Source organism: Mucilaginibacter gracilis, from assembly GCF_003633615.1.
Lineage (GTDB): Bacteria > Bacteroidota > Bacteroidia > Sphingobacteriales > Sphingobacteriaceae > Mucilaginibacter > Mucilaginibacter gracilis.
The window spans coordinates 6,226,766-6,457,451 of the sequence record NZ_RBKU01000001.1 but is presented as its reverse complement, the minus strand read 5'-3'; the positions used below and the strand labels follow the sequence as shown (position 1 = coordinate 6,457,451).

The following is a 230,686-nucleotide window of genomic DNA, read 5'->3' as shown; positions in this document are numbered from 1 at the left end:
GAGGTAAAATTGGATAAAGTAGAAGTTTTAGCACAGTATCTTCCGCCCGATGCGGCACCACTGATTAGCAGGTGGATAGATTATTTTGTTTGTGAGTTTAAGGTATCGCGAAACCGCGGTTCTAAATTTGGCGATTACCGCCACCCTTACGGTGGCAAGGGCCATCGTATCTCGGTAAATTACGATTTAAACCCTTATGCGTTTTTGGTAACCACCGTGCACGAGTTTGCCCACCTGCATACCTGGAACGAGCATAAGCACAAAGCAAAACCGCACGGCACCGAGTGGAAAGCAAACTTTAAGCGGATGATGCAGCCTTTTTTTGAAAAGGATATTTTCCCGGCGGATGTTAAGCAAGCCATTACCAGCTACCTTAACAACCCCGCTGCATCCAGTTGTTCCGATTTAAACCTGTACCGCGCACTGCGCCAGTACGATGCCCACAAAGCCGCCGTAGTAACCGTAGAAAAACTACCCGCTAAAGCTGTGTTTAAACTAAAAGACGGCCGCGTTTTTAGGTTAGAAGAACGCCTGCGCAAGCGTTACCGTTGTGTGGAGATAAGTACCAAGCGATTGTATTTGTTTAGCCCGGTTGCTGAGGTGGAATTGGTTGAGGGTTAAAATAGCTCTTTAAAAAAAGGATGATTCCGATGCTTGGCATTTATCCATTTTAATTTCCCGCTTTCAAAAATTGCAACTCTCGAACGAGTATTTCCGGCATTGTCAAACAAGTAAACTTTATCAAAAAGGTTTATATGCGCTAATAAATTTTGCTTGCTCTTTTCAAATCTTCTAACAATGTCTTGGTTATCAACATTGTGCCCTCTATTTGATTGACGTTCCTGAACTCGGATAATGTTATCCAATGGTGATTGCAGTGCAATATAGTACAAAATGGTTTCGTACCTGTTTGTTTTAGCAAGCCTTGCTTCGCTTATTTCTGATTGTCCCGAAAACGTGGTTTCAAAAGCTATATCTTGATTTTGATTAATAGCGTCTTTTCTTCTTTCTAAAGCTATACGAGCAGCACCGATATGGTACTCGTAACCGCCTAATTCAGTTAATGCAATATCATCAGGATTGATAACTGAAGATTTTATGCGCCCTTTTTGGATAAGATATTTGCTCAGGGTTGTTTTTCCCGAACCATTTGGGCCACCAACAATGATAAGTAAAGGCAATGTTAGTCCTCCAAAACTTTAACATGTTCTTCCAGCAATCTATAGTCCTCAGTTAATATTTTTCTAACCAAAATTTTAACACCATTAGGATATTCCTTCACAAACAAGTTACCCTCCATTGTCTCCGGGAATTTTTCATCTCTATAAAATATAGGTACACCTGCTTTAAGCATTTCCTGTGCGCCATAGCCCGCTCCCTCGTCAATTATTCTTTGCGTGGGGTCTTCGTTGTAAATGTCTTCCAGCGTCACCATATTATAAAATTACAAATTAATAATTTAATAACCTTCCTGTTTATTGAGGGCTTATGCTCAAAACATCGCCAACTATCAACTACAAATTTTATAAAGGTGTTTGTGCTTCCTGTTGTTTTCTTAGTTCTTTTTGCTGTTTTCGCAGTTCGCGGCGCTCGCGGCGTTCGGCGCGGTGTTGTTGCCTAAGGGCCTTTTTAATTTTACGCTCGGCTTTACCTTGCTCAAAATCGCTTATTTTTCTCTTTACGGTTTTTTCCGTTTCGGCATCATATCCAACGTTGCTTTTTAAACCCAGGAATAACGATTTCCACATATAGGTAAAAATAGATTGGTTTTTTTTGCGGACGTAATTTACCTTAAACAAACGCGCCGGCTCACCGTATGAGGGGTTGTTGCGCTTTATTACCATTACATTGGCCAGTAACGAAACTATGCCCATTTTTTTAAGCTTGTTTTCGTTATCTTTTTTAAGTACCGATATTTTCAAGTCGTTATATAAAGCAATCACATTGCCCCTTGCCTGCGCTTTATCGGCGTTAATATTAAAATCAAGGCTGCGTAACTTACCCGATGCTATTTTTACCATGCCAAGCGGCGCAGCTACCGGGTTTATTTTTTTTAGTTCCATATCGTCCATGTGCCCTTTATAGGTAAATTGAGCGCGCGGGTTATTCAGGTCAAATTCAAACTGAGTGTTAAGCCTGCCATTGCCCATTAAGTAGGTTTCAATTTGCGCTGTAGCCGTATGGTTTTTTTGCAACGCGGCTTTGTTGTTGGTTACGTTTAAAAATTTACCGGTAGTGTTTGTGAAATTGATGGTACCCGGCTGCCCACTTTTTTTGCCATACTCGGTGTATGATATGCCTGTTTTGCTAACCTGTATGGTGTCAACCTTTACATCCATTTTTAGCCTGGCTAGTAACAACTGCGGAAAGTTGTAACCGTTATCAACAGTGGTATCGTTAGGGGCGGGGTTGTTAAAAATTTGCAAGCTGCCATTAGTAAGCGTTAATGCCGAGGCATGTATTTTATGATATTTGCTGTAAGCTTTAAAATCAAAATTATTTAAGGTTAATGAGTCCAGTTTAAGAGCGTAGCAATCTGCCTGGGTAGTTTTAAAAAACTCAGCGGGCGTTTTAACAGGCGTAAAACTGATGCCCGTTATGTTAAGCTGCGAACTTTGGGTAGAAAAAGTTGCATTATCAACATTATAATGGTTGCGTTTATCCTTTGTGGTGCCTTCAAGGTTGTTTAATTCGGTACTCACATCTTTGCAAAATAAAAAACGCGATTTGTCATTTTGCGATACCGCGTCGAGCAAAAAATCGGTGGCTATAAAATTGAGGTTTTTCAGTTCTAAAACATCGGGTTTGCTGCCGCTATGGTCCACATATTTAAACTGCACATCGTTAAGCACAATGCTTTGTACATGGGCTGATTTGAGAATTTTTGAAATAAGCTGGTAAGGTGTTTTTTTATCGTGGATAACAGTATCCTCATCCCGGTTTTGTTCGTAATCAACATGCAGGTTGGGGTTGCTTATCACTATTTGGGCAATATCAAGCTTATCGTCAAAATAGAGCATTAAAGGGTGTACATGGTTAATAACCAAACGTTTTATTTGTAGCGTATACAGGCTGTTTGGAGCCAGTTGCTTTTTTTTGCGCCGGTTGTATACCTCGAGGTTAGGCCTTAGGTTTATCTCATCAATTACAATGCGGCCACGTATTACATGCAGGCTGGTATTTGAAAAGCTTACCGAATACAGGCTATCGGTACTCTCTAAAATGGTGGCACTTAGTTTATCAGCCATCACCGGCGACCAATAGATGTTAATTAAAAATGCTAAAACCGAGATAATAACAATTACCGACAGCGTTATGCCAGCCGCTACCTTTTGCCACCGTTTTTTTAAAAAATTTAAAGCCATTTTTACCTTTAATCCGCAATATATCTATTTCAATTTGTTTGCACTTATGCTAAGCTACAATTAGTTTTTGATGTGTTTAAGTTGATTATACAGCTAAGTTAAAAATGCTGCCATAATGTCACCCATAATATAATTATTTGTGTATTTTTGCACCTCAAAGATTTTTTTAAATGATAGATCTGGAATTACAGGCCAAAACACACGACGAGGAAAGACAGGGAGAGGCTTTAATGCTGGAAACGCTGCCGCAAAAAAATAACGGACGCAAGCTTTACATTGAAAGCTATGGCTGCGCTATGAATTTTTCGGATAGTGAGATAGTTGCTTCGATATTGCTTGAGAAAGGTTTTGAAACCACTACCGATTTTAATAATGCCGATGTAGTTTTTATCAATACCTGCTCCATTCGCGAAAATGCCGAGCAGCGCGTGCGTAACCGCCTAAAAGAGTTTAAAGGCGCAAAAAGGAAAAACCCCGGAATGGTGGTTGGTGTGCTGGGCTGCATGGCCGAGCGCTTAAAAGCCAAATTTTTAGAAGAAGAAAAACTGGTTGATGTTGTGGTTGGCCCCGATGCCTATCGCGATTTGCCTAATTTGATAGACCAGGTTGATAGCGGGCAGCGTGCCGTAAACGTATTGCTATCGCGCGAGGAAACTTATGCCGATATAAGCCCGGTGCGTTTAAACAGCAATGGCATAAACGCATTTGTATCTATTATGCGTGGTTGCGATAACATGTGCTCGTTTTGCGTGGTGCCTTTTACCCGTGGCCGCGAACGCAGCCGCGATGCCGTATCAATAGTTGCCGAGTGTACCGATTTATTTAACCAGGGCTACCGCGAGGTAACGTTGCTTGGGCAAAATGTGGATTCGTACAAATGGACAAAGCCTCACCCCGCCCTCTCTAAAGGAGAGGGAGCCGAAGAGGATAATCAAAAAGTCCTCTCCTTTGGAGAGGATTTAGGTGAGGCTACGGTTAACTTTGCCGGATTGCTTGAAATGGTTGCTCTCATTAATCCCGATTTGCGTGTTCGCTTTTCAACGTCGCACCCTAAGGATATTACCGACGAGGTGCTTTACACCATAGCCAAATACGATAATATTTGTAACTATATCCATTTGCCGGTACAATCGGGCAATAGCCGCGTGTTGGACATTATGAACCGCACGTACACCCGTGAGTGGTATATTGACCGGATAGACGCTATCCGCCGCATTATTCCGGAATGCGCAATATCAACCGATGTAATTACAGGTTTCTGCACCGAAACCGAGGAAGAGCACCAGGACACGGTAAGTATGATGGATTACGTAAAGTACGATTTTGCCTACATGTTTATGTACTCCGAGCGCCCCGGTACATTAGCCGCCAAACGTTTTGCCGACGACATACCCGAGGATGTTAAAAAAACGCGCCTGCAAGAAATTGTGGCCAAACAACAACAGTATTCGCTTGTTCGATTACAAGCGCAGCTTGGCAAGGTGCAAAAGGTGCTTATTGAAGGTTTCTCCAAAAAATCAAACCAGGATTATTGTGGCCGCAGCGATCAAAACGCTATGGTTATTTTCCCGGTTGACGAAAGGTTTAAACCGGGCCAATATGTTAACGTAATTGCGGAAAGATGCACTACGGCAACATTAATGGGACATATAGTTGATTAGGTAAGAAGACTCAAGAATCAAGAACCAAGAATTAAGATGAAGAGGCATAACTTCAAGAACCTAAAAATATGGGAGAAGGCTATGGACTTCACTGATTTAACTTATGATTATTGTAAAGGCTTGCCTACTGAAGAAAGATATAATCTTATAGATCAAATAAATAGGTGTTCGTGCTCGGTACCTTCAAATATTGCTGAAGGTTCCGGAAAAAGAACAAACGTACATTTTGCGGAATTTTTATCAACGGCATTATCATCTTCATATGAAGCTGAAACCCAGTTGTTGATTTGTGAAAGGCGCACGTATGGCGATAAAGAAAAAATTGAACCAGTGTTTAGAATTGGTTGCAGAAGTCCAAAGAATGATATTTGCTTTCAGGGAATATATTCTTGGTAATGACGGTAAGTCTTAATTCTTGCATCTTGATTCTTGAGTCTATTTAAAACAATGGAAGTACAAGAAATTAAACAACGCTTTGGTATCATCGGTAGTTCGCCGTTGTTAAACCGGGCCATTAATATAGCTAACCAGGTTGCGCCTACCGATATTTCGGTACTGATAACCGGTGAAAGCGGTAGTGGTAAAGAAGTTTTTTCGCACATCATTCACCAAATGAGTCCGCGTAAGCATGGGCCTTTTATAGCCGTTAACTGCGGGGCCATACCCGAAGGCACCATTGATTCCGAACTTTTTGGTCATGAAAAGGGAGCCTATACCGGTGCCGTTGGTGAGCGTAAAGGATACTTTGAAACCGTAAACGGCGGCACCATATTTTTAGATGAAATTGGCGAAATGCCGCTGGGTACACAGGCACGTTTGCTACGCGTGCTGGAGTCGGGCCAGTACATTAAGGTAGGTTCGTCTAAAGTAGAAAAAACCAATGTGCGGGTAATAGCAGCAACCAATGTTGATGTTTACGAAGCCGTAAAAGCAGGCAAATTTAGAGAAGATTTATATTACCGCTTAAATACCGTACCACTACGCATACCGCCTTTACGAGACAGGAAAGAAGATATTTACCTCATCTTCCGTAAATTCACTTCGGATTTTACTGCCAAATACCGCTCGCCGCCTATACAACTGGATGATGCTGCGCAGCAGGTATTAATTAACTACTCGTGGCCGGGCAACGTAAGGCAGTTAAAAAATATAGCCGAGCAACTGGCCGTGCTTGAGCGCGACCGCACCATTACCGCGCAAACCCTGCTTACCTATATACCGCACGAAATGGGCAACCGCAACCTGCCCATGCGTATTGAAAACCAGCCGAAAGAAGATTTCTCCGAAAGGGACATCCTCTATAAAGTGCTTTTTGATATGAAACGCGACATGGTTGAGCTAAAAAAACTGGTTGCCGATATTATAGAACAAGGCGGTGTAGCGGCCAATTATGCAGGCAATGCGCAGGTAATTAATCAACTTTACCGCGATATTGATTTACCAAATAAGGCCGAGTCGCAATTTACTTTGCAACAACCCGTTCATAACAATAATAACACTGGCAGTAGCAATAATAACGGCAACGATAATTATAACATTACGCACGATGCCGAAGAAGTTGAAGAATCGTTGTCGCTGATAGAAAAGGAATCTGATTTGATTCGTAAGGCATTAAAAAAGCATCGTGGTAAACGTAAACTTGCGGCGCAGGAATTGGGAATATCCGAAAGAACATTGTACCGTAAGATCAAAGAATTAAATTTGTAACAGATGAAGAAAAAGATATTGCTGTTAATTTTTCCGTTACTGCTCTTAAGTCAAGCCTGTACCTACAAGTTAAGCTTGAATGGGGCATCAATACCCCCGGAGTTAAAAACCATTAATGTATCGTTTTTTGAGAATACGGCCCCTTATGTGGTTAATAATCTGAGCCAAACATTTACCGAAGCATTAAAAGACCGTATCCGTTCGCAAACGAGCCTTAGCTTGGTTAGGGGCGAGGCTGATGCCACTTTGGAAGGCCAGATAACTGGTTATACCATAGCACCGGCATCGGTACAGGCTACCAGTGATAACAGGGCACCCGTTGCCGGGCTTACACGCCTTACTATTACCATAAAGGCCAAATACACCAATATTGCCAATAAAAAATATAATTTTGAAGAATCATTCACCCGATTTAAAGATTTTGCGGGGGATATATCATCACAGGAGCAAACTTTGATACAAGCCCTTAATAAACAGTTGACGGAAGATATTTTTAACCGAGCCTTTGCAAATTGGGCGTAAATTCGTAGTTTAAGCAACGTGGAAGTTTTAAATACAAATTATAAAGAGTTTTTTTCGGATATTGTAGCTAATCCGGCCGAAGTTGGCAGTATCCATGCCCCACACTTAAAGGCGCTGGTTGAGCTGTATCCGCAAAGTGCCATTTTACGCGCCATGCTTGCCCGTGCCATTCAGGTTACAGATCAGGCAGGCTTTCAACAAAAACTTAAATCGGCTGCAGCTTATGCATCCGATAGGGCCATACTTTATAATTTAATTAACTACCCCGAAAAGCTGGTTAAAAAATATGCGCAGGCAGGCGTTATTGAGGAAGTAGAAAACCCGCCGGTTACTGAACTTGATTATAAAGCTGAACCGCAAAGTGATGTTGACGATTTTGCTAAACAATTTGAGGAAGAAACAGAGCCGGTAAACTATTTCCATGAATCGGAAGAAGTTTTAGAGGAACCCGGCCAGTATCACCAAGGTAACGATACAGCCGCAACCAACGGGCAAACCGAAGATAGAGAAGCATACTTTAACACCGTACCAAACCAGCCGTTACAACCCGAATTATTGGCCGATGAGGCAGCTTACCAAACGTATGCCCCACAGCAAGAAGAAGTTATTGCGCAACCCGAGCCCTATGTTTACGCTAATATAGGCAACCAACCAGTTGTAGGTACCGCCTTGCCATCAGAAATTGATGATGAGGTTTATGATGAGATAACCGGTATTGAAGATATTTACGGCGAAATAATACGCGAGCCAAAAACTACAATGCCCGATGCAGCCCCCCCGCAGGAGCAGGCCCAAGCAGGAGAAGATGCCAGTAATAATTTGGAGGACATATTGCTTGCCCAATACGGTGCCGTATTAAGTGATAGCCCAATTATTGCCAGCGAGCCGCAACCCGCTACCCCTGTTGCCGAGCCACCCGCACCCGAAGAAACATATACGTTTTCGGCCAGTCGCTTTCGCGATAAAATGGCGTTAGCTAACGATGAGGTTGAATTTGAAATGGTGAGTACAACAGCACCACAACAGCAAGCACCAATGCAAGCAGAACCCGTGCCTGTACCCGAGCCGGCGCCAATGGTTGAAAGTAATGCAAACCATTTTACACCTCAGTTTGCTGAAGATGATTCGCGGATGGCTAAGTACGACGACGACTCGTTACCGTACAGTTTTATGTGGTGGCTCAATAAAACCCGTAAAGAACATGCCGATACGCACCAGCCTTATGCGCCTAAACCAGCCCCGCAACAGGAACCACGGGCACCCGCACCCGACGAATTACAACAGCAGTATTTCGAGAATATTTTTAGCCTTACATCTGTTGAGCAACTGGATATTAACACGCGCAACAAGCGTAAGGGTGGCGAAATAATAGACAGGTTTATAGAAAAAGATCCGCAGTTAAAACCGCCTAATACCGAAAAACTGGATAACGAAAACAAGGCAAAACAAAGTTCGGAAGATAAAAGTATCCTCGTTTCGGAAACGCTCGCGGGTATATACGCCGATCAGATGTTGTATAGTAAGGCAATTATAGCTTACCAAAAATTATTGTTGAGATTTCCGGAAAAAAGCACTTACTTTGTTGCCCAGATTGAAATATTAGAAAAGAAGATAAATTAAATAAAATAAAATGTTATTATTAGTAATTGTTGCCATTATTGTTTGTGTGCTTTTGGGGCTTATTGTTTTAATTCAAAACCCTAAAGGTGGTGGCTTATCATCAAACTTTTCCAGTTCGTCGCAACTGTTAGGTGTGCAAAAAACCGGCGACATCCTTGAAAAAGGTACCTGGATACTGGCCGTTGCATTAATTGTATTATCGTTAACTATTAATGTGGTTGGTAAAACCGGTGCAGGCAAGGTTGAAAATGTAAACCAGGAGCAAATTGATAAGGCTTCGAAACCAAGTGTGCCTGTAAACAGCGCACCTGCTTCTTTGCCAGATTTGAACAAAAAAACCAAGTAAGCAATTAGCTTTATAATTGAAAGGGCTTTAAGAGTTATTCTTAAAGCCCTTTTTTTTGCTATGCATGACATCATGACACGGCTGTATTAACCCCTGAGCTAACTATATTTTACACTTAATGAAATTTTGACAAACCTTCCGTCAATATGTGCCATATACATATCATGGCATAATTAGTGTTGCTTGGCTGTTATAATCATTATAACAACTATAATAAATTAAAACAAATAACTATGTCGTTAAACATTAAACCTCTTGGAGATAGAGTAGTTGTAGAAGCTGCTGCTGCTGAAGAAAAAACTGCATCTGGTATCTTTATTCCGGATACTGCTAAAGAAAAACCTCAAGTTGGAACTATAGTAGCCGTTGGGCCGGGCAGGCACGCAGATTCCGGAACTTTAATAGCTCCAACTGTTAAAGTTGGTGATAAAGTTTTGTACGGTAAATACGCCGGTACCGAAACAAGCTACGAAGGTAAGGAGTATTTAATTATGCGCGAATCTGACGTTTACGCGGTATTGTAAATTAATGATTGAAGGATTGATGGATTGAATGATTGAATAAAAATCATTGATGAAGTTGACGATTCAATAAAGAAAAAATCAAATTACATACTGAATAGACAATCAATCATTCAGTTAATCAAATCATTCAAATTTAAAAAAGAAGATGGCAAAAATCGTTAAATACAATGTTGAAGCACGCGACGCCTTAAAACGCGGTGTTGATATTTTAGCTAATGCAGTTAAGGTAACATTAGGCCCTAAGGGCAGAAATGTAATTATAGATAAAAAGTTTGGTTCGCCAATTATCACTAAAGATGGTGTAACTGTTGCTAAAGAAATTGAATTGAAAGATTCTTTAGAAAACATGGGTGCCCAAATGGTGAAAGAAGTAGCATCAAAAACTGCTGATATTGCTGGTGATGGTACAACTACAGCAACCGTTTTAGCTCAGGCTATTGTTACTGCCGGTATTAAAAACGTTGCCGCCGGTGCAAACCCTATGGATTTGAAACGCGGTATTGACAAAGCTGTTGAAGCTGTTGTTAAAAACCTGCAAGAGCAATCGCAAGCTGTTGGCGATGACAACAACAAAATTAAACAAGTTGCATCTATCTCGGCTAATAACGACGAAGTTATCGGTTCGCTTATTGCGGCTGCTATGGCTAAGGTTGGTAAAGACGGTGTAATTACAGTTGAAGAGGCTAAAGGTACCGAAACCGAAGTTAAAACTGTTGAAGGTATGCAGTTTGACCGTGGTTACCTATCGCCATACTTTGTTACCAATGCAGATAAAATGGAAGTTGAGTTAGAAAACCCATACATCCTTATCTACGACAAAAAGATTTCTTCGATGAAGGAATTGTTGCCTATCCTTGAAAAACAAGTACAAACTGGCAAACCATTGTTAATTATTGCCGAAGATTTAGATGGCGAAGCATTGGCTACTTTGGTAGTTAATAAAATTCGTGGTTCGTTAAAAGTTGCTGCTGTTAAGGCTCCAGGTTTTGGCGATCGCAGAAAAGCAATGTTAGAGGATATTGCTATCCTAACCGGTGGTACTGTTATCTCGGAAGAAAGAGGTTACAAATTAGAAAACGCCGATTTAACTTACTTAGGTACTGCCGAGAAAATAGTTATTGATAAAGATAACACTACAGTTATCAATGGATCGGGCGGAACAGAAGAGATCAAATCTCGCGTTAACCAAATCAAAGCACAGATTGAAACTACAACATCAGATTACGATAAAGAAAAATTACAAGAACGCCTTGCCAAATTATCTGGCGGTGTTGCTGTACTTTACGTAGGTGCTGCATCGGAAGTTGAGATGAAAGAAAAGAAAGACCGTGTTGACGATGCTTTACATGCAACCCGCGCTGCGGTTGAAGAAGGTATTGTTGCAGGTGGTGGTGTTGCTTTCATTCGCGCTGTTGAATCGTTAAAAGATTTAAAAGGTGCTAACGAAGATGAAAACACTGGTATCCAAATCATCCGTCGTGCTATCGAAGAGCCATTACGTCAAATTTGCGAAAACGCAGGTATCGAAGGTTCTATCGTAGTACAAAAGGTTAAAGAAGGTACTGCAGATTACGGTTACAACGCACGTACTGATGTGTACGAAAACCTGATCTCGGCCGGAGTAATTGATCCTACTAAAGTAGGCCGTGTAGCTTTACAAAATGCTGCTTCAATTGCTGCTATGTTGTTAACTACCGAATGTGTATTGGCTGATGAGCCTGCTGATGAGTCTGCAGGTGGCGGTCATCCACCAATGGGTGGCGGTATGGGCGGTATGATGTAATATCAATCCGCTTTACCCTTAACGGGCAAAGTTTAATATATCAAACCCTGTTCAGTTTACTGGACAGGGTTTTTTTATGCAGCATTAAACCCTCGGCTAATCATACCGTCAAAAAAAGCAAATGTGATGCTATATGTAACATTTTTGCAATCGGCATCTCATTTTTGGGACTCTGTGATATATAATGAGTTATTTAGGAATTAAGGCACAGCATTTGATATTTAGCAAGTATGAAAGCGATAAGTGAAAAAACAAAATATGTATCTAACCGCATAATAGGTTGGGCAATAACAGAAGGGCCACAATTATTTGTAACTTTCTTTAGATAGTAATATCTTTAGGGTATGAACCTTCACAAGTTTTATACCCAAGTATCTGATTGGGCAATTACACACGCCCCAAAATACATCCTCGCTGCTGCATTTTACTTTATTGGTTTATGGTTTATTAAACTTGTAAAGCTCAAGCTTCGCGGCCACATGAGCCACAGGCAAATCCACTCGTCGTTACGGCCATTTTTCCTAAGTTTAAGTATTACAACAATGCATATTTTGCTATTTGTTGGAGCTATGGAAATTGCGGATGTGCAGTTAACCATTTTTAATACCGTTATTGGAGCCCTGGGTATAACCGCAGGTTTGGCATTATCGGGCACGTTGCAAAATTTTGCCGGAGGGGTATTTATCCTGTTGCTTAAACCCTTTACTATTGATGATAATATTATTGCGCAAGGCGTTGATGGGGTAGTAACATCTATCCAGATATTTTACACCGAAATTCTTACTGCTGATAACAAAGCTGTTATTATACCAAACGGCAAGCTCTTTAACGAAATTATTACCAACGTTACCCGCGAAAATAAACGCCGTATTGATTTTGAACTGAAGCTTGGTTACGTGGTTGAAATTGAACAGGTTAAGGTTATAATATTAGCTGCCATAGCTAAAACACCAAATGTATTGCCCGATCCGGCACCTATTACCGGCATATCGGCCCTGGAGGTTGATGGGCTGAGGGTAGCCGTTAAGGTATGGACAAAAACCGAGCAGTTTAGCTCCACCCGGTTTGCCCTGCACGAAAATATTTTGAAAGACCTTAAAAGCGCAAGTATTAAGTTGCCTGGAATGTAATGGTTTATATTTTCTGCCTCGCCTTTAATTCCAGATAACGGTTAATAGTATTCACGGTTAAGTTTTGCGGTGCACTTAATATGGATTGTATGCCGTGGCGGGCAAGCTCTTTAACGATGAGCTTTTTCTCGTAAGCAAACTTTTCGGCTATGGTTTTGATGTAAATTCCTTCTACGTTACAGGCTGGCTGTTCGCTTATTTTTTTGAGTTCGGTGTTTTCAAAAAACACTAAAACTAATAGGTGAAACTTTGCAATGCGCTGTAAAAATGGCAACTGCCTTTGCAGTGCCGACATGCTTTCGAAATTGGTGAAAAAAACAACCAAACTCCGTTGTTTAAGCGTGTTGCGGATGGTGGTATAAAGCAACTCCATATTGGTTTCCATATAGCGCGTTTTCTCTTTATACAAAACCTCCATTATTTTATTGAGCTGCGTAGGCCGCCTGTCGGCAGGTATAACGGCACCTTTTTGGTCTGACGCGGTAATTAACCCTGCCTTATCCTGCTTTATTAACGCTACGCTTGATAGTACCAGGCTTGCATTAATAGCATAATCAAGTAAACTCAAACCCTCAAAAGGCATTTTCATGGTTCGCGATTTATCTATTACGCAATACACGTGCTGCGATTTTTCGTCGGTATAATTGTTAACCATTAACTCGCCCCGCCTGGCCGATGCCTTCCAGTTAAGGGTTCGGAAATCATCGCCGGCAACGTAATTTTTTATTTGCTCAAACTCCATGCTGTTGCCCAGGCGGCGTATTTTTTTTATGCCATATTCGTTTAAGCGGTTTGATATAGCCATTAGCTCGTATTTACGCATCTGTAAAAATGATGGGTAAACGGCCAGTGTTTGGCCTTGCTCAAAGTTAAAGCGGCGGTTAACGAGGCCCAAGGGCGCTTGTACGTACACACGTACATAACCAAATTCGTATTCGCCACGTTTGGTGGGCCGCAATACGTAATTTAACAATTTATGCTGATGGCTTGTTAAAGTAGTTTGGAAAAGTACGTCCCGTTTTTGAAACTGGTGCGGAATCTCGTCGATAATGCCTGTGCTAACCTTAAAGTTGTAAAAGTTTTCTATGTAAATACCAATTTCGTTATCGTCGCCATTGCTCAATCGTTCGGGTGCATGCCTTTTGGCGAAAATACCGTTGCTTGTGCCGTAAAGCATCCACAAATCGATTATTAACAAAACGATAAGTGTAAAGAAAAATATTGCCGGGATTTGCCCCAGCCAGGTAAAAAAGAACGACAAAAGGTATAATACCGCAGCACCACCCAGGCCGATGAATAAGCGGGTGGTTAAAAACAGATTTTTATAGTACAGGCTAAAAAGCGACTTCACTTATCTTGGTATTTCTATTTTTTGGATAATTTGGGCAACAACCTCATCTGGCGTAACGCCTTCCATTTCTTTGTCAGGCGTAAGCATAATGCGGTGCCTTAATACGGCGGGTGCTACCCATATCACGTCTTCGGGGGTTATAAAATCGCGGCCCTTCATGGCGGCCAATGCCTTGGCACTGTTTACAATAGCTAAGGATGCACGCGGCGAGCCACCCAAAAAGAGCGATTTATTACTGCGCGTTTCGTGAATTATTTTGGCTACAAACTCCAATAGTTTAGGTTCTACAAAAAAGGAACGTACTTGCTGGCGCAGACTAATAATATCCTGCCCGGATAATACAGGTTTAATGTGGGCCAGTTGGTCGATTGTTTTTTGTTGGTGCTGTTGGGTGAGGATGGTAATTTCTTCGGCTAAGGACGGGTATTTAACCTCAATCTTAAATAAAAAGCGATCGAGCTGGGCCTCGGGAAGGCGATAGGTACCTTCCTGCTCAACAGGGTTTTGCGTGGCCAGTACAATGAAGGGTTCTTCCATTTTATAGCTGTGGCCGTCAATAGTAACCTGACGCTCTTCCATTACCTCAAACAAGGCCGACTGTGTTTTTGCCGGGGCGCGGTTTATCTCATCAATTAAAATAATGTTACCAAATATGGGCCCGCGTTTAAACTCAAAATCGATAGTTTTTGGGTTAAATACAGAGGTACCCAGCACATCCGACGGCATCAAATCGGGCGTGAACTGAATGCGCGAAAACTGTGCATCAATACTTTTAGCTATTAGCTTGGCCGTTAGTGTTTTGGCTATACCGGGTACACCCTCAATTAAAATATGGCCGTCGGCCAAAATGCCGGCAATCAGCAGGTCGATGCTGTCCTGCTGGCCAACAATTACCTGGCCAAGGCTGGCTTTAATTTGGGTTACAGCGTCGCTAAGGCGGCTCAAATCTGTACGTTGTTCAAAAAATTCCTGTTCCATATTTATTACCTGGATTGACTGTAAAATTGTTCTATGTTTTTATTAAGTGCTATAAGCTCGCTGTCGTTTACCGGTGCATTGCTGCGCACAAATGTTATCTGGCGTAAAAGTTCGTGCAGTAATGCCGTGTCGACGCCGCTTTTTTGTGCCAGGAGCGTTAAAAACTCTTCATTCAGCACATTGGTTTTTAAGCCATATTTACTGCGCAGGTGCTCTAAAAAATAAGTTACTTTTTTTGTGGCGATGTTACTGTTATTCCGTTGCTCATAATAAACTTGCCCAACCACGTTCACAAACTCCAACGTTGAGTTTCGCAACGGCTCAATAACCGGAATAATGCGCTGCCGCCGCTTGGCCTCGTATATTACGAAGAATAGCAGGCTGAAGAGGGCAATATACAATGCAGCACGCAAACTACTATTACGTATAAAAACCCGCAGCGATGAATCAGATTCGCCATCGCGTCCGCGCGAATAGTATTCATCCCAAAGTAGGCTCCCATTGTTTTTAAGATACGACAAGGCAATGGGCACATAAGCAGCTCCCTGATCTTGCAGTATACTGTAATTGCTAAACATTAACGGGTTTGAGTTTAAATAAAGGTTACCCTTACCCATGCTAAACTTTAAATAATTACTATGTTCGTTTTCGTTTTTGCCAATAACTACGGCCTGGGCGGTATCAAACTTACTAAAATACCTATCGGTACAGCCCTTGTCAACTGCATATTTGTAGGTATTAAGGTATCTACTAACAAAGCCTATCCTGATGGGGTCGGCGGTTTGTGGTTCAGCAGATGTTGAAATTTTTAGCTTTTTATTGAGATAGGTACCAAAAATTTCGGCGGCAATAAATACATCGTTACCCTTTTTAATGTATTGGGTTAATTTATCGTAATCATATTCGTTTAAAACAACGACGTTGTTAATAATTATATAGGTTGCGTTTTTTGCCTTGGAGTTAGTTACAACGTTATATACCGGCTCGCGATAAGCCGTAACACTGGCGCCCGGAAAAACATCGGTTACTCTATTATAAAGCACATAAGTGCCGAAAGGTATTTTATCGGTATTGCTTAAGGTTTCTGTCCAATCTAAAGCTTTTGGCCTGTTGTATTGGGCCATTAAATAAAAAACCAATAATATTGTTGCTCCCAGGATGTAGAACTTTAGATCTTTCATGGCAGCATGTTTTTAAAATCGATAAACAGGGTATTGATATTTTGGAACGATTGCCCATCAACCGGGAAATCGCCATACCACACGTACTCAAACTGCCGGGTTAGTACACCAAATACCTGCCGGTAACCGGCGTTGGTTAACTCGTTTAAATACGCAGTGTTTGTTTTTTCTATTTGCCAATGGATAAGCTGAGCATCGTTTAACTGTTTTAAGCTGCGCAGGTATAATAAACGCACGGCTAATTTGTAGTTACGTTGTTGCGTTGCTTTTTCTATTTCAAGGTCGAATGTAATTTCGTGTATGTTTTCCAACGATTCGCCGTAAGGGATGTGTACTTGTTTGGAAGCTCTTTTAAATATATTTTCTACACCAATCATTTTAACAATAATGTATACCAGTACACCAATAACGGCAGCCAGCAAACCATAGCTTACAGCCTGGCTGGAACCTTTAGAGGCAGAATCTGTGCCGCCAAAAAGTTTTTCAATTTTTTCCCATATCCATTCCCAAAACCTATCCCATGCCGATTTTGGTTTCTTTACGTCGTTATCATAATTAAATTCGGGGCTTTTGGCGTATTTGCTAAGTTCGGCGGCCTTAAAACTTCGTACTTTAACGTTTGAACTATCAATATTTAATGTGCTGATTTTGGGCTTTACCGTTGGAGGCGTTTTTAAAACGTTAGCCTTTAATTTAACCGAAAAACCAATAAGTAAACAAACAAGGAGCAGTTTATACATAGCTTAGTACTCTTCGGTTGGGAGCTGATTGTTGTTATCGGTTTTGCCTATCATTTCAATCCGCTCAAATAAACTGTGATCGTCCATCCGTTGGTTTAAGTTATGATAAACAACTGCTATTGCTATAATAGGGAGTACATATAAAAACTGCATCGAGCTAAATGATAAAGCTATAGCAATTGTTATAGCATGATTATGGTCGAGCTGAGTAAAACCCACAATTAGCCCAACAATTACCGTAACCGGGATAAGCAACAATACAATTACGGCTAATATAATTATGCCCATTAGTATAATTACACCAAATGTGTGCCACCAGTTTTGTGCAAGTAAGTCATAACCGCGACGGATGGAATAACCAAGACTGGCATTCTCTAACACCATAACTGTTATTACCATTAAATATACCGGTGTAAACCAAATGCCGGGCAACACGCAACAAAGTGTAGCTACTGCTAATATTGCAGTCAATGCAACCGAGCTGAAAAAAAACCGTAGCATATAATATTTAACATAGCTCCAAACCTCGGCAACGGTTGGGGCCTGGTTGCCATTTTGCTGGTATAACGAAATAAATGATAAAACTGTTAGCGAGAGGATAGTGAAATTTAAAAAACTGAAAAACAATGTTAAAAAATAAGCTAAGGTAAAAATAGATTCGCCTTTTTCTTGCAGCGTGGCAATTTGTGTTTGGTTAAAAACTGCAATAATTAAACCAGCAATCCAAAAAAAGCCACATATGGTGAAATATGTTTTAATAAGGGGTTTCCAGTTTTGCTTAAAAAAAAGAATGCTGTCATCAACAATCTCGGTAAAATTTCGTATTTGTATTAGTTCAACGTTCGGTAGCATCTTTATTAATATCAACAGGGTTTAGTGTTTTAAATAGCAGTATAGGGTAAATAACTACGTACCAAATTATAAAAAAAAATGAGCCACCTAAAATGCTCAAACTAAGCCAAACCGGCATTTCGGTATGGCGGGTAACAAAGCTTTCAAAAATAGCGGCTATCACAACAATAGGTAAAATGCCAACGGTAATTTTCATACCTTCTACAGCTCCTTTTTTTATTGATACCACACGTTTGTATGTTTTTGGAAATATAACACTTTTACCCAAAACCAAACCCGCGGCACCCGCAATAATTATGGTTGATATTTCTAACGTTCCGTGTATCCATACTACAAGTATTGATTGCAGGCCAAGGCCCTTGCTTACAAAAAGGTACTCAAAGGCACCAATCATTACACCGTTAGTAAAAAGAACGTAAAGCGTACCCAAGGCAAAAAAAATGCCCGAGAGATAATTAAAAACAGTTATATACAAATTGTTTTTTGCTATCATATAAAACATTAAGTACGAGTTTTGACTTTTGTAAACCCCAAAAGGATCACCTTTAGCTATGTTATCATTGGTCATGTTTACGTATCTATCGCCCATAATAAGCCTCACAAAGTTATCGTCGTAACGAGCGGATAAGATACCTATAAAGAAAAACACCGTGAAAAATATAAAAGAATACATTAGCTGCTTATGGTGCTTTTTGAAAAGCAGGGGGAGCTCGTATTTCCAATACAAAATAATCCGGTTTGTTTTTTCTTTTTTATTGGTGTAAATTGACTGGTGGAAACCACCCGCGAGTTTATTGAGATAAGCCGTTGTTTTAGATTGCGGATAAAATGTTTTGGCATAGGCCAAATCGTCCGTTAAGGTAATAAAATGATCGGCAAGCTCGTCGGGGTTGTGTGTTTCAATATTTTCATATTGCTTCCAGCGTTCCGAATTTTGTTTGATAAATAACGCCTCACGCATATTTTAATACTTGTTGCTTTTTTTCTGTTAAAATAGCAACAAATATTTAATCTTTAAACATAAAATAATCCATTGTTCAATATATATTTGTTTAAATGCAAACAGTAAGAATTACAACCTCACAAAACATAGATATTGACTACCAGGTTGCCGGCTTAGGCGATAGGGTTGCCGCCCGCGCAATTGATTATATGATATTTTTGGTGGTGTATACCATTATGATAACCATAATGGTGGCATTTTATGGACCGAGCGGTATAGATTCATCCGAAAATTCCGCTGAAAGCGGAAGGTTATTTATTATCATTATTGTTGTTTGGCTTGGTTTATGTGTTTTTTATGATTTGCTGACCGAAGTTTTTTTAAATGGCCAAAGTATAGGTAAGCGCTCCATGAAAATAAAGGTAATCAGCCTCAATGGTGCAAGGCCCGGTATTGGTCAGTATTTATTGCGTTGGTTATTCCGCATTATTGATTTTGGTATAACCCTGGGCACGGCTGCTGTAGTTACGGTAGCGTTTTCGGACAAGAAGCAACGCATTGGCGATATGGTTGCCGGTACAACATTGGTAAAAACATCAACACTTACACAATTTAAAGATCTGGTTTTTACCCCGCCAGCCGAAGATTATGAGCCAACATATAACGAGGCTATGCAACTAACCGATCAGGATGTGGTATTGATACACGAAGTGATCCGCAATTTTAATAGAACCCGCAACAGTAATTTGGTTTACAAGCTGGCTTTGCGCATTAAGGCGCATTTGCATGTTAGCTATCCGGCAGATGTAAACGAATATGAGTTTTTAGAGAAGATTGTAAACGACTACAATTTTTTAATAGCCAAACAGGATATTTAAGCAAGCGGGTTATACTTACTCATTTTAATAACGTATGCTATTGCAATTACTGCCGCTGTAAATATAAATAGCGGCCTTTTTATACGTAAGTTTTTATCGTATTTATACCGTGCATCGGTTACGCAAAGTGCCAAAAAAACAAGTATTGGAAGAGTAGCCGGGTAAAGGTAGAAACTGTTGATTACATCGCCTTTAAGCAAGGCAATTAAAGAGCGTTGAAAGCCACAGCCTGGGCAATCAAACCCTGTAAGTTTTTTTAGAGGGCAAGGTATCATAAAATTTTGCAGCCATTTGATGGTGTTCAAATAGCTGCAAAATATAATGTTACAAAACATGCTTTTTAAGCAGGGTTTATGTCATAAGGTTTTTGGTAGTCACTGGCACCAAAGCCGGTTCCGCCTTTAGGGTCAGCACCGTATTCGTTATCACCAGGGGTTCCATTTGTACAGGCCAATACTAAGTTGTAAAAGGGAATCAATATAAACCAACCGCTTTTATCAACATCGTGCATTCTTCTTACTCCAACTGCAATGCTTGGTAACAATACGGCTAATGAATAAATGCTGCGAAGGGCTTTACCTCCGATAGCGGCATCAATTATTGCTAAAATAATACTGATAATAACACTAAATAAGGTAAAATACCAGTATTCGGCGCGTCTGGCACGGCCACTAAATTGCGCATACTTTTTTAAAACGGTTAAATAATAATTCATGTTGTTGAGTTTTTAATTTTTTTTGAACAGGTTTAATTCTCTGCAAAATATGAAAAAAACAGATACCATTTAACAATAACTAAACAATTTGCAAAAATTTAATAATGATATAATATCGTAAATTCGCATGCTATGCAACGCGAACAAATTTCTGTATTCGATATTTTTAAAATAGGTATAGGCCCGTCAAGTTCTCATACGTTGGGGCCTTGGCGCGCGGCTCAACAGTTTGTTGAAATTTTGAACAATACGGGTGTTTTATCATCGGTAGTGCAAATCAAAATATTGCTTTATGGCTCGCTGGCTAAAACAGGCAAGGGGCACGGTACTGATATTGCCATATTGTTGGGCCTTAGCGGTGATGACCCGGTGACCTTTGATGTTAACCAGATAGATAACAAGATAGCCGAAATTGGCGTAAATAATCGGTTGGAATTGGGTGGTGTTAAGCCCGTGAGCTTTTTTAAGGACGACGACCTGTTGTTTCTTTTTAACGAGAGCCTGCCGCAGCATCCTAACGCGGTTACTTTTCAGGCTTTTTTAAGTACGGGTAGGGCCGTTTCTGAAACATTTTATTCTATTGGAGGTGGGTTTGTTGTAAAGGATGGTGAAAATGCGTCGTCGTTAAAGGCGGAGGTTGACTTGCCCTTCCCCATAGAAAAAGCAAACGATTTGCTGCATTGGTGTATCAAAACCGGCCTTAAAATATCCGATGTGGTGATGGAGAACGAGCTGGCCTGGCGCAGCGAGCAGGAAACCCGGAGCGGTGTGCTCAATATATTCAGGGTACTAAACGAGTGCATTTACCGTGGTTGCCATACCGGGGGCAGTTTACCGGGCGGTTTAAATGTTAACCGCAGGGCGGCTGCGCTAAATAAGAAATTGCTGGGCAACCGCAGTTATACCAATTACGAAACCTGGATAAAAGCCATCCGCGAAGGCGGCAACGGTTTTAAATACACGCTGGATTGGGTGAGCTGTTTTGCCCTTGCCGTTAACGAAGAAAATGCGTCGTTCGGCAGGGTGGTTACGGCGCCAACCAATGGTGCGGCAGGCGTGGTGCCCGCAGTTTTACAATACCTCATTGTATTTTGCGATGGCTTTGCCGAAGATAAGATCATTCGTTTTTTGCTTACTGCATCAGAAATTGGGAGCATATTTAAAAAAGGTGCAACGCTATCCGCAGCAATGGGTGGTTGCCAGGCCGAAATAGGTGTATCATCGGCAATGGCCGCCGCAGCTTTAACCGAGAGCCTGGGCGGTACGCAAAGGCAGGTGCTTATGGCTGCCGAAATTGCAATGGAGCACCACCTGGGCCTAACCTGCGACCCTATTGGCGGCCTGGTACAGGTGCCTTGCATTGAGCGTAATACCATGGGTGCCATTAAGGCCATAACGGCATCGCAACTGGCCCTGCAAAGTAACCCCGATAATGCTAAAGTGAGTTTAGATGCCGTGGTTGAAACCATGTGGCAAACTGCGCTTGATATGAACTCCAAGTATAAAGAAACGTCGGACGGTGGCCTGGCCATCCAGATACCTTTAAGTTTGCCTGAGTGTTAACCGTTTTATTATACGGTTAATGTTGTGTTGTTTAGGTTTTTTTAAAATCGATAATAATTATAGCATATATACATGGTTATGGATGAGCGTTTTATTAGCACCCATTACTTTTACTAACAATATGTATTAACATCATGAAAAACTTATCATTCTTTGTTTTATTCACAGTTTTTATATCGGGCTTTTGTTTGGCGCAAGCACCGCCAATGCCTTCAGCATTAACCACAACGCGTTTTGTGCTCGATAAAAATACAGTGGTTAAAGATACTGCCGGTAAACAATACGGCTACCAGGAGTGGAGTGCGATGATGAGGACTGGAAAATACATCATTAAACAAGCTGGCATTAAAAAAGGAACGGATGGAAAGCCGGAGTACGTACTTGTACCTTTGTTTGATGCCAACGGCCAACCCATTGACCGTAAAACCAAAACACAGGTAAGATATATTACAGCCCCACGGCCCCAATCAACTGACCCTTCGAAGCCAAATTTTGTTGAGCCCGCAAAACCTAACGAAAGTACCCAATTTCATCCAGGAGATATTTTTAAACCCTTTAACGAAAAGGATATTTACGGCGAAAAATTTGATTTGAAAAAGATGAAGGGCAAAGTGCTGGTAATAAACTTTTGGTTTATTGGCTGCCCGCCCTGCCGTGCCGAAATTCCGGATTTGAATAAACTGGTTGAGCATTATAAGGATAATAAAGATGTTGTGTTTTTAGCCGTATGTTTAGACGAAAAATACGACATCAAAGAGTTTATTAAAACCACCCCCTTTAACTACCATATTATTGATGACGGCCGTTTTGTTGCCGAAAAGTACGGCGTTAAGTTATACCCAACCAATGTTGTGGTTAATAAAGATGGCAAAGTTGTTTTCTCAAGCGTTTCGTTTCAGTATGCCAATCCATACTGGCTAACCAAAACAATTGATGAAGCCTTACAGGTGCCTGTTGCTAACCCCGCGCCATGATAAAATCAATATATTAACTGTTAAAATGCATATATGGGCAGGTACTTTAAAGCTATTTGCCCAACTGGCCTGCCACCTGTACACTCAATTGCTGAACCCAAAGCGCATACATTTTTGCCGAAGGGTGCAACCCATCCGAAGCAATTAACGATGCATCGGCGGCAGCCTGGCGGGATATGGGCGTAATATCGAGGTAATTAACCCCTGCCTTGGTGCTTTCGTCGCTATTAATGGCGTTAAACTGGTCAATCTCGGTAGCAATTTTTGCTTTGTTGGCCGATGCTGCAAATGGTGTAACACTATAGTCGGGTATTGACAATACAAATACCTTTTGCTTGTTGCCGCCTGCAAAGCCAATAGCGGTGGTAAGCAGTTGTACAAAATCGGTGCGGTAATCGGTTTGGCTTTTGCCCTGGTATTGGTTGTTAACGCCAATCAGCAGGGTAACAAAATCAAATTGCTGGTTAAGGCCGGCTTGTTGTATGGCGTTTTTAAGGTCGCCGGTGGTCCATCCGGTAACGGCAATTATATTGGGTGTAGTTACGTTAAATCCCTTTATAGCCATAATGTTTTGAAGCTGGTAGGGAAAGGGATCTTTGATATCAACAGATTGGCCAATGGTGTAGGAGTCGCCAAGGGCAAGGTAGGTGTAAGGGCCTTTAAGCGGTGTTGTGTTGCTTGCCGGTTGGCTGGCAGTGTTGGTTTGGTAACTTTCCATAGGTTTATTATTACAGCCAATTAAGGCTGTAAGGCTCAATAAAATTATACAATAGGTTTTCATACCACATCCATTTCAAATAATACGGAAATATGGTGCTGTAAGGTTTTTTTAATTTCATTTATATTTACCGGTTGCCCCAGTTCGGCTTGCATAGATGTTACTGCTTTATCATCAATACCGCACGGAACAATGTTTTTAAAATAATCCAGATTGGTATTTACATTAAACGCTAAACCGTGCATGGTTACCCAGCGGCTGCAACGCACGCCCATGGCGCATATTTTGCGCGCCCTGGCGGGGATGCCGGCATCAAGCCAAACGCCTGTGTAACCTTCGTATCGTTCGCCTTTTAAGCCATACTGTGCCATTGTTAAAATAACGGCCTCTTCGAGCGTGCGCAGGTAAAGGTGTATATCGGTAAAAAAATTATCCAGATCGAGGATGGGGTAACAAACAATTTGCCCGGGCCCGTGGTAAGTTATATCGCCACCGCGGTTAATAGGGTAGTAGGTAGCTTGTTTATCTTGCAGGCCCTGTTCATCTAAAAGTAAATGCTCGGGTTTGCCGCTTTTGCCCAGGGTGTAAACATGCGGGTGCTCGCAAAAAACAAGGTAATTTGGCGTTAGTAAATTCGCTGTACTGCCGGGCAACTCGGTTTCTTTATTACGGATTTCTATTTTGGTTTGAACAGTTTTGGCAAATACCTCTTCTTGTTTTTGCCAGGCTTGTTTGTAATCAATCAAACCCCAGTCTTGTAAAATTACCTGTTTATTCTTCATCATTCGCCCTTAACATAACCAATCATATAATCGCCAAAAGGCATATAGCTCACGTTAAAACTCAGGTTTACCTCGGTGCCCTTTATAATTTTAGCTTTAATGGTACCAGCCTGATGCCAGCCGGGCAGTTCAAGCTTAATGTGGTCTAAAAACGAAATTACCTTGCGGCCATTGCATTTATAAACGGCCTCTTTGGCGCACCAGCAAACGTATAGTTGCTCAATTTTATGGTCGGGTTCAATTAAGGCAAGTTCCTGCTTGTTCATAAACTTGTGGGCAATGCGCTCTACTTTTTTGCTCACCAGTTCAATGTCAATACCAACGGGCTTGCTTTTGCTTATCATTACGGCGGCATAATCAAACGAGTGGCTTAACGAGATGTGGTAAGGTATATTTACCAGGTATGGTTTGCCGTGCTCGTCAACCTGGCAATCAATATATTGGTCGGTATTGAGCATGGTGCGTAATAATACCCGCGTACCCAGCCAGTGCAGGTGTCGCTTGCCGTTGCCCAGCATTTCAACATAGGCCTGTTCGGTGGCGTTTAACTGTAGTTGTTTATACAATTCGTCGGCCTGCTCCTCTATTTTCCAAAGGGCAAACTCGGTATCATCATCAACCTGCATCCTGAATGCTATAGCCATAAAGTAAATTGCAAATAAGGTGCAAAATTATATCAAATAATTCTAATTTAGGCGTATCTACACAAGTATATGATTTTATCGGATAAACGCATTTTGGAGGAGATTGATAAAGGCAATATTATTATTGAACCTTTTAACCGGGAGATGCTTGGCACTAACTCTTACGATGTGCATTTGGGTAAATATTTGGCCAATTATACCAGCCGGACGCTTGATGCTAAAGTGCATAACGAGATAGAACATTTTGAAATACCTAAAAGCGGTTTTGTGCTGCAACCCAATACCCTATACCTTGGTGTAACTGTTGAATACACCGAAACCCACGCCCATGTACCTTTTTTGGAAGGGAAATCGAGCACGGGCAGGCTGGGTATTGATATACATGCCACGGCAGGTAAGGGCGATGTGGGCTTTTGCAACACCTGGACGCTCGAAATATCGGCCACGCAGCCTGTGCGCATTTACGCCGGTATGCCTATTGGCCAGCTTATTTATTTTGTTGTTGAAGGCGAAATAGAAAACCTGTACAATGCCAAAGGCAACGCCAAATACAATAACCCAACAACCCGGCCCGTAGAAAGTATGATGTGGAAAAATAAGTTTTAAGGGAAAGAGGCAAGAAGTAAGAGCCAAGAGTCCAGAATCAAGAGCCCAGAGTCAAGAATCAAGAGCGTTGTGGTGTTTTGAAATGAGGCCCGTTTTTGCTACTCCTGGAAGGCAGCACTGGCGAAAAGGATTTTCTTGTTCCTGACTCCTGACTTCTTGGCTCTTACTTCTTGATTCTTACGTCTTGCCTCTTCTTTCCGCCTCTTCTTAGCCGGTATTTGTTTTCACTGTTTTTATACCGATATTTAAACCAACCTATGAAACAGAAGAAAATAATTGTTGGTGCCCTTTTGCTTGGGGGTATAGCATGCCTGTTTGGCTTCGCTAAGTTTGACGACGATGACATCATCAAAAAAATTGCCACGCAGTTAAACGCATGGACATTGGCACAGCCGCAAGAAAAGGTTTACCTGCATTTAGATAAACCCTATTATGCCGTTGGCGATGAGATTTGGTTTAAAGCCTATGTAACCGCGGGCGATAAACATCAGCTATCAACCATAAGTGGGTTGCTTAATGTTGAGCTTATAAACAGTGAGGATTCTATAAAAAAACAACTGAAGGTACCGCTTACTTACGGTTTGGGTTGGGGAAGTATTAAATTAACCGACTCGCTAAAAGAAGGCAATTACCGCATACGCGCCTACACCAACTGGATGCGCAACGCAGGCGACGAATATTTTTTTGATAAAACTATACAGGTTGGCAATAGCATAAGCAATACCGTTTTTACCAAAGTAACTTATAACTACGCCAGTCAAAATAACCAGCAAAAGGTTAGCGCAATAATTAACTACGCCGATATTGATGGTAAACCCTACACCGGTAAAGATGTAAGTTACGAGGTGCAACTTGATAACCGCACCATAACCAAAGGCAAAGGCATAACCGATGATAAGGGCAATATTAATTTGAGTTTTGTTAACAATACGCCAACGTTTAAAAGCGGCAGCATTACCACCCGTTTTAAGTTAAATGCCAAACAGGAACCCGTGGTTAAAACACTGCCTATAAAAGCAACATCGGCTAAGGTTGATGTGCAGTTTTTCCCCGAGAGTGGTAACCTGGTGGCCGGTGTGCGTAGTAAGGTGGCCTTTAAAGCAGTTGGTGCCGATGGTTTAGGTGTTGATATTAAGGGGGCCATATTTGATACGGAAAATAATGAGATTGTTAAAATAACTACCCAGCATTTGGGTATGGGTGTTTTTACCCTGATACCCGAGGCAGGTAAAACATATGTTGCCAAAGTTACCTATCCCGATGGGAGCGAGGGTACTGTTGCCTTGCCTGTAGTGGCAACTCGTGGCTACGTTTTAAGCGTTTATAACAGCAACGAAAATGATATTACACTGAGGATAGCCGCAAGTGATGCAACCTTTCAGGAAAATCAAAATAACGAGATTAGTTTGGTGGCGCAATCCGGAGGTGCAATTTTATATGCTGCTAAAACCAAATTGAGTTCGGCTGTTTTTGCAACGCGTGTTCCGCGCAGCCGTTTCCCAAGCGGCATTGTGCAGTTTACGCTGTTCTCGGCAAAAGGCGAAGCGTTAAACGAGCGCATAATATTTATTCAAAATGCGCCGCAGTTAAATATAGCGTTAACTACAGCTAAGGCAGTGTACACCACGCGCGAAAAAGTTAAGATGAGCATTGCAGCCAAAAACAGTGCTGGCCAACCTGTAACCGGTGCTTTTTCGGTATCGGTTATTGACGAAACCAAAGTGCCGGTTGATGAGAGCAACGAAAATACCATTCTAGCCAGTATGCTGCTATCGTCGGATATTAAGGGCTATATAGAGAAACCAAATTATTACTTTGCCAACGTAAACGAAAAAACCACATCCGATCTTGATTTGTTAATGCTTACCCAGGGTTATCGCCGGTTTGAGTGGAAGCAAATAATGGCTGGTAGTTTTTCGCCGCCGATTTACCCGTCCGAAAAATCGTTAAACATTACGGGTAATATTAAAACGCCCGGCGGCAAGCCTATACCGCGTGCCAAAGTAACTTTACTAACTACCACCGGGGGGATATTTATGGTTGATACCGTTGCCGACGAGCAGGGCCATTTTGCTTTTAAAAACCTGGTTTTTACCGATAGTGTAAAATTTGTGGTACAGGCCCGTACCGAAAAAGGGCGCAAAAATGTTGAAATTGAGTTAACCAATGTATTGCCGCAGTCGGTTACAAAAAACAGAAACCAGGGCGATGTAGAGGTTAATATAAGCAGCAACATGGCCGCTTATTTAATAAACAGCAAAAGGCAATACGACGACTTTTTAAAATATGGTTTGGTTACCCGATCGAGCTTTTTGAAAGAGGTAACCATATCCGAAAAAAAGGAAGTGCTGAAATATTCCAGTAATTTAAACGGGGTAGGAAACGCCGACCAGGTTGTTAAAAGCGACCAGCTTGATGCCTGTGCTACCCTAACACAGTGTTTATTAGGAAAAATAAATTTTGTTAATTTTAGAAACGGGGTGGCCTACTCAACCCGCAGCCCTAACATACCCATGTTAATTGTGGTTGATGGTATGCAAATGGATTCGGACTTTTTGGATCAGCTTTCGCCTTCTAATGTGGAAAGTGTTGAAGTTTTACGTACCGGGAGTACAACTGCCATTTACGGTTCGCAAGGCGGGGGTGGTGTGCTGGTTGTTACTACCAAACGCGGCGAGCCCAATTACGGCTACAAACGCTATGCTCCGGGTATAATAACGTATAGCCCTATAGGTTATGAAAGAACGCGACAGTTTTATTCGCCGCAATATGATAATCCTAAAACCAATAAATACGTTGCCGATTTGCGCACCACAATTTATTGGAACCCCAATATTATTACGGATAAAAGCGGGCTTGCCGGTTTAGATTTTTTTAACGCCGACAGCCCCGGAACATATCGCGCCGTAATTGAAGGGATTGATAACGACGGTAATATAGGCAGGCAAGTGTACAGGTATAAAGTGCAATAATTTAGTATTATAAATTTCAGGCTAAACCAACAATGAACAAATTTTATATATTTTTAATGCTGTTATTGCCCTTAGGCGCTTTAGCCGCCCCTGGCAAAACACTAAACCCGGCAGCTTGTACCGATACTGGTTTGGTTAAAACCATAAGTGCAAAATTAAATGCCTACGATTTGAAATTTGCAAGCGAAAAGGTTTACCTGCAGCTTGATAAGCCCTATTATGCCGCTGGCGATGATATTTGGTTTAAGGCCTATATTACTACCGGCAGCAACCATGTATTATCTAAAATAAGCGGGGTATTAAATGTTGAATTAATTAATGATAGGGATTCGGTGCAGCGGGCGTTTAAATTGCCCGTTATAGCAGGGCTTGCCTGGGGCGATATTAAACTTACCGACTCGTTAAAAGAAGGTAATTATCGCTTACGCGCCTATACCAACTGGATGCGTAATGCGCCCAAGCCTTGCTTTTTTGAAATTAATATCCCCATTGCCAATGGTATTATCAATGCTGTATTTACAAAGGCCAGCTATGTTTATAGCAACCTGGGTAACCAAACCAAGGTGGATGGCACTATCCATTATTCGACTATTGACGACAAGCCCTATATTGGGCGGGATGTAACTTACGAAGTTAAGCATGATAGCCCTCCATCAATTATTAAAGGCAAGGGTGTTACCAATATTAGCGGCGATTTAGGTTTTAGCTTTTTGAACAGCACCGATGCTCAAAATACCGCTATCACTACCCACATTAAAATTGACCCCAAACAGGTGGTTACCAACGTGCTTACCGTGAAGCCTGCGGCAGATAAGGTTGATGTGCAGTTTTTTCCGGAAAGCGGCAGCCTTGTTAACGGCGTGCGTAGCAAGGTAGCCTTTAAAGCAGTTGGCAGCAACGGCCTGGGCACAGAAATTAAGGGTTCGGTATTTGACGATCAGGGTAAAGAAGTTGCCTTTGTTACAACGGCCCATGCGGGAATGGGTATGTTTTTTTTGACACCCGAAACAGGGAGAAAATATACTGCTAAACTTACCTATCCGGATGGCAGCAACGGCACCGTGAACCTGCCGCTGGCCGCTAACGATGGTTACGTACTTAGTGTTTTTAACAACAGCACGGCAGCCAACATCACGGTTAAAGTAGCACTAAGCCAATCCACTTTTCAGCAAAATCAAAACGCCGAAATTAATTTGGTGGCGCAATGCGCAGGCAATGTGGTTTATACGGCTCAAAGCAAGCTCGAATCAACCGTGTTTACAACCAGTATTGCTAAAAGTCGTTTCCCCACCGGTATCACACAGTTTACGCTTTTTTCGGCTAAGGGCGAGCCTTTGAACGAGCGCATCGTATTTATACAAAACCCGGAGCAACTTAGCCTGAATGTAAACAGCACCAAAGAAACTTACAAACCCCGCGAAAAGGTAAATTTAAATGTTGAAGCCAAGCATCCCGATAATCAACCCGCATTAGGAGCCTTCTCGATAGCTATAACCGATGAAACCAAAGTAGCTGTTAACGAGGATGACGAAAACTCCATTTTAGCCAACATGCTGCTCACATCCGAAATTAAAGGGTATATTGAGAAACCCAATTATTATTTTAGCGATAATGACAAGGCTAAAACCGATTTAGATATTTTGATGCTTACACAAGGTTACCGCAGATTTGAATGGAAAGATGTGCTTACCGATAACTTACCCGCACTTGCATTTAAGCCCGAAAAAGGCCTTGATATTAGCGGTGCCATTAAAACCCCGGGTGGCAAGCCTATTGCAAATGGTAAAGTTATACTGATTACAAATATGGGCCACATGGAAGTGATGAACACCGTGAGCGATGAGCAAGGCAGGTTTTTGTTTAACGACCTTACTTTTGCAGACAGCAGCAAGTTTAGGCTACAGGGCCGTACAAAAAAGGACGGCGATAACGTGGTTGTTGTGTTAGATAAAATAAAGCCCCCCGCTATTGGCAAAAACAAATATGTTACCGACGCGGATGTGAACAGCACCATGGTAACTTACCTTAAAAATAGTAAAAAGCAATACGACGAGTTTTCGAAATACGGCATGACGAGCAAAACCAATGTATTGAAGGAAGTAAATATTAAAGATAAGAAACAGGAACTAAGGCATACCGATAATTTAAATGCCGGTAATAACCATGAGTGGATTGTAAAAGCCGATAAGTTAGCGCAGCACTTGCGGTTGATAGATGCTATGGTTGGTGTGCCGGGCGTTACTATAAACCCGATAACGCATGTTGCATCGTCTAGAACGGGTACGATGATGATTGTGTTGGATGGAAACCCCATGGACGGTGTTCCGGGCCAGCCCTACACACTTGATGATATTGATATTAGTACCGTAGCAAGTATTGAGGTGTTAAATTTAGCACAATCTGTAATATATGGCAGCCGGGGGCAAGGCGGCGTATTGCTGGTAACATCCAAACAAACACCCGAAGATTATGCCGATTCGTGGGGTAAGCAGGAAGTGTCGGCAGATGGCGTATTAAGCTTTAAACCCAAAGGGCTTTACAAGGCCCGTGAGTTTTACGCACCACGCTACGACGACCCTAAGATTAACAAGAGCATTGCCGATTTACGCAGCACCATTTACTGGAACGCCAACATCATAACCGATAAAGACGGCAAAGCAGCCGTAGAATTTTTTAACGCCGATAACCCCGGAACTTACCGCGCCGTAATTGAAGGTATTGATACCGACGGTAATATGGTTAGGAGAGTTTACAGGTATAAGGTGGAGTAATGATTAAAGGAAAAAAAACAGTTAAGTTGCCAAACGAGATTGTTAAATCCATATACGTTAACAATATAGCCGTTATCAATAGTTGGGTGAATACTCTGAATATTGACTTAGTAGATAATAATGATCGGACTATGTTATTTCATGCCATTATTGCTGGCTTTGATGATTTGGTAGCCTTACTGTTAGAAAGTAAGGCTAATATTGATTTGAAAGACAACAAGGGATGGAGCCCATTACATTATGCTGTGCAAAACTCAAAATTTGTTGTAGTTGGTCTGCTTATTGAGAAAGGTGCGAACGTAGAAACTAAAGATGACTATGGTAACACTGCACTGTGGAGAGCAGTATTTGCCTCAAAAGGTAACGGCGAGATAATTAAACTATTACTCGCCAAAGGGGCTAATCCCGATAATGAAAATGACTCAGGCATAAGTCCTTTAGGCTTGGCTAACAAAATAGCAAACTATAACATAGTGCAGTTTTTTGATTAGGCCAGATATTGAAAGTAATATTTAAAAACCTTACGAAGCTATAGTTTGTGTAGTGCGATTTACGGCAACGTTTCTAACCTGGGTTGCAATTGCGGTTGCGTTAAAGCCGCATTCGGCCCAAAGCTCGGGTTGCTCGCCATGTTCAATAAACTTATCGGGTATACCCAGGCGTATTACTTGGGCGTGGTAATTATGGTCGCTCATAAATTCAATAACGGCACTGCCCATTCCGCCTTGCAGGCAGCCGTCTTCAACGGTAATTACTTTATCAAAGTTGGTAAAAACCTCGTGCAGCAGGGCTTCGTCAAGTGGTTTAACAAAACGTAAATCGTAATGTGCGGGATGGTAGCCTTCGGTATTGAGTTGGCTACAGGCCTTTACAACCTCGTTGCCAATGGCACCTATTGATAATATGGCTACTTCTTCACCATCGCAAACTTTACGGCCCTTGCCTACGGGTATTGCTTTCATTGGGCGTTGCCAGTCAACCATTACACCGTTGCCACGCGGGTAGCGTATAACAAATGGGCCCATGTTTTGTTGCTGTGCGGTAAACATGAGGTTGCGCAGTTCTTCCTCATTCATAGGTGCCGATACGGTTATATTGGGTATGCAGCGCATATAAGCCAAATCGTAAGCACCATGGTGGGTTGCACCGTCGGCACCGGCAAAACCGGCCCTATCTAAGCAAAAAACAACGTTTAATTTTTGTATAGCTACATCGTGTATCACCTGGTCGTATGCGCGTTGCATAAAACTGGAGTAAATGTTGCAGAAAGGCACCAGGCCCTGGGTAGCCAGCCCTGCCGAAAAAGTTACTGCGTGCTGTTCGGCAATGCCTACGTCAAAAGCGCGGTTAGGCATGGCCTTCATCATGATATTTAACGAGCAGCCACTCGGCATAGCCGGGGTTATGCCCATAATTTTATCATTTTTTTCGGCAAGCTCAACTATGGTGTGCCCAAAAACATCCTGATATTTTGGCGGTTGTGGCTTGTCGTAAACGGCTTTTTTAATTTCTCCGGTTATTTTATCAAACAAGCCGGGAGCGTGCCATTTGGTTTGGTCCTTTTCGGCCAGGGCATAGCCTTTACCTTTAACGGTTACACAATGTAAAAGTTTGGGGCCGGGTATATCGCGCAGGTCGCGCAGTACACCTACCAGGTGTTCAACATCGTGGCCATCAATAGGGCCAAAGTATCTAAATTGCAAAGCCTCAAAAAGGTTGCTTTTTTTAAGCAGGGTACCTTTTATACTCTTCTCTATTTTTTTGGCCATTTTAAACGCATCGGGGCCGTATGATGATATTTTGCTCAACATACGGGCAATATCGTCCCTAAAGCGGTTATAAGGTTTTGAGGTTGAAATATCAGTTAAGTACTCTTTAAGGGCACCCACGTTAGGGTCAATAGCCATGTTGTTATCGTTTAAAATAACAAGCAGGTTACTGTTTTCTATACCGGCATGGTTAAGCGCTTCAAAGGCAAGCCCGGCTGTCATGGAGCCATCGCCAATAACGGCTACGTGCTGCCTGTTGGTTTCGCCTTTGTATTGCGATGCTACCGCCATACCCAAAGCCGCCGAAATGGAGGTTGATGAGTGGCCCACGCCAAAAGTATCATATTCGCTCTCTGAGCGTTTTGGGAAACCGCTTATGCCGCCATAAACGCGGTTGGTATCAAAAATATCGCGCCGGCCGGTTAGTATTTTGTGGCCGTAGGCCTGGTGGCCAACATCCCAAACCAATTGGTCGTAAGGTGTGTCTAATATATAATGCAGGGCAACTGTTAACTCTACAACGCCTAAGCTGGCACCAAAATGGCCGCCATTAACCGAAACGATGTCAATAATATACTGACGGAGCTCCTGGCTAAGTTGCTTTAGTTCTTCTTCCTTAAGTTGCTTTAAATCAGAAGGGTAGTTAATTTTTTGCAGTAAATTTCCCGCAGATACTTTCATCAATTATGTTCGTGTGGATTAAAGATACAAATTAAGTTATTTAGTTGCTAAAAACCATGACAAATCGTTGTCATTTATTTTATGATGCTTTTTTGATTCGGTTTAGTGTTCAACTCAATATTGCGGACTCCCGACTCAATACTAAACACATAATTAAGTCAGTGGCGGCAGGTATTGTTGTTATACTTTGCTATTTTTAATGCCTTACTTGTTTTAAAACGTTTATTTTTGGAGGCTAATCATGGTTGAAGAAGGTTTCGAAATTCATTTACCCCAGTTTGAAGGTCCGTTTGATCTGCTTCTGTTCTTTATAGAGCGGGATGAGCTGGATATACACGAAATTTCGATAGCCAAAATAACCGACGATTTTTTGTCGTACATCCACCAGATGAACAGCCTTAATATGGAGCTGGCCAGCGAATTTATTTTTGTTGCCGCTACGCTGATGCGCATTAAGGCCAAAATGTTGTTACCACGCTACGAAGTTGACGCAGACGGCAACGAGATTGACCTTAAAGAAGACCTGATACGCAAGCTTATTGAGTACAAAAAGTTTAAATTGGTTTGCGAAGAGCTTAAACCCCTGGAAGAAGACAGGCTTAAACAAGAGAAGCGCGGAGCCATACACCTGGATATGGAGGCCGTTGCCGAATTGGCCGCGCCTGGCGAGGAGCTTGAAAGTTTTGACCTGTATAAGTTAATGATGGTTTATAGCCGGGTTATGACGCGTTACAAAAGCAAAAGCCAGGAAGTAAAGCATACCGTGGTGCAATACCCTTACACTATTGAGAAGCAAAAGAAGGCTATTAGCGCATTGCTGGCCATTAACAAACGGCTCGATTTTAGCGCAATACGTACAAACTCGGAAAACAGGGTTCACTTTGTGTATAACTTTTTGGCCGTGCTAGAGATGCTTCAGCAAGAATTGGTTGACATACAGATAGGCCTGGGGTATAACAATTTCTGGATATCGCCAAGGGCGGAAAGCTGATAACATGCCCTATAGCGGGGCCTACCTGATAAAATAATTAGTATGTGGCGTTGTATTATAGCCCTATAACATAGCTAAATTTCTATAGAACAACTCATTAAACCAAATAAAATTTGGCTACCTTTGCGGCATTAATTCAACCCCTCATGAAAAGAGATAAACTTATTTTTGATTTATTGGAAGAAGAGTTGCAGCGCCAGGAAGAAGGCCTGGAACTGATAGCATCAGAAAACTTTGTAAGCAAGCAAGTTATGGAAGCTGCTGGCTCGGTTGCAACCAATAAATATGCCGAAGGCTTACCCGGTAAACGCTATTATGGTGGCTGCGAAATTGTAGACGAAATAGAAACTATTGCTATTGAGCGGGCTAAACAATTATTTAACGCTGCCTGGGCAAACGTACAACCGCACTCGGGCGCGCAAGCCAATGCAGCAGTAATGCTGGCCTGTTTACAACCTGGCGATAAAATATTGGGTTTTGATCTTTCGCATGGCGGGCACTTAACACATGGTTCGCCGGTAAATTTTTCGGGTAAGTTGTACAAGCCATTTTTTTACGGCGTGGTAAAAGAAACCGGGTTAATTGATTATGATAAATTAAAAGAAGTTGCTTTAAAAGAAAAGCCCAAAATGATAATTTGCGGTGCTTCGGCATACTCGCGCGATTGGGATTACGAATTTATACGCCAGGTTGCCGATGAAGTTGGTGCCCTTGTTTTGGCAGATATTTCGCACCCGGCAGGTTTAATTGCCCGTGGTTTGCTTACAGATCCGCTTCCGCATTGCCATATTGTTACCACTACCACCCACAAAACATTACGCGGCCCGCGTGGCGGAATGATTATGTTAGGCAAGGATTTTGAAAACCCATGGGGACTAAAAACACCTAAAGGCGAGGTTAGAATGATGTCGGCTATATTAGATTCGGCTGTATTCCCCGGTACGCAAGGCGGGCCGCTTGAGCACATCATCGCTGCAAAGGCCATCGCTTTTGGCGAAGCTTTAAGCGATAACTACATGAAATATGTTGTACAGGTTAAAAAAAATGCCGCCGTAATGGCCGCTGCGTTTATTAAGCTTGGTTATAACATCGTTTCGGGCGGTACAGATAATCACCTGATATTGCTTGATTTGCGTAACAAAAATATTTCCGGAAAAGATGCCGAGAACGCTTTAGTTAAGGCTGATATTACTGTTAACAAAAACATGGTTCCGTTTGATGATAAATCTCCGTTTGTAACATCGGGTATCCGCGTGGGTACGGCCGCAATTACAACGCGTGGTTTAAAAGAAAAAGAAATGGAAAAAATTGTTGAATTGATAGACTCGGTGATAAAAGACCACGAAAGTGAAGCCAATATTAAAAAAGTTCGTAAAAAGGTTAACGAATTAACGGCGAAATTTCCGTTATATAGTTAACTTTAGGAGATTATGGTGTTAGATGGTATTACTGTTGCTGAAAACGAGGCAGGGCGCATTGCAGCGCTCGAGTCTTATCATGTATTAGATACCCTTCCCGAACGGGATTACGATGCCATAACCCGCCTTGCCTCTTATATTTGCGAGGTGCCCATCGCCTTAATTTCGCTAATTGATGTTGAGCGCCAATGGTTTAAGTCGAAAGTTGGTTTAGAAGTATCCGAAACACCACGTGCCGATGCATTTTGCCGGTATACCATCCTTGGCGATGAGATATTAGAAATTCCGGATGCTTTAGAGAACGAACTTTTTGTAAATAATGCCTTAGTGACAGGCGAGCCAAACGTTCGTTTTTATGCCGGCGCCCCGCTAATTGATAGCAAAGGCTTTCGTTTAGGTTCGTTATGCGTTATTGATAGCGTTCCGCGTAAGCTAACCTTTGAGCAGCGCGATGCCTTAACTACGCTTGCGCGCGAGGTAATGTCGCACCTGGAATTGCGAAAACAAAAAAAGGAACTCGAGGAGAACTTAAAGCTTCATAACGAGTTTTTTAACCTTTTTAATAATTCGCCCGAGATCCATTGCGTAATGGATAGGGACTCTAACATAGAGCTTATTAACGATTCGGTAACACGTATACTCGGCTTTACGCCGGAGCAATCAATTGGCAAACCGATATGGATATTTTTTCATCCGGAAGATAGGGAAAGCGTATTACATGTTGTTGAAGAAGGGTTAAGGAACAACAAAAAGGCTTATGAAGTTGAAACCAGAATAATAACCAAAAATGGCGAAGTAAGGTGGATTAGCTGGTCGGTAATTTCTAAACAGCAAAGCTGGTATGCCAGTGGCCGCGATATTACTTACCAAAAGCAAATGCTTGCCGAATTGCAACAGCTATCGTTAGTGGCCAGCAAGGTTAGCAACGGTGTGGTGATAAGTAACGCCAATAATAATGTAGTTTGGATAAACGATGCCTTTGAAACTATAACAGGTTACCAGTTAAAGGATGTGCAAAATAAGCACCTTGGTGATGTTTTGCAGGGCGAATTAACCGATTTGGCAATTATACAAAAGGCACGTGAACTTTCGGAAGCCAAACAATCGTTTGAGGTTGATTTGCTCATTTATCGTAAAGACGGGCAACCGCTCTGGATATCGGTTATCAACTCCATTATTTTAGATAGCAACGGCGATGTTGACAAGTATATTGAGGTTATTATTGATATTACTTCGAAAAAGAAAGCCGAACTTGAACTGATTGCCACTAAAGAGGAGGCTTTACAACTAAACCGGGCTAAAGATATGTTTATATCGGTAATGAGCCACGAGATACGCACGCCCCTTAATGCAGTTATTGGTATATCCGATTTGTTGATGGATGATAACCCTGCCCCATCGCAAAAAGAAAACCTGAGTATTTTGAAGTTTTCGGCCGATAATTTAATGACGCTGATAAACGATGTGCTTGATTTTACTAAAGTTGAAACCGGTAATATTGAGCTGGAGAAAATAAATGTTGACATGCGCGACCTGGTTAACAGCGTTATAAATTCAATGAATTTTAAGGCGCAGGCCAAGGGTATTTATTTGCACGCGCAAATTGATGAAAGTATACCCCAATATATTTTGGGCGATAAAACACGGATATGCCAGATATTGTTAAACCTGGTAGGCAATTCGCTTAAATTTACCGATAAGGGCGGCATCGTAATCGATCTTAAAGTAATAGAGCAAAATAAAAACCAGGTGCGCATCAGGTTTGAAGTGTCGGACACGGGCATAGGCATCCATCCCGAAAAAATTAGTAGCATATTTGAGTCGTTTAAACAGGCGGAAGCCAATATTACACGCTTATATGGTGGCACGGGCCTTGGCTTGGCCATTACCAAGCGCCTTGTTGAACTTCATGATTCGCGCATTAATGTGGAGAGTGTATATGGCCAAAGTTCAAAATTTTGGTTTACAATAACATTTAATAAAGGAAAAAATACCTTGGATACCAATACCAGTGAAATTAGAATAGGGCTAAAACTAAACGTTTTAGTTGTTGACGATAACCATATTAACAGGTTATTGATTGATAAAGTACTAAAAAAATGGGGTGCTACCTCCGATTTTGCGGAGAACGGTTTGCAGGCCCTTGATAAAATTGAAACCAACCATAATTATGATGTGGTTTTGATGGATATACATATGCCCGAAATGGGCGGGCTGGAAGCAACCCGTATATTACGTGCAAAGGATAATGCATATGCCCAACAATTGCCTGTTATAGCGCTTACGGCATCTATGCTTACCAACCAAATGGATTTGATAGACGAAGCCGGCATGAACGATTATGTGTTAAAGCCCTTTGACCAAAAAACGCTTTACGATAAAATTAGCAGGTACTCTAAAGATTAATGTTTTTATATACAGGGTGCTTTGCTCGTGGTTTGCATCACTCGGCGTAGGCAATTGCGGCTAGGCTTAGCGTAAGCCCCGGTATTTTGAGCAACTCTAAACCGCAGGCTTCTAAGGTAGAGCCGGTGGTTATAATATCATCAACCAATAAAACGTGTTTGCCTGTTAACCTTTCGGGATGCAGTACGGTAAACACTTCCTTCATGTTTTCGTATCGCGAAAAGCGCGATTTTTTTGTTTGGGTATCGGTATGTTTAACCCGGATAAGGCTGCCTGTGTCAACCCGGGCAGTCATTTTTTCGGATAAGCCGTCGGCAAATCTTTCGCTTTGGTTATAACCCCTTTGTTTTAACTTTTTTGGGTGCAAAGGCACCGGTATTATAACATCAATATTTTGGTATGCGGCAGCCCCGGCCAACTGGGCGCCTGCAATTTGCCCCAGGCGGTTGCCAATTTGTGGCATGTTGTTATATTTAAACCGGTGCATCATGTTTTGCACCTTGCCGCCCTTTACAAAATACAGCAGCACATATACAGCCTGCAAGTTAATGCGCCCCCAAAGTTGCCGGGCCACCACATTATCGGGCTGTTGATGGAAATTGGTATAAGGTAAATTGTAAGTGCAGTTAATGCAAATTACCTTTTCGGCGGCTATCAAACTTGCGCCGCAGGCCTGGCATAGCTCGGGGAAAATTAGCGCAACAAAATGGTGAAGGTAACGGCTAACTTGATTCATCACGATGAAAATAGCGGATTAGGTTTGGATATAAAAGCCCGGCACAAATTAATTAAAAAACAGGGTTAAATTAATACGCTTTAAACACCACGGTCGGCAATGGAAGATGGAACAGGCAATATGGAAGATGTGGTTTTGGAAATGCGAGATTTGGGATTTTTATCACGATAAATTTCTTACAATATCCCCCCTTACCCATCTTCCATTCCCTTCAATCCACTTCCTTTTCTAAAATTTTGATGTGCCTTATTAAATTGTCTATCTCAAAATCAATAGTGCCATTGTATACACCACGGATGTGGTGTTGCCCGTCAACGAGGATAAAGTTTTCGGTGTGCAAAAATTCGTTAAAATCTTTATTGTAGCCAATGGCGTTATCGGCAAAGTAGCCTTTTCGGGCAATATCATATATCTGCTTTTTATCGCCGGTTAGCAGGTGCCAATTGGGGTTGGTTACGTTTTTAAGCTTGGCGTAGTTGCGCAGTACTGCAATATTATCCAGTTCGGGAGTAACCGAGTGCGAAAGCATCAGTATGTTGGGATGGCCGATAAAGGCGGCGGATACTTTGGCCATATTGCCCGTCATTTTAGGGCAAATGTTTTGGCAGCGGGTAAAAAAGAAATCAACCACATAAATTTTATTATTTACGGTTTGGTTGGTTATGCTGTTTCCGTTTTGGTCGGTAAAACTAAAGGCAGGTATGGTGTGTAGGTTTTGATATTCGGCCGTACTCTTATCCAGCCAAATGGGCGTAAAATCGGGCGTGTTAAAGTAGGGAAGTTTAACGTCGGCGGGCTTTTTGGGTGTGCAAGCCAATGCAGTAAGCAGCAATATAAGTAGTATTACCTTGTTATTTCCCATTAGTTTTTTACATCGTTTACGCACAGTTTTTGCCCAAATAAACCAAATTTTTCGCCATTAACTATTACGTAGTTTGCGCGTATCTTGCCATCTTCCCACCACATTTTTTGGCTCCCGGCTTCGTGCCCGGCGGCGTAATGAAATATGCGGAACACGGTGCCATTGCTAAACCATTCTTTCACTTCGCCCTCATATTCATCGTTAGTAAAATGGTATTCAAACTGTTTTTTACCGTTTGGCCACCAGCCCATATGCACACCTTCTTTACGGCCATTCACAAACAATCGTTTTTGTGCCAATTGTTTGTTAGGATGCCACCACTGCATTATGCCGTTTTCTTTTCCGTTTACATAAGGCACTGCTTTAGCGGTATCGCCATTATCAAATAACTCGAAGGTGGTGCCGTTGAAGGGCACACCTTTAAAATAAAGCGTGCCCTGCCGTTGTTTTAGGCTTATATCGGCCATAGGTATAATACCCATGCTTGCCGGTTTTTGGCTACATGCAAACAGCAGAGTTGCTAAAAGCAAGAGCGAAAACTTATTGAGATATTGTTCCGGGTGTACCATAAAAACCATTTCCGTTAATGTATGGGTCGGCAGATGTAACATGGTAATGATAAATGCCGTTAGGATAATCGGCTGTTACGGTGGTGTGGCCATGATAAACATCCAAATCGGCATTGGTAATGGTTTTACCGCCTTCGCTTGGCCCGTAAACCGGGAAACCATCTAACAGAAAACCTAACAAGGCATCTTTACCCTTTTTTGTAGTTAAGTAATAAGGTTCGGCATGGTAATGGTAAACACCGCTTTGCTGCGGATGGCCTCCGTATTGATCGAAACCGTTAACCTCGTTGGTAAGCGGGGCACGCATTGCAGCGTATTGGTTAAATATGGCAACACCATTTACGGCAACGCCCATTGAGCCCAGTGGTGTAGAGGCGTGAGTGGTTGCTACTGCCGGGTGCAGCGGTATTTTATAAGTAGCATCGTTTTCGGCAATGGTATTTGGGTTTTGGCTCCATAACGGGTTGGTGCCGTTGTAGGCTTCGTACATCGTTGATGCCCATTTTGTATTTTGGTAATATGGCGATTTATGATCGGGAAGGTTTTTTGCCTTAATTACTACATAATCGCCATCGATATAAATATCTGTTGCACCATAAATTTTTTTGTAAACATCGGGTACGTTGGCACCTACATTGGTTACTACGGCGATAGAAGAGGAATCGGTACTATCGGTAGATGAGCTGTTTTTTTTGCAGGCGCAGGTAATAACCAGCAGCATCATGATGCTGCCGGCTGATAAAAATAGTTTATTCATGATTGTGATTAGGGGCAAAGGGTTATATGATCAATTAGATTCCGTTCCCGATTAAATCCTTCGGGTAATGTAAAATATTTTTTAAAGCAAGTTAAAGCGGAGGGTGCCCGTCGGGCGGAGGCCCGTTAGGTGGCGGACCGTCATCAGGCCCGGGAGGCGGCGGGCGATGTCCGTCTTTATCCGGCGGTGGTGGCATACCGTCGGGCGGCGGCCCCATATGATGGTGGTTTTGGCCATTTGGCCCAGTCCTCATATTGTTCTGTGGCGGCTGATGCTGGCTACCGCGTTTTTCTGCACCCGTTGGGGCGTTGCCGCGCGCATCGTTAATAGGCGGGCCGCCTGGCGGCCTGCCCGGGGTACCCATCATTTGTAATACCTGAGCTATTACACCATCAAACTTAACCTGCTGCGCTGGTGTGAGTATGGCGCGCAGGTCTCTAAAGTGGTACAGCGTAACCTTTTCTATCTGCGATTGGTTATCGCCCAGTTTTTTGGCCATGTTATTAATAAGTGCGGTATCGGCTTTTGGCTTTTTTATGATCGAAAACAAGCTATCCCGCAATTGGTGGTTTTGCTGGTTTAGGTTGTTAACCAACTGCCTGTGCTTGCTGCGCATGGCTTCAAATAGTGTTGCTTGTTTAGGTGTAAAGGCTAAGGTGTTAATTAAAACATCCTTGGGCTCAAGGTATTGTTGTGGTTTGTTTTGAAGCTTTGCCGACAATACGGGAATTCGTTTATGAAACCACATTAAAGCTAGCACAACGCTATTTACTAGCAGTAAGCCAATTACAATTACCAACCATATTTTATAATTTTTCATAACTTAATAGTTGTAGGTGTTAGTTGTTAACTGGTATTCGGTAGCTAGTGCTTGTGCTGCGGTTGTTTTTTGTTGGGGCGTAGGCTGTGGTGTGCTGTTTGCCAAAAAATAATAACTTGTAAGGTTTAAGCCAATAAAAATAACCAGTGTTGCCGATAACTTTGCCATGGTTTTTATTTCGCGCTGTTGCTGTTGCTTTTTAAGGTGAAGGCGGTTTTGTATTTTGCCGAATAAAAAATTATTGGCTTCAAGCTGTTGCAGGCTATCAATGCTGTTTAGGGCTTCCTCAACCTGTTGCGTTATCTCTTTCTCTGTTTTCATGCCGAATAATAATTGATCAATAGTTTTTTTAAATTAGCTTTTGCCCTTGTTAACAACGATTCAACCGCGCCTTCGCTCAATTGCATAATCTCTGCAATTTTTTGCTGACTGCAATCCTGCGTTTTTTGCAGCAGGAAGGCAGTTTTTTGTTTATCGGGCAATTTGTTTATCGCTTTAAAAAGAATAGTGGCCGTTTCTTTATTCTCGGCTATTACGCCGGGGTGCTCGGTATGGGCCACCTGGTGCAATAACTCGTTATCATTACCAAATAAGCTGGTTACTACCGCCCATCTTTTTTTACGGTTTTTAGCGCGTATAAAATCAAGGCTCTCGTTTACGCTTAAACGGTATATCCATGTGCTCAATTTCGATTGTTGTTTAAAGCTGCTAATGGTTTCAAAAACCTTAATAAAAACGTTTTGGGTAACATCTTCGGCATCGTTACGGTTCTGGATAAAACCCAATACGGTATTAAACACCATATTTTTATAGGTATCAACCAGTAGCCTGAAAGCTTTTTCGTCACCACGAAACAGATTTTGTAATAGTTGCTCTTCTGTCAATCTTTAAATTTGATCATACTAATTTGACGAGAATAAAATCAACTTCCTGCGGGTAGGGAGAAATAAAAAACAGAAATCTTAATAAATGGAGATAATAGGCGAAGAACTCGCGAAGCAATTATTAATTGACGTTAAGAAAGAGAAAATTTAGCAGCTACTAAACCTTCTCTTTCTCCTTAATAGCTAACTGCCCGCAAGCTGCGTCAATATCTTTACCGCGGCTTCGGCGTACCATAGTGGTAATACCCTGCTTACGCAGATAATCGGCAAAGGCCTCAATTTTATCTATACTGGCGTTGGTATAACTGGCAAATGATATGGGGTTGTATTCAATAATGTTAACCTTGCAGGGCAGGTGCTTGCAAAACGCAGCCAGTTCAACGGCGTCTTGTATTTCATCGTTAAAATCGTTGAAAACAATGTACTCGTAAGTAACGGGGTTTTTGGTTTTGGCGTAATAATATTTTAGCGCGTCGGCTAAGGCTTTTAACGAGTTTTGCTCGTTTATGGGCATAATTTCGTTACGCTTCTCATCGTTAGCGGCGTGTAAGGATAGGGCAAGGTTAAACTTCACCTGGTCGTCGCCCAGTTTTTTTATCATTTTGGCTATGCCGGCGGTTGATACCGTTATACGCTTGGCGGCCATGTTTAAACCATCGTCGGCAGTAATCCGTTCGATAGATTTTAAAACGTTGGCGTAGTTAAGCAATGGTTCGCCCATGCCCATGTACACTATGTTGGTTAAATGATGATCGTAATTTTGGCGCGCCTGCTGATCTATGAGTACCACCTGGTCGTAAATTTCATCCGGATTAAGGTTGCGTTTGCGTTCCATATAACCCGTTGCGCAAAACTTGCAAGTGAGGCTACAGCCCACTTGCGATGATACGCAGGCCGTCATTCTATCATCCGATGGAATTAAAACACCTTCTATGAGGTGTCCATCGTGCAAAACAAAAGAATTTTTTATAGTTTTATCGGCGCTAAACTGCGAAGTGTTTACTTTTACATTGTTTATGGTAAATTGCTCTTCAAGTTTTTGTCGAAGTTCTTTAGAAAGATTGCTCATGTCATTAAAAGAAAAGCATGATTTTTTCCAAAGCCATTCGTAAACTTGTTTAGCCCTAAAACTTTTTTCCCCTAATTGTAAGAAGTGTTTTTGTAACTCATCTAAGTTTAAACTGCGGATATCTGTCTTTTTCTCTTGCATTGTTATGCAAAGTTAGTTAAATTTAAAAATCTATCTTTTTGTACATAGTGTTTTTATTTAAATAGTGCAAAACATTACTTTAAGTTAATAGTATTATTAATTAAGTAAATGTTTAAGCTATAAAATAATGCATTGATTTACTATTAATGAAAAAATTTAAAGCCGATTACGTTTTCCCTGTTAATGCTGATCCGATAAAAAATGGAATAATAACAGTTGATGATTCAGGATTAATTTTAGCCATAACCGACGGGCTATCAGACCAGGATCATAGTTCAGTTGAAATTGAAAAACTTGAAGGTATTATTTGCCCTGGTTTTATTAACGCGCACTGCCACGTTGAGCTTTCGCACCTGAGAGATAAAATAGAGCCTAAAACGGGGCTCATTAATTTTATTAAGCAAGTGCAGGGCCAGCGCAACGCCACAAAAAGCGAGGATATACAAGCCGCCGCCCAAGCCGCCGACGATGAGATGTACCGCAACGGTATAGTAGCCGTTGGCGATATATCAAACTCGGCAGATACTATTGGCTTAAAAACTAAAAGTAAAATATACTACCATACCTTTATAGAGGTTTTTGGTTTTGTGCCCCAAAAGGCAGAGGAAATTTACAATAAAGCCCTAGCTTTGCGCGATGAGTTTACACCCTTGTCGTGTTCGGTAACGCCGCATGCGCCTTACTCGGTAAGTAAAGAATTGTTTAAGTGCATCAACAAGCTTTCGCAAGAGCGTAATAACCTCATTAGTATACATAACCAGGAAAGCGCCGAAGAAAATAAGTTGTACCGCTATAAAATGGGCAATTTTATTGATCTGTATAACTCTTTTAATATCGATATTTCGTTTTTTAGGCCGCAGGCGCGCAACTCTATCCAAACTATGGTACCCCTGTTAACCAACAAGCAAAATATATTGCTGGTACACAACACGTTTACCAATTTAAAAGATATTTACTTTGTTAAACGCTTTGACCGTAAAATACACTGGTGCTTTTGCCCCAACGCCAACTTATATATAGAAGATCAATTACCCAAGATAGAGCTTTTTTTAGATCAGGGCTTTAACATAACCCTGGGTACCGATAGCCTGGCATCAAACCGTAAACTTTGCATTTTAAACGAGATGCTGGTGCTGCAGCAAAACTTTAGCAGCCTTACCTTTGAGAAAATTTTGCCCTGGGCCACGCTAAACGGAGCTAAATTTTTAGGAATTGCCGACGAAAAGGGAACTATAGAGGTTGGCAAAACACCCGGCCTTAACCTGATAACCGGGCTTGATAATTTTCAAATTACACCGCAAACCAAAGTGCAACGTTTGATATAAACATTTACCTTTGCCTCAATAAATTAAAACCGGATAATACCGGCTAATTTGAAACAGGCAATTATGGCAGTAAAACATTTAAATATAACAGTTAGCGGTAAAGTGCAGGGTGTATCGTTTCGAGCCTCAACCAAGGCCGTTGCCGACCAGCTGGGCGTTAGGGGGTTTATTTTGAACCAGCCCGATGGCAGCGTGTATTTGGAGGCCGAAGCCGACGACTGGAATATGCAGTTGTTTTTAGACTGGTGCAACGAAGGGCCGCAAGGCACAGTTATAACTTCGCTGCAAAGTGATGAGGGCGAGATTAAAAACTATCGTAATTTTGAGATAGTAAAGAGAGCACCACAACAGGCTTTATAAAATGTTACAACTTATCATCACCGCATTTGTCAACCATTAAAAAATTTGCCGGCGACACGGCCATATACGGGTTAAGTACCATTGTACAACGGTTATTAAGCTCAATACTAACGCCGCTTTATACATCGGCATACGCGCCTAAGGTATATAGTATTTTCAGTACTATGTACAGTTACGCTTCCCTGCTAAACGCCTTTTTGTCGTTTGGTATGGAAACCACTTTTTTTAGATACCTAAACAAGTACCCCGATAATAAAAAACAGGTTTACAACAATGGTTTTTGGGTAATATTTACAGTATCAATTTGTTTTTTGCTGCTTGTAATGCCTTTTACGCATGTTATTGCGGGTTTTATTACCATAGGCAACAATACTTCGCAACAGCAATTTATACTATTTATTAAGCTGTTTGTAGGCATATTGGTTGTTGATTCGTGGTGTGTTATCCCTTTTGCCAAGTTACGTGCCGATGGCCGCCCGATGAGATATGGTGTTATCAAGCTCATCAATATCCTGGTAACGGTAGCACTTAACATCATCCTTATTTTTGGAATACCTTACTGGATAAAGCACCAGTTGTTTGGCTGGGAATGGTTTAAGGGCTGGTATGTTGAAGGTTGGGTAGCATATGCGTTTATATCAAACCTGGTTTCAAGTATCGTTACGTTTTTAGTATTACTGCCCGAGTTGCTCAAACTGCAACTCAAATTTGATAAGGTGATGTTTAAAGATATGCTGATGTACAGTTGGCCAATGCTCATCGCTAACCTGTCGTATATCGTAAACGAAAACTTTGATAAACTTTTACTGGGCAAGCTATTGTCGCCCAACATTAGTGAGCACGAGGTTGGCGTTTATTCGGCTTGCGCACGGATATCTATCTTCCTCAGTCTTTTTATCCAGGCTTTCCGCATGGGTGCCGAGCCTTTCTTTTTTAGCCATGCTAAAAATAAAAATGCCGCCAATACCTATGCCCGCATTATGGATTATTTTGTAATAGCTATGTGCCTTATGTTTGTTGGCGTGATAGGCAATATCCAGATATTGAAATACTATGTAAGCAACCGTTCGTACTGGGTTGGGCTAAATGTGGTGCCACCATTATTGTTAGGGTATGTTTGCCTGGGTATTTACACCAATCTTTCGGTGTGGTACAAACTATCCGATCAAACCCGTTACGCTTTATATATATCAGGCATAGGCGCCGTGGCCACTATAGTACTTAACGTTATATTCATCCCGCAATACAGTTATATGGCTTCGGCATGGATCTCTTTCGCGGCCTATTTTATTATGATGGTGCTCTCCTACGTTTGGGGGCAAAAAAATTATCCCATCCCTTATAACATCAAAAAAAACTTAGCTTATATTATTGCTTCAATTGTACTTGTGTTTTTATCGTTCAATGTTTTTAACCGTAATATTTTTGCAGGTAATGCACTTTTGCTATTATTTGCGTTAATAACATTTTACGCGGAGCGTAAACAACTCATGCTGATATTTAAAAAGAAATGAACATCCGTATTATAAACAACTCAAAAAACGCGCTTCCGGCTTACGAAACGGCACATGCCGCCGGTATGGACCTGCGTGCCGACGTTACCCAAACAGTAATTTTACAACCTATGGAACGCAAGTTGATACCAACCGGCCTGCACATTGAGTTACCTGTTGGTTACGAGGCCCAGATAAGGCCACGCAGTGGTTTGGCGTATAAATTTGGCATCGGCATTGTAAACTCGCCCGGAACCATTGACGCCGATTATCGCGGAGAAATTAAGGTGCTGCTGGTTAATTTATCAACCGAGCCTTTTGAGATTAATACCGGCGACAGGATAGCGCAGATGATAGTAGCCAGGCACGAGCAAGTGATTTGGGAAGCGGTTGACGAACTGAGCGATACAAGCCGCGGCCACGGCGGCTATGGCCATACTGGGGTTTAATTAAAAAACAATCATGAAAAAGAACTCAATCATTTTATTTTTATTACTACCCTTTGTGGTGCAGGTTACCTGTGCGCAAAACAGCGATTCGGTAAGTAAAAAAAAATATGTGATTGTTGCCTCAAAACCCATGACTTATGCCGACAGCAGCAATGTTAAACAATTATTTTTTGCGGCATTAACCGAAAAAACCAACGGACGGTACACCGAGGCTTCGGATTTATTTAATAGAATTATACAGATTGACCCGGCTAACGATGCATCGTTATTTGAACTGGGCCGCATAAAGCGGAACCAAAATAATACTGCTGCCGCGCAGGATTTGTTTGAACGCGCCGTTACCGTTAGCCGCGATAATAAGTATTACTGGCTATCGCTTGCCGACTGTTACGAAAAAGTGAATGACTTGCCGAAGCTTGAAAATGCCTTTAACGAATTAAGCCGTATTGACCCTGATAACCCTGAATATCTTTTTGATAAAGCAAACGTTTTTTTTAGCGAAAAAAGGTACGACGACGCACTTGCTATTTATAAGCAACTGGAACAAACCATTGGCATAAACGACGACATTATTGCCAACCGCCAAAAAATATACCTCAAACAAGGCAAAATTGGTCCGGCTGCTGCCAGCCTCGAAGAAATGATAAAGGCCCATCCCAACCAGATGCGTTATTACATTATGCTGGGCGAGATATACAACTCAAACGGTTTAACCGATAAAGCCCTGAAGGTTTTAGAGAAGGCCGAAAAGTTAGACCCCGGCAACGGTATGGTACACCTTGCACTGGCTGATATTTACCGCGAAAAAAAGGATAATGTGGGCAGCTTTAACCAGCTTAAAAAGGCTTTTGCTTTAACCGACTTGAGTGTTGACCAGAAACTGGGCATCATTATGAGCTACCTGCCCAAATTTCCGAACCCTGATGCTAAGGCAAGTGCCCTTGAATTGAGCCGCGTTTTAACTGTGGCAAACCCTGCCAGCTCAAAAGCTTTTGCCGTTTTGGGCGATATGCTTTTGCAGAACGAACTCCCTAAAGATGCCAAAGCGGCTTATAAAAAAGCCCTGCAACTGGACGACCAGGTTTATGTGGCCTGGGAGCAATTGGTACGTTTGGACCTGAGCGATAACAGCGTTGACGATGCTATTAAAGATGGCCAGGATGCACTGGCTATATTCCCTAACCAGGCCTGGATGAATTATTTGGTGGCCGTTGCCTTTGTGCAAAAAAAACTTTACAACAAAGCATTGGGATACAGCACTAATGTGCCTTCGCTGGAGAGTCAGGATAAATCATTGATATCGCAGGCGTACTCGCTAACCGGCGATTGCTATCACGGGATGAAGGACAACAAAAAAGCTGACGAGGCTTACGATAAATCTATAGAATATAACCCCGATAATACCTACACGCTTAATAACTTTGCCTATTATTTGAGTTTGAGAAACGAGCAATTAGATAAGGCCGAACAAATGTCTAAACACTCCAACGATTTGCAGCCCGGTACGGCATCATTTGAGGATACTTACGCCTGGATATTGTTTAAACAAAAAAAATACAACGATGCTAAAATATGGATTGAAAAAGCCATAGCCGATGATAAAGAAAAAAGTGCCACCCAGATTGAACATTATGGCGATATTTTGTTTTACCTGGGCGATGTAGATGCCGCCGTACTTAACTGGACAAAGGCCAAACAAAAGGGCGGTGCCGCCCCTGTTTTAGACCGTAAAATAAATGAGAAAAAATACATTGAATAAACTTGCAGTTGTGTTATGCCTGCTGGCATTGTTTAGCTGTAAATCAAAAAAATACCGGTTAGTTAGTCCCGGTGCCGATACTACCGCCGTGGTTGATACTCCGGCTAAGGCCGTTTCAGCCACAGTATCCGGCAGTACACCGGCTGCTGCGGCAACTAATGCAGCTGTGGTTACTACCCCGCCTGTTAAACCGGCCATTGATAATTTTAAGCTCGAAAAACTAAAATCCATCCGCTTAAAGCAGGTTGATTTTAATACCTTTTCGGGAAAGGCGCAAACTAAGCTTAGCGTTAACGGCGATAGCCACGATGTTACTTTTACGGTGCGGATAAAAAAAGATCAGCAAATTTGGGTTTCTATTACTGCTGTGTTAGGAGTAGAGGTTGCGCGCGCGTTAATTACACCCGATAGCATTAAGCTGATGAACCGTTTGGAAAGTACTTATTTAAAAAAGCCGTTTAGTTACATATACAGCTATACCAGTAAGCAGCTAAACTATAAAACGCTCGAAGCGCTCATTATTGGTAATGCCGTGCCCGAACTGGTGAATGATAATGCTAATTTAAAAGCTAGCAACGGCGATGTGATATTAAACGGTAACCTGCAAGATTTGGTTTACCAGCTAACCGTTGGGCCCGATTTGCGCGTGATAGAAACTAATATGGCCAACCATGCTGGCGGCCAGTCGTTACATGTGTTTAATGCTGCTTTTATACAGGCCGGTAGCCATGTTATGCCATCCAAGGTAAATATCAGTTCGTCGGTAGGGGATAAAAACATACAGGCCGAATTACATTATACCAAGGTTGATTTTGACCAAACGTTGAGCTACCCTTTTTCGGTTCCGGCGAGGTTTAAGCTAACCAATTGAGGGTGTTAAGTTAGGGCCTGTTTTATACAACGGGTTTATTTAAGTTTAAAAACAAAAAATCATTAAGTTTGCTCTGATGAAATTTTTTAAGTCGGCTATAATTTTATTTGTGTTAATTTTATTGGGAACGGTTAAAACCTTTGCCCAAAGTGCGGCCGACCTTAAAAAGCAACGCGATCAGCTCAACCAACAGCTTGAAAGGCTCAATAACGAATTTGAGGAAACATCAAAAAATAAACGCGCCACACTAAAACAGCTCGAAAACATCCGTGCGCAGATAAGTATTCAGGAAGATAAGATCAAAAATATCAGTTCGAGTATCCGCATCCTGGATAGCCAGATAACCGATAACACCAATACCGTACACGGCTTGCATAACCAGTTGGAACAACTGAAAAAAGAGTACGCAGCAATGATATTGTTTGCTTTCCGCAACAAAAGCGCTTATAATAAGCTGATGTTTATTTTTGTAAGTAAAGATTTTAACCAGGCCTACAAGCGTTTAAAATACATGCAGCAAATAGGCTCGTACCGTGAGCGGCAGGCAGCCTACATAACCGGCACTCAGAAGGAGTTGAACGCCAAAATTGTGCAATTAGATAACGATAAGGCTGCAAAAGGCAATTTGCTAAAAGACCAGGAAAGTGTAAAGGCAAACTTAGGCAAGGCGCGTAATACACAGGCCCAGGTAGTGCAGGATTTGTCTAAACATCAAAAAGAAATTAAACAGGAGCAGGTTGCTACTCAGCGTAAGCTATCAAAAATTAACCGCGCTGTAGCCGAAGCCGTGCGCAGGGAAGTTGAGGAAGAAAACAGAAGGCGCGCCGCCGCCGAAGCCGCCGATGCCGCAAAGGCCCGTGCCGATAACAAACCTGCCCCAACTGTTAAAAAGATAAGAACATCATCCGAAGCGTTAGGTGCCACGCCCGAAGCCGCTAAATTAACAAGCGACTTTTTGGGTAACCGCGGTCGTTTGCCATGGCCGGTTGCAAACGGCATAATAACCCACCCTTACGGCGTTAATTACATTGATGGTATTAAGGATGAAAATAAAGGTATTAACATCAAAACCAACGCGGCTGCCAGCGTAAGGGCCGTTTTTGATGGCGATGTGATTACCGTTCAGGATATTGAAGGCTCGTACCTGGTTATTGTCAGGCATGGCTCGTACTTAACTGTTTATACTAATTTGCGGTCGGTAAATGTATCTAAGGGGCAAAAAATAGCTACCAAACAATCAATTGGTGTTGCCGCGACAGATTCAGGTTCGGGCGATACCGAAATTGGTTTCCAGATAACCAAGGGCGGCGATTATTTAAACCCTACGGCATGGCTGGCACCAAATTAATTAAACTTAACGGCACGTTAATTGTGCTACCTTTGTAGAATATAAGGAATTAGGATTATGTTAAATTCAGTTTTGTTATTTTTTAGTTTCAGCGGAAGCGAGATCATGTTGATTTTGTTTGTGGCACTCATTTTATTTGGGGGCGATAAATTTCCGGAAATTGCCCGGGGTTTGGGTAAAGGTATCCGCGAGTTTAAGGATATGAGCGACGGCGTAAAGCGCGAAATACATTCGCAGATTAACAATTACGATATTGATAACAGCCGTAGTAACACCATAGCTCAACCAACAAATAATGCCTTAGAACCGCACCAGGCAACTGAGCCGGCAGTACACCACGACGAGCACGAAGTACACGATATAACGGTAACACAGCATGACGAACATGCACCGGTAGCTACCGCGCCCGAGGCGCCGACACAAACGCCGCCAGCCCAAAAGCCCGATTTGAGCCAGCCGCCAAATACCATATCGCACCAATCCTATTAAAAAAATATAATCATGATACAGTCAACGCTTTTGTTTTTAAGTGCAGGTGATATTACAATAATTGTAATACTTGCTCTTTTTCTTTTTGGTGGTAAAAAAATCCCTGAACTGGCACGTGGCCTGGGCAAGGGAATAAAGGAATTTAAGGATGCGCAAGACGGTGTTAATCCATCGGCTAATAACACCGAGAAAAAAGCCTGATATTGTAATTTTAGCATAAAATATACTTAATCCAGTATATTTATAGAATTTAAAACTTATTGTATGCTGGTTTTATGCCACCGTACAATAAGTTTTTTTATTTTCGCCCTTATGACGAAACTTTACCCCACTTTGTCTCACATTCAGGCAGATATACAGCAAGGCAAAACCAGCGTTGTTGAATTGGTTGAAATGTACCTGCATAACATTAAATTGTATGAGCACCTCAATGCCTTTAACGAAGTTTTTGGCGACGAAGCCGTAATAATGGCCCACCATGTTGACCTTAAAATAAAGCAGGGAACAGCAGGCAGACTAGCCGGTATGGTAATAGCCATAAAGGATAACATTTGTTATAAAGGCCATAAAGTAAGTGCTTCGTCAAAAATACTGGATGGCTTTACGTCCGTATTTTCGTCGACGGTAGTTGAGCGGCTGCTTGCGCAGGATGCCATTATTATAGGCCGCTGCAATTGCGACGAGTTTGCCATGGGCGGCTCCAACGAAACCTCGTATTTTGGGCCGGTAAAAAACCAGGCCAATGAGGGCAGGGTTTCGGGCGGTTCGTCCGGCGGTTCGGCGGTTGCAGTGCAGGCGGGTATGTGCCAGGCCGCATTGGGTACCGATACAGGCGGCTCTATCAGGCAGCCTGCTGCTTTTTGCGGCGTTGTAGGGTTAAAGCCTACTTACGGGCGTGTATCGCGCTATGGTTTAATAGCTTATGCATCATCTTTCGATCAGGCCGGGCCAATTACCAACTCGGTGGAAGATGCTGCATTGTTGCTCGAAGTTATAGCCGGTGCCGATGAGCACGACGCTACAGTGGCAAATTTACCGGTTGATCCCTATACTCAAAACCTACAGCCAACAACGGGTAAAAAGCGAATTGCCTACATTAGCGAAGCTTTAAACAGTGATGGGGTTGACCCCGAAATAAAAAGCCTGCTTAACACTTATAGTGAAAAATTGAGGCAGGACGGACACGTGGTTGAACCGGTTTCGTTCGATTTGCTGGAGTATGTTGTGCCTACCTATTATATTTTAACAACAGCTGAAGCATCATCAAACTTGGCCCGGTTTGATGGGGTACACTATGGCTACCGAAGCCGTAATGCTACCGATTTGGAATCAACCTACAAGCGGTCGCGCTCGGAGGGTTTTGGTAAAGAAGTTAAACGCCGCATTATGCTGGGTACCTTTGTACTGAGTGCCGGTTATTACGATGCATACTATGCCAAGGCTCAAAAAATAAGGCGAATGATACGCGATAAAACCAACGCCATATTACAAGACTACGATTTTATACTCATCCCAACATCGCCAACACCAGCTTTTGAAATAGGCGAAAACATTACCGACCCGGTGGTGAGATACCTGGCCGATATATTTACTGTACAGGCATCTTTGGCCGGTATACCGGCAATTTCGCTGCCGTTGGGCAATAATACCGACGGGTTACCGTTAGGATTACAATTATTAACCAAATCCTTCGCAGAGGCCGAACTACTTCGGTTTTCAAAATATATTTTGGAACTGCCTAAAAATTAGTATCTTAGTGGCTGTAGGTTAAAGTGCGGCTTTAGGGCCGGTAAATTTTAAAGAATGAAGAAATTATCGACTTGTATCATTTGTATTTTCCTGATCCATTTTGTTAAAGCCGACCCCTTATCTCACACAAAAAAAAACAAAGCCGATTCGGATGGTGTAACCGCCAATACAGAAAGCCCGCAAATCCGTAAAGCTGCCGATACCACTAACTTTGTGCCCATTGTAAACGATGGTGCAACAAGTTACCAAAACATGGTTTTCAAGCACCGGTTAGATTCGGTTCAAAAAGAAGTGCAGCTTGACTACAACCAGTATGTGCAAAGCTATATTGATATTTATACCGCGCCGCAGCGTCGCGAATCTATGGCTCGTATTTTAGGGTTAACCAAATATTATTTTCCCATTTACGAAAAGGCTTTCCACGATGCAGGCATTCCCGAGGAGATCAAATATTTATCGATAGTTGAATCGGCACTTGATCCTAATGCCGTTTCGCGCGTGGGTGCAACCGGCCCCTGGCAGTTTATGTTTGCAACAGCAAAACTGTACGGCTTAAATATTGATAACTATGTTGACGAACGTAAAGACCCTATACAGGCCACTTATGCAGCCGCTGCTTATATTAAAGACGCCTATCAGGATTTTGGCGATTGGCTGGTTGCCATAGCATCATACAATTGTGGTAAGGGCGCCATAACCAGAGCGATAGCCAAAGCTGGAGCAAGCGATTTTTGGTCGATAAGGCAATATTTACCTGCCGAAACGCGTAATTATGTACCCGCATATATAGCGGTTACTTATGTAATTAATTATTACGCAAAGCATAACATTATCCCTTCAACCTGCGATTTTTCGGTTAAAACAGATACTTTGCTGGTTAATAATTACGTGGGCCTTGCCGATATTTCGCGCGTGCTTAATGTAGATATGCACCAGATTGCTATGCTTAACCCGCAATATAAAAAGCAAATAGTTAACGGCACGGCTGCTGCGCCAAAACGTTTGGTTATCCCGCAAATCAATAAAAGTCAATTTGCTTCCTTGTACGAAACTTTGAATAACCCCGGCAACGCTTCGCATTCGTTTGAGGCGGTTAGGGCAAGTTATAACGAGGCACCGCTTGCAAAACATAAACAAAAAGAACTTCCGGCTTTTCACAAAGTAAAAAAAGGTGAAAGCTTGGCTTCAATTGCCGATAAATTTGGCTGCGAGGTGCAGGATATTAAGGTTTGGAACAAACTGCATACTTTAAAAGTAAAGCCTGGGGTTGAATTGAGAGTTAGCGCACCATCATCGTCTGACGAGAAATACAGCCAGCCAAAGGCGCGGGAAGTAAAATCGGTGATGACTTACAAAGTAAAATCGGGCGATACACTATCGCAAATTGCCGAAAAGTTTGACGATAATGTGGAGCACATTAAAACAGTTAACAAGTTAAAAAAAGGCATTATACAACCCGGTATGGTTTTGAAAATTAACCGCGGATAACAAAAAAATTACGTCATGTTTTTTTAACGGCCCCTGGTAATACCGAGGGCCGTTTTTTATTTTTTTAAATAAGCTCAAAAAGAATTGTAATTTTGCGCGCTATAACTGCAGATGATGAACAAGACAAATCGTAAACTGGATGCACTCGAATACCACTCAAAGGGGCGTCCGGGAAAAATACAAGTAGTACCCACTAAACCCACCAATACACAACGCGATTTATCACTGGCATACTCGCCCGGCGTGGCCGAACCTTGCCTGCGCATTGCCGAAAATAAAGACGACGTTTATAAATATACCGCCAAAGGCAACCTGGTAGCCGTAATAAGCAACGGCACCGCAGTTTTGGGCCTTGGTAACATTGGCCCCGAAGCTGGTAAGCCCGTAATGGAAGGCAAGGGCCTGCTGTTTAAAATATATGCCGATATTGATGTTTTTGACTTAGAAGTTGATTGTACAGATGTTGACCAGTTTGTTAAAATTGTAAAGGCACTTGAGCCAACTTTTGGCGGCATTAACCTGGAAGATATATCGGCCCCAACCTGTTTTGAGATTGAGCGCAGGCTAAAGGCCGAGATGAATATCCCGGTAATGCACGACGATCAGCATGGTACGGCTATTATCTCGTCGGCAGCGTTAATAAATGCATGCGAGCTGCAGGGCAAAAAGCTGGATAAAATAAAATTGGTAGTCAATGGCGCAGGTGCTGCTGCGGTATCGTGCTCTATGCTATATGTATCATTAGGGGTTAAAAAAGAGAACCTGGTGATGTTTGATATTAATGGCGTTATACACCCGGGCCGTACCGATCTGGATGATATGCGCATGGCTTTTGCCACTACCCGTACCGATGTGCAAACTCTTGCCGATGCCATGAAAGGTGCCGACGTATTTATCGGCCTATCGGCAGGTAACGTGGTTACGCCCGATATGCTAAAGGTGATGGCTAAAAACCCTATTGTTTTTGCAATGGCAAACCCTAACCCCGAAATTGCTTATGATATAGCCGTTGCCACACGCAAGGATATTATTATGGCCACCGGCCGGTCTGACTATCCTAACCAAGTAAATAACGTACTTGGTTTTCCGTACATATTTCGCGGCGCGCTTGATGTGAGAGCTACTACCATTAACGAGGCCATGAAAATAGCTGCCGTTTATGCCATAGCAGGTATAGCCAAAAAAACCGTTCCCGAAGAAGTTAACCTGGCCTATAACGCCCGTAACCTGCACTTTGACAGGGAGTATATTATTCCTAAACCGATGGATGGCAGGCTGATAACCGAGGTATCGTCGGCAGTGGCCAAGGCGGCAATGGAAAGCGGCGTGGCGCGTAAACAAATAACCGATTGGGATGCTTACGCCGAAGAATTGAAAGCCCGGCTGGGAGTTGATAATAAAATATTGCGTAACCTTACCAATAAAGCAAAATCGGGCACCAAGAGGGTTGTTTTTGCTGAGGCGGATAACTACAAAATACTTAAATCGGCACAAATTGTTATTGACGAGGGTATTGCCGTGCCTATATTGTTGGGCAATGTTGACCGTATACGGCAAATTATGCTTGAAAACGATTTACAATTGGGAGATGTTGAGATTATTGACCCACGCCAGGATACCGGCGAGCGCGCATGCAAATACGCCGATTATTTATTTAACAAACGCCAGCGCAGAGGAGTAACACTTTACGAGGCCAAAAAATTAATGCGCGACCGTAACTATTATGGTGCATGCATGGTGCAGTTTGGCGAAGCTGATGCTTTAATATCGGGCCTTACAAAAAATTATGTGCCTACCATTAAACCTGCACTACAAATTATTGGTACCGAACCAGGCGTAGCCAAAGTTGCCGGTATGTATATGATGATAACCAAAAAGGGGCCGGTGTTTTTTGGCGATACCACGGTTAACGTGAGCCCTACCGCGCAAGACCTGGTTGATATTACGGTGCTGATAGAACGCTCGGTAAAGAAGTTTAATATTAAACCCAGAGTGGCGTTGCTTAGTTACTCTAACTTTGGCTCAAACGAAGGCATTATACCCGAACGTACCCGCGAAGCGGTAAGTATGCTGCACGAGCAATACCCGGATATGGTGGTTGACGGTGAAATGCAGGCTAACTTTGCTATTAATCCTACTTTGCTTGAAGATAATTTTTCGTTCTCAACCCTGGTTGGCGAACCGGCTAATACTTTGATATTCCCTAACCTGGAATCGGGAAATATAGCTTACAAGCTGTTGCAGGAGCTGGGCGGTGCCGAAGCTGTTGGGCCAATTTTGCTTGGTATGAAAAAATCTGTACACGTTTTGCAGTTGGGTAGCTCGGTACGGGAGATTGTGAATATGGTAACTATAGCCGTGGTTGATGCACAAGAAAAAGAAGCTGCATTAAGTAGAAAATAGTTTGCGTTATCGGGCGAATGAGTTATATTTAATGGCTTATATAAACCTTTGTTTTTTGTAAGTTTTATTTAAGTAATACATCCGGCTAACCGGTAAATTAGCAATTCAAAAAACTACAATGTACGCCTATATCAGCGGTAAATTAGCCTTCAAATGCCCAACTTATGTGGTTATTGATGCAGGAGGCGTTGGCTACCATATCAATATTTCGTTAAATACCTACAGTAGCATAGCCGATAAGGAAAACTGTAAACTTTATACCTGGCAGCATGTAAAAGAAGATGCACACACCCTTTACGGCTTTGCCGATGAGGGTGAGCGCAGGCTTTTTTTACATTTAATATCCGTTTCGGGTATTGGCGCCAATACGGGCCGGATGATGCTCTCGTCAATTACGCCGGCCGAAATACAAAATGCAATTATTAAGGGTGATGTGCCGTTGATACAACGTATTAAGGGTATTGGTCCAAAATCTGCCCAGCGCATTATATTGGAATTGCAGGATAAATTGCGGAAAGATGGACCAGATACATTGATTAATGTACCCGTAATTCATACGGCGAAAGACGAAGCTCTTTCTGCATTGGTGATGCTGGGGTTTGCAAAAAATGTTGGCGAAAAGGCGTTAGACAACGCTGTAAAGTCGTCTGCTGAAAATTTAACTGTGGAGCAGCTTATAAAGATTGCTCTTAAAAGCTTATAATTACTGGAAATTTTTTACTCGACAACTTGATATATACTTTTACCCGAAGGCTCACTTTATGCTTTGTTTTTTTTGCCGTTATTTTTAGCTGCACGCAATTACGCGCGCAAGTGGGAGGGGTATTAAAAAAGGATTCTGCTTCAACAAAGTATCCAATTCAAATTGATAAGTCTAATAACGTTAAAGCGCTGCACGGTATTTTTGACCAGGACCCACCTAACCTGATCCGTACAATTGAATATGATGTAACCACTAACAGGTATATATTAACCGAAACTGTGGGTAATATGCTTTACCGCCCGGTACAATACCTTACCTTTTCGCAGTATCTGGCACTTAAACAACGCACGTCGCAAAAAATATACTGGCGCCAACTGGCTGATAATTATGCCTATGCATCGCAACAGCCCGGTTTTATACCTCAAATTAAAATAAACAGCCATACGTTTGAGCAAATTTTTGGTAGCAACACCATTGATATACGCCCGCAAGGTTCTGCCGAAATGGTATTTGCCGGGCAGATTAATAAAAACGAAAATCCCTTATTTAATACCGCACAGCGCACCCAGGCCAACTTTAATTTCGACCAGCACATCCAAATGAATGTAACCGGTATGATTGGCGATAAGCTCAAAATCAATACCAATTACAATACCGATGCCCAGTTTCAGTTTGAGAACCAAATTAAACTGGATTATACAGGCAAGCCCGACGAGATTATCCAAAAAATAGAGGCAGGTACGGTGAGTATGCCTTTAAATACCAGTTTAATTACCGGTAGCCAGGCATTGTTTGGTGTAAAAACCAAGCTGAAATTTGGCAGGCTTGATGTTACCAGTATTTTTTCGCAACAGCGGTCGCAATCGCAGCAAATTACCATTACCAATGGTTCGCAGCAGGCTCCTTTTAGGCTTACACCGGTGGACTATGAGGCCAATAAGCACTATTTTTTGGCCCAATATTTTAGAGATAACTATAACAACGCGCTAAAAAATATCCCAATTATTTCGTCGAACGTTACCATTACTAAAATTGAGGTTTGGACAACTAACCGTAACAACAGCACAACCGAGTCGCGCGACATTGTAGCCTTTTTGGATTTGGGTGAAAATAAACCTTATAACACTACACTGGTACGTGGAGGCGGTTCAACTTATCCGGCAGGTTTTAACGGGCCGGGTTACACGCAGCAATCAAACGATTTATTGGCCCACTTGCCGGCCAATGCCAGGTTAACCAGTTCGTCGGCCGTGAATACTTATTTCCAGGCAACCGGTGCTACCGATAACTACTCCAAACTAACCTATGCCCGTAAACTAACCGATAAGGAGTTTACACTGCATGCCCAATTGGGTTATATATCATTAAACTATCCGTTAAATAATGATGAGGTATTATCTGTTGCCTATCGCTACAGCGTAAATGGAGTTGAGTACCAGGTGGGTGAGTTTTCTACCGATGTTAAGGTTGACCCTACCACGCCAAAGGTGCTTTTTACAAAATTACTTAAAAACGAGATACTCAAAACCAGCTTACCTACCTGGAAGCTGATGATGAAAAATATTTATTCGTTAGGTGCATACGGTATAAGCCCGAGCGATTTTAAATTGAGCATTACCCATCTGGACAATAAATCGGGCATTGAAAAGCCGATAATGGAGGAGGGGCAAAACCTCAAAAACAAACTTTGGATACAGGTAACCGGCCTGGATAACCTAAACCAACAGAGCCAAAAACAGCCCGATGGCTATTTTGATTTTTTAGAGGGTGTCACTATCGATTCGCAAAATGGGCGCATATCGTTCCCCGTGTTAGAACCCTTTGGTTCTGATTTGGCTAAACAATTTTTGCCAAGCGAGGCAGCCATAGCCAGCCAATACATTTATCAACCTTTGTATGATTCTACAAAAACGGTTGCGCAGCAGTATTTCCCACAGTTTAACCGTTTTGTTATCAAGGGTACTTACACTTCACAGTCCGGGTCAGATTATCAGTTAAATGCCATCAACATTCCGCAAGGTTCGGTAGTTGCATCGTCTGGCAGTTATAAGCTGGTTGAGGGCACCGATTTTACGGTTGATTATAATGCAGGTAAAGTGCGCATACTTAACCAATCGTTATTATCATCGGGCCAGCCTATTACCATTAATGTTGAAAATAACGAACTGTTTGGCGTTCAGCAAAAATCGCTGTTTGGCTCGCGGTTTGATTATAAGGTTGATGATAAGCTTAATATAGGCGCAACCATTATGCACCTGAGCGAACAGCCCATTACCCAGAAAGTAAGCATCGGCGATGAGCCCATATCAAACACCATTTGGGGTTTTGATGCAAACTACAGTTCATCGTCTAGAATGTTAACCCGGTTGGTTGATAAAATACCCTTTATATCAACCAAGGCACCATCGTCTGTTAATTTTAGCGGCGAGTTTGCACAGTTAATACCGGGGCACCCCAGCGCACTAAATTTTGCCGGTGCCAATGGCACATCGTACCTTGACGATTTTGAGAACAGCCGCTCCCTTATTGATATTAAGAGTGCTATCAACTGGCAAATATCGGGCACACCGCAACTTTTTCCCGAGTCGCAGGTATCAAACGATCTGTCGTATGGTTACAACCGGGCGCGGTTAGCCTTTTACAATATCGACCCGATATTTTATAACCGCTCTAACAGCGATTCGCCGCCGCTGGCTAATGCCAATGCAGAGTTATCAAACCACTACGTGCGGCAGGTTTTTGAGCAGGAGGTTTATCCTTACAAGCAATCGGTAACGGGCACACCGCTGGCTTTGCCCACGCTCGATTTGGCATTTTACCCAACCATACGCGGGCCGTATAACTTTACTACAACAGGTTTAAATAATAACGGTACGCTGCAAAACCCTAAAACAAGGTGGGGCGGTATGTTCCGTAAGATAGATGTTAACGATTTTGAATCGTTAAACGTGGCTTATATTGAGTTTTGGATGTTGGATCCTTATATTTACAAACCTACATCGCAAGGTGGCGATTTGTATTTTAACCTGGGCAGCATATCCGAAGATATATTAAAAGATGGCCGTAAGAGTTTGGAGAACGGTTTACCTGCCGATGGCGATTTAACCAAAGTTGACGAAACCGTTTGGGGCCGCGTGCCCAGATTACAGCCCGTTGTAAACTCGTTTGATAATAACCCCGATGCACGTTTGTTGCAGGATGTTGGTTTAGACGGTATGAACGATGCCGACGAACGTGTTAAGTATGCAAACATTGTGCAGCAGGTAAGGGCGCAGCTTAGTACGGCCGCCGGCACTGCGTTTGCTAACGACCCATCGGGAGATGATTTTCAATTTTACCGTGGCGGTGCGCTGGACCAATCGGGCGCGGGCATTTTACAACGCTACGCCAAGTATAATGGTACCGAGGGTAACTCCATGACGGCCCAACAATCGCAGGCCTTGCTGGGTATTTCCAACTCGGCATCAACATCAATACCCGACGGTGAGGATGTTAACCGCGATAATACCATGAGCGAGGCCGACGAGTATTTTCAATACAAAGTTTCCGTTAGGCCGCAGGATATGTTGATTGGCCAAAACTTTATTACCGATAAAGTTGCAGCAACAGTTAAGTTAACAAACGGAACTACGCAAACCGTAAATTGGTACCAGTTTAGAATCCCGATCAGGAGTTATCAATCAAAAGTGGGTAACATTCAGGATTTTAAAGCTATCCGCTTTATCCGGATGTTTATGACCAACTTTGCCGATACCGCAGTATTGCGTTTTGCCGCCCTGCAATTGGTGCGCGGCGAATGGCGTGCATTTAATACCGAAAACAACCCAGCCAACGTTATTGCCGACGCCGGTTTAGGTACATCGCCATCGCTTGATAATTCAACCATTGATGTTGGTACCGTTAATATTGAAGAAAATGGTACCCGCACACCAATACCTTATGTTGTACCGCCGGGCATTGTGCGCCAGCGCGATTATAATAACCTTGCCGCTAACGTTCAACTAAATGAGCAGTCGCTCTCGGTTACGGTTAAGCAACTTCGGGATGGTTACTCGCGGGCAACGTTTAAAACGTTTAACAACGATTTACGATCGTATAAACACCTGCAAATGTTTATACACGCCGAGCAAATAGGCGCATCATCATTAAAAGACAACGACATTAGTGCCTTTATACGGATGGGTATTGATTACGTAGATAACTACTACGAATATGAAACGCCGTTAAAGGTAACTCTACCCGGTACAAGCGACGCTAATAGTATTTGGCCATCGGTAAACAGTTTAGATTTTGATTTATCGTTATTAACCAATGCTAAAATTGCGCGTAATAATGCCAGGTATAACGGCGGCCCATGGCCGGTTAATTTACCTTACACCTTTACAAGTGGCGTAAATAAAATTACCATTAAAGGGCAGCCCGATTTGAGCCGCCTTTCTACCGTAATGTTGGGAGTGCGCAACCCTTACAGGGGCAACGAAACTACTACCAGCAGCGACGATGGGCAAGATAAGGCGGCCATTGTATGGTTTAACGAACTGCGCCTTACCGATTTTGAAGAGCAGGGCGGATGGGCGGCAACGGCACGTTTAAATGCTAAACTAGCCGATTTTGCCGTAGTTACCGTTTCGGGAAGTGCAACCACGGCGGGTTTTGGTAATATTGACCAAAAGGTAAGTCAGCGGAGTTTGAATGATACCCGCAACTTTGATATTTCTACCAATATGGAGTTGGGTAAGTTTTTCCCGGATAAGGCCGGTATACGCATACCCTTATATCTGGATGTTTCAACACAAACCAGCACGCCAAAATACGACCCGGCTTCGCCCGATCTGAAAATAAAAGATGAACTCGCCGCTGCTTCGAAAGCCACGCGCGACTCGATACTGAATGTTATTGAAACCTTTAAAGATTACACTATGCGCAAAAGTGTAAACCTGGCCAATGTGCATAAGGAACGCACAGACACTAAAGCACCCGTGCGCGTTTGGGATGTTGAAAATTTTAGCGGCACGTATGCCTATACCGAGTACGATCATCACGATTTTACAACATCAAACGCTTTACAAAAAACCTATAAGGTATCGTTAGCTTATAATTATAATAACCAGCCCAGGTATTATGCGCCTTTTCAAAAGGTTATAAAAAGTAATTTGCTGGCGCTTTTCCGCGATTTTAACTACAGTTTATTACCATCGCGCTTAAACGTTAGAATAGATTTCGACAGGCTTTACTCTGAAAATACTTTACGTAATAACGACCAGAATAGCTATATCCCGGTTAGCCAGGACCTGCTTACTACGTTTAATAAAAACTTTTTGATAACAAGGGTATATGGTATTGGCTGGAATCTTTCCAAATCATTACAAATGGATATTGATGCAACCAACCTTTCGGTAGTTGACGAGCCCGCAGGCCGTGTTAACGGCTTAAAGGCAGATACCATGTGGAACAACCTGAAACACCTTGGCCGCACTACAGATTATAGCCACAACCTTAACTTTAATTACACCGTACCCTTAAACAAAATACCGGGAATGGACTGGACGAGCCTTGTGGCCCATTACCAAACCAAGTTTGAATGGAAAACTGCACCGCTTTTTGCACTTACCGACCCGGGATTAAATGTGGGTAACAGCATCCAAAACTCGCGCGCTATACAATTAAACCCAACCCTTAATATGCTTGCGCTTTATAATAAGCTTGGTTTTGTACGCAAGGCAAATGATGCTAACAACAAAGGCAGCTTTAGCAGCGCATTAATAAACCTGTTAACCAGTGTTAAAAGCATAAGCGGCTCATACAACCGTACCGAGGGTACTTTTATACCCGGCTACCTGCCCAAAGCTAATTTTTACGGTGCCGACCCTGATTACAATGCACCCGGCATAGGCTTTTTATTAGGCAGCCAAACCGATTTGCGTGGCAAGGCCTTAGCTAACGGCTGGATAAGCAGTGATACCTTGCAAAACCAGCTTTATGTAACAACCCTTAATGAGGATATGCAGTTTAAAAGCTCAATTGAGCCTATAAAAGATTTGCGGATTGAGCTATCGGCATTTAAAACGCGTAACCTTAATTATCAAACTAATTTTAAATACTCAACGCTTACCAACAGCTTTGAAAACCTGAGTCCGATAACATCGGGCGATTATAGTATATCGTACCTTTCTATAGCAACGGCGTTTAGTAAAAATACGGGCATCGATAATACATCAAGCGTGTTCCAAAAGTTTTTGGATGACAGGGCCATAGTTTCGCAACGTTTAGGGCGCTCAAATCCTAACTCGGTGGGCACAACGGGCGGCTATGCCGATGGTTACGGGCCAAACTCGCAAGGGGTGTTGGTTGATGCATTTTTGGCGGCCTATACGGGTAAAAACCCCAATGGCTCAAGCACTGGTGGTTTCCCTAATATACCCATACCTAACTGGCAAATAAGCTACAGCGGCTTGGGCAAATTGCCGTTTTTAGCCGAGATATTTGATTCGTTTGATTTACGACATGGTTACCGGTCTACCTATAACGTTAATGGGTTTAGTTCGTTGCAACGTTACCACGAAGCCAACGGCGGTGTTGACGTGCGCGATGCCAATAACGATTTTTTACCTTACTACCAGTTTTCGCAAATTACTATTTTTGAGCAGTTTGTACCCTTGCTTGGGGTTGACATCCGTTTCCATAACAGCATGACGGCCAACATTGAATACAGGCAGAGCCGCACCCTGAGCTTAAGTTTGGCAAACAGCCAGCTAGCGCAACAAAACGAAAGTAATACCGTGTTTGGTTTTGGTTACCGCACCAACCACTTCAGGTTCCCGTTCGGTTTGTTCAGTAATTTGATATTGAATAACGACATGAACTTTAAGCTCGATTTCTCTATCAACGATACCAAAACGTTGATATACCGCGCCGATGTACAGTCGGCCGAGGTATCATCGGGTGCGCAAAATATTGCAGTTAGGCCGTCCATTGATTATATGCTAAACAAACGCTTTGACCTAAAGCTATTTTACGATTCGACCCTTACCAAGCCCTATACCTCTCAGGCTTTTAATACTTCGTTTGCCAACTTTGGGTTTAGCCTGAAACTGTTGTTGCAGTAAATGTGCTTTAGATGTGCGGGTGTGCAGATGAGTAAATGTGCAGATTAAATGTATCGAGGTTTAAAAGATTTGACAACTCTTTAAGAGTTGTCAAATCTCATCTCATCTTCGTAATATTGCGCAAACGTCGCGGCAAATTCATCGCCTACATTATCCTCATTTGCACATTTACTCATTTACTCATCTGCACACCTGCACATTGGTTATTACTTCAGCAAATTATTCGCCTTAATATAATCAACAAAAGCGGTTGAAAATTCTGCCGAGCCTTTGTTGTTGAGGTGAAATTCGTCGGAAAATTTTTCGGCGTGGTAATTGAAACGGGTATCAGCCGAGTAATCTAAAAAAGTAACGTTGGGGTAGCTTTTGGCGATGGTGGCTACCAGGTTTCTTTCCAGTGTTTGGTTGTCAAGTGCAAAGGGTTCTTTTAAAAGCGTGGGCGATATTATCACTATGGTTTTAATGTTGTTTTTGGCTGTGTTATCTAAAAAGCGTTTAAAATAGGCTATGCCTTTATCTTCGGCAACTTCTTTTTTTACTTTGATGCGCAAGTAACGGGCTTGCATACGCTCTTTATATTCGGCAAGGTAAGCGGGCGTCATCACACCGTATAGAGGCAGGTAACCGCTGCTATCCTTTTTTACTTTGCCGGGGAACAAAGCGTTGGTAGCCAAAATAAATATGGATGAATTGTATGGATAAACCTTCGAAAATAGCTTATACTGCTCAAAAGGACTTATCTCGCTGATGTATTTTATCAGTTCAGGATGCTTATCGCAATAAGGCAGTAAAATGGTAAGTTTCTCGTATTTGGATTCGTTAATGGCCAGTTCCCAGGGGTTAATATCCAGGATAGCCAGTTTTGGTTTGTGGCGGTTAAAGTCAACTTCCTGTACGGCTGCTGCGTAGGGTATCATTTGCCCATCGCGACCGGAATTATAACAGCTTAAACCTAAGCCCTTGGCTATAATTGGCGATGAATAATGCCTTACCGCGCGCGAACTGCCAAATATCATAACATCCTGCCGGGCACTATCAATAGCGTAGGTGGTTTGGCTAAACTGGCCCACGCGTTGTTTAAAGTAAACGGTTTTAAATGCAAAACCCAATATACGGTCCATAACAATTAAAAGCACGCAAAAGGCGGCTAAGCGGAGCAGAAATTTGATAACGAGTCGTTGTGTCATTAAAATTGAAAATAAATAAACTGGCCTCCGTTAAACACGCCCAATATCAGTATCAAAAATACCGTTACCGCTACCGAGCCCCAACGGACTACAATATTGTGTGAGGTATAAAAGTTGAACTTTTGCGGCATGTACTCCATTTTGTATTCTACAGCAAACAAAATAGCGATAGCCAATAACGAGTGGGCGAAGTTGCTTATACCATCGCCAAAAAACGGCGCTGCGCCAAAGCTTTTTAGGTTACTTATCAGGGTAAAGGCATCGGCTACAGAATTGGCCCTGAAAAATATCCAGGCGAAGGTTACAAAGGTAATGGTGAGGGCTATATTGCCCATGCGCATTAAGGTGGCATAAAATTCGTTTTCGGGCGTTTTGCGCAGGTAGGGTTTAATAATAACGTAAACTACCGAATAAAAACCATGCAAGGCACCCCAAACTATATAGGTGTAATTTGCGCCGTGCCATATACCGCTAACCAAAAAGATGATGAAAAGGTTAAGGTAACGCCTGCCGGTTGATACCTTGCTGCCGCCAAGGGGGATATACAAATAATCGCGGAACCAGGTTGAAAGGGAGATGTGCCATCTGCGCCAAAAATCCTGAATGTTGGTTGCAAAGTAAGGGCGGTTAAAGTTTTTCATCAAATCAAACCCCATGGTTTTGGCGCAGCCTATGGCAATATCGGTATAGCCCGAAAAATCGCAATAAATTTGAACCGCAAAAAACAGGGATGCTATAACGATGGTTGAACCGTTATGCAGATCGGGATTGTTATAAACCGAACTTACGTAGATAGACAGCCTGTCGGCAATAACTAGCTTTTTAAAAAATCCCCACAGCATCATTTTTAAACCCGATACCATAAGGTTGTAATTAAACGGGTATTTGGTATGCATTTGGTACAAAATGTTTTGTGGCCGCTCAATTGGCCCGGCCACCAATTGCGGATAAAACATAACGTATAAGCTGTAAATGCCAAAATGTTTTTCGGCCTTTTGGTTGCCACGGTACACCTCAATGGTGTAACTCATGGCCTGGAAAGTGTGGAACGATAAACCTATGGGCAGCAAAATGCTTAAATAGGGGATGGGATTATGGTAATTGAATTTTGTAAAAAGGTAATCGATATTGAGATTGATAAAGTTGAAGTATTTAAAAACGGCCAATATGCCTATGTTGGCAAATAAACTTGCCATTAAAAGTAATTTGCGCCTTCGCGGATCTTGCGCGCGCTCGATATAGATACCGGCAAAATAGTCGATAACGATAGTGAAGCCTAATATTAAAATGTAAATTGGCACAAATGCCATGTAGAAGTAACAACTGGCAGCCAGCAAAATTACCCACCTGAATTTATACGGGAAGGCAAAATATAAAACTGTAACAAGTATGTAAAAGAGGGCAAAATCAATAGAGTTAAATAACATACTGCTTTAAAAGGGATTTAATATGGTGCAAAATAATCAATTTATCTACATAAGCCAATAAATACTTTTTACGCGTACACCGACGAAAAAGATTTATTTATCATGAAATATATTGCGCCTAAGCTTGTTGTTTTTAAGTTTTGGTTTTGCACTCTTTGAGCACAAAAAAGCCGGAAGTGTTAACTACCGGCCTGTATATATGTTGAATGAAAGTATCACCGTAAGGTATAACTTTCTGGATGGAGCAGGGTATATTTCCTCCCTGCAAGGGAATAAATACTAATTATTAACCTGCGTAACCGAACCCGAACCTATTTTGGTGCTGTTTACAGTGGCGTTGCCGCTATATTGTACCGAACCCGAACCTACAATGCGTGACGATAATTGTTTATCGGCTGAAATATAAACATCGCCCGAGCCGGATATAACTATGCTGCTGGTTTGCGTGTTAAGGTTTTTACCATTCATGCTGCCCGAGCCGGTAATTACCAGGCTGGCGCTGTTGGTTTTACCATTAAGGTTAATGCTTCCCGATCCGCTTATTACGGCCGAAACATCGTCGGCTTTAACGCCTGTGCTAATACTGCCCGAGCCACTCAATACGGCTCTGAATTTTGATGTACCGATGGTGCCATCAACCTTAATTGAACCCGACCCGCTATTGATTAACGTTGAAAGGGATTTTGCGGTGATGTAAACATCAACTTTTTGATTTTTGTAGTTATCACTGTTCCAAAAATGCTCGTTTTTGTTCTTGATTTTTAGGGTTCCGTTTTCAACTATGGTTTCTATTTCGTTGATAATATCATCGGGCGCGGTAATTTTGAGAGTTTCGGTACCATCTATTTTAACATGAATATTGAACGCACCAGATGAGGCTATACTTGAAAAGCCGGATACAGAACGGGTTTGATTGCCCGCGAGGGCGGTTGATAAAGAGCCCGCGGTAATAACTGCAATGCAAAGAAATTTAACAAACTGTGTTTTCATGATGGGTTGGTTTTACAATAAGATGCGATGAGAAATGAAAAGGTTACACAAAATTTTATAAAAAAGTAATTTTGGCCATTACCATTAATCTGCAACAATTTTATTTAAAACTCAAGTGCAAGCCATGCTTAATTAGTGGTTTGATGATGCGCCGGATTTAAAGTGCAATAAAAACTTATTTTACCTAAAAAAAACCTGCTTTCGCCGAAAAGTTTATGGTTATTTGAAATAAGTAACCGATTTTTATGGCATGGCAAAACAACCCATTATTACAGTAAAAAATTTAGTTAAAAAATACGGCGATTTTACCGCCGTTAATGATATTAGTTTTGAAGTTTACGAGGGTGAAATATTTGGATTACTTGGCCCCAATGGTGCCGGCAAAACTACCACGCTGGAGATTATAGAAACGCTGCGCGATAAAACATCGGGCGAAATAATTGTTGATGGTTTTTCGATAGATAAGGATGCGGGGAGCATTAAAAAGCGTATTGGTGTGCAATTACAGGCCGCCGGGTATTATCCTAATTTAAATTTGTCGGAACTGATTGATCTGTTTTCGGGGCTATATGGGGTTAAGGTAACTGCATTGGCCATGCTGGAAAAGGTATCGTTAACGGATAAAGCCAAGGCTAAATATAAAGAACTTTCGGGCGGGCAAAAGCAGCGGTTTTCGATAGCTACTACGTTAATTAATAACCCGCGCATAGTGTTTTTAGATGAGCCAACCACCGGGCTTGACCCGCAAGCGCGCCGCAACCTTTGGGACCTGATACGCGAAATACGCGACAATGGTACAACCGTTGTAATAACTACCCATTATATGGACGAGGCCGAAATATTGTGCGACCGCGTAGCTTTTGTTGACGGCGGTAACATTATAGGCATTAACACGCCGGATAATTTTATTGACGAACTGGTGGCCACCGGCTTTGAGCGCGAAAAGCAAGTTAAAAAAGCTAACCTGGAAGATGTTTTTATCAACAAAACAGGTAAGGCACTGCGCGAAGAATAGTAAGGCACAAGGTTCAAAAATAGAAGGTCAGCCAATCCCCACTAATTATATTCAACAATTTCAAACATCAATACCCTAAATGGATCAATCATACAGTAATTTGAATGCTACGCTTGCCATTGCTAAGGCAAGTTTCCGGTCAATTATGCGCAGCCCGTCGGCTGTGGTATTTAGTTTGGCTTTCCCGCTCATATTTATTACCGTTTTTGCCAATATCGGTAGCAGCGGCGTTACAGTAGATGTGGCCGTTGCCAAAACCTGCGATACCACCAATGTTGTTTATAACGTGCTAAAAAAAGTACCCGTTGTACACCTCATTAAAAGCCAAACCACTGCCCAAATGGCTACCAGCCTATCAAGGGGAGATATTGCAGCTATTATTGATATTAAAAAAAACTTTAAGGGCGAAGGAGTTACCATCTATCCGCCTTTATCCGCCCTGCCTGCTAAAGCAGGCCCGGCCTTTGTGCTTAATGTGCAGTACTCTAACGCATCGGCACAAAAGGGAGATATTTTTAAATCGTTACTTAACAACGTGCTTTACCAGGTAAATAGTTTTGCAGGTGGCATGGCGCCGCCCGCCGTTGCGCAAGTACACCAAACTACCATAAAAGGCCGCGAGTATAAATACATCGATTTTTTATTGCCGGGTATGCTGGGCTTTTCGCTATTAAGCAGCGGCGTTTTTGGTACTGCGTTTGTGTTTTTAAGCCTGCGCCTTACCTTAGTTGTTAAACGTTTTTTTGCTACACCGGTAAAAAGATACAGCATTGTACTTGGCGAAATGCTGGCGCGGTTAGTGTTTTCGTTACTGGGAGCCTTGTTTATTATTATGGTTGGGCATTACGTGTTTGGCTTTACATTAATACACGGCGTAACAACAGTGCTTAATATGATGGTACTGGCCACCATTGGGCTCATTATATTTATGGGCTTTGGCTTCATTATATCGGGCATTGCTAAAAACGAAAGCAGCGTTCCTCCAATTTCAAATATTATTACCATGCCCCAGTTTTTGCTGTCGGGCACTTTCTTTTCGGCATCGGCGTTCCCGGTATGGTTGCAATACATTAGTAAGGTTTTGCCCTTAACGTATTTAAATACCGCTATGCGCGAGGTTGCTTTTGAAGGCGCAGGCCTGGGCGATGTAACCCACCAATTACTTATACTGGGAGCTTGGTTTATCGGTATTTACGCTGTTGCGGTTAAAACGTTTAAATGGGAGTAGGGGGGAGAATCAAGAAGTAAGAGGCAGGAATCAAGAAGTAAGAATCAAGAATCAAGAGGCAGGAATCAAGAAGTAAGAATCAAGAATCAAGAGGCAGGAATCAAGAAGTAAGAATCAAGAAGCGAGATGTAAGAATCAAGATTTTGTCTTGTCTCTTGATTCTTACTTCTTGATTCTTACCCTGCCTCTTACATCTCGCTTACTGCCTCTTCTCCGCGCCCAATAATACCTTAGTGTAAATTATACACAAAATAATTGTAATCATTGCTGTAAATGGTGGGGTAATTGCCAAAGTTTTTATAATTTAGCAGCCGTAGTAATTTATTTAGGGTGTTTACTCAAAAACAGTCTGGAATAGATAATAACCTTTAACCCAATAAATAAAATAAAAATGAGTATTATAATTAACGTTCACGCCCGCCAGATACTGGATTCGCGCGGTAACCCAACTATCGAAGTTGAAGTATTAACAGAAAATGGCGCTTTGGGCCGTGCGGCTGTTCCGTCGGGAGCATCAACCGGTGTTCACGAAGCTGTTGAACTGCGTGACGATGATAAAAAAGTATATATGGGTAAAGGCGTTTTAAAAGCCGTTGCTAACGTTAACGATATAATTGCCCCTGCTTTAAAAGGTTTTGACGTTTTTGAACAAAACGCGATTGACAAGCTGATGATTGACCTTGACGGTACAGCTAACAAGAGTAAACTGGGTGCCAATGCTATTTTAGGTGTTTCGCTTGCTGCTGCTAAAGCTGCCGCACAAGAGAGCCGCCAGCCGCTATACCGCTACGTTGGTGGTGTAAACGCTAACACATTGCCTATCCCGATGATGAATATTGTGAACGGTGGTTCGCACTCTGATGCTCCTATTGCTTTCCAGGAGTTTATGATTATGCCTGTGGGTGCTCCTTCTTTCTCGGAAGCATTGCGTTGGGGAACCGAAGTTTTCCATAACCTGAAAAAGATATTACACGACCGTGGTTTATCAACCGCAGTTGGCGACGAAGGTGGTTTTGCCCCAACTTTTGAAGGTACCGAAGATGGTGTTGAAACTATTTTAAAAGCTATTGAAAAAGCAGGTTACAAACCAGGTGTTGATATTTACATTGCATTTGATTGTGCCGCATCTGAATTTTACAAAGATGGTAAATACGATTACACCAAATTTGAAGGTGATAAAGGCGTAATACGCACCAGCGCAGAGCAGGTTGAATATTTAGCTCAATTGGTTGAAAAATATCCTGTTATATCTATTGAAGACGGTATGGCCGAAGACGATTGGGATGGCTGGAAATTATTAACCGAGAAACTGGGCAGCAAAGTGCAGTTAGTGGGCGACGATTTATTTGTTACTAACGTGTTGCGCTTACAAACCGGCATTGATAAAGATACTGCAAACTCTATATTGGTAAAAGTAAACCAAATTGGTACTTTAACCGAAACTATTAACGCGGTATCATTAGCGCAAACCAATGGTTATACTTCGGTAATGAGCCATCGCTCGGGCGAGACTGAGGATGCTACCATCGCTGATTTAGCTGTGGCGTTGAATTGCGGTCAGATTAAAACCGGCTCGGCTTCACGCTCAGACCGGATAGCTAAATACAATCAGTTATTACGTATTGAAGAGGAGTTAGGTGCCAATGCAAAATTTATTGGTAAGAACTTTAAATACGCTAAGAAGTAATATCAGAATTCTCAGAATAAAAGAATTTTCAGAATAGAAAAACCTGTCGAATTTTCGGCAGGTTTTTTGTTTCTTCCATTTTTCATATATTATAGTAGAAGGTAAGCAAATTGAAACCGATGGAAAGAAAAATGGCGATGGTAGTTAACCAGGTTAGCATGGATGACGAAGATCATTTAGACGTGGCTTTTTGGTTGGGCAAAACTTTTGCAGAGAGGTTGGCTGAAGTTACCCGTTTGAGAATAAACTACTATACGTGGTTAAACGGCTCTTATCCTGAAAAAATCGCAAAGGTTGTTACTTCACGAAGCCTATAATGTTTGAAAAGGATTTTATTGCTAATAAACAGCCAATCGGTAGGGCGAAGGATTTAGGCGATATGCAGGGGATCAGAAAATCGAGGTCTAATAAATAGTTTTATGGATTTTTTTGAAATAAAGGGAAATGGTGGACATTTAAAAATTACCTTCCAAAAGGTTTTTGGATTTCCTGATACAACAACCCATTTCGGCGGTTACGATGTGGAGGCTGATATTATGATGGCATCACATGGTTTTTCAGTCAGCTCACCGATATGGGTTACAACCGGCGAACTTTTCAATTTGTATAACTCTCTGTCTAAATGCAATAGTGAGGTAAAAGGAAATATTACATTTGAAAACTATGAACATAATTTAAAGATAGATGTTAGCTACGATTTATTAGGACATGTGAACATTAAAGGTGTTTTTAAACATAATCGAGAATTATACAATAGCCTAACTTTTGAATTTATTTCTGATCAATCTTACATTCAATCTACTTTACAGCAATTACGTTCGATAGTAGAATTTTACGGTGGAATGAAAGGTGTTAAGTAACATCCCAAATAAAAACCATATCTTTGCAGCAACATAAGCGAATTGCTTATATCCGCACTTAACCGGCTCTGATTTATACCAAATCTCATTTCCTTTTATAGAGCGGGAACTTTACATTAAAAATATTACATGTCATTCCAGGATCTAAAATTAATTGAGCCTATCCTCAAGGCCCTAAAACACGAGGGATATACTACGCCAACTCCTATTCAGGAGCAATCAATACCTATTATATTAAACCGTAAAGACCTATTGGGTTGCGCCCAAACGGGTACCGGTAAAACGGCGGCTTTTGCTATACCTATTTTGCAGATACTGCATGCCGATAAGGTGCAAAACCCTACTTCAAAAGCTATCAAAACATTGATACTAACCCCAACACGTGAGTTAGCTATTCAAATTGACGAAAGCTTTGCCGCTTATGGCCGCCACACTGGCTTAAAGCATCTGGTAATTTTTGGTGGTGTATCGCAGCATCACCAAGTTGAGGCTTTAAAACGTGGTATTGATATTTTGGTTGCCACGCCAGGCCGTTTATTGGATTTGGTTCAGCAGAAATTTGTTCATCTGGATCAGATCAAGATATTGGTTTTGGACGAAGCCGACCGCATGCTTGATATGGGTTTTGTTAACGATGTGAGAAAGGTAATTGCCAAATTGCCTTTTAAACGCCAAACGCTGTTTTTCTCGGCAACTATGCCTAAAGAGATACAGGCTTTAGCGGATAGCATTTTAAACAGCCCTGAAAAGGTTGAGGTTGCGCCGGTGTCGTCAACCGCGGATACTATTAACCAAAGCATATTTTTTGTGGAGAAGAACGACAAAAAGGCTTTGCTTAACCATATTTTAAAAGATAAAAACATTGCTACCGCATTGGTATTTACCCGTACCAAGCATGGCGCCGATAAGGTGGTTAAAGATTTGATTAAGGTTGGCATTACATCCGAAGCTATACATGGCAATAAATCGCAAAATGCAAGGCAACGGGCTTTAACCAATTTTAAAAACCGTAGCACCCGTGTTTTGGTTGCCACCGATATTGCAGCACGTGGTATTGATATTGACGAACTGACACACGTTATTAACTACGAATTACCTAACGTGCCCGAAACTTATGTACACCGTATTGGCCGTACAGGCAGGGCAGGGGCAAGCGGTATAGCTTTGTCTTTCTGCGATTCGGACGAGGGTGAGTTTTTGTATGATATTCATAAACTGATTGGTAAGGTTATCCCGGTGGATGATTCGCACCCATACCCAATGAAGGCGCCACATTTAGGCCCTGCACCGAAGGGTAGCAGTCCGAAAAAAGGTGGAGGCGGTGGTGGCCCACGCGGCGGCGGCGCAAGTGCCGGACGTGGCGGTGCCAAAAAGCACGGCGAATTTAGGAGCAGAGCGCGCAGGGATTAAAATATTTCTTACAATATCCCCCCGGCTAATTATTGAGTGATTGATTTTTGAGTGATTGAGTCATTAGTTATTGAGTTATTAGTTATTGAGCGATTGATTTTTGAGTGATTGAGTTATTGGTTTTCGATATTTAGAAAATTGCTTAACCGTATCAATAAAGAGTTGTTAATATTTTTGGACTATATGGAGAAATCTTTTTCGTGAGGTTGGGCAAGCAATTGTGTTTCCCGGAAAAGATTTCTCTCTTTTAGTTCGTTCTAAATAATAACCGTTTTTGTTTGTATTAGCGCCTGTATGTTAATAAGTTAATAACCCTAACTTGCAAACTCTAATTTTTTGAAATATTTTTAACACGGTTTTTATTAATTTAGTTGAATGAAACGATTAATTGATTTATTTAAAAATAAATTTTTCCTGGTTACCATCGCTTTTGCGGTATGGATGATTTTTTTAGATAAAGATGATCTGTATTCGCAATATACCAAACACAACCAGGTTGTTGAGCTTGAAAAACAACGCGATTTTTTGCTCAAAGAAACCCACCAGGTTAGCAAAGACCTCGACGAGCTAAACTCCAATCCCGAAAAACTGGAAAAATTTGCCCGCGAAAAATACCTCATGAAAAAAGATAATGAGGATATTTTTGTAATAGTTAGGAAGAAGAAGGAGGAATAGCAAATGCGGGTAAAAGTAAGATTTCTGCTTATCGCAATGTCTTTATTTACGGCATGTACTCATACTTCTACTAAACAGGTTATAAAATTATCTGCCGAGCCCGAATTTAAAATTGAGAATGATAATGCCAAGATCTGTGACACCTGTGAAACTGTGATTGTTGCAGAGCATATTGAATCCACAGGGAGTAGTGATCTACAGAACGATAGCGGTATTGTTTATATGCCAAATAAGGTGATTTTGAAAGTTCGCCATAGTGTAGATTCCCTAAGGCACATTCCTAACCGGGATACCATGTTTTCCGGCCCCGGTTCGTTTTTAAATTCGGGTGACCTGAAATTGGCCAAAAGAAATAATTTTTATAAGCTTTGGCCCGATACCATCCAATTTAAGGATTATTACAAAGTTTATCGTTTAAAAGGGAAAATAACTGATTGTTTTGTTACTGACGGCAATTTCGTAAGACTGATATTTAAAATGGAGAGCTATCATGAACTTGATACAACGTATGTAAAACGGATGATGGAAATTAATTATGCTAAGCGACATAAAGAATTTTTGTTGACACACAAAAACTGATTTGATGTTCCGGGTTCTGTCCCCACCCCTCCGTCTCATCTTACAATTCTCCTTCTCGTTTGCGTGCAAACCATTCTGCACTTAATAGCACAAGTACTAAAACAAATACCCATTTCTCATCTACCAAATCGCGGTAGGTTTTGTCGTCGTAAACAATGGTTTTGATGCTTTCGTTTTTGCGGATGAGGGCGGCGAGTTGGTTAATTTGCGATGACATGAGCATTTGGCCGCCATTTTCTTTGGCTAAGGTGTACAGCAGGTGATGGTCGGCGGCGCTTTGGCGGGTTTCGGCGTTGAGGGCTTTAACGGCAAGTTGCCCGGTGGCGGTAAGGGCTTTGTCGCCGGGTTTTGTACTTGCGGTGTAGGTGTATTCGTCGGGCGGGAGCGCACCGGCATTTAGTTGGTAACTCTGGCCGTTACGGGTAAATATAAAGCTAAAGGTTTTCCCGGATTTGCCTTTCAGGTCAATTTTAACGTCAGGCGTATTAATCAGTTCAAGTGCATCGTTGTACAATTCGGCGTTTAGCAATACATCCTCACTTTCGTCGAACACGTTTTTTGCAGGATAAACGCGAAAATGGCTCCTATCGCCTTTGGCGGTTAGGTATTGTACCGATTGGCTCAGTAATTCGTTAACGGCGTTGTGGCTGCCTGTGGTGGCAAATTCTGCCAGTCGCCATTTCCAAATGCCTTCGGCAGTAAGTACGGCTGTGCGTACACCAGCGTCTTCGCCAAAAGCTAATAAAGGGTACGAGGTTTCAACACTGCCTATTTTTTGTTTCAATAAAACCGACTGCGCCGATGGCGCGCTGTAATTGCCAAAAGGAGCAACTAAGGGCGGCAGTAGGGCAAGCTCCCGGCGCGTAGAATCAGACAGGGTAAAGGCCGAAAAATCCGCTTTAGGCGATGCAAAAACTTCCTGCATATCCGTCCGCGAGGTATTGATCTGGATAATTTTTTGTGCTTTATTTAACTGCTGTATATCTGTTTGTGCACCTGCTACATACCAAACCGGTATTTTTAATTTTGCCAACTGGCTTTGCAGTGTTGACGGAAAAGCAGATGCCGACGCCGGTAACTGGTACAATATCGCAAGGCTATAAGTACTTAATTTGCCCAGGTCGGCATCGGTAACTAAACTGGTTTTTACCTCGTAGTTTCGGTTACTTTCCAGCGAAAGTTTGATGGCGCTTATATCCGGGTGGGGGCCGTTGTAAAGCAGCAGTATTTTTTGTTTGGTATCTAAAACCTCAACATAAATGATTTCGGTATTGTTAAGGGTTGATATTTCGTTGGCAATGGCTTGCAGGCTAATGGTGAATTTGTGTACACCTTTTTTATCGGCATGTAGCTTTAGGGGTATTACCTTACGGAAGTCGTTTGTTGTTACAGCAATGGTTTGGTTGGCTACCGGCGCGCCATCTTCGCTTACGGTTAGGCGCATGTTTTCGGCTTGGGCCTGGTAGGCTTCTGCTAAAACTTCCATTTCAAAATCGTTACCTAAAAAGGCGGTTTTGTTGTAGTTAACGTTGGCTATCAGTAAATCGCGCCGGGGAGTGGTGTCGCCTAAAGCAATGGTGTAAATATTGGTTTTTAAGTTACGCGCCCCGTACTGCGGACTGCTGCCTTTGTTATAAAGGCCGTCGGTAGCTAAAACCAGGGCACCAATGTTTTGGTTAGAAAACCTATCGGTTAAACCACGTATAGCTGCCGAAATATCGGTTTGTTTACCATTGAATGATTTTGATAGGCTATCTTTTAAATCGGCGGAGAAATTGAATTCGCGCACGTCGTAATCAGCACCAAGGGCTTGTTTAATATCGCCAAGCTGGCTAACAAACTTTTGAGCATCAAAATTGGCAGGCTTAAAGAGCTGTATAGACGAGGAGTTATCCTGCAAAAGCAACACCAGGGGTTTTTGAGGGCGGCTGCTAACGGTTTTAATAAGTGGCGATAGCAGTAGTACTGCGATTGTGGCTACTGCTAATGCCCGCAACACGCTTAAAACGTTACGCGCAAAAGGGTTTATACTATTAGGTTGCCTGTAAAGCAACCATGCATAAAGCACACCGAGGGCAAGGCAAGCCAAAACCCACCACCCCGAAACCGACTCCCAGCTTAAAGAAAACAAAAACAGCATATCGTTTTGTAAATATGCTGTTTTTTATTTTAACCTCAAGTTTTTTTAGCTTTAAGCTACAAGCCGCAAGCTTTAAGCTATAAACCTATAACTTGCAGCTTAAAGCTTGCGGCTTGTAGTTCCATTATAACATTCCGCCGTCAACAGGGATAACCTGGCCGGTGATGTAGGATGCCATATCCGAAGCCAGGAAAACGCAGGCATTGGCCACATCTTCGGGCATGCCACCACGTTTTAAAGGTATGCCGGCTTCCCAGCCTTCAACTACTTTAGGGTCCAGCACGTCGGTCATTTCGGTTTTAATAAAGCCCGGTGCAACTACGTTTGTACGGATATTGCGCGAACCTAATTCTTTAGCGATAGATTTGGAGAAACCAATAATACCGGCCTTTGATGCCGCATAATTGCCCTGCCCCGCATTACCCTGCACACCAACAACCGAGCTTAAATTAATGAATACACCAAAACGGTTTTTCATCATAATTTTTGAAGCTACCTTGGTGGTGTTGAAAACCGATTTTAGGTTAACGTTAATTACCTCGTCCCAGTTTTCTTCGGTCATGCGCATCAGTAAACCATCTTTGGTAATACCGGCGTTGTTAACTACTATGTGTAAAGTGCCAAAATCGGCAACAATGTCGTTAATCAGTTTTTCGGCTTCTTCAAATTTAGAAGCATCCGAGCGGTAGCCTTTTACTTTGGTGCCAAAATGTTGTAATTCCTGCTCCAGTGCCAATCCTTTTTCAACCGACGATAAATAGGTAAAGGCCACATTAGCGCCATGTTCGGCAAATTTTTCGGCTATCTTGCGGCCTATGCCTTTTGATGCACCGGTAATTAATGCCGTTTTTCCTTCGAGTAATTTCATGCAAATAATAGAGTATGTTATTGAGGGCGTGAAGTTAGGATTTTTTGAGATATTATTTTAATCGCAGGAGTAGTATGAGATAGCTACCTTTCCGTTCTTCAAATCCTGTATTTTGATGTTAGTAGCCGCATCAGGGCAAAACAATGATGCTTGTTCGAATAATATACCGTCCTGGTAGCTTATGTTGTTAAGATACAAGTTAACATCAATGCAGCCATCGCTTGCCAGTTCGGTTTCAATTATTCCATTTTTATAGGTTTTTGTAGTATTAACCTGTGATAATTTTTTAACTGTGGTTTTTTTAATAGTTACTTTTGGCGTACCGTATATTCGTTTCAAATAAGCCTCGTCCGGTTCAAAATCCATCCCTGTTTTTTTAAAACATGGCATTTTTGATAAGTATCCGCTAAACACAAAGCCCACCTGGTTTTTGTATTTAATCTTTACCCATTGTCCCTTTAAAACAAGCGGCTGTTTAATTTCGGCGCCCTTAATGGAGATTGAAATTGGTGCGGTGGTAGCTCCATCATCTACCGTAATAAATTCGCCATAAGGTATCAGCAGCAATTGTTTGCCGTTTACCTTTTCATAAACAGGCAAACCATGTACCGCCCATACATTTAACACATCGCCTTTTTTTAAAGGTGAAGACGCAAACAGACCGAAGGCCTGAAATAACAAAATGATAAAAAAGTATTTTTTCATGAGGTTGATTATTGATGGTTTGAAATTATCATTTTCCAGTCAATTATTGAGGTGGTAACCAGTTAAAATTAAGGTATTTGTTTTTTGTTAAATTAACGCTCAATATTCGGTTTTTTACTTTCATATCCGCTTTAAAAATCGCTACTTTTGCGGCTCTTAAAAACACCATTCATGAGTAGTTCTGTAGCTATAAAAAATGCACTAATTTCTGTTTACTATAAAGATAACCTTGAGCCCATAATTTTGGAGCTAAATCGCCTGGGCGTTAAAATATATTCAACCGGTGGTACCGAAGATTTTATACGTGGTTTAGGTGTTGATGTAATAGCTGTTGAAGACCTTACTTCGTACCCATCCATATTAGGTGGTCGCGTTAAAACGCTGCATCCCAAAGTATTTGGTGGTATTTTGGCCCGCCGCAGCTTTGAAGGCGACCAACAACAACTGGCACAATATGAGATACCGGAGATTGATTTGGTAATTGTTGATTTGTACCCTTTTGAAGAAACTGTAAAATCGGGAGCGGGACATGATGACGTGATTGAGAAGATAGACATTGGCGGTATTTCGCTGATACGTGCCGCTGCTAAAAATTATAAAGACGTAACCATAGTTGCATCAAAAGATGACTACGCCGAACTGGAAAATATCCTGAAAACTCAAAACGGTGAAACAACGATAGACCAGCGCCGCGCATTTGCAAAGCAGGCTTTCAACATATCATCGCATTACGATAGCGCTATTTTTAACTACTTTAACCAGGACTTTACCGAACCTGTATTTAAACAGAGCATACAAAAAAGTCAGGTTTTACGTTACGGCGAAAACCCTCACCAAAAGGGTATTTTCTACGGCAATTTAGATGCTATGTTTACCAAGTTAAACGGTAAAGAGTTATCGTACAACAACCTGGTTGATGTTGATGCCGCCGTGGCTTTAATAGATGAGTTTACCGAGCCAACTATAGCCATATTAAAACATACCAACGCATGCGGCGTAGCTTCGCGGTCGTTTATTAAAGAAGCCTGGCTGGATGCGCTGGCCTGCGACCCGGTTTCGGCTTTTGGCGGTGTAATTATTGCCAACGAAGAGATTAACGAAGAAACTGCTGCCGAAATAAGCAAACTGTTTTTTGAGGTTTTAATAGCCCCCGCTTACACTAACGAAGCTTTGGTTTATTTAACCGAAAAAAAGAACCGTATAATACTAATACGTAACCAGGTAGAGCTGCCCGTTAAGCAATTTAAAACCTTACTTAACGGTGTAATAGAACAAGATAAAGACGCGGTTATTGAAGGGCCCGACCAAATGAAACCGGTTACACAAAAGCAGCCGACCGAACTTGAACTGCGCGACTTGTTTTTTGCCAACAAAGTGGTAAAACATACCAAATCAAACACCATTGTTTTTGCTAAAAATAATACACTGATAGCAAGTGGCGTTGGCCAAACATCGCGTGTTGATTCGTTAAAACAGGCTATTGTTAAGGCCGAAGCTTTCGGTTTTGATTTGAATGGTGCTGTAATGGCATCGGATGCATTTTTTCCGTTTAATGATTGTGTTGAAATTGCCGCTGATGCCGGAATTACTGCTATATTGCAACCTGGCGGTTCCATAAAAGATCAGGATTCGATAAAGATGGCCGATGACAAGGGTATATCAATGGTAATGACCGGGGTACGCCACTTTAAACATTAATTTTACAGTACCAAAACAATAACTTTGTTATTGCATTAAATGTTGTAGAGAAGTTTTTTTTTACAAACTTTGCAAATTATTTGAAACATAACTGACATGGGTCTTTTTAATTTTTTTACGCAAGAAATTGCCATTGATTTAGGTACCGCTAACACGCTTATTATACATAATGATAAAGTTGTTGTTGACGAACCATCCATCGTTGCCTTTGACCGCACCACAAACAAGGTGATTGCCATTGGCCGTCAGGCTATGCAAATGGAAGGTAAAACGCACGACAACATACGCACCGTTCGCCCGCTTAAAGATGGCGTTATTGCCGATTTTAACGCTGCAGAGCACATGATACGCGGAATGATCCGCATGATAAATAAAGGTAAGGGCTGGGTTTTCCCGTCGTTGCGGATGGTGATCTGCATCCCATCGGGTATAACCGAGGTTGAGAAACGCGCCGTGCGCGATTCGGCGGAAATTGCAGGTGCCAAAGAAGTATATCTGATACACGAACCTATGGCCGCAGCAGTGGGTATAGGTATTGATGTGGAAGAACCAATGGGCAACATGATTATTGATATCGGTGGTGGTACTACCGAGATTGCTGTAATTGCACTTTCGGGTATCGTTTGCGATCAATCTATCCGCGTAGCCGGTGATAATTTTGACTCGGATATTGTTCAATACATCCGCAGGCAACATAACATTATGATTGGCGACCGTACTGCCGAGAAAATTAAAATAGAAGTTGGTGCCGCGTTACCTGAATTGGTTGAACCACCAACTGATTTTGCAGTACAGGGCCGCGATTTAATGACCGGTGTACCTAAACAAATTACGGTATCGTATACCGAAATAGCTCATTGCCTTGATAAATCAATCTCCAAAATAGAAGAAGCTATTTTAAAGGCTTTGGAAATTACTCCCCCAGAGCTATCTGCCGATATTTATCAAACCGGTATTTATTTAACTGGTGGTGGTGCTTTACTGCGTGGCCTTGATAAACGTATTGCAGCCAAAACCAAACTGCCTGTGCATGTTGCCGAAGATCCATTGCGTGCAGTAGTGCGCGGAACAGGCATAGCACTTAAAAATATCGGTACATTTAAGTTTTTGATGCAATAATTTTTTTATTGGGTTATTAGTTAATAAGTTAGTACCGTTGTTGATAACCCTATACCCCAATAATATAACAGATAAAAGAAATGTATAACCTCTGGATCTTCCTCAGAAAGTACAACGCATTTTTTTTATTTGTTATTTTTGAAATTGCAGCTATAATTATACTGGTCAATCATAATTCCTTTCAAAAGGCATCCTACATTAGCTCCATTAACAATTTTACGGGTGGCATCAACTCAAAAGTGAGCCAGGTGAGCGACTATCTGTCGTTAGGCCATGTTAACGATAGCCTGGCGCGCGAGAACGCTATGCTGCGCAACCAGTTAAAGTCGTCTTTTTATATTGATACGATGGCTAAACGTACCGTAAAAGATACCGTTTATAACCAGCAGTACCAATATATTCCGGCTAAGGTGGTTAGTAACTCTACCAACCGGCGCAACAATTACATCACCATTAATATTGGCAGTAAAGATGGTATAGAAAAAGACATGGGTGTTATTTGCGGTAGCGGCGTAGTTGGTTTGGTAGTAAAAACAACCGAACACTTTGCGAGTATACAATCGTTATTAAATAGTAATGCGCGCGTAAGTGCCATGTTTGCCGATACCAAAGAGATAGGTACCGTAACCTGGGGTGTTGACCTTAACCCGCACCAGGGCTTGCTGATGGACGTATCAAACAGTGTAAAGCCTAAACTGGGCGAGCGGGTGGTAACATCGGGGCAATCATTATACCCAACCGGCATACCTATTGGTAGGGTAAGTAACCTGCATGCCAAAGAAGGCGGCCTGTTTTTAAATATGTACCTTGACCTTGCTGTTGATTATGGCAAACTGGAGTATGTGAATGTGGTAGTTAACAAACTTGCAAAAGAGCAGGCCGAAGTTCAAAGTCAGGATAAAAAGGATAAGGATGAATAGAACAACCACCATGATTTTTGTAAACCTGATGCGCTTTGTGCTATCAGTTGCTTTACAGGTGTTTTTGCTCAAAAATATTACCCTCTACAACCTGGCTACTCCGTATACCTATATCCTGTTTATATTACTGCTGCCTTTTAATGTACCCAACATTGTTTTATTTATACTATCGTTTATATTGGGCCTTACTTTAGATGCCTTTTACGATACGCCGGGCCTGCATGCGGCAGCCTGTGTTGTACTTGCATTTGTACGCATTGTGTTTATTAATATAACCGTACAAAAAGACGGCTTTGATAACGAACCCGAGCCAACCCTGAGTATTATGGGTTTCAGGTGGTTTTTTGCATACGTATTTATACTCACACTCTTCCATCATTTTTTTCTGTTTAACCTGGAAGTTTTTCGCTTATCGGAGATACAATATACCTTGAGCAGATTTGCTTTAAGTTCAGTTTTTACCGTATTTTTGATAGTGATTTCCGGATTATTATTTTTCAGGAAAAGGGAACGTTAATGAACAATTTTTTTGAGCGCCGATACGTAATACAGGGTATTTTTATTTGTATGGCTGTAGCTTTGCTAGGCCGGTTATTTTACATTCAACTTGTTGACGACCAGTACACTGTGTCGGCAAACAGAAATGTAAAAAAAACTTTTATCCTGTTTCCCAGCCGGGGAGAAATTTTTGACCGCAAAGGTAAAGTATTGGTTCAAAACGAACCCGTTTACGACATTATGGTTACCCCGCGCGAGGTAAAGCCATTTGATACATTAAAGCTTTGCCAACTGTTAGGTATTGACAAGGCAGGCGTTGAAAAGCGTTTACGAAAAGCACTGATCTATTCGCGCTCTTTGGCTTCGGCATTTGAAAAGCAATTGCCTTTAAAATCATACACCGCGTTTTCCGAACTATCGTATGAATTTCCTGGTTTTGTGGGTGTTCAGCGTAGCGTACGCACCTATCCCGATTCGGTAGCGGCCCAGTTTTTGGGATTTATTGACGAGGTAACCGATAATGACATAAAAAAATCGCACGGCTACTATAAACGCGGCGACTATATAGGCCGTACCGGTGTTGAAAAAGCTTATGAAGATTCGCTTCGCGGGCAACGCGGCGTTAAAACTGCATTGGTTGACTCGAAAGGTGTGGTGAAAGAGAAGTTTCTTAACGGGTTGGAAGATACCGCAATGGTTGCGGGTGATCCGTTAATTTCATCGTTAGATATTGACATCCAGAAACTGGGTGAAAAACTAATGAAGAATAAAGTGGGCAGCATTGTTGCCATTGAACCCTCAACGGGCGAAATTTTGTGTTTTGTGAGTAGCCCCGGTTACGACCCTAACCTAATGGTTGGCCGCGAACGCGGTAATAACGCTGCCGAATTATATAAAAACCCCTACAATCCATTCTTTATCAGGCCTATACAGGCCTATTATCCTCCGGGGTCATCTTTTAAACCACTGGATGCTTTAATAGCACTGCAATCGGGCTTAATAAAGCCTCAAACAACATTTACATGTACTGGTATTTATTGGGCAGGTAACCAAGGGGTACATTGCGATGAGGTACATGGTGTTTGCGATTTATCAAGAGCGATAGCACAATCGTGCAATACCTATTTTGATAATGTTTTTGAAAAACTGATGAACGTTAACGGGCCTAAAAGCATTGAATCAACTTTTGCTGACTGGAGAGCTAAGGTAAACAAGTTTGGCTTTGGTGTGCGCCTGGGTGTTGATATGCCACACGAAAAGTGGGGTAATGTGCCCACCAACGCACAGTACGATAAACGTTTCGGCGTAAACCGCTGGCGGTCGAGCTCTATTATATCGCTTGGTATAGGCCAGGGCGAGTTATTGGCAACTCCCTTGCAGTTGGCTAATATTGAATGCATTATAGCTAATCATGGCTATTATTATAAACCGCATTTAATTAAGTCAATTGGTAACAGGGCCGTAATAAAAAAAGATTTTACCCAAAAAATTAGCGTAGGGATAGACGACCAATATTTTGAACCTGTAATTAACGGTATGCAGCAGGTTGTAGAGCGTGGTACTGCGGCAGCATCGCGCATACCGGGTATTGTAATGTGTGGCAAAACGGGTACGGCCCAAAACCCGCACGGTAAAAACCACTCTATATTTGTTGCTTTCGCTCCGCGCGATCATCCTCGTATTGCAATAGCCGTGGTGGTTGAAAATGCAGGGCAGGGCGCCTGGTGGGCAGCACCTATAGCAAGCTACATTGTAGAAAAATACCTAAGAGATAGTTTAACATCAAGAGCATCGGGCAAAACACCGCAATGGATAATGGATCAAAATTTGTTGCCGGCTTTAAAAACCGATGTGGCTGCAGCTAAACAAAAAGCAGTAGCCGATTCTGTAAAAAGCGTTAAAAAAGATAGTATAAAACAAATTAAGAGTGCAGCGCGCGGTAACAAACACAACCAACAGCAACTGGTAGCTATTCAATTCAGGAGGAAAGAAAATGAATAATAGCCCGCGCAGTTTCTTTTTTAATGTGGATTGGGTAATTGTGTTAATTTACATTGCATTATGCACAATTGGCTGGTTTAATATTCATGCTGCCGTGTACGACGAATTGCACCCCGGTATATTAGATAGCATGACGACCGATTACTCAAAGCAATTTATTTTTATAATTGGTGCGCTGTTATTAGGTGGCGTTATTTTATTGCTGGATAGCCGTTTTTTTAGCGCGTTAACACCTGTTTTTTATGGCGTAACGTTGTTTTTACTGGTGCTGGTATTAGTTATGGGTAAGAATGTGGGCGGTAACCAGGCCTGGATTGCTATCGGTATGTTTAGGCTACAACCCTCTGAGTTTGCAAAGTACTCTACATGTTTACTGCTTGCGCGATATTTGAGCGGGGTAAACATTAAGATAACCGAACTCAGATCGTTCCTTGTTGCCGGGGCAATTATACTGGTGCCCATGGTATTGATTAAAATGCAGCCAGACGATGGATCGACACTGGTGTTTTGCTCGTTAATATTTGTGCTTTACCGCGAAGGCTTATCATCTAAGTTTTTAATACTCGGCGGTATATTTATAGCCTTGTTTATTTTTAGCTTATTGCTTAAACCCATGTATGTAATTGTTGGCATACTGGTTATTTGCATTACCATAATTTTACTTTTTAGGAAGAATAAGCAACTGGTTTTAGCCACGAGTGCGGCAATTGTTTTATCAATAGCGTTTACCCTGGCCGTGCCTTTTATTTACCAGCATATTATTAAAGAACACCAGCGCGTGCGTATTGACGAATGGCTTGGCCGGGCATCAAACCTAAAAGGTGCCGGTTACAACGTACACCAAAGCAAAATAGCCATTGGATCGGGCAAGTTATGGGGTAAGGGCTATTTACAGGGCACGCAAACCCGCTTTTCGTTTGTGCCCGAGCAAAGTACCGATTTTATTTTTTGTACCGTAGGCGAGGAGTGGGGTTTTGCAGGCTCGGTGGTTGTGTTGGGCCTGTATGTATTTTTAATCCTCCGCATTATTTTCCTTGCGGAACGACAGCGATCGCCATTTTCGCGCATATACGGCTATGGGGTTGCCTGCGTTATATTTTTCCACGTTTTTATCAATATCGGCTTAACCATTGGTGCTGTGCCTGTAATTGGCATCCCGCTACCGTTTATAAGCTATGGTGGATCGTCGTTATGGAGCTTTACTTTGTTGTTGTTTACACTTATCAAGCTGGATTCTAACCGGATGGGCGTAGTGGGATAATCATCACCTATACTAAAGCCATATCAATACCCAATTGCCCATAAACAGGAAAGATGTTTTATTGTGGAGGCCGCGGCTATTTTCACAATAAAACATCTGTTGTGCTAATAATTTTTACGCTCACTTATTCGGGAAACCGGCGTTGTAAAAGCTGATAAAATTTATCGGTTGTAGCTTGTTTGGCTTCCCAATTATTTTTTGCGTAATAATTTATTTTTAAAAACTGGTCGGCTTCGTCAAAGCGGTTAAAGCGGTTAAGTATTTCAATAGCTTCACCGTAAGCCATGCTGTAGCCATTAAACAGGTCGCGCACAAACAGCAGCTTGTCGTTGAGCATAATGGCCGATTTTAGATCTTTAATAGGTTGTGCCTCGGCAAACGAAGCCAGGCGTTGTGCGCCGGGCAATTGCGCCGATAATATTTGATTAATAGTAACAGGCGGTTTTTCGCTCGCTTCTTCCTCAATAACCTGCGGATTAATAACTTCCGGTTGGTAAACTATAATTTCTTCGGTTGCTGCGCTTGGTTCGGCGGCAGGTTCGTTTTCAATAGGTTCTGCAGTTACGGTTTCCTCTTCCTGCTCTTCTTCTGCGTGGTCCCATTCTTCGCCTGATATGGGTAAATGGTTAACAACCTCCAGTTCATCTAAAACTAACTCGTGTTTAATTACAGGTTCGGGTGTTTGTTCTTCCTCCTGAGCGTCCGTAGTTTGGTCTTTCTTGGCGGCGTCTGCAATTTGCTGCGCCAGTTTTGCAAAAGGTATGTCTTCCTCCTCAACGTTAAAATAATCGGGTATGTGTTGCCTTTTTTCGGGCGCGGCTGTTTTTACAACCGGTTCAAAATATTTGGTAGGTTCGGCAGGTGGCGGTGGCGGCGGCAGTGTTTTTGGTAAAGCTTGTTGCTGGTTATTAAGCTTACGAAGTATCTCAACGTGGTCTGTTAAAAAATGAGAGTTTGCGACAAATAATTCTAATTCAATATCAATAATGTCATCGCTATTAAGTTGTATTAAGTCATACTGGTCACGTAGTTCTATAATAATGATGCCTATTTTTTTCAGGATCTCATTTTTGGTCATAACTATGCTGGTGTAATGTTGGTAAAATCTTGTCCAAAAGTACCATTAAATTCTGATATTTGGGGTTCACAAAGGGGTAATGATGCTATTTAGCGAAGATGTTTTTAGGCGCCGCAGCGAATTTGGCGGGAGTATTGAATTGATATGTGGTTCTATGTTTTCGGGCAAAACCGAAGAGTTGATACGCCGCTTACGGAGGGCGCAGATAGCCCGGTTAAACGTAGAAATATTTAAACCTAAAACAGATACCCGGTATGACGAAACTGCTGTGGTTTCGCACGATTTAAATTCTATCCACTCCACCCCGGTTGAAAACGCATCGTCAATTTTACTGTTGGGCGGTAATACCCAGGTAGTTGGTATTGATGAGGCCCAGTTTTTTGATGATGAATTGCCAAATGTGTGTAACCAACTTGCCAACAAGGGCATTAGGGTAATTGTTGCAGGTTTGGATATGGATTTTTTGGGTAAGCCCTTTGGCCCCATGCCCGCCATTATGGCCATTGCCGAATCGGTAACCAAGGTACATGCCGTGTGTGTTAAGTGCGGTAACCCTGCCCTGTATTCATACCGCCTGGTGCATAACCCTGCCAAAATACTATTAGGCGAAAAGGAAACTTACGAACCCCGTTGCCGCATTTGTTACCATATAGATTGATGAAACACGCCCGGTTTAGCTTTTGCTAACCGTTAAATGCAGTATTATTAAGGCGTACTTAAAGCAACGGGCAATATTTTTCCGTTAAAAAATTTGTGCCCGGTAAGGGCAAAATCGGCTATGTATTTGCCCATTTCAAATGCCATTACAGGCGACTCATAACCAGGAAAAGCTTTTTCGAGCATCTCGGTTTGGGCCGAGCCAAGCGCAAGGCAGTTTACCTTTATTTGTTGCGTGGCAAGTTCCTGGGCAAGGCATTCGGTTAACACATGCAGTGCCGCTTTACTGGCCGAGTATGCGGCCAAACCCGCAAACTTAGCACTTCCCTGAAAGCCACCCATGCTGCCAATATTAACAATGTGTGAGCCTGCGGGCATTAGCGGTAGCAATGCTTGTATTATGCGCACATGGCCCATGTAATTGCTTTGCAGCATCTCCACAAAATCGCTTTCTAAAAGTTGTGCAAAGGGTTTATTAATAAGCAGGCCTGCGTTATTAATTAATATATCAACCCGGTTATCTAAATGCGAAGCTATAAACTGTTGCAAGCTGTCGTAATCGTCGTGTACAATATCAAAGGCTACGGGGTATAAAACACAATCCGGGTTAAGCCCCAGGGCAATTTCAAGTAGTCGCCCCAGCTTATCTTCCGACCGCGCCAAAGCAATAATGTTGTGCTTGCCCGATAAAATTAATTCTAAAACGGCTTCAAAGCCCACCCCGCTACTGGCACCGGTTATTATGATATTCATATAGAAAATGGATTCACTAATTCAACCTTGTTGCCAAGATTTTTAAAATCGGCAATGTTGTTGGTTAATAATGGCAGACCTTGTGTTAAGGCGGTTGCGTAAATTATGGCATCAGGTAATTTTATACGGTTACCTTTGCGTAGTTTAATAGTTTCTTCGGCTATCTGATCTGATAAGGGGATGACGATTAGTTCATTACATAGATCAGACAATAATTTGTGTTCATCTGCTTTTTGAAAATTAAAACCAAGTGTTTCTATTTTTGTGATGATTGACACTGAATCTTTGGCTTGTTTTGAAAGAATACGGTCGGGGTCTAAAAGGTATTTGGATAAATAAATGAGTATGTTAGTATCAAAAATCACGATCCCACTCCTTTCGGATCTCCCTTTGCCATTCCGACGGGTCTTCAATATCTTTAAACAGGTCTTTACCTTTAGCCTCCTCCAGGATCTTTTTTATCCGCTCCGAGGCTGATTGCGCTTTTGGTGTCTCTGTAATAACAACGTCGGTTTCTTCCTCAATTTTAACTGAAGGGAGCTCGCCTAAAAACTCTTTTACAAGTTTTAAATCGTTTTCCTCATCAATGCTTATTCTCAGTACCGTCATAGTCCTAAATTACAAATATTTTAATGAACTATCAATTTTTGTTCTACCGGGTGTTTAATGAGGTAAAAGCCATCGGTTATTAATTTTTTTAATTCGGGCTCGTTTGTGGCCCGTTGTTCTAAAAACTTATGTATTTGTTGGGCCGTTTCGGGATAAATTTCCTCGTGCTCCAGTATCTCTAAAATTTCTAAAGCGCATAGCCAGTCGGTTGGATGCTCAAGTTGCAGTGTTTGCCAGTTGGATGGCAAAGTATGGTACCCCGAATGGTTTTGCCGGCAGTTGCGCACCTGTTGATACAGTTGGTGTAACTCAACCGCCTTGGCATCGTACTCCGGATGGTAGGTGCTGGTTTTGGGTTGGTAAACAATACCTTCAAAGGCGTCTTTATCGGCGGCACCGCAAAATACGGATGTGATGGTTTCGCCAACGGCCATATCATATAATCCCCAGGAGGGATCGAATAAAATTTTACCGACGTGGTTGGCCACGGTGCAATTTTCAAATGTGATGAGCAAGGTTTTACCGTGCTGACTAAGGATGTTTTTAACAACACCAGTTACCTCAATTCCGCTTTCAAAAGTAAGCGTAGCTTGTTGGTTTACTATAATTCCGGCCTGTCGGGGTGCCATATCTTCTAAAGACATATTAACCCCCCTTAGCTTGCCAACCGGCGAACTAAAGCCGTGCTGATGATAGCTTTTGCCATGCCCATCTAACTGTTTGTTATGGTACGAAAGGTTTGTTGGCCCTGTAGTTTTAATAAAAGTAGCTGCACCGCCAACCTCCAAAACTTCTGTAAACGTGCCCGATACCTGCAAGCCCGAACTATAAACAGCCGTACAGGTGTTTTTGCTTGCTATGGCTGTTTGCAAACCATACAGGCCACCTATGCGGAAGGCCATTGTATTGGCAAACTGCTCAAGCACATCAATAAGGTTTTTAAAGTTGGGTGTTACAAATAATTGGGGCTGGGGCTTAGTAATATCGTATGGATAATTAACGGTATCGGCAGTGTACCACAGTTTTTTAATATTGGGTAGCATACAGCTTGAGCTTTCGCCGATGGAAGACAATAGCCCGGCACCATATATTTTAGGGTCCTCTAAAGTGCCTATCAATCCGTATTCAACCGTCCACCAGTGCAGGCGGCTTAATAAGGCCATTTCCGATGGTTCGCCCATGTTGTTTTGGCAGTAGGCAAGCTCTTCTTCGGCTTGCTTAACGGCTTTGGCATCAGCATCGGGCATTTCTTTTAAAATAGAGAGGGCGCGTATGGCTTCGTACAACTCAAAATCCTGTGCCGAAAACATAGCCTTAGCACCTATCGAACCAAAATAGCTTAAGTACTGATGGTACTCTGTATCGGCAATAATGGGCGCATGCCCCGCAGATTCGTGTATAATATCCGGAGCGGGTGTGTATTCAATATGGTTAAGTTGCCTTATATCCGCAGCAATTACCAGCACGCGGTAGGCCTGGTATTCCATAAAGGCGGCGGGCGGTATAAAACCATCAACGGTAACGGCGCCCCAGCCAATTTTTGCAAGGGCGTCGTTCATGTTTTGCAGATTAGGGATGCTCTCGATAGTAAGGCCCGCTTTCTCTAAACCCGGAATGTAGGGATAGTAAGCAACATCCTTTAGGTAGCTGTAATTTTGCCGCATTACGTAGCGCCAAATGGCATGATCTATCGGGGTATAGTGTTCGTAATGCTGATCTACAATGTATTGTTTAAGGTGTTTTGGCAAAGCCGCCACCTGCGGATTATTAAAATTGTTAAATACGCTCATGCTGTCGCAAGGTTTATAATTGCTGTAAAACTAAAAATAAAATATCGCTCCAGGTTTATGGGTTAATATTAAATTTTGACTTTGTTTAGTTTCGCAATTATATAACGATGCAAATGAACGAATGTTTTGAACGTTTATTTCTTCTCTTTAGCGGGTAAATCCTTATCCAGTTTATCGGTACGGAAAACATAGTAAACCCCGAGGAGAGAAATAATGCCCGAAATAACGTAGAACGATAAACTCAATACTACGGCCAGATCGCCATTCATGTGGAACATTTCGGCAACAACATATTTAAAAATGAATTCGCGGAAGCCTAAACCACCAACGCTAAATGGGATTACCGCCGCCATAGACGACATAAGGAATGCCGATAAATAAGGCGCATATTTTTCGGTATGGTGTAAAGCTATCATCACCAACAAAATAGTTAGCACCTGTAACGATTGTACGCCGACAGCCTTGATGTGAGCTTCGATAAAATGCTTTGTGTAATCTTTAAAAAACTTGTATGCTACAAAGCCATATACAGCAGTTGCCGCCAAAAATACGGCCCAGGCCAATACCGGGGTTATGTGCAATACCTTTAGCTGCGGTAAAAATATAACCAGTACTGCTGTAATTAAACCTATGGCCCAAAAGCCGCTCAACCTATCAAACAAAATGGCCCAGAAAACCTTTTTTGCGGGCATTTTATAGTTTTTATTGAGCAGGTAAATTTTATAGCCATCGCCGCCAATACCGCCCGGTAAAAAAAGGTTGTAAAACATGCCCAGCATATAAAGGCGCAGGTTAAATTGCCAGCGTATGTTTAACCCTATCGATTTAAAAAAGCTCATTAACCTGGAAGCCGAAACCATGGTTGAAACAAAAAAGGTTAATATAGCCGCCATCATCCACCAGGGATTTGACTGGCTGATGAGGGTTTTAACCTGATCGATATGTATTTGGCTGAATACATAATAAAGCAGCAGGCCGGTAACGGCTATTTTTAAAAGCAGTTTAGTTATATTCCAAAGCGTATCTTTAAAAGTTTTAGGCTTTTTTTCGGCAGTTATGGTTTCCAAATCTTCTACAAGGTATGAGTCCGATGGGTCAAAGGGGCCAATATAGTTTTCGTCGTATTCGCGGCGTTTTTCGGGGTCAATAAGTGTTTGGTAGGCTTCCCCGGCATCGGGGTTGTTGTTAGCGGCAATTGCTGCGTGATATGCCTGGGTAATATCATCCGGTGTAGCATCTCCGTTTACGCCTAATATATGGTAGTAATCTTTGTTCGTCATGGTGTTGTTTATGTACCAATGGCGTAAAGCCATTCAATGCAAAGCTAATAAAAAGCTTAGTTTACAAATGGGTTTATTTAAATGTGGTTCATAGATAATAGTTGATAGTTCATCAACGAAAAGCATCAATACCAAATTATCGCGCTTCTACCATGATTTGTAAATACTTTACCTTTCATAAACTATAACCTATCAACCATGATCTATGAACCATCAACTATGATCTATAAGCATTTATTTATGACATCCTATTTAACATTAAAGTTTTACTTTTGCGGAAATATTAAAAACGGGAAGCGATATGTCGAAAGTTAAAGTTGGCCTGGTGCAAATGAGTTGTACGGCAAGCAAGGCAGATAACCTAAAAAAAGCTATTGCAAAGGTGCGCGAAACCGCCGCTGGTGGTGCGCAGATAGTTTGTTTGCAAGAGTTGTTTACCTCGCTCTATTTTTGTGATGTTGAAGACCATGATAATTTTAGTTTGGCCGAGTCTATCCCCGGCCCATCTACCGACGAGCTATCAAAGGTAGCTGCCGAATTGGGTGTGGTTATCATTGCTTCGCTATTTGAAAAACGCGCACAAGGTGTTTATCATAATACCACCGCCGTTTTAGATGCCGATGGTACCTATCTTGGCAAATACCGCAAAATGCATATCCCGGACGACCCCGGTTTTTACGAGAAATTTTACTTTACCCCCGGCGATTTAGGATACAAGGTTTTTAAAACCAAATTTGCCACCATTGGCGTGCTTATTTGCTGGGACCAATGGTACCCCGAAGCAGCACGTATAACAGCATTAATGGGTGCCGAAATATTGTTTTATCCAACTGCAATTGGCTGGGCCACTACTCAGGATGAGGCTACTAATGTAGAGCAATACAACGCCTGGCAAACTATACAACGCGGGCACGCCGTTGCAAACGGTGTACACGTAATAGGTATTAACCGTGTTGGCGAAGAAGCCGGTGTTAAATTTTGGGGTGGCTCGTTTGTATCAAACCCATTTGGTACCATACTTTACCAGGCATCGCACAATGATGAGGAAAACATTATCCACGAACTGGATTTAGATAAAACCGATTACTACCGAACCCACTGGCCATTTTTGCGCGATAGAAGGATAGACTCGTATCAACCTATTACCAAACGCTTAATAGACGGCGACTAATTACCAGGATAGAAATACAATAACATAAAGCTAATACTATGGATTATCCGATCGCTCAAGGCTTCCACTTTCCCGCCGAATGGGAAAAACAGACTGCAATGTGGCTTAGTTGGCCGCATAAAGAAGAATCGTGGCCGGGAAAGATCGACACTATATATAAACCCTATTGCGAGTTTATAAAAATTATATCAACAGGGCAATTGGTGCGCATTAACGTGGCCAATACACAAATGGAGGCTTTTGCTAAAGAGCAATTGACTAAAGTTGGTGTCGATTTGAAGCAAATTCAGTTTTTCCACTTTGCAACTAACGATGCCTGGTGCCGAGACCATGGCCCTGCATTTTTGGTAAACCGGGAAACCAAAAAGAAGGCAATAGTTGATTGGGGTTATAACGCCTGGGGCGGCAAGTATCCGCCATTTGATTTGGACGATGTTATACCAACAAAAATTGGCAACCATTTTAATTTGCCTGTTTTTAACCCCGGCATTGTGATGGAAGGCGGCTCGGTTGATTTTAACGGTGCCGGTACTTTGTTAACTACCACAGCGTGCCTGCTTAACCCAAACCGCAATCCGCATTTAAACCAGGAGCAAATTGAAAGCTACCTGCACAATTATTACGGTGTTGAGCAAATTTTATGGCTAAACGACGGTATTGTTGGTGATGATACCGACGGGCATATTGACGATATTACACGGTTTGTTAACCACGATACCGTAGTAACCGTTGTTGAAGAAAACAGAGCCGACGAAAACTACCATCTGCTACAGCACAACCTGCAAGCCTTAAAAGCAATGCGGCTGCTTAACGGCAAGCAATTAAATATTGTTGAACTGCCTATGCCTAAACCGGTTGTTTACGATGAGCAGCGTTTACCGGCATCGTACGCTAATTTTTATATTGGCAATGCGGCCGTGGTTATGCCAACTTTTCGTGATGAAAACGATGATAGGGCTTTGCAAATATTAGGCCAGTGTTTCCCCGATAGAAAAGTTGTTGGGATTGACTCAACCGACATTATTTGGGGGCTGGGCAGTTTCCATTGCCTGAGCCAGCAGGAGCCCGAAGTTTAGTAATCTTTTTTGATATTGGCTATTAAAGTATAAATTCGCGTATTACATAAAAGCAAACCTATGTCGGCATTATATCCTCTAAAATTTAAAACCATTTACAAAGACAAAATTTGGGGTGGTAACAAAATCAACACTTATTTAGGTAAAGATTTTTCGCCACTGCCTAACTGCGGCGAAACCTGGGAAATATCAGGCGTAAAATCGGATGTTTCGGTGGTAGAGGGTGGTGCTTTACAAGGCGAATCACTGGCTGATCTATTAGAGAAATATCAGGACCAATTGGTTGGTAAAAAGGTCTACGATAGGTTTGGTAATATTTTTCCGTTGTTGGTAAAGTTTATTGATGCTAACGATTGGCTATCAATACAGGTTCACCCGGATGACGAACTGGCTAAAAAGCGCCATAATTCTTTCGGTAAAACCGAGATGTGGTATATTATTGAGTCGGATCCGGGTTCAACGCTTATTACGGGCTTTAACCAGCAGGTTGATGAAAAACTGTACCTGGAAAAACTAAATGCCGGCCATTTAGAAGATATATTGAATAAGGAAGAGGCTAATGCCGGCGATGTTTTCTTTTTACCGGCTGGCCGTGTACACACCATAGGCAAAGGTTTATTGCTGGCCGAAGTGCAGCAAACATCGGACATTACCTATCGGATATACGATTTTGACCGCGTAGATGATAAAGGCAACAAACGCGAATTACATACCGAAGAAGCTTTAGCTGCTATAGATTATAAACAATACCCTGATTATAAAACACGCTACACACCTGCCGAAAACGAGGATATTCATTTGGTAAGCTGCCCATATTTTACCACCAACGTAATGGACTTTACCGAGGGTACAAACAAAGATTACTCCAACCTGGATTCGTTTGTGATACATGTTTGCGTGGCAGGGGCCTATACCATTACTCACCAAAGCGAAACCTATGAAGTTAAAATGGGCGAATGCATTTTGTTGCCCAACACCGTTAACCAAATAGAAATAAAAACAACAACCGGCTTTAAAATTTTAGAAAGTTATATTGCTTAATTGTGCATAAGGGTTAATAAAATATTTTTGGCCTTGTGTAACATATGTAAATAAAAATGTGTCTACAGGTTATCATGAAACACATTTATTTGCTCGCTTTTATTTTTTGTTTACCCCTGTTAATTGAGGCACAACCACGTAATGTAAAGGTAGTATATACCGAGGATATTGACCGGTTTTGGAATGCCTATGATAGTGTTGCAATCACAAGCGACACAGCAAAGCAAGTTGATTTTATTCAACGCCTTTACGTTGACAAAGGCACGCCGGGCCTTAAAGCCTTTATGAAAGCCCGGGCCTATAATGCAAAGCTGTGGGTGGCGTTGATTAATAAGTATCCTAAATTTTGGAAAAGTATTAGGGCTAATACATTAAGTATTAAAAACCAGGTTCCTGCCATTACTAAAAGTATAGCCAATTTTAGGAAGCTGTACCCTGGTATGCGCCCGGCTAAAATGTATTTTACGGTTGGCGGCCTGCGCTCGGGCGGCACCACTAACGATGATATGGTGCTTGTGGGTGCGGAAATTGCATCGGCAGACAAAAATACCGATTCTTCGGAATTAGACGACTGGTTGAAAAACGTTTTTAAAAATCAACAGTCGTCAAACATTGTTAGCCTTAATGTGCATGAGTATGTGCATACACAACAAAAGGCTAGCGACGGGGAGTTTTTGCTTGCGCAAACGATTATGGAAGGTTCGGCTGATTTTATTGCCGAGCTGGTTACCCTAAAGAAGAATAATAACGCCTATGTAGTTTACGGCAGAATGCATGAACAAGAACTCAAAGAGAAGTTTCGCATTGAAATGTTTAGCAGCGCTACAGGCAATTGGTTATATAACGGCTCCAATAGCCCCCATCCAGATCTTGGTTATTTTATAGGTTATGCTATTTGCCAGGCTTACTATCAGCATCATGCCGACAAAAAGCAGGCGATAAAAAAGATAATTGAGTTGGATTACACTAATGAAAAGCAGATTATAGATTTTCTTAGACAGTCTGGATACTATGCAGAGCCTTTTAACAAAGAGGAATTGTTAAAAAAGTTTGAAAAGTTACAGCCGCAAGTAGTAAGCTTTACTCCCGACATTAATGGAAAAGAAGATGTTAGCGCATTACTAACCGAACTCACCATCAACTTTTCTGAGCCAATGGGCGAAGGTTATTCTATTAGTTTAGGTGACGATGGCAAAGAGCATTTTCCTATTTCGGGCGTAGCCGGATTTACAAACGATCGTAAATCATTTAAACTCAAATTATCCTTACAATCTGGAAAAACGTACGATTTTGTAATCACCGGCAAATCATTTAAGTCGCAAAAAGGTTATCCGCTGCAAGCATATACCGTACATTTTAAAGTAAAGTAAACTACCTTTTAGAACAAACCCTATTGAAACCAAATTTTTTGATTTTAATAGGGTTTGCCGCTGTATTAATTGTGGGATAGCTGTTTTGGCTGCATTATTCACTTTTTTGCCTGAGGGCATGCAAGTACAGCAGCACTTAAAAACCTAAAAGTTAACAAAAGCAGCACTGTTATTAATGCCGCTTTTAACTACGCTGCTAAACGGAATAATTCCAGCAATTTATCGTAGGTAATAGGTTTTACAACGTAATCTGATATGTCCGAAATGTTTTTAGCCCGGTTAATATCATCATCGTTAATTGACGAACTCACCATGTAAATTGTAATTTTTTTGCCCAGGTTTGGTTTAATTTGCGAAAAGCTTTCCATAAAGTCCCAGCCATCCATAATGGGCATACTAATGTCCAAAAATATCACGTCGGGCAGTTCTTCGGTATTATCCGGGTTTATCAAAAAGTCGATGGCGTCTTTACCATTTCTAAATTCAATCAAATTGGGGCATAACTGTTTCAATTCAATCAGTTTCTTTATTCCGTAGATGTATATTTCATCGTCGTCTACAAGGCATACGGTATTAATAGATTTTACAATAGTCATTATTAATTATGGGGAATTTTATATTAACTTAATTATAAATGTTGTACCAACATTTACGGTGCTTTCAACTTTTATAGTTCCACCTAACGATTCAACCTGATTGCGGGTGATAAACAAACCAATACCTTTTGCATTGGCATTTTTATGAAAGGTTTTATACATGCCAAACAGTTTATCGCCATGCTTTTTCAAATCAATTCCAAGGCCATTGTCGGCAAAGGTTAAATAAGTATGGCCAAGTTCCAAATAAGTTTTGCAACTTATTTGAGGCTTACGGTCGGGATGCCGGTATTTGAGGGCGTTAGTTAATAAATTGAGGAAGATGCTTTCCAGGTATGCGGGCACATAGTTTACAACCGGGCAGGCCGAAAAATCAACATTAACGGTTGCACCGGTTTCGGCAATGTTATTTTCGATGGCGTTAAGGGAGTTATTAAAAAAATCTTTAAAGTAAAGCTCCTTTTTTTCGTTATTGATCTCCGTTTGTATTTTTACAATCTGGTTTAAATGATCGATAGTATTGGCCAGGCTTTCGCTGATGGAGCGGATGTTATTGAATACCTCTTTTTGATCGGCAGGTGCGGTAACTTCTTCAAACAGGTTAACCATAAATTGCAGGTTACCCGTGTGCGACCGTAAATTGTGCGATACGATGTGTGCAAAATTTTGAAGCCGTTTGTTTTGATCGCTCAACAGGTTGAGCGAGTTATGTAAATCGAGTTCTTTAATCTTGGTGTCGTTAATGTTTTGGAATATTCCGCGTAAGGTAACGCAATGGCCATGTTCATCAACAACGGGTACGCCTTTGGTGCGCACCCAAATGATGTTATCTTTTGCTGTTTTTAGTATAAGCTCCAAATCATAAGCTTTGCAATGTTCAATGGCATTATCTATGGCCTCTACAATTAATTCGCGGTAGCCGGGCTCAAAAAAGTTAATGGCCGTTGGCAAATCAAAAATACGATCTGAATCTAATTCAAATATCTCGTTAACCTCTTTGGAGAAAAATATCTCGCGTGTTTCAACGTCCATCTCCCAACCGCCTATGTGGGCAATCTTGTTGTTTTCGCGAAGCAAAAATTCACTTCGCCTTAAATTGATTTCGATGTGTTTCTTGGCATCTATATCAACAATGGCGCCTATCATGCGTGCAAGTTGGCCGGTATGATCGGGCCAGGCCTTGCCCGAAACTTCAAACCAACGGTATCCCTGGTTTTTGGTTAGCAGCCTGTACTCAATTTTATAAGGTGTTTGATTTTTTAGATGGCTCTGAAAAGCGGTATAAATCATCTCCACATCGTTCGGATGAACTATTTTATTCAGAAAAAAAAGGTAGTTGGTTTCTATTTCGCCATAGTTGTAACCCAGTAATTCGCAAAACTTAGGCGACCACCACGCATCATTTGTGGTAATGCTGCGTTCCCATATACCGGTATTGGTACTTTCAATAAGTTTATATAAAGGTTTATTTATTAAGTAATGGTCGGCAAGCGTATCAAACCCTACCTGGTTATCCCCAATATTTGTGTAAATTTTATCAGGCATACGCTTTAGCAAACTATTGCTATCAACAAATAAAAATGGTTAATAATAAACGTTTATACTATATGGTTAACAGATTGCAATAATTTAAGTACAGCTACTGTAAATTTTAATTAATCAGTTATATTTCTGGTTTGCAATAGGGGGGATATTATGCCTCTCTGCCAAATCATTATCATATGATGAAGTAAAAATATAAATATTCCTGATAATTCAAAAATTACCTGCACGGTATTACAATAAAAGCCCTGTTTTAAGGGCTTTTATTGTAATTTTATTTACATGGTTTACAAATTACCCCTAAGTTCTTGTTCGCGCTCTATGGCTTCAAACAGGGCTTTAAAATTACCCGCACCAAATGAGCGTGCCCCTTTGCGTTGTATAATCTCAAAAAAAACGGTTGGCCTGTCTTCAACAGGTTTAGTAAATATTTGTAGTAAATAACCTTCGTCGTCGCGGTCAACCAGTATACCTAGTTTTTTAAGGGGTTCAAGGTCTTCGTCAATATGGCCCACACGCTCGGTTAAAGTATCGTAATAAGTAGTTGGTACGGTTAAAAATTCAACACCACGGTTTTGCAGTTGGGTAACTGTTTCAACAATGTTGTGTGTAGCCAGTGCAAGGTGCTGTACGCCTTCGCCTTCGTAATAATCAAGGTATTCTTCAATCTGGCTCTTCTTTTTACCTTCTGCGGGTTCGTTTATCGGGAATTTAACGTAGCCGTTTCCGTTGCTCATTACCTTGCTCATTAAGGCAGAGTATTCGGTAGATATGGCTGTATCGTCAAACGTGAGTATGTTACGGAAACCCATAATATCTTCGTAAAAATTAACCCATTGGTTCATTTTATTCCAGCCTACGTTGCCCACGCAATGGTCTACATACAATAAACCGGCTGGCTCGGGGTTAAAGTGCGATTCCATTTTTTTGTAGCCCGGTAAAAAGGCGCCTTTGTAGTTTTTGCGCTCAACAAAAAGGTGTACCGTTTCGCCATACAGGTAAATACCGCTTGTGCGTACTTCGCCGTCCTCATCGGTCATGGTTTGCGGCTGCTGAAAAGGCTTTGCACCACGGCTAACAGTTTGCTCAAAGGCATCATAAGCATCATCAACCCAAAGGGCAAGTACCTTTACGCCATCGCCATGTTTTTTAATATGCTCGGCAATAGGATGATTTGAATGCATGGGCGTGGTTAGCACAATACGTATTTTACCTTGCTGCAATACGTAAGATGCCCTGTCGCGCAGGCCGGTTTCGGGCCCGGCATAAGCCAGATTTTGAAAGCCGAAGGCAGTTTTATAAAAATGGGCAGCCTGCTTAGCATTACCTACGTAAAATTCTACGTAATCGGTACCGTTAAGGGGTAAAAAGTCGTGGGTGGCTCCCTCTAAATCTCCCCCAGTAGGGGAGACTTTTTGAAATGTTGTTGTTTCCATAGTGTTTGTGTTGTGCTATATGTTTTAAAGGTGATGTGGTTTTTTAAAGCCCTCCCTTCGGGGGAGGGTTTGGGTGGGGCTACTGCCAGCTTTTGTAATAATTTTCGTCCTCAATTTTTAAAGCCTCTTCGGTTATCATCAGCGGGTTAAAGGGGTCAATCATCACAGCTAATTCCTGGGTTGCTTCTTTACCTATTGATTTTTCGGCCAGGCCAGGGTGAGGGCCGTGCGGAATGCCGCCGGGGTGCAGGGTTATTTGCCCTTTTACTACATGTTTGCGGCTCATAAAGTCGCCGTCTACATAATACAAAACCTCGTCGCTATCTACATTACTGTGGTTGTATGGCGCGGGTATTGCCAGTGGATGATAATCGTATTTGCGGGGTACAAAGGAGCATATCACAAAATTGTTTCCCTCAAAGGTTTGGTGTACGGGCGGTGGCTGGTGCAGCCTACCGGTGATGGGTTCAAAGTCGTGAATGGAGAATGCCCAGGGGTAATGAAAGCCGTCCCAACCTATAAAATCGAAGGGATGCGTGCCATAGATGTAGGGGTATATTAAGCCTTGTTTTTTAATACGTATCTTAAAATCGCCATGCTCATCGTGGGTTTGCAGGTTTTGCGGCCTGCGTATGTCGCGTTCGCAATAGGGCGAATGCTCCATTAGCTGCCCGTATTGGTTGCGGTATCGCTTTGGCGAACGGATAGGGCTAAAGCTTTCGATAATAAACAGGCGGTTATCGGTGCCGTCAAACTCCAATTGGTAAATGGTGCCGCGCGGCACAACCAGGTAATCGCCATAAGCAAACAGGATGTTACCGAAACCTGTTTTTAAAGTGCCGGAGCCTTGGTGAATAAATATCACCTCGTCGGCCTGGCTGTTTTTATAAAAATAGTCAGTCATGGAGTTGCGTGGCGCGGCGAGCGAAATATGCAGATCCTGGTTAACCAGTACGGGTTTTCGGCTTTGCAGATAATCGTCTTCGGGCTGTACATTAAAACCGATGAGGCTGGTATGTTTAAGGTGCTTTGCGCGGGCTATTTTAGGTTCAACCGAGTAAGGTTCGCCAAGTTCTTTAACAATGGTTGGCGGATAGCAGTGATAAACCAGGGAATAAAGGCTCGAAAAACCTTCGGTAGATACCAGTTCCTCGGCATACAATTCGCCATCCGGTTTGCGGAAAACGGTATGCCTTTTGGGCGGAATAGTACCTAATGTGTGGTAAATAGGCATAATGCGTTATTTTTAGGTTAATAAAAGTAAAACGGGTTTGAAAGCTATTGGTAATACTTTCTGCGATAGGAGGGGGGCTGCTGAAGCTGCAAATAGAAGTTATAAAGCGATAGCTTTATAAAGGCCAAACTTTAAGGGCATCAGCAAAACTTAAAGCGAATATTGGGCGAAAATGATTTTAGTAAGCATAGCATATCTGAACGACGAAGCCACATTTGTTGAAATGAGCCCTTGTTTAAGATATTGATACTTATTGAAGTTCATAATTGGTTTAACAAAGTTATGCGGAATAAGTTGATAATGCAAACTTAAAATTTGAACTGATATTTGTGTACATACTTTTAAAATGTATAGCTTTGAGTAACCAACACCAATTATAATTTTATGAAGTTAGTATCCTACAAAACAGAGGAACAAGAGCATTTAGGTGTTTTTGTGAACGGCCATATTTATAATTTACATAGCTGCGATAAACTGATACCCGATAACATGCGCGATTTTTTGTTTGAAGGTGAGGAGTTGATGGAACATGCCAAACGTGTTAACGAGGATATACGGGCAGGCAGGTTGCAGGCAAGGGAGGAGTTTTTTTACGAAATAACTGCTCCGGTTGCGCACCCAACATCGTGCCGGGATGCTTATGCCTTTAGGCAGCATGTTGAAACCTCACGGCGCAACCGCAAGGTGCCCATGATACCCCAGTTTGACCAATACCCTGTGTTTTATTTTACTAACCATAATGCCATACAGGGCCCCGGCGATATTGAGTGCATGCCCGACCATTTTGAGAAACTGGACTTTGAACTGGAAGTTGCCGTTGTGCTCAACAAAAAAGGCCGGAACATTACAGCCGCCGAAGCCGATAGCTACATAGCCGGTTTTATGATAATGAACGATATGAGTGCCCGAACCCTGCAAATGGAAGAAATGCTGCTCAACCTGGGCCCTGCAAAAGGCAAGGATTTTTCGACAGTAATTGGCCCCTGGCTGGTAACACCCGATGAGCTGGAACAATATAGGGTACCGCCTAAGGATGGGCATACTGGCAATGCGTACAACCTGAAAATGAAATGCTGGGTAAACGGCATAGAAGTATCTAAAGGCTCGATGGCTGATATGGAGTGGACCTTTGCCGAAATTATTGAACGCTGCGCCTACGGCTGCGATGTATTACCCGGCGACGTAATAGGATCGGGCACGGTTGGTACCGGATGCTTTTTAGAACTAAATGGTACGGGCTTATTAAACGATGCCAATTACAAGGCGCAATGGCTGCAACCCGGCGATATTGTTGAAATGGAAGTTACCGGCCTGGGCGTTTTAAGCAATACCATTATAAAAGCCAAAAGCAATTTTTCTATCCTGAATTTAAAAAAGGGAACTGAGGTGCTGGAAAGTTGATAGGATATATCAAAAGTACATTTACAAGCCAGTAAAAATATGAGTTGGCTGTGTGACCTTTGTGTTCCTCTCTCTGTTCTCTCTGTGGTAAAAGTTAACCACAAAGGGTACCGAGGTTTTGCACAAAGATTCACAGAGCTTTTTAAGCAAATTTTATGGTGTTTACTTAAACAGTTTTACACTTTCTATACAGGCTTAACTTATATCCCTAAAACGGCTTTGAGTTTAACGTAGCCGGTTTTGCTTACCGGTATTTTTGCTCCCGATTTTAAGATGGCTAAATGTGCATCTTTTTCGTAAGGATCGATACGGGTAATTTGTTGTACGGCTAATATGTATGACCGGTGTACGCGCACAAACTGCCGGGGGTCTAAAGTTTGTTCAAAAAAGCTCATGGTTTTATTTTTCAGGAACGAGCCCTCCTGCGTGTGGATGCTTACGTAGTCGTCATCTGCTTCAAGGTATTGCACATCCTGTACGGGTATAATTTTTACTTTGGTGCCTGTTTTAACCACAATACGCTCATGCTGCGCCGGTGACGCTGATACTATCGAGTTTAGCATCTCACCGGCGGTTTTTTGCGCTTGTGCCGGTGTGGCCTGGCTTAACCATTTTTCAACAGCTTTGGTAAAACGCTCTTTGCTAAATGGTTTTAACAGGTAATCAACAGCGTGGGTTTCAAAGGCTTTAATGGCATATTCGTCAAAGGCGGTGGTAAATATTACGGCGGGTGGGTTTTCTACCAGTTCGAGCATCTCAAAGCCGTTAATTTTGGGCATTTGCACATCTAAAAAAATCAAATCGGGCTGGTGCTGGTTAATGGCCTTTACACCCTCAAAGCCATCGCCGCATTCCTGCAAAACTTCTATCTGCGTAAACTCCATTAAATACTCCCTTACAATTAAACGGGCCAGGGGTTCATCGTCAATAATTAAAACTCGTTTCATGCCTGGGGTATTTTAATAATGGTAGTATATAAATTGTCTTCTGCATGTGTTTCCACCAAATCGTTACGGGCAAACAACAGGTACAGGCGGCGTTGTACACCGCTTAAACCAAAACCTGTACCAGCCCTGGGGCGGGTTGTTTGTGCATCGTATGGGTTTTGCACCATCAAAACTAAGTAATTATCGCTAACCTCGGCACGTATACTAATAGTTACGGCTTCAATAGTGTCGTACAATCCAAATTTAATACTATTTTCTACAATGGGCTGCAACAACATTGCGGGTAATAAAGTAGTGCCGCTTTTGCTATCGCAACTTATCTCGGTTATTAAACGGTGGCCAAAACGTACTTTTTCAATATCGAGGTATAATTGCAGGTGCGCCAGCTCTTCGGCTAAGGTTACGGGTTCCTGGTCGTCTTTTTTAAGGGTGCCCCGCAAAAAATCCGACAGTTGGTGTATCATTTTACGCGCCTCGTCCGGGCGGATGCCAATGAGCGCGTTTATTGAATTCAAGCTGTTAAACAAAAAGTGCGGCTGTAACTGCTGGCGCAGGTTATACAGTTCGGCTTCGCGGGCCAGGCGCTCGGTATCGAACTTGCGCTTCTCGGTTTTTTTCTGATCCAGTTGACTGTAAAATATAAAACTTACCATGGCCATGCACCCAACGGCAAGCAAATCAATAAAAAAACGAATGGCTAACGACCGGGTAAGGAAGTCTTTATAAATCTTATCATTAATAATGATGGGCAACAACCACCTTGCAATACCAATACACAGGCCCGATAGCGCACCACACCACACCACCAGGTTAATATAGCCTTTGGTGCCGGGCTGGTAATAACGCAAGTTGTTATTAATAAGCCAGCAGGCTGCGGTTAAAAGTAGCGTATTAGCCGCAGCATCTGTTGCGGCTATATACCCGTTAAAGCCAAAGCTGTAAATAACATAGGCCTGCAATGCAGCCCACACCAGCACGCAGGCCGCCAGTGTGAAACTTATTTTTGAGTATATAGCCGAATGATTTGCCAAAGTAACTATTTAACAGAATGAATGGTTGGCTTTACTTAAAAGCGATGATTTATGGTAAATAAAATATTGTTTTTAGCTAAATTAATAGCTGCGTATTTCAACACCTGCAAAAATGGATGTGCCCGTTATCATCAATACCTTATCACTCGCTACATTGGTTTTTTGCTTGCGCTTATCATCAAAACCGGCAAACAAGGATACCATATCCGATGTTACGTGCCAGTGCGGCGGAACCAGTAGTTTAATGCCGCCGAATATCTGGGTAACATCAATTACTACGCGGCCATTAATATCGGCCTGGGTAAAATCAACCTCGGCGCCGCCAAATATGTTGATGATTTCGCCACCCTTAAAGTTTTTAGATAGGATGGTTTTATTGGCGCTGCCAAAAATTGAAGTAGCGTCAAGGTAATCTTCGGTATAGTCGTTTTTTATTTTCGAATAATTAATGTCGCTGTAATCAGTAAACGGCTGTTCTTTTACCGGCTCGTCGGGGTTAACTTTTTTATCCCAATCAAATTGCGCGTTCCAGCTTTGTGAGTCGGCCCATTTGTCTTTATTGAGTTTGCCTGCCCGCTTGTACACCCACTTTTCGTTACGTTTTAATATCATCAATATGCCTATGCCGATGATGATAACAGGCCCTATTAAATTTTGCAGGTTTGCGCCGGGGATAATATCATCTAATAAAATGATGGTACCTAACACAATTAAAATATAGGAAAGCGGGTTACGGAAATTGTGTTTGGCGCCACTATACAAGCCGAGCGCCAAAAATAGCGACCCCCACGAAAATACCCAGTGAGGGAGTATGTAATTACCCAGTTGTTGTAGCAGCAGCATACCGCCCAATACCAATAGTATAAAGCCCGCAATTACTTTACCATTGTTACGGCTTTGCGGTTGTTGTTTTATATCGTTTTGCATTTGTTGTGTCTGTATAAAAATATTACTGAACCAAAAGTAAGGTAACATTTATACCTGTACAAACCAAAGTTGGCGATAGGCTTTCAATTTTCGGTAAGGGTGGTTATTTTGTCGGTAAAAAATTCAGATAAATATATGATACCACCTAAATGCCTAATTTTAGAGCTTTAACTTTATGGATAGACATATTATTAACAGTTCCACCAACCCATACTCTTTATTTCGCAAGCAATTTGGTACCATCATGCAATTATACCCTGCGTGCAACTGCTTATTTTGATTATGAAGACAAATGACGACAGTGCCCCGAGAGAGAACTATTTTTAGTGTTAACCATTACAGGGCACAATTAATGCAAGGCTTTTCGTTTTAAAAGGCCGCCGGTGGTATCGTCAATACTTTGCTGAACGATGAAAGCTTTAGGGTCTATCCTCAGTATCTCGTTTTTTAAGGATGGTATTTCTAAGCGCGTAGCTACGGTAAATATAATGTCGCGGGCGTCGTTTATCTGGCCGTCTTTTCCGTAGCCGCTTTTGCCTTCGTAAATGGTTACGCCGCGGCCCAGGTTTTCGGTAATGGCTAAACGTATTTCTTCGCTATGGGTTGATATTACGGTTACGCCGGTGTATTGCTCAATGCCGTTCAATATAAAATCGATCATTTTTGAGGCGGCCAGATAAGTAAGGATAGAGTACAAGGCCGATTCGATCCCCAGCAAAAACGCGGCTGCCGAAAATATCACCACGTTTAGGATGAGGATGATATCGCTCACTTTGGCTACCTGAGTTTTTTTGCTTACCAGCAGGGCGGCTATTTCGGTACCATCAAGCACGGCACCGCCCCGCATGGCCAGGCCAATACCTACGCCTATAAAAAAGCCGCCAAAAACGGCTGTGAGTAATTTATCATGAGTTACATCGGGGAATTGGATAACTGCCAGGCAAACCGATAACCCGGCAATGGCCAACGTACTCCTGATAGCAAAGTTTAAACCCAGCTTGCGGTAACCCAGCCACAAAAAGGGAACGTTGATAACAAATATAAGGATGGAGATGGGCAGGTTGGTAACATCCGAAAGTAACATAGAAATACCTGTAACGCCACCATCAATAAAATGGCTGGATAGCAGGAAACCTTTTAAACCCATACCGGCGGATAGTATGCCCAATGAAATTAATATGGTATCGCGGATGGTAGTTTGGGTTTTCATATTTAAATATTGATTTTTTAGAGAGAGATTTGTCAACTTTTTAAAAGTTGACAAATCTTTAAAGAGCTTTAAAGAACTTTTACTTCACTACCATTTGTACCGTGTTGCGGCTAATTTGCTCCAGTAAAATGGTTTTGTCGGTTGTTAGTTGTTTCAATAAATCGGTTTTATAGTGCCTTACGGTGATGAGCGATAGCTGATTGTTGTATTTAATGCTGAAGTTTTGTTTTAATGCTGTTGTTAGTTTTTCAAAACGCTCGGTATCATCGTCAAAACAAACGGTGAAGCTTACTGCCGATGCCTGCATAATGTTTAGTTTGATGTGGGTTTTGGCAAACAGGCCGAAAATATCGCTCAGGTGCTCTTCGGAAATAAAGGAATAATCTTTAGTGGATATGGATAGCAAAACCTGGTTTTGCTTTACAATAATTACAGGCGTGTTGAAGGTAATAAAATCGGTTTCTGTGATAATGGTGCCCGGTTCATCAGGATGCATAAATGGTTTTACCAGCAAAGGTATCTTTGCATTTTGCAGCGGCTTTATGGTTTTGGGGTGGATAACGCTGGCACCATAATAGGTCATCTCGATGGCTTCGGCATAGGATAGCTGGTCGTATTTTACGGTGTCGGTAAAAAGTTTGGGGTCGGCATTGAGTACGCCTGGAACATCTTTCCAGATGGTTACCGATTGCGCGTTAAGGCAAGCTGCGAAGATAGATGCCGTATAATCAGACCCTTCGCGCCCAAGCGTTGTGGTAAAGTTTTCGGATGTGCCGCCCAAAAAACCGGGCGTTACTACCACGCCTTTTTGTAATAGCGCGGGCACGTCATGCTGAATGCTTTTGGTGGTTTTGGGCCAGTCAACCTTGCCCTCGCGGTAGGTGTTATCGGTATGGATATAGCCGCGCACATCAAGCCATTGGCTGCTAGCGCCTGTTTTGTTAAGATAGGCGTTAACAATGCGGGTTGATACCATTTCGCCGATGGATACAATTTGGTCGTATATAAAGTCGAATTCGTCTTGCGGTTCATCTTCAATGGTCCATTCAATTTCCACAAAGGTATTGGCTATTTCGTCAAAAATGGGGTGGCCAGGTTCAAAAAGCTGGTGTAAAATATCGTAGTGATATTGTTTAATTTCATCAAAAAGGCTGTGCATTTCATCGTTTTGCTCAACATAGGCACGGGTTAGTTTTTCGAGTGCATTAGTGGTTTTACCCATTGCCGATACTACGATGAGCAACTGCTTATCGGGGCTATTGCGAACTATTTCGGACAGATTAACGATACCGGGAGCATCCTTAACCGATGCGCCTCCAAATTTAAATACCTGCATTATTTAATATATTGACTAATTACGGTGTTTGGCCGCAGTAATTGTTTGATTGATGAATAGGGGATAAAGAGATCGGTTGTTCCCGCGTTGTAGGGCTTAATTTCGTAAAGATTGTAAAAAAAGCGGATGCCGATTGGTGTGATGGCAAAGTTATGAGTGAGCGAGAATTGGTTGCCCTTAAAAAAATAATCGCGTGCCAGTGATGAGGTATCTTTAAGGTTTTCTTGTTTGCGGAATATTTTTTCGGCAATGGCGGTTAATTGTTGTTTGCCAGGGTTGGTAAACAGGCTATCTAAAATTATAGGCTTTTGTGCCCTGGTGTTCCAGTTTGTAAATTTTGTTAGGGCAATGGGGTGTTTGTTACCGGCAAAGCTTGAGCCATCAATCTGCACAACGGCCAGGCTGGAATCCTGCCTTAAAACTTTGGCCGATAGGTTGAGCTTAAATACTTGTTTGGCCGTTTTTTTTACTTTTTTCCATGCCTCAAAAGAGGTGATGAAATTTTTGGCCATAGTTTGCAGGCTATTATCCGGGTCGCCGTCAAACAACTTAATTATGCTTAATTTAAGGGTGTCGTTTAAAGCATCCTGGTTGGTAAACTCCGGATATTTTATTTTTGCGGTGGCACAGGCCGTATCGGGCTTATTACCGCAATTGGCAGCTTGCTCGTTTACAACCTGGTAAGCATATTTAAGGGTATCGGTAGTGATGTTTGCCACCGGTTTTTTTGCCGAATTGTTAAAACAAGCCGAAAGAAATAATGCTGCTGCCGCGATAATTAATAACCTGCTTTTACTCATGATGGATAAATATTTAATTTATGGGTAGCGATGCATTGAGCCACCCCGCCTCTAAGCCGGCCTGGTATTTATTGTAAAAATCAATAGCGGGTTGGTTCCAATCTAACACCTGCCAAACCATGCCGCTATAGCCCAGTTCTTTAGTTTGTTTAACCACGGCATCAAACAAAAGTTTGCCAATGCCTTTGCCGCGCATGTTTTGGGTTACTAAAAGGTCTTCGAGGTAAATACGGCGGCCTTTCCATGTTGAGTATCGCGTGTAATACAAAGCAAAACCAACTATATAATCGTCAACTTCGGCAACAAAGGCTTTCCAAACAGGTTGTTGGCCAAAGCCGGCTTCTTTAAATTCGGCCAGGCTTACTACAACTTCGTGGGGGGCCTTTTCAAATACGGCAAGTTCATTCACCAGTTCCATCAAACGGGCACAATCGCCAATTTTGGCAAATCTTAATTTTACTTCCATTGCGGGTTTAATTGTTTTTAAAGTGCTTAATTACCCTTTGGCCAAATATGGTGCTGCCCAGGCGTATCAGGGTGCTACCCTGCTCCAAGGCAATTTGATAATCGGACGACATGCCCATAGAAAGTTCTTTAAAAAAATCGTCTTTACGAAAAAAACTCAACTTAATGCCATCAAAAAGCACACGCAGCTCGTGAAACTCGTCGTTTATCTGCTTTACTACTTCGGTATTAGTTGCAATGCCCATGAGGCCCGTAATGCGTATGTTTTTTAATTCGGCGTATTCGGGTGAGCGTAGCAGCTCAATCAGTTCGTCGTAACTTAAACCAAACTTAGTTTCCTCGTCGGCTATGTAAACCTGTAGCAGGCAATCAATAACGCGGTTGTTTTTGAGCGCCTGTTTGTTAATTTCCTGCAAAAGCTTCAAACTATCAACCGATTCGATAAGGCTGATAAAGGGAGCAATGTATTTAACCTTGTTGGTTTGCAGGTGGCCAATCAGGTGCCACTCAATGTCTTTAGGCAATGCCTCGTATTTTTCAACAAGCTCCTGCACCTGGTTTTCGCCAAATATACGCTGGCCGGCATCGTAGGCTTCCTGCAAATCAGCAACGGGTTTGGTTTTTGATACCGCTACCAGTTTGGCTTTGCTTAACTTAATTTCGCTATTTAAATTTTTAATATTATCTGCAATACTCATTAATCCGTAATTTTACCCAATAATGTTGCTAAATTACAGAATGCGTTTTTATTTGATCTTGTTTTTTTGCGTTGGATTTTTATTTACTTCATGTAGCGACGGAAAAAAAATCCCGTCGGACGTAATTCCCGAGCACGATATGGCCGAATTGCTTACCGATATACATATTGTAGACGGTAGCCTTTACGACCTGCCGCAAATGCCGGATACCCTTTCAAAACACGGAATGGGGCTTTATTTGGCTGTTTTTAAGGTACACCACGTGGATACCACTCTGTTTAAAAAGAGTATTAAATTTTACTCAACCCGGCCCGACCTGCTGGGCGAAATATATACAGGTATTACCGAAAGGCTGCAAAAAAAAATAGATTCGTTGCAGAAACATAAACCCAAAATGAACCAGGATTCGCTAAAAAAGGCGAATGTTAAACGCGCTGCCGATTCAATTAAAACAGCAAAGGCCCGGCTAAAGCTCGATTCGGCGCAGCGGGCGAAGGGGCAGCGGACGCTTGATTCGTTACAAAAACGATCTAATTTGCTGCGCGCCCCACAAAATTTAAAAAAACCTAAGAGATTAGTACATGTTGTACCCCTTTAACAGTGTTGATAAGCTTGGCTTTACCGAAGTAAAGGAGCTTATAAAAACACATTGCCTGAGTGTTATGGGCCAGCAAATGGTTGATAAGATACAGGTGATGTATAATTACGACCTCATCCGTAAGTTTTTAAGCCAGGCCAGTGAGTTTAAAAATATATTGGAGAATGATGCGCCGCTACCCATACATCATTTTTTTGATATTAAGAGCCTGGCCAACAAAACCCGTATTGAGGGTGTGTTTTTAAGCGAGGAAGAATTTTTCCAGGTGCAGGCATCGCTAACAACGGTGTTTGCCGTGATTAGCTATTTTAACGAACGCGAAGGCCAATACCCTGATTTAGAAGCGCTGTTTGAACACCTGCCGATAGAGAAAATAATACTGAAGCATATTGACCGTGTGATTGACCAAAAGGGTAAAATACGCCCCAATGCATCGCGCGAGCTGATGGATATTACAGCCGGTATTGCCAAGGCCGAGCAGGAGGCCCGCCGCAAAATAGACCATATTTTTAAAGCTGCAACCGGCAACGGATGGACAGCCGATGGCAGTTTAACCATTCGCGATGGCAGGCTTTGCATACCCGTACTGGCCGAAAATAAGCGTAAGCTAAAGGGCTTTATCCATGATGAATCGGCCTCGGGGCAAACGGTTTATATGGAACCCGAGGAGGTGTTTACGTTGAATAACCGCATACGCGACCTTGAATTTGAACGCCGCCGCGAAGTGGTTAAAATACTAACCGCTTTAACCGACGAATTGAGGCCATACGCGCCCTTGTTGTTATCATACCATAGTTTACTCACCAAGCTTGATTTTGTGCGCGCCAAGGCTTTGTTTGCCATTGATGTAGACGCCGCCATGCCCATTGTGAGTAACGATGCCAGAATAAAGCTGATTAATGCGCGCCACCCTTTGTTGATGCTCAGTTTTAAAAAGGAGCATAAAACGGTTGTGCCCTTAAACGTACAAATTGACGATAGTAACCGAGTTATTGTGGTTAGCGGGCCCAATGCGGGTGGTAAATCTGTCTGTATGAAAACGGTTGGCTTGCTGCAAATGATGGTGCAGGCTGGTTTGCTTATTCCGGTTTCGGAGTTTAGCGAGGTTGGAGTGTTTAAGCAGATATTTGTTGACATTGGCGACGACCAATCGATAGAGAGTGATTTGAGTACCTACAGTGCCCACCTATCAAAAATGAAGCACTTTGTGGAGAACGCTAACGGCAAAACGCTGATTTTGATTGATGAATTTGGCACAGGGACCGACCCGCAATTTGGTGGGCCGATAGCCGAAGCGGTGCTGGAGTCGTTAAACCATAAAAAGGTGCGGGGTATGGTAACTACGCACTACAGCAACCTTAAAATTTTTGCCAGCAATGCCGAAGGTTTAGAGAACGCCAGTATGCTGTTTGATAACGTGGAGATGAGGCCGCTGTATATGCTGGAGGTGGGTAAGCCCGGCAGTTCGTACGCGTTTGAGATAGCGCAAAAAATTGGTTTGCCGCAAAATGTACTTAACCTGGCCCGCAATAAAATTGGGGTTAACCAAAAAAAGGTTGATACTTTACTGGTTGACCTGGAACGCGATAAAAAGGAGTTTTACGATTCGAAAGTTGCGTTGGAGAAGCAGCAGCGCCGCGTTAATGCCCTGCTTGAAGAGAACGAGAAGCTAAAAACTTACTACGAAGAAAATAGGCGCACCCTGATAAGCGAAGCCAAACAGGAAGCTAAAAGCATTATACTGAATGCCAATAAACTGGTTGAAAATACTATTAGCGAAATTAAAAGCAACCAGGCCGATAAAGATAAAACCCGCGACCTTCGCGAAAAGCTTAACGCGGAGCTTGTTAAAAACACGGTTAAGCCCGTTGCCCCTAAAGTGGTGGCTACAGACGAAATTAAAATTGGCGATTGGGTGAAGCTAAACGACAGCGAAACTACCGGCCAGGTAATGGAAATAGCTCGTGATAACCTCATTATTGCCATTGGCGACTTGCGCACGGTTGCCAAAAAAACACGGGTACAAAAGGTGAGCAAACGCGAGGTGCCTAAAGAGATACGACGCGGCTATACCAGTACCGATTCGGTAGCCAATTTTAGTCCGGAGATTGATGTGCGTGGTAAGCGGGGCGAGGAAGCACTTTACGAGATAGAAAAGTATTTAGACAAAGCGATAATGATGGGATTCGGCACCCTCAAAATTATCCACGGCAAAGGCGATGGCATACTACGCAAACTGATACGCGAGTATATGAAAAAATACAAAGAGGTTGACCGCATGGAAGATGAACACGCCGACAGGGGTGGAGATGGGATAACGTATGTTTATTTGAAGTGAGGTAGGGGGGCTGGCTGGCACAAGTGCAATGTCATTAAGTTAAGCGATAAATAACGCAAATTATTTGATATGGATCCAGCAGAATTATTAGAGAATTTCATCAAGTTATTTGAAGATTATAAAGACAATCTCAAAGTTTTAAATTATTTGATTGAACATGACATGATACACCCATCTTTTGAGAAAAGATATATTTTAAATAATGACGATTTTCCATTTACAATAAGTGATATGATTCGGAAAAACGATAATGTGGTAGAGTTTTATTTAGAAGCGGCAAGCGGATGTCCTTATAAAGGTGAAGTTATTTTTGATGGTCGGTGGTGTCTCAAGTCGTTTCGTTTTCAATGTCAAGGTTGTTTTGGAGATGATAGTTTATGCAATGTATGCGGCAGTTCTGGATGGGGCGTTTTATAGATGTCTGAACCAGAATTTGTAGAATTTAAGAATGGGCAGAATGTTTTTGTGATGTTCACATTTGTAAATTTTGGTAAAAGGATTTAAAAAATTTCTTACAATATCCCCCCTTGCCAATTTTGAAGGATTGAATGACTGAAGGATTGAATATAAATAGAAGTATGGTTTGATGACTGACAAGGTGAAACTAAAAGCTGATAATTAACAAAAACACAAATTTATTTCTTACAATATCCCCCTCGGCGTGTACTGTCCTGGGCCGTTGCAATTGTTAATTGTGAGGGCTATCTTCGGGATGAAATTAAAATGATTTGAAAATGCGTGCTTTTTATAAAACCGGATTAATTGTTATTGCCCTTTTTGCCTTTTTGCAGGCGAGTGCCCAAAAGGTTGTTGGCTTTAAGGATGAGCATATTGGCTACATGGGCCGCATTGCTTACCAGGCTGATGCGGCTAAGGTGTTTTGGTCGGGCAGTTATATGCTAATCAATTTTAGGGGTACCGAAGCCAGCGTGACCTTAAAGGATGAGCGTGGCGATAATTATTTCAACATTATTATTGATGGTAAGGTAATTGTGTTGCACCCCGATGCCCAAAAGCGCACCTACCAACTGGCTAAAGGTTTGGCTAAAGGGCCGCATACTTTAATGATATTTAAACGCACCGAGTGGGCCGATGGTACCACGCTGTTTTACGGTTTTCAGTTTAATGATGGTGCCGAATTGTTGCCATTACCGCCAGCCAAGAAACGAAAGATTGAGTTTTATGGCGATTCGATAACCTCGGGCTATGGGGTTGAAGATTTTGACGGTGGTAACAACTCGTATTTGCCGCCTTATAAAAACAACTACATTACTTATGCTGCCTTAACAGCAAGGCATTTTGATGCGCAATACTCCTGCATCAGCAAAAGCGGCATAGGCATTACGGTGGGTTATACCGACATGACGATGCCCGAGCTTTACGACCGGCTTGACCCTAACGACCCTAACAGCCGATGGGATTTTGCGAAATATGCGCCCGATGTGGTAGTGGTTAACCTGTTTCAAAACGATGCCAGTATGATGAGGCAGGCAGATAGACCGCAATTTAAGGCCCGCTTTGGCGATCAGCAACCATCGCAGGAGTTTATTATCGAAACTTACCGTAAGTTTATCCAAAGCATCCGCAGCAAATACCCTAATGCGCAAATTATATGCGCCCTGGGCGATATGGATGCCTGTAAAGAAAGCCTGCCCTGGCGCGGATATGTTGAAAAGGCAGTTTCCCGTATGAAGGATAATGCTATTACTGCCCACTTTTTCGCCTATAAAAATACTCCCGGCCATCCCAGTGTAGAAGAACAACAAGCAATGGCAGATGATTTAATAAAGTATATAACCAATACTGTGAAATGGTGATTGAGTTATTGAATATTAGTTATTGGGTTATTTAGTTAGTAAGTTATTGGGGATTAAATGGGGGGATAATAGTTATTAAGTTATTGGATAGAACCTTGCATGTAAATAACAAAAGAGGAATAAACAGCACGGGTGATATTCCTCTTTTGTTATTCTTTTACAACAGTTGGTTGGTTTAAGCACCGCCTACCTTTTGCTGTTCGGGCATTTCGTTGGGGCCAGGTATTTCGGGGCTGTTTGAGCCATAGTCGGGGCCGTGCTGGTCTTCCTCTTTATAATCTGCCTTGCCGGGGTGGTTGGTATTATCTTTTTCGCCTTCGCTTTGCTGCTCTGCCTTATCGTCCTCGTCGGGCGTTGATGATGTTGGCGCTTTGTAGTCAGGTTGCCCTTGCTGCTCGGGGCTTTTAAAATTGTTGTTTTCTGGCCGCTCTTGTGCAGGTTCGGTGCGGGCAAAGTAGCCGTTACTATAACCTGCGTTTCGCGATGGGTTAGCCGGGTCGTCGCCGGTAGGCGGGTTGCTGGTTCCGCCAAACTGCTGGCCGCCCGTGCCTTCGCCTTCCATACCGGGGGCATTGGCATCCTTCATTTCGCCGCCAATAATATAGTTACGTTTAAGGCTCGCCTCGTCGGCATTGCCATCATCATCAACTCGGTATGCATTTGGCTTGGTATCTTTATCCTGTTGTTGAACATCGTTTGGCGTGCTCAATAACTGCTCATCTTTTAATTCCATAGGTTTTAAATTATGTTATACTATACTAATAGTTAATTTTATTAATTGTTTTAGTTGAGGGATAGTTTTGTTGGCGGGGCGGCAGGGTTAACAAAGCTTTGATAAAGGTGTGTAACAATTCCGTTTGTATTGTTAATTTCGCATAACCAATTTGCAACTATATGAATAAGGTTGTTTCCAACGCCGATGAGGCTATCCGCGATATTACCGACGGCATGACACTGATGTTAGGTGGTTTTGGTTTATGCGGTTTGCCCGAAAACTGTATAGCGGCCCTGGTAAAAAAGGGTGTAAAGCAGCTTACCTGCATATCAAACAATGCCGGTGTTGATGATTTCGGTATTGGCCTGATGCTTAAACAGCGCCAGGTTAAAAAGATGATATCATCGTACGTGGGCGAAAATGCCGAATTTGAGCGGCAGCTATTGAGTGGCGAACTGGATGTAGAACTCATCCCGCAAGGTACACTGGCAACCCGTTGTATGGCAGCAGGCTATGGCATGCCCGCCATTTTTACCCCCGCAGGTATTGGTACCGAAGTTGCCATAGGCAAAGAGGTGCGCAACTTTAACGGCAAAGATTATTTAATGGAAATGGCCTTTGATGCCGATTTTGCCATAGTAAAGGCCTGGAAGGGCGATACAATGGGCAACCTGATATACCGCTCAACAGCCCGCAATTTTAACCCTGTTATGGCTATGGCGGGTAAAATTACCATTGCCGAGGTTGAAGAACTGGTACCCGCCGGTCAACTCGATCCGGATAATATACATACCCCCGGTATTTACGTACACCGCATTTTTAAAGGTGTGGACTACGAGAAACGGATAGAGCACCGGACGGTGAGGTAGTTTTAGTCTGTAGTCGTTAGCCCAAAGTCTTTAGTATGAAGTCGTCGTAAGCCTGTAGTCGTTAGTCTGGATTCTAAGCAATAAAGCTCTCGGATTTGTTATAGCTTAATCACTACTCTCGACTAACGACTATGCGGCTCAATATCTCAAAGAATTAACGACTTCGGACTCCAGACTAACTACTCCAGACTTTAAACTAATTTTCTTTATCTGAAATATTTCAAAACATTTAAGAAAATTTATGCTTGTATTAGTATGAATACCTGAATGGAAAACTCTTAAATAAACAGAAGTTATGACAACGATAAATCAAGAATCCTGGAACGATCAAAACGACCAGTTAAGGAATGATGCATTAAGACATGAACGTGATGAAGACATGCGCGATGATGATATGACTGTTGATTCGCGTATTTCGGACTCAAGGCTGCCCAAACACGAGTATAACCTTGACGACGATGAAGATGACCAAAACCTAAGCGACGATAGTATTAAAGGGCGCGACCTGGATACCGATGGCGGTGATGAATGGGACGAAGGCAATGTGAGTACCACTGATTTGGATGAAGAGGACCTTGAGGATAATGATGAGGCTATGGCCGAACTTCACGAGGTTAAAAATGATAAATTTGGTAGCCTTGCATCCTCTGTTCAAAACGGACCTGACCCCGACGAGATACCCGAAGAACACCAGGCCGATGAAAACGAATTGGATTACCCCGATGATGATGAGCTTGAAAAAGGCACAGATAACGAGGTGAATTATACCGAGGGTACCGAAGTGGAAGCCCCCGATGAAACCGAAGCTCCCGAAAAAGCGGCTACACTTGGAGATGTTGACTCAACCTTTACCGATCAATCGCACGGGCGCACAAGCGGCAGATTGATAGATCATGAGCCAGGTTCGGGTTCTTCGGGCGGCGAACATGGTGCTTACAATTTGTAACATTAATTGATATTTATGATAAACAAAGGCTTATATATGGGCCTTTGTTTATTTAAAGGTATTCACAATACAACTATACGCAATGTAAACCATTTGGCAGGGGCAAAGCATACAATGGGTAAGCATTACTCTATTTCCAGTCGCTGGCCTTTGGCATGCTGGTTAGTATAATTTTAACTGGTTTGCCAACCAGCCTGCTCAATTGCTTTTGCTGACTGGTTAAGGGCTTATCTCTCAGGTTTGCAATTGCGCCGGGAAGGTATTTTTCCAGGGCCTTATGGTCCAGGTGTTTGATAACCTCGTTTTTATCCACCTTAACAAACGGGTCTATGGATGTTTCTTTAACCTGCTGTAAGGTGCCCAAATCTAAACTTACATAGGTTATTTGCAAAGGTGCTTTAACTAAAATGGTATCTTTATTGCGCTCAATAATGGTATGCACGGAATCGGCCAGGTTGATGTGAAAGCCAATCTTCCCAAAAATGGTTGTAGATACCGATTCTTTGCTGGTAAAGGTTTTAAAATAGGTACGCTGCTGGCTCTCAATATTGTTTAACAAAAAGCCTTGTTCCCAAATTACCAGTTTGGTTACGCCGCGTAGCTGTTGCAAACTAAAATTGTACTGTCGGTTATCGGCAATTTCAACCGCTTTTAAGCGTAACAGCCAGCCAAGGGCCACAAACACCAGCAACACAACTAAAATGTAACGTTTACGGATATGCATTGTACCAAATTTACGATGTTACCATGGTAATATAACGCATAATAATATAATTGTTTTGTTTGTAGAAGGCACCACAACAAAAAACCCGACAATGTTAGTTGCCGGGTTTTAGTTATATGGGGTTGATGAGTTAAATCAATTTTTCATCATTTTTAAAAATGCAGCCAAACGGGTCTTCATTTCGCGGCGGTCAACTATAAAGTCTAAAAAGCCATGTTCCTGCACAAATTCTGCTGTTTGGAAACCTTTAGGCAAATCTTTCTTAATGGTTTCTTTAATAACACGTGGGCCGGCAAAGCCTATTAGTGCGCCAGGTTCGGCAATATTAATATCGCCAAGCATGGCGTATGATGCCGTTACGCCGCCGGTAGTAGGGTCGGTTAACAGTGATATATAAGGTATTTTGGCTAGTGATAACAGAGCAAGTTTAGCCGATGTTTTTGCCATTTGCATTAACGAGAATGCAGCCTCCATCATGCGGGCACCGCCCGATTTGGATATCATGAGGAAAGGTATTTTGTTTTTGATACAATAATCAATTGAGCGGGCAATTTTTTCGCCCACAACCGAACCCATCGAACCGCCGATGAAGTTAAAATCCATACAGGCAACAACCAGGTCTTGTCCGTTAATTTTACCATGCGCTGCGCGGATGGCATCCTTAAGGCCGGTTTTTTCCATGCTCTCTTCCAGGCGTTCGGTATATTTTTTGGTGTCAACAAAATGCAGAGGATCGCCCGATATTAAATTGGGGAACAACTCTTCAAACTCATTATTATCAAACAATACCGAAAAGTACTCTTTGGAGCCTATGCGTAAATGATAGTTGCAATAGTGACAAACATATTGATTTTCTACCTGCTCGGAGTAATGAAGCGGCTTTTTACAGTTCGGACACTTGTTCCAAATTCCGTCTGGTGCTTCTTTCTTTTCTTCGGTAGTAGTTATAATCCCTTTGGATTCTCTTTTAAACCACGCCATTACTGTGTCTTTCTCTTTCAATTGGCTACAAAGATAGTAGTTAATAGTTAATAGGGAAATAGTTAATTGATATATAAGGTTAATGCATCAATACTTATATTGATACTGTAAACAGCGTTACATTGATGTTTTTATCACCTAATATCACAATAACAATTAACTATTTTCCAATTAATTTTTAACTTCGGAACGAAAACCAAAACATTGAACATGGACTTAAAAAATTATAAAGGCGTATTGCACGGAGACCAGGTGCAGGAGATGTTTGAAGCAGCAAAAAAACACCAATTTGCGCTACCTGCAGTTAACGTAATTGGCACAAACTCTATTAATGCGGTTATGGAAACTGCCAAGGCGGTTAATTCGCCGGTAATTATACAATTGTCAAACGGTGGGGCGCAGTTTTATGCAGGCAAATCGTTAGATAACTCTAAACTGCAAGCTTGTATTTTAGGTGGTGTATCGGCTGCAAAGCACGTACACTTATTGGCCGAGCATTATGGAGTTGCTGTTATTTTACACACCGACCACGCCGCTAAAAAATTATTACCGTGGATTGATGGTTTGTTAGACCATGGTGAGAAATTTTTTGCCGAAACCGGAAAGCCTTTATTTTCGTCGCACATGCTCGATCTTTCGGAAGAACCGATTGAGGAGAATATAGAAATATCTGCCAAATACCTGGAGCGCATGGCTAAAATGGGTATGACGCTTGAAATTGAATTAGGTGTTACAGGCGGTGAAGAAGACGGCGTTGATAATTCCGACGTTGATAGCTCACGCTTATATACCCAACCCGAAGAAGTTGCTTATTCGTACGAGCATTTATTAAAGGTTAGTCCGCGTTTTACAGTGGCAGCAGCTTTTGGTAATGTACACGGCGTTTACAAACCTGGTAACGTTAAATTGCAACCTAAAATTTTACACAACTCGCAAGAGTACGTGAAGAATAAATTTGGCTTAACTGCCGAGAAACCAATAAACTTTGTATTTCACGGTGGTTCTGGCTCAAGCCAGGAAGAAATTCGCGAAGCTATATCATACGGTGCCATTAAAATGAACATTGATACCGATATGCAATGGGCATTTTGGGAAGGCATTAAAGATTACTACAAATCTAAGGAAGGCTACCTGCAAACCCAAATTGGCAGCCCGGAAGGTGAAGATTCGCCAAACAAAAAATATTACGACCCACGTGTTTGGTTGCGTAAAGGCGAAGATACCTTTGTTAAGCGCCTAACTTCGGCTTTTGAAGATTTGAACTGTTTAGATGTAAACAGCAAGTTGTAACTAAAACAACGGTTAGCCCAAAGAAGCCGGTAGTACCGACTAAAAAAAAGGCCTTTACAGACAATAGATAAAAAAAGGGGTAGAAAACTAAATTTTCTACCCCTTTTTTTGTGCTTTTGATAAATTAGATCCGGTACATTACCGTTGCTATCTTATCATCCTCACACAACCTTTTTATTTGATGAGATGCTTTAGTTGGATAATTTCGGCTTCTTCCAAATATCTCCAACGGCCGCGGGGCAAATCTTTTTTGGTTAGGCCGGCATATATGGCACGGTCAAGCTTTACCACATCGTAGCCAAGGCTCTCAAATATTCGGCGCACAACACGGTTTTTACCGCTGTGTATCTGTATGCCAACTTCGCGTTTTGAAGCTCCGGTTACGTAAGATACCGAATCTGGTTTAATCAAACCATCTTCCAGTTCAATACCATAGCCAATTTTATTTAAATCGCCCTGTGATAAGCTTTTATCCAGCTCAACGTGATATAACTTACTGATGTTGCTTTTTGGGTGCGATAACTTATCGGCCAAGTCGCCGTCGTTGGTCATCAATAATAAACCTGTTGTGTTACGGTCAAGGCGGCCAACCGGATAAATGCGTTCTTTGCTGGCTTTATCAACCAGGTGCATAACGGTGCGGCGTTCTTGCGGGTCTTCGGTGGTGGTTATATAGTCTTTTGGTTTATTGAGCAATACATAAACCATTTTTTCGCGTTTCAGGGTTTCGCCATTGTAACGTACCTCGTCTTTATAAGGGTCAACCTTAAAACCAAGTTCGGATATCACCTGGCCGTTAACCGATACAACACCGGCTACAATCAACTCGTCGGCCTTGCGGCGCGAGCAAATACCAGCGTTTGATATGTAACGGTTAAGCCTTATTTTACCTTTATCCGGGTCCTGTGTAGATTTTTTACGGCTACGCATTGTACGGTCGGGCTGCTCGTCGGCTGCCGAAAAACCTTCACGGGTTGAACGTTGTGGTGGTTTTACCGTTCTTTTTGGTTCGCGATTATAAGGTACTGTTTTTTTGTCTTTGTTATCGTCTTCTTTACGTGCGCGGAATGGTCTTGAATCTGTTCCGGCTGCAGTAGTTTTACCTTTAAAGCCGCCTTCTTTTTTAAAACCACCTTCGCGTGGTGGGCGGGTGTCGCCGGTATCTCTGGTTCCGTAAGGTTTACGGCTAAAGCTTGGTGCATCGCCGCTTGCTTTTTTAAAGCCGCCTTCGCGCGGTGGCCTGCTATCGGGAGCCGAATCGCGGGTGCCGTAAGGTTTGCGTTTAAAATCTGATGCGCCTTCTTTTTTAAAGCCGCCTTCACGTGGTGGCCTGCTATCGGGAGATGAATCTCTGGTGCCGTATGGCCTGCGGCCTGCTCTTGGCGAATCACCGCCTTCGGCTTTTTTAAAGCTGCCTTCGCTTTTTGGTGGCCCCTGGTTAAAATCGCGGGTGCCGTAAGGTGATTTTTTAAAATCTCCGGTTGGCTTGTTAAAGTTTTTGTTGAATGACTTTTTTTCGCCATCAAAACTTTTCTTCGGGCCATCATTTTCACCCTCAAACTTTTTAGGGCCTGCTGATGTGGAACGTGGGCGTGATGAAGATGTTGTTCTTTTTGATTTGTCGGGTCCGCCGTTAGAAGTTCTGCGGGATGTGTTGTTGGATTTGTCGTCGCGACTGTTTCCTGATTTTTTAAATGCCATATTGAATGATTAACGCTGTCTCAGCGGGTCTGCAAAATTAAGGTATTTCAACTACAACAACAAGTTTTAAATATGGGTTGTTTTAGGCAGAATAGGGGTACCGCGCAAAGCCAAATTGTAGCAAAAAACATACAAAATTGAGGGGTGGGCAAGCAAAAAAATCATTTTTTTACAAACTTAAAAATCAACGTTTAAGGTACTTTAAAGTGCGATTTTGAACCCAAAAACGAAGTGGTAAACCACCTTGTTTTTTGTAAATGGTTGACATCGTGCATTGTATGGTTTATCTTTGCAGCAGTATTCACCATTAAATTTATACATGGAAAGAAGGAAAATGATTACCAAACACTTAGTAACGTGCTCCGTTATGGCAGTGATAATGATCATCTCCCGACTGCTAATTTTTTGGACAGTTTTGCCCAAAGCAGTCAGTGAAGTCTACCGGTTTAAACCCGTATCTGTAACAAAAAGCGATGCAGAATGTGCCCCATCAGTTGTTATAAACAACGTAAAAAGTTATGATGAAGGCCACTTTTATGCAGGCATAATTGCCCACAAAACCACAACTTTTGATAGTTTAAATTTTGCAAACGAAACCTTGCCATTGAATGATAAAAAGGTTATCGGTAAAATGAAACGTTCGTTAAGGTTACATAGTTTTAGCAATGTGCAAAGCAACCTGTTACACAAAAAAGCTGCAAAAATGTTCCCGGTTATGGAGCCAATTTTAAAAAATTATGGCATACCGGACGATTTTAAGTACATCCCTTTAGTGGAATCGGGCTTTGGTGAAGGCCGCTCAAGCCGGGGTGCCTACGGGCCCTGGCAATTTATGCCGGGTACCGCGCGCGACTATGGCTTAAAAGTTAACAAAAATGTTGACGAGCGGTTAAACCTCCGCAAAGCAACAATTGCTGCCTGCAAATATTTGCTGGGCTTGCACCGCGAGTTTAAAAGCTGGGCAATGGTTGCTGCGGCTTATAACACAGGTTCGCCAAATTTGGCGCGCCTCATGCGCAAGCAAAGCCAACGTAACTATTTCAGGATTAAAATGAATGCCGAAACAGGCGCGTATGTGTATAACCTGATTGCCATGAAGGAGATTATTCAAGATCCTCAACATTATGGTTATACCTACAAGAAACCTATTTTTGGTGTTAATACCGAAATTAACGGAGAATTGTTAGCTTTTAACTAAGCTAAAACTAATAAGGAGCACGTTACCGGGCCGGTTTGCAACAGCAAACCGGCCTTTTTTGTGAGGGATTTTACGCTGTGGTATTTGAGGTTAAGCGATTTTTTACTAATTCGGCAGTTAATAGTAATTTGCCAGCTATTAACATCGTTACATGAATAATCATAGAAAAAAATACGTAACCTGCAAACTCTATTTGTCTTAACCATTTATATCGGATATCATCTCTTATTTCTAAGTGCCCGCTTTGTATGTTTTCTATTTGCAAGGTATCAATATCGGCTTCTGTCATCGAGTCGGATAAATAATAAAGGTTTTTGCTTTTGCAGCCCCGATAAAATGCACGAGTCACTTTTGATGGTTTTAAAATAAAACCTGTGGATAGAGCAAATAGATTCATAATGGAAATCAATGGTTTCCGGCAACTTCTTGAACCAAGTTCCCAAGCGCTTATTTCGCTTTCACCAACCCTATCAATTCCATAGCCCGACATGATGTGATGCAGATCGTGAAATTTTAGATACTTTTTTCTGGCATTAATATTAGGTACCGGAGCCAATATACATCCGATATAAACTCTCACACAATGCGACTCAAAATCGCTCGTTAAATTCAAACTATTAAATTTATAAAACCCAATTAATGCTTCTCTTACCGTCATGAAAAACGTTTATAATAATGTTGATAATATCAAATCTAATGATTGTTATCTGAATAGGTATTAACAAAGTCATCATCATAATCAATTCATAATACTAAGCTTTATAGCAGTTAGGCCAATTTTTCGTTATCTTTGCGCACTTTTAGATACTTGCAGGTTTTTAAAACTTGTTAAGTATAAGTGAGTTTTATAAATTGTTGCTGCAAATTATATGATCGAAAAACCTGTTGACCTTGGCGAGCAAAGTGAAGTTGAAGTGTACGGAGCCCGGGTACATAATTTAAAAAATATTGATGTTTCGTTTCCGCGTAATCAACTGGTGGTAATTACCGGTTTGAGCGGCAGCGGCAAGTCGTCCCTGGCGTTTGATACCATTTATGCCGAAGGTCAGCGCCGCTATATGGAAACGTTTTCGGCCTACTCGCGCCAGTTTATGGGCGGTATGGAGCGGCCTGATGTTGATAAGGTTTCGGGCCTTAGTCCGGTAATCGCTATCGAGCAAAAAACCACCAGCAAAAACCCACGGTCAACCGTAGGCACCATTACCGAGATTTACGATTTTATGCGTTTGCTGTACGCACGCGCAGGCGAAGCATACTCTTACGTATCGGGCCAGAAAATGGAGCGCATGAGCGAAGAGCAGATACTCAAAACCATTCTCGAAAAATTTAGCGAACAACCTATTAATATACTTGCCCCATCGGTAAAAGGGCGTAAAGGGCATTACCGCGAATTGTTTGAGCAAATACGCAAACAAGGCTATTTAAAAGTTTGGGTTGATGGCGAAATGCTGAACGTTGAACCCAAAATGCAGGTCGATCGTTACAAAATTCACGATATTGATGTGGTTGTAGACCGTCTGGTTGTTACCGACAAAGACTTAAAGCGTTTGCAAACATCAATACAAAGCGCATTAAAAATAGCCAAAGGTATTATACGTGTTGCCGATAAGGATAACAACCTGTACTACTTTAGTAAATATTTGATGGACCCGGTTTCGGGCATATCGTATGATGAGCCGCAGCCTAATACTTTCTCATTTAACTCGCCATATGGCGCTTGCGAGCGTTGCGATGGCTTGGGTTATATATTTGAGATTGACGAGGCTTCGGTTATACCAAATCCTAAGCTCAGCATCATGAATGGCGGTTTGGCGCCATTAGGCGAATACCGCGAAACCTGGGTTTTCCAGGTGTTAAAGGCACTGGCTAAAAAGTATGATTTTGCTTTGGCTACCCCGATAGAAAAATTACCTCGCGAAAAGCTGGAAATTATACTCAATGGTGCGCAGGAGTTAATTACTGTGCCCGTTGAATACAATAAATGGAACGTTACCAATTACCAAATATCATTTGATGGTATTATAAAAATGCTGGAAGAGCAGCAGGAAAAACGCGGCGACGATGCTTTGGGCGATATGGAGGCCTACCGTGTTTTAAAGAGCTGCCCGGTTTGTGATGGTGCCCGTTTAAAAAAGGAATCGCTGCACTTTAAGGTTGACGGCAAAAATATTTTCGAACTCGCCAACATGGACATCAATACCTTACGGGATTGGTTTGAAGGTTTGGAAAACAGGTTGAACGAACGCCAAAATGTTATAGCTAAAGAGATACTGAAAGAAATACGCGCCCGCATTGGCTTTTTGCTTGATGTAGGTTTAAGTTACCTTACGCTTGACAGAACTGCCAAAACATTATCGGGTGGCGAAGCGCAGCGTATCCGTTTGGCAACGCAAATAGGCTCGCAGTTAATGAACGTGATGTACATATTGGATGAACCCAGTATAGGACTGCACCAGCGTGATAACGACAGGCTTATTGGCGCACTAAAAAACCTGCGCGACCTGGGTAATACAGTATTGGTTGTTGAGCACGACAAGGATATGATATTGGAAGCCGACCATGTGATTGATATGGGCCCGGCTGCCGGTGTACACGGCGGGCGCGTTGTAGCCCAAGGTACGCCCGCTCAATTAATGAAAGAGCATACCCTTACCACGTCCTATTTAAATGGCGAACGTTCCATCGCCGTTCCCGAAAAGAGGAGGGAAGGTAATGGTAAAACCCTCACTTTGCGAAAAGCCACGGGGCATAATTTAAAAAAGGTTACAGTTGAGTTTCCGTTAGGGAAACTTATTGGTGTTACCGGAGTATCAGGCAGCGGTAAATCAAGTTTGATTACCGAAACATTGTACCCTATATTAAACCATCATTTCTTCAGGGCAAAGAAACACCCGCTGCCTTATGATAAAATAGAAGGACTGGAGCATATTGATAAAGTGATCGAGATCGATCAATCGCCTATTGGCCGTACACCAAGGTCAAACCCGGCTACTTATACCGGGGTGTTTTCGGATATTCGTAACTTGTACGTTGCCCTTCCCGAATCGCGCATTCGGGGTTATAAACCGGGTCGTTTTTCGTTCAACGTAAAAGGTGGCCGTTGCGAAACCTGCCAGGGCGCCGGTATGAAGGTTATTGAAATGAACTTTTTGCCCGATGTGCAAGTACCTTGCGAAGAATGTAATGGCCGCCGCTACAACCGCGAAACGCTGGAAGTGCGTTATCGAGGCAAATCAATAAGCGATGTGCTGGATATGAGCATTGAGGATGCTTGTCCGTTTTTTGAGCATATCCCCTCTATACACCGCAAAATACAAACCTTGCAGGATGTTGGTTTGGGGTATATCACACTGGGGCAATCGTCAACCACGTTATCCGGCGGCGAGGCCCAGCGGGTTAAACTGGCTACCGAATTATCAAAAAAAGATACAGGCAATACGTTTTATATTTTAGACGAACCAACTACCGGTTTGCATTTTGAAGATATTAACGTGCTGCTGGGCGTAATTAACCTATTGGTTGATAAGGGCAATACCGTTTTGGTTATTGAGCACAACCTCGATGTTATTAAAGTAGCCGACCACGTGATAGATTTAGGACCCGAAGGAGGCTCGGGCGGTGGTAAAATACTGTTTGAAGGTACTCCCGAAGGCTTATGTAAGGTTAAGGATAGTTTTACGGGCATGTTCCTGAAAAAGGAAATGGATTTGACAACGAAGCTTAAAAAAAGTAAGTAGCATATCGCAAAAATCCGTCTTTAAATACAATAAGATTATATGTTATCGCAAAACAAAACGCAACTGCTTTAGCTTATAAATGATATGATACCTTTACTCACCGCCGCCCAAATTAGCCAGGTTGATAATTACACAATAGCACACGAGCCTATTACTTCGATAGCGTTAATGGAGCGTGCTTCCGAAGCCTTTGTGGTAGCTTTTACATGTGATTATCCCGATAAGGCAAAAAATATTACGGTTTATTGCGGCACAGGCAATAACGGTGGCGATGGTTTGGCCATAGCGCGTTTACTTAAAAATAACTTTTATACCAACGTAAGCGTAAAAATTGCCCGGTTCTCGCAAAAATCAACGCCAGAATTCGAACATAATTTTGTGCAGCTGAAAAGTGTTGGTATTGATTTTTTTGTGATTAATGCTGACGATGAAATACCTTTTGATGACTCGGAAATTATTATTGATGCCTTGTTAGGAAGCGGGTTAAACAGGCCCCTTAGCGGAGATTATGCAAAATTGGTTGAATATCTTAATAATTTACATACAACCGTTGTTGCTGTTGATGTACCTACCGGTTTTTATACCGATGGCCAAATACCAGGCAATTTACTGGTGCTAAAGGCCAGGCAGGTTATAACTTTTCAGCAAGCTAAAATTAATTTTTTATTGCCCGAGTCGGCGCCATTTATGGATGATTTTAAGGTGGTGGATATTGGTTTGGATAAACCATTTATAGCATCGCTTAACAGCCCTTACCAATTGATTGAGGAGTCGGACGTGCGGCAGATGCTAAAGCCGCGCAAGCCGTTTAGCCATAAAGGCACTTATGGCCACGCCCTAATTATAGCAGGCCAGCCGCAAACCATGGGTGCAGCCTTACTTTGTTCATCGGCATGTGCGCATACAGGTGCGGGCTTAACAACCGTCTGCATTCCGCAGAGTGGCTTGGTGGCTTTAAATACCTCTATGCCCGAAATAATGGCAATAATTAGAAACGACTTGCCCGATATTAAATGGGAAAAATACAATACTATTGCCATTGGCCCCGGTTTGGGTACCGATGCAAGCAGTATAGAATTATTAAGAGCAGTTTTTAAAGAATATAAACGCCCTGTGGTTATTGATGCCGACGCACTCAATATGATAGCCGATAACAAGGATTTGTTGTTAAATATACCCGCTGGGAGTGTGATAACACCACATATGAAGGAGTTTGACCGCCTGTTTGGCCAACACACAAGCTGGTGGCAACGTATTGAAACCGTTATCAGCAAGGCTAAACAATACAATATTTGTATTCTGCTAAAAAACAGGTATACCATTATTGGTACACCAGAAGGAAAGATTTATTTTAACCCAACTGGAAACCCGGCTATGGCAAGCGGAGGAATGGGCGATGTGCTTACAGGCGTTATCACATCGTTACTGGCCCAGGGTTATGCAGCCCGGGAGGCTTGCATTATTGGTGCCTACATACATGGCAAAGCAGGCGACGAATTGTCAAATCAGCTTTCGGTGGTATTGGCCGGGCAGGTTGCCAAACATATACCTGCAACGCTGGCAAAAATGAGGGCATAAAAAAAGCGGTTGTAGTATGCAACCGCTTCATCTATTAACTGACCTTATAAAGAACGAATTACTCAAGTTTGGATAGAAGATTAAATAAAGTAATCTTCGTTTTAATAATCTGCCGGGTTTTGCGTTTGCTTTAACTAAGCAGATTTGTATATAAGACGTACCGAAGTATACAATAGTTACAGGTTTTATAGAAATTATTGCACATTAATTTAGACTGTTTTGGAAGATACTTTAAGTGAGGCTTTTACGCAATGTTGGGCAAAGCTATTATATGGCAGTATTATGGCCGATAATGCTTTGCATACCGGTACTGTTGGTACCTTAGGCACCAACGGTATTAATTTGCGAACTGTGGTATTACGGGCCATTGACCCCGATAAAAAGCAGGTGATATTTTATACCGATAAACGGTCGGCAAAGATGGCTGATATAGCCGAGCATCCGCAGTTAAGCTGGCTGTTTTATGATGCTGCCGAAAAAATACAGATCAGGCTATCCGGCCAGGCAGTTGTTCACCATAACGATGACATAGCGCTATATCACTGGGAGAATGTATCAAAGGCCGGTCGCAAATCGTATATGGCCATTCCGGCTCCGTCTACAGGTATTGCTAACGCATCAAACGGGCTTGAATATTTGGCCGGTAATGATGTTTATACTGTTACAGGATACCACAATTATGCAGTAATAATAACCTGTGTAAATTTTATTGAATGGCTAAGCTTAAAACCTACAGGGCACCGCAGGGCTCAATTTAAATTTACTGATGATAGTTGGAAGGGCCAGTGGCTGGTACCGTAATGCTATATTTTGGCAGCCAGCACCATTTGATCCATAGTTGGGCTTGGTACACCACCGCGTTTTTCGAGAGTTACTGCAAATACAGTTGCATTGGCTACGGGTTTCATTTGTAGCATGTACTTGGTTACGGTGTCGGGCTTGGCATCGAAAACACCTAAATCTACAGGTTTGTTATTAACTATGGCCCAAAGCTGGTATTGATGATCTTTATCGTTTTGGGCAAGCTCCATATCTTTCATATCTATCATCACTTGCTTTTTTTTGGGGTTCCACGCCAATGTGAGTTTTGATGCCGGAGCTTTTGGCGTGCCTTGCAACCTAATTATTTTTACCGATGAATCGCGAAAAACGTCAATTTCGTTATCAAGATAATTAACACGGTTGGCAAAACTCTGGTTTCGGCTCTGCAACAAGGCAATTTGCCCTTCCGATTGGCTTAACCGGTTACTTGTATTGTACAAAGCAATCAGGCTAATAATAAGTGCCGCTAATGATGCTGCAAAAGCATATTTATAAAAGCTGTTAGGCCGTGCGGTAGGTAAGGCTCTAATGTTGTCTTCGGTTTCTGCGTAATCTTCCTCAATTTCGTCGCGCTCTACAAACGGTTTGGTGTTGAAATTCCTATCGTCGGCAAAATTGGTTAATAGGCTATTTAAAACCCTGTCGCGCAGTTGTGCGGGTGGTTCAATGGCGTTTTCGGCTGCGTATGCCTCTAACGCTGTTTGTATGTCATTTAGTTCGGCACTAATTTCAGGGTGCATCTTAGCCATCTCTTCCACCTGCAACTTCTCGTTTGGGCTCAAGTCGCCTAAAACGTAAAGTTCCAATATGCCGGATTCAATATATGCTTTAATGTCTTCCACTTTTAATTAAAATATGTGCGTAACTGTATAATAGCCATTCGTAAACGTGTTTTAACGGTACCCAGCGGCACGCCTAATTCTTCGGATGCTTCAGTATGGGTATAGCCTTTAAAATAAACCAGATCCAAAATTAACTTTTGCTCGGGCTTTAGTTTTTCAACTAATTCTTTAACACCAAGCAGTTCGGGTTTGTAAACTGTGTTTCTTTGTTCGTCTATAAAAGTTACGTTAATTTCAAGCTCTTGGTTTTTGCTTTGATTTTTAAAATCTTTAGAGCGAACCTTATCTATTGATAAATTGCGCGCTATGTTAACCATCCATGTAAATAAACGTCCTTTTTCGGCGCTATAACTTTGAAAAGAGTTCCAAATTTTAATGAATGTTTCTTGTAAAACATCTTCGGCAACGGCTGTGTCAACTACAATGCGGGATATAACCCCAAGCAGTGAGGACGAATACATGTCGTACAGTGCCTCAATAGCAATCTTATCGCGATTGCCCAGGGCAACAACAAGATCTTCTTCTGTTAGGGATATTTTACGCTTCTTAGTCAAAACGATATGAAAGTAAGAAGGATTTGTTATAAATCAAATAAATGTTTTTCGGCATGGTATGATGAGCGCACCAGCGGGCCGCTTTCTACATATTTAAAACCCATCTCCAAACCTATTTGTTTGTAAAAAGTAAACTTCTCGGGTGTTATCCAATCCACTACAGGGTGATGGCTCTTGGTTGGTTGCAAATACTGGCCAAGTGTTAAAATATGCACACCGGCGGCAAGTAAATCTTCCATAGCCTGTATCACATCTTCTTCATATTCGCCAAGGCCAAGCATTATGCCCGATTTGGTTCGTAAACCTGTGGCCGATATGCGGCTCAGGCACTCCAAACTTCTGTCGTATTTGGCTTGTATACGTACCTCTTTAGTTAAACGGCGCACAGTTTCGAGGTTGTGCGATACTACTTCGGGCCTAACGGCCAAAACGCGGTCAAGGTTATCCCAAACACCTCTAAAATCGGGTATCAAAGTTTCTAAAGTAGTTTGCGGGCTTTCTCGCCGGATGGCATTAATGGTTTCGGCCCAAATTGTAGAGCCGCCGTCCTTTAAATCGTCCCTATCTACCGATGTAATTACGCAGTGTTTAACCTGCATCAATTTAACCGAGTTGGCAACGCGGTTAGGTTCGTCCATATCAACGGCAAGTGGCCTGCCTGTTGCCACCGCGCAAAACGAGCATGAGCGGGTGCATATGTTACCCAATATCATAAATGTAGCAGTGCCTGCTCCCCAGCATTCGCCCATGTTGGGGCAATTGCCGCTTTCGCAAATGGTGTGCAGTTTATGAGTATCAACTAAACCACGCACGTGTGCATACTCTTTACCAACGGGTAACTTAACCCTAAGCCAATCGGGCTTGCGTTGTGTTTGGTTTGCAGAAACAACCGGTAACTCAATCATGAAACAAAAATAAATAAAAATATATTGGTTATTGAGTTATTGGTTATTGAGTTGTTAGTTTTGTGTCAATTATTTAGTGAGTGGTTGATTGAGTTTATGAAGTGATTGAGTTTAGCTTGTATCAATATAAATTCGTAAAATCAAGTGCTCCAACTTGTATAATATAGCTATCAGCATAATAACAACTAACTTAATAAACAAATAACCAATAACTACACTATGGCTACTGTTGAAACCACATATGTTGGCGGCTTTCGTACCGAAAACACACATTTACAATCGGGCACTCAAATTATAACCGATGCACCTACCGATAACCAGGGTAAAGGCGAGGCTTTTTCGCCTACCGATTTGTTAGCAACGGCGTTAGGAACCTGTATGCTAACCACAATGGCTATCAGAACAGCCAAAGACGGCATTGACATGGACGGGGCTAAATGCGCCATTACAAAAATAATGGCTGCCAACCCACGCCGGGTATCAGAAATTGTTGTGAAGTTTGATTTCCCGAAAAGCTACACCGACGAACAAAAAAAACTGCTTGAAGACGCTGCCTTAACCTGCCCCGTTTATTATAGCCTAAACGATAGTTTGGTTAAAACGGTAGATTTTGGATGGTGATTTTTAGTTTTTAGTCTTGAGCCCTGAGTCTTTAGTCTTGAGTTCGGAGTGTCTTAAACAATTCTTTAGACTCCCGGCCTAAGACTAAAGACTAATAACTTCAGACTAACACTGAAACCGCTTCTTCTACAGATATTTCGCCATGAGATTGATCTAAAATGCATTCACCGTTTTGGATGAGTAACATTTGGGGCGATTGATGGTGTACGTGAAAATCTGCCGCTATTTGGTTTGATAGTTCGCGATGTTTAATGAGATCTAAAAAATAAAGAGAAACATCCTTAGGCAGCATATCCCACTCTAATTCAAATCTTTTTTTTGCCATCATGCTGATAGAGCAGCGTGTGGAATGTTTAAATATAATGCTTTTACCAGCTTTTTGTTTGATGTTCTCTAACTGATCTGCCGATTCTATTAATGTCCAGTTCATAGTTCAATAATTCTTTTGTGCAACGGGTTTTATTACCTGCAAAGGTGGAGCAAAAACCATGCTTAAAGAAATGAACCCCAAAAATTGACAAAGCACTGTTATTTTCTGTGCTGCTGCCCATAGGCCGGGCATAGGTATTGCGAGCAAGATGAGGTAATACTCCCTAAGGCAACAAGTAATGCAATAATGCAAATTAATTTTCTCATACCGTACTATAAATTAGTAGCTAAATATAGCTTTAATTGTTCAATATTTCGGCAAGGCTGGCCATCTTTATCGCAGTAACGGCGGCTTCGTCGCCTTTATTGCCATGTATGCCGCCTGCACGGTCTTCGGCCTGTTGTTGGTTATCGGTTGTTAAAACACCAAATATAACCGGTTTGCTGTACTTTATGGCCACATTGCTTACACCGTTAGCAACGGCCTGGCAAATAAAATCAAAATGTTTGGTTTCGCCTTGTATCACACAGCCCAGGCATATTACGGCATCAAGTTTAAGGTTTTTAAGCAGCAAATCGGCACCGGCGGTAAGCTCAAAGCTGCCGGGTACCTGGTAGGTAAAAATATTATCGGGCAGGGTACCGTGGTTGATAAGGCTTTGGTAAGCACCGCCATACAATGCGTTGGTAATACCCGAGTTCCACTCGGATACAACAATACCAAAACGGTATGGAGCCGCAGAAGGTATTGCTGTGTCCGAAAAATCGGAAAGGTTTTTTAAACGCGTTGCCATTGTTTAGTTATTAAATTATTTGTTATTGAGTTGTTGGCTTTGTTGTTGAATTTTTAATTGTTAAGGATATTAGAGAACCCAATAACTTATTAACTCAACAACAAATAGCCAATCTCTAATTTATTGCTTTGCTTGCTCGCGGGCAATATATTCGTCGGCATTTTGCGATTCGGCACTTGTTGGGTAATCGGTTTTAATTTTTTCGAAAGTATCAACAGCCGATTTGTAATCTTTTTTTGCTTCGTAAACCAAAGCTAATTTTTTAAGATATAAAGGCGATAAAAAATCATTTTTAGCTTTATCAACAGCTTTCTTAAAATAGGTTTCGGCTTTATCAAAATCTTTCAATTCAACATAAGCGTCGCCTGTGCTGCCTAAGGCTTCGGCTGCAACAAAGCTATCGTCGCCCCTAAAGCTGTTTAGGTTATCAATGGCCTTGCTGTATTCGCCTTTGTTTAAATAGGCTGTACCTAAGTAAAAATAAGCAAGGTTGGCAGCCTTGGTGCTACTATAATCGTTAATAATTTTTTCAAATCCAGGGTAACCGGCATCACCTTTAATTGCTTTGTCCCATTCTTTTTTGGTCCATAAATCTTGTGCAACGTGCATTTGATCGGCCGCTTCAGATTCGCGGGGGGCCAGGTAAAATTTTTGGTAAGCGATATATAAAAGTATAAGGGCCACAATGGCTCCTACTATAAATAATAAGCTTTTTTGGTTTTCTCTTACAAATTTGCCTGTTTGGCCAAAATCATTATCTGCTTGCACAATACGGGTATTTACCTGGGTGTTTGACATTTCTACTCTAAAATTAAGTTTGCAAAAATACGTTTTTTTAATTTTTTAGCAATAGCTAATCGTGTTTAAATAATAAGCATCTTTTTACTGCCAAAAACAGGCTTATATCTTAACTTTGGAAACATTATCAATATGTATTTAAAGCACCTCTCGTTACTTAACTTTAAAAATTATACCGAAACCGAATTAAATTTTGAACCCGGTGTAAACGCATTTGCCGGTAACAACGGTGCTGGCAAAACTAACCTGCTTGATGCTATACATTACCTTGGCCTGTGCAAAAGTTACTTTAACCCTATTGATAGCCAGCAAATTAAACAAGGTGCCGACTTTTTTATGGTGAACGGCATATTTGAAAAAAACAACAAGGCCGAAGTTATTGCCTGCGGTTTAAAACGCAACCAAAAAAAGCAATTTAAACGTAACAAAAAGGAGTATCAACGCCTGGCCGACCATATTGGCTTGTTTCCGTTGGTGATGATATCGCCGTATGATATCAGCATCATTATTGAAGGGAGCGAAGAGCGGCGCAAGTTTATTGATAACGTAATATCGCAAACCGACCATAATTACCTGGACGAACTGATTGCCTATAACAAAACGCTGCTCAACCGCAATGCTTTGCTCAAGCTAATTGCCGATACCGGGCGGTACGACCCGCAATTGCTGGAAGTATACGATGAGCAACTCACCACATCGGGCAATAAAATTTTTGGTAAACGGAAAGAGTTTATGGAGGTTTTCACTTCTATATTTAATAAACACTACAGTTTTTTGAGCGATGATGCCGAACTTGTTGAGCTGGTTTACGATTCGCAATTGCTGCATGATGATTTTACCGCGTTGCTAAAAAAATCGGTAGAGCGGGATAGGGCACTTGAACGCACCACTTATGGTATACATAAGGATGATTTGCATTTTGCAATACATGGCATGGCCATGAAAAAATTTGGATCGCAGGGGCAGCAAAAATCTTTTTTGATAGCGCTGAAACTTGCTCAGTACACTTTTTTAAATAATAGAAACGGTTTTAAACCCTTGCTGTTACTTGATGATATTTTTGATAAACTCGACGAAAACCGTACACGGAAACTGATGCAAATGGTATCGAACAATAATTTTGGACAGGTTTTTATTACCGATACCAGTGTTGATAGGGTAACCCGTATATTTAGCGAGCTTAACGTGGCAATTAATATTTTTAAAGTTGATAAAGGAGTAGTGTATGCGTAAGGCTAACGATAAAACCATGAAAGAAGCCATTGAGCAAATGCTTAATGTTTATAAAATAAAACGCAAGTTTGACGAAACTTCGATAAAAATGGCATGGCCCGAGTTGATGGGCAAAATGGTTGCGAGCCGCACAAAAGAGATATACATTTACGAAAAAAGGCTTTTTTTGCGTATCGAATCCTCGGTAGTGAAAAATGAGATTATGCAAATGCGATCTCAAATTATTGAAAAGGTTAACGAGAAAGCCGGAAGTGTGTTGATAGAAACTATAGTACTGCTATAAAATTAGTGACCGATGCGGTTGCTGGCGGCACGTTTTTTCTTCGGCAAATCGTTTATCAATGCCGAATAAATAACTAAAAATATACCTGGTATTAAAAATACCAATTGTACTTCGGGGTGAAAGTGGAAGGTGTACAATGAAAACACCACCAACAAAACGATGGAGATGGCGTAAAAAATAATTTTTTGAAACTTTTTCATTGTTTAACCTGCTGTTGAATTAGTGATAGCGAATTTATAGCGCCATATTATAATTGATTTTTTAGCTATAACACGTTATAGATGCTATCAACACAAATATAAGTGTGTTTAGCTAAAAAATCAAAGTATTTACTTAAAAGTAATTAAAATTTCTCAAAAGCCGAGAAAAAGAAACTACCCTCTAATTGTGCATTCTCGTCAGAGTCTGATCCGTGTACGGCGTTTGCTTCAATAGAGGTTGCAAAAAGCTGGCGGATAGTACCTGCATCTGCTTTTGATGGGTCGGTAGCACCTATAAGTGTTCTAAAATCGGCAACAGCGTTATCTTTTTCTAAAATAGCGGCTACTATCGGTCCCGAAGACATAAACGCTACCAGGTGTTTATAAAAAGGACGTTCGGCATGAACCTCGTAAAATTGTCCGGCTTTTTCGGCACTTAAGGCAGTATATTTTAAAGCAATAATTTTAAATCCGCTTTTAGTAATTTTATCTAAAATAGCACCGATGTGGCCTGCAGCAACAGCATCGGGTTTAATCATGGTGAAAGTTTTGTTTGTTGTCATTTTTATAAATTATAAACGTCGCAAAGGTACATTTTAGTCACGAATAATAAAGTTAATACAATAAAATACATGGTTTTGTATTTCATTTATTTATTTAGCTTTGCATCTCTTTTTTGATGTATTAATGTTAGAAACACCTGCGCTGAAGGATTTATTAGCTAAACCTAAACAAATAGTAATTACCACACACCACAAACCCGATGGCGATGCTATGGGTTCGTCGTTAGGTTTATATAACTATTTGATTCAAAAAGGGCACCATGTTAAGGTAATAACCCCTACTGATTATCCTCAGTTTTTTGACTGGATGCCCGGCAACGGCGAGGTTATTATATACACCGAGCAAACCGCCATTGCAAACGAACTGATAAATAAGGCCGAAATTATTTGCTGCCTTGATTTTAACGCACTTGGCCGTATTAACGAAATGGGCGAAGTGGTTAGGCAAGCCAGTGCTTATAAAATAATGATAGACCACCACCTGGAACCCGAAGATTTTGACGACTGGAGATGGTGGAATATTAACGCTTGTGCATCGGCCCAATTGGTTTACGAGTTTATTGCCGATGTAATGCAGGAGCCCGAGCTTATTAATAAGGACGTAGCATCGTGCTTATATACGGGCATCATGACGGATTCGGGCTCGTTCAGGTTTCCGCTAACAACCTCGGCGGTACACCGCATTACAGCAAATTTAATTGATGCCGGGGCAAATAATGCGCGGATCCATCAGTTGGTGTATGATAATTCGTCCGAATCGAGATTGCGCTTTCTGGGCTTTTGCCTCAGCAGCAAGCTTGAAGTACTGCCCGAATACCACACAGCCCTCATCAGTGTTACCCGTGAAGAACTTGAACGTTATCAAATTATTACCGGCGATACAGAAGGTGTTGTAAATTTTGCATTATCAATAACAGGCATTAAATTAGCGGCGTTTATAGTTGAACGCAGCGACAAGATTAAGTTATCGCTCAGATCGAGAGATGATTTTCCGGCCAACGAAGTTTGTAAAAAGTATTTTAGCGGCGGCGGGCATCGCAACGCGGCGGGTGGAAGCTCAACCGATTCGCTGGAAGACGTAGTTAAACAATTTAAATCAATTTTACCCGAATACAAAAAATTATTAACACAATAGAAATGAAGAAAAACTGGAAGTTTTTAGCAGTTATTGCATTAGGTTTAGCAGGCTGTAAAGGTGGATTTAAAGATAGTGGCGGTGGTACACTATATAGCGTTGTTGACCACAATTCAAGTGGTTCGGCTATCAAAGAAGGCGATTTTATCAGCATCGAATGGGTAATTAAAACAGACGGTGATTCGGTTTTAACCAGCACTTACGAAACCGGACACCCGGTAGCTGCAATGGTACCAAAAACGCAATTTAAAGGCGATTTGCAAAGTGTTTTATTGTTGTTGAACGAAGGCGATAGCGTTATTGTTAAAAACAATATTGATACGATGTTGAAAAAAAGCCCTGGTCAGCAAAAACCTCCGTTTAAAAGTAAATACATTAACTACTACTTACGTATTACCAAGGTTATACCTAAAGGTACACTTAGTGATGCTGCTTTTCAGGCAAAAATTAAAGATTACTTTAAAGGCGTAACCGATAAGGTTAAAGCTGCCGAGCCAGGAAAAATTAAGAGCTACATTGAAGATAAAAAGCTAACCGTAACCAAAACAGCATCGGGCATTAACTACGTTATTACCAAACCAGGTAGCGGCTCTAACATTGCTCCGGGCGATACCGCGGTTTTATCATACATTGGCCATTTTACCAACGGTAAGGTATTTGATACCAACATTAAAGAAGAGGCAATGAAGAAAGAAAACAAAGGCGTTTACCAGCCAATGATGCCCGAAAGATACAAACCGGCACATATTGTGGTTGGTGTACACCAGGTTATTGCAGGTTGGGACGAAGGTTTGTTATTGTTAAACAAAGGATCTAAAGCTACCCTTATTATACCTTCGGCTTTAGGTTACGGCGAACAAGGTGGCGGCCCTATCCCTCCTTTTGCTCCATTGGTTTTTGAAGTTGAGGTACTTGATATTATCCACCCAAACCCCAATGCACCAAAACCGGTAATTCCGCAAATGCAAATGCCAACTACTAGTCAGCCAATAACAAAGTAACAATAAACTATTATTATATTATGCCTCTCCCGGTTAGCGGGGGAGGCTTTTTATTTATAAAACATGAACATTAAACATTTTTTGCTTTCGCTTACGGCAATTGCATTTTTAAACCAGGCAAAGGCTCAGGAGCTTACTTTAAAAACTACTCCTAAAGGGCTGGCTTACCATATTTTTACTGCAAACGCCGGTACCAAAATAAAAGTGAGCGATGTAATTACATTTAATGTAATACAAAAAACAGATAAAGATTCGGTGCTTTTTAGTACATATAAAAACGGCACAGCGGTTAAGTTGCAGGTACAGCCATCGCAAAATATTGGCGACCTGATGGACATTTTCCCACTATTGGCCGATAAAGACAGTGCATTGGTTAAGGTACCTACCGATTCGATTTTTGTTGGGCACGAAGAGCAACGTCCGCCATTTTTAGGCAAGGGCAGCAGCCTTGTTTTTATATTGAAAATTGAGAAAATACAAAGCGTGGATGAAGCCATGGCCGAGCGCAACGCCGCTATGGAAAAGGCCAAAGCCGAGGGCCTGAAGCTTAAAGCTGCCGAAATGGTTAACCTGCAAAAATATATAGCCGATAAAAAAATAGCTGCAAAGGCTACCCCATCGGGCTTAAACTATGTGGTAAATGTGCCTACATTAAAACGCAAGCCCTTAAATGGCGATACGGTGTATGTAAACTACGTAGGGCACACGCTTGAAGGTAAAGTTTTTGACACCAGTATTGAAAGCATTGCCAAAGCCGCAGGCATAAACCAACCTGGCCGCCCTTACGAGCCCTTAGATTTTGTGTTGGGCAAAGCACGCGTAATTAAAGGCTGGGAAGAAGGCTTTTTATTATTGCACGAAGGCGAAAAAGCAACGTTCATAATTCCTTCGGCATTGGCTTATGGCGAGCAGGGTGCGGGTGCCGATATTAAACCCTACAGCACTTTAGTTTTTGAAGTGGAACTGGTTAAAGTAAAACCAGGTAAGCACCCGGTAGCCAAACCTGCCGTGAAAAAGAAAACGACGCTTAAAAAACCGCTAAAAAAGAAACCCGTTGTTAACAAATAACAATAACCCCATGCCTTCTGTTACAACAGAAGGCATTTTTTGTTAGTTTTGCCGCATGGTATTAACAGATACGCATACCCACCTGTACTACGAAAACGATATTGAAAAACGCCAAGCGTTGATGCAACGCTGCCTGGAAAAAAATATAAGCCGCTTGTTTTTACCAAATGTCGATCTGTCGTCGGTAACGCAGGTTTTTGATTTGGCTGATGCTTATCCTCAAAATTGTTTTGCTATGCTTGGCCTGCACCCATGCGATGTTAAGGAAGGGTGGGAAACTCAATTGGATGCTATTATAGCTGCCGGCAACGGTAAAAAGATATACGCCATAGGCGAAATTGGTATTGATTTATATTGGGACAAAACCACATTAGCCCAGCAGCAGGCGGCCTTTAAAAAGCAAATAAATTGGGCCAAACAACTGGATTTACCTATAGTTATCCATTGCCGCAATGCATTTGACGAAGTATTTGCCGTTTTGCAAGAGGAGAATGACGAAAAACTGCGGGGTATTTTTCATTGTTTTAGCGGAACGCTGCAACAGGCTCAACAAGTAATAGCTTTAGGGTTTTATTTAGGCATAGGCGGCGTAGTTACCTACAAAAATGCAGGCCTGGATAAAATTGTAGAACAAATTGATTTGAAAGATATGGTTTTAGAAACAGATTCTCCTTATCTTACGCCCGTTCCAAATCGGGGCCGGCCTAACGAATCATCATACCTGGTATATATCGCTCAAAAAATTGCTGATCTGCACCAAGTATCGGTGGAAACCGTTGCAGCCATAACCACCGAAAATTCGGTTAAAATATTTGGTGTTTAATAACGATTGTATTTACTCGAAAACATAATATATCCATGACTAAGATATTGATCATTTATACCGGCGGTACTATTGGTATGATGACTGATCCGAAAACCAAAGCACTCAAACCCATCAATTTTGAGCAGATCATGGATAACGTGCCCGAACTGGAGCGTTTAAATTGCCAGATAGAAGTACGCTCGTTCGATCAGATCATTGACTCGTCAAACATGAACCCCGAAATATGGGCCGAGCTTGCAACCATTATCGAAAAATATTACGATAGGGTTGATGGTTTTGTAATTCTGCACGGGTCGGATACAATGGCCTTTACCGCTTCGGCATTAAGCTTTATGCTGGAGAACCTGGCCAAGCCGGTAATATTTACCGGTTCGCAATTGCCGATAAGTGCCATTCGCACCGATGCCAAAGAAAACCTGATGACGGCCATTGAGATAACCTCGTCAATTAAAGAGGGACGCGCCCTGGTGCCCGAAGTTGGTATTTATTTTGATTATAAACTGTTTCGCGGTAACCGCGCGTTTAAATATAATTCATCAAAATTTGAGGCATTCCGTTCGCCCAATTACCCGGTGCTTGTGGAATCAGGCGTGCATCTCCGCTTTAGCGAAAACTATATCCGCAAACCTATCGATGCACCTTTTAAGGTTCACAAAAACCTGGCTAACGATATTGCGGTGCTTAAACTATACCCCGGCATAAGCTCTAAAGTGGTAGATACCATTTTAAACTCGGATGTGCGCGGCATTGTGATGGAAACTTTTGGTGCCGGTAATACTACCACCGATGCCTGGTTTATTGATGCGCTAAAAAACGCCATAGATAACGGTAAGGTAATACTTGATATATCGCAATGTAAAGTTGGTACGGTTGAACTTGGCCGCTACGAAACCAGCAAGCAACTTAAAGATATGGGTGTTGCCAACGGTTATGACATGACCTACGAAGCTGCCATCACTAAAATGATGTACCTGCTTGGCCAGGAACAAGACCCGCAAAAGGTAACCCGCTTACTTGAACAGGATTTAAGGGGCGAACTTACCTGGTATTAAACACATTGCCTTGCAGAGATGCGCTTTACGCATAGAGATTCATAGTTATGAAAAACTACATTAAAACAGATGAGTGGAGCATTGTTGAAGAAGGCTTTGATCCGCATCTGAATAAAATATCCGAAAGTATATTTAGCCTGGGTAATGGCCACATGGGTCAACGTGCCAATTTTGAGGAAGCTTACAGCGGCGAAACCCTGCAAGGCAATTATGTAGCCGGTGTTTATTACCCGGATAAAACACGCGTAGGCTGGTGGAAAAACGGCTACCCGGAGTATTTTGCTAAAGTTTTGAACGCTGCCAACTGGGTTGGGATAGATGTGGTAATTAATGGTGAGCAGCTTGATTTGGCTAAATGCAAAGTTATTGCTTTTAAGCGCACGTTAAACATGCAGCACGGCTATTTGGAGCGTGCCTTTACTGCCCAACTTGCCAATGGCAACCAGGTTAATGTTAACGCCAAACGCTTTTGCAGTATTGTAGACGAAGAAGCCGCGGCAATCCGTTACGCGATAACACCATTGAATTTTAGCGGCGAAATAAAATTTACCGCTTTTATTGATGGCGACGTTTCAAATGCTGATGCTAATTACGACGAGAAATTTTGGGATCATGTTTATCACCAGGTTAGCGGCAATGATAATTACCTAACCCTTAAAACCCGCAAAACTAATTTTGAGGTTTGCACGGGTAGCAGGTTTGCTGTTACTCAGGGCGGTAAAGCCCTTGCTGTTGAGGCAAAGGGGTTTGAAAAAGAAAAATATACGGCCTCGAGCTTTGTAACATCTGCCACGCAGGGCCAGGAAACTGTTGTTTATAAGTATGCCTGCAATGTATCGTCGCAAAATTATGAGCCACAACAATTGCTTGCCGCTTGTAAAAGCGTTATTGAACGGGTTGCGGCTAAAGGTTTTGAAACTATGCTGGCGGAACAGGCCGATGCCTGGTTAAAAAAATGGGCCGAAAGCGATATTGTAATAACCGGCGATGCTTCTGCACAACAGGGTATCAGGTTTAATATTTTTCAGTTAAGCCAAACCTATAGCGGTAAAGATGCCCGCCTTAATATTGGCCCCAAAGGCTTTACCGGCGAAAAGTACGGCGGCTCAACCTATTGGGATACCGAAGCTTATTGCGTGCCTTTTTACCTGGCTACTGCCCCGCAACAGGTTACCAAAAACCTGCTTATTTACCGTTATAAACAACTGGATAAGGCTATTGAAAATGCCGCCAAGTTGGGCTTTGATAAAGGCGCAGCCCTTTACCCCATGGTTACCATGAATGGCGAAGAGTGCCATAACGAATGGGAAATTACTTTTGAAGAGATACACCGCAACGGCGCAATTGCTTACGCTATATTTAACTATATACGCTACACCGGCGATAAAGACTATTTAAACGATTATGGTTTAGAAGTGCTTATAGGCATTACCCGGTTTTGGAAACAGCGCGTTAACTGGAGCAATGCTAAAAAGCAATATGTAATGCTTGGCGTAACGGGCCCTAACGAATACGAAAATAACATAAATAACAACTGGTACACCAGCACCCTGGCTACCTGGTGTATGGAGTATACCATTGAGGCCCTGGCATACGTTAAGGCTAACGATGCTGATAAATACCAAACCTTATTAGGCAGATTGAACTTTAACGAGGCCGAAGAAACCGCAACCTGGCAGCATATAATCAGCAATATGTACTATGGCGAGGATAAGGAACTCGGTATTTATTTGCAGCAAGACAACTTTTTGGATAAGGAGATTATTCACGTTAAGGATTTGCCTGCTGCCAGCAGGCCATTAAACCAAAAGTGGAGTTGGGACAGGATATTACGATCGTGCTTTATAAAACAAGCCGATGTTTTACAAGGCTTTTACTTTTTTAAGGATAAGTTTGATACCGATACCCTACGCCGCAATTATAATTTTTATGAGCCTTTAACCGTTCACGAAAGTTCATTGTCGCCTTGTATTCATGCTATTTTGGCTTCACGGCTGGGGCTGGAAGAAGATGCCTACAATTTTTACCTGCGTACATCAAGGCTGGACCTTGATGACTATAATAACGACACCGAAGATGGCTTGCACATTACATCAATGGCTGGCACATGGATGAGCGTTGTTGAAGGTTTTGCAGGCATGCACGTTGCCGATGATACTTTAAAATTCGAACCATTTTTGCCGGGCAAGTGGCAGTCGTTTTCGTTTAATATCGGTTTCAGGCAAAATATGCTCAATGTTAAAATTGTTGCCAATGGCGTACATATAGTTAATGTGAGCGGCGGCGATATTACGGTTAATATATTCGGAAAAGACGTCATAATTATGGCAGGAGCTGAAGCTTTTGCTGCTCAATAATACTTTTTAAACTGCCGTTCTAAACTAAAGATCGGCAGCAAATTTATTACTGTGCGATAATTAATGCTAGGCACTCAACTTAAATTCTTCAACCTTAGCGGCACTAACTCGCCCCAATCAAATTTCTATAAGCCATAAAAAAAAATTAATTTGATGCCGCTTAATGAACTGGTTTAATAACTCACAAAAAACTGATAAAGCTACCGACGAGGCGCTGCTAAAGCGTTACCGCGATAGTGGCGATTTAGCTGTGCTTGCGGAGTTATTTAAACCATACTCATCAATGGTTTATTACGTTTGTTTGCGGTATTTGCAGGATGGCGAACAAAGCAAAGATGCCGTAATGCAAATATTTGAAGAGCTAATTAGCAAGGTTAACAAGCAAGAAATAAAACAGTTTGCCAGTTGGCTTTATGTGCTAAGCCGTAACTATTGTTTAATGCAATTGCGCTCCGCAAAAAAAATGCAGTACACAACCATTGATGATTTTATGGAATTGCCTATAGATTTGCATCAGGATGTTGAAAATAAAGAAAAACAGCTTACTGCGCTCGAGTTATGCATGGAAAAACTCCCTCCGGCTCAAAAGCAAAGCATTAATCTGTTTTTTATGAATGAAAAATGCTATAAAGAAATTACAGAGATAACAGGATATACTTTAAACGACGTTAAGAGTTATATACAGAACGGAAAGCGGAATTTGAAAATTTGTATAGAAAAAAACGGTGAGCGCTAACAAACCCAACATAGAGCAAATACGGAAGTACCTTAATGGGGAGCTTAATGCCCGCGCTATGTATGAGCTTGAGCGTGATGCGCAGCACAATCCGTTTTTGTGGGATGTAATAAAGGGAATGGAGGCCAACGGCGAAAACCATCAGCCCAATATTGATGAGATAGATAAACTGATAGATAAGCGCGTACAGCAAGATAAAAAAAGTATTGTACCATTGTGGAAGCCATTATCTATTGCGGCATCGCTATTAATTGCGCTGGGTATAGGCGGTTGGTTAATAATGCACCAGCCAGATAAAGTTGTTGTGGCAACAATGCCACCTGCCACTACCAAACCGCATAAGGTAAAGGTTGACATGGCAGCCGCAGATACCTCTGCCTCATCTCAAGTTAAACCGCCAATGTTAGCAAAGTTGAATGTTAGCAGGCCTAAACCAACGGTATTAAAATCGGTACCTGCGCAGGCAGTAGCAACAACAGATACGGTGAGTTATAATCAAAAAATGGTTTACAAAGCACCTGCTAACCCGTATCTGTTGAAGGATGCTTCGGTAAGCAGCTTAAACTTTGATACCAACGCAGGTTTGTTAACTACCAATGCGCCATTGGGCTATTTGGCTGGTTTCAGCAAAGCTAAATCCGCAAAAATACCCGATACGCTTTCGAGGTTATTAATGGGCCGGGTTGCCGGCGTGCAGATAGGTGGAGGTATTGATAATTTAAACAGTGGCCAAAATATTGCAATTAGGGGTAGCAACAGCTTATTAAACAACACAGACCCTTTGTATGTAATTGACGGCGTGCTGGCACAAAACTTTAAACCCGGTTCTATCAGGCCCGAGGATATTAAAAGTGTTGATGTATTAAAAGATGCTAAGGCATCGGCTATATACGGTTCAAGGGCATCAAACGGCGTTGTTGTTATCAATACCAAAAGTGGAGCGGGGCTAAATGAGCATGCAGCTGCATCCGGCCTTGTTGATGCAAATGCTTATCGCAATAGCGATTCGACGGCAAATAAACAGGCCAAGTTGCGGTCAATCCCTATTAATGGCGATGCCATTTTAAAAACAGCACGAATAGTGAAGGGGCAGGTGGTAGATAAGGATAGCCGGCAACCTTTGCCCGGCGTAACCGTAACGGTAAATGGCACTAAAACCAGTACCCAAACAGATTTGAATGGCAGGTTTATAATTAGGTTGCCCATGCCTAAGGCGGTTTTAGATGTATCGTTCATTGGTTATTACCGTAAACAGATAACTGCTAATGTTAACGATAGCGTTAATGTTGCCTTATCGCCCAATTTGCAGGCACTTGCCGAGGTAGTGGTTGTTGGTTACGGCACCACCCAACCCAAAGAAGATGCTGTTGTTGAAGATGCAAGCCCTGCCAACGGCTGGAAGGCATACAACAAATATTTAAAAGATAGTGCTGTTATGCCCAATGGTAAAACGGGTACCGTTAAATTGGCGTTTACGGTTGATGGCGCGGGCCGTATCAACAACATTAGGGTAATTAAGACTTCCACCGATAAGGATATGGACCAGAGGGCCATAGAAATTATTAAAAATGGCCCTACCTGGAAAGCCGCGAGCGACCGCAAAAGCCAGGAGGTGAAAATTAAGATCAAGTTTCACAAATAGCTTTAGTGGTGGTATCGCAAAACAAATCGCTATCCCGAAATATACTTGCCTAACGGTATTTTATTGATGATAAACACCAGTAATACTGATAATGCAAGGCAAACCACAGCAATACATGGTATGCTTATCATAGGGTTAAACAGTGTATAATTAACGTCGTTATCGCTTAAAATGGATAAAACTAAAGCATGACTTAGGTAAATGCCATAATTATATCTGCCCAAAAAATCGCGGGTGGTAATTATAAATTGTGGTACTTTGGGAGTATACAAGCGGCCCAGCATAAACACACTGCTGGCTATCAATAATATGGATGGACTAAGGGGCTCGTATAACAAAGTACTTATACCATTATAATGCTTAAACAACAAATAAGTACCACCGAATATTAACAACAGCGTGGCCAAAAATACGGCCGCCCACAAGCCAATACGTTTTTTTGGCAGGGGTTTAAAAGCAAGGTAATGCCCCAACACCAGGTAGCCAACAAAGCCCTCAAAATACCGCAAATCAATTTGCGGTTTAAACCGAGATAAATAAGGCTGCCCAAGCAACATCACTACAAACCACATTATTAAAAAATACAATAGCTCATTTTGGGTAGCGTTACGCACAAATTTGCCAATTATGGGCACAAACAAATAAAGGCCAATAAGCATGTAAACGTACCATAAGTGGTACGAGCTGCCATACTTTAAAAAATGTAGCACCTGGTGCAAGGTTTCCCCAACATTGCCGGTATAGGCTATGTCCTCATTATAATATTCGTAGGCTATGTAAATAAGGCTCCAAAATAAAAATGGTATCACTATCCTAACCAGGCGTTTTTTTAAAAAATCGCCTATTTCATAGTCGCGGTGTAATAACAAGGCTCCGCTTATCATTACAAACACAGGTACGGCAAAGCGCACCAGGCTGTTATAAAAATTACCAACCATCCAAATATTTAGCGGCCCCTTGTTATAGGTTTCTAACACCGGCGATGTGGTATGCAGTATAATAACGGCAAATAAGGCTATAATGCGCAGGTTATTTATCCAGTCTAAATTTTCTTTCTTAATAGCGGTCATTGCTCATCGGGCAGGTTTAATATTTTTTAAAAATAGCATTATAAAAGTATAGCAACCTACTTACCTGTAAATTATGCTTTTTAACGTTTTTGCTTTATATCAAAAAAAATACACAAGGTTTAATTTTTCATTTTGATTTCATGTTGCCATAGTAGGTTTACATTACAATTGTAAAGAAACCCTATTTCTTCTATTTTTTTAAACTTAAACTTAATTTAAATGAAAAAACTATCAACTTTTAAGAGCCTGCTATTTTGCGGGCTTATTGCTTTAACCTCCCTGTATTCCTGCCAAAAATCGGGCGTTACGGCTAACAATACCAAAACTACCGATGTAACTGCTGCTATGGCGGCGTCGCAAGCTATTCAGTTATCGTCGGCCACAACAGGTTCTTCGTCCACTTCTTTAGTGGGTGTCACAACCGATGCTATATTTGCTTTGCACGCTTATCCGCCGGGAGACAAAAAAGATTCGGTTACGTTTGCAAGCTTGCCGGCTGCTATTGGTACTTACCTAACCGCCAACTACGCAGGGTACACTTTTCAAAAAGCCTTTAAGTTATCAACCCAGGCTGGTGTTGCCGATGGTTACGTTGTAGTTATTTTATTTAATGGTAAACCCGTTGCTATAAAATTTGATGCTGCCGGTGCTTTTGTTACCGAACTTGAGCAATGCGAAGGCCACGATTTGGGCGGAGGACCCGGCTGGCACCCAGGTGGCCGTTTTGACGACCGTGATGGTGCGCACCGCGATACCGTAGCCATTTCGGCTTTACCTGCTGCTGTTAAAACTTTGTTTGCAACAAGCTACCCAACCGATACCTTATTACATGCAGCCCTTAATATGGATGGTAGCTATTCGGTTATCAGCGCCAACAAAGGCTTGTTTGTTACCAACGTTTCGGCAACTGGTACCTTAATAAACCGCATCCAGGTATATCCGCACCCTAACAACCGTACTGCTGTGGTAGCAAGCGCTTTGCTGCCCGCTATAACTACCTACTTAACCACCACTTTCCCCGGTTATGTGTTTGATAAGGCTTTCGCCGAAAAGGCAAATACAACCGTTTTAGGCTACGATGTATTTATAACCGTTAATGGCACAAGGCACGCCGTTGAATTTGATGCCACCGGTAAATTTGTAAGAAATATAGTTATTAGATAATAAATGTAGATAAGGTTAGTTATAGCCCGGTGTTTTTATAATACCGGGCTTTTTAATGCCCTTTTAGCTTCATCTCATTTTCATAAAGCCGGGCTACATTTGTATTGCATTAAGCTATCCAAACAAAATAATTGATATGTTGAATTTGAATTCCCCTTACCCTGTGCGGTTTGTTCACCGGCGCCTGGTTCAGTTAACAGGCAACGCTTTTGAGATAAGTGTGGTTGGAGGCGATGAGCAATGGGCCGCAGAACGAATTGACAATGCCATTGCCGAGATAAGCCGTGTGCTGCAATTGTTATCAGTAACTGATAAAAACAGCCAAATTAACCAGGTAAATCAAAAAGCAGGTATTAGCCCGGTAAAGGTTAGTCAGGAAGTTTTTAACCTGGTAAACCGCTCCCTCAAAATATCCGATCTTACCCGCGGCGCGTTCGATATTACTGATAACGCAGGCGGTTTAACAGGCCAGGCCAGGCAGATGGATTACCGTAACGTAATTTTAGATGCTAAAAACACAACCATTTTTTTAACCGAGCAAGGCATGTGTATAAACCTGGGCAGTATAATAAAAGGCTACGCTACCGATAGGGCCAAATATGTTTTGCAAATACAAGGTGTATTGAGCGGCGTTGTAAACGCCTTTGGCGACCTGATAACCTGGGGAAGCCAGCCCAACAACAAACCCTGGACAATAGAAGCTGCCGATCCGGATCAGAAATTGAAAGCATTTTCAAATCTCAACATCAGTAACATGGCCGTTTCAACATCGGGCAATAACAATAACAACTCCCTTACTGATAGAAATAGCTATGTTGATACGCTAAACCCCAAAACAGGCCTCCCGTTTCATAGTATTAAAAGCGTAAGCGTTTTAAGCCCCAGTGCCGAGCTGGCTGCGGCAATGTCGGCACCGGTTAAGGTTATGGGCGTTAAAATGAGCCTTAGCATGTTTAACAGGCTTAACCAGTTAGTGTGCGTTATAGTTAATAAACGCAAAAAGGTTTATACTTCAAAAAGTATAAGCCTCATGATGTGCTAATAGGTAACATGCGTTTTAATTACCATACCAACACCTGTTTTTTTAACTTAGCACCGCATTAACACCTGGGGTGCTATTTTTTTATTGATTAATTAAAATAGTTTTATTTTTTTCTCTGTTTTATGATAAAACGTTTACTACATGTATTTTTTGCTTTGATGGTTGCTTCGGCATCGTTAAAAGCGAAGGCTATTTGTAGTGGTTCGCCTTGCGTTTTAAACACTGTCATCATTGCTTCAAACCAGCCCCATATTAACTTTTACATTGCCGATAGCGACACCACCAAAGTTAAAAAGGAACCCGGCGACAAAAAGAAGATCAAAGAAATTCCCCAGGCCCGACGGCAAGCAAAGCCCGAAAAACTGTTGTTAACGCCAATTGATACCTTAAGTAATAAACTTAAAGTAAAAGTGCCAAGGCAACGCCGGCCCGATGGTTTGGTGCGTCCGCCAGAAATACCGCGGCGCAACAATAATTGATTATGTTTGACATTTAACTGATATGAGGAGATACATTATCGTTTTGCTTTTTTTGGTAACATGGGGTACCGCAAATGCTTTTGCCGCCAACCGGTGGTTTAAATCGGCCATGTTACGTTTACCGGCAGATACCGATACCACAAAAACCACTAAAAAGCGGTCGGCTTCGGTAGGTATAAGTTACGGTAGCGATGCAAGCTTTTTTGGCCGCAGCAACCAAATAAAATTCCCGTTTTATACTGTCGATGCCATTTACAACACCAAATCGGGCGTGTTTGTTTATGCTTCGCTATGGAAAGTACTTAACTCTATACCCCAAATTGACGAAACCGACCTGGGTATAGGCTATTCATACAAACTCTCAAAAAAGTTTAAGGGCTCAATAAGTTACACCAAATTTTTGTTTGATAACAATACCCAGATCCTCAAATCGGCATCATCAAACGATATAAACTTTAACAACAGCTACAACTGGAAGATATTGAAAACCGCCGTAACGATGGATTATCTGTTCGGCAAATCCGACGATTTTTTTATAACCCTTGGTAACTCCCATTATTTTGAAAGTAACTTTGGCGTTTTTGATGATAAAGATTACCTAACATTTACGCCCGCGGTCAATATCATTTTTGGAACCCAAAACTTTGTTCAGCGTTTCTCGCGCGATCATGATTTTTTTGGTAACACTCCCCCAGTTCCGGGTGGCTATTTGCCGCCACTTGTACTGCCCGATGAGGACGACTATCGTAACGCAAACCGCAACTTTAACGTTTTAAATTATAGCTTTAAATTACCGGTAGCCTACAACAGGCCGCATTACACTTTAGAGGCATCGTACAAATATTCAATGCCGGTTAATGTGCAGGGGTATTTAACAACCAAAAACCAGTCGTTTTTTAATTTAACTTTCTATTACGTTTTTTATTAATTTAACCATGAATGTTTTGATTGTTGAAGACGAAATGTCGCTCGCTCGCGAACTGGAAATATTTTTATCTAATGCCAATTACCTTTGCGAACTGTGCCATAATGGTAAAGCAGCATCCGAAAAAATAGCAATTAACCTGTACGACTTTATATTGATAGACCTTGGTTTGCCCGATTGTGATGGGCTTGATTTACTGAAGGATGTAAAAACCCATAACCCGGAAGCATCGTGCCTGATACTAACTGCCCGGGCCGAAGTTTACGACCGCATTAAGGGCCTTGATTTAGGGGCCGACGATTACCTGCCCAAGCCATTCAGCATGCTCGAATTGCAGAGCCGTATGCAGGCCATTACCCGCCGTAAGTTTGGCCTAAAACATACCACCCTTAAACTGGGCGAGTTTGTTATTGACATGAACGACCGTAGCATTACCTACAATGGAAACATAATAAGTACCATTACCAAAAAGGAATATGATTTGATTGCCTACCTGATATTGCACAAAAACCGCACCTTAACCCGTCCGCAATTAAGCGAGCACATTTGGGGCAGCGTAGTAAACGACGATTACGACTCCAACTACATTGATGTACACATTAAAAACATACGCAAAAAATTGAGCGTACATGCCCAGCCCGATTGGCTGGAAACTGTACGCGGTTTAGGCTATAAAATTAAAATATAACCCTTGGCACTAAAGCTGCAAACCAAATTAACGCTGTTCAATACCATATCAAAATTGGCTATTGTGCTGCTGTTTGTGTTTTTGCTGCCCATGCTAATTAAAAATATTAACCATACTTACAACGATGGCCGTTTTAGAAAGCAGGAAGCCAAACTGCTGCAAATTGTTAAAGACCAGGGCATAGGCGTTTATATACAAAACGGGGAGGGGTATGGTGCCTATCTGCCACTAAAGGAAGAGTACATCCTTTTGGATGAAGCCGACTCCAACTACAATTTAGATACCATACGTAACGAAAAGCGGAAGGTTGAAAAAGATACTATTGAGTACCGCATTTTGAGCCACACATTTAAAGTAGGTAATAAAAACTACCTGCTGGAGATAGGCAAAAGCGTAAGCACACTCGACGAAACCAGCGGCCCCCTGCAAAGCATTGCCCTGCAAATACTACTGGGCATGATTATGCTCACCATCCTGGCCGATTTCTTTTTCTCCAACTACATCCTCGGCCCGTTAGATATCATCATCAAAACTAAGCTCATCGCGCATAAATTTCCCAATTTTGGCTCTTATCAGGAAGTTAAAACCAGCACCGCCGATTTTAAGTATCTGGATAAAAGCATCCACCAGATGATTGAAACCATTGAAAGCACGTTTCAAAAAGAACGCGAATTTATATCCAACGCATCGCACGAGTTAATGACGCCCATCTCCATTTTACAATCCAAAATAGAGAACATGTTTAACCGCGACGACGTGGTTGACGAGTTGAAAATACGCCTCATTGAGATGCAAAAGATACTGAACCGTTTAAAAAGCATCACCAAAACCCTTTTGCTGATATCGCAAATTGAGAACGAGCAGTTTATTAAAGATGATACCATTCAAATAAAACAGCTTTTGCAGGATGTTTACGACGAGATATCTATCCGCTTGGAAGAGAAAGACATCGCCCTTAACATGAATATTACCGATGATGTTGCCCTGCAAAACGTTAATAAATTTTTGCTCTATAACCTGTTTTTTAACCTCATTAACAACGCCATTAAATATAATAAAGAAGCAGGCGAAATAAACATTAACAGTTACATACATGATGGTACGCTGGTTGTCGAAATTTTAGATTCCGGCATCGGTATCTCTGCCGAGCAACTACCGTTCATCTTTAACCGCTTCAAAAAGTTCCGTCAATCACTACAGCAAGAAAGCTTTGGCCTGGGCCTGCCCATCGTAAAATCCATTGCCGATTTCCACAAAATTCGTATCAACGTAACATCGCAGCTAAACGTTGGCAGTACGTTTACACTGGTATTCCCAAATTACAATTCAATAACTCAAAAATCAATAATTCAATAACTGCCGGGGGGGATAAAGTAAGATTTATTTCAAAATTTTTGATGATTCCACCACTTGTTGAAAGATTTGACAACTTTTTAAAAGTTGTCAAATCTCAGTTTTAGATTAATCATCATCTAAAATTAGCTTTTGTTCCGTTAGCATTTTTTGGTAATCGTCATGGTACTGTTTGTAATAATCTTTATTTCCAAACCAGTTGAGCACTTCTTGTTTTTTTAATTTGGTATTCTTTTCCAAAAGCATCCTTTCGTAAGAACTCCATTTCCAAGCTCGAAAATCGTTGATTAAACCATGCTGTTGCGGATTGGCATGAATATAATATACTAATTGTGAAAAATAGGTTTCGCTTTCAACTAGCGCGCGCTTAAAAGGTGTTTGAAATAAGGTGCCGATACGTTGCTGCTGCTTATTAAATGCCATAGCGTAAGATTGGAAAAATTTACGAAATTGATGGCTAACTATATCGTGTGTTGACTTTCCATTTTCAGGATCGGACGGTAACTCTTGGCTAATTCTAATTAAAATATGAAAGTGATTGCCTAACAAACAATACGCATAGGTATCAATCACATCCGACAAATATTCATCATACTTTTTAAGAAAGAATTCAAAATTACCATCGTTTTTGAACATTGGCTGTTTATCAATTGTACGGTTGTAAATATGATAAAAACGCCCCTCTTCAAATTGCGTATAATAATGTTCTGTTTTAGCCACCTGGGTTTATTACTGCTTTTTTTTGTAATCGCTAATATAGGCGTTAATTGCTACCGAAAGATTTGAGATTTGACAACTTTTTAAAAGTTGTCAAATCTAACCAAGATTACAAACTCGCAAAAGCTAACCTACTTTTTAGCCTCCGCTTCGGCTTTCGCCTTCTTCTTAAAAAAACCCTTTAGCAAAAAGTTATGTTGGGCGGCTTCCAGGTCGTCGTTAAGTTTAATGGTACTTTGGTTTAAATAATTTAAGGTGCTTTTCATTTGCTCGGCCTGTTTAGGGTCGTTTAAAAGCACACCTAATACGTTATCGGTTGTGTTTAACTTATTGCTGGCACGGGTTAAATTATCGGTTAAGTTGGTAGCATTGGCAGCAGCTTGCCTAAGCTGCAACACAGATAGCTGCAATTGGCGAAAAACGCTGGTATCGGTGAGTAATTTATCGGCAAGGCCTCCCTTAGTATTCATTTTACCCGAAAACGCATTAAGCTGATTAGCCATTTTTGCGGTATTGCTGGTTGTATTTTGCAGGTTGCCAACTATCTGCTTAAACTTTAAAGCCAAATTACTATCGGCCATGAGCGCACCAACCAGGCTTTTCCCTTCAACAATTTGGTGACTCAATTTTTTAAAATCGGTGGTAATGGCAAGCAGGTTCTCGTTGTTTTTTTGCAGGGTTTTCATAATATCATCGGTTGATAAGGTGTTTTCAACCTGCAACATGTCATTATCCTCAATCATGGGCGCGCCGGGGCTTCCGGGTTCAATAACAATTATCTTGTTGCCAATTAACCCGTCCGAACTTATCTTTGCTCCGGCATTACGATGGATATAAGTTTGTATAGCCTGGTCAACATCCATTTTAACATCAACCTGGGCAATGCCGGTAAATTTGATGGAGCTTATAGTACCCACTTTAACGCCCGAAAACCACACATTGTTACCCTTTTTAAGGCCCTGCACATCGTTAAAAACCGCATTAAGGTGTATGTTTTTAACAAAGGTTTTTTGCTGGCCGCCCAGGGTAAATATGGCTAATATTATTATAGCCAGGCCCAGGAATATAAATATGCCAACAATAATGGCCCGTTTGTTTTCGTCTTTTTCCATTGTTTACTTTATAAAATTATAGTCATAAAAAGGTTTCACCCTTTCGTCGTCGGTATCAAAAACTTCGTCAAAAGTTCCCTCGCGTTCAAATTTACCATCAAGCAGCATGGTAATGCGGTTGCCCGTCATTTTGGCGCAGGTTAAATCGTGCGTGATAATGATCGACGATGTTTTATATTTTTGCTGCACCTCGTTTATCAGGCTGTTAATCTCTATTGATGTTATGGGGTCGAGCCCGGCGGTGGGCTCATCATACAACATCACTTCGGGGTTTAAAATTAAAGTGCGCGCAATACCAATGCGCTTGCGCTGCCCGCCCGATAGTTCCGACGGCATTTGGTTAATGGCCTGTAACAGCCCAACGGCGTCAAGCACATCCTCAACGGCACTGTTTATTTCCTTTCGGGATAAACCCTTTTTGTTTCGCACCAGCGGAAATTCGAGGTTTTTACGCACCGTCATGCTATCATACAAAGCACTGTTTTGGAACGAAAACCCCATCCTTATCCTCAATTCCTGCATTTCCTTTTCTCTAATGTGGGTTAGCTCCTTACCAAAAACCTTTACCTCACCTGCATCCGGCTTTAACAGGCCCGATATAATTTTAATTAATACCGATTTTCCCGTGCCCGAGCGCCCCAGCACAACCAGGTTTTCGCCAGGGTATAGGTCAAGGTCAATACCACGCAGCACCTCGTTTTTCTCAAACGATTTTTTGAGGCCCCGTATGCTGATTACGGCATTTTTATGATCGATAATTGTTTCCGCTCTGTCCATAATATACCGTTAACGAAGCCAGCCAAATATTTGAACAATAATAACTTCTTCAATAAAAACCAAAAACATAGCCGTTACCACTGCCGAATTAGCGGCCTTGCCAACACCCTCCGTGCCGCGCGAGGAGTTGTAGCCCTGGTAGCAACCCACAATGCCAATAGTAAAACCAAACACAAGCGATTTGGTTAGCGTGGCCCAAAAATCAAGAAAGGTAATAGGGTCAAACGCGTTTTGCATAAAGGTGATAAAGCTGGTGCCCTCGTTTTGTGCCACATTTAAATAACCACCCAAAAGCGCAATAAAGGCGGTATAGGTAGCCAATATAGGCAGGGTGATGGATGTTGCTATAACACGGGTACAAACCAAATACTTAAATGGCTTGGTGCCCGATACTTCCATAGCATCAATTTGCTCGGTTACCCGCATTGATCCTAATTCGGCACCAATGCTCGAGCCCACCTTACCCGCAGCAATTAAGGCTGTTACCAGCGATGCCAGCGCGCGTAAAATAGCAATAGAAACCAACGACGGCAGCCACGATGTGGCCCCGATAGATAACAACGACGGACGCGACTGCTTGGTGAAAATAACCCCAACAATAAAACCGGTAACCGTGATAAGCGTGAACGACCGCACGCCAACATCATAACATTGTTTAATAACTTCTTTAAACTCGTATGGCGGTACAAACACTTCTTTAAAAAAGCGCAGTACAAATTTACTCACTTTGTACAGGTTAATAAAAACGCCCGTAAGCCATCGTATAAACGAAGATCCTTTTTTTGTTGTAACAGTATTGCTGCTTGCCGACATTAATTGTGATGTATGATTTTGCTACGTATTTTACAAAATAAAACCAATGTTGTTTTAATATTTTAATTGCTCCCGCCGCTTTAGACCTTAAATTGAGCCCAAAGTTAACACGGCTTTGCATTTATTTCACCATTAAATAACCGCTTTTTCCATAACCAGTAATTCCAAAGGCTGTTTTGGTATTCCAAACTTTGTTTCTGTAGGGAAGGGCCTTTTTTCGCCGGTAACTACAAAGCCCTTGCGCTCATAATACGCTATCAGTTCGTGCCGGATGGTTATAACCGTCATCCATAGCGTGTGGCAGTGTTTTTGGCGGGCAAGGTTCTCGGCAGCCGTTAATAACAGTTTGCCAATACCTGTATTTTGCAAGGCGGGGTTAACGGTAAGCATACCAATATACAGCTTATTGCTGCTTACGTTTAAATAAACGCAGGCAGTAATTCCCCCGGCATGGTTAGTGTATTTTAATATAAAGGAGTTTGCGTCTTCAATATAAGCTGTTAGGGTAGCTTCGTCTATACGCAGGCCGTCTAAAAGGTCGGCCTCGGTTGTCCATCCTTTTTTTGATGCCGGGCCCCGGTAGGCCGTATTTACTAAGGCGTTAAGTTGCGGCACATCGGCCAGGCACGCCTGGCTAATACCGGTTGTTAAAACTGAATTTACAAACAAGCAGATAATGTTTTAGTTAAATAGTGTTGCTGCAAATTTAAGCGGTAAGGATGGTAAGATATTCGGTTTCGTGTCAAAAAAAGAAATATCATTATCTGTTATCGCCTAAATAATTGCATATTGCAACATGTCTGCTCAAAAACTGCCTTTTTCAAAACAGCTTGCTTATGCTGCAGGTATGATGGGCTGGAGTATCATGACGAATATTATTATCGTGATGATAAATTACTTTTACTTGGCTCCGTCAAAATCGGGCTTAGTGCCACTGATGCCACAAATAATGGTTTTTTTGGGTGTAAATATCATGAGCATTATCCTGGCCTCAGTGCGTTTAGTTGATGCTTTTTACGATCCTTTTCTGGCCTCATTAAGTGATAAAAGCAAAAATCCCAAGGGTAGGCGTATTCCTTTCATGAAGTACGCAATTTTACCGGCAGTGGTGTTTTGCTGCCTTACTTTCAGGCCATTGGTTATAGGTCAAAGCTTGCACAACGCCTGGTGGTTGGTATTTACACTGGTGGGTTTTTTTATGTCGTCAACAAGTTATATCATACCATACAATGCCTTACTTCCCGAGTTAACCGATACCGCCAAAGAAAAAGTTAAGCTATCATCTTTTCAGCAAATAGGTTTTGTGTTAGGTATGATATTTTCGGCCCTGGTTAACAACTTTGCCGATCTGATAGAGCATTTTGGCCACATTAATAGCCGGGTAATTGCATTACAATATACCATTTGGGGCCTTTGTATATTTGCTGGCCTTGTTATGTTGATCCCCATCTTCGCTATCGACGAAAAAAAGTATTCAAGTAGTACGCCATCACACCTGCCATTATTTAAAGCTGTACGCGCCACTTTTAGCAATCGCAATTTTAAATATTACCTCATATCCGATTTTTCGTACTACATGGCTATAAGTATCATATCAAGCGGCTTATTGTTTTTTATAACTGTATTGCTGCACCTGCCCGAATCTATGGGTGGCTTACTGGTTGGCGTTATGGTTTTGGTATCAGTAATGTTTTACCCTTTTGTTAATTTTATATCGGCACGCTTTGGTAAAAAACCACTGGTGTTAATATCGTTCTTAATATTGGCGCTGGTTTATGTAGCCATTTACTTTTTAGGCCTGTTCCCTGTATCGGCTAAAGTACAAATTTATACATTGGTTATTTTTGCGGCTTTCCCGCTTGCAGCCCTGGGTATTTTACCAAACGCTATATTGGCCGAAATAGCCGAAGCTGATGCCATAAAAACCGGCGAGAACCGCGAAGGAATGTTTTTTGCGGTTAAATATCTGTTTGTTAAACTTGGCCAAACATCTGGTACGGCCCTATTTGCATTTTTAACCATTTACGGCATAAAAGAAGGCCACGATTATGGCCTGCGCCTTAACGGTATTTGTGGCTTTGTACTTTGCCTGCTCGCCCTTATGTTTTTTAGCCGTTTCCGGGAAGTTAAACCAAACCGGCCAGCCAAATAACCAAGTGGTGCTTATTGTAAACCTTTCAATTTACGGCTAAACAATTCGGTTTCGTCAATTCAGTTGAATAGAATTTGGGCGTTCCCTAAAGCCAAAATTGAACTATTGTTTCCGTGCTGCTTTTTCCCAGGTTGCACTTTGTGCTTTTTTAGAATACCGAATAATGCCCGCTAAAACAGCGTAGTTCATGATGCAAAAGTAATAGGGTATAAAAAGTACTTTAATGCGTAGTTCGCGTTTCTCCATCACCCAGCCTAATATGGCCATAGCGTAAAACAATATTTGGGCTGCCAGTAAAAGCTGATAAAAGGTTGAGCCATTAAAAGCTAAAGCAATATTTAAAATAAACGAAAGGATAAGCAAAAAAGGTGTAATAGTCCACCTTAAAACCCGGTGACTAATATACTGGAACGATAGTAACGGGTAATTAAACGGATTTAGCAAGGCCTTTAACCTAATGATGGATTGTATACCCCCAGCTGCTATCCGCACCTTACGTTTCAGCTCCTCAGTAACATTGGCCGACGATGTTTCGGTTGCGTAAGCAGCGGGCTCGTAAACAATGCGGTAACCCTGTTTGGCTATCAGCATCGATATCATAAAATCATCCAGAATAGTATCATCCTCAACAGGTTTATACAGGCTGGTACGTACACTGAATAATTCGCCTGCGGCACCTACCACCGAGTAGAGTTCCGAATCCCATTTTTTTAACGCCGATTCGTACTTCCAGTAAAAACCTTCTCCGGCGGCACTTGCATCGGCGTTTTCATCAACCTTTACACGTTTTTCGCCAGCTATGGCACCCACAGTTTGGTCGGCATAATGGCGGCAAATATTAATAATGGCATCTTCGTTTAAAAAGGTGTTGGCATCGGTAAAAACGGTTATATCGGTATTAACGGTTTTCATGGCACGGTGTATGGCCATAATTTTGCCGCTGCGCTCGGCTTTGTGCATCAGTTGTATGTGCGGGTATTGCTTAATTATATCAGGCGTACTGTCGTCCGATCCATCCGTTACAAATAAAAACTTGAGTTTACCTGCCGGGTATTTCAATTGCAGCGTATTTTTTATTTTATCGGCCATGTATTGCTCCTCGTTATAGGCTGCAACTACCAGTGTGCATGTGGGCAACATATCGGTATTAACAGCTATTTCGCTTGGTTTGCCTTTGGTTATCCGCTTTATGCGGATAATGATATAAAGCAAAATGCCGTACCCTACAAAGGTGTAAACAACAATAAAAAGGCTGAGCCATAAAATAATTTCCATGCAGTATGTTTAAATAGGGTAACCTAATTTTGTGCTTTTTTTGCCCTGTGTAATGTTCCACCAAACGGCTTTAAAAAGCATGCCAATAAAATTATACTTTTTTTGTTTAATGTAGCTTATTGTATTCCGCGGCACTACCAGCAGCATAAAGTATACGTAAAATACAATTGCCTGGTTCCACGGCGCATTACGGCGAATAAACAATATGCGGTTGCGGTTCATAAAATACTCTTTAAGCGGACTGCCTTGCCCTACCGATACCGACTCTTTATGGTAAATTAAGGCGTTGGTATTAACCCAGGCCTGGTAACCGGCACGTTTAATATGCTCGTTCCAGTCCATCTCTTCGTAGTATAAAAAAAAGTTTTCGGTCATTAAACCAGCCTTTTCAATGGCCTTGCGCCTAAGCATCATGGCTGCGCCGTGGCAAAAACCTGTGGGCTGGCTCAGGTTATCATACTGGCCATTATCTTTTTCAAACTGACCGATACATTGGTTACGGCAGGTATAATAATTCATGGGTGTAAAGCCCACGTACTGCAAGGTGTCCGGAAACTGAAAGTATTTTATTTTAGGCGATATAATGCCTATAGTTTCGTTATTATCCAGCGTGTTAACCAGCGTTTCGGTTAGGCCGGCGGTAAATTCAGTATCGTTATTAACTAAAAAAAGGTAATCGCCGGTGGCTGCTTTAATGCCTAAATTGTTACCGCCTGCAAAGCCGAGGTTAGCTTCGCTGCGTATAAAAACAATATCCGGGTACTTTGCCTGCCATTGGGGTAAATCGTTGGTTTTGGCACCGTTATGCACCACAATAATTTCAATATTGGGGTAGGTGTTTGTTTTGAAGATAGATTCCAGTAGAGCTTCGGTAACCAGGGCCTGGTTAAAGTTTACGGTTATTACTGAAACTTTCTTCATGTTAATAATAGCTGCTGAATAGGTGTATTTGAAATTAAGTTTTTTTACGATAACAAGCAATTAACCATCACGAAAAAGTGCTATCCAGGTAATTGAAAATATCGGGTGCTTTTTCAAGGTCAAACTTGCGTGCAAAAAGGCATGGCGAAGCAATCAGTTTATCAGCATCAGCCATCGTTAACGTTTTGGGGCTGGCCTTTTGTTCACTCCAATCAATATAACGGTAGTTATTGTTTTCTATCTTGTTTTTAAAAGGCGAATTATATAAAATGGTTTGAATAGCAATTTCATCTGCACCCCAGCTTAACCTGAAAAAGCGTTGTATTTTAGGGTTATCGCGCAGGTAGTCAACAATATATTGCGCACTGGCCGGCGTAATAGTTAACCATTGCGATCGGCCTATAAAAACTATGTTTTCGGGCATCTTACGTTTGGGCCAAACCTTATTCATTAGCACCTGCGCATAGTAACTGGCCGGGAAATGGTAATCGGTTAAATGATATTCGGTAACCCTGGTTTTAATTTGTTTCCACCAATCCGAGTCCTCGGTTAAATACTCCATGAAAATCCTATCGGGATGGTGGTGGAAAAACTCGTGAATTTGGCGGGTGCTTTTTATAGGATAATCGTTGCCGCTCAACAAGTTAATATAATCGTATTTTTTGGACGAAGCCAGTATTTGGGTAAAGCCGTTTAGGGTAGCTTGTACAATACTGTATGCGCCCCAGTAAACTTTTACCCGGCTTTTAATAAAATAAACATTGGGCGTATTAAGCAAAAAGTTAAATGGCCCTTCATCAGCCTTGCCATCCAGGTGAATATAAATATCCGCATCGGGGTGTGTTAACCTGCTAACCAACCTTGATAGCTGCACCGGGTTGTTGTGCGCCAAAATTAAATGGGCAATTTTTGTCATTTAACTAATAGTAATAGGGGGTAATCAATACAAATATCAGGGGCAAAAATTGGTTGCCGGTAGGTTTATACGTATGCTGTCTGCCTTATGTTTTACTTTTGCCGGTAACATATTCGCCCAGGCCGCTGCCGTGGCTTTTAAACCTGTTTTTAAAGGCGGCCCAAATACCCCCATCGTACATTAAACGCCTCGGCGATGTATATGCCCTGGCATTTTTGCTTAATATCAATTTTAAATTACCCTTCTTTTTTAGGTTAACGGCCATGCGGCCATCTTCGGCTTCTTCAACAAAGTAATCGCTGCCTGCGGCATTATCAAACATGCGCACGCCGGTTACCTTAAAGCCGCCTGTGGTTAGCCCCACTTCGGTAATAAAGCCCATGTTAAAGCCCAAGGTATTCATAAACTCGCGCTTGCGTTTGCGTATTTGTACCAGTACACCGGTTATCATTTCGTATATCCATAAGCCAAAGCGGCCCTGCCCTTCGGGTGGTATAAACGAGTAGCGGCCATAAACGCCCACAATATCTTTACTATCTACCATTGGAGCAACCATGGTATCTATCCATTTTGGCGGATAAAACGTATCCGAGTCGGCACATAAATGGTATTTGCCGCGGGCTTTTTCTAAACCCAACTGCCGCGCGTGCGGCGTACCCTGTTGCGATTCCAGGTAACTCCTAACGCCAATCTCGTCTAACACCTGCTGGGTATTATCTGTGGAGTTATTGTTTATCACCACTATTTCAACCTTATACTTGGTTTGGTTGGCCGATATGGCCGATAGTGTGCGGAATATATTATTGGCCTCGTTCCAGGCCGGTATTACTACCGAAACATCCGGCTGTTCGTGCCTAAAATTGCTTATCCTGCTTTTAATGTCGGTCAATTCTGCTGCTGTAAGGTCGGCAAACTTTTTTCCGGTGTACAGGTGTGGTTCTATCCACTTAGGGAGGCCAAATATCGACATGCTGTTAATTTAAAAGTATCTAAAATAAATATGCTATTCACATTTATACCCTTTCCCAGGTATTTGTTTCAAAGTTGTATCGCTTTACCACCTTGGCCGGATTGCCCACCGCAACCGAATAATCGGGTATGCTTTTGGTAACCACGCTGCCGCCGCCAATAATTACATGTTTGCCTAGCGTTACGCCCGCAGTAATTACGCTGTTGGCCCCAATCCACACATTATCACCTATGGTAATCAAGGCTGTTTCTACCTTTTGCACACTTGGCGACATGGTAATATCCTGGTAACCGTGGTTAAGGCCGCTAACGGCAACATTTTGCGCAAACATAACATCGTTACCAATAATAACGGGACCTATTACCACATTGCCCATACCCACAATGGTTCTATCACCAATTAATACGTCGCCTACGCCATTGTTAATGGTTGCAAAATCTTCAATTACCGATCGTTCGCCCAAATCAAAACGGTTATACGGAAATACGTCCATCCTTGTTCTGCGCCTCACTATTGACCCCTTGCCCCTGTTATGCTTAAACGGATTAACAAAGAGCCTTATCCATAAGCGTGGCCTAAACTGCCCGGTTGGCACCATTAGCCAATGCGCTATTTTTTTAAACGCAGGGTTTGATTTGATTTGTGATGACAGCGACATTTTAGGCTTGGTTAAAAGTATTTATAGCTTGGTAAATTTCGGCAACATTGTTTTCCCACGTGTGCGATGCTGCAAAGGCTTTCCGTTTTTGCTGTAAGCCGGCATCATCCTCGTCTAAAGCCTTCTGTATTAAACTCACGTAAGCTTCTTTATCTTTTGCCAAATAGGTGTGTTCGCTAAAAATTTCCATGGCCCGTGTGGCTGTGGCTATAACGGGTTTACCCATAGCCAAATACTCATCTATTTTACGCGGGTAATTGCCAATAGTAATTTGGTTAACCAGTTGCGGGTTAATGCAAACGTTAAACATGTTTATATATGCGGGCAACATATTGCCATCTTTAGCCCCTAAAAAATGAATGTTAGGTATACTGTGTAATTTACCGGCCTTAAACTCATCATCTTCGGGGCCAACCAGCACAATGCTCCAATCCGGGTTTTTAACAGCTATAAACTCAATAATATCCATATCCAGCCTGATGCTTTGCAGCGCACCCACGTAACCAATAATGGGGTTATTAATTAACCGTATATCCTGTGGTATTTCAAAACCTTCGGTATTGTTAAAAAGGCTCAAATCGCAGCCTTGGCCTACATAGTACGATTTTGGATTGTATTGTCTGCAATAATCGGCCAGGTAGGTTGAGTTTGCGGTGCATAAATCGCTCTTGGCTATCAGTTGCGGCTCTAAAGTGGTGCCGTGTTTTTTCCAGTAATCAACACCCAGCATATAATCGCGCGAGTAATAAATACTCACATCGGGCAACAAAAAATCTTTTAAATAAAAAGCCTTAAACATTTCCGAATCGTTAAAAAGGATAAAGTTTTTAAAGTTGAGCTGGTTTATGGCCTTTTTTACGGATGCGGCAAAACGTTTGTTGTTAATGCGGTTAAAAATATTGAAAAGCGATGTGGGCTTTATAAAGTTGATAGAAGCTATGGTTATATCCGGATAATAGGTCCATAAATTATCGCCTATCTGCTCCAGTCCGTTTTGTTTTTTTTTAATTACCGATAACCTTTTTTTTATTTTCAGATCATCTTTATTGGTCATCATGGTTTTGATATCCAATGGCGAGTTTACATACAAAACCCGGTTATGCTTGCTAAACTCCAATGCAATATTTTTGCAATTGCTACCAATTTCGGTGTCCCAGGCTTGCTGGCCCACTACAATAATATCCCTGCCGGTAATTAATTTATGCTCCATTAGCTTGTGTATTTAGCAGGTTGCGTTTATCATCAATTCGTTTTGTAATGTTAATTAATGCTATCGAAAAAAAGAAAATAATATTTGATGGATACTGCGCTATGGCTTCCTGCGGAAAATTACCAATATTAAAAACAAAAACCACCATTACCATGCCCAGGCAAAACGTTTTGAGTTCGGGGTCTTTAATCATGTAGTAGTGGTTGATGCCCGTTTTAAGGGCCGTAAAAATCATAATACAAAGTATCAATATACCAATGCTACCTAACTCAACCGCTACCCGCACATAACCGCTATCGGGCGGAAAATTGGCCAAAAACGAGCCCGGTGCAAAACGCTGCCCCCAGGTGCCGGTAGCGCCCAGCCCGCCGCCAATAGGGTGGCTTTGTATAAACGGTTTAATACGTGCCTGGTTAATTTTACGTGCCTTGTACGAAGCATCTTCGTTTGGCCTGAACGCCGTTTGAAACCTCATGATGTTGGAGTTAGACGTTGGCACAAAAATGAGCCCCACAAAAAACACCCCGAAAATGATACTGAATATTAATATTTGCCGGTTAAACTTTAAAATGGCAAGCAATACTATAGCCGCCGGTATCAGCGGGAAGGCACCCCTTGTGCCCGAAAACACCATGGTTAAACTAAAAAAGCAGGCCATGCAAACCAAAATTACCTTTTTATAAGTTTTGTAGGGCCCAAAAAGCAACGCCAGGCATAAGGCTGCCGCCGCGGCCATGTTATAAGCAAACGTTACCGGATCGCCAAAGATGCCAAACTTACGCATGTGGCCCGCCTGGAAAAGGAGCTCAACACGTAAAGGATCTGAATAGAGCCATTGCGCTTCGAACGGGAAAAAGCCGAATATTTCCTGGTGAAAAGTATCGGCAGCATTTAGCAGGCCCAAGCCAAGCCATAGCTTTATCATAAACTTAATAAACGATGCGTCGCGTATCTGGTAAATGAAAATAAAATAAGTTAGTATGATAAACGCCGACGTGCGTATGGTGTACAACCACGCCAGGGGCGAAACCGCCTGCGGGTTAGCTAATTCGGCAAAGTTGTAAAGTATCCAAACCAATATGGAGATGGATAGCGGGTCTTTAAATATCACCCAGTTACGATCATACTTTTGCTTTAAAAAAAAGCCAATAATGAGCAAGTACTGCAGCAAATCTAACATAGTACCCAGCGGAAAGTTAACGTTAAACTTGCCGGGTAAAAACAACAAATAGCCCGATATAAAAAGTATAGTTATACCAAATTTGGGATAAACAATTACCCCGCAAACAATAGTAACACCAATTAGGCCAATTAAAATAAGGCTGGGGCTTATCATATCGCCCTTTGCCATGCTAAAAACTACAAAGCAGGCAAACAATATTAAAAATATAACAACCATTGGTTTTGAAAACTTGTTTAACAAAACATCTTTCCAAAATCCTAATTTGCGGGTACCCTCAGCTACGTTTTTTGGGGTTTTAACATTACTGGGCTCATAGCGCATAATGTTAAAATATAATTTTAAACATCCATATAAAAACGGCCAAAAAAGCTACAACTATAGCAACCTTGCGTGCTTTTTTTTCAACGTCGGTTAAGTGGTCAAACCTGGTGTCTTTGGGTTTTATTATAGGTTCAATTCTCATCGTGCACTTTTATCTCGTCAACATGTGCATCAGCATAGTGCTTGGTTGCCACGTTATTGGTTTGCGGTGTAAATATTTTTAATAACGATAACACCTGTAAAAACATAAATTTAGGAATGTTAACCAACGACCGGTAAATTTTTTTATCGGTGTGCGATACCCCAAGCGCCAGCGCAAAGCCCGCTACAAATATAAGCAAGCCGCCCACCCATAACAGGCACAGCAATACATGCCCCATAGCCAGGTTTATAGCACCAAATATTACCGATAATATTAAAAACATAAACAACGGCGGGCGCACCAGTACCAGCCCAAATAAAAACTGGTTAAGGTTAAAGCGCAGTAAACCGTTGCCCAGCATGCCAAAACCATATTTAAAATATTTAAACCAGGTATTTATCCATCTGGAGCGCTGGCTTACCAGTTGCGTTGAGCGCGATGTTTTTTCGTCGTAAACAATGGCATCCATAGTAAAGGCAATGCGGTATTTGCGGTTTACAATAGCGGCTTGTAAAACCTTATCAAACCCGGCACCGGTAATATCAAGGTGCTCAAGGCACTCGCGGTAAAGTGCCGTGGTAAATGCCATGCCCGAGCCGGCCAGCGTAGCCGATGAGCCCGCACCAAAAAGTACCTTGCCATCGTAAAAATGATAATAAATATCGCGGGCGGCATCTAAACAGGCAAAGGTGGTATCTAAATTTTTTGCTTCGCGTATGCCTTGTACCGCTTTAAACCCTTTGCCAAACTCAACGTTTAGCTGGTTTAAATAATCGGGCTCAACCAGGTTATCGCTATCAATAATAGTTAAACACTGGTGCGGGCGTATAAAGCGGTTAATAGCATAAAAATGCGACCGCGTATTGCTGGCCAGCGTTTCTTCGGGGCGCAATAAAACTACACGGCTGTCATCAAAATTTAAGCTGCTTATGTCGCACTTATCGGCAACAATATAAATAATGTACTTGCTGTAGTTAAGGTTTAAAAGCGATTTAACAACGCCGGGCAGGGTATGGGTTTGCTCGTAAGCGGTTACTATAATGCCATAATCTATCTCGGGCATAGCACTCGTGGCGTTATAGCTGTGGTCGAAGTTTTTTTTGATGCTGTAAAAAAGAAAAAGCAGCAGCGGAAACACCAGGTTAAAGCCAATGACGATCTGGAAAAAAATCCATATAACAGATACAGCAGTTTCAAACATGGGTTTAATTTAGCAAATAATTTTAACTGTAGGGTTCGGCGGTAGCTTTATTAAATATCCAGCCTGCAAATTTACTTCCCAGGGATGCAAAATATTTAACGGATGCTTTTCTATTTTCGTCCAGGCTTTGGCGGGCTTCAAAAACGGCAATGGTTTTATCGGCAAACAGCAACCACTCTTTGGCCTTGTTCATTTTATCCATATCCTGCACCTCAATAATGATGATATCATACATCGATTTCAACTTAGAAAACTTTTGCTGAATTATCCTTTCGTTTTCAATTTCAAGCAAAGTAATATCGCTGCCGTGGTTGCCCAGTACGCTAATGCTTGTATTTAAAATAACATCTTTATAATCAGGGTCATCTCTAAAATAGTCTTCAATAAACAATTTGGGTTGTACGGTTTTGCTGATGGTAGGGTTACTAAAATTGCCATCAATAAGTAAAACCCTTTTGTTAATAATAGAATACGAATAAGCCAAACTAATAGCTAAAAGCGTTTTACCGTCGCCATCGCCAAGGCTGGTTATGGCTAAAATTTTATTACCGTGCAGTTCCTGGTCAATTTCAAAGCGTATTGAGCGTAGCAAATCTTTAAATTGCTGCATTTTGCCCCTGTTTTCAATTTCCCATATCTTCTTCAGGTCAAGCGTGGAGCCCTTTATCACATTAAGGTAGCCTAAAACGGGTAAGCCGGTTTTATTGGCCAATGTTTTAGGATGCCTTATCGAGTCGTCCAGATAAAATAAAATGAACAATATCAATATGCAAAATATCTCTACAATGATGCCTGCCGCTATAGTAAGCAACATTTTTTTGGAAGCCTCGGCACCTCCGGGTGTAGCCAATTCAACCTGCCGTAGCTTTGAAGAAAAATTGGCCGTTACCGATGCCTGGTTATCTTTGGCCAGTAATTCAAGGTACTCTTTACTATCGTCATCCAGGCTTTTTTCCATCTCCTGAATTTTTGCCTGTAAAGGTACCAGCAAATCCAGTTGTGAGCGCAGCTTGGTAATTTCGCCATTAAAGGTGCTTATACTATAGCGGGCCAGGTTAAGCTTAATTTCCAGGTCCATTTTCTGAGCCTGCAAACTGGCCTTGGCTGATGCCGGATTATCGCTCGTTTCGTCAATCGTTTGGCTTATCTGGTCGTCAATTACTCTCTGTATCGAATCAACCTTGGCTTGGTAATAAGGGTTGTAGCTGCTTTTTACCCAGCTATTAACAAATGTTTTTTGGAGGTCTTTGTTACGGGTAATTTTGGCATTTACCTGGTTTCTAAAGTTTTCAAAGTTTTTTCGTTCGTGCGGGTTAAATTTGTTGTCTATCTCCCTTATTGCTCCCGAGTTGGAGGCTACTTCGGCATCGGCCTGTTGCTTGCGGTTATCCAGGTCGGCAATTTGGTTATATAAACTCGCAGCCTGGTTGGTAATATCTAATATGTGGTTATCAATTTTAAAACGCTTTAACGAATCGCGTTTTACATCCATTAAATATTTTTTCGCGGCAAGCAAGCTGTCTAAAAACCTAACTGCTTTTAATTGATTTTCCCTTTCGCTGCTTGTATAATAGGTTATAAACTCCTTAACTATGGTGTTTACCACAAAAGCCGATAGTTGCGGATTATCCGACGAGTAGTCGATGTGTATATAATCGCTGGCCTCGTTACGGTAAACTGTCATTTTTGATTGTATCGAACCCGGATCATATTGCATGGAGCTAATTACACTGCTCAAGCCGCGCTGATCTTCGTCCCAGCTTTGCAACAAACCGTGAACGTTATAAAGTTTGGTATAAACCTCAATGGCGTGGGCCCTGGCGCTTGGGTTGAGATCTTTAAATAGCTTACTCGGTTTTCTAAAGGGTTCGCGGCTGGTTAAATCATGTAAAATAAGCTGGTACGATACCTGGTTTAGTATCCTGTTCATTTTCATCATAGTCATGATGTTACTGAACTGGATAAATATTTGCGATTCGCCCGCCACGGCCTCATCAGGCAATTTTTGCGACTGATCTACTATACCGGTTGATATTTGCGTTTGCGATGTGTATACGTCGGGCAGTTTGCGGGTATAAAAATAAGTTGCCACAATAGCAACCGAAGGAAGTATAATGAGTATAAGTTTATAACGTTTTAATAACGAGACAAAATCTTTAAGTTCCATTATTTTACCTCTTCTAATTTTTTTCCAACTAATTCTTCGAGCGAAAACTTGGCCAGTAAAACCGCACTCTCGGCATCTATTTTACCCTGAATAGCCGATGAATATGCTACCGAGGAGGATGAATATTGCTCAAAAGTAGCAAGTTGTTTTTCAAACTGTTGTTTTACCGCAGTATATAATGTGCCGGCATCCTGCACGTTTTGTGTGCGCAGGCGCAGCGTGGCTAGTTGTTGCACATAAGCAATGTATAGTTTGCTTATCTGGGTTTCAATATTTGCATCATAGGCCTGCTGCTCAAGCAAGGTAATGTTATAGTTTGATTTGGCAACCTTAGTAGCAAAAGGGTTGCGGATAAGCGTACCTATATTTAAAGTAATGGCTGCCTGGTAACCTTGAAAAATGTTTGGGTTAACACTGTTGCCCGTTGACCCTGATGTGCTTGAAACGCTATTGTTTGATGTTACGTTAACAGTATTAGCCGGGTTATATACATACGAAATAGACAAGGCATCAAACCATGCAAATTTGGATAGTTTATAATTGGTACGTGCAATATTAGCTTGTTCTTGCTTTACCTTAACTTCGGGATAATTTTTTTTGGCTTCGGTAATCAGTTTTTGCAAAAGCGGATAGTCTATATAGTTCATCATGCCTTCTTGTGCAAAGCATTTAGCAACGGGTAAACAAAGCGTAATGGCAAATAATATAAAAGCCAGGTTTTTTTTCATGTACAAATTAAACTTTTTCTTTTTGGAACAAGGCAGGAAATGTACCTAAAAGAATTTTTAGGTCCAACCAAAAAGAATAGTTTTGTGCATAAAAATTATCCAGTTTCTTTCGTTCGCGTTCGCTCATATCTTCTTTACCGCGCTTGCTTATCTGCCATAAACCGGTTAAACCGGCTGGCCCCAAAAACCGCATCGACCATTCGTTGGATGTTAACATCTCTGCCTCGTACAAAGGTAGCGGACGGTTGCCAACTAACGACATATCTCCCTTTAAAATGTTAAACAATTGTGGCAATTCGTCTAAACTGGTGTTGCGTATAAAATTACCAACTTTGGTAACCCGTGGGTCGTTCTTTATTTTAACAAAGGCTGCTTTTGAGCTGCCTTGCTCTTCGGCAGCATACTGGTTCAGGTCGCTCATTTGGGCCATCATCTTATCGGCATCGGTACGCATCGATCTAAATTTGTAAAAATCAAATACCAGGTAACCGGTACCCACCCGTTTGCTTTTATAAATAATAGGGCCTTTTGATCCAAATTTAACCACCAGTGCCACAATTATCATAATGGGCGATGCCAGTATAAGGGCGATGCTTGATGATACAATATCAAACATCCTTTTACTGAAAGGCATCTTATATTCAACATCTACCTGGTTCAATAACTCCGATAATTTTGGCCTGATGAGTTTAAACTTAATTAAAAAATTTAAACGCTCGCTCAAATGTTCAACGGGCAGGGGGTAAGTATACAAATCATTAACTCGCAGCTGCATAGCCCGGGCTTTCCAGGTTTTATTGGGCTTTTTAGCCAATAGCACAATTAATAAACCGTGCAGCATCGGGTTTTTTTTAATCTTTTCAACAAGGGTAAAGCAATACTCCTCTTCATCAATTTCCATCAATAAAATATCCGGAAGAGTTAATATTGATTGCTCGGAAAGGTAATCTTCAAAAGCGTTGAACGTTACCAGGTGTTTAACAAAAAAATGCTGTTTTAATTCCCCAACTAACTGGTCTTCAGCATCAGCGCTAACATAGGCAACTTTGTTTTGTGCCGCGTTCGAATTATCCCAACTGGTTGGTGTATTCTTGTTCATCATATATAGTAAGTACCTTAGTTATGGCTGTTTTTAACGATGTAGGGTTAAACGGTTTGTGTAAAAAGGCATCAATCCTGAAGGGCATTTCTTTAACAAGCTCTTCCAGGTCATCCGCTCCCGAAAGAACGATGATGGGAGTGTCTTTATAATAACCGCTTATTTTTAAATTTCTAACAAAGGTAAGCCCGTCAATATAGGGCATTTGCAAATCGCTTATTACCAAACCGGGGTCGTTACCCTCTTCCAGCCAGCTCAAGGCCTCCAAACCGCTGTTTTTTATAATCAGGTCGTAATCTTTAGAAAGGATAAAGTTTAAAAGCTTTAAAATGCTATAATCGTCATCAACTATTAGTATCTGTGTTTTCATCAGGCGTGGGTTTTTAAAAAGGTGTGCATCATCACAGTAGTTGAGTTTAAGGGCACCTGTTTTAAATCATCAATAGTTATTCTTAAATTAATTAAACATAGATAATTAAAACGGATTAACCAATGTTTACATCGCATAACTTATGCCAATTAAAAAATTGATAAAATTATTAATAAATACCCAATTAATTTAATCTATGGTTAATAGAATTGGGTGTTTGTTGCTAATTTTATAAACCTCACGTTTTTTAAATCTCCAATTGGGTATTTGTTGAGTAATTATTTACCCGTTTGCGGGTAAATTGCTACTTACAAATAACTAATTGCGGGTGAAATAGCCATTAAAAGCCAAATTTGCACTTTTTAAGCCATATATTTTCTATTGTTTTCACTCTTTTACGCCAAATGTTATGTGTATGTTGCATTTGTTTATGGCATTTTAGCAAGTGGGTGGCTAATTGTTTTTAAATAGAAATACGCTGCGGCAACTTGCCTTATTTGGCGTTAATTTTTTTAACAAAAGTACTTTCCAGAACAATTTACTATCGCAATTTGTTGCTCTCCCCAAACTGTGTTAACGTAAATTAAAAAGTTAACAATGTTACATCATGCGCTTAAACTATGGCTATTATTGTAGTCTAAATTTGCATTATACATCGTTTTTAAACTATTCAATTAAACCATAAATAACCCACATAATAATTATGAGTAGCATCAGTATTGTTAAAGGTGCTGTACGTCCGGATTTGCTTTTGGAAGAAACCCTTGTCGATCTTTTTAGGAACTCCGCACAAAAATTTGCCACAAAAACTGCTTTAATATTTGATAATCAGCAATTAACCTACGCCGAGCTTGACCACTGGAGCGATGCCGTTGCGGCAAGCCTGGTTCAACAAGGTATTAAGCGTGGCGATAATATAGGCATTTGGTGGCGGCGCGGCTTCGAACTGCATGTTGCCATTTTGGGCATCATTAAAGCCGGGGCAACCTATGTGCCCGTTGACCGCGAGATGCCTGCCGAACGCGTAGAAACCGTGATGACCGAAGTAGGTGCCAATGCCTGCTTTAGCATGGAACCGCTAAATTTAACCTGCCCCTTGTTAACCGTTGCAGATAGGCCGAAGGCCGGCGAAAAATTTGAGATACCTGCCGGCCCCCTGCCCGATGATTGTGCATATGTGCTCTACACATCGGGCAGTACCGGCACACCCAAAGGTATCCCTATAGGGCACCGCCAAATATGCCAGTTGGTACGCGCCGAGCAAACCTTGCTCAATATTGAACCCGCCGATAGGGTATACCAGGGCTTCTCGGTATCGTTTGATATGTGGTGCGAAGAAACCTGGGTAAGTTATTTTGCCGGCGCAACAATTTGGGTTGCCGATAATACAACATCAAAAGCCATTGATGAGCTTGGCGATGTTTTGCGCCAACAAAAAATAACAATTTTACATGCCGTACCCAGCTTGCTGGCCGTTATGGAAGATAATAACCCCGGTATACGGTTAATTAATGCCGGTGGCGAGGCTTGCACCGCGCAGGTACTGGCCCGTTGGGCAAAGCCTGGCCGCGAGTTTTTTAACAGTTACGGCCCTACCGAAACAACAGTAAGCGCAACCTTTGCGGCACTAAAATTTGGCGATTTAATTACCATAGGCAACCCTTTGCCTAACTACAACCTGGCCGTTGTTGACGAGCAGCTAAACCCCTTGCCACGCGGTGAGCGCGGCGAATTAATTATAAGCGGCCCCGGCCTTTCAAAAGGATATGTAAAGCTGCCGCAGCTTACTAAAGAAAAATTTGTGAGCAAGCCCGCCGTATTGGAAGATTTACCCGGCGATATGGTTTACCGCACCGGCGATGCTGCCATTATTAACGAAGACGGCAGTATTGATGTACAGGGCCGTTTTGACGATCAAATCAAACTTCGCGGTTTCCGTATCGAACTCGGTGAGATTGAGGTGAAGCTTAACGCGTTGGCGGGTATTAAATCGGCAGCGGTTGCAGTTAAAAAGGATAGTAACGGGCAAGATCATTTGGTGGGATATGTGGTTCCCGAAGATGCATCAGACATAGCCGAAACCGTTTTGCGTGCCGAACTGGCCAAAGTACTGCCAACCTACATGGTGCCCAGTACTATTATGGCTATAGCCGAAATGCCCCGTATGCCAAGCGGAAAAATTAACCGGAAGGCTTTGCCTGTGCCCGAATTGTTGACCATGACCGATAACGGCGCGGAAGAAACGCTGGACATGAATGCCCCCGTTGCCGACAGGTTTTTAGCTATCTTGAATAAAATATTTCCAAACCGGCCCATTGATTTGTCGATGGATTTTTTACCGATTTGGGTGGGCACTCGCTCCTGGCTGCGTCGCTGGTATCACGGCTCCGGCGCGATGCCGGTATACCGCAGGCATCATTAAAAGATATATACCTGCACCGCCCCTTAACCAAGCTGGTTGAACACTGGGAAGCCAACTTAAAAACCGAAAGAAAACAACGTACCTATTTTAAAATAGCAAGCTGGAAATATTTTAGTTGCTGGGCCGCTCAAACACTGGCGCTTGGCCTAATTTACGGCTTGTTTTCGGTAGAGATATTTGCCCCTTACCTGGGCTATTATTATACCCAGCAAGAAACAGATAATGTAGGTTATGGTGTATTAATTGCCATTGCATTGTTTTGCATCATACCGCCTTTGTTTACCGCGCTTGCCATAGCAAGTAAATGGCTGGTAATAGGTAAAATGAAGGAAGGCGATTACCCTTTGTGGGGAAGCTATTACTTTCGTTGGTGGTTTGTTAAAAAAATGATGGGTATTTTACCGGTTCAGTTTTTAAACGGCACGCCTTTGTACCCGGCATTTTTACGCATGCTGGGGGTTACTGTTGCCGCCGATGCACAACTCAGTTCGTTAAGCATAGGAGCCGAGGATTTGGTAACTATAGGAGCCGATGTAAGTATCAGTTCGCAGGTAATGCTTAATAATGCTTTTGTTGAAGATGGTATGCTCAAATTACGCAGCATCCACATCGGCAATCATGCCTATATAGGCAGCAGTGCAGTAATATCCGGTGGAGCCAGCATGGAAGAGTGGACGGAGCTGCAAGATTTGAGCCACCTATCAGCCGGTAAAACCATAAAAGCAGGCGAAGTTTGGTATGGAAGCCCCGCGCAGCTAAAGGAGAAAAAGCAAATTGCCGATTTGCCTCAGCCCTTATTTGTATCGCCGGCAACGCGGCGTAAATATATTTTTATTTTTATGCTGGTGGTATTTGCTTTCCCGTTTATTATACTGCTGCCGCTTATCCCAACCATCATAGCCGTAAACCGGCTTGACGATGCCACGGTGGAAGATTACAATTTTCATTATTTATGGATAGTGCCCATACTGGCTACGGTATACATTGTTTTATTTGCCTTAGAAACCATATTGCTTACCCGCATTTTACAACGCAATATACAACCCGGTAAATACCCTATTTACAGTATTTTGTATGTGCGTAAATGGATGGCCGATCAGTTAATGTCGTTATGTTTAATTGTTTTGCACCCCATTTTTGCCAGTGTATATGTATCCACGTTTTTTAGGTTGCTTGGTGCCAAAATTGGTAAAAATACCGAGGTATCAACAGCCAGCAGCGTAACGCATCCGCTATTAGAAATTGGCTCGGGCGCGTTTATTGCCGACGCAGTTACCCTTGGCGAAGCCGATGTACGCGGCCAGCAATTGATACTGGAAAAAACCATCATCAACAATTCGAGCTTTGTGGGCAATAGTGCCCTTATCCCGCAAGGGTATAATTTGCCCGGCAACATGCTGGTTGGCGTGCTATCTACCCCGCCCAGCGCCGAGCAACTTGCAACCAGCGATGCACGCGATTGGTTTGGCTCGCCGGCAATAGCTATGCCCCGCCGGCAAGAAAGCCAAACCTACCCCGATGAGTTAACCATTACCCCAAAAAAGCGCCGCAAGCTTGCCCGTGGAACGGTAGAGTTTATCCGTATTATATTGCCCGAAACGGCTATTATTTGCTTCACGGTTTTATTTATTGCCTACGCTCATGATTTAGTGGTTGACGAGCCGCTCTGGAAAATTATTGCAGAGTTTCCGCTTTATTACCTGGGTTATATGGGTATGCCCGCGTTTATGTTAACGATGTTGCTTAAATGGGTGTTTATTGGCCGCTACACGCCGCGCCAAAAACCAATGTGGACTTGGCTGGTTTGGCGTAGCGAAGCTGTAACATCAACCTACGAAGCCCTGGCCGTGCCCTTTATGTTAGATTTTTTACGCGGCACACCCTGGCTGCCCATGTTTTTACGTTTATTGGGTGTAAAAATAGGATCGCGCGCGTGGCTCAACACCACCGATTTTACCGAACACGATATGATAAGTATGGGCGATGATGTTGCTTTAAATGAAGATTGCGGTCCGCAAACCCATTTATTTGAAGATAGAGTAATGAAAATTGGCCCCGTAAAAATAGGCTCGCGCAGTAGCATTGGCGTGCGCAGTATTATTTTGTATGATAGCGATATAGGCAACGACTGCAATATAGACGCCCTATCGCTGGTAATGAAAGGCGAAACCCTTTCGCCCGAAACGGATTGGATAGGCAGCCCGGTAAAACCAGCTTAGTAAATGTGCAGATGAGAAAATGTGCGGATGTGCAAATGAAAAATTTAGCCTTGATTAGATTTGACAACTCTTTAAGAGTTGTCAAATCTTTCTTAGGAGTTGTCAAATCTTTTCGTAATTCTACATCAAATCATTTGCACATCCGCACATTTTCTCATCTGCACATTTTAATCCATTCCCTCATCTGCACATTGAAAATTAATTTCCCTTCGTTAGTTTTTCTTTTTCTTTAAAGGTCATCCACGAGTCGGGTATTTCGGGTTTGAGAGGGAAGCCGTATGTTGGGTTACCCTCCACACGCACATCGTTCGAGTCGAAGTGTTTAATTTCTCCTTTCGCCAGGCGTACTACCCAGCAAGTGTTAACACTCATGCCATAATCCATAATAAAATAGGCCAATCCTGGCCCCAGCGGTGTATGCACCACAATTTGTGGGTTTAACTGTAAAATATTCATAACCTTATACTTTAGGTAGATAGATAAGTATCAAACCTTTGGCCCGGCGAATGGTTTTTGTTTGAAGATAATTATTATCGTTATTTGGTGTGTTAAGGCAAGCTTTTACTTATTGACACGTTTATAAATTTTGCTTACTTTTAGCAAACCAACACAATCCATCATGGCAAAAGCATCAAAAAAAAGTCCGTTTTTAAAAGCCGCCCAAAAAGGCGAATTCCAAAATAACGCAGGTAAACCCGGCTCCGTATCATCCAAAGCTACCTTCACCATGAAATCAAACCCGGCTCGTAAAAAGGGGTAGTTTAGTTGTTGGGTTGTTGGTTGGGATGCGCTTTGAAAAAGAATTTCATTAAGATAATTTAGTGATCGTAATTTGCCCATCTGCACATCAACTCATTCGCACATTAATTTGCCGCTTCCACAAAAATGGGTGTTTCACTCGCCAGCATATTAAACTTTCCGTTTACAGTGGGTTCTTTAGTAGCAGTCATAACGTTTGCGCCAATGTTAAGGCTATGCACAATAATACTTTTTGCCGAACCCAAGTTGAGGGTGTAATTGCCTGTCCGGCCTTTTTCGTCGGGTATCATCAGCACGTACATTGTTTTATTGCCTAAAGTATAAACATCAACCAATGGGTACTGGTTAATGGTTGCTTTGTATTGGTAATTACCTACAAGGTTGGTAGTTTGCAAAATATAATCGGCGGCGGGGCGGCGTGCCAGCGTTTTATCGTCAGCAAAGCCCGATGTGCTGTATTGTACGGCACTGGTATTATCATCAAACAACTGGTAAAAAAAAGTGCGTTTAATGCCATGCCTGTTGTAAAGCAAAGCGGTGCGCAATATCCAGTCGCCCTGTGTTTCAAGGGCCGTTTTTCCAGCCACAGCCATTGCCCGCTGCGGGCTTTGCGCATTAATATCGTACCCGCTTTCGGTTATCCAAACCTCAGGGTGCTGGCGCAAGCTGTTTGCCAGGTTAACAAAATTATTGGCAACCTGGCCCGCCTCGGTAAGCTCGGGCGCAACGCCGCGTGTGGACTGCTTGTTGGCATGTTGCCTGTTATCGTTGGGGTAAATGTGGTAGTTTATTACATCAAAGCAAAGGTTAATACTACCATCGGGTTTGTAGCCACGGTGTTGTTTGCACCAGTCAATCATATCCTGTACAAATTTAGTATCGGCTGCGGCAAGGCCGCACATTACCACTTGCATATTAGGGTCGGCGGTTTTAACACCAACGTTTTTACCCAGTTTGCCTTTGTTGCCATCGTAAAAGGCAGATAGGTTGGCGGCATATTCACGGCCGGTTTGTTTTGCTGCGTCGCCGCGCCACCATTTATCGCGTTCGTTATCGCACTCAATATATTTAATTACCCCCATGCCTATTTTCACCTCGTTAACCGGGTCGGCTGTCCAGCGTGGTTTGCCGTCAACGGTAACCAGTGCGTGGTTAATGTTTTTGTTACTTCCGTAACGTGCCGCTACCTGGAACCCTGCTTTTGCCTGCGCAATGTACGATGCAGGGTCTTCCCTGTTCAACCCAAAAGGTGCCGGCACGTTTTCGCCACCCTGCATCCCGGCCGGGTAGGTTTTATATATCCAGGGTGGGCAGTTTTTAAGGCAAACCAGTACTTCAATATTATCCTGTTTGCAACGCTCGTAAATAGCATCGTAGTTCCAGCCACCGCTACGGGCGGGGTTAAAGGTAAAGCTATCTTCGGCAGGCTCAATTTTTTCCCAGTCAAGGTAATGGCGCACCCCGCTAAAGGTTTTAATGAGGTTCATTTTGGGCTCATAAATATGCAGCGGGTCGTTAAGGTTATAAGGGTTTTGTAAAAAGTTCCATTCGTAGGCATTAATGCCGAACATGTTTTTTAAAGCATTTGGCGCAACAGGGTGCTGTGGTAAATCATCATACGGGGCAGGTGCGCTTGGTATGGTGTTAAGCAAGTTAAGCTTAGCCGGCACACTGCAAAAAATTGGGATAACCAATACCATTAGCGCAATGAACGACAGTGTGATAGCTATATATAAAATTTTCCTCATGTTTATATTTACAAATAGGGTAAACCAAATATAACACCTGTTGTTAAATAATGGCTTTTATTAATTCGGGATTTTTTTTTAAAATAGAACAGGCTATGCACTTTTTAACGTTAAAAGAACGGACATTGTTGGCCGAAAAGCTAAAAAACACACGCGATTTTTTAGTGTACTTTATTGAGGTGGCCATGCTGCGGCCCGAACTCAGCGCATCATCTATCCAAAATGGAAACAATTTGCTTAACTATATGGATAATATACCATCAGTTTTGCCCGCAGACTTTGGCTTTAATGTAGTTATAAAAATATATAATTATGCTAAAGATAGCGGCCTGGATACCGAGCCGGGCATGTACTGGTTAGCCTGGCAGGCCGAACTCAGTAAAAATACCCTTGCTTACTGTACCCACACCCATACCATAGACGGTAACAGGCGGCGTGAAAAAAAAGCCGAATACGAGTATAAATACAAAGTATGGAACAACGGCGAATATATTGAAGAAGACCTGCCCCGCAATTTTGACAATTACCGCGTAACCTTTTTACACCGCGCCGCCAATGTTAACGATTTTAAAAATAAAGGCTCGTGGCTTAGCGCCGATATTACCTTTGACCCCGGCGAGGAGATTACAGGCTAATTACAAAGTTTAGCATACTAATTTATACCTTTGCCCCCCTTAATAATTGAGCAATGAAGATAGCTATTAATGGTTTTGGGCGAATAGGCCGCATCTTTTTACGATCGATATTGCAAAACCCCGGTATTGAGGTTGTTGCCATTAACGACCTTGCTGATACCGAAACGCTTGCTCATCTTTTTAAATACGATTCCGTTCACCGTGGTTTTAAAGGCAATGTTAGTTTTGACGAGCAAAGCCTGATAATTAACGGTAAAACCATATGGGTGTTTGCCGAAAAAGAGCCATCAAAATTACCCTGGAAATTGCTGGATATTGATTTGGTTGTTGAATGTACAGGCAAATTTACCTCGCGCGAAGGCGCAGCACAGCACCTAACCGCCGGGGCAAGGCAAGTAATTATTTCGGCACCATCAACCGATAAAACCGTACCTACGGTAGTTTTAGGCGTAAACGATGGAGAGGTTGATCTTAGGTCGCCTATACTTTCTAATGCATCATGTACAACAAACAACGTTGCTACAATGGTAAAGGTGCTTGATGATAACTGGGGTATTATTGATGGCTACATCACCACCGTACACTCCATGACGGGCGACCAAAACCTGCATGATGCACCTCATAAAGATTTGCGCCGCGCACGTGCCGCATCGGCATCTATCATACCAACATCAACCGGGGCTGCAAAGGCCATCACCAGCATATTTCCGCACCTTTTGGGCAGGCTTGGCGGCGCTGGTATCCGTGTGCCTGTTTTAAACGGCTCCCTTACCGATTTTACCTGTAGCTTAAAACAAACCCCAACCGTTGACGAAATAAACGCCGCCTTTAAAAAAGCATCCCAAAACGGCATGATGGATGTGTTAGAATACACCGAAGATCCTATAGTTTCGGTTGATATTTTGGATAATCCGCATAGCTGCATATTCGATTCTAAACTAACATCGGTTGTTGGTGGCCTGGTAAAAGTTGTAGGTTGGTATGATAACGAAATGGGTTACTCCAGCCGTTTGGCAAACCTGGTACAAAAAATAAGCCTGCTATCATGATAAAGTTTATTACCGCAAACGATGTATTAAACATCCGGAATATTGTTTTGCGCGAAGGCAGGTTGCAACCCAACGAATGCCGTTTCCCTACCGATGAGATAGAAGGCGCTTTCCATCTGGGCTATTTTGATGGCGATATATTGGTTTGCGTGGCTTCGTTCCATCCGCAAACCTATGGCGAATATAAGGGTGTGGCTTACCAGTTACGCGGTATGGCAACTTTGCCAAGCCATCGCAATAAAAGCATAGGCAACCAGCTTGTTAACTTTGCTATAGTTTATTTAAAGGGCCAAAGGGCTAATTATATATGGTGCAACGCCCGTAAAGCAGCAGCTAAGTTTTACCAAAGCATTGGTTTCGAAATTATATCTGCCGAATTTGACGTGCCGGGCATTGGGCCGCATTATGCAATGTATTTAAAAATCCAATAAAATTTTAGGGTATACCATTTATTTCGGAATTTGGCGGAATACAATTTTTTATTGACCAATATTTATGAAAACAATAGATCAAATTAGCTTCGCCGGAAAACGCGCCCTTATCCGGGTTGATTTTAACGTACCGTTAGATGATAGCTTTAACATAACCGATGATAACCGGATGACGGCTGCCCTGCCAACTATCGAAAAAATATTGAAAGATGGTGGTTCGGTTATTTTAATGTCGCACCTGGGCAGGCCAAAAGATGGCCCAACGGATAAATATTCCCTAAAGCACATTGTGCCGCACCTGTCGGACTTATTAGGTCAGCAAGTTGAGTTTGCCGATGATTGCATTGGTGCCGATGCTGCCGAACAGGCAAAGCAACTTAAACCAGGCGAAGTTTTATTATTAGAAAACCTGCGTTTTTATAAAGAAGAAGAAAAAGGTGATGTGGCTTTTGCCGAAAAGCTATCAAAACTGGGCGATATTTATGTTAACGATGCCTTTGGTACAGCTCACCGCGCCCATGCGTCAACAGCGGTTATTGCGCAGTTTTTCCCTACAGCCAAATACTTTGGTTACCTGATGGCCGGCGAATTAGCCAATGCCGAAAAGATACTGAATGACGCCGCTAAGCCTTTCACAGCGGTAATGGGTGGCTCTAAAGTGTCAGACAAAATTCAACTGATAGAGAAACTGTTAGACAAAGTAGATAACCTTATTATAGGTGGTGGTATGGCTTATACCTTTGCCAAAGCTGCCGGTGGCAATATTGGTAACTCATTATTAGAGGCCGATAAGCTTGATTTGGCAAATAGCCTGGTAGAAAGAGCAAAAGCCAAAGGTGTAAACCTGTACCTGCCAACAGATACCATTGTAGCCGATAAATTTGCCAACGATGCCAATACAAGCGTATCGCCAACCAATGATATTAAAGATGGCTGGATGGGTTTAGATATTGGCCCAGATACTATAGCTGCTTTTAGCAAGGTTATCGAATCGTCAAAAACTATTTTATGGAACGGCCCGGTAGGAGTTTTCGAAATGGAATCTTTCGAAAAAGGAACCCGCGCCATTGCAGAAGCGGTAGTAAAAGCAACCGAAAACGGCGCGTTTTCGCTCATCGGTGGTGGCGATTCTGCCGCAGCCGTAGCCAAATTTAACCTTACCGATGAGGTGAGCTATGTATCAACAGGCGGCGGTGCTTTGTTAGAATATATGGAAGGTAAAGAATTGCCAGGCGTTAAAGCGATAAACGAATAAGCAGATTAGTAACGTAATATTGCAAAGGGCCATCGTAACCGATGGCCTTTTGTATTTCGACGTTTTTTATTAACTTTAACAATCAAATTTTGAGTTATGCCGCAAATAACTATAAACTACAAGAAGCCTGAGACCTTGAAGATTTTAAAAAGTCTGTCTAAATATCTGGATTTTGCAATTACATCGACTGAAAAAGCGGATGATAGGTTAGATGATATTTTAGTCCCTGGTGATAAGAGTCTTGACGTTGAAGCACTAAGTGAGGTGATTACCGGAATGCATATTGATGCAAAAGAACTGAGACGATCAGCCTGGAAAAGATAATATGTGATACAGATGCATTGATTGCCGCAACAGCACTGCACGAAGATTATCAACTTTGCACTTATAATGTCAAAGACTATAAGTTCATACACAACTTGAAATTATATAAACACGATTATCTCTAAATGAAATACATTCTTCTATCACTCTATCTTTTACTCGGTGCCGCAACCTTCGCCCAGCAACCGGGTATGGTTAATCCCGATGCGCAATATGTAAAAGATAACTATACCAAATTTGAATATCAAATACCGATGCGCGATGGCAAAAAGCTCTTCACGTCGGTATATGTGCCTAAAGATCAGTCAAAAAAATATCCTTTTATGATGGATCGTACCTGTTATAGTGTTGCACCATATGGCGCCGGTTATAAAGGTTCGTTAGGCCCGTCGTCGCAGTTTGCGCACGATGGCTACATTTTTGTTTACCAGGATGTACGTGGCCGCTGGATGAGCGAAGGTATTTACGAGGAAATGACCCCCGAACTGGAGGAACACAAAACCAATAAAGATGTTGACGAAGGCACCGATACTTACGATACGATTGATTGGCTACTTAAAAACATCCCCAACAACAACGGCAAGGTAGGCGTATGGGGTATATCGTACCCCGGTTTTTATACCACAACGGCCTTATTGAGCCGTCACCCGGCGTTAGTGGCAGCTTCGCCTCAGGCACCCATTGCCGATTTGTGGCGCGATGACGGCTGGCACAACGGCGCCTTTTTTTTGGTGGCTAACTTTGGCTTTTACCCCGGCTTTACCAATAGGCAGGATGATAAACCCACCCAGCGTCGTGGTGGTCGCTTTAACCCCGGCACCGAAGATGGCTACGATTTTTTCATGAAAATGGGACCCATGAAAAACACCAACGATAAGTATTACAAAGATACCATACGCCTGTGGAACGAGATGATTGACCATCCCGATTATGATGAGCACTGGAAGGCGCGTAACGTATTGTACCACCTGCACGATATTAAAACAGCCGTATTGGTAACAGGCGGATGGTATGATGCCGAAGATTTGTACGGTGCTATTAATACCTATAAAACCCTCGTAAAAAACAACCCTAAAACACCCATTTACTTCACTATGGGCCCTTGGGTACATGGCGGCTGGGCGCGCGGCGCGGGCGACCATTTAGGCGATGTTGATTTTGGCGGCCCTACGGGTCCATTCTATCGCGAAAATATCGAATTTAAATTTTTTAGTCATTACCTAAAAGGCACGCCAATGGATGTTGCCCCGGTAAATACTTTTCAAACAGGCGTTAACCAGTGGAAAACTTACAAAGCCTGGCCACCTGCGCAGGCACAGCAAAAAGAACTGTATTTGTTACCGGGTGGTAAGCTATCGTTCAATGCGCCAACGGGTAAAAAGGACAGTTTCGACGAATACGAATCTGATCCTAATAATCCCGTTCCGTTTGTTGCCGACCGGAACCAGACCATGGATATGCAGCGCGAGTATATGACTGCCGACCAACGTTTTCTTTCCACCCGTAAAGATGTACTGAGCTACCAAAGCGATGTGCTTGATAAAGATGTAACCATTGCCGGTAATATATGGGCCAACCTAAGTGTATCCACCACCGGTACCGACGCCGATTTTGTGGTAAAGGTGCTGGATGTTTACCCCGATACCGCCGCAAATAACAAGTTTACCGGTAAGGATGTAAAAATGGCAGGCTACCAGCAAATGGTACGCAGCGAGCCTATGCGTGGCAAATACCGCAACGCTTTTGATAAGCCCGAGCCATTTATACCCGGCACCGTAACCCCTGTAAACTGGGAATTGCAGGATGTGCTGCACACCTTTAAAAAAGGCCACCGTATTATGGTGCAGATACAAAGCACCTGGTTCCCGCTAATTGATCGTAATCCGCAGATATTTACCAATATTATGAAGGCTAACGAGAGCGATTTTAAACAGGCCACGCATAAAATATACACATCAAAACAGCACCCCAGCTTTTTAAAAGTTAGGGTGATGTAAAACCGCACAAAATGCCTTATAGCGAAGATAATAAAAGGTGTTTTTTTAATTAGGCCATGCAAAATAGGTGAGTGGGGTTTAGGGTCATTGTTTTGACGATAAGGTGCTTACGCAACAAGCGCAAATATTTACTCAGCAAACATAGTTTAACACTTCAATTTTTTAACCCGGTTAACAGCCGGGTTTTTTTATTGCCCTTAATTTCATTTTTATATCAAAAGTGGAAACAAATTACACCATAATGCTGTTGAAAACTTTTAAGTGGGTTAAAGTGGGAAAAAGTGTAAAGTTTACCTACTTTTACTTAATAAAGTTTGGAGAAGTGTATATATGTCTCATTTTTTAGGAGAATTTGATTGTAAACTGGATACCAAAGGGAGGATGATGATTCCCGTTGGCCTCAAAAAACAGCTTCCAGAAGCTGAGAAAGAGGGTCTTGTGATCAATCGTGGCTTCGAAAAACACCTTACAATATATACTCGAAAAGAGTGGGATGCTATAGTGGAAGACATGAGTAAACTTAACCAATACGAAAAAAAGACGCGCGAGTTTATACGGTATTTTACCCGCGGCGCTTCGGAGCTTACGCTTGATGGTGCCGGACGGGTGCTTTTGCCCAAAAATTTGCTTGAATATGCAGGCATTGATACCGATGTGGTATTATCGTGTCAGTTTAATAAAATAGAGGTTTGGGCCAAGGCTGCTTATGATTTGCAACTGGACGACGAACCCGAAAACTTTGCAAACCTGGCCGAAGAGGTAATGGGCCGTGCGGGGAGGGCTGCAGGTGAGTAACTACCATAACCCCGTTATGCTGCAAGAGTGCATTGCCGGCTTAAATATACAGCCCAACGGCACTTATGTAGATGTAACTTTTGGTGGCGGCGGGCATTCGCGGGCAATATTGCAGCAATTGGGCGAGGGCGGCAAGCTGGTAGCCTTTGATCAGGATGTTGATGCACAGGCTAATGCTATTGATGATGAGCGCTTTGAGTTTATAGATCAAAACTTTAAGTACCTCAAAAACTTTTGCCGTTTGCATGGTGCAATACCAGCCGACGGTATTTTGGCCGATCTGGGGGTTTCATCGCATCAGTTTGATAAGGCCGAGCGCGGTTTTTCTACCCGTTTTGATGCCGATTTGGATATGCGCATGGATCAGGGTGGGCAGCAAACCGCAAAGGATGTAATAAATACATACAACGAAGCCGATTTGCACCGCATTTTTGGCATGTATGGCGAAATACAGAATGCTAAAACACTAGCCCGCACCGTAGTAACGGCGAGGCTAAATATACAGATTAATACTATTGCCGATTTAAAAAGTGCAATAGCGCCGCTTATTCCGCGTGGTAAAGAAAACAAATATTTGGCGCAGGTTTTTCAGGCCCTGCGTATTGAGGTTAACCAGGAGCTTGAGGCCCTGCAGGAGTTTTTAAAGCAATCTGTTGATGTGCTTGCGCCGGGTGGGCGTTTGGTGGTTATGTCTTACCACTCGTTGGAAGACAGGCTGGTAAAAAGCTTTATAGCCAAAGGTAAGTTTAGCGGCGAACTGGAAAAAGATATTTATGGTAACGACGACAGGCCTTTTGAAGCAGTATCGCGCAAAGCCATAACTGCAACAGACGAAGAAATTAAGTTAAATAACAGGGCACGCAGTGCAAAATTACGAATAGCAGTAAAAAGATGAGCAATCGTTTACGGGCAGAAATTGAGGAAGAGGATGAAAAGGAGTTGATAGTTGAGGAGAAGGCCCCAAAGGAGTTCACCGAAAACTTTTTTACTCAGTTTTTCAGCAAAGGCTTTGTGTCGACAGAATCGGCTACAAGGGCACTCCCTTTTATTCTGTTTATTGCTTTTTTAGGGATGGTTTATATCGCCAACAGGCACCTATCCGAAAAAAGCATGCGCCAAATTGATAAGCTATCTAAAGAAGTAAAAGAATTAAACTGGGACTATAAATCAACCAAAGCCGAATTGGCTTATAAAAGTACGCTAACCGAGGTTGCAAAACGGGCAGATACCCTGGGTATTAAAATACTTGTTGAGCCGCCGCAAAAATTAACCATTAACGAAGATAGCAAATGAGTATCAGGACTAACATTCTGCTTCGGGTTTACCTGGCTTTCGGGTTAATCATGGTATTTGCATTGGCGGTAGCCGTGCAGTTATGCCGTGTGCAATTTGTGCAGGGTAAAAAATGGTGCGCTATGGCTGATAGCCTTTCAACCCGTTATGTTAAGGTTGAGGCGGCACGTGGCAACATCTTCTCGTCCGACGGGAGTTTGCTGGCCACATCTATACCCGAGTATGAGTTGCACATGGATTTGCTGGCCGGCGGCATTGCCGACGACGATACGTTTTTAGAAAAAATTGATTCGCTGGCACTCAAAATGTCGCAATTTTTTGGGGATAAATCTGCAAGCGAATATTCACGGCTCTTTAAAGATGCCCGTAAAGATAGTTCGCGGTACGAGCTTATTCGTCGTAATGTAACCTATCAGCAATTAAAGCAGGTACGTAAGTTTCCTATTTTTAATATGGGTAAATACAAAGGCGGGCTAATTGTTGTGCAAAAAAACAAGCGCATTTTGCCTTTTAAATCGTTAGCGGCCCGTACCATAGGGTATACTAACGAGAATGTTAGCAATGTGGTTGGTTTAGAAGGTGCTTATGCCAACTACATTAACGGCGAAAGCGGGCAACGCTTAATGCAGCATGTTGCAGGCGGTATTTGGATACCTGTTAACAATGGTAACGACGAAGAAGTTGAACCCAAAGAGGGCGCGGATATTATATCAACCATTGATGTTAACTTTCAGGACGTAGCCCAAAAGGCGCTCGAAAAGCAATTGATAAAAAGCGATGCCGACCACGGTGTAGTGATATTAATGGAAGTACAAACCGGAGAGGTGCGTGCCGTTGCCAACTATACCAAGGTAGCGCCGCGCGTTTATAAAGAAAAATTTAACTACGCCATTGCAGGTAATCAGGATCCCGGTTCAACTTTTAAGCTGGCATCGTACATGGCTTTGATAGAAGACCATAAGGTTGATACAAGCACGCGTGTAAACACGGGTACATACCAAATACCAGGCCATTTAATTAAAGATTCGCACGGTAGCATTGGCGTTGTATCGGTTAAACGCGCTTTCGAAGAATCGTCAAACTCGGCAATTGCCTATCTGGTTAACAACGCTTATCATAACGACCAGTCGCAATTTACTGATCATTTGTACGATTGGCACCTGAACGAAAAAATGGGCTTACAAATACCCGGCGAAGCGCGCCCCGTAATTAAAAACCCGAAGAATACCAGTTGGAACAAAAAAATGACCTTGCCGCAAATGGCCTACGGTTACGAAATGCAGCTTACGCCTTTAAAAATGCTGTCGTTTTACAATGCTGTAGCCAATAATGGTAAATACATATCGCCGGTTTTTGTACGCGAGATTAAAAGGATGGGCAATACCATAGAGCGTTTTCAAACGCACGTTATCAACCCTAAAATATGTTCGGACAGGACATTGAAGATTATGCAGGAATTGCTCGAAGGCGTGGTATCCGAAGGAACCGGGAAGTCCATAATTAATAACCCGCTATACAAAATTGCAGGTAAAACCGGCACCGCGCAGGTGGCCGATGCCAACAAAGGTTACAAGGCAAAAAAGCAATACCAGGCTTCGTTTTGCGGGTACTTCCCGGCAGATCATCCTAAGTATTCGCTCATTGTGGTTATTAATGATCCTAAAGGGGGATATTATGCCGCCAAGGTTGCAGGCCCGCCCTTCCGCGAAATTGCCGATAAGGTTTACTCCAGCGATTTGGATATGAACCAAAGCACGCCAATGCGCTACGTGGGTAACACCAGGCCTGCAAAAATTAAAACCGGCGATCGGAAGGCCATTCAACAGGTTTACAGCAAATTGGGCATCAAGCCCCTTTATGCATCAAACAACCCTGTAACCGATACCAGCAACGGCGTAGTTGCCGATGATGTAAGATATAGAAAAGGCCTGGTGCCAAGTGTAACCGGCATGGGTTTAAGCGATGCTTTGTACACACTGGGCAATGCGGGTTATAAAGTTAATGTACGAGGTAGCGGCGTAGTAGCCAGGCAGTCGGTAACGGGTGGCAGCATTATTCCTAAAGGATCAAAAATTCAAATCGAACTGGAATGAAGTACTTGAGCGAAATATTAAATGGTGTACCGGCAACCGAGTTGCAGGGTGCCGATGATATGCAAATTACAGGCATTGTGTTTGATTCGCGCAAGGTTGTACCCGGTTCGTTGTTTGTAGCCGTGCGCGGTACCGTGGTTGATGGGCACGATTATATTGAGCAAGCCGTTAAAGACGGCGCAGCAGCCATAATTTGCGAAGACCTGCCCGGCCATACCGCTGGCGAAGTAGCTTATATTATGGTTGCTAATTCGGCAGTGGCACTTGGGCAAATGGCTGCAAACTTTTATGCGCACCCTTCAACCAAGTTAAAGCTTGTAGGGGTAACCGGTACCAACGGTAAAACAACTGTGGCAACGCTTTTATACCAGCTTTTTCGCGATATGGGTTATAAATGCGGTTTGCTTTCTACGGTTGAAAACCAAATCAACGGTAACGTTATCCCGGCCACGCATACCACGCCCAACCAGGTTGAGCTAAACAGTTTGCTTAACGATATGGTTAACCAGGGTTGCGATTATTGCTTTATGGAAGTTAGTTCGCACGCCGTAGCACAGCACCGTATTGAGGGTTTGGTTTTCGCGGGTGCAATATTTACTAACCTCACCCACGATCATCTCGACTACCATAAAACGTTTGATAATTACCTTAAAGCAAAAAAAGCTTTTTTTGATACCCTGCCAAAAAGCGCATTTGCCTTAACCAATATTGACGATAAAAATGGCAACGTGATGCTGCAAAACACCAAAGCCACTAAAAAAAGCTACGCCCTGAGAAGCCTTGCCGATTTTAAAGCCAAAATATTGGAAAACCAGTTTGGGGGTTTGCTTTTGCAGATTGACGGTGAAGAAGTTTGGTTTAAAATGGTGGGTAGCTTTAATGCCTACAACCTGCTTGCTGTATACGGAGCCGCCGTTTTATTGGGGCAGGATAAAACAAAGGTGCTTACTTCGTTAAGTAAGCTGCATGGAGCCGAAGGCAGGTTTGATTACACCATATCGCCAAATAAAGTAATTGGTATTGTTGATTATGCCCACACGCCCGATGCTGTGCAAAATGTTTTGAGCACCATTCACGATATACGCAAAGGTACCAGTAAAGTGATAACCATAATAGGCTGCGGCGGCGACAGGGATAAAACCAAACGCCCAATTATGGCTAAGGTAGCCTGCCAGTGGAGCGATAAAGTTATCCTCACGTCAGACAATCCGCGGAGCGAAGATCCCGAGCAAATTATTAAAGATATGGAAGCCGGGCTTAGTGCCGATGATAAAAAGAAAACCATTAGCATCACTAACCGCCACGAAGCCATTAAAACGGCGTGCCATTTAGCATCCGCGGGCGATATTGTTTTGGTAGCCGGAAAAGGTCACGAAAAGTATCAGGAAATAAAAGGGGTACGTAGCCACTTTGATGATAAGGAAGAATTGTTGAACAACTTTAACCAATTAGCACAATAGCCAATGCTTTACTATTTGTTTAATTATTTAGATCACAACTTTAGCATTCCCGGCATCGGTGTGTTCCAGTATATCACCTTCCGTATGGCTATGGCGGTTATCACTTCGTTGATAATTACTACGGTATATGGCCGCAGGTTAATTGATTACTTGCGCTATAAGCAAGTTGGCGAAACTGTGCGTAACCTGGGCCTGGAAGGGCAAATGCAAAAACAAGGTACACCAACTATGGGTGGTATAATCATTCTGTTAGGCATATTGGTGCCAACGCTGCTATTTGCCAAGCTCGAAAATGTGTATATCATATTGATGCTCGTTAGCACCGTGTGGTTGGGCGCCATTGGTTTCCTTGACGATTATATTAAGGTATTCAAAAAAAATAAAGAAGGCCTTGCTGGTAAATTTAAAATAGTTGGCCAGGTAGGTTTAGCACTAATTGTTGGGTGGACAATGTATTTCAATTCCAACATCATCATTCGCCAGGAAGTAAAGCTTCCTGTAAAATATGATGTGCCGGTTGAATTCCACATGCGTAATAACAAAGCTGTTTATACCCAAAATATTAAGTCCACAAAATCAACCATGCCATTTTGGAAAAACAATGAGTTTGATTACAGTAAAGGGCTTAAAATATTTGGACCTAATTACGACCATTATACATTCCTGGTATTTATGCTGGTGATGATAATCATCATTGTGTTCATCTCCAACGGTGCCAACATAACCGATGGTATTGATGGGTTAGCAACGGGCACTTCGGCAATTATTGGGGTAACCCTGGCTATACTGGCCTATGTATCCGGGAATACCGTTATTGCCGATTACCTCAATATCATGTACATCCCTAATTCGGGCGAGCTGGTAATTTTTGCAGGTGCCTTTGTAGGTGCGTGTGTGGGTTTCCTTTGGTACAACTCATATCCGGCGCAGGTTTTTATGGGCGATACGGGTAGTTTGGCAATAGGTGGTATTATAGCTGTTTTTGCTATCATGATCCGTAAGGAGCTGATGTTGCCTTTATTATGTGGAGTGTTCATTATTGAAAATTTTTCGGTAATGATACAGGTTGGCTGGTTCAAGTTCACCAAAAAACGAACTGGTGAAGGTCGCAGGGTATTCCTGATGGCGCCTCTGCACCACCACTTCCAGAAAAAGGGTTTCCACGAAGCGAAAATTGTAACCCGCTTCTGGATCATTGGTATTGCACTGGCGGTAATAACCGTTTTAACATTGAAATTGAGATAAAGGCCCCCTAACCCCCTGAAGGGGGAACGGACGATTTAATATAAAAGAGATAACTAACAAAATAAACAAATCAAAAATCTCTCCCGCCGGGCGAGATTTAGAGGAACTAAAATGGAAGCGCAAAACAACATACCCAATCAAAAGTTCCCCCTTCAGGGGGCGGAGGGGGCTCGCCTTGTTGTTTTGGGTGCCGGCGAAAGCGGTGCCGGGGCAGCATACCTTGCGCAGCAGCAGGGTTATGATGTTTTTGTTTCTGATTTTGGCACCATTGCCGATAAGTATAAAGCACAGCTAACCGGCTGGGGTATCCGCTTTGAAGAGCAGCAGCACACCGAAGCCGAGATACTTGCTGCTACCGAAATAATTAGAAGCCCGGGCATTCCGGATAAGGCACCTATTATTAAAAAAATTAAGGAAAAGGGCATTGCGCTTATATCCGAAATTGAATTTGCCGGTATGTATACTCATGCAAAAATGATATGCGTTACGGGCTCTAACGGTAAAACTACTACAGCAAGCTTAACCTACCATATATTAAAAAAGGCAGGGTTAAATGTAGGTTTGGCAGGTAACATTGGCAAAAGCTTTGCTTACCAGGTGGCTACACAAAATTTTGATTATTACGTGCTCGAGATTAGCAGCTTTATGCTGGATAACATGTACAATTTTAAAGCACACATAGCTGTACTGCTTAACATTACACCCGACCATTTGGACAGGTATGATTACAAGATGGAAAACTATGCCGCATCAAAATTTAGGATAGCTCAAAATCAAACCGCAGCCGATTATTTTATTTACTGCGATGATGATGCCGAAACTATTAAAGGCATGGCTCAACGCAGCTTTAAGGCACAATTATTACCATTTTCAATACAACATATGGTGGAGCGGGGAGCATATCTCGACGACCAAAATATTATTATAAACCCAATATTAGAACATTTTAAAATGTCAATTAACCAACTGGCCCTACAGGGTAAGCACAACATCTACAACTCAATGGCTTCCGGTATTACGGCCCGCGTTCTTGAAATCCGCAACCAAACCATCCGCGAAAGCATGACCGATTTTCAAAACATCGATCACCGTTTAGAGTTTGTTGCCAAAATATCAGGTATCGCTTTCATTAACGATTCTAAGGCTACCAACGTAAACTCAACCTGGTACGCACTCGAAAGCATGGGCAATAACGTAGTGCTTATTTTGGGAGGTGTTGATAAGGGTAACGACTACAACATGCTTAAAGAGTTGGTTAAACAAAAGGTACACTCCATAGTATGTTTAGGTAAAGATAACAGCCGTATACATGAAGCTTTTGAAGATGATGTAGAAGTGATTGTAAACACCAATTCGGCTTCCGAAGCGGTGCAGGTAGCTTACCATCTGGCAAAAAGAGGCGATACCGTTTTGTTATCACCAGCCTGTGCAAGTTTTGATTTGTTTGAAAATTACGAAGACCGTGGCAACCAGTTTAAAACTGCGGTTAAAGAATTATAGTATTTAAATGTGCGGATGCGAAAATATGCAGGTGTGCAAATGAAATGTTTGAATAGGAATTTATAGAATTTGTTTGAATCAGAATTTATAGAATTTTAGAATTAACAGAATAGAATAGGTTATCGGTGTAATTAAAAAACAAAATTGGTGAAATCCCAAATAAATAGGATCAGCGAAATCATAAAAATCAACATTAATCAACGGTAAATGATAGCGAGTTTAGATAGTATATTGAGCAAAACAAGGGGCGATAGGTGGATATGGCTCATTGTTATTTTATTGTCTATGATATCTCTGTTGGCTGTTTATAGTTCAACGGGTACGCTTGCTTTTAAGCGTGGGGTAGGTGCCGAGTCTATTTTGATGAAACACCTTGCCATGATAATTGGTGGTATAGGGCTCATGTATATTTCGCACAAAATTGATTACCGGTATTATGCAGGTATCTCTAAATTGTTAATGATAGCCACCATACCCTTATTGCTTTACACTTTGGTATTTGGTAACCACGTTAACGATGCCAGCCGTTGGATACCCATACCCGGCACAGGCCTAAGCTTCCAAACATCTGATTTGGCAAAGCTTGCGCTGATAACTTTTCTGGCACGCACCTTATCGCGCAAGCAAGAAAACATTAAGGATGTTAAGCAATCATTCATCCCTATCATGAGTTCGGTTTGTGTGGTGTTTATATTAATTGCGCTGGCAAACCTATCAACAGCTTTAATGCTGTTTGGTGTAAGCGTTTTATTGCTCATTATAGGCCGCATTAGTATTAAACAAATTGCAGTGGTTTGTTTGGCCGGGGCGGTGTTGCTGGCAGGAGTTGTTTTTTTAGGTCCGAGGCGTAAAACATACATTTCGCGTATACACACCTATATGCACCCCGAAAAAGCCACTGCCGATAAATCGTTCCAGTCCGATCATGCTAAAATTGCCATCGCATCAGGCGGAATTTTTGGCAAGGGCCCCGGCAACAGTACCGAGCGCAATTACCTGCCCGATTCGTTTTCGGACGAGATATATGCCATCATAGTAGAGGAGTATGGCCTGATAGGTGGCCTTACCCTAATGGGGATATACCTGTTTTTACTTTACCGGTGCATAAAAATAGTAACAAAGGCACCAAAGGCATTTGGCGCGTTGCTGGCCTGCGGTTTAAGTTTTAGTTTAACTATACAGGCATTTGCCAATATGGCCGTTGCAGTAGGGCTTGGCCCGGTAACAGGTGTGCCGTTGCCTTTAGTGAGTATGGGTGGTACATCAATTTTGTTTACAAGTATAGCATTTGGTATCATCCTCTCGGTTAGCCGCGATAACGACGAACCAAAGAAGGTGGTAGTGGGCGAAATAACGGAGGCCCCCTAACCCCCTAAAGGGGGACGGATAGTTTGAGAGATAAAGAGTTAATTAACACAATATAAAAGCGAAGCAAACAATGCAAAGCGATAACAATACTGCTAATCAAAAGCTCCCCCTTCAGGGGGTTAGGGGGCCTCGTATTATCATAAGCGGTGGCGGCACAGGGGGGCATATTTTCCCTGCAATTGCTATTGCCAATGCTTTAAAAAAGCTTGATCCCCAAACCGAGATATTATTTGTAGGTGCCCTGGGCCGTATGGAAATGGAAAAAGTTCCGGCGGCAGGTTATCAAATTATTGGTTTAGATATACAGGGCATCCAGCGTAGTTCCGTCTGGAAAAACCTGATGTTCCCGGTTAAATTATTAAAAAGCGTAGGCAAGGCACTAACCATAATAAAAAACTTTAAACCCAATGCCGCCGTTGGCGTAGGTGGTTATGCTTCGGGCCCGTTGTTATACGCTGCATCGTTAAAGGGCATTCCTTATTTAATACAAGAGCAAAACTCTTACGCAGGTATCACCAATAAATGGCTCGCCAAAAAGGCATCTAAAATTTGTGTGGCATTTGATGGGATGGAAAAGTTTTTCCCTGCCGGTAAGCTCATAAAAACAGGGAACCCAATCCGTAAAGAATCGGTTGATATTGAGGGTAAGCGTTTTTCGTCATTAGAATTATTAAAACTGCATGGTGCTAAAAAAACCATACTGGTAACAGGTGGCAGCCTTGGTGCAGGCACCTTAAATAAAAGCGTGATGGCCGGCTTAGATAAATTAATAGCTGCCGATGTGCAGGTAATATGGCAAACCGGCAAGTATTACTATAAAGGCATTATTGAAAAATTGGGCGAAAATTATCATCCCAACATCCGCATTATGGAGTTTGTGAGCCGTATGGATTTGGCTTACGCTGCTGCGGATATTATAATTTCGCGTGCCGGGGCAGGTACTATTGCCGAGTTATGTGTAATTAAAAAGCCGGTTATTTTGGTGCCATCGCCAAACGTGGCCGAAGATCATCAAACAAAAAATGCGCTGGCATTAATGCAAACCAACGCCGCCGTTTTTGTGCCTGATAGGGATGCCGAAACTAAATTGATTGATACAGCTTTAGAGCTGCTTAATGATAAAGAGAAACAAAAAAAACTAAGCAACAACATTGGCAAACTGGCACTGCCACAAGCCGATGATGTTATAGCAAAAGAGGTTATCCAAATAACAATTAACAATTAAGCTCAAGCTCCCTCTTCCCAAAGGAGGGAGCTTATTTAAAAAAACAAAAATGGAGTTACGCCATATCAATAAGGTTTATTTGCTGGGTATCGGGGGCATCGGTATGAGCGGCCTTGCGCGTTACTTTAACCATTTGGGCTGCCTTGTTTGCGGATACGACAAAACATCAACCCCTTTAACAACCGCACTCAAAGATGAGGGCATCCATATAACCTTTGAGGATAATGTTGATAATATCCCTCTCGATTTTTATAAGCCGGGTAAGGGCACATTAATTATTTACACGCCTGCGGTACCTCACTACCTGGAAATATTTAACTTTTTTACCGAGCGCGGTTTTGAGCCTCAAAAGCGGTCGCAGGTGTTGGGTATTATAAGTAAAGGGTTGGTAACTGTTGCTGTTGCGGGTACGCACGGCAAAACCACAACTTCCAGCATGATAGCGCATATCCTTAAAGCTTCCGGTAAAGATTGTTCGGCATTTTTGGGTGGTATTGCATCAAATTATAATAGCAATGTGCTGTTTGGTAAAAGCAAAATTATGGTTGTTGAGGCCGACGAGTACGACCGCTCGTTTTTAACCCTGCATCCAAATATAGCCATCATTACCTCTATGGATGCCGACCATCTTGATATTTATGGCGATCATGCACAGTTAACCGAGTCGTTCCAGCTTTTTGCTTCGCAGTTAAAAGTTGGGGGCGAGCTTATTTACCATAAAGGCTTACCAATTCACCAGGGCACAACTTACGGTATCAACACCTTTGCCGATGTTGTTGGCGATAATATCAGCATCAACAATGGCGTGTTTTACTTTAATTTTCAAAACCAAAAGGTTGCTATTAAAGATATTGAGATGGGCATTGCCGGTATTCATAATATTGAAAATGCTGTGGCGGCCATTCAGGCTGCGTTATATTTAGATGTTAAGCCCGATGCTATAAAAAAAGCGCTTAAATCTTTCCGTGGTGTAAAACGCAGGTTTGAGTACGTTGTAAAAACCGACAAACAAATTTATATTGATGATTACGCCCACCACCCCGAAGAGCTGCGGGCCTGCATATCATCAATTAGGCGCTTATATCCTAATAAAAAGCTAACTGTTGTTTTTCAGCCGCACCTTTTTAGCCGCACGCGAGATTTTGCCGATGGCTTTGCCGAAGTACTGGATACGTGCGATGAGTTACTGATGCTGGATATTTACCCCGCGCGCGAACTGCCCATTGCCGGTGTTAACTCGGAAATGATATTAAGCCGCATGAACCGGGCCGATAAACGCAAATGTGGAAAAGAGGAAGTTATTGAGATAGTAAAAAATGAAAAGCCCGAACTGTTGTTAACCGTAGGCGCGGGCGATATAGACCAATTGGTTGCACCCTTAAAAAACGCATTAAAAAATGTTTAAAAACCCTGTTTGGCGTAAAATACTAATCGGCTTTGCCTGGGTAACCGGCATAGGTGGTATTGTTGCGCTCATGAGTTTTATTGAACATAAGCAGGCTGGTGTAGTTTGTACCGAAGTAAAGATATTTATACCCGGCAACCAGTATTTTATTGATAAAGAAGAAGTTGATAATATTTTACAAGTAAAAAGCAATGCGCTGATAGGCCACAAGCTGGAAGATATAAACATACACGCGCTCGAAGAAAAGTTACGGGCCAACCCGTTTATTGAGTCGGCAGAGGTATATATGGAGATGGATGGCGTTATTCATGTTTCAATTAGCCAAAGGCAGCCAATTTTAAGAATAGTTAACAAATACGATCAGGATTTTTATATAGATCAGCACGGTTTAAAAATTCCGTTATCGCAAAATTTTACCGCGAGGGTTTTAGTTGCTACTGGCCAAATAGACGAATTGTTTGCAAACCGGGTTGACTCGGTACATAACGATATTGCGAAGAACCTTTTTAAAACAGCCGATTTTATACGCAAGGATTCGTTGTGGAACGCGCAGATAGTGCAGATATACGTAAACAACAACCATGAGCTGGAGCTGATACCCCGTGTTGGCAACCACCGGATATTACTTGGCAATGCCGATTCGCTTTCGAACAAATTTGCCAATTTACTGGCATTTTACAAACAGGCGTTGCCAAAGGTGGGGCAGGATGCTTACACGGTTATTAATATTAAATATGCCAACCAGGTAGTTGGCATTAAGGGCGAGGCCCTGCTAAAGCAGGATTCGATAAACAAAAGGAAAGCCCTGTTAAACAAGAGTACAGATAAGCCGGATACAGCCGGAGTAAAGGAAGAATTTTAATACGCAGAGATATGGAGAAGAGCTTTACAGAGGAAAAAAACACGCCAATTGTTGTAGGATTAGACATTGGCACTACAAAAATATGCGCTATTGTAGGGCGCAGAAGCAAGAATGGAAAAATTGAGGTACTTGGTATAGGTAAAGCCGAATCGGCAGGTGTAACCCGTGGGATGGTTTCAAATATTGATAAAACCGTGCAGGGTATTACCCAGGCGGTTGAAATTGCGGGCACACAATCAAACGTTGAAGTTAAGGTTGTAAACGTGGGTATTGCCGGCCAGCACATCAAAAGCTTGCAGCACCGTGGTTTAATTACCCGTCGCGATTTAAATACCGAAATATCCCGTAAGGATATTGATAAACTAATTGAGGATATGTATAACCTGGTGATGCCCCCGGGCGAAGAGATTATACACGTATTACCACAAGAGTTTACGGTTGATAACGAACCGGGCATCAAAGATCCGATTGGCATGGCAGGGGTGCGTTTAGAGGCTAACTTCCACATCATATCCGGCCAGGTTACTGCTATTAAAAACATTGTAAAGTGCGTTAATAAAGGCGGCCTTGAAAGCCAGGATTTAATACTGGAACCATTGGCCTCGTCCGAATCGGTATTGAGCGATGAGGAAAAAGAAGCAGGCGTGGTTTTGGTAGATATAGGTGGAGGCACAACCGATGTTGCAATTTTTCACGAAGGTATCATTCGCCATACAGCTGTTATTCCTTTTGGAGGTAATAGCATCACCGAAGATATTCGCGAAGGTTGTTCGGTAATGCGCAACATAGCCGAGCAATTGAAAACTCGTTTTGGATCGGCCCTGGCTGATGAGAATAGAGACAACGAAATAGTATGCGTACCCGGTTTGCGTGGCCGCGAACCTAAAGAAATTTCGATAAAAAACCTGGCCTACGTAATTCAGGCACGTATGGAGGAGATAGTTGAACATGTTTACTACGAAATTAAAACATCAGGATACGAAAAGAAGTTAATAGCAGGTATAGTTATAACAGGCGGCGGAGCGCAGTTAAAGCATTTGCCGCAATTGGTTGAATACGTTACCGGGTTAGATTGCCGCGTGGGTTACCCCAACGAGCACCTGGCCAAAAACGAGGTATTACCAAAAAATGTTTACGAAGAACTGCAAAGCCCAACTTTTGCCACCGGTATTGGTTTGCTTATTAAAGGTATCCAAAAAATTGAAGATGTTGGCAAACCCGTAGTAGAGGTAAAGGTTGAAAAACCCAAGTTTGTTGAAGAACGTAAATTTGGTTTATTCGGGAGGCTTTTAGAAACAGGAAAGAAATTTATTAAGGACGATATTAAGGATGAGGATTTTCTGAAATAATATTTTTCAACAAGAAAATAACTTTTCCACATTATTGACAAATGTTAATAAACTATGTGGAAAAACCCCTATCATTACATTAGATGAAATCTGAAGTACCGTCAATCACATATAGCTGAAAAACAAGGATTATGCAGTTTGAGATGTTAAAAGAAAAGTCGTCCATCATCAAGGTTATTGGTGTTGGCGGCGGTGGTGGCAACGCTGTTAACCACATGTACAAGCAGGGAATTACCGGTGTCGACTTTATAATTTGTAATACCGATGCCCAGGCCCTGGAGCTAAGCCCTATCCCTAACAAGGTACAGTTGGGCGCTAGTTTAACCGAAGGTATGGGCGCAGGCTCTATACCCGAAGTAGGTAAAAACTCCGCCATCGAAAATATTGACGACATTAAATTAATGCTCGGCTCTAATACCAAAATGCTATTTATAACAGCAGGTATGGGCGGTGGTACAGGTACCGGCGCAAGCCCTATTATTGCCAAAGCCGCGCGCGAGCTTGATATTTTAACGGTTGGTATTATTACCACGCCATTCTCGTTTGAGGGTAAGCGTAGAAAAATGCAGGCAGAAGAAGGGTTGGAAGAGTTTAAAAAACATGTAGACTCTTTTCTGGTTATTTCAAACGACCGCCTTCGCGAAATATTTGGTAACTTAACACTGGGCTCGGCATTTGCACAAGCCGATAATATATTAACCACAGCCGCCAAAGGTATTGCCGAAATTATAACCCTGCCTGGCTACATCAACGTTGATTTTAAGGATGTGCGCACGGTGATGAAAGACAGTGGCGTAGCCATAATGGGCAGTTGCTCTGCCGAGGGCGAAAACCGTGCTTTAAAGGCAGTGGAAGGCGCATTATTATCTCCGTTGTTAAAAGATAACGAGATAGAGGGCGCACGCTATATTTTGCTTAACATCACATCCGGTGCTACCGAGGTAACTATGGATGAGGTTAGCATCATAACCGATTTTATACAACAGGAAGCCGGCCTATCTGCCGATTTAATATGGGGTAACTGCCGCGACGAATCGTTAGGAGCGCAGCTTTCGGTAACTATTATTGCAACAGGTTTCCAAACCAAAGATGAACGCGAGAAGGAGCAAAGCACCAAAAAAGTAATTTCGATGCTTATTCCCGAAACAAAGCCATTGGCGCGCCCTGTTAATGAGTTTATTAATCCCGTTAAAAAGGAAGAGGTAGCAGGCGGTGTTTACTTAAAAAATGCTCCTGGAGAAAGAAAGCAAGCGGGGTTATTTGATTTGTTTGCTAAAGAAGAAGAACCTGCTGTTATTAAATATTCGTTACAGCCCGAAACTCAGGATACTCCTGAAGAAGAACCTGCCGACGCTGGTTTTACATTCAAACTATCAGAACCCGAAGTTGAATTTAAAACCCCTGTTGCCGAACCCGCCCGGTTTGTGCCCGAGCCGCCTAAACCCGAGCCGGAGCCAATGCCTGTTGCTTTTGCAGGGGCTGATGATAATAAAACCGACGAAACTATTGAAGATCAGTTACGTAAATCGCGCGAGCGTATTATGCGCTTGAAAGATTTGAGTATGAAGTTGCGTAGCGGTAACATTCAGGAACTTGAAAATGTGCCTGCTTATAAACGTAAAGAAATTGCTTTGCAACAAACACCAGCCTCGTCGGAAAGCCAGATATCAAGGTTTAGCCTGCTAACCGACGATGAAGGTAAAACCGAGATCAGGAACAACAACACCTTTCTGCATGATAATGTAGATTAATTGTTAATAAATTTAATTGAAGCCCTTTGTATTTATACAAGGGCTTTTTTCGTTATAAACTATTATAAAAAGTTATAGCTATTGTTGGTCACGGTCTTAACCGCTATATTTGTACATTATTTGTTGATATAAAAAGATTACATTTTGGATTTATTTAAAAAGATATCAAAAAACATGGGCCCTTTGGGGCAGCATCTTAGCTGGTCGCATGGATATTTTTCGTTCCCGCGTTTAGAGGGCGAAATAGCGCCGCGTATGATGTTTAATGGTAAAGAACACTTAGTGTGGAGCTTAAATAACTATTTAGGTTTAGCAAACGACCCCGAAGTGCGCAAGGCTGATGCCGAAGGTGCCGCCGAATTTGGAATGGCCTACCCTATGGGTGCGCGTATGATGTCGGGTAATTCTAAATATCACGAAGCATTGGAGCAGGATTTGGCTGCCTTTGTAAAAAAAGACGATGCCTTTTTGCTTAACTATGGCTACCAGGGCATGCTATCAATTATTGATACGTTGGTTGATCGTAACGATGTAATAGTTTACGATGCCGAATCGCATGCTTGTATTATTGATGGTGTACGCCTGCACATGGGCAAGCGTTTTGTGTATAAACATAACGATATTGAAAGCTGCGATAAACAGCTTGAACGCGCCACAAAACTGATAGAACAAACCGGTGGTGGCATATTATTAATTACCGAAGGTGTTTTTGGCATGTCGGGAGCGCAGGGCAAGCTTAAAGAAATTGTTGCATTAAAAAATAAATACGATTTTAGGTTGCTTATTGATGATGCGCATGGTTTTGGCACTATGGGCCAAACAGGTGCAGGCACCCACGAGGCACAGGATTGTATAGAAGGCGTTGATATTTACTTTGGTACCTTTGCAAAATCAATGGCGGGTATTGGTGCTTTTGTTGCCTCTACCGAAGAAATTGTAAACTACCTGCGTTATAATATGCGCTCGCAAACGTTTGCAAAGGCACTACCAATGCCAATGGTGGTAGGGTTAAAAAAGCGCTTTGAGCTGCTAAAATCGAAACCCGAACTGCGCAATAACTTATGGACCATAGCAACCGCCCTACAAGCCGGTTTGCGCGAGCGCGGCTTTGATACCGGCGTAACCAACACTATGGTAACCCCCGTTTTTTTACAAGGTGACCTTAACGAGGCTACCGCCTTAACTATGGATCTGCGTAAAAATTATGGTATTTTTTGCTCTATTGTGGTGTATCCGGTTATCCCTAAAGGTTTAATACAATTGAGGCTTATACCAACCGCCAGCCATTCATTGGCCGATGTAGAACTTACACTTTCGGCCTTTACAGAGGTAGGCGAGAAGCTAAAAGCAGGTACTTACAAAGAACTTAAGATGGCTTTTGCCTGATAAATTAGCTCGTTTATACCATAAAAGGCCGCTCCAACCCATGTTGAGCGGCTTTTTTTTATTTATTTTCTTGAAGGGTAATAAAATAAAACAGTTTTTAAATGTTGTAAATATGGGGTAAAATAAATGTATTATTTATAATACTTAAAGCTATAAGCCCCGCTTGTTATGTTATTAATTAATTAATGCTTGCATAATTATAATTTTACTAAAAAAGCGCATTGTTGGAACAATTTACACAAATACAAAAACCTCCTAAATAGGGCCCGCTGTGGAAAAAAACCGCCTCTACGCTGTTATTTAGTGCTTTAAATGTTTTTTTTTGAGCAAAAAACATTTTACATTAGCATAGTTTAAAACAATTTTAACCTCATTATTAAAAGGAGTATCTGAAAATGAAAAAATTCACAGAAGTAAAAGAATTAGTAGCAAGTTTAGAAGCTGACGCTGACAAATTCTACAACAAAGGTAACAGTGCTGCCGGAACCCGCGTTCGTAAAGGCATGCAGGATTTAAAAAACCTTGCCCAGGCTATCCGTTTAGAAGTTCAGGAGTCTAAAAACCAAGCTTCCTAATAATTAACATTATTAAATAAAAAAACCCGGCTTTTAGCTGGGTTTTTTTATTTAATATGTATTTTTTTCTGGGTGTTTTATGCGTGTTGCACCGCTTGCTGGGTACCTATTGCTTTAAGCTGTAAAGCAATTTTTTGAGCGGTTGCTGTGCCAACACTTACCAATGGTAACCTAACATTATCGCCGCAAACCCCTAACTCTTTTAAAGCATATTTTACGCCGGCAGGGTTGCCCTCGGTAAACATCAGGGTAGTGAATTCAATCAGCTTGTAATGCAGCGGCCTTGCAGCCGCGTAATCGCCGGCAAGGCATAAACGCACCATGTTAGAAAATATACCCGGTATGGCATTGCCAATTACCGATATAACACCCACGGCACCCATAGCTATCATAGGCAAAGTAACCGGGTCGTCGCCAGATATGAGCATAAAATCTGCCGGCTTGTCTTTCATAATATGGTTAAAAATATCAAAGCTTCCCGATGCCTCTTTGGTAGCAATAATATTCTTAAAATCGTGCGCCAGCCTTAGCGTAGTTTCGGCACTAAGGGTGCTTCCGGTACGGCCAGGTACGTTGTACAATATCACAGGCAACGGTGCCTGTGTGGCAATTGCTTTATAGTGCTGGTAAATACCTTCCTGTGTAGGTTTACTGTAATATGGGCTTACTGATAATATGGCATCATAGCCTTCGGCATCAAACTCTTCAATGCTTTTTAAAACCTCGTAAGTGTTGTTACCGCCAATGCCGGCAACCAATGGCACGCGGCCATTTGTAATTTCAACGGTACGCTTCCAAACTTGCTTCTTCTCGTCCTTGCTTAGTGTTGCGCTCTCGCCGGTTGTACCCAACGACACAAGATACTCAACTCCGCCCCCAATAATGTGGTTAATTACTGCCTCGAGGCCACCAAAATCTACATCGCCATTTGGATGAAAAGGAGTTACCATAGCAACCCCGGTTCCGTTAAACTTGTTCATTATAAATAATCAGGGTGCTAAGATAATAAATTATGTTTAGAGTGTTTAAAGTATGATTTTACTGTTTTTAGCTTAAACCATTTAAACGTATAATGTTATCACTCCAGCATCGCTAACAGTTCGGCATCGCTAATTATAGGTACGTTTAGTTTATTAGCTTTGTCGAGTTTAGCAGGGCCCATATTATCGCCGGCCACCAAATAGTTAAGCTTGGCCGATATGCTGCTTAGTATTTTGCCACCGTTTTGTTCAATAATATCTTTCAGTTCATCGCGCGAGTATTGCTCAAACACGCCCGAAATAATAAAGGTTTTGCCAGCCAACTTGTCGCTCGCCATTACAACCTCTTTCTCTTCGGATATAAATTGCAGGCCCTGGGCTTTCATTTTTTCAACCTGCTCTACGTGCTCGGGGTTGTTCCAATACTCAACCAGGCTTTCGGCAATACGGGTACCTATCTCATCAACGGCAGTTAATTCTTCAACATTGGCTTTAATCAAGCTATCTATGTTTTTAAAATAAGCAACCAGCTTTTTAGCTACGGTTTCGCCAACATAGCGTATACCCATGCCGAATAAAACCTTCTCAAAAGGCATTTGCTTTGATTTTTCGATACCATCCATCATGTTATTGATGGATTTTTCGCCAAAGCGGCCCAGCTTTTTTAAGTCGTCGCTATGGAGGTGTAAATCGTAAATATCGCTTATGTGGTGTAAAAAACCTTTTTGGTAAAGGGTTTCGATGGTTTCGTCGCCCAGGCCATCAATATTCATTGCCTTGCGGCCTATAAAATGCTGCATTTTACCAACTATTTGCGGCGGGCAACCTTCATCATTAGGGCAATAGTGGTTGGCCTCGCCCTCTTGCCGCACCAATTGGGTGCCGCACTCCGGGCAATGGGTTATGTACTGGATAATTGGGGCGTTATCCTTCCGCTTAAGCGGATTTACGCTAATGATTTTGGGTATAATTTCGCCACCTTTTTCAACAAATACACTGTCGCCCTCGTGCAAATCCAATCGTAAAATTTCGTTAGCATTGTGTAGCGAAGCGCGTTTAACCGTAGTACCGGCCAAAAGCACAGGTTTTAAATTAGCCACCGGCGTAACCGAGCCTGTACGGCCCACCTGGTAGCTAACGCTTTCTAAAACTGTTTCAACCTGCTGCGCTTTATATTTATAGGCAATGGCCCACCTTGGCGATTTTGCTGTAAACCCCAACTCTTGCTGCTGTGCGTAGCTGTTTACTTTAAGTACAATGCCATCAATATCATAACTCAAATTATGGCGCTTATCATTCCAAAGGCTAATAAAATCCATCACCTCGCCTATGTTTTTACAAAGTTTGGTGTGCTCGCAAACGTGGAAGCCCCAGCTTTTTACAGCCATTATGCTATCCCAATGGGTTTTAAAAACCGGTTTATCGGTATATAAAAAATACAAAAAGCAATCGAGCGGCCTACGGGCCACCTCGCGCGAATCTTGCAGTTTAATAGTGCCCGAAGCAAAGTTACGGGGGTTGGCATATGCAACTTCACCTTGTTCAATACGGTCGTTGTTAAGCCTGTCAAACGCTTTACGGTGCATAAAAACTTCGCCGCGTATTTCAAAGTGTTCGGGGTAACCGCCGTCCTCAATTTTTTTCGGAATGCTGTGGATGGTTTTTACGTTCGCGGTTACATCATCGCCCTTTGTGCCGTCGCCGCGTGTAACGGCCCTCACTAATTTGCCCTGCTCATAAGTTAAACTCATTGATAGGCCATCAAACTTTAACTCGCAAACATATTCAAAATCGTCGCCAATAGCCTTGCGAATACGCTGGTCGAAATCAAGCAGTTCCTGCTCACTATAAGTGTTGCCCAACGACATCATGGGCCACTTGTGCTTAACCGTTTCAAATTCCTTGGTTATCTCGCCACCCACTTGCTGCGTAGGCGAATCCGCCTGGGCAAACTCCGGAAATTGCTTTTCCAACCCCGATAGTTCTTCCAGCTTTTTATCAAAATCGAAATCGGCAATGGTAGGCATTGCCAGCACGTAGTAATTGTAATTGTGCTGTTTTAATTCGGTCGATAAATCCTGTATTCTCTTTTTAGCGTCTGTAGGCTGCATGGAACGAAGATAATATAAATGGCGGCAGATGTGCAAATGAGGTGGCGTGGATTACAAATCCACTGCTATTTGGGTCGGGGATTATAAATCCCGACCAACGCAACTCTACAATAGGAGACTTACAATTTCCGAACCTTATTCCAAAATAGTCACCTTAACCAATCCGGGATATTCGCCTGCATATACCGCTGCCGAACTCAAAATGTAATCTTTTGCGCTATAAACTATGCCTGCTTCAACCGGGTTTTGATGGATATAATTTAGTTTTTGATCTGTAAATTTATTGCTCGTTACCTCTATGGGGTGTAGCCCGTCCTGCCAAAATTTATAATTCTTTATTTTGGGGTTATAGCGGCCTGCAAACTCAAATTTATTGAGTAGCCATTCCCGTCTGCTTTCCGGGATAAGCTGAATAGTTTTTACAACTTCTTTAGATGTAAACTTTTTAAAGTCGCGCATAACATCCGATAGTAATATCTCATCGTTATTGGTAGACGCTATTAAATGTAAATGACTCGGCATTAAACACCAGGCGTAAACTTGTAAACCCTTATGCTCAATACAATAGTTTAAAGCATCAACAATTACGGCGGCCAGCTCTTTGCGGGTAAATACATCAACCCAATCTACAACGGTAATTGTTAAAAAGTACTTTTCGTTAGTAGTGATGCTGTATTTAAAACCCATGTTTAAATATAAGTGTTGGTTTCGTGGATTACAAATCCACTGTTATTTGGGTCGGGATTATAAATCCCGACCAACGCATACCAACCAACACAGATGTTAGTCCGGATTTTTAATCCCGGACTCCGTAACCGGGGATTTATAATCCCCGAATAAAAACAAAAAAGGGAAAAAGCTCTCACTTTTCCCCTTCAAAATTATATTTAGGCTAATTAAGCAGCAAATACTTCTTTAACCCTATCGGCAGCTTCTTTTAACAATATGGCCGATTTTACTTTTAAGCCACTTTCGTCAAGCAAAGTTTTAGCTTCAACAGCATTGGTGCCTTGCAAACGCACAATGATCGGAACCGGTATATCGCCAATTTCTTTATAAGCGTCAATAACACCTTGAGCAACACGGTCGCAACGTACAATACCACCAAATATGTTAATTAGGATGGCTTTAACGTTAGGGTCTTTCAAAATAATGTTGAAAGCCGCTTTAACAGTTTGTGCATTAGCGGTACCGCCAACGTCTAAAAAGTTAGCAGGCTCGCCACCGGCAATTTTAATGATGTCCATAGTAGCCATAGCTAAACCGGCACCGTTAACCATACAGCCAACGTTACCATCAAGCTTAACATAGTTAAGGTTGCTTAGGCTTGCTTCAACTTCCATTGGGTCTTCCTCGGCAGTGTCGCGTAAAGCGGCAAAATCCGGGTGACGGTACAAAGCGTTATCATCTAAATTAACCTTGGCATCAACAGCTAATATTTTGTTATCACTTGTTTTTAAAACAGGGTTTATCTCAAACATGGCCGAATCTGTAGCATCGTAAGCTTTATACAAAGCAGCAACAAATTTTACCATATCCTTAAACGCATCGCCGCTTAAACCTAAGTTAAAAGCAATTTTGCGTGCCTGGAAAGCTTGTAAGCCAACCTTCGGGTCAATTTCTTCTTTAAATATCAGGTGCGGAGTGTGTTCGGCAACTTCTTCAATATCCATACCACCTTCGGTACTGTACATAATGATGTTACGGCCGGCAGCGCGGTCAAGCAATACGCTCATGTAAAACTCCTTGGTTTCGGTAGCACCGGGGTAGTAAACATCCTGTGCAACTAAAACCTTGCTCACAAACTTACCTTCTGGCCCGGTTTGCGGGGTAACCAGGGTCATACCTAAAATGGCACCTGCTTTTTCCTTCACATCGTCAAGGTTTTTAGCCAGCTTAACGCCGCCGCCTTTACCACGGCCACCTGCGTGTATTTGAGCTTTAACAACCACCCAGTCCGACCCAAAGTCTTCCTTTAGTTTTTTGGCAGCCTCAATAGCCTGCTCAACATTATCGGCAACAATGCCTTCCTGAATTCTTACACCAAAACTTTTTAGTATAGCTTTACCCTGGTATTCGTGAATATTCATCTTTTGAGATATTTTGTGCGGTAAAGCTATTAAATTCAACCGTTACAATAAAGCACAAACGCGTTTTTTATGCATTATTTTACCATAACCAATGATGTAATATTAACATACTGGTAAGGGTTTGCTTTAATTTGCAGCAAAAAAATCAAATTATGCTGTCTACTAGGCTATATAACTATCAACAGCTAATAATTTTTATTAATTTGCCTCAAATAACCTATACCGATGCACTTTTTAAAAATCTGCCTTTTGGCGGTATTCCTATTTTTATGCGCACACATAGCAGGGGCGCAAACAACGGTAGAAACCGGTGTATCACAATCCCTGGCCGATTTTAGGGCTGCTCACCTCAGCAGCATTCAATATCAACTCAATTTTAACATACCCGCCAATAAGGCAGAAGATATTGCGGCTACCGAAACCCTTACCTTTAACTTTAAGCAAACCGGCCAGCCGCTACAGCTTGATTTTAAAGAAGATGCCTCCCGTATTAAAAAGTTAACTATAAATGGCAAAACCGCAGAAGTTAATTTGCTGAAAGAACACCTATTGCTTGAAGCCAAATATTTAACCGAAGGCAATAATACCCTGTCGATTGATTTTTTGGCCGGCAACGGCGCTTTGAACCGTAACGACGATTACCTGTATGCCTTGTTTGTACCCGACAGGGCCCGAACTGTTTTCCCATGTTTTGACCAGCCCAATTTAAAAGCAACGTTTCAGCTAAGCATAAAGGTATCGGCCAACTGGGCGGTTATGGCCAACGCACCAATTAAAGATTTTAGAGTTGATGCCGATTTTAAATATTACGACTTTGATAAAACAGAAACTTTAAGCACCTATTTATTTTCGTTTGTGGCGGGCCGGTTTGCCTACAACGCGCACGATACAAAGCTAAAGCCCGAACTTTTTTTCCGCGAAACCGATACTGCGAAGCTCCATTTAAGCAACCCGGCCATATTTAAGGCCCATGCCGATGCCGTAAATTTTTTAGAAAACTGGACAGGCATCCCATATCCGTTTAAAAAAATGGGGTTTGCAGCCATTCCCGATTTTCAGTTTGGCGGTATGGAGCATCCGGGCGTTGTACAATACAAAGCGTCAAGCCTGTTTTTAGACGCCGGTGCTACGCAAGATCAGATTATTGCCCGCCTAAACCTCATTTCGCACGAAACCGCCCACATGTGGTTTGGCGATATGGTTACCATGGATTGGTTTAACGATGTTTGGATGAAGGAGGTATTTGCCAACTTTATGGCCGATAAAATAACAGAGTCGTTAATGGGTGAGGGTACCTTTAACCTGAAGTTTTTAACCGACCATTTCCCGGCAGCTTATGGTGTCGACCGTACTCCGGGTGCTAATCCCATAAGGCAAAGCCTAAATAACCTAAAAGATGCCGGCTCGCTTTACGGCAATATTATTTACCATAAGGCCCCAATTATGATGCGGCAACTGGAGTTGTTAATGGGAAAAGATAATTTTAGGCAAGGCGTATGCGAATACCTTAAAACCTACGCCTACCGCAACGCCACCTGGCCCGATTTAATTAAGATACTAAGCAAATACACCACTCATGATTTAAATGCCTGGAACAACGTATGGGTTAACCAACCCGGCAGGCCCACGTTTAGTTATAGTCTGGTAACTAAAAAAGGAAAAATAAACCACTTAATATTGATACAGCATGCCGAACAGGGCGGCAGCCGTATTTGGCCGCAAAGTTTTGAAGTAGCGTTGTTTTATCCGCACTTAACCAAGGTTATAACCGTAAACATAACTAAAGGCGTAACTGATATACAAGAAGCCATTGGCCTTAAACGCCCTATGTATATTTTGTTTAATTCGGGTGGCGAGGGTTATGGCTTGTTTCCGGCAGATGCCGACTTGTGTACTTCGGTTATGGATATCACCGATCCTTTAATGCGCACATCGGCCTATATTTCACTGTACGAAAACATGCTTTCGGGTCGTTTTATCAAGCCTTTAAGCTTGCTTAATTTGTACATCAAGGCCCTAAGTGCCGAGAAAGAAGAAATGCCCCTGCGCCTTATAAGCGGCTATATAGGCACTATTTACTGGCAGTTTATTACACCGCAAAACCGCCTTAAAATTAACCCTGTTTTAGAGAATAGCCTATGGCTGGCTTTACAGTATCAAAAAACTGCAAACAATAAAAAAGTGTTGTTTAATACCTACCAGGGAATTTATTTGAGCGCGCAGGCGCGCAATTTACTTTACCAGGTATGGCAGCAGCAACAGCCGCCTGCCGGGATAAAACTTTCTGAAGATGATTATACCGCCTTATCGTTTTCGCTTGCCCTGCGCAACGATGCCGATACTGCCATACTGAGTAAGCAGTATTTACGCATCACTGATGCCGACAGGAAAAAACGATTTGAATTTATCCGCCCTGCCTTATCGCCCGATGAAAAGGTGCGCGATGAATTTTTTGCCAGCCTGCAACAATTAAAAAACCGGGGTAAAGAGGCAAATGTGCTAACCGCACTGTTTTATCTGCACCATCCGCTAAGGCAAAATACATCGGTAAAGTATTTGGCAAAAAGTTTAGATATGCTGGAAAACATACAGGTAACCGGCGATATATTTTTTCCGCAATCATGGCTGTCAAGCACATTCGGCAGCTATCAAAGTGCCGAAGCCGCCCGTATTGTAAATGCATTTTTAGCGGCTCACCCTAATTATAACGAAAAACTAAAGGCCAAAATATTACAGGCTACTGATAACCTGATGCGGGCCAGCGGTAAGCTGTTACCCAAAACCTTTGCTGCCGATTAGTGGCGGCGTTTTACGTAGCTATGCACCGGATCTCACATAAATCAATCATGCACATTTGCACATCCGCACATTTAATAAGTACTTTGCAATATGCTCAAAGCCACATCTATTAATAAAGCATACGGTACGTTGCAAATACTAAAAGGGGTTGATATTGCGGTTAACCGTGGAGAAATTGTAAGCATTGTAGGTGCCTCCGGGGCAGGTAAAAGTTCGCTGCTTAATATTATTGGTACGCTTGATAAAGCCGATTCGGGCTCTGTGGTAATTAAAGATCAGGATGTTAGTGCGTTAAGCAAGTCTCAGCTCAGTGCATTTCGTAACAAACATATCGGCTTTATATTTCAGTTTCATCATTTACTGGGCGAGTTTTCGGCTATCGAAAACGTTTGTATCCCGGCGTTTATAGGCGGCCAGTCAAAAACCGAAACCGAAAAACGCGCTAAATATTTGCTGGGCATATTGGGGCTTTCTGCCCGGGCCGATCATAAACCCGGCCAGTTATCGGGCGGCGAGCAGCAACGGGTAGCGGTGGCCAGGGCACTCATCAACAATCCAGCTTTAATTTTAGCCGATGAGCCGTCGGGCAATCTCGATTCTACCAACGCGCGCGAATTGCACCAGTTGTTTATTGACCTGCGCCGCGAGTTTAACCAAACATTTATAATTGTTACCCATAATGAAGAACTTTCTGACCTCTCTGACCGTAAAATACTAATGAAAGATGGGTTGATGGTTGAAAATTTATAAGGAGGGTATGATGAATGCATTAATTACGGCGGCAAATTCGGCGCAGGCGCAACAGTTGAAAAAAATTTTAGGACCAGACGATGTGATACTCGGCGATTACCAGGACATTCCGGAGTTGATGGTAACAGCCGGTAGAATGGTTAAAACCCCAAATCCACGGTCGGCGGCCTTTGTGCACCAAATGCTTTCGCTTTGTTTGGATAAGCAAATAAGTAAGGTTTACGCCCTCCGGCGCGACGAGTTATTGCCACTTGCCCAGGCAAGGCAACTGTTTGAGGAGTTTGATATTACGCTCATCATTCCCTCTACAGAGCTTATTGATAACAACCCACCCCCGCAAACCCTTACAGGCGATATTGTTATTTTAGAAAGTGGCCGTGTTGTAGTAGGCGATTTTTTAAATGCCGTTGCCTTGTTGCACAATAAAACTACAAACGGAGTTTTTAAAGTGAATAACGAAAACTATATAATTTTTACTGCCGATTAATGCTTACTTACGCTGATATTGACAAACGGAAAAAAGCGTTTGTATTTGAATTGGATAATGTGCTTTATCCCGAAAAGGATTACCTGTTACAGGTATATTACCTGTTTGCCAGTTTTTTAGAATATAAAGAAATGCTTGATGCGCAGGTACTTACCAAATTAATGACCCAAACTTTTGAGACCGAAGGTGCCGAATACGTATTTAACCGCGTGCAGCAGCGCTTTAATGTTGACGGCCAATACCGTTATAATTTTGATTTGCTGCACCAAACGGCGCGCCTGCCTTTAAAACTTTTATTATACCAGCAGGCGTTAAGCCTTTTGCAGGATATTGTGGTTGACAGGAAACAGCTATTTATTTTAACCAACGGTAACCCGCTGCAGCAACTCAATAAAATAAAACAAACCGAATGGCATGGCCTTGAGCAGTACCTGGTTTGCTACTTTGCTGATGAGATTAAGGCCAAGCCCGAGCCCGATGCACTGCACTATATTTTAAAACAGCATAACCTGGAGCGCCGCGATATTGTAATGGTTGGTAATAGCCAAACAGATAAGCTTTGCGCCGAAGCAAGCGGTGTTGATTTTGTAAATTTGTTAATATTATAAGCGCTTACCCCGCTGGCAATACGCTGAAAATTATTATCTTACCAAATAAACTAAGGCGATAATTTTTGCGTTAGCTATTATTAATTACCGCCCTGATAACCACTTATGAAAAAAAACTTTTACTTGCTTTTTGTAGCCCTAACAGCCCTGGCAACAACATCGTGCAAACACCATACCGAAACACCATCGATTGATTTGGTGAAGGATTCTGTTTACATGTATGCCAGGGAAGATTATTTATGGTACGATGCCCTGCCAACAACCGATGCTTTTAACCCCCGCGGCTTTACCGCAAGCAGCGATTTAGCTGCACTGCAAAAGGAGGTTGATGCACTTTCGCAATACAAAATAAACCCGGTTACCGGTAAACCGTATGAGTATAATAGATCGTATCCGGGCGAGTCAAAATATTCATTTATAGATCAGGGACAAACATCAACCATATTGGGCGGTAATAATGCCGACTTTGGCTTTTTCCCGGTTTTTGGCCCCCTTTCTAATACCGATTTGCGCGTGCGGTATGTTAATCCGGGGTCGCCAGCAGCAAACGCAGGCCTCCATCGCGGCGAACTTATTACAAATATAGTGGGCGTACCCAAATTAGATACAAACTCAACCAATATCAATTATATAAACAGGGCGTTATCTGCAAATAGTATCACCATGACTTTGCAGCGTAGTAACGGTACAACTTACACCGCTACAGTTACTGCTGCAAGTTATACGGCTAACCCGGTTATGAAAGATTCGGTTTATACCACCTCAAACGGCAAAAAGGTAGGTTACCTTGTGTTATCAACCTTTACCGATTTAAAAACTAATGCCAAGGCTCCCTTAGATGCTGCCTTTAATTACTTTATTGCCCAAAATATAACCGATTTAGTGGTTGACCTGCGTTACAACGGCGGCGGCTTTGTTGAAACAGCCGAATATTTAGATAACCTTATTGCACCTGCCAGCTTAAGCGGCAGCCCAATGTACACGGCTTATTATAATAATAAACTGCAAGCCAACAATTATCCCTTGTTAACTAACCTGGGTTTTGCTAAGGATGATTTTACGATAGCTAACAATACATCCTATTTTTCTAAACAAAAAACGCTCAACATTACCGGGAACGTAATTTTTATTATAACCGGCCGCACGGCATCGGCAAGCGAGCTTACCATTAATAATTTGCGCCCGCACATGAATGTTAAACTGGTTGGTACCACATCATACGGTAAACCGGTTGGCTTTTTTTATATCCCAATTGATACCTACGAGTTGTATTTGTCCGAATTTGAAACCAAAAACTCGGCTGGCCAGGGTGGCTATTATTCGGGCATGACGGCCGGCTCAACCGATTACCCCGGCTATTATTCGGCAGATGATGTTGCTCACGACTTTGGTGACCCTACCGAAAACTTGCTGGCCCGCTCGTTATCATACATTAATGTAGGCACCTTTTCAATACCCGATAAGCAAATAGAAAGCACTAACGGCGTACCCACACTATCTGTTGCCCAACAAGCCGAGCTAAACAGTAAAATTAAAGACCATAATGCCTTTACCGGAATGTTATTTAAGGATAGATTTAAAGCAAGGCGAAGACATTAATTTCAATGTGCGGATGTGCAGATGAGTAAATGATTTTGATGTGCGGATGAGTAAATGTGCAAATGATTTTGATGTGTACACATAATTTCAATGTGTGAATGAATAAATACTGAAGAATTTTTATATCTCATCATTTCATTTGCACACCTGCACATTGAGCCTTGTTTAGATTTGACAACTTTTTAAAAGTTGTCAAATCTTCTCTCCATTTGCACACCTGCATATTTACTCATCTGCACATCGAGCCGCAACGCGGCTTTAATCTGCCAGTTCGCGCATATCTACCGGCACTACGCGTGATATACCCTGCTCAACCATGGTTACGCCGTAAATAATATCGGTGCTGGCAATGGTGCGTTTGTTGTGCGATACGATGATGAACTGCGATTCCTTTGAAAACTTGCGGATAATGTTGTTAAACTTATCAATATTGGTATCGTCAAGCGGGGCGTCAACCTCATCAAAAATACAGAAGGGAGCAGGTTTTAGCAGGTAGAGCGAAAATAGGATGGCTGTAGCCGTAAGCGTTTTTTCGCCGCCCGACAGTTGGTTGATAGACAATGGCCTTTTACCTTTAGGCTTGGCAATAATATCAATGTCTGATTCGAGCGGATTATTGGGGTCGCTCAATATCAAATCGCACGAATCCTCTTCGTTAAATAACGACCGGAATACTTTAATAAAGTTTTCGCGAACCATTGTAAAGGCCAGCATAAATTTTTCTTTAGCCGTGTCGTCAATCTCCTGTATAGTTGCAAGTAACGAAAACTTGGCTTCGCTTAAATCCTTTTTTTGTGTCTGTATAAACTGATAGCGTTCGCTCATTTCCTGGTAGGCTTCAACAGCCATAGGGTTAATGGGGCCAAACTCGTCCAGTTGTTTTTTTAGCTTTTCGGTTTTTTCGCGCAGGCCACTTTCATTTTCGTCCTCAGGTACTTCTGTTTCAAGCAAATCTTCTATATCAACACTAAACTCAACCGATAGTCTTTCTTTTAAAGCGTTTAGTTCCAGTTTAAGGTTGTTCTTTTCGTCTTTTAGTTTATTTTCAATAGCCTCGGCGTTATCTTTATTGCGCCTCAAATTGCTGATCTCGTTTTCGGCAAACGTTATCTTTTCGCGAAAAGCGTAGTATTCTTGTTCGGCTGTTTGTGCCGCCTTTTCCAGTTCTTCACGCTGGCCATACATTTCAAGCAGGTCATCGTCCGAGTGGTCGCTCTGCTTCATGTTATCCATAATGGCAGCTTTTACCACATCCAATTCGGCTTTGTTTTGTTTAATACGCTGGTCTAAATTTTCCTGCTGTATTTCACGGTAGTCAAGGTCTTTAGCCAATCCGGCTACCCTGTTTTGTTGCTGGTGAAAGGCTATATTCTCCTGGTTATACCGCGCCGATTGTACAGATAAATGTTCGGATAGTTCGGCAAAAGCCTCCTGTTTTTCGGCAAGCAATTCGCTTTGCTCCAGCTTTTGCAATTTTAGTTCGGCAACGGTAGGTAATAACTTTTCCTTATCGGCAAGTATGCTATCTATTTTTTGCGCTATATCCTGCTTGCGGTTGCGGCTGCTTTCAATAAAAGTTTGGTACTGTTCGCGGCGCGTTTTTACGGTTATTAATTGCGTGTTTAACTGGTTTAGCTGCTGTTGCTTTTGGTTAATTTCGGCAGTTTTGCCCGATGCCCGCAAGGTTGTTAACTGTACTTGCAGCTCATTAATCTGGCTTTTGTATTGCGCTATTTTGCCTTCGTGGGTTTTAATTTCTTTAGCCAGTATCTCCAGGTTTTTTGCCCGGCCAATACGCTTACCCTCAAACAACCCTACCGAACCGCCCGACATGGTAAAGGTTGATTTGCTGAACTTGCCGCTCATACCCAGCAAGGCAATGCCTTGCGGCAATAGCTGGTTGTTGAGTTCGGTTTCGGCCTGGTCGTTTACCAGGTAAACGTTTTTAAGCAGGTGCGCACAAAGCGGATAGTAGCGGTTATCTACCTCAATAACATCTAATGCAGGTATCCAGTTATCGGGCCGGTTAAATGCTTCGGGCCTGCCATCAGCAGGGTAATTGCTCAGTATAAAAAATTGCGCGCGCCCCCTTGCCGATTTACTGAGCAGGTTAATGGCGCTTATCGCTTCATCATAATTTTCAACCACATAGTGGTTCATTAACGGCTCAAGGTAGTTTTCAATGGCAACGCGGTAATCTTCGCGGCAAAATAAAACATCGCTAAATAGCGGAGCATTACGTGCCCAATCGCTGTTTTTCTTTAAAAACCGTATCGATTCGGGGAAGCCTTCCAGGTTATCAACCATACTTTTGGTAAGGTTGTATTCGTTTTGTTTGGCATCAAGTTTACGGCCCTCTTGGGTTAAGGTGTCTTTAGTGGTGCTAAGGTTGGCCTCGGTTTCGCGCAGTTTTTCTGCAAGACTACGTTCAAAGTCTATAGCGGCCTGGTGCTCTTGTTCCAGTGTTGCGGTACGGGTTTCAAGCTCGGCAATGGCATCGTTAAAACTGCTTAGTTCGGCTTCTTTATTATCGGCATCGGCCATGTTGCGCTGGCTCTCCTGCTCTAAGGCCTGCTGCTGTATTTGTAAAATGTCTAGGTCTTTCTCGGCCTTGTATATCTGGTTTTGCAGCCTGTTGTTAATATTGCCTATTTCGTCAAGTTCGGCTTTGGCGCCCAATTGGCCCTGGCGGTACTCGTCAACAACGCTTTTTAGTTCGGCAAGGTTTTCTCTCAGCGTTTCAAGTTTTTCATCCTCCTGCAAACGCTCTTCGGACAGGCGCTTAATATTGTAAAGTACGTGGTTAAGCTGGTTGGTGTCTTTTTCCAACTCATCGCTTAAACGCGCCTCTTTATCTTTCTGAAATTTTAACTGCTCGTTCTTTATCTTTTTCTCGCTCTCGTAAGCCTTAATTTTTGCTACGTATTCGTTAGTGGCCTTTTGCTGCGTGGCCAGGTTTTTTTCTTTGGTAAGGCTGTCCAGCTTTTGCTGCTGTAAACCGGCTTCCAGGGTATCAATATGGGTTACTATGGCCGATTTTTCTATCGTTTGTTTCTGCTCCAGATCCTCTATCTTTTTCAGCGAATCGCTAAAGGATACAATGCGGAACGAGGCCAGCATAATACTTAACGTTTTATACTGCTCTTTTAAACGGTAATAGCGTTCGGTTTTTTTAGCCTGGTTCTCTAAGGTTTTTAGGTTTTTTTCAATCTCAAATAGCAGGTCCTCAACCCGTTCAAGGTCGGCTTCGGTTTCTTTAAGTTTGTTGAGGGTTTGCTTTTTGCGAAGCTTGTATTTGGATATGCCCGATGCTTCTTCAAACAAAGTGCGGCGCGAGTTTTCTTTATTAGAGATGATCTCCTCAATCATTTTCAACTCAATGATGGAGTACGAATCCGAGCCTACACCGGTATCTAAAAACAAATCGGTTATATCTTTTAAGCGGCATTGCACATCGTTAAGCCGGTATTCGCTCTCGCCGGTGCGGTAAAGCTTGCGCGTTAACGTAACCTGCGAAAACTCGGTAGGCAATATGTTTTTGGTGTTATCAAACGTAAGTGATACTTCGGCAAGGTTACCCGGTTTACGGCTTTTGCTCCCGTTAAATATCACATTCTCCATTTTTTCCGACCGCAGCGCACGGGTGCTCTGCTCGCCTAATACCCAACGAATGGCATCAACCACGTTTGATTTTCCACAACCATTAGGGCCAACAATGGCTGTTATGCCCTCATTAAAATTGATGGTTATTTTATCCCCAAAACTCTTAAAACCCTTAACTTCTAAACGTGTAAGCTGCATTATGTATTTAAACCCGGTATCTCAAAATCATAAATTTGTAATTGCGGGAAACGAAGCAAACACAAGGAAGCAATATTCGCCCTGTATAGTTCGCCGTTCTTCGTGCGGTTGCCACGCTACCACTCGCAATTACATAGTTTTATTGTTGTATTATCGCTCGCAATGACACTACTATATATCAGGTTTTGAAATTAGCGAAATGCTTTTATTTAATTAAATAAAACTTTTACGTTGCAAAGTTATTTAGTGTTTAACAACATAATTAACCCAATTTACCATGAAAATAGCAATATTTGGAGCCGCCGGGCGCATAGGCAGCCGTATAGTTACCGAAGCACTTAACCGTGGGCATCATGTTACCGCCATAGCGCGTAAACCCGAAACTTATACCCTGATACATGAACGCCTTACGGTTGCCAGGGGCGATATTTTTGAATCGCAAAGTGTGGAGGGTGCCGTGTTTAACCACGATGCCGTTGTAAGTGCTTACAGCCCTACGCATGGCGCAGCCCCATCAAGCATTGTTGAATTGGTTTTATCGTTAAGTAACGGGCTAAAGCAAGCTAACGTAAAACGCCTTGTTATAGTTGGCGGTGCGGGTAGTTTAGAAGCTTCGCCCGGTATTGCGGTAGTTGATACGCCTAACTTTCCAGCCGAATACAAGCCGGTAGCCGAGGCCCACCGCGAAGCACTTAAAGCCTGGCAAAATGAAAACGAACTCGACTGGACAGTCGCCAGCCCGTCCGCCGAAATAGTTCCAGGCGAACGTACAGGCAATTTCCGTACAGGTACAACGCAATTATTGGTTGATGAACAAGGCAAAAGCCATATATCAATGGAAGACTTTGCCGTTGCTATTTTAAATGAGGTTGAAAACCCGCAGTTTATTAAAAAACAGTTTACTGTAGGGTATTGATATGTGCGGAAAATAGTATCTTTCCCCAAAAAAAACTTGTGGATGCAAACACGGGAGCCCAGAAACAATTTAAAACTGAATTAGCATATAACGAAAGCTTTTTATGGATAGGCCGCCCCAAGCGCGGAATTGTTTTTACTATTGGGGACATGATTTTTATACCAATTTCAATTATTTGGTGTTATAACATTTTAAAGGCGTTGCTCGACATAAATAAAAGCCCAATTACTTTTTTTATAGCTCCAATTTTTTTAACAATAGGTTTATATATAGGCATAGGACGGCTTTTTTGGGATCGTGCCCTGAGAAGAAATACTCTGTATGGAATTACTGCAACAAGAATAATAATTGAAGAAGGCATATTCTCAGAAGATGTATCGTCTTACGATATAAATTCTATTCCTAAGATCGAAATTAGCGAGCGTTACGATAGTTGGGGAACGATAACCTTAAATACGGATACAACCTGGTTTGGCCGAAACGGGATTCGTTTAAGGGGCGCAAGTAAATTACCGTCTCTCACGTTGATTGAGAACGTGAGAGAGGTTTATAATTTAATTTTGAAACTTAAAAACAATTAAAAATTACTGTTAACTTGGGTTTATTAAGTTAAAAGCAGCCGTTAAATCTTCTTTACCGGCGTTGGCCCTTGCCTCGCTGGATCCAAAGGTTATTTCAGTTTTGCCGGCTTTTAATTGTTGGAATACCGATTCTACAAAGGTGAAAGCCAAAAGCTAAAAGCCCAAAGCTTTTGCATCAAGCGGAAACAACCTTTCAGCTTTTACCTTTTTCCTTTCACCTTTTACCTTTCAGCTTTCGCCTTTTACCTTTCTGCCATTCGCCTTTCACCTAAACAAAAATCTCACCTTTTAAATAAGTAACCGCTTTGCCGCTCATCAGCACACGGTCGCCTTTGTTGGTACACCAAAGCTCGCCTTTTCGGGATGATATCTGGAAGGCATGCAATTCATCCTTCTCCAGCATATCGGCCCAGTAAGGTATCAGGTTACAATGTGCCGATCCGGTTACCGGGTCTTCATTAATGCCCGCTGCGGGTGCAAAAAACCGCGATACAAAATCAACGTTGTCGCTTTCGCCTTCGGCGGTTACAATAATGCCAATAGCATCTATTTTGGCTAACAAGTTAAAATCGGGTTTTAACTCGCGCACATCTTCTTCGGTTTCGTAAACCACAAAATAATCACGGCCTCTTAATACCTCAACGGGTATTTTGCCGCCAAGAGCCTTAATCAAATCCATTGGTAGGGGTATAGGCTGTGGTGGCCGCGAGGGGAAATCGAGCGTGTACCGGTCGCCTTCTTTTGTTACGGTTAATACACCTGCTTTTTGCGTTTCAAAACTAATCACATCGCCTTCATAACCCAACTCGGTAAATAAAATGTGGGCACTGGCTAAAGTGGCATGGCCGCAAAGGTCAATTTCCAGTTCGGGGGTAAACCAGCGCAGGCTGTAGCCATTATCCGTTTTTACAAAGTAGGCGGTTTCGGCAAGGTTATTTTCGGCAGCTATTTGCTGCATGGTTTCGGCAGGCAGCCATTCGGTTAAAGGGCAAATAGCCGCCGGGTTACCGCCAAAAAGGGTATCGGTAAAGGCATCGGCCTGGTAAATAGGTATAGTCATGATGATGATGTTGTGGCGAAATATTAAACGCTAAGATAGCCGTAAGTTACTAAATCAGCCTGGTTGCTTATCATTTGGGTGTAGCCATTGTTTAATAAAAGTAGCCTGTCGCTAACTTCCAGCACGTTTCTATAATAATGGTCGGTTACTATAATGCCCCGGGTTTTTGCCCGTGCGGTAATAATTCCCTTAAACTCTTCAACCTGGATAGGCGAGATGTGGGTAAAAGGCTCGTCCAACAAAATAAATTTGGCCTTACTGTATAACACCATCAACATTTCCAGTTGCCGCCATTCGCCGCCGGATATATCGTTTACCGTTTTATTAAAATAAGTTTGATAAATAGGGTAAGCCGCAAATTCATCCCATACCAATGGGTCAATAATTTGCTTTGCCAAGCTGATTATTTTAACACCCGTAGGTAAATAATGATGCTGTGGCAGATAAGCAATTTGGCCGTTGGTGTATCCTTTGTTTACATACACACCATCAATACTTACGTATTTATGCGATGGCGTAACCGAGCCAAAAATAATTTTTAATAAGGTTGATTTGCCACAACCGTTTCGCCCTAATAAGCCCAGCACTTCGCCCTGTTTGCATTCTAGATAAACGCCCTGCAAAATTTTGCGGCCATCAAAGTCGATCTCTATACTATCCGATTTTAAAATTGAATAACTCATTTTGCAGCTATCCAATAAATAAGAGTTGCTAATGCAAAAACCAAAAAATCAAGCAAAAAAGTGTAGCCATACATTTTTCTAATCGGTACACCCGAATTTCGATAGTAAAAATAGGTTTTGTTGTATAGCGTGTATTGGTAGCCTACTAATATAGCATAACCTGCTGCTTTAATAAATAAGGCATTGAGTGCAAGCCCCCATCCAAAAATATGGATGAAGAGTAAAGCAATAAAATTAAAGGCAATGTTTGCAATAAACAGCGGTCTGTAAAATATAACAATCAATTTCCGGTGTGCCCACATATGCTAAAATTAGGCAATAAACCCGAAATGTTAACCTAAATACGATTTTAATATTTTACTGCGCGAGGTATGCCTTAAACGTTGCAATGCCTTATCTTTTATCTGCCTTACGCGCTCGCGGGTGAGGTTAAACTTTTCGCCAATTTCTTCTAACGAGAAAGGGCTGTTTGAGCCCAGGCCAAAAAATAACACCACAATTTCGCGCTCACGCTCGGTTAATGATGATAACGACCGCCTGATCTCTTCGGCCAGCGATTCGTTAATTAAATGCGAATCGGTATTGGGTTCGTGGTTATCCAATACATCCAGCAGCGTATTTTCTTCGCCGGTAACAAATGGCGCATCCATTGATACATGGCGGCCCGAATTGCTTAACGTGTCTGATATTTTTTCAACCGTAGTTTCCAGTATGTCGGCCAGTTCCTCGGGCGATGGTTCGCGCTCGTATTCCTGCTCCAGTTTTGAGAAAGCTTTGCTTATTTTACTTAACGAGCCTACCTGGTTAAGGGGCAAACGCACAATGCGCGATTGCTCGGCAATGGCTTGTAGTATAGATTGGCGTATCCACCAAACGGCGTACGATATAAACTTAAAACCCTTTGTTTCGTCAAAACGCTTGGCGGCTTTAATTAAACCCAGGTTACCTTCGTTAATCAGGTCGCCAAGGGTTAGGCCCTGGTTTTGGTATTGTTTAGCTACCGAAACAACAAAGCGCAAATTGGTTTTAGTTAAACGCTCAAGGGCAACCTGGTCGCCCTCTCTTATTTTTTGCGCAAGTATTACTTCCTCTTCGGCAGTTATCAGGTCAACCTTTCCTATTTCGTGGAGATACTTGTCTAACGACTGCGATTCCCGATTAGTAATGGATTGGGTTATTTTGAGTTGTCTCATTTATGGAATATACGTCTATTCGGTAATTTTTACTACAACGTGCAATAGTATGAAAATGTTGTTAAAAAATAACATTTGCAAGCCCGGCAGCGCAATTTTTATTTAAAAGTTCCCAACACAAATTTACTTGATTTGAAATAAATATTTATTGTAAAACAATAAATAAATTTGAGATAACCAAAATTTTGTTTTACCATTGTGCAGTTATTTATTTAAGTAAAGTATTTATGAATAAGTTTTTTAGCTTCCTTTTTCCGGCCAGCCTGATAAAATCATCAATTATTTGGACGGTTATTTTTTATGTAATAATGATCATGTTTCAGTTAACATCCAGCTTTAACTTAAAGCGATATGTGCTGTTAGAAAATCAAAAACCAAATGGCGAGGTTATGTTTAATGGTGTAAAATACCCCGCCAGTTATACCATGCAAAGCGCCCTTGTAGAGTTTGAGGTTACCACCCCTGTAGAGTTTTTAATGCTCAATAATGGTGATAACAATAACGCCTTTGCACAAGCCGATAGCTTTGCCGGTTCGGTATTAAAGCTGGCGCTGTGCGTGTTTGTGTTAATCATCATACGTAATTTTAATTTTGCCGATCCTTTTAACCCGAGGCATTTAAAGCAAATAAGTGTACTTTGTAACCTCGGCCTAATTTGGCTTATTTTTGAAAGCTTAAATTACGGTTACAACATGCAATGGGTAAACAATAGTAAACACGGTTTGGCAGGCTATAAATTTGGCAGCCATTTTAATGTTATCTTTTTTACAACGAGCATATGGATATTGCGCATGGTTATTTCATTTTACCAGCGCGGTGTTAAAAACCAACACGAAATGGATTTAACCATATAATATGGCTATCATAGTAAACCTTGATGTAATGATGGCCAAACGCAAAATGTCGCTTAACGAATTGAGCGCCAAGGTAGGCATTACACTATCCAACCTTTCTATTTTAAAAACCGGCAAGGCCAAAGCCATACGTTTTGAAACCCTCGAAGCTATTTGCCTGGCACTCAATTGCCAACCTGGCGATATATTAGAATATGTTGCAGATTAAGGTTTTGTAATTGGCTATTGGGTTTGGTAGTTATTGAGGGTGTTAGAGGTGCCATGAATACCATGTTTTTAATTAAGGCACTTGATAATGAACATCGAATATGGTACAACGAATTATGAAGTAGATTCCGTACATTTTTAATAATGCACCGTTTATCTTGAATCCTGGTTCTTGCTTCTTAAATCTTCTTTATATTTTTACCTCAGATAAATAACCTATGCCTTATACGCCAGCTTCAAACAGATATTCTAATATGCTTTATCGCCGGTGCGGTAAAAGCGGTATTAAACTTTCGGCTATATCATTGGGCCTGTGGCACAATTTCGGCGATGTTGACCTTATGGATAACTATCGCAAAACATTGCACACTGCTTTTGATAGCGGTATCACCCATTTTGACCTGGCTAATAATTACGGCCCGCCGCCGGGTTCGGCCGAAATTAACTTTGGCAGGATATTGAAAGAAGATTTTGCAGCTTACCGCGATGAACTCATCATTTCAACAAAAGCCGGATACCACATGTGGGAAGGCCCGTATGGGGAATGGGGATCAAAAAAATACCTGGTTTCCAGCCTCGACCAAAGCCTGAAACGGATGGGCCTGGAATATGTAGATATATTTTATCACCACCGGCCCGACCCAGATACGCCACTTGAAGAAACGATGGCTGCGCTCGACCTCATTGTTAGGCAGGGTAAGGCGCTATATGTTGGCATTTCTAACTATCGCCCGAAGGAGGCGGCCGAAGCCATCAGTATATTGAAACAACTGGGTACACCTTGTTTAATACATCAGCCCAAATACTCTATGTTTGAGCGCTGGGTTGAAACCGAAGGCTTGCTTGATGTTTTACACGCAAACGGAGTTGGCTGCATACCTTTTTCGCCGTTGGCACAGGGCTTGTTAACCAATAAATATTTAGGTGGCATCCCTGCCGATTCGCGCGTGGCAAAAGGTGTTGGTTTTTTAACCGAAAACAACATTACCGAAGCAAGGCTCTCGCAAATAAAACAGTTAAATGATATAGCCGTTGAACGTGGCCAGTCGCTGGCTCAAATGGCCTTAGCCTGGATATTAAAAGACGAACGTGTAACTACCGTGCTAATTGGTGCGAGCAAGCCCGCGCAATTACTCGACTCCATAAAATGCCTGGAGAATATCAAATTCAGCAGCGAAGAGTTGCAAAGGATAGAACTGATTTTAGGATAGCATCAAGGAGTAAGATGCTAGAATCAAGAATCAAGAATCGAGAATCAAGATAAAAAATAAACTAACTAATAATATTTCCCCTTCAGGGGGATAGGGGGTAAAATGGATCAGGATAATAAAATTCCCCTTCAGGGGGTTAGCGGGATAAAATGGGGAATTATTGGTTGCGGTAACGTAACCGAGGTGAAAAGCGGTCCTGCATTTAACAAAGTGGCCGATAGCGAGCTTATAGCCGTTATGCGCCGCGATGCAGTTAAGGCAATTGACTATGCCGAGCGGCACAATGTTGGTAAATGGTACAACGATGCTACCGAACTGATGAGCGACCCCGAAATTAACTCGATATACATTGCTACTCCGCCATCGTCGCACAAAGATTATGCAATTGAAGCTTTAAAGCGGGGTTTAAACGTTTACGTAGAGAAGCCCGTTACCTTAAACGCTGCCGAAGCTCAGGAAATAGCCGATGCGCTTAAACAATCAACCGCTAAATTAAGTGTGGCGCATTACCGCCGCGCGGTGCCTATGTTTTTGTATGTTAAAAACCTATTAGATACCAAGGCTATTGGCGATGTGCGTACCGTGCAGATAAAAATGTGGCAGGCCCGCAAGCCGCAATTGATTGCCGATAGCGAGCAAAACTGGCGCGTTGACCCGGCCTTGTCGGGCGGCGGGTATTTTCACGATTTGGCACCGCACCAGTTGGATTTAATGCTTTACTTTTTTGGCCAACCGAAATACATGCACGGCATATCAATAAATCAGGCTGGTTTAAGCGCCGCCGACGATCATGTTGCCGGCCTGGCCCTGTTTGAAAACAATATTACCGTCAACGGCTCATGGAGTTTTAATGTTGATGATGAGGACCAGATTGATGAGTGCATGATTGTGGGCAGTAATGGCAGCATCAGCTTTCCGTTTTTTGGTAAAAACGTAATATGGCACAATGACGAGGAAGACGACATACAGGTAATTGATTTTGTGCACCCCGAACATATACAACAACCCATGATTGAGCGCGTAGTAGCCTATTTTAAAAACGAAGGCGAAAATTTATGTTCGATAGATGATGCCGTTATTGTAATGAAAATGATTGATGCCTTTACAGCCAAACCATAACGCGTTATTATGACATAAGGTTAATAAACTGGTGATAACAATAATTAGTATTATTGTATTGCTAATTAAAACGCCATTACTCATGAAAAAGCTATTACCATTTGCCCTGCTTGTTACTTGTTTATTAATAGTTTTTAGTGCCTCGGCACAAAAAAAGCCCGAAGATAAAACCAAGCGGTTAAGTCCGCCGGATAGTGTTACCGTTACAACCCGTAAGGGTATAACTATAAAAGTAAGTTACGGCTCGCCAGGGGTAAAAGGGCGCGCCATAGGCGGTAACGAAATTGCAACTTACGGCAAAGTTTGGCGCACAGGTGCAAACGAGGCTACCGTTTTTGAAATTGATAAAGATGTTAAAATAGAAGGCAAACGTTTACCTGCCGGCAAATACAGTTTATACTCGGTACCCGGCGAAAAAAAATGGGTTATCATTTTCAACAAAACCTGGAACCAGTGGGGCACCATATATAGCGAGGCTAATGATGCGCTGCGCATAACCGTAAATACAGGAACCGCGCCCGAGTTTACGGAGCGATTGAAGTTTAATATCAAAAAGTCGGGCAAGGTTTACTTTGTTTGGGGCGATGTTATGGTTGCGTTTAAGGTTAAAAAGGCATGAAAACCAAGTGTTTTTTATTAATAGTTTTGCTTTTTAGCGTGTGTACTTTAGCAAAAGCGCAAACTTTTGAGGTGCCGCAAAACTATGAATTTAACACTCAAGCCGATTTTAGAAAATATGAACCCGATCTGATAAAAGCCGTCAGTTGGTTTGAGCAAACACCTTATAACGAACAGCGATTGAAAAGGGTAGACGTAGCGGCGTTTATAATGACCTGGATACAACGGTGCCCATATGTTACAGTAGAAACATCTGAAGGGATTAATGAACTTGGTGATAAAAATAATGACCTGCTGGTTACGTATCTGGCCGGATATGCCCGGTTTGTATTGCAGGGCCATATGTTGGGCGCGCAAACCGGTGCCCGCATGGCCGGGATGAAAGCCTTATTTGCCAAATATGAAAAAGATAAGCTCATTATCAGGGATAAAAGGGTTGAAAAGCTGATAAAGTTGGATCAGGAGGGCGGGCTTCAAGCCTGGCTATCTGACGAGTTGAATAGTAAATAAATCCGCCATCATACTGTTTTTGGGCAGAAATTCCATCAAAACCACCTCTCAAGCCTCTCTGCGGCAATTTTAATAAAAAAATACACACCGCCTATAATTGCAAATAATGTAATTATAGGCTTTTTTATGGTTTAAGTTTTATTTATTTTTTGCTACGCAATATTGCATTGCACTTATTTTAATAAAGTGTGATGCAGACGGTTTGATGACATTTTTGTTGACGGATTCCGCGTTTATATGGTACTTGGTGCCAACTTAAATCAAATAAGAATATGAATTATGTAGCAATTTATTGGTGGGTTATTATCCCCGTTTTATGTATTTTATTTTACAAAACTATCCTCCGCATCATCTTCGGTATGGTGATGGTGCCCGAAGACAAGATAGGTTTGGTTACCAAAAAATTTGTGCTGTATGGCGAAGACAAGTCTCTGCCCGATGGCCGTATCATTGCCACAAAAGGCGAAGCCGGTTACCAGGCGCGCACACTTGCACCGGGTATGTACTGGTTTATGTTTCCGTGGCAATATGTTGTTGTGCTCGAAGCGTTTACCGTTATCCCGCAAGGTAAAATTGGCCTTATATTATCAAAGGATGGTGCCGAAATACCTACAGGTAACATTTTGGGCCGCAAGGTTGATTGTGATAATTTTCAGGATAGCGAAAAGTTTTTGTTAAACGGTGGCCAAAAAGGTAGGCAAACGGCTATTATAACCGCCGGTACTTATCGTATCAACACCTATGCGTTTACCATTACCGTTGCCGATATGACCGTTATTCACGAAAATATGGTTGGTATTATCACCATGATGGATGGTTTGCCCATTACCATGGGCCAGATAGCCGGTAAAAATGTGGAAGGGCATAACAACTTTCAGGATATTGATGCCTTTTTAATTAACGGCGGTAACCGTGGTTTGCAACCTCAA

The 230,686-nt window shown here is 42.1% G+C and carries 209 protein-coding genes (1 of these 209 only partly in view); 121 read left to right on the top strand and 88 right to left on the bottom strand.

The window, feature by feature from the left end; translation table 11 throughout:
• Positions 1–9 precede the first annotated feature (9 nt).
• Complete coding sequence (locus tag BDD43_RS28825; RefSeq protein ID WP_121202155.1) at positions 10–621, top strand: SprT-like domain-containing protein; 612 nt, start codon at positions 10–12, stop codon at positions 619–621.
• Here BDD43_RS28825 and BDD43_RS28820 read toward each other — a convergent pair.
• The 3 genes from BDD43_RS28820 to BDD43_RS28810 all read right to left on the bottom strand — a co-directional run bounded on the left by BDD43_RS28820 (position 618) and on the right by BDD43_RS28810 (position 3,365).
• Positions 618–1,181 carry a hypothetical protein gene (locus BDD43_RS28820; RefSeq protein WP_121201678.1) on the bottom strand — a complete coding sequence of 188 codons (564 nt, stop codon included), beginning with the start codon at positions 1,179–1,181 and terminating at the stop codon, positions 618–620. The two genes, BDD43_RS28825 and BDD43_RS28820, sit on opposite strands and share 4 nt — an antisense overlap.
• 2 nt (positions 1,182–1,183) lie before the next feature.
• A complete protein-coding gene (locus tag BDD43_RS28815) occupies positions 1,184–1,435 on the bottom strand; it encodes a hypothetical protein (RefSeq protein ID WP_121201677.1) in 252 nt (83 codons plus the stop codon).
• Between the two features lie 88 nt (positions 1,436–1,523).
• The gene (locus BDD43_RS28810; protein WP_121201676.1) at positions 1,524–3,365 is read right to left on the bottom strand and encodes a DUF748 domain-containing protein; all 1,842 of its coding nucleotides are present in this window, start codon (positions 3,363–3,365) and stop codon (positions 1,524–1,526) included.
• 170 nt (positions 3,366–3,535) lie between these two features.
• Between BDD43_RS28810 and BDD43_RS28805 the strand changes: the two genes are divergently transcribed.
• The 9 genes from BDD43_RS28805 to BDD43_RS28765 all read left to right on the top strand — a co-directional run bounded on the left by BDD43_RS28805 (position 3,536) and on the right by BDD43_RS28765 (position 12,658).
• Complete coding sequence (locus BDD43_RS28805) at positions 3,536–5,026, top strand: MiaB/RimO family radical SAM methylthiotransferase (protein WP_121201675.1); 1,491 nt, start codon at positions 3,536–3,538, stop codon at positions 5,024–5,026.
• A gap of 36 nt (positions 5,027–5,062) precedes the next feature.
• Positions 5,063–5,422, top strand: a complete 360-nt coding sequence (locus BDD43_RS28800; RefSeq protein ID WP_121201674.1) for a four helix bundle protein — start codon at positions 5,063–5,065, stop codon at positions 5,420–5,422.
• 51 nt (positions 5,423–5,473) lie between these two features.
• Positions 5,474–6,733 (top strand): sigma-54 interaction domain-containing protein, encoded by a 1,260-nt coding sequence (locus BDD43_RS28795; protein WP_121201673.1) that lies wholly within the window; start codon positions 5,474–5,476, stop codon positions 6,731–6,733.
• A gap of 3 nt (positions 6,734–6,736) precedes the next feature.
• Complete coding sequence (locus BDD43_RS28790) at positions 6,737–7,255, top strand: LptE family protein (protein ID WP_121201672.1); 519 nt, start codon at positions 6,737–6,739, stop codon at positions 7,253–7,255.
• 18 nt (positions 7,256–7,273) lie between these two features.
• Complete coding sequence (locus BDD43_RS28785; protein WP_121201671.1) at positions 7,274–8,875, top strand: hypothetical protein; 1,602 nt, start codon at positions 7,274–7,276, stop codon at positions 8,873–8,875.
• A 10-nt stretch (positions 8,876–8,885) separates the two neighbouring features.
• The gene (secG, locus tag BDD43_RS28780; RefSeq protein ID WP_121201670.1) at positions 8,886–9,221 is read left to right on the top strand and encodes a preprotein translocase subunit SecG; all 336 of its coding nucleotides are present in this window, start codon (positions 8,886–8,888) and stop codon (positions 9,219–9,221) included.
• A gap of 233 nt (positions 9,222–9,454) precedes the next feature.
• Entirely contained in the window at positions 9,455–9,745 is a 291-nt protein-coding gene (gene groES, locus BDD43_RS28775) for a co-chaperone GroES (RefSeq protein ID WP_121201669.1), read from the top strand.
• A gap of 145 nt (positions 9,746–9,890) precedes the next feature.
• Positions 9,891–11,528 carry a chaperonin GroEL gene (groL, locus tag BDD43_RS28770; RefSeq protein WP_121201668.1) on the top strand — a complete coding sequence of 546 codons (1,638 nt, stop codon included), beginning with the start codon at positions 9,891–9,893 and terminating at the stop codon, positions 11,526–11,528.
• Positions 11,529–11,872: 344 nt separating this feature from the next.
• Positions 11,873–12,658: a mechanosensitive ion channel family protein gene (locus BDD43_RS28765; RefSeq protein WP_121201667.1), complete on the top strand. Its 786-nt coding sequence runs from the start codon at positions 11,873–11,875 to the stop codon at positions 12,656–12,658.
• Between the two features lie 4 nt (positions 12,659–12,662).
• Here the strand turns inward: BDD43_RS28765 and BDD43_RS28760 are convergent, their stop codons facing one another.
• Genes BDD43_RS28760 through BDD43_RS28735 form a run of 6 tightly spaced genes read right to left on the bottom strand, consistent with a single transcriptional unit; the run spans position 12,663 to position 18,721 of the window.
• Complete coding sequence (locus tag BDD43_RS28760) at positions 12,663–14,009, bottom strand: DUF58 domain-containing protein (protein ID WP_121201666.1); 1,347 nt, start codon at positions 14,007–14,009, stop codon at positions 12,663–12,665.
• On the bottom strand, positions 14,010–14,987 hold the full coding sequence (locus BDD43_RS28755) for an AAA family ATPase (protein ID WP_121201665.1): 978 nt from the start codon (positions 14,985–14,987) through the stop codon (positions 14,010–14,012). It abuts the gene before it with no gap.
• 5 nt (positions 14,988–14,992) lie between these two features.
• The gene (locus tag BDD43_RS28750; RefSeq protein WP_121201664.1) at positions 14,993–16,168 is read right to left on the bottom strand and encodes a DUF4350 domain-containing protein; all 1,176 of its coding nucleotides are present in this window, start codon (positions 16,166–16,168) and stop codon (positions 14,993–14,995) included.
• Positions 16,165–16,908, bottom strand: coding sequence for a DUF4129 domain-containing protein (locus BDD43_RS28745; RefSeq protein WP_121201663.1), 744 nt, complete (start codon positions 16,906–16,908; stop codon positions 16,165–16,167). The genes BDD43_RS28750 and BDD43_RS28745 overlap by 4 nt, the downstream gene beginning before the upstream one ends.
• A 3-nt stretch (positions 16,909–16,911) precedes the next feature.
• The gene (locus BDD43_RS28740; protein ID WP_121201662.1) at positions 16,912–17,760 is read right to left on the bottom strand and encodes a hypothetical protein; all 849 of its coding nucleotides are present in this window, start codon (positions 17,758–17,760) and stop codon (positions 16,912–16,914) included.
• The gene (locus BDD43_RS28735) at positions 17,744–18,721 is read right to left on the bottom strand and encodes a stage II sporulation protein M (RefSeq protein ID WP_121201661.1); all 978 of its coding nucleotides are present in this window, start codon (positions 18,719–18,721) and stop codon (positions 17,744–17,746) included. Before BDD43_RS28735 ends, BDD43_RS28740 begins: the two co-directional genes overlap by 17 nt.
• A gap of 95 nt (positions 18,722–18,816) precedes the next feature.
• Here BDD43_RS28735 and BDD43_RS28730 point away from each other — a divergent pair, with 95 nt between their 5' ends.
• Positions 18,817–19,581: an RDD family protein gene (locus BDD43_RS28730; protein WP_121201660.1), complete on the top strand. Its 765-nt coding sequence runs from the start codon at positions 18,817–18,819 to the stop codon at positions 19,579–19,581.
• Here the strand turns inward: BDD43_RS28730 and BDD43_RS28725 are convergent.
• The gene (locus tag BDD43_RS28725) at positions 19,578–19,856 is read right to left on the bottom strand and encodes a DUF2752 domain-containing protein (protein WP_246001891.1); all 279 of its coding nucleotides are present in this window, start codon (positions 19,854–19,856) and stop codon (positions 19,578–19,580) included. The two genes, BDD43_RS28730 and BDD43_RS28725, sit on opposite strands and share 4 nt — an antisense overlap.
• A 65-nt stretch (positions 19,857–19,921) precedes the next feature.
• Positions 19,922–20,296: a DUF805 domain-containing protein gene (locus tag BDD43_RS28720; protein WP_121201658.1), complete on the bottom strand. Its 375-nt coding sequence runs from the start codon at positions 20,294–20,296 to the stop codon at positions 19,922–19,924.
• A gap of 132 nt (positions 20,297–20,428) precedes the next feature.
• Here BDD43_RS28720 and BDD43_RS28715 point away from each other — a divergent pair, with 132 nt between their 5' ends.
• Positions 20,429–21,859, top strand: coding sequence for an L-serine ammonia-lyase (locus tag BDD43_RS28715; protein ID WP_121201657.1), 1,431 nt, complete (start codon positions 20,429–20,431; stop codon positions 21,857–21,859).
• 134 nt (positions 21,860–21,993) lie between these two features.
• Positions 21,994–22,833: a TlpA family protein disulfide reductase gene (locus tag BDD43_RS28710; RefSeq protein ID WP_121201656.1), complete on the top strand. Its 840-nt coding sequence runs from the start codon at positions 21,994–21,996 to the stop codon at positions 22,831–22,833.
• Between the two features lie 52 nt (positions 22,834–22,885).
• Here the strand turns inward: BDD43_RS28710 and BDD43_RS28705 are convergent, their stop codons facing one another.
• From BDD43_RS28705 to BDD43_RS28695, 3 genes are read right to left on the bottom strand one after another with little or no spacing between them, the layout of a single operon-like run.
• Positions 22,886–23,551 (bottom strand): SGNH/GDSL hydrolase family protein, encoded by a 666-nt coding sequence (locus BDD43_RS28705; RefSeq protein WP_246001821.1) that lies wholly within the window; start codon positions 23,549–23,551, stop codon positions 22,886–22,888.
• Between the two features lie 59 nt (positions 23,552–23,610).
• Positions 23,611–24,333 carry a lipoyl(octanoyl) transferase LipB gene (gene lipB / locus BDD43_RS28700; RefSeq protein WP_121201654.1) on the bottom strand — a complete coding sequence of 241 codons (723 nt, stop codon included), beginning with the start codon at positions 24,331–24,333 and terminating at the stop codon, positions 23,611–23,613.
• Positions 24,333–24,977, bottom strand: coding sequence for a 4'-phosphopantetheinyl transferase family protein (locus BDD43_RS28695; protein WP_121201653.1), 645 nt, complete (start codon positions 24,975–24,977; stop codon positions 24,333–24,335). The genes lipB and BDD43_RS28695 overlap by 1 nt, the downstream gene beginning before the upstream one ends.
• 69 nt (positions 24,978–25,046) lie before the next feature.
• Here BDD43_RS28695 and dcd point away from each other — a divergent pair, with 69 nt between their 5' ends.
• The 4 genes from dcd (at position 25,047) to BDD43_RS28675 (ending at position 31,817) form a co-directional block, all read left to right on the top strand.
• Complete coding sequence (dcd, locus tag BDD43_RS28690) at positions 25,047–25,583, top strand: dCTP deaminase (RefSeq protein ID WP_121201652.1); 537 nt, start codon at positions 25,047–25,049, stop codon at positions 25,581–25,583.
• A 257-nt stretch (positions 25,584–25,840) separates the two neighbouring features.
• Positions 25,841–28,555 (top strand): TonB-dependent receptor plug domain-containing protein, encoded by a 2,715-nt coding sequence (locus BDD43_RS28685; protein WP_121201651.1) that lies wholly within the window; start codon positions 25,841–25,843, stop codon positions 28,553–28,555.
• Positions 28,556–28,587: 32 nt separating this feature from the next.
• On the top strand, positions 28,588–31,326 hold the full coding sequence (locus BDD43_RS28680) for a TonB-dependent receptor plug domain-containing protein (RefSeq protein WP_121201650.1): 2,739 nt from the start codon (positions 28,588–28,590) through the stop codon (positions 31,324–31,326).
• Entirely contained in the window at positions 31,326–31,817 is a 492-nt protein-coding gene (locus tag BDD43_RS28675; protein WP_121201649.1) for an ankyrin repeat domain-containing protein, read from the top strand. Before BDD43_RS28680 ends, BDD43_RS28675 begins: the two co-directional genes overlap by 1 nt.
• 30 nt (positions 31,818–31,847) lie before the next feature.
• Here BDD43_RS28675 and dxs read toward each other — a convergent pair whose 3' ends face one another.
• On the bottom strand, positions 31,848–33,776 hold the full coding sequence (gene dxs / locus BDD43_RS28670) for a 1-deoxy-D-xylulose-5-phosphate synthase (RefSeq protein ID WP_121201648.1): 1,929 nt from the start codon (positions 33,774–33,776) through the stop codon (positions 31,848–31,850).
• A gap of 241 nt (positions 33,777–34,017) precedes the next feature.
• Between dxs and BDD43_RS28665 the strand changes: the two genes are divergently transcribed.
• The 3 genes from BDD43_RS28665 to BDD43_RS28655 all read left to right on the top strand — a co-directional run bounded on the left by BDD43_RS28665 (position 34,018) and on the right by BDD43_RS28655 (position 38,591).
• On the top strand, positions 34,018–34,767 hold the full coding sequence (locus tag BDD43_RS28665) for a segregation and condensation protein A (protein WP_121201647.1): 750 nt from the start codon (positions 34,018–34,020) through the stop codon (positions 34,765–34,767).
• A gap of 146 nt (positions 34,768–34,913) precedes the next feature.
• Positions 34,914–36,185, top strand: a complete 1,272-nt coding sequence (gene glyA, locus BDD43_RS28660; RefSeq protein ID WP_121201646.1) for a serine hydroxymethyltransferase — start codon at positions 34,914–34,916, stop codon at positions 36,183–36,185.
• Between the two features lie 12 nt (positions 36,186–36,197).
• Positions 36,198–38,591 (top strand): PAS domain S-box protein, encoded by a 2,394-nt coding sequence (locus BDD43_RS28655; protein WP_121201645.1) that lies wholly within the window; start codon positions 36,198–36,200, stop codon positions 38,589–38,591.
• Positions 38,592–38,628: 37 nt separating this feature from the next.
• Here BDD43_RS28655 and BDD43_RS28650 read toward each other — a convergent pair whose 3' ends face one another.
• The 8 genes from BDD43_RS28650 to rlmN form a co-directional block, all read right to left on the bottom strand.
• Positions 38,629–39,327, bottom strand: coding sequence for a ComF family protein (locus BDD43_RS28650; RefSeq protein ID WP_121201644.1), 699 nt, complete (start codon positions 39,325–39,327; stop codon positions 38,629–38,631).
• Between the two features lie 211 nt (positions 39,328–39,538).
• A complete protein-coding gene (locus BDD43_RS28645) occupies positions 39,539–40,189 on the bottom strand; it encodes an SCO family protein (RefSeq protein ID WP_121201643.1) in 651 nt (216 codons plus the stop codon).
• Positions 40,189–40,758 (bottom strand): toxin-antitoxin system YwqK family antitoxin, encoded by a 570-nt coding sequence (locus BDD43_RS28640; RefSeq protein WP_162847191.1) that lies wholly within the window; start codon positions 40,756–40,758, stop codon positions 40,189–40,191. The genes BDD43_RS28645 and BDD43_RS28640 overlap by 1 nt, the downstream gene beginning before the upstream one ends.
• Positions 40,730–41,515 (bottom strand): YHYH protein, encoded by a 786-nt coding sequence (locus BDD43_RS28635; RefSeq protein WP_121201641.1) that lies wholly within the window; start codon positions 41,513–41,515, stop codon positions 40,730–40,732. The genes BDD43_RS28640 and BDD43_RS28635 overlap by 29 nt, the downstream gene beginning before the upstream one ends.
• A gap of 91 nt (positions 41,516–41,606) precedes the next feature.
• Positions 41,607–42,335: a Spy/CpxP family protein refolding chaperone gene (locus BDD43_RS28630; RefSeq protein ID WP_121201640.1), complete on the bottom strand. Its 729-nt coding sequence runs from the start codon at positions 42,333–42,335 to the stop codon at positions 41,607–41,609.
• Between the two features lie 3 nt (positions 42,336–42,338).
• Entirely contained in the window at positions 42,339–42,656 is a 318-nt protein-coding gene (locus BDD43_RS28625) for a hypothetical protein (protein WP_121201639.1), read from the bottom strand.
• Positions 42,653–43,219: an RNA polymerase sigma factor gene (locus BDD43_RS28620; RefSeq protein WP_121201638.1), complete on the bottom strand. Its 567-nt coding sequence runs from the start codon at positions 43,217–43,219 to the stop codon at positions 42,653–42,655. Before BDD43_RS28620 ends, BDD43_RS28625 begins: the two co-directional genes overlap by 4 nt.
• Before the next feature lie 157 nt (positions 43,220–43,376).
• Positions 43,377–44,429 carry a 23S rRNA (adenine(2503)-C(2))-methyltransferase RlmN gene (rlmN, locus tag BDD43_RS28615; RefSeq protein WP_121201637.1) on the bottom strand — a complete coding sequence of 351 codons (1,053 nt, stop codon included), beginning with the start codon at positions 44,427–44,429 and terminating at the stop codon, positions 43,377–43,379.
• Between the two features lie 146 nt (positions 44,430–44,575).
• Here rlmN and BDD43_RS28610 point away from each other — a divergent pair, with 146 nt between their 5' ends.
• From BDD43_RS28610 to sov, 14 genes are all read left to right on the top strand, one after another.
• Positions 44,576–45,754 (top strand): amidohydrolase family protein, encoded by a 1,179-nt coding sequence (locus BDD43_RS28610; protein ID WP_121201636.1) that lies wholly within the window; start codon positions 44,576–44,578, stop codon positions 45,752–45,754.
• Between the two features lie 63 nt (positions 45,755–45,817).
• Positions 45,818–46,114 (top strand): acylphosphatase, encoded by a 297-nt coding sequence (locus tag BDD43_RS28605; RefSeq protein ID WP_121201635.1) that lies wholly within the window; start codon positions 45,818–45,820, stop codon positions 46,112–46,114.
• A gap of 26 nt (positions 46,115–46,140) precedes the next feature.
• Complete coding sequence (locus tag BDD43_RS28600; RefSeq protein ID WP_121201634.1) at positions 46,141–47,628, top strand: oligosaccharide flippase family protein; 1,488 nt, start codon at positions 46,141–46,143, stop codon at positions 47,626–47,628.
• Complete coding sequence (gene dut / locus BDD43_RS28595) at positions 47,625–48,056, top strand: dUTP diphosphatase (protein ID WP_121201633.1); 432 nt, start codon at positions 47,625–47,627, stop codon at positions 48,054–48,056. The genes BDD43_RS28600 and dut overlap by 4 nt, the downstream gene beginning before the upstream one ends.
• Positions 48,057–48,069: 13 nt before the next feature.
• Entirely contained in the window at positions 48,070–49,815 is a 1,746-nt protein-coding gene (locus tag BDD43_RS28590; RefSeq protein ID WP_121201632.1) for a tetratricopeptide repeat protein, read from the top strand.
• Positions 49,793–50,686: a DUF4292 domain-containing protein gene (locus tag BDD43_RS28585; RefSeq protein WP_121201631.1), complete on the top strand. Its 894-nt coding sequence runs from the start codon at positions 49,793–49,795 to the stop codon at positions 50,684–50,686. The genes BDD43_RS28590 and BDD43_RS28585 overlap by 23 nt, the downstream gene beginning before the upstream one ends.
• Positions 50,687–50,762: 76 nt before the next feature.
• A complete protein-coding gene (locus BDD43_RS28580; protein ID WP_121201630.1) occupies positions 50,763–52,034 on the top strand; it encodes a murein hydrolase activator EnvC family protein in 1,272 nt (423 codons plus the stop codon).
• Between the two features lie 57 nt (positions 52,035–52,091).
• Complete coding sequence (locus tag BDD43_RS28575) at positions 52,092–52,523, top strand: twin-arginine translocase TatA/TatE family subunit (protein ID WP_121201629.1); 432 nt, start codon at positions 52,092–52,094, stop codon at positions 52,521–52,523.
• Positions 52,524–52,535: 12 nt separating this feature from the next.
• Positions 52,536–52,724 (top strand): Sec-independent protein translocase subunit TatA/TatB, encoded by a 189-nt coding sequence (locus BDD43_RS28570; protein ID WP_121201628.1) that lies wholly within the window; start codon positions 52,536–52,538, stop codon positions 52,722–52,724.
• Between the two features lie 111 nt (positions 52,725–52,835).
• Positions 52,836–54,272, top strand: a complete 1,437-nt coding sequence (gene gatA / locus BDD43_RS28565) for an Asp-tRNA(Asn)/Glu-tRNA(Gln) amidotransferase subunit GatA (RefSeq protein ID WP_121202154.1) — start codon at positions 52,836–52,838, stop codon at positions 54,270–54,272.
• A 54-nt stretch (positions 54,273–54,326) separates the two neighbouring features.
• Positions 54,327–55,760 carry a lytic transglycosylase domain-containing protein gene (locus BDD43_RS28560; RefSeq protein WP_121201627.1) on the top strand — a complete coding sequence of 478 codons (1,434 nt, stop codon included), beginning with the start codon at positions 54,327–54,329 and terminating at the stop codon, positions 55,758–55,760.
• A 114-nt stretch (positions 55,761–55,874) separates the two neighbouring features.
• Positions 55,875–58,163, top strand: a complete 2,289-nt coding sequence (locus BDD43_RS28555) for an NADP-dependent malic enzyme (protein WP_121201626.1) — start codon at positions 55,875–55,877, stop codon at positions 58,161–58,163.
• A gap of 118 nt (positions 58,164–58,281) precedes the next feature.
• A complete protein-coding gene (gene ruvA / locus BDD43_RS28550) occupies positions 58,282–58,866 on the top strand; it encodes a Holliday junction branch migration protein RuvA (protein WP_121201625.1) in 585 nt (194 codons plus the stop codon).
• Positions 58,867–58,892: 26 nt separating this feature from the next.
• Complete coding sequence (gene sov, locus BDD43_RS28545) at positions 58,893–65,972, top strand: T9SS outer membrane translocon Sov/SprA (RefSeq protein WP_121201624.1); 7,080 nt, start codon at positions 58,893–58,895, stop codon at positions 65,970–65,972.
• Positions 65,973–66,178: 206 nt separating this feature from the next.
• On the opposite strand, the gene BDD43_RS28540 is transcribed toward sov, so the two are convergent.
• The 3 genes from BDD43_RS28540 to BDD43_RS28530 all read right to left on the bottom strand — a co-directional run bounded on the left by BDD43_RS28540 (position 66,179) and on the right by BDD43_RS28530 (position 69,576).
• Complete coding sequence (locus BDD43_RS28540; RefSeq protein WP_121201623.1) at positions 66,179–67,159, bottom strand: hypothetical protein; 981 nt, start codon at positions 67,157–67,159, stop codon at positions 66,179–66,181.
• Positions 67,159–68,586 carry an MBOAT family O-acyltransferase gene (locus tag BDD43_RS28535; protein WP_121201622.1) on the bottom strand — a complete coding sequence of 476 codons (1,428 nt, stop codon included), beginning with the start codon at positions 68,584–68,586 and terminating at the stop codon, positions 67,159–67,161. Before BDD43_RS28535 ends, BDD43_RS28540 begins: the two co-directional genes overlap by 1 nt.
• Positions 68,587–68,865: 279 nt before the next feature.
• Positions 68,866–69,576 carry a head GIN domain-containing protein gene (locus tag BDD43_RS28530; RefSeq protein WP_121201621.1) on the bottom strand — a complete coding sequence of 237 codons (711 nt, stop codon included), beginning with the start codon at positions 69,574–69,576 and terminating at the stop codon, positions 68,866–68,868.
• Positions 69,577–69,826: 250 nt separating this feature from the next.
• Between BDD43_RS28530 and BDD43_RS28525 the strand changes: the two genes are divergently transcribed.
• The 8 genes from BDD43_RS28525 (at position 69,827) to BDD43_RS28490 (ending at position 77,030) form a co-directional block, all read left to right on the top strand.
• Positions 69,827–70,591: an ABC transporter ATP-binding protein gene (locus BDD43_RS28525; protein WP_121201620.1), complete on the top strand. Its 765-nt coding sequence runs from the start codon at positions 69,827–69,829 to the stop codon at positions 70,589–70,591.
• Positions 70,592–70,670: 79 nt separating this feature from the next.
• Entirely contained in the window at positions 70,671–71,819 is a 1,149-nt protein-coding gene (locus BDD43_RS28520; RefSeq protein WP_121201619.1) for an ABC transporter permease, read from the top strand.
• Positions 71,820–72,210: 391 nt separating this feature from the next.
• Positions 72,211–73,506, top strand: coding sequence for a phosphopyruvate hydratase (gene eno, locus BDD43_RS28515; protein ID WP_121201618.1), 1,296 nt, complete (start codon positions 72,211–72,213; stop codon positions 73,504–73,506).
• A 119-nt stretch (positions 73,507–73,625) separates the two neighbouring features.
• Positions 73,626–73,823 (top strand): hypothetical protein, encoded by a 198-nt coding sequence (locus tag BDD43_RS28510; RefSeq protein WP_121201617.1) that lies wholly within the window; start codon positions 73,626–73,628, stop codon positions 73,821–73,823.
• A gap of 102 nt (positions 73,824–73,925) precedes the next feature.
• The gene (locus tag BDD43_RS28505) at positions 73,926–74,366 is read left to right on the top strand and encodes a WapI family immunity protein (protein ID WP_121201616.1); all 441 of its coding nucleotides are present in this window, start codon (positions 73,926–73,928) and stop codon (positions 74,364–74,366) included.
• 129 nt (positions 74,367–74,495) lie between these two features.
• The gene (locus BDD43_RS28500) at positions 74,496–75,776 is read left to right on the top strand and encodes a DEAD/DEAH box helicase (protein WP_121201615.1); all 1,281 of its coding nucleotides are present in this window, start codon (positions 74,496–74,498) and stop codon (positions 75,774–75,776) included.
• Positions 75,777–76,151: 375 nt separating this feature from the next.
• Positions 76,152–76,451: an FtsB family cell division protein gene (locus tag BDD43_RS28495; RefSeq protein ID WP_121201614.1), complete on the top strand. Its 300-nt coding sequence runs from the start codon at positions 76,152–76,154 to the stop codon at positions 76,449–76,451.
• Between the two features lie 36 nt (positions 76,452–76,487).
• A complete protein-coding gene (locus tag BDD43_RS28490) occupies positions 76,488–77,030 on the top strand; it encodes a hypothetical protein (protein WP_147425762.1) in 543 nt (180 codons plus the stop codon).
• Positions 77,031–77,070: 40 nt separating this feature from the next.
• Here the strand turns inward: BDD43_RS28490 and BDD43_RS28485 are convergent, their stop codons facing one another.
• From BDD43_RS28485 to BDD43_RS28475, 3 genes are all read right to left on the bottom strand, one after another.
• A complete protein-coding gene (locus BDD43_RS28485; RefSeq protein WP_121201612.1) occupies positions 77,071–79,170 on the bottom strand; it encodes a vWA domain-containing protein in 2,100 nt (699 codons plus the stop codon).
• Positions 79,171–79,294: 124 nt separating this feature from the next.
• Positions 79,295–80,038 carry a 3-oxoacyl-[acyl-carrier-protein] reductase gene (gene fabG, locus BDD43_RS28480; protein WP_121201611.1) on the bottom strand — a complete coding sequence of 248 codons (744 nt, stop codon included), beginning with the start codon at positions 80,036–80,038 and terminating at the stop codon, positions 79,295–79,297.
• A gap of 57 nt (positions 80,039–80,095) precedes the next feature.
• Entirely contained in the window at positions 80,096–80,743 is a 648-nt protein-coding gene (locus BDD43_RS28475) for a hypothetical protein (protein WP_121201610.1), read from the bottom strand.
• Between the two features lie 171 nt (positions 80,744–80,914).
• Between BDD43_RS28475 and purH the strand changes: the two genes are divergently transcribed.
• The 6 genes from purH to rodA all read left to right on the top strand — a co-directional run bounded on the left by purH (position 80,915) and on the right by rodA (position 88,240).
• A complete protein-coding gene (gene purH, locus BDD43_RS28470; RefSeq protein ID WP_121201609.1) occupies positions 80,915–82,441 on the top strand; it encodes a bifunctional phosphoribosylaminoimidazolecarboxamide formyltransferase/IMP cyclohydrolase in 1,527 nt (508 codons plus the stop codon).
• Positions 82,442–82,537: 96 nt separating this feature from the next.
• A complete protein-coding gene (locus BDD43_RS28465; RefSeq protein ID WP_121201608.1) occupies positions 82,538–83,560 on the top strand; it encodes a rod shape-determining protein in 1,023 nt (340 codons plus the stop codon).
• 80 nt (positions 83,561–83,640) lie between these two features.
• Entirely contained in the window at positions 83,641–84,480 is an 840-nt protein-coding gene (gene mreC / locus BDD43_RS28460; protein WP_121201607.1) for a rod shape-determining protein MreC, read from the top strand.
• On the top strand, positions 84,473–84,997 hold the full coding sequence (locus BDD43_RS28455; RefSeq protein WP_121201606.1) for a rod shape-determining protein MreD: 525 nt from the start codon (positions 84,473–84,475) through the stop codon (positions 84,995–84,997). The genes mreC and BDD43_RS28455 overlap by 8 nt, the downstream gene beginning before the upstream one ends.
• Positions 84,997–86,979, top strand: coding sequence for a penicillin-binding protein 2 (gene mrdA / locus BDD43_RS28450; RefSeq protein WP_121201605.1), 1,983 nt, complete (start codon positions 84,997–84,999; stop codon positions 86,977–86,979). The genes BDD43_RS28455 and mrdA overlap by 1 nt, the downstream gene beginning before the upstream one ends.
• Positions 86,972–88,240 carry a rod shape-determining protein RodA gene (rodA, locus tag BDD43_RS28445; protein WP_121201604.1) on the top strand — a complete coding sequence of 423 codons (1,269 nt, stop codon included), beginning with the start codon at positions 86,972–86,974 and terminating at the stop codon, positions 88,238–88,240. Before mrdA ends, rodA begins: the two co-directional genes overlap by 8 nt.
• A 124-nt stretch (positions 88,241–88,364) precedes the next feature.
• On the opposite strand, the gene BDD43_RS28440 is transcribed toward rodA, so the two are convergent.
• Positions 88,365–89,318, bottom strand: coding sequence for a hypothetical protein (locus tag BDD43_RS28440; RefSeq protein WP_121201603.1), 954 nt, complete (start codon positions 89,316–89,318; stop codon positions 88,365–88,367).
• Between the two features lie 82 nt (positions 89,319–89,400).
• On the opposite strand from BDD43_RS28440, the gene BDD43_RS28435 reads away from it, so the two are divergent.
• Entirely contained in the window at positions 89,401–89,976 is a 576-nt protein-coding gene (locus BDD43_RS28435; RefSeq protein WP_211339780.1) for a thymidine kinase, read from the top strand.
• 47 nt (positions 89,977–90,023) lie between these two features.
• Here the strand turns inward: BDD43_RS28435 and BDD43_RS28430 are convergent, their stop codons facing one another.
• The 5 genes from BDD43_RS28430 to BDD43_RS28410 all read right to left on the bottom strand — a co-directional run bounded on the left by BDD43_RS28430 (position 90,024) and on the right by BDD43_RS28410 (position 94,407).
• Positions 90,024–90,728 carry an SDR family NAD(P)-dependent oxidoreductase gene (locus tag BDD43_RS28430; RefSeq protein ID WP_121201601.1) on the bottom strand — a complete coding sequence of 235 codons (705 nt, stop codon included), beginning with the start codon at positions 90,726–90,728 and terminating at the stop codon, positions 90,024–90,026.
• The gene (locus BDD43_RS28425; protein WP_162847190.1) at positions 90,725–91,093 is read right to left on the bottom strand and encodes a type II toxin-antitoxin system VapC family toxin; all 369 of its coding nucleotides are present in this window, start codon (positions 91,091–91,093) and stop codon (positions 90,725–90,727) included. The genes BDD43_RS28430 and BDD43_RS28425 overlap by 4 nt, the downstream gene beginning before the upstream one ends.
• Entirely contained in the window at positions 91,083–91,337 is a 255-nt protein-coding gene (locus tag BDD43_RS28420; RefSeq protein ID WP_121201599.1) for a hypothetical protein, read from the bottom strand. Before BDD43_RS28420 ends, BDD43_RS28425 begins: the two co-directional genes overlap by 11 nt.
• A gap of 20 nt (positions 91,338–91,357) precedes the next feature.
• Positions 91,358–93,127 (bottom strand): aromatic amino acid hydroxylase, encoded by a 1,770-nt coding sequence (locus BDD43_RS28415; protein ID WP_121201598.1) that lies wholly within the window; start codon positions 93,125–93,127, stop codon positions 91,358–91,360.
• Between the two features lie 134 nt (positions 93,128–93,261).
• On the bottom strand, positions 93,262–94,407 hold the full coding sequence (locus BDD43_RS28410) for a lysylphosphatidylglycerol synthase transmembrane domain-containing protein (RefSeq protein WP_162847189.1): 1,146 nt from the start codon (positions 94,405–94,407) through the stop codon (positions 93,262–93,264).
• A gap of 301 nt (positions 94,408–94,708) precedes the next feature.
• Here BDD43_RS28410 and BDD43_RS28405 point away from each other — a divergent pair, with 301 nt between their 5' ends.
• The 4 genes from BDD43_RS28405 to BDD43_RS28390 all read left to right on the top strand — a co-directional run bounded on the left by BDD43_RS28405 (position 94,709) and on the right by BDD43_RS28390 (position 99,065).
• The gene (locus tag BDD43_RS28405) at positions 94,709–95,578 is read left to right on the top strand and encodes a carbon-nitrogen hydrolase (RefSeq protein WP_121201596.1); all 870 of its coding nucleotides are present in this window, start codon (positions 94,709–94,711) and stop codon (positions 95,576–95,578) included.
• A 38-nt stretch (positions 95,579–95,616) separates the two neighbouring features.
• Positions 95,617–96,654: an agmatine deiminase family protein gene (locus tag BDD43_RS28400; protein ID WP_121201595.1), complete on the top strand. Its 1,038-nt coding sequence runs from the start codon at positions 95,617–95,619 to the stop codon at positions 96,652–96,654.
• Positions 96,655–96,714: 60 nt separating this feature from the next.
• Entirely contained in the window at positions 96,715–97,695 is a 981-nt protein-coding gene (locus BDD43_RS28395; protein WP_121201594.1) for a type I phosphomannose isomerase catalytic subunit, read from the top strand.
• A gap of 74 nt (positions 97,696–97,769) precedes the next feature.
• Positions 97,770–99,065, top strand: a complete 1,296-nt coding sequence (locus BDD43_RS28390; RefSeq protein WP_162847188.1) for an Ig-like domain-containing protein — start codon at positions 97,770–97,772, stop codon at positions 99,063–99,065.
• Positions 99,066–99,253: 188 nt separating this feature from the next.
• On the opposite strand, the gene BDD43_RS28385 is transcribed toward BDD43_RS28390, so the two are convergent.
• The 4 genes from BDD43_RS28385 to BDD43_RS28370 all read right to left on the bottom strand — a co-directional run bounded on the left by BDD43_RS28385 (position 99,254) and on the right by BDD43_RS28370 (position 103,873).
• Entirely contained in the window at positions 99,254–99,661 is a 408-nt protein-coding gene (locus tag BDD43_RS28385) for a response regulator (protein ID WP_121201592.1), read from the bottom strand.
• An 18-nt stretch (positions 99,662–99,679) separates the two neighbouring features.
• Positions 99,680–101,206 (bottom strand): sensor histidine kinase, encoded by a 1,527-nt coding sequence (locus BDD43_RS30995; RefSeq protein WP_121201591.1) that lies wholly within the window; start codon positions 101,204–101,206, stop codon positions 99,680–99,682.
• 284 nt (positions 101,207–101,490) lie between these two features.
• Positions 101,491–102,639: a 4-hydroxyphenylpyruvate dioxygenase gene (hppD, locus tag BDD43_RS28375; protein ID WP_121201590.1), complete on the bottom strand. Its 1,149-nt coding sequence runs from the start codon at positions 102,637–102,639 to the stop codon at positions 101,491–101,493.
• Positions 102,640–102,718: 79 nt separating this feature from the next.
• Positions 102,719–103,873, bottom strand: coding sequence for a homogentisate 1,2-dioxygenase (locus BDD43_RS28370; protein WP_121201589.1), 1,155 nt, complete (start codon positions 103,871–103,873; stop codon positions 102,719–102,721).
• Between the two features lie 384 nt (positions 103,874–104,257).
• On the opposite strand from BDD43_RS28370, the gene BDD43_RS28365 reads away from it, so the two are divergent.
• Positions 104,258–105,274, top strand: a complete 1,017-nt coding sequence (locus BDD43_RS28365; protein ID WP_121201588.1) for a fumarylacetoacetate hydrolase family protein — start codon at positions 104,258–104,260, stop codon at positions 105,272–105,274.
• Between the two features lie 200 nt (positions 105,275–105,474).
• On the opposite strand, the gene BDD43_RS28360 is transcribed toward BDD43_RS28365, so the two are convergent.
• From BDD43_RS28360 to BDD43_RS28325, 8 genes are all read right to left on the bottom strand, one after another.
• Positions 105,475–106,221 (bottom strand): LytR/AlgR family response regulator transcription factor, encoded by a 747-nt coding sequence (locus BDD43_RS28360; protein WP_121201587.1) that lies wholly within the window; start codon positions 106,219–106,221, stop codon positions 105,475–105,477.
• Positions 106,218–107,252, bottom strand: coding sequence for a sensor histidine kinase (locus BDD43_RS28355; RefSeq protein ID WP_246001814.1), 1,035 nt, complete (start codon positions 107,250–107,252; stop codon positions 106,218–106,220). Before BDD43_RS28355 ends, BDD43_RS28360 begins: the two co-directional genes overlap by 4 nt.
• Positions 107,253–107,333: 81 nt before the next feature.
• A complete protein-coding gene (locus BDD43_RS28350) occupies positions 107,334–108,179 on the bottom strand; it encodes a LiaF transmembrane domain-containing protein (RefSeq protein WP_162847187.1) in 846 nt (281 codons plus the stop codon).
• 349 nt (positions 108,180–108,528) lie between these two features.
• Positions 108,529–109,389: a YitT family protein gene (locus BDD43_RS28345; protein WP_121201585.1), complete on the bottom strand. Its 861-nt coding sequence runs from the start codon at positions 109,387–109,389 to the stop codon at positions 108,529–108,531.
• Between the two features lie 79 nt (positions 109,390–109,468).
• The gene (locus tag BDD43_RS28340; protein WP_121201584.1) at positions 109,469–110,725 is read right to left on the bottom strand and encodes an aspartate kinase; all 1,257 of its coding nucleotides are present in this window, start codon (positions 110,723–110,725) and stop codon (positions 109,469–109,471) included.
• Positions 110,725–111,525, bottom strand: a complete 801-nt coding sequence (locus tag BDD43_RS28335; RefSeq protein WP_121201583.1) for an RsiV family protein — start codon at positions 111,523–111,525, stop codon at positions 110,725–110,727. The genes BDD43_RS28340 and BDD43_RS28335 overlap by 1 nt, the downstream gene beginning before the upstream one ends.
• Before the next feature lie 13 nt (positions 111,526–111,538).
• Positions 111,539–111,991 (bottom strand): GNAT family N-acetyltransferase, encoded by a 453-nt coding sequence (locus tag BDD43_RS28330; RefSeq protein ID WP_121201582.1) that lies wholly within the window; start codon positions 111,989–111,991, stop codon positions 111,539–111,541.
• 7 nt (positions 111,992–111,998) lie between these two features.
• Positions 111,999–112,688 carry a YggS family pyridoxal phosphate-dependent enzyme gene (locus tag BDD43_RS28325; protein ID WP_121201581.1) on the bottom strand — a complete coding sequence of 230 codons (690 nt, stop codon included), beginning with the start codon at positions 112,686–112,688 and terminating at the stop codon, positions 111,999–112,001.
• A gap of 40 nt (positions 112,689–112,728) precedes the next feature.
• Here BDD43_RS28325 and BDD43_RS28320 point away from each other — a divergent pair, with 40 nt between their 5' ends.
• The 4 genes from BDD43_RS28320 to BDD43_RS28305 all read left to right on the top strand — a co-directional run bounded on the left by BDD43_RS28320 (position 112,729) and on the right by BDD43_RS28305 (position 117,441).
• A complete protein-coding gene (locus tag BDD43_RS28320) occupies positions 112,729–113,286 on the top strand; it encodes a DUF4296 domain-containing protein (protein WP_162847186.1) in 558 nt (185 codons plus the stop codon).
• Positions 113,270–115,624: an endonuclease MutS2 gene (locus tag BDD43_RS28315; RefSeq protein ID WP_121201579.1), complete on the top strand. Its 2,355-nt coding sequence runs from the start codon at positions 113,270–113,272 to the stop codon at positions 115,622–115,624. The genes BDD43_RS28320 and BDD43_RS28315 overlap by 17 nt, the downstream gene beginning before the upstream one ends.
• 69 nt (positions 115,625–115,693) lie before the next feature.
• Entirely contained in the window at positions 115,694–116,041 is a 348-nt protein-coding gene (locus tag BDD43_RS28310) for a hypothetical protein (protein WP_121201578.1), read from the top strand.
• Between the two features lie 317 nt (positions 116,042–116,358).
• The gene (locus tag BDD43_RS28305) at positions 116,359–117,441 is read left to right on the top strand and encodes an SGNH/GDSL hydrolase family protein (protein WP_121201577.1); all 1,083 of its coding nucleotides are present in this window, start codon (positions 116,359–116,361) and stop codon (positions 117,439–117,441) included.
• A gap of 175 nt (positions 117,442–117,616) precedes the next feature.
• Here the strand turns inward: BDD43_RS28305 and BDD43_RS28300 are convergent, their stop codons facing one another.
• A complete protein-coding gene (locus tag BDD43_RS28300; protein WP_121201576.1) occupies positions 117,617–118,174 on the bottom strand; it encodes a hypothetical protein in 558 nt (185 codons plus the stop codon).
• Between the two features lie 161 nt (positions 118,175–118,335).
• Here BDD43_RS28300 and BDD43_RS28295 point away from each other — a divergent pair, with 161 nt between their 5' ends.
• Both BDD43_RS28295 and BDD43_RS28290 read left to right on the top strand, forming a co-directional pair.
• A complete protein-coding gene (locus tag BDD43_RS28295; RefSeq protein WP_121201575.1) occupies positions 118,336–119,025 on the top strand; it encodes a CoA transferase subunit A in 690 nt (229 codons plus the stop codon).
• A 295-nt stretch (positions 119,026–119,320) separates the two neighbouring features.
• On the top strand, positions 119,321–119,971 hold the full coding sequence (locus BDD43_RS28290) for a hypothetical protein (protein ID WP_121201574.1): 651 nt from the start codon (positions 119,321–119,323) through the stop codon (positions 119,969–119,971).
• Positions 119,972–120,101: 130 nt separating this feature from the next.
• On the opposite strand, the gene BDD43_RS28285 is transcribed toward BDD43_RS28290, so the two are convergent.
• Positions 120,102–120,695: a hypothetical protein gene (locus tag BDD43_RS28285; protein ID WP_121201573.1), complete on the bottom strand. Its 594-nt coding sequence runs from the start codon at positions 120,693–120,695 to the stop codon at positions 120,102–120,104.
• Between the two features lie 135 nt (positions 120,696–120,830).
• Positions 120,831–121,676 carry an acetyl-CoA carboxylase, carboxyltransferase subunit beta gene (gene accD, locus BDD43_RS28280; RefSeq protein WP_121201572.1) on the bottom strand — a complete coding sequence of 282 codons (846 nt, stop codon included), beginning with the start codon at positions 121,674–121,676 and terminating at the stop codon, positions 120,831–120,833.
• Between the two features lie 210 nt (positions 121,677–121,886).
• Between accD and fbaA the strand changes: the two genes are divergently transcribed.
• On the top strand, positions 121,887–122,966 hold the full coding sequence (fbaA, locus tag BDD43_RS28275; RefSeq protein WP_121201571.1) for a class II fructose-bisphosphate aldolase: 1,080 nt from the start codon (positions 121,887–121,889) through the stop codon (positions 122,964–122,966).
• A gap of 174 nt (positions 122,967–123,140) precedes the next feature.
• On the opposite strand, the gene BDD43_RS28270 is transcribed toward fbaA, so the two are convergent.
• Positions 123,141–124,667, bottom strand: coding sequence for a pseudouridine synthase (locus BDD43_RS28270; RefSeq protein WP_121201570.1), 1,527 nt, complete (start codon positions 124,665–124,667; stop codon positions 123,141–123,143).
• A 367-nt stretch (positions 124,668–125,034) separates the two neighbouring features.
• Between BDD43_RS28270 and BDD43_RS28265 the strand changes: the two genes are divergently transcribed.
• Positions 125,035–125,865: a lytic transglycosylase domain-containing protein gene (locus BDD43_RS28265; protein WP_121202152.1), complete on the top strand. Its 831-nt coding sequence runs from the start codon at positions 125,035–125,037 to the stop codon at positions 125,863–125,865.
• A gap of 70 nt (positions 125,866–125,935) precedes the next feature.
• On the opposite strand, the gene BDD43_RS28260 is transcribed toward BDD43_RS28265, so the two are convergent.
• The gene (locus tag BDD43_RS28260) at positions 125,936–126,523 is read right to left on the bottom strand and encodes a hypothetical protein (protein WP_121201569.1); all 588 of its coding nucleotides are present in this window, start codon (positions 126,521–126,523) and stop codon (positions 125,936–125,938) included.
• Between the two features lie 211 nt (positions 126,524–126,734).
• Between BDD43_RS28260 and uvrA the strand changes: the two genes are divergently transcribed.
• From uvrA to BDD43_RS28245, 3 genes are all read left to right on the top strand, one after another.
• On the top strand, positions 126,735–129,602 hold the full coding sequence (gene uvrA, locus BDD43_RS28255) for an excinuclease ABC subunit UvrA (protein WP_121201568.1): 2,868 nt from the start codon (positions 126,735–126,737) through the stop codon (positions 129,600–129,602).
• 84 nt (positions 129,603–129,686) lie between these two features.
• Entirely contained in the window at positions 129,687–131,180 is a 1,494-nt protein-coding gene (locus BDD43_RS28250; RefSeq protein WP_121201567.1) for an NAD(P)H-hydrate dehydratase, read from the top strand.
• 219 nt (positions 131,181–131,399) lie between these two features.
• Positions 131,400–131,981: a pyridoxamine 5'-phosphate oxidase family protein gene (locus tag BDD43_RS28245; RefSeq protein WP_121201566.1), complete on the top strand. Its 582-nt coding sequence runs from the start codon at positions 131,400–131,402 to the stop codon at positions 131,979–131,981.
• A gap of 2 nt (positions 131,982–131,983) precedes the next feature.
• Here the strand turns inward: BDD43_RS28245 and BDD43_RS28240 are convergent, their stop codons facing one another.
• From BDD43_RS28240 to lipA, 3 genes are read right to left on the bottom strand one after another with little or no spacing between them, the layout of a single operon-like run.
• Complete coding sequence (locus BDD43_RS28240) at positions 131,984–132,844, bottom strand: anti-sigma factor (RefSeq protein ID WP_121201565.1); 861 nt, start codon at positions 132,842–132,844, stop codon at positions 131,984–131,986.
• Positions 132,845–132,846: 2 nt separating this feature from the next.
• Positions 132,847–133,398, bottom strand: a complete 552-nt coding sequence (locus BDD43_RS28235; RefSeq protein ID WP_121201564.1) for an RNA polymerase sigma factor — start codon at positions 133,396–133,398, stop codon at positions 132,847–132,849.
• Between the two features lie 26 nt (positions 133,399–133,424).
• Positions 133,425–134,303, bottom strand: a complete 879-nt coding sequence (gene lipA, locus BDD43_RS28230; protein ID WP_121201563.1) for a lipoyl synthase — start codon at positions 134,301–134,303, stop codon at positions 133,425–133,427.
• Positions 134,304–134,522: 219 nt separating this feature from the next.
• On the opposite strand from lipA, the gene BDD43_RS28225 reads away from it, so the two are divergent.
• Positions 134,523–134,924, top strand: coding sequence for an OsmC family protein (locus BDD43_RS28225; RefSeq protein WP_121201562.1), 402 nt, complete (start codon positions 134,523–134,525; stop codon positions 134,922–134,924).
• 100 nt (positions 134,925–135,024) lie between these two features.
• Here BDD43_RS28225 and ytxJ read toward each other — a convergent pair whose 3' ends face one another.
• From ytxJ to BDD43_RS28210, 3 genes are all read right to left on the bottom strand, one after another.
• A complete protein-coding gene (gene ytxJ, locus BDD43_RS28220; protein WP_121201561.1) occupies positions 135,025–135,354 on the bottom strand; it encodes a bacillithiol system redox-active protein YtxJ in 330 nt (109 codons plus the stop codon).
• A 238-nt stretch (positions 135,355–135,592) separates the two neighbouring features.
• The gene (gene ribH, locus BDD43_RS28215) at positions 135,593–136,087 is read right to left on the bottom strand and encodes a 6,7-dimethyl-8-ribityllumazine synthase (RefSeq protein WP_121201560.1); all 495 of its coding nucleotides are present in this window, start codon (positions 136,085–136,087) and stop codon (positions 135,593–135,595) included.
• 120 nt (positions 136,088–136,207) lie between these two features.
• Positions 136,208–136,885, bottom strand: a complete 678-nt coding sequence (locus tag BDD43_RS28210) for a tetratricopeptide repeat protein (RefSeq protein ID WP_121201559.1) — start codon at positions 136,883–136,885, stop codon at positions 136,208–136,210.
• Positions 136,886–137,017: 132 nt separating this feature from the next.
• Between BDD43_RS28210 and recF the strand changes: the two genes are divergently transcribed.
• On the top strand, positions 137,018–138,118 hold the full coding sequence (gene recF, locus BDD43_RS28205; RefSeq protein ID WP_121201558.1) for a DNA replication/repair protein RecF: 1,101 nt from the start codon (positions 137,018–137,020) through the stop codon (positions 138,116–138,118).
• On the top strand, positions 138,111–138,401 hold the full coding sequence (locus tag BDD43_RS28200; protein WP_121201557.1) for a DUF721 domain-containing protein: 291 nt from the start codon (positions 138,111–138,113) through the stop codon (positions 138,399–138,401). The genes recF and BDD43_RS28200 overlap by 8 nt, the downstream gene beginning before the upstream one ends.
• A 2-nt stretch (positions 138,402–138,403) precedes the next feature.
• On the opposite strand, the gene BDD43_RS28195 is transcribed toward BDD43_RS28200, so the two are convergent.
• Together BDD43_RS28195 and BDD43_RS28190 are read right to left on the bottom strand one after the other, a co-directional pair.
• The gene (locus BDD43_RS28195) at positions 138,404–138,601 is read right to left on the bottom strand and encodes a hypothetical protein (protein WP_121201556.1); all 198 of its coding nucleotides are present in this window, start codon (positions 138,599–138,601) and stop codon (positions 138,404–138,406) included.
• A 143-nt stretch (positions 138,602–138,744) separates the two neighbouring features.
• On the bottom strand, positions 138,745–139,164 hold the full coding sequence (locus tag BDD43_RS28190; RefSeq protein ID WP_121201555.1) for a nucleoside-diphosphate kinase: 420 nt from the start codon (positions 139,162–139,164) through the stop codon (positions 138,745–138,747).
• A gap of 124 nt (positions 139,165–139,288) precedes the next feature.
• Here BDD43_RS28190 and BDD43_RS28185 point away from each other — a divergent pair, with 124 nt between their 5' ends.
• The 8 genes from BDD43_RS28185 to BDD43_RS28150 all read left to right on the top strand — a co-directional run bounded on the left by BDD43_RS28185 (position 139,289) and on the right by BDD43_RS28150 (position 148,981).
• A complete protein-coding gene (locus BDD43_RS28185) occupies positions 139,289–140,299 on the top strand; it encodes a DHH family phosphoesterase (RefSeq protein WP_121201554.1) in 1,011 nt (336 codons plus the stop codon).
• Positions 140,300–140,301: 2 nt separating this feature from the next.
• Positions 140,302–141,300 carry an FKBP-type peptidyl-prolyl cis-trans isomerase gene (locus tag BDD43_RS28180; RefSeq protein ID WP_121201553.1) on the top strand — a complete coding sequence of 333 codons (999 nt, stop codon included), beginning with the start codon at positions 140,302–140,304 and terminating at the stop codon, positions 141,298–141,300.
• A gap of 63 nt (positions 141,301–141,363) precedes the next feature.
• The gene (locus BDD43_RS28175; protein ID WP_121201552.1) at positions 141,364–142,368 is read left to right on the top strand and encodes an FKBP-type peptidyl-prolyl cis-trans isomerase; all 1,005 of its coding nucleotides are present in this window, start codon (positions 141,364–141,366) and stop codon (positions 142,366–142,368) included.
• A 55-nt stretch (positions 142,369–142,423) separates the two neighbouring features.
• Positions 142,424–143,191, top strand: coding sequence for a TatD family hydrolase (locus BDD43_RS28170; protein ID WP_121201551.1), 768 nt, complete (start codon positions 142,424–142,426; stop codon positions 143,189–143,191).
• Positions 143,192–143,226: 35 nt separating this feature from the next.
• On the top strand, positions 143,227–144,246 hold the full coding sequence (locus tag BDD43_RS28165; RefSeq protein ID WP_121201550.1) for an asparaginase: 1,020 nt from the start codon (positions 143,227–143,229) through the stop codon (positions 144,244–144,246).
• 47 nt (positions 144,247–144,293) lie between these two features.
• Entirely contained in the window at positions 144,294–146,603 is a 2,310-nt protein-coding gene (locus BDD43_RS28160; protein ID WP_121201549.1) for a glycoside hydrolase family 65 protein, read from the top strand.
• A gap of 163 nt (positions 146,604–146,766) precedes the next feature.
• A complete protein-coding gene (locus BDD43_RS28155; RefSeq protein WP_121201548.1) occupies positions 146,767–147,339 on the top strand; it encodes an RNA polymerase sigma factor in 573 nt (190 codons plus the stop codon).
• Positions 147,329–148,981 carry a TonB family protein gene (locus BDD43_RS28150; protein ID WP_121201547.1) on the top strand — a complete coding sequence of 551 codons (1,653 nt, stop codon included), beginning with the start codon at positions 147,329–147,331 and terminating at the stop codon, positions 148,979–148,981. The genes BDD43_RS28155 and BDD43_RS28150 overlap by 11 nt, the downstream gene beginning before the upstream one ends.
• 29 nt (positions 148,982–149,010) lie before the next feature.
• Here the strand turns inward: BDD43_RS28150 and BDD43_RS28145 are convergent, their stop codons facing one another.
• Positions 149,011–150,051: an acyltransferase gene (locus BDD43_RS28145; protein WP_121201546.1), complete on the bottom strand. Its 1,041-nt coding sequence runs from the start codon at positions 150,049–150,051 to the stop codon at positions 149,011–149,013.
• Positions 150,052–150,270: 219 nt separating this feature from the next.
• Between BDD43_RS28145 and BDD43_RS28140 the strand changes: the two genes are divergently transcribed.
• The 6 genes from BDD43_RS28140 (at position 150,271) to BDD43_RS28115 (ending at position 155,705) form a co-directional block, all read left to right on the top strand.
• Positions 150,271–151,215: a PepSY-like domain-containing protein gene (locus BDD43_RS28140; RefSeq protein ID WP_121201545.1), complete on the top strand. Its 945-nt coding sequence runs from the start codon at positions 150,271–150,273 to the stop codon at positions 151,213–151,215.
• Positions 151,216–151,351: 136 nt separating this feature from the next.
• On the top strand, positions 151,352–152,257 hold the full coding sequence (locus tag BDD43_RS28135; protein ID WP_121201544.1) for an FAD:protein FMN transferase: 906 nt from the start codon (positions 151,352–151,354) through the stop codon (positions 152,255–152,257).
• Positions 152,258–152,379: 122 nt separating this feature from the next.
• Positions 152,380–152,736: a hypothetical protein gene (locus BDD43_RS28130; RefSeq protein ID WP_121201543.1), complete on the top strand. Its 357-nt coding sequence runs from the start codon at positions 152,380–152,382 to the stop codon at positions 152,734–152,736.
• Between the two features lie 22 nt (positions 152,737–152,758).
• Entirely contained in the window at positions 152,759–153,664 is a 906-nt protein-coding gene (locus BDD43_RS28125; RefSeq protein ID WP_121201542.1) for a hypothetical protein, read from the top strand.
• 7 nt (positions 153,665–153,671) lie between these two features.
• Positions 153,672–154,349 (top strand): response regulator transcription factor, encoded by a 678-nt coding sequence (locus BDD43_RS28120; RefSeq protein WP_121201541.1) that lies wholly within the window; start codon positions 153,672–153,674, stop codon positions 154,347–154,349.
• Between the two features lie 3 nt (positions 154,350–154,352).
• Positions 154,353–155,705 carry a sensor histidine kinase gene (locus BDD43_RS28115; RefSeq protein ID WP_246001812.1) on the top strand — a complete coding sequence of 451 codons (1,353 nt, stop codon included), beginning with the start codon at positions 154,353–154,355 and terminating at the stop codon, positions 155,703–155,705.
• Between the two features lie 105 nt (positions 155,706–155,810).
• On the opposite strand, the gene BDD43_RS28110 is transcribed toward BDD43_RS28115, so the two are convergent.
• The 5 genes from BDD43_RS28110 to BDD43_RS28090 form a co-directional block, all read right to left on the bottom strand.
• Positions 155,811–156,422 (bottom strand): hypothetical protein, encoded by a 612-nt coding sequence (locus BDD43_RS28110; RefSeq protein ID WP_121201539.1) that lies wholly within the window; start codon positions 156,420–156,422, stop codon positions 155,811–155,813.
• A 128-nt stretch (positions 156,423–156,550) separates the two neighbouring features.
• On the bottom strand, positions 156,551–157,531 hold the full coding sequence (locus tag BDD43_RS28105) for an MlaD family protein (protein ID WP_121201538.1): 981 nt from the start codon (positions 157,529–157,531) through the stop codon (positions 156,551–156,553).
• Positions 157,532–157,534: 3 nt separating this feature from the next.
• Positions 157,535–158,308 (bottom strand): ABC transporter ATP-binding protein, encoded by a 774-nt coding sequence (locus BDD43_RS28100; protein ID WP_121201537.1) that lies wholly within the window; start codon positions 158,306–158,308, stop codon positions 157,535–157,537.
• A gap of 9 nt (positions 158,309–158,317) precedes the next feature.
• Positions 158,318–159,121, bottom strand: a complete 804-nt coding sequence (locus tag BDD43_RS28095; RefSeq protein WP_121201536.1) for an MlaE family ABC transporter permease — start codon at positions 159,119–159,121, stop codon at positions 158,318–158,320.
• A gap of 132 nt (positions 159,122–159,253) precedes the next feature.
• Positions 159,254–159,790, bottom strand: a complete 537-nt coding sequence (locus tag BDD43_RS28090; RefSeq protein WP_121201535.1) for a GNAT family N-acetyltransferase — start codon at positions 159,788–159,790, stop codon at positions 159,254–159,256.
• 127 nt (positions 159,791–159,917) lie between these two features.
• Between BDD43_RS28090 and BDD43_RS28085 the strand changes: the two genes are divergently transcribed.
• Positions 159,918–161,273, top strand: a complete 1,356-nt coding sequence (locus tag BDD43_RS28085) for an MFS transporter (RefSeq protein ID WP_121201534.1) — start codon at positions 159,918–159,920, stop codon at positions 161,271–161,273.
• 102 nt (positions 161,274–161,375) lie between these two features.
• Here the strand turns inward: BDD43_RS28085 and BDD43_RS28080 are convergent, their stop codons facing one another.
• From BDD43_RS28080 to BDD43_RS28025, 12 genes are all read right to left on the bottom strand, one after another.
• Positions 161,376–162,548: a glycosyltransferase family 2 protein gene (locus tag BDD43_RS28080; protein WP_121201533.1), complete on the bottom strand. Its 1,173-nt coding sequence runs from the start codon at positions 162,546–162,548 to the stop codon at positions 161,376–161,378.
• 9 nt (positions 162,549–162,557) lie between these two features.
• Complete coding sequence (locus tag BDD43_RS28075; protein WP_121202151.1) at positions 162,558–163,469, bottom strand: glycosyltransferase family 2 protein; 912 nt, start codon at positions 163,467–163,469, stop codon at positions 162,558–162,560.
• 67 nt (positions 163,470–163,536) lie between these two features.
• The gene (locus BDD43_RS28070; protein WP_121201532.1) at positions 163,537–164,385 is read right to left on the bottom strand and encodes a beta-1,6-N-acetylglucosaminyltransferase; all 849 of its coding nucleotides are present in this window, start codon (positions 164,383–164,385) and stop codon (positions 163,537–163,539) included.
• A gap of 85 nt (positions 164,386–164,470) precedes the next feature.
• Positions 164,471–165,355 carry a glycosyltransferase family 2 protein gene (locus BDD43_RS28065; RefSeq protein WP_121201531.1) on the bottom strand — a complete coding sequence of 295 codons (885 nt, stop codon included), beginning with the start codon at positions 165,353–165,355 and terminating at the stop codon, positions 164,471–164,473.
• Positions 165,356–165,398: 43 nt separating this feature from the next.
• Complete coding sequence (locus BDD43_RS28060) at positions 165,399–166,013, bottom strand: acyltransferase (protein WP_121201530.1); 615 nt, start codon at positions 166,011–166,013, stop codon at positions 165,399–165,401.
• Between the two features lies 1 nt (position 166,014).
• The gene (locus BDD43_RS28055; RefSeq protein ID WP_121201529.1) at positions 166,015–167,223 is read right to left on the bottom strand and encodes a glycosyltransferase; all 1,209 of its coding nucleotides are present in this window, start codon (positions 167,221–167,223) and stop codon (positions 166,015–166,017) included.
• On the bottom strand, positions 167,213–168,727 hold the full coding sequence (locus BDD43_RS28050) for an O-antigen ligase family protein (protein WP_121201528.1): 1,515 nt from the start codon (positions 168,725–168,727) through the stop codon (positions 167,213–167,215). The genes BDD43_RS28055 and BDD43_RS28050 overlap by 11 nt, the downstream gene beginning before the upstream one ends.
• A 131-nt stretch (positions 168,728–168,858) precedes the next feature.
• Positions 168,859–170,070, bottom strand: a complete 1,212-nt coding sequence (locus BDD43_RS28045) for a glycosyltransferase (RefSeq protein WP_121201527.1) — start codon at positions 170,068–170,070, stop codon at positions 168,859–168,861.
• 22 nt (positions 170,071–170,092) lie between these two features.
• Positions 170,093–172,237, bottom strand: a complete 2,145-nt coding sequence (locus tag BDD43_RS28040) for an exopolysaccharide transport family protein (RefSeq protein ID WP_121201526.1) — start codon at positions 172,235–172,237, stop codon at positions 170,093–170,095.
• Complete coding sequence (locus BDD43_RS28035) at positions 172,237–172,965, bottom strand: TolC family protein (RefSeq protein ID WP_121201525.1); 729 nt, start codon at positions 172,963–172,965, stop codon at positions 172,237–172,239. The genes BDD43_RS28040 and BDD43_RS28035 overlap by 1 nt, the downstream gene beginning before the upstream one ends.
• Positions 172,966–172,972: 7 nt before the next feature.
• Positions 172,973–174,067 carry a sugar transferase gene (locus tag BDD43_RS28030; protein WP_121201524.1) on the bottom strand — a complete coding sequence of 365 codons (1,095 nt, stop codon included), beginning with the start codon at positions 174,065–174,067 and terminating at the stop codon, positions 172,973–172,975.
• Positions 174,033–174,434, bottom strand: coding sequence for a response regulator (locus tag BDD43_RS28025; RefSeq protein ID WP_121201523.1), 402 nt, complete (start codon positions 174,432–174,434; stop codon positions 174,033–174,035). Before BDD43_RS28025 ends, BDD43_RS28030 begins: the two co-directional genes overlap by 35 nt.
• 703 nt (positions 174,435–175,137) lie before the next feature.
• On the opposite strand from BDD43_RS28025, the gene BDD43_RS30450 reads away from it, so the two are divergent.
• Together BDD43_RS30450 and BDD43_RS30445 are read left to right on the top strand one after the other, a co-directional pair.
• The gene (locus tag BDD43_RS30450; protein WP_211339747.1) at positions 175,138–176,856 is read left to right on the top strand and encodes an amino acid adenylation domain-containing protein; all 1,719 of its coding nucleotides are present in this window, start codon (positions 175,138–175,140) and stop codon (positions 176,854–176,856) included.
• Entirely contained in the window at positions 176,778–179,075 is a 2,298-nt protein-coding gene (locus tag BDD43_RS30445) for a Pls/PosA family non-ribosomal peptide synthetase (protein ID WP_211339746.1), read from the top strand. Before BDD43_RS30450 ends, BDD43_RS30445 begins: the two co-directional genes overlap by 79 nt.
• A 198-nt stretch (positions 179,076–179,273) precedes the next feature.
• On the opposite strand, the gene BDD43_RS28015 is transcribed toward BDD43_RS30445, so the two are convergent.
• Positions 179,274–179,531: a hypothetical protein gene (locus BDD43_RS28015; RefSeq protein WP_121201522.1), complete on the bottom strand. Its 258-nt coding sequence runs from the start codon at positions 179,529–179,531 to the stop codon at positions 179,274–179,276.
• Between the two features lie 163 nt (positions 179,532–179,694).
• Between BDD43_RS28015 and BDD43_RS30310 the strand changes: the two genes are divergently transcribed.
• The gene (locus BDD43_RS30310; protein ID WP_162847185.1) at positions 179,695–179,835 is read left to right on the top strand and encodes a hypothetical protein; all 141 of its coding nucleotides are present in this window, start codon (positions 179,695–179,697) and stop codon (positions 179,833–179,835) included.
• Positions 179,836–179,938: 103 nt separating this feature from the next.
• On the opposite strand, the gene BDD43_RS28010 is transcribed toward BDD43_RS30310, so the two are convergent.
• Entirely contained in the window at positions 179,939–181,582 is a 1,644-nt protein-coding gene (locus BDD43_RS28010) for a hypothetical protein (protein ID WP_147425761.1), read from the bottom strand.
• A 50-nt stretch (positions 181,583–181,632) separates the two neighbouring features.
• On the opposite strand from BDD43_RS28010, the gene BDD43_RS28000 reads away from it, so the two are divergent.
• The 21 genes from BDD43_RS28000 (at position 181,633) to BDD43_RS27900 (ending at position 205,580) form a co-directional block, all read left to right on the top strand.
• The gene (locus BDD43_RS28000; protein ID WP_121201519.1) at positions 181,633–182,217 is read left to right on the top strand and encodes a hypothetical protein; all 585 of its coding nucleotides are present in this window, start codon (positions 181,633–181,635) and stop codon (positions 182,215–182,217) included.
• Between the two features lie 53 nt (positions 182,218–182,270).
• Positions 182,271–183,266 (top strand): type I glyceraldehyde-3-phosphate dehydrogenase, encoded by a 996-nt coding sequence (gap, locus tag BDD43_RS27995; RefSeq protein ID WP_121201518.1) that lies wholly within the window; start codon positions 182,271–182,273, stop codon positions 183,264–183,266.
• A complete protein-coding gene (locus BDD43_RS27990) occupies positions 183,263–183,697 on the top strand; it encodes a GNAT family N-acetyltransferase (protein WP_121201517.1) in 435 nt (144 codons plus the stop codon). The genes gap and BDD43_RS27990 overlap by 4 nt, the downstream gene beginning before the upstream one ends.
• 64 nt (positions 183,698–183,761) lie before the next feature.
• A complete protein-coding gene (locus BDD43_RS27985; RefSeq protein ID WP_121201516.1) occupies positions 183,762–184,952 on the top strand; it encodes a phosphoglycerate kinase in 1,191 nt (396 codons plus the stop codon).
• A 96-nt stretch (positions 184,953–185,048) separates the two neighbouring features.
• Positions 185,049–185,276, top strand: a complete 228-nt coding sequence (locus tag BDD43_RS27980) for a hypothetical protein (RefSeq protein WP_121201515.1) — start codon at positions 185,049–185,051, stop codon at positions 185,274–185,276.
• A 125-nt stretch (positions 185,277–185,401) separates the two neighbouring features.
• Positions 185,402–187,273 (top strand): CocE/NonD family hydrolase, encoded by a 1,872-nt coding sequence (locus BDD43_RS27975; RefSeq protein ID WP_121201514.1) that lies wholly within the window; start codon positions 185,402–185,404, stop codon positions 187,271–187,273.
• A 330-nt stretch (positions 187,274–187,603) separates the two neighbouring features.
• Positions 187,604–188,068: a division/cell wall cluster transcriptional repressor MraZ gene (gene mraZ, locus BDD43_RS27970; protein ID WP_121201513.1), complete on the top strand. Its 465-nt coding sequence runs from the start codon at positions 187,604–187,606 to the stop codon at positions 188,066–188,068.
• On the top strand, positions 188,061–188,963 hold the full coding sequence (gene rsmH / locus BDD43_RS27965; RefSeq protein ID WP_121202150.1) for a 16S rRNA (cytosine(1402)-N(4))-methyltransferase RsmH: 903 nt from the start codon (positions 188,061–188,063) through the stop codon (positions 188,961–188,963). The genes mraZ and rsmH overlap by 8 nt, the downstream gene beginning before the upstream one ends.
• Positions 188,960–189,361: an FtsL-like putative cell division protein gene (locus BDD43_RS27960; RefSeq protein WP_121201512.1), complete on the top strand. Its 402-nt coding sequence runs from the start codon at positions 188,960–188,962 to the stop codon at positions 189,359–189,361. Before rsmH ends, BDD43_RS27960 begins: the two co-directional genes overlap by 4 nt.
• Positions 189,358–191,454, top strand: a complete 2,097-nt coding sequence (locus BDD43_RS27955; protein ID WP_121201511.1) for a penicillin-binding protein — start codon at positions 189,358–189,360, stop codon at positions 191,452–191,454. Before BDD43_RS27960 ends, BDD43_RS27955 begins: the two co-directional genes overlap by 4 nt.
• Complete coding sequence (locus BDD43_RS27950; protein WP_121201510.1) at positions 191,451–192,914, top strand: UDP-N-acetylmuramoyl-L-alanyl-D-glutamate--2,6-diaminopimelate ligase; 1,464 nt, start codon at positions 191,451–191,453, stop codon at positions 192,912–192,914. Before BDD43_RS27955 ends, BDD43_RS27950 begins: the two co-directional genes overlap by 4 nt.
• Positions 192,915–192,917: 3 nt before the next feature.
• Entirely contained in the window at positions 192,918–194,159 is a 1,242-nt protein-coding gene (mraY, locus tag BDD43_RS27945) for a phospho-N-acetylmuramoyl-pentapeptide-transferase (protein WP_121201509.1), read from the top strand.
• A 111-nt stretch (positions 194,160–194,270) separates the two neighbouring features.
• Positions 194,271–195,659 carry a UDP-N-acetylmuramoyl-L-alanine--D-glutamate ligase gene (gene murD, locus BDD43_RS27940; RefSeq protein ID WP_121201508.1) on the top strand — a complete coding sequence of 463 codons (1,389 nt, stop codon included), beginning with the start codon at positions 194,271–194,273 and terminating at the stop codon, positions 195,657–195,659.
• A gap of 207 nt (positions 195,660–195,866) precedes the next feature.
• Positions 195,867–197,027 (top strand): FtsW/RodA/SpoVE family cell cycle protein, encoded by a 1,161-nt coding sequence (locus BDD43_RS27935; RefSeq protein ID WP_121201507.1) that lies wholly within the window; start codon positions 195,867–195,869, stop codon positions 197,025–197,027.
• Between the two features lie 70 nt (positions 197,028–197,097).
• Positions 197,098–198,252: an undecaprenyldiphospho-muramoylpentapeptide beta-N-acetylglucosaminyltransferase gene (murG, locus tag BDD43_RS27930; protein WP_121201506.1), complete on the top strand. Its 1,155-nt coding sequence runs from the start codon at positions 197,098–197,100 to the stop codon at positions 198,250–198,252.
• Between the two features lie 49 nt (positions 198,253–198,301).
• The gene (gene murC, locus BDD43_RS27925) at positions 198,302–199,657 is read left to right on the top strand and encodes a UDP-N-acetylmuramate--L-alanine ligase (RefSeq protein ID WP_121201505.1); all 1,356 of its coding nucleotides are present in this window, start codon (positions 198,302–198,304) and stop codon (positions 199,655–199,657) included.
• The gene (locus BDD43_RS27920) at positions 199,650–200,519 is read left to right on the top strand and encodes a cell division protein FtsQ/DivIB (protein WP_211339745.1); all 870 of its coding nucleotides are present in this window, start codon (positions 199,650–199,652) and stop codon (positions 200,517–200,519) included. Before murC ends, BDD43_RS27920 begins: the two co-directional genes overlap by 8 nt.
• 11 nt (positions 200,520–200,530) lie before the next feature.
• Complete coding sequence (gene ftsA / locus BDD43_RS27915) at positions 200,531–201,868, top strand: cell division protein FtsA (protein WP_121201504.1); 1,338 nt, start codon at positions 200,531–200,533, stop codon at positions 201,866–201,868.
• A 131-nt stretch (positions 201,869–201,999) separates the two neighbouring features.
• Positions 202,000–203,619 carry a cell division protein FtsZ gene (gene ftsZ / locus BDD43_RS27910; RefSeq protein ID WP_121201503.1) on the top strand — a complete coding sequence of 540 codons (1,620 nt, stop codon included), beginning with the start codon at positions 202,000–202,002 and terminating at the stop codon, positions 203,617–203,619.
• Between the two features lie 144 nt (positions 203,620–203,763).
• Positions 203,764–205,005, top strand: coding sequence for an aminotransferase class I/II-fold pyridoxal phosphate-dependent enzyme (locus BDD43_RS27905; RefSeq protein WP_121201502.1), 1,242 nt, complete (start codon positions 203,764–203,766; stop codon positions 205,003–205,005).
• Between the two features lie 395 nt (positions 205,006–205,400).
• Positions 205,401–205,580: a histone H1 gene (locus tag BDD43_RS27900; RefSeq protein WP_121201501.1), complete on the top strand. Its 180-nt coding sequence runs from the start codon at positions 205,401–205,403 to the stop codon at positions 205,578–205,580.
• Positions 205,581–205,657: 77 nt separating this feature from the next.
• On the opposite strand, the gene dapA is transcribed toward BDD43_RS27900, so the two are convergent.
• From dapA to sucC, 4 genes are all read right to left on the bottom strand, one after another.
• Positions 205,658–206,560 carry a 4-hydroxy-tetrahydrodipicolinate synthase gene (dapA, locus tag BDD43_RS27895; RefSeq protein WP_121201500.1) on the bottom strand — a complete coding sequence of 301 codons (903 nt, stop codon included), beginning with the start codon at positions 206,558–206,560 and terminating at the stop codon, positions 205,658–205,660.
• Between the two features lie 98 nt (positions 206,561–206,658).
• Complete coding sequence (gene ligA, locus BDD43_RS27890) at positions 206,659–208,671, bottom strand: NAD-dependent DNA ligase LigA (protein ID WP_121201499.1); 2,013 nt, start codon at positions 208,669–208,671, stop codon at positions 206,659–206,661.
• 135 nt (positions 208,672–208,806) lie between these two features.
• The gene (locus BDD43_RS27885; RefSeq protein WP_121201498.1) at positions 208,807–209,358 is read right to left on the bottom strand and encodes an REP-associated tyrosine transposase; all 552 of its coding nucleotides are present in this window, start codon (positions 209,356–209,358) and stop codon (positions 208,807–208,809) included.
• 209 nt (positions 209,359–209,567) lie between these two features.
• Complete coding sequence (gene sucC / locus BDD43_RS27880; protein ID WP_121201497.1) at positions 209,568–210,761, bottom strand: ADP-forming succinate--CoA ligase subunit beta; 1,194 nt, start codon at positions 210,759–210,761, stop codon at positions 209,568–209,570.
• Between the two features lie 225 nt (positions 210,762–210,986).
• Here sucC and BDD43_RS27875 point away from each other — a divergent pair, with 225 nt between their 5' ends.
• The 5 genes from BDD43_RS27875 to BDD43_RS27855 all read left to right on the top strand — a co-directional run bounded on the left by BDD43_RS27875 (position 210,987) and on the right by BDD43_RS27855 (position 217,004).
• Complete coding sequence (locus tag BDD43_RS27875; protein ID WP_121201496.1) at positions 210,987–213,560, top strand: M1 family metallopeptidase; 2,574 nt, start codon at positions 210,987–210,989, stop codon at positions 213,558–213,560.
• Between the two features lie 90 nt (positions 213,561–213,650).
• A complete protein-coding gene (locus BDD43_RS27870; RefSeq protein WP_121201495.1) occupies positions 213,651–214,310 on the top strand; it encodes an ABC transporter ATP-binding protein in 660 nt (219 codons plus the stop codon).
• Between the two features lie 7 nt (positions 214,311–214,317).
• The gene (locus BDD43_RS27865; RefSeq protein ID WP_147425760.1) at positions 214,318–214,797 is read left to right on the top strand and encodes an ATP-grasp domain-containing protein; all 480 of its coding nucleotides are present in this window, start codon (positions 214,318–214,320) and stop codon (positions 214,795–214,797) included.
• Positions 214,797–215,405 (top strand): HAD family hydrolase, encoded by a 609-nt coding sequence (locus BDD43_RS27860; RefSeq protein ID WP_121201493.1) that lies wholly within the window; start codon positions 214,797–214,799, stop codon positions 215,403–215,405. The genes BDD43_RS27865 and BDD43_RS27860 overlap by 1 nt, the downstream gene beginning before the upstream one ends.
• Before the next feature lie 105 nt (positions 215,406–215,510).
• Positions 215,511–217,004 carry a S41 family peptidase gene (locus tag BDD43_RS27855; RefSeq protein ID WP_121201492.1) on the top strand — a complete coding sequence of 498 codons (1,494 nt, stop codon included), beginning with the start codon at positions 215,511–215,513 and terminating at the stop codon, positions 217,002–217,004.
• A gap of 258 nt (positions 217,005–217,262) precedes the next feature.
• Here the strand turns inward: BDD43_RS27855 and smc are convergent, their stop codons facing one another.
• On the bottom strand, positions 217,263–220,805 hold the full coding sequence (gene smc / locus BDD43_RS27850) for a chromosome segregation protein SMC (protein ID WP_121201491.1): 3,543 nt from the start codon (positions 220,803–220,805) through the stop codon (positions 217,263–217,265).
• A 277-nt stretch (positions 220,806–221,082) separates the two neighbouring features.
• Between smc and BDD43_RS27845 the strand changes: the two genes are divergently transcribed.
• Together BDD43_RS27845 and BDD43_RS27840 are read left to right on the top strand one after the other, a co-directional pair.
• The gene (locus tag BDD43_RS27845) at positions 221,083–221,721 is read left to right on the top strand and encodes an NAD(P)-dependent oxidoreductase (protein WP_121201490.1); all 639 of its coding nucleotides are present in this window, start codon (positions 221,083–221,085) and stop codon (positions 221,719–221,721) included.
• Between the two features lie 38 nt (positions 221,722–221,759).
• Positions 221,760–222,302, top strand: a complete 543-nt coding sequence (locus BDD43_RS27840) for a hypothetical protein (RefSeq protein ID WP_147425759.1) — start codon at positions 221,760–221,762, stop codon at positions 222,300–222,302.
• A 268-nt stretch (positions 222,303–222,570) separates the two neighbouring features.
• On the opposite strand, the gene BDD43_RS27835 is transcribed toward BDD43_RS27840, so the two are convergent.
• From BDD43_RS27835 to BDD43_RS27820, 3 genes are all read right to left on the bottom strand, one after another.
• Positions 222,571–223,362: a PhzF family phenazine biosynthesis protein gene (locus BDD43_RS27835; protein ID WP_121201488.1), complete on the bottom strand. Its 792-nt coding sequence runs from the start codon at positions 223,360–223,362 to the stop codon at positions 222,571–222,573.
• Between the two features lie 23 nt (positions 223,363–223,385).
• A complete protein-coding gene (locus BDD43_RS27830; protein ID WP_121201487.1) occupies positions 223,386–224,045 on the bottom strand; it encodes an ATP-binding cassette domain-containing protein in 660 nt (219 codons plus the stop codon).
• A 332-nt stretch (positions 224,046–224,377) separates the two neighbouring features.
• Positions 224,378–225,238 (bottom strand): sigma-70 family RNA polymerase sigma factor, encoded by an 861-nt coding sequence (locus BDD43_RS27820; RefSeq protein ID WP_121201485.1) that lies wholly within the window; start codon positions 225,236–225,238, stop codon positions 224,378–224,380.
• A gap of 227 nt (positions 225,239–225,465) precedes the next feature.
• Between BDD43_RS27820 and BDD43_RS27815 the strand changes: the two genes are divergently transcribed.
• From BDD43_RS27815 to BDD43_RS27785, 7 genes are all read left to right on the top strand, one after another.
• Positions 225,466–226,092, top strand: a complete 627-nt coding sequence (locus tag BDD43_RS27815; RefSeq protein WP_121201484.1) for a hypothetical protein — start codon at positions 225,466–225,468, stop codon at positions 226,090–226,092.
• Position 226,093: 1 nt separating this feature from the next.
• The gene (locus BDD43_RS27810) at positions 226,094–226,300 is read left to right on the top strand and encodes a helix-turn-helix domain-containing protein (protein ID WP_121201483.1); all 207 of its coding nucleotides are present in this window, start codon (positions 226,094–226,096) and stop codon (positions 226,298–226,300) included.
• 217 nt (positions 226,301–226,517) lie between these two features.
• Positions 226,518–227,510 (top strand): L-glyceraldehyde 3-phosphate reductase, encoded by a 993-nt coding sequence (gene mgrA / locus BDD43_RS27805; protein WP_121201482.1) that lies wholly within the window; start codon positions 226,518–226,520, stop codon positions 227,508–227,510.
• A gap of 102 nt (positions 227,511–227,612) precedes the next feature.
• A complete protein-coding gene (locus tag BDD43_RS27800) occupies positions 227,613–228,629 on the top strand; it encodes a Gfo/Idh/MocA family protein (protein ID WP_121201481.1) in 1,017 nt (338 codons plus the stop codon).
• 82 nt (positions 228,630–228,711) lie between these two features.
• On the top strand, positions 228,712–229,248 hold the full coding sequence (locus BDD43_RS27795; protein ID WP_121201480.1) for a DUF2911 domain-containing protein: 537 nt from the start codon (positions 228,712–228,714) through the stop codon (positions 229,246–229,248).
• Positions 229,245–229,757: a hypothetical protein gene (locus BDD43_RS27790; protein WP_121201479.1), complete on the top strand. Its 513-nt coding sequence runs from the start codon at positions 229,245–229,247 to the stop codon at positions 229,755–229,757. The genes BDD43_RS27795 and BDD43_RS27790 overlap by 4 nt, the downstream gene beginning before the upstream one ends.
• Before the next feature lie 272 nt (positions 229,758–230,029).
• Positions 230,030–230,686, top strand: the 5' end (the start) of a protein-coding gene (locus BDD43_RS27785) for an SPFH domain-containing protein (protein WP_121201478.1). Its footprint extends 1,290 nt past the window's final position; 657 of the gene's 1,947 nt are visible here — the first part of the coding sequence; its start codon is at positions 230,030–230,032; the stop codon falls past the right edge of the window.

Bases quoted from the DNA above. Each gene is read 5' to 3' on its own strand.
- BDD43_RS28250 (WP_121201567.1), top strand. From the start codon at position 129,687: ATGATACCTTTACTCACCGCCGCCCAAATTAGCCAGGTTGATAATTAC.
- BDD43_RS28295 (WP_121201575.1), top strand. From the start codon at position 118,336: ATGAATAAGGTTGTTTCCAACGCCGATGAGGCTATCCGCGATATTACC.
- BDD43_RS28130 (WP_121201543.1), top strand. From the start codon at position 152,380: ATGATAAAACGTTTACTACATGTATTTTTTGCTTTGATGGTTGCTTCG.
- mreC (WP_121201607.1), top strand. From the start codon at position 83,641: ATGTATAACCTCTGGATCTTCCTCAGAAAGTACAACGCATTTTTTTTA.
- BDD43_RS28650 (WP_121201644.1), bottom strand. From the start codon at position 39,327: ATGAATCAAGTTAGCCGTTACCTTCACCATTTTGTTGCGCTAATTTTC.
- BDD43_RS28350 (WP_162847187.1), bottom strand. From the start codon at position 108,179: ATGCAAAACGATATAAAACAACAACCGCAAAGCCGTAACAATGGTAAA.
- BDD43_RS28765 (WP_121201667.1), top strand. From the start codon at position 11,873: ATGAACCTTCACAAGTTTTATACCCAAGTATCTGATTGGGCAATTACA.
- BDD43_RS27835 (WP_121201488.1), bottom strand. From the start codon at position 223,362: ATGACTATACCTATTTACCAGGCCGATGCCTTTACCGATACCCTTTTT.
- mgrA (WP_121201482.1), top strand. From the start codon at position 226,518: ATGCCTTATACGCCAGCTTCAAACAGATATTCTAATATGCTTTATCGC.
- BDD43_RS28345 (WP_121201585.1), bottom strand. From the start codon at position 109,389: ATGAAAACCCAAACTACCATCCGCGATACCATATTAATTTCATTGGGC.
- smc (WP_121201491.1), bottom strand. From the start codon at position 220,805: ATGCAGCTTACACGTTTAGAAGTTAAGGGTTTTAAGAGTTTTGGGGAT.
- BDD43_RS28125 (WP_121201542.1), top strand. From the start codon at position 152,759: ATGAGGAGATACATTATCGTTTTGCTTTTTTTGGTAACATGGGGTACC.
- BDD43_RS28745 (WP_121201663.1), bottom strand. From the start codon at position 16,908: ATGTATAAACTGCTCCTTGTTTGTTTACTTATTGGTTTTTCGGTTAAA.
- BDD43_RS28625 (WP_121201639.1), bottom strand. From the start codon at position 42,656: ATGAAAACAGAGAAAGAGATAACGCAACAGGTTGAGGAAGCCCTAAAC.
- BDD43_RS28320 (WP_162847186.1), top strand. From the start codon at position 112,729: ATGCGTTTTTATTTGATCTTGTTTTTTTGCGTTGGATTTTTATTTACT.
- BDD43_RS28080 (WP_121201533.1), bottom strand. From the start codon at position 162,548: ATGGAAATTATTTTATGGCTCAGCCTTTTTATTGTTGTTTACACCTTT.
- BDD43_RS28680 (WP_121201650.1), top strand. From the start codon at position 28,588: ATGAACAAATTTTATATATTTTTAATGCTGTTATTGCCCTTAGGCGCT.
- rodA (WP_121201604.1), top strand. From the start codon at position 86,972: ATGAATAATAGCCCGCGCAGTTTCTTTTTTAATGTGGATTGGGTAATT.
- BDD43_RS28500 (WP_121201615.1), top strand. From the start codon at position 74,496: ATGTCATTCCAGGATCTAAAATTAATTGAGCCTATCCTCAAGGCCCTA.
- fbaA (WP_121201571.1), top strand. From the start codon at position 121,887: ATGGACTTAAAAAATTATAAAGGCGTATTGCACGGAGACCAGGTGCAG.
- BDD43_RS28075 (WP_121202151.1), bottom strand. From the start codon at position 163,469: ATGAAGAAAGTTTCAGTAATAACCGTAAACTTTAACCAGGCCCTGGTT.
- BDD43_RS28040 (WP_121201526.1), bottom strand. From the start codon at position 172,237: ATGGAACTTAAAGATTTTGTCTCGTTATTAAAACGTTATAAACTTATA.
- BDD43_RS28455 (WP_121201606.1), top strand. From the start codon at position 84,473: ATGAATAGAACAACCACCATGATTTTTGTAAACCTGATGCGCTTTGTG.
- BDD43_RS28735 (WP_121201661.1), bottom strand. From the start codon at position 18,721: ATGCGTGAGGCGTTATTTATCAAACAAAATTCGGAACGCTGGAAGCAA.
- BDD43_RS28365 (WP_121201588.1), top strand. From the start codon at position 104,258: ATGAAGTTAGTATCCTACAAAACAGAGGAACAAGAGCATTTAGGTGTT.
- BDD43_RS28525 (WP_121201620.1), top strand. From the start codon at position 69,827: ATGGCAAAACAACCCATTATTACAGTAAAAAATTTAGTTAAAAAATAC.
- dapA (WP_121201500.1), bottom strand. From the start codon at position 206,560: ATGAACAAGTTTAACGGAACCGGGGTTGCTATGGTAACTCCTTTTCAT.
- BDD43_RS28165 (WP_121201550.1), top strand. From the start codon at position 143,227: ATGACTAAGATATTGATCATTTATACCGGCGGTACTATTGGTATGATG.
- murC (WP_121201505.1), top strand. From the start codon at position 198,302: ATGGAGTTACGCCATATCAATAAGGTTTATTTGCTGGGTATCGGGGGC.
- lipA (WP_121201563.1), bottom strand. From the start codon at position 134,303: ATGATTGAGTTACCGGTTGTTTCTGCAAACCAAACACAACGCAAGCCC.
- BDD43_RS28385 (WP_121201592.1), bottom strand. From the start codon at position 99,661: ATGACTATTGTAAAATCTATTAATACCGTATGCCTTGTAGACGACGAT.
- BDD43_RS28330 (WP_121201582.1), bottom strand. From the start codon at position 111,991: ATGGAAGTAAAATTAAGATTTGCCAAAATTGGCGATTGTGCCCGTTTG.
- BDD43_RS28640 (WP_162847191.1), bottom strand. From the start codon at position 40,758: ATGGTACACCCGGAACAATATCTCAATAAGTTTTCGCTCTTGCTTTTA.
- dut (WP_121201633.1), top strand. From the start codon at position 47,625: ATGAACATCCGTATTATAAACAACTCAAAAAACGCGCTTCCGGCTTAC.
- BDD43_RS28155 (WP_121201548.1), top strand. From the start codon at position 146,767: ATGAACTGGTTTAATAACTCACAAAAAACTGATAAAGCTACCGACGAG.
- gatA (WP_121202154.1), top strand. From the start codon at position 52,836: ATGACGAAACTTTACCCCACTTTGTCTCACATTCAGGCAGATATACAG.
- BDD43_RS28440 (WP_121201603.1), bottom strand. From the start codon at position 89,318: ATGACCAAAAATGAGATCCTGAAAAAAATAGGCATCATTATTATAGAA.
- BDD43_RS28685 (WP_121201651.1), top strand. From the start codon at position 25,841: ATGAAACAGAAGAAAATAATTGTTGGTGCCCTTTTGCTTGGGGGTATA.
- BDD43_RS28815 (WP_121201677.1), bottom strand. From the start codon at position 1,435: ATGGTGACGCTGGAAGACATTTACAACGAAGACCCCACGCAAAGAATA.
- sucC (WP_121201497.1), bottom strand. From the start codon at position 210,761: ATGAATATTCACGAATACCAGGGTAAAGCTATACTAAAAAGTTTTGGT.
- mraY (WP_121201509.1), top strand. From the start codon at position 192,918: ATGCTTTACTATTTGTTTAATTATTTAGATCACAACTTTAGCATTCCC.
- BDD43_RS28065 (WP_121201531.1), bottom strand. From the start codon at position 165,355: ATGTCGATATTTGGCCTCCCTAAGTGGATAGAACCACACCTGTACACC.
- ftsA (WP_121201504.1), top strand. From the start codon at position 200,531: ATGGAGAAGAGCTTTACAGAGGAAAAAAACACGCCAATTGTTGTAGGA.
- accD (WP_121201572.1), bottom strand. From the start codon at position 121,676: ATGGCGTGGTTTAAAAGAGAATCCAAAGGGATTATAACTACTACCGAA.
- BDD43_RS28605 (WP_121201635.1), top strand. From the start codon at position 45,818: ATGGCAGTAAAACATTTAAATATAACAGTTAGCGGTAAAGTGCAGGGT.
- BDD43_RS28300 (WP_121201576.1), bottom strand. From the start codon at position 118,174: ATGGAATTAAAAGATGAGCAGTTATTGAGCACGCCAAACGATGTTCAA.
- BDD43_RS28200 (WP_121201557.1), top strand. From the start codon at position 138,111: ATGCGTAAGGCTAACGATAAAACCATGAAAGAAGCCATTGAGCAAATG.
- BDD43_RS28050 (WP_121201528.1), bottom strand. From the start codon at position 168,727: ATGCGCTATGAGCCCAGTAATGTTAAAACCCCAAAAAACGTAGCTGAG.
- BDD43_RS28175 (WP_121201552.1), top strand. From the start codon at position 141,364: ATGAACATTAAACATTTTTTGCTTTCGCTTACGGCAATTGCATTTTTA.
- BDD43_RS28540 (WP_121201623.1), bottom strand. From the start codon at position 67,159: ATGACACAACGACTCGTTATCAAATTTCTGCTCCGCTTAGCCGCCTTT.
- BDD43_RS28325 (WP_121201581.1), bottom strand. From the start codon at position 112,688: ATGAGTATTGCAGATAATATTAAAAATTTAAATAGCGAAATTAAGTTA.
- BDD43_RS28710 (WP_121201656.1), top strand. From the start codon at position 21,994: ATGAAAAACTTATCATTCTTTGTTTTATTCACAGTTTTTATATCGGGC.
- BDD43_RS28400 (WP_121201595.1), top strand. From the start codon at position 95,617: ATGGATTATCCGATCGCTCAAGGCTTCCACTTTCCCGCCGAATGGGAA.
- BDD43_RS28750 (WP_121201664.1), bottom strand. From the start codon at position 16,168: ATGAAAGATCTAAAGTTCTACATCCTGGGAGCAACAATATTATTGGTT.
- gap (WP_121201518.1), top strand. From the start codon at position 182,271: ATGAAGATAGCTATTAATGGTTTTGGGCGAATAGGCCGCATCTTTTTA.
- mrdA (WP_121201605.1), top strand. From the start codon at position 84,997: ATGAACAATTTTTTTGAGCGCCGATACGTAATACAGGGTATTTTTATT.
- BDD43_RS28285 (WP_121201573.1), bottom strand. From the start codon at position 120,695: ATGCATATCCGTAAACGTTACATTTTAGTTGTGTTGCTGGTGTTTGTG.
- BDD43_RS28430 (WP_121201601.1), bottom strand. From the start codon at position 90,728: ATGAATATCATAATAACCGGTGCCAGTAGCGGGGTGGGCTTTGAAGCC.
- BDD43_RS28495 (WP_121201614.1), top strand. From the start codon at position 76,152: ATGAAACGATTAATTGATTTATTTAAAAATAAATTTTTCCTGGTTACC.
- BDD43_RS28790 (WP_121201672.1), top strand. From the start codon at position 6,737: ATGAAGAAAAAGATATTGCTGTTAATTTTTCCGTTACTGCTCTTAAGT.
- BDD43_RS28585 (WP_121201631.1), top strand. From the start codon at position 49,793: ATGAGAAAAAATACATTGAATAAACTTGCAGTTGTGTTATGCCTGCTG.
- BDD43_RS28135 (WP_121201544.1), top strand. From the start codon at position 151,352: ATGTTGAATTTGAATTCCCCTTACCCTGTGCGGTTTGTTCACCGGCGC.
- BDD43_RS28015 (WP_121201522.1), bottom strand. From the start codon at position 179,531: ATGAATATTTTACAGTTAAACCCACAAATTGTGGTGCATACACCGCTG.
- BDD43_RS28030 (WP_121201524.1), bottom strand. From the start codon at position 174,067: ATGATGAACAAGAATACACCAACCAGTTGGGATAATTCGAACGCGGCA.
- BDD43_RS28575 (WP_121201629.1), top strand. From the start codon at position 52,092: ATGTTAAATTCAGTTTTGTTATTTTTTAGTTTCAGCGGAAGCGAGATC.
- BDD43_RS28000 (WP_121201519.1), top strand. From the start codon at position 181,633: ATGGCTTTTATTAATTCGGGATTTTTTTTTAAAATAGAACAGGCTATG.
- BDD43_RS28225 (WP_121201562.1), top strand. From the start codon at position 134,523: ATGGCTACTGTTGAAACCACATATGTTGGCGGCTTTCGTACCGAAAAC.
- BDD43_RS28665 (WP_121201647.1), top strand. From the start codon at position 34,018: ATGGTTGAAGAAGGTTTCGAAATTCATTTACCCCAGTTTGAAGGTCCG.
- BDD43_RS28420 (WP_121201599.1), bottom strand. From the start codon at position 91,337: ATGACGGTACTGAGAATAAGCATTGATGAGGAAAACGATTTAAAACTT.
- BDD43_RS28360 (WP_121201587.1), bottom strand. From the start codon at position 106,221: ATGAAACGAGTTTTAATTATTGACGATGAACCCCTGGCCCGTTTAATT.
- BDD43_RS30310 (WP_162847185.1), top strand. From the start codon at position 179,695: ATGGCAAAAGCATCAAAAAAAAGTCCGTTTTTAAAAGCCGCCCAAAAA.
- glyA (WP_121201646.1), top strand. From the start codon at position 34,914: ATGAAAAGAGATAAACTTATTTTTGATTTATTGGAAGAAGAGTTGCAG.
- recF (WP_121201558.1), top strand. From the start codon at position 137,018: ATGTATTTAAAGCACCTCTCGTTACTTAACTTTAAAAATTATACCGAA.
- BDD43_RS27960 (WP_121201512.1), top strand. From the start codon at position 188,960: ATGAGCAATCGTTTACGGGCAGAAATTGAGGAAGAGGATGAAAAGGAG.
- BDD43_RS28590 (WP_121201632.1), top strand. From the start codon at position 48,070: ATGAAAAAGAACTCAATCATTTTATTTTTATTACTACCCTTTGTGGTG.
- BDD43_RS27815 (WP_121201484.1), top strand. From the start codon at position 225,466: ATGAATAAGTTTTTTAGCTTCCTTTTTCCGGCCAGCCTGATAAAATCA.
- BDD43_RS28370 (WP_121201589.1), bottom strand. From the start codon at position 103,873: ATGCCTATTTACCACACATTAGGTACTATTCCGCCCAAAAGGCATACC.
- BDD43_RS28535 (WP_121201622.1), bottom strand. From the start codon at position 68,586: ATGTTATTTAACTCTATTGATTTTGCCCTCTTTTACATACTTGTTACA.
- lipB (WP_121201654.1), bottom strand. From the start codon at position 24,333: ATGAAGAATAAACAGGTAATTTTACAAGACTGGGGTTTGATTGATTAC.
- BDD43_RS28035 (WP_121201525.1), bottom strand. From the start codon at position 172,965: ATGAAAAAAAACCTGGCTTTTATATTATTTGCCATTACGCTTTGTTTA.
- BDD43_RS28070 (WP_121201532.1), bottom strand. From the start codon at position 164,385: ATGACAAAAATTGCCCATTTAATTTTGGCGCACAACAACCCGGTGCAG.
- BDD43_RS28265 (WP_121202152.1), top strand. From the start codon at position 125,035: ATGGCAGTGATAATGATCATCTCCCGACTGCTAATTTTTTGGACAGTT.
- BDD43_RS28675 (WP_121201649.1), top strand. From the start codon at position 31,326: ATGATTAAAGGAAAAAAAACAGTTAAGTTGCCAAACGAGATTGTTAAA.
- groES (WP_121201669.1), top strand. From the start codon at position 9,455: ATGTCGTTAAACATTAAACCTCTTGGAGATAGAGTAGTTGTAGAAGCT.
- purH (WP_121201609.1), top strand. From the start codon at position 80,915: ATGAGTAGTTCTGTAGCTATAAAAAATGCACTAATTTCTGTTTACTAT.
- ytxJ (WP_121201561.1), bottom strand. From the start codon at position 135,354: ATGAACTGGACATTAATAGAATCGGCAGATCAGTTAGAGAACATCAAA.
- BDD43_RS28580 (WP_121201630.1), top strand. From the start codon at position 50,763: ATGAAATTTTTTAAGTCGGCTATAATTTTATTTGTGTTAATTTTATTG.
- BDD43_RS28805 (WP_121201675.1), top strand. From the start codon at position 3,536: ATGATAGATCTGGAATTACAGGCCAAAACACACGACGAGGAAAGACAG.
- BDD43_RS28720 (WP_121201658.1), bottom strand. From the start codon at position 20,296: ATGAATTATTATTTAACCGTTTTAAAAAAGTATGCGCAATTTAGTGGC.
- BDD43_RS28310 (WP_121201578.1), top strand. From the start codon at position 115,694: ATGGATCCAGCAGAATTATTAGAGAATTTCATCAAGTTATTTGAAGAT.
- BDD43_RS28140 (WP_121201545.1), top strand. From the start codon at position 150,271: ATGAAAAAACTATCAACTTTTAAGAGCCTGCTATTTTGCGGGCTTATT.
- BDD43_RS28095 (WP_121201536.1), bottom strand. From the start codon at position 159,121: ATGTCGGCAAGCAGCAATACTGTTACAACAAAAAAAGGATCTTCGTTT.
- BDD43_RS27810 (WP_121201483.1), top strand. From the start codon at position 226,094: ATGGCTATCATAGTAAACCTTGATGTAATGATGGCCAAACGCAAAATG.
- BDD43_RS27950 (WP_121201510.1), top strand. From the start codon at position 191,451: ATGAAGTACTTGAGCGAAATATTAAATGGTGTACCGGCAACCGAGTTG.
- rlmN (WP_121201637.1), bottom strand. From the start codon at position 44,429: ATGCAAGAGAAAAAGACAGATATCCGCAGTTTAAACTTAGATGAGTTA.
- BDD43_RS28010 (WP_147425761.1), bottom strand. From the start codon at position 181,582: ATGAGGAAAATTTTATATATAGCTATCACACTGTCGTTCATTGCGCTA.
- BDD43_RS28270 (WP_121201570.1), bottom strand. From the start codon at position 124,667: ATGGCATTTAAAAAATCAGGAAACAGTCGCGACGACAAATCCAACAAC.
- BDD43_RS28490 (WP_147425762.1), top strand. From the start codon at position 76,488: ATGTCTTTATTTACGGCATGTACTCATACTTCTACTAAACAGGTTATA.
- BDD43_RS27875 (WP_121201496.1), top strand. From the start codon at position 210,987: ATGCACTTTTTAAAAATCTGCCTTTTGGCGGTATTCCTATTTTTATGC.
- BDD43_RS27955 (WP_121201511.1), top strand. From the start codon at position 189,358: ATGAGTATCAGGACTAACATTCTGCTTCGGGTTTACCTGGCTTTCGGG.
- BDD43_RS27795 (WP_121201480.1), top strand. From the start codon at position 228,712: ATGAAAAAGCTATTACCATTTGCCCTGCTTGTTACTTGTTTATTAATA.
- BDD43_RS27900 (WP_121201501.1), top strand. From the start codon at position 205,401: ATGAAAAAATTCACAGAAGTAAAAGAATTAGTAGCAAGTTTAGAAGCT.
- BDD43_RS28510 (WP_121201617.1), top strand. From the start codon at position 73,626: ATGGAAAGAAAAATGGCGATGGTAGTTAACCAGGTTAGCATGGATGAC.
- BDD43_RS27975 (WP_121201514.1), top strand. From the start codon at position 185,402: ATGAAATACATTCTTCTATCACTCTATCTTTTACTCGGTGCCGCAACC.
- BDD43_RS28170 (WP_121201551.1), top strand. From the start codon at position 142,424: ATGGTATTAACAGATACGCATACCCACCTGTACTACGAAAACGATATT.
- BDD43_RS28725 (WP_246001891.1), bottom strand. From the start codon at position 19,856: ATGATACCTTGCCCTCTAAAAAAACTTACAGGGTTTGATTGCCCAGGC.
- BDD43_RS27885 (WP_121201498.1), bottom strand. From the start codon at position 209,358: ATGGGTTTTAAATACAGCATCACTACTAACGAAAAGTACTTTTTAACA.
- BDD43_RS27790 (WP_121201479.1), top strand. From the start codon at position 229,245: ATGAAAACCAAGTGTTTTTTATTAATAGTTTTGCTTTTTAGCGTGTGT.
- BDD43_RS27820 (WP_121201485.1), bottom strand. From the start codon at position 225,238: ATGAGACAACTCAAAATAACCCAATCCATTACTAATCGGGAATCGCAG.
- dxs (WP_121201648.1), bottom strand. From the start codon at position 33,776: ATGAAAGTATCTGCGGGAAATTTACTGCAAAAAATTAACTACCCTTCT.
- BDD43_RS28390 (WP_162847188.1), top strand. From the start codon at position 97,770: ATGAAACACATTTATTTGCTCGCTTTTATTTTTTGTTTACCCCTGTTA.
- hppD (WP_121201590.1), bottom strand. From the start codon at position 102,639: ATGGAAACAACAACATTTCAAAAAGTCTCCCCTACTGGGGGAGATTTA.
- BDD43_RS27920 (WP_211339745.1), top strand. From the start codon at position 199,650: ATGTTTAAAAACCCTGTTTGGCGTAAAATACTAATCGGCTTTGCCTGG.
- mraZ (WP_121201513.1), top strand. From the start codon at position 187,604: ATGTCTCATTTTTTAGGAGAATTTGATTGTAAACTGGATACCAAAGGG.
- ruvA (WP_121201625.1), top strand. From the start codon at position 58,282: ATGTACGCCTATATCAGCGGTAAATTAGCCTTCAAATGCCCAACTTAT.
- BDD43_RS28335 (WP_121201583.1), bottom strand. From the start codon at position 111,525: ATGAGTAAAAGCAGGTTATTAATTATCGCGGCAGCAGCATTATTTCTT.
- BDD43_RS28465 (WP_121201608.1), top strand. From the start codon at position 82,538: ATGGGTCTTTTTAATTTTTTTACGCAAGAAATTGCCATTGATTTAGGT.
- BDD43_RS28475 (WP_121201610.1), bottom strand. From the start codon at position 80,743: ATGAAAAAATACTTTTTTATCATTTTGTTATTTCAGGCCTTCGGTCTG.
- BDD43_RS28715 (WP_121201657.1), top strand. From the start codon at position 20,429: ATGCAACGCGAACAAATTTCTGTATTCGATATTTTTAAAATAGGTATA.
- BDD43_RS28655 (WP_121201645.1), top strand. From the start codon at position 36,198: ATGGTGTTAGATGGTATTACTGTTGCTGAAAACGAGGCAGGGCGCATT.
- murD (WP_121201508.1), top strand. From the start codon at position 194,271: ATGGAAGCGCAAAACAACATACCCAATCAAAAGTTCCCCCTTCAGGGG.
- secG (WP_121201670.1), top strand. From the start codon at position 8,886: ATGTTATTATTAGTAATTGTTGCCATTATTGTTTGTGTGCTTTTGGGG.
- BDD43_RS28570 (WP_121201628.1), top strand. From the start codon at position 52,536: ATGATACAGTCAACGCTTTTGTTTTTAAGTGCAGGTGATATTACAATA.
- BDD43_RS28145 (WP_121201546.1), bottom strand. From the start codon at position 150,051: ATGACCGCTATTAAGAAAGAAAATTTAGACTGGATAAATAACCTGCGC.
- BDD43_RS28305 (WP_121201577.1), top strand. From the start codon at position 116,359: ATGCGTGCTTTTTATAAAACCGGATTAATTGTTATTGCCCTTTTTGCC.
- BDD43_RS27860 (WP_121201493.1), top strand. From the start codon at position 214,797: ATGCTTACTTACGCTGATATTGACAAACGGAAAAAAGCGTTTGTATTT.
- BDD43_RS28435 (WP_211339780.1), top strand. From the start codon at position 89,401: ATGCTATTTAGCGAAGATGTTTTTAGGCGCCGCAGCGAATTTGGCGGG.
- BDD43_RS28045 (WP_121201527.1), bottom strand. From the start codon at position 170,070: ATGTTTGAAACTGCTGTATCTGTTATATGGATTTTTTTCCAGATCGTC.
- BDD43_RS28210 (WP_121201559.1), bottom strand. From the start codon at position 136,885: ATGTCAAACACCCAGGTAAATACCCGTATTGTGCAAGCAGATAATGAT.
- BDD43_RS28610 (WP_121201636.1), top strand. From the start codon at position 44,576: ATGAAAAAATTTAAAGCCGATTACGTTTTCCCTGTTAATGCTGATCCG.
- BDD43_RS28060 (WP_121201530.1), bottom strand. From the start codon at position 166,013: ATGTCGCTGTCATCACAAATCAAATCAAACCCTGCGTTTAAAAAAATA.
- BDD43_RS28520 (WP_121201619.1), top strand. From the start codon at position 70,671: ATGGATCAATCATACAGTAATTTGAATGCTACGCTTGCCATTGCTAAG.
- BDD43_RS28340 (WP_121201584.1), bottom strand. From the start codon at position 110,725: ATGCAGGTATTTAAATTTGGAGGCGCATCGGTTAAGGATGCTCCCGGT.
- BDD43_RS28405 (WP_121201596.1), top strand. From the start codon at position 94,709: ATGTCGAAAGTTAAAGTTGGCCTGGTGCAAATGAGTTGTACGGCAAGC.
- BDD43_RS28025 (WP_121201523.1), bottom strand. From the start codon at position 174,434: ATGAAAACACAGATACTAATAGTTGATGACGATTATAGCATTTTAAAG.
- BDD43_RS28160 (WP_121201549.1), top strand. From the start codon at position 144,294: ATGAAAAACTACATTAAAACAGATGAGTGGAGCATTGTTGAAGAAGGC.
- BDD43_RS28105 (WP_121201538.1), bottom strand. From the start codon at position 157,531: ATGGAAAAAGACGAAAACAAACGGGCCATTATTGTTGGCATATTTATA.
- ligA (WP_121201499.1), bottom strand. From the start codon at position 208,671: ATGCAGCCTACAGACGCTAAAAAGAGAATACAGGATTTATCGACCGAA.
- BDD43_RS28485 (WP_121201612.1), bottom strand. From the start codon at position 79,170: ATGCTGTTTTTGTTTTCTTTAAGCTGGGAGTCGGTTTCGGGGTGGTGG.
- murG (WP_121201506.1), top strand. From the start codon at position 197,098: ATGCAAAGCGATAACAATACTGCTAATCAAAAGCTCCCCCTTCAGGGG.
- BDD43_RS27985 (WP_121201516.1), top strand. From the start codon at position 183,762: ATGAAAACAATAGATCAAATTAGCTTCGCCGGAAAACGCGCCCTTATC.
- BDD43_RS27800 (WP_121201481.1), top strand. From the start codon at position 227,613: ATGGATCAGGATAATAAAATTCCCCTTCAGGGGGTTAGCGGGATAAAA.
- BDD43_RS27855 (WP_121201492.1), top strand. From the start codon at position 215,511: ATGAAAAAAAACTTTTACTTGCTTTTTGTAGCCCTAACAGCCCTGGCA.
- BDD43_RS28180 (WP_121201553.1), top strand. From the start codon at position 140,302: ATGAAGAAAAACTGGAAGTTTTTAGCAGTTATTGCATTAGGTTTAGCA.
- BDD43_RS28810 (WP_121201676.1), bottom strand. From the start codon at position 3,365: ATGGCTTTAAATTTTTTAAAAAAACGGTGGCAAAAGGTAGCGGCTGGC.
- BDD43_RS27980 (WP_121201515.1), top strand. From the start codon at position 185,049: ATGCCGCAAATAACTATAAACTACAAGAAGCCTGAGACCTTGAAGATT.
- BDD43_RS28055 (WP_121201529.1), bottom strand. From the start codon at position 167,223: ATGGAGCATAAATTAATTACCGGCAGGGATATTATTGTAGTGGGCCAG.
- BDD43_RS28415 (WP_121201598.1), bottom strand. From the start codon at position 93,127: ATGAGCGTATTTAACAATTTTAATAATCCGCAGGTGGCGGCTTTGCCA.
- BDD43_RS28395 (WP_121201594.1), top strand. From the start codon at position 96,715: ATGTCGGCATTATATCCTCTAAAATTTAAAACCATTTACAAAGACAAA.
- groL (WP_121201668.1), top strand. From the start codon at position 9,891: ATGGCAAAAATCGTTAAATACAATGTTGAAGCACGCGACGCCTTAAAA.
- BDD43_RS28800 (WP_121201674.1), top strand. From the start codon at position 5,063: ATGAAGAGGCATAACTTCAAGAACCTAAAAATATGGGAGAAGGCTATG.
- BDD43_RS27830 (WP_121201487.1), bottom strand. From the start codon at position 224,045: ATGAGTTATTCAATTTTAAAATCGGATAGTATAGAGATCGACTTTGAT.
- BDD43_RS28730 (WP_121201660.1), top strand. From the start codon at position 18,817: ATGCAAACAGTAAGAATTACAACCTCACAAAACATAGATATTGACTAC.
- BDD43_RS28555 (WP_121201626.1), top strand. From the start codon at position 55,875: ATGAACAAGACAAATCGTAAACTGGATGCACTCGAATACCACTCAAAG.
- BDD43_RS28120 (WP_121201541.1), top strand. From the start codon at position 153,672: ATGAATGTTTTGATTGTTGAAGACGAAATGTCGCTCGCTCGCGAACTG.
- BDD43_RS27935 (WP_121201507.1), top strand. From the start codon at position 195,867: ATGATAGCGAGTTTAGATAGTATATTGAGCAAAACAAGGGGCGATAGG.
- BDD43_RS28195 (WP_121201556.1), bottom strand. From the start codon at position 138,601: ATGAAAAAGTTTCAAAAAATTATTTTTTACGCCATCTCCATCGTTTTG.
- BDD43_RS28260 (WP_121201569.1), bottom strand. From the start codon at position 126,523: ATGACGGTAAGAGAAGCATTAATTGGGTTTTATAAATTTAATAGTTTG.
- BDD43_RS27990 (WP_121201517.1), top strand. From the start codon at position 183,263: ATGATAAAGTTTATTACCGCAAACGATGTATTAAACATCCGGAATATT.
- BDD43_RS27870 (WP_121201495.1), top strand. From the start codon at position 213,651: ATGCTCAAAGCCACATCTATTAATAAAGCATACGGTACGTTGCAAATA.
- BDD43_RS28530 (WP_121201621.1), bottom strand. From the start codon at position 69,576: ATGAAAACACAGTTTGTTAAATTTCTTTGCATTGCAGTTATTACCGCG.
- BDD43_RS28740 (WP_121201662.1), bottom strand. From the start codon at position 17,760: ATGCTACCGAACGTTGAACTAATACAAATACGAAATTTTACCGAGATT.
- BDD43_RS27845 (WP_121201490.1), top strand. From the start codon at position 221,083: ATGAAAATAGCAATATTTGGAGCCGCCGGGCGCATAGGCAGCCGTATA.
- BDD43_RS28630 (WP_121201640.1), bottom strand. From the start codon at position 42,335: ATGAAAAATTATAAAATATGGTTGGTAATTGTAATTGGCTTACTGCTA.
- BDD43_RS28185 (WP_121201554.1), top strand. From the start codon at position 139,289: ATGTTAGAAACACCTGCGCTGAAGGATTTATTAGCTAAACCTAAACAA.
- BDD43_RS28085 (WP_121201534.1), top strand. From the start codon at position 159,918: ATGTCTGCTCAAAAACTGCCTTTTTCAAAACAGCTTGCTTATGCTGCA.
- BDD43_RS28695 (WP_121201653.1), bottom strand. From the start codon at position 24,977: ATGGCTATAGCATTCAGGATGCAGGTTGATGATGATACCGAGTTTGCC.
- dcd (WP_121201652.1), top strand. From the start codon at position 25,047: ATGATTTTATCGGATAAACGCATTTTGGAGGAGATTGATAAAGGCAAT.
- BDD43_RS28505 (WP_121201616.1), top strand. From the start codon at position 73,926: ATGGATTTTTTTGAAATAAAGGGAAATGGTGGACATTTAAAAATTACC.
- BDD43_RS28190 (WP_121201555.1), bottom strand. From the start codon at position 139,164: ATGACAACAAACAAAACTTTCACCATGATTAAACCCGATGCTGTTGCT.
- BDD43_RS28410 (WP_162847189.1), bottom strand. From the start codon at position 94,407: ATGACGAACAAAGATTACTACCATATATTAGGCGTAAACGGAGATGCT.
- BDD43_RS30995 (WP_121201591.1), bottom strand. From the start codon at position 101,206: ATGCCTGATAAAATTTACACAAATATTGGGGATAACCAGGTAGGGTTT.
- BDD43_RS28705 (WP_246001821.1), bottom strand. From the start codon at position 23,551: ATGGAAAGTTACCAAACCAACACTGCCAGCCAACCGGCAAGCAACACA.
- BDD43_RS28315 (WP_121201579.1), top strand. From the start codon at position 113,270: ATGTTGTACCCCTTTAACAGTGTTGATAAGCTTGGCTTTACCGAAGTA.
- ribH (WP_121201560.1), bottom strand. From the start codon at position 136,087: ATGGCAACGCGTTTAAAAAACCTTTCCGATTTTTCGGACACAGCAATA.
- ftsZ (WP_121201503.1), top strand. From the start codon at position 202,000: ATGCAGTTTGAGATGTTAAAAGAAAAGTCGTCCATCATCAAGGTTATT.
- BDD43_RS28635 (WP_121201641.1), bottom strand. From the start codon at position 41,515: ATGAATAAACTATTTTTATCAGCCGGCAGCATCATGATGCTGCTGGTT.
- BDD43_RS27865 (WP_147425760.1), top strand. From the start codon at position 214,318: ATGATGAATGCATTAATTACGGCGGCAAATTCGGCGCAGGCGCAACAG.
- BDD43_RS28645 (WP_121201643.1), bottom strand. From the start codon at position 40,189: ATGGGAAATAACAAGGTAATACTACTTATATTGCTGCTTACTGCATTG.
- BDD43_RS28560 (WP_121201627.1), top strand. From the start codon at position 54,327: ATGAAGAAATTATCGACTTGTATCATTTGTATTTTCCTGATCCATTTT.
- BDD43_RS30450 (WP_211339747.1), top strand. From the start codon at position 175,138: ATGAGTAGCATCAGTATTGTTAAAGGTGCTGTACGTCCGGATTTGCTT.
- BDD43_RS28755 (WP_121201665.1), bottom strand. From the start codon at position 14,987: ATGGAACAGGAATTTTTTGAACAACGTACAGATTTGAGCCGCCTTAGC.
- BDD43_RS28290 (WP_121201574.1), top strand. From the start codon at position 119,321: ATGACAACGATAAATCAAGAATCCTGGAACGATCAAAACGACCAGTTA.
- eno (WP_121201618.1), top strand. From the start codon at position 72,211: ATGAGTATTATAATTAACGTTCACGCCCGCCAGATACTGGATTCGCGC.
- BDD43_RS28795 (WP_121201673.1), top strand. From the start codon at position 5,474: ATGGAAGTACAAGAAATTAAACAACGCTTTGGTATCATCGGTAGTTCG.
- BDD43_RS28100 (WP_121201537.1), bottom strand. From the start codon at position 158,308: ATGGACAGAGCGGAAACAATTATCGATCATAAAAATGCCGTAATCAGC.
- uvrA (WP_121201568.1), top strand. From the start codon at position 126,735: ATGATCGAAAAACCTGTTGACCTTGGCGAGCAAAGTGAAGTTGAAGTG.
- fabG (WP_121201611.1), bottom strand. From the start codon at position 80,038: ATGAAATTACTCGAAGGAAAAACGGCATTAATTACCGGTGCATCAAAA.